Raw genomic sequence first — 212,551 nt, 5'->3', positions numbered from 1 at the left:
AGTTCGACGCAGGCGCCGAGATAGGTGTTCATCGAGCGCTCGCCATCGGGGGTGACGAAGATCATCGAGCGCGCCGTCGGCGGCTCGCCCTCGAGCGGCCTGGTGTCGAAGGCGACGCCCTGCGCGTGGATGTCGTGCGCGTAGATTTCGCCCAGNGCATCGTTGGAGACCTTGCCGAAGAAGGCGGCGCGTCCGCCGAAGGAGGCGACACCGGCCGCCGTGTTGCCGGCACTGCCGCCGGAGGCCTCGATCGCCGGGCCCATGCGGCTGTAGAGCAATTCGGCGCGGTGGGTGTCGATGAGNTTCATCGCGCCCTTGATGATGCCGTTGNTNTCGAGGAAGTCCTCCTCGCACTGGGCGATGATGTCGACAATCGCATTGCCGATGCAAAGCACGTCATAATCCGGCATCAATGTCTCCGCCAAAAACCCGAGCCGGCTTCTTGCCATGCCCGCGCGGGTCTACAGCATGACCCTGAAAACTGGCAACCGATTTTCTGTCGTTGCCGGCGTGGCGGCGAGGCCCGTCCTTTGCCGAAGAAGCCCGCGACTGCGCGCCTGCAAGACAGTTCTGCAGTTGGTTTTCGTTGTACCCAGGCGTTACGACAATTCGATCGTGGCCGAAGCATTTCGCCGTGGCGTTGCCTAAAAGGGCTTGTTCGATCCCGATCCGAAGGCGGCAAGCCCATGTCAGCAAAGAGCGATACGACCACCGACCTGGTGTTGCTCGGCGTGCTGGCGGTGCTGTGGGGCGCGTCCTACACTTTCATCAAGATCGGCGTCGAGACCATCCCGCCCATCACCTTCATTGCGGCACGCACCCTGATCGCCGGCGCCATCCTGTTCGCCGTCGTCCGCTGGCGCGGGCTTGCCATGCCGGGCGACGCGGCAAGCTGGCGCCGCTTCGCCTTCCAGGCCTGCCTCAACAGCGTCGTCCCGTTCACGCTGATCGCCGCCGCCGAGCGTTCGGTCGACGCCGGCTTTGCCACCATCCTCAACGCCACCTCGCCGATCTTCACCTTCCTGCTGACGGCGCTCATCACCCGCCATGAGCCGGTGACGGCACGCAAGCTGGTCGGCGTCGGCGCCGGCATTGCCGGCATCTGCCTGATCGTCGGCACGCAGGCGCTTGGCGGCATCGGCCACCAGCTCTGGGCACAGCTAGCCATCGTCGCGGCAACGGTGTGCTATGCGGGCGCCGCGATCTTCGGCCGCGGCTTCAGGGGCCTCGATCCGATGCTTCCCGCCGCTGGTTCGATGCTGTGCGGCGCCGTCATGCTGGTGCCGCTCAGCCTGGCGGTCGACCAGCCGTGGATGCTGGCGCCTTCGGCGGCTTCCATCCTCGCTTTGCTCGGCCTGTCCGTGTTTTCGACGGCACTGGCTTTCGTTATCTATTTCCGTCTGATCCACACGCTGGGGTCGGTGGGCACGACGTCTCAGGCCTATCTGCGCGTGCCGATCGGTGTCGGCATTGGTGCCGTGTTCCTCGGTGAAAGCCTTGGTCCCACGGCTTGGCTCGGCATGGGTTTCGTCGTTGTCGGCGTGGCGGCCATGACCATACCGGCCCGCAAGCCGGCCTCCGCCCGATAGGCAGATTTCGGGTGAGTGCGAGGCTGGCAACGGCCCGCGCTTGTGCTCGCGGGCCGCACTGCCTATCTCGGGAACGTCCTGCCTTGTGGCTGTGTCCGCTGACCTTGGGGTGAAGCACGGTGATTTTCGACGCTGCCCGCACCGCGGCCCTGGAGTTGCTCTCGCCTCCGTTTCGCTCCGTGTTCATCAAGACGCTTGGCCTGACCCTTTTGGCGCTGGTCGCCCTGTGGTTCGGCCTGACCAGCCTTGTCGAATGGCTGGTCCTGCCGTGGCTCCAGACATTGTTGCCCGGTATACCGTCCTGGGCCGGTTGGCTGGGCGGACTAATCGCCGCGATCGCGTTGGCCTTCGGCATGGCGCTGCTGGTCGCGCCGGTCACGGCCGTCATCGCCGGCCTGTTCCTCGACGATGTCGCCGAAGTGGTCGAGCGCACCGACTACCCCGGCGACCCGGCCGGACGCGCCATGCCGGCATTGCGATCGCTGGTGCTGGCAATAAAATTCTTTGGCGTCGTCATCCTGGGCAACATCGTCGCCTTGCTGCTTCTGCTGGTGCCGGGCATCAACATCGCCGCCTTCTTCATCGTCAACGGCTACCTGCTCGGACGCGAATTCTTCGAATTCGCCGCCATGCGCTTTCGCCCCGAGGAAGATGCGAGGGCCCTGCGCCGGCACTATGCCGGCACGGTGTTTCTCTCCGGGCTGGTTATCGCGGCCTTCCTCGCCGTGCCGCTGCTCAACCTGCTGACGCCGCTCTTCGCCGCCGCCATGATGGTACATCTGCACAAGGCGGTCTCGGCACGGGAAGCGGCCCGTCCCGCACGCGGTTGAGCCTTCAGCGCAGGAGAAAGCCGCGCCCCAGCTCGTCGTCCGGTTCGACAATGAATTCGGCTCGTCCGGAATAATAGGCACGGCCGCCGACGCGGGCGACAATCGCTTCGTGCGGGCCGGCCTTCGCCGTTCGCGCCACCACCCCGGAAAAGCGCGAGCCGGCGATGCTCTCGAAAATGCGCTTCTGCCCGATGGCGATCTCGCCCCTGGCATGCATGGCCGCCAGCCGGGCGGTGACGCCGGAACCGGTCGGCGAGCGGTCGACCTCCGCCTCGGCGAAGACGCAGACATTCCTGGTGACTTCCCCGGAAAAGACGTCCTTTCCGTCGGTCAGGATGGTGCCGTAGAGGAAGGCGAGGTCATCATGATCGGGATGCGATAGCGGAAACTCGGCCTTGAGCCGGTTCGTCAGCGCGGTTGCCGCGTCGACGAAATCGCGCACGCGGTCGCGGCCGAACTCCAAGCCGAATTGATGACAGTCGGCCAGCGCGTAAAAGGCGCCGCCATAGGCGACATCGAAACCGATCTTGCCATATTCCGTCAGCTCGATCTGTTGGTCGCCAGCAAACAGAAAGGCCGGCACGCTCTCGAACGACACCGAACCGGCCTTGCCGTCGCTGACCGCGACCGAGGCGACGACCAGGCCGCACGGCGCCTCGATGTTCACGGTGGTGAACGGCTCCTGCTTGGCCACCAGCCCTTGATCGATCGCATAACGGCCGAGCGCGACGATGGCGTGGCCGCACATGGTCGAATAACCCTCATTGTGCATGAACAGCACGGCCAGGTCGGCACCGGGCAAATCGGTCTCGACCAGCAGGGCGCCATACATGTCGTAATGGCCGCGCGGTTCGAAGATCAGCAGTTTGCGCAAATGATCGAGATGGTCGCGCACATAGGCGCGCTTCTCCAGGATGGTGCCCTTGGGAATACTGGGATAGCCGCCCGTGACGATCCGGAGAGGCTCGCCGCCCGTATGCATGTCGACGACAGTAAGGTTCATGCAGCCGGCCTGTCCTAACCCTGGGATTTGCCGTACAGCGCCTGCAGCTTGCCGAACGGCATGGCGGCGCGAGTGAAGCCGAACGTGCCGTCCTGCTGGATTTCGCGCGCCGCCGTCTCAAGCATGCCGTAGGCGAAATTGGGCCCAAGAGAGATTCGCTTCGCGCCAGCCATGGCAAGGTCGGCGATGGTGAAGCCGGGCCTCGCCATGACATTGACCGGCTTGCCGACCGCCGAGCACAAGGTCCGTACCATCTCGACGTCGCCGATGCCCGGCGCATAGAGCACGTCGGCGCCAGCCTTTTCGAAAGCCTGCAGCCGCTTGATCGTGTCGTCGAGGTCGGACTTGCCCCAGAGGAAATTCTCGGCCCGCGCCGTGAAGACAAAGTCGCGCTTCAGCGCCCGCGCCGCCTCCACCGCGGCGGCGACACGCTCGACCGAGTGCGAAAATTCATAGATGGGCTTCTCCGGAACTCCGGTGTGGTCCTCGATCGAGCAGCCGGCAAGCCCGGCGGCTTCCGCCGCGAAAATGGTCTCGGCGGCCTGCTCGGGGCTGTCGCCCTTGCCCTTCTCGAGATCGGCCGAGACCGGCAGTTCGGTCGCGGCCGTCACCTCGCGGCAATGATGGATCATCTGGTCGAAGCTCACGGCGCCGTCCGGCAGGCCGCGCGAAAAGGCAAAGCCGGCGCTGGTCGTGGCCAGTGCCTTGAAGCCGAAAGAGCCAAGCAGCTTCGTCGTGCCCGGATCCCAGGGATTGGGCATGACGAAGGTCGAGGCATGCAGGTCGCGAAAAATCTTGCCCTTGTCCATGAATGCTCCCCCATGACGAGTGTCGGGGCGGATGCTACCGCGCTGTTCGTGGCCGGGCAAACGAATGCGGTTGGTTCAGAAGCGTTTCTCGTTGTCTGCTGCCAATTTCTCGAAAGCGTCGGAATCGGCGACATAGCGCGCCGTTTTCTTGTCCCAGCGGTAGGTTACGGAAATGTCGTTCGAGACGGCCTTCGGGGCGGGTTCGTCGCAAGTCTCTTCGCCAGGCACTGTCTTGTCGGTTATCGTCGCCTTGATCGCTGCGTAGGGCGAGCCATCGCTCAAAGCCTGGAAGGTCAGGTCCTGGGAGCGCCGGTAGGAACAGACATTTTCGTCGAACGTGTTGATGAGGTCGATCAGCTCAAAACGGTCGTCTCGCACCAGGATAAGCGGCGTCGACATGTAGCCCTGGTTCGAATTGAAATGCGTGCTGGAGATCATCAGCGCATCGTCACTGGCGCCGAGCGAAAGTTTGCCGGGGTGGCGAAAGAAGGTGAAACGGTCGGTCGCCACATTGACGGCATCGAGCAGCTTCGGTTTGCCGGTGAGGTCATAAAGCGCCAGCACCGCATAGCCCTCCGTGCTGTCGGGCGACTCGCCGAGGTCGAACAGCATGGCCAGCCGGTCCTTGCCGCCGGCTTTGATGCCAAGTACGCCGGCGCTGAAAACGCTCGGTGCCTCTGGTGGCGAGCTGTCATTGTCGGGACCGGCAATGTGCCGCATCTCGATAGGCGAGGAACCGACATAATAGTCGGCCTTCGCCGTCAGATCCGGAACGACCATCCTGATGAGATCGGCATAGGTCGTATCGGCGTGGCCGGCGATGGGTTTGCCGAGGTCCGGGCTGGCGGCATCCTGGGCGCCGGCCGCGCCGCACAGCAATGGCAGCAACAGGCAGGCAAGGACGAGCCGATGCAAAAATCCTGACATGCTTGATATCGTCCCCTAACCGCAAGCACCGCGAAGCTAACATGGCTTGCCGGGCCGCGCAGCTACGGCATGTCGCGGCGGATAGGATTCGCCCGACCTGCTGTAAGCTTCTGATTTTATGCATGTCGTTATCCCGGGCGACATGCATTAGCCTATCCGGCCGGCGAAATCAGTGGATCGGCACCAGTCCGGCGAGTTCGCGCATATCATCGAACAGGATGCCGCCGGCCTGGATCAGGCCGTCGCGGTCGGAATAGGGGTCTCCATGATAGGAAAACACCCGCATGCCGGCGGCGATCCCGGCCTGCGTGCCGGCGACGCTGTCCTCGACGACGATACAGTCGGCGGGTGCGAAGCCCATGGTTCTGGCGGCGTGCAGGAACAGGTCGGGGAATGGCTTGCCGCGCGATACCATGGTGGCGCTGAACATGGCATGTTCGAACAGCGGCAACAGCCCGGTCTGGCCAAGGGTTATGTGCATCTTGGAGATCCTTGCCGAGGTGGCGACGCAATAGGCGATGCCGGCCGCGCGGACCGCCTCGATGAACTCCCGGACATAAGGGATCGCCTCGACGCCATGTGCGAACAGATCCGGCAGGCCTGCATTCCAGCGCTCGACGAAATCGGCGCCGAGCCTGACGTCGGTCGTCTCTTCGATCTCCTTCTGCACCGAGACCATGCTTCGGCCGGAGAAGTTCTTGCGGCAATATTCGAAGGTCGTTGGATAGCCAGTCGCGCTAAGCCATTCGGCCAGCCGCCGGTTGGCGAGGTTCTCGGTATCGACCAGGATCCCGTCGCAGTCGAAGATGACAAGCTTTGGCAGCGGCCGTGTTTCAGTCATATTGGATCAGCCTACCCGGCAAAACGGTTCGCTGTGCCGAAACACAGCCATGCATCAGGCGGTGCCGGTCGATCCGAATCCGCCCGAGCCGCGCGCCGTGCCGCCGGCCAGCGAACGCTCTTCCACCGCCACCTGCGTCACGGCGGCGAAAACGATTTGGGCGATCCGCATGCCGCGCGTCACGGCGAAGTCCTCGTCGCCGAGATTGACCAGCAGCACCTTCAGCTCGCCGCGATAGTCGCTGTCGACCGTGCCCGGTGAATTGAGGACGGTGAGGCCATGTTTGAAGGCAAGGCCCGAGCGTGGCCGCACCTGGCCTTCCATGCCCTCGGGAATTTCCAGGATCAGCCCGGTCGGCACCAAGGCGCGCTTACCCGGCAGGATCAGAAGCGGCCGGTCTTCGGGCACCGCCGCGCGCAAATCCATGCCGGCGGCGCCGGCGCTTTCATAGGCGGGAAGCGGAAGACCCTCACCATGCGGCAACCTGACGAAGCCGACGGTCGGACCGATGACGGAAGGTGTTTGAAGGGCTGCGCGCATAAAATCGATCCTATCGGCGCGATTGCCGATTCGGTCAACTCGACCGCAGGGCTATCAACGGCTTTCTTTCGGGCATCACTGTGGCCTGAGGACGGCTCAACGCACTTCCATCGGAACCATCGTCGTCTCCTTGATCTCCTCCATGACGAAGGAGGCGGAAACATCCGACAAGGCCACCTTGGCGATCAGCCGCTGGTAGAGCCGGTCATAGGCTTTCACGTCGGCGACGCGGGCGCGCAGCACATAGTCGAGATCGCCGGACATGCGGTAGACGCCGATGATTTCGGGCAAGCCCGCCACCGCGGCGCGGAATTTCTGCAGCCAGTCCGGGTCGTGGTTCGATGTGCGGATCAGGATGAACACCGAAAGGCCAAGTCCGAGCTTCTCGGCATCGACCAGCGCCACGCGGCCGGTGATGACGCCAGCTTCCTCCAGCCGCTTGACGCGCCGCCAGCAGGCATTGCGCGACAAGGCCACCCGCTCCGACAGCTGGTCGACCGACAAGGTGCCGTCGCGTTGCAGTTCGGCGAGCAATTTCCGATCAAGTTCGTCGATTGCCAGTGTCATGTGAGATGTTTGTCCCATGAAGTCGCAAAATACAAGGATATTTTGGGACCAATGAACCGGTGAGGCGTGTCAGGATACTCATATCGGAACGCAAGCGCTGAAGGGGAACCAGCATGTCGATCGCAAGGATTTTCACCTCCCATCCGGCCAAGGTCGGCGAAACCTATTTCGGCCATATGGCTTTCGCCGCATGGTTTTCGTCGCGCCTGCTGATGGCGGCGGGAGCAGCATTTGTTCACGCTTTCTTGCCATTTCTCTTTGAGACTACCGCCAGCCGAATCATTCGCGAGCTCTACGAGCGGACGCACAACAGAGGCACACACGCGATCAACGAGCCCGCTGCTCTTCCGGATCGCGCCTAAAGGAAGACGGAAGCGATGTGCCGGTGGGCGGCCTATCTCGGTGAAGCGGTCTTTCTCGAAGACATCCTCACGGCGCCCTGTCACTCGCTGATCGCCCAGAGCCACTGCGCCCAGGAAGCGAAGTCGCCGACCAATGGCGATGGTTTCGGCCTTGCCTGGTACGGCGACCGGCCGGAGCCCGGTCTCTACCGCGACATCCTGCCGGCGTGGTCCGATCCCAACCTGAAGAGCCTGTGCCGGCAGATCAAATCCGGCCTGTTTCTCGCCCATGTGCGGGCCTCGACCGGCGGCGCCACCAGCCGCATGAATTGCCATCCGTTCATCTCCGGCCGCTGGTCGTTCATGCACAACGGCCAGATCGGCGGCTTCGAGAAGATCCGCCGCGCGCTGGAGAACTCGTTGTCCGACGCTGTCTTCGACCAGCGCGAAGGCACCACCGATTCCGAACTGTTTTTTCTGCTCATGATCGACGAAGGGCTTTCGTCCGACCCGCAAGGCGCCGTTTCCCGCGCCACCTCCCGCGTGCTGGAAGCCTCGCGCCGCGCTGGTCTCGAGCCGGCGCTGAAATTGACCGCCGCCTTCTCCGACGGACAGGCGCTGCATGCGGTGCGCTATGCCTCCGACGCCCAGGCGCCGACGCTCTACACATCCATCTTCCGCAAGGGCGCTGGCCGCTGCATCGTTTCCGAACCCTTCGATCGAGAGGGCGGCGACTGGCAGGCGATCCCGCCATCGAGCTTCGTCACCATGACAAGGGACGGCATCGACATTCGTCCGTTTGCGCCGGTTGCGGCGAAGCTGGCGCTGGTTGGGTAACCTCACTTTCGTGCATCTGGTTAACGTCGCGGGACAGCGCCCCCTCTGTCCTGCCGGACATCTCCCCCACGAGGGCGGAGATCGGATACCACGACGGCTTTCGCCAATTTTCAGCGTTGAAGAAAAGGCGCCGGAGCCGACGCTGCCAATCTCCCCACCCGTGGGGGAGATGTCCGGCAGGACAGAGGGGGGCGCCGTAGAGTGCCGACCTCAACGCAATCCCAATCAAGCGCGGGCCTCCAATGAATGCTCAACTCTGCTTGAAGCCACGCCGCTGTCCGCCATCTTGACGGGCAGGCGGCAGCAAGCCGGAGCCTCGATCATGGACCTTGCCTTTTCCACAGCCACCGATCTCGCCGCCGCCATCGCCGCGCGCAAAATCTCCGCCGTCGAAGCGCTCGACGCCCACTTCGCGCAGATCGACAGGCACAACCCTGCCGTCAACGCCGTCATCTCGCTCGACAGGGACGGGGCTCGCGAGCGTGCCGGGAAGGCAGACGCGGCACTGGCGCGCGGTGCCACACCTGGGCCGCTGCACGGCGTCCCCTTCACGCTGAAGGACATGCACGAGACATCTGGCATGAAAACCACGGTAGGTTTCCCGCCCTTCTCCAACTATGTGGCGAAAGAGGACAGCCCGGTCGTTAACAGGTTGAAGGCAGCCGGCGGTGTGCTGATGGCCAAGACCAATGTCGCCACCATGCTCTCCGACTGGCAATCGGACAATCCGCTGTTCGGCCGCACCAGCAATCCCTGGAATCTCCAACGCACCCCGGGCGGATCCAGCGGCGGCGCCGCTGCCGCCGTCTGCACAGGCATGACACCGTTCGACGTCGGCACCGACATGCAGGACTCGATCCGCCTTCCCGCGGCGTTCTGCGGCGTCTACGGCCTGAAGCCGACGGAACATCGCGTTTCGCTGGCCGGAGCCTTTCCGGATCCAGGCGGTGCCGCGCGTAGCGTGCGGCTGATGTCCTGTCTCGGCCCACTGGCGCGCAGCATCGACGATTTGGCGTTGATCTATCGGATCATCGCCGGCCCGGACGACCACGACACCGACCTTGCGCCAGTGCCGATCGAGGCCATGCCGAAGCTCGACCTCCAAACTCTGCGCATCGCTTTCGCGCCCTCCTTTCCCGGGTTCCCAGTGGCCGGCGGCATCAGTGCGGAGGTCGAAAATCTCGCAAGACGACTGCAAGACGCCGGCGCCATCATCGAGGAAGCGAAACTGCCCAAGCTCGACCTGCACGACGATCTTGCCCAGGGCGGCGCGCTGATCGGCATGATCATGGAGGCGGCGCAGCAGGAACCGCCGGAGGAGCCGACATCGGTCTCGCGCTGGTTCGAGGCGCTGGCCCGCCGCGACAAATCCATTCTCGCCTGGGACCGTTTTTTCGAGGATTGGGACGCGCTGCTCTGCCCGGTCGCCATGACCACGGCATTCCCGCATTGTGCGCCGGGCACCGCGATCAAAGTCGACGGCAAGGACCAGAGCTACTGGATGTTGCCGGCCTACGGCGCCGTCTTCAACTACAGCGGCCATCCGGCGCTTTCGATACCTTGCGGACAGGACAGCGACGGCCTGCCGATCGGTCTGCAGCTTGTCGGTGGACGCTGGTCGGAGGCGCGGTTGCTCGCCATGGGCAAGGCGGTGGCGCCCTTGACCGGCGGCTTCAGTCGTCCGCCCGGCTATTGAGCGAAGCGCGAGAGTCCGTAAGGCGCCAGCAGCGGGTCGCGCTTGCCGCGCCGGCGCCAGCGTGATGCCGGAATGCATGACCGCTATGTAGACGCCATCCATGCCTTCGGCGCGGCCGATGATCGGAAAGCCGTCGATAGGTGTCGGCCGGTAGCCGACCGTGTGGAAATCCAACTCAAGTCCGTCGCTGTCGCGCAACATGGCTTTCGTGGCCGCGAACAACGCGCGGGCGGTGGCTTTGGCATCCATCCCCGGATCGGCGCCGCCGAAGTCCGAGCCGGCGATGATGCGGCCTTCCGCCGTCTGGCGCATGTGCAGCCGCTCGGCCAGCACCAGTCCGTTGAGCAGCTTCTTGTATGGCCGCGAATGGACGATCAGGCCGGGCGGGGTCTCGATCGGCAGGTTGATGCCGGCGGTCGCGGCAATGTCCGGCGAGCCGACGCCTGCCGCGATCACCACCTCGTCGGCGGCAATCAGCCCATGCGATGTGCCCACGCCGGTTATCCTGCCATTGGTCTGGATCAGCGCCGTGACCGTACTGGAACGGATGCGCGCGCCGCGCTGTTCGGCATCGGCCAGCAGGGCCTTGGTGGCTGCGACCGGCTCGGCAACACCTTCCTCGGCGACATGCAAAGCGAAATCCGGCGGTTCGGCGAGATTCGGCTCGATGCGCGCCGCGCCGGCACGGTCGACGCGCTCGATGCCGTAGCCCCAGGCTGAATGCTCCGCGGCATAGGTTTCCATATCCGCCGCCGAAAGATCCCAGCACAGGCCGCCGCACCAGTTGAGCGGCAGGCCGGGCAGGTCTCTCGCCAACCGAGACCATTCGGCCATGGCGTGGCTGCGCAGCCGGAAATAAGGCTCCGGATTGCCCCAGCTGGCATTGATCCAGGCAAAGGAATTGGGCGTCGCGACACCCCCGGCCTCGCTGTCGGCGACGACCGTTACCTGGGCGCCCGCTTTGGTCAGGTGCCAGGCAATCGACGCACCGATGATGCCCAAGCCGATGACGATCACTTGTTTGCCGGCGCTCATCTTCGCTCCTGATCCAAGGGTGACATGTCATCCAAGTGCCATCCTGTCTGCCGCTTGCCAACATCGAATGCCGTAAAAAAGGCAGTTTGACATCAATACGTACGTACGTATTATACGACCATGGCTAGACAATCACTCCGCGAAAAACTCCTCGATGCCGGTTTCCAGACCATCTGGGACTCGGGCTATGCCGCCGCCGGCGTGCGCGACATCGTCGCCGCGGCTGACGCCCGGCCGGGCTCCTTCACAAACCATTTTGCCTCCAAGGAGCAATTTGTTGGCGAAGTGGTCGAACGCTATTTCGCCTACGTCAGCGGACTGGTCGAAACAGCGCTGGCGCGGGATGGGACCCCGCCTGTCGGCAGGCTGCGCCGTTATCTCGATCTCATCACCTCGAAGCTTGAAGCGCATGATTGGGCGCGCGGCTGCATGATCGGCAATCTCAGTCTTGAGACCGCCGTGCACAGCGAACCGCTGCGCCTGCGGCTGGTCGCTATCTTCGAGCGCTGGCGTCAGCCCTTCGCGGCCTGCATCGCCGAAGGCCAGGCGACCGGTGACATCACGAGAGCCTTCGACGCCGAGGACCTTGCCGACTTCCTGCTGTCGTCCTGGCAAGGCGCCATGCTGCGTATGAAAGTCGAGCGTAGCCCCGAGCCGCTCGAGCGGTTCAAGAAGATCATCTTCAGCACAGTCTTTGGAAAGGAGCCGATCCCATGACTTCGAACGCCGACATACCTCAGGCGGGCGTCGCCGCAGCGAGACGTTCGCAAATCGCCATCCTCGATTCGACCATGTCCTTTGTCGAGGCCGGCGCGTCCGGTCCGACCGTGCTGTTCCTGCATGGCAATCCGACCTCGTCGCATATTTGGCGCAACATCATCCCGCACGTGGCGCCGTTCGGGCGCTGCATCGCGCCTGACCTGATCGGCTATGGCCAATCCGGCAAGCCCGATATCGACTATCGCTTCTTCGACCATGTCCGCTACCTCGACGCCTTTCTCGACGCGCTCGACATCAGGGACATGGTTCTGGTCGCCCAGGATTGGGGCACTGCCCTGGCCTTCCATCTTGCGGCGCGGTGGCCGCGCCGCGTTCTCGGCCTCGCCTTCATGGAGTTCATCCGGCCCTTCGAGCGTTGGGAGGACTTTCACCAGCGTCCGCAAGCTCGCGAAATGTTCAAGGCGTTGCGTACGCCCGATATCGGCGAGAAGCTGGTCCTGGAAGACAATGTCTTCGTCGAAAAATTGCTGCCGGCCTCGGTGCTGCGCACAATGAGCGACGAAGAGATGGCCGTCTACCGGGCGCCGTTCCCGACGCCGCGATCGCGCAGGCCGGTGCTGCGTTTGCCCCGGGAATTGCCGATCGAGGGTCAGCCCGCCGACGTCGCCGCCATCAGCGAACACGACCATCGGGCGCTGCGGCTGTCCACCTATCCAAAATTGCTGTTCGCCGGCGATCCAGGCGCGCTTATCTCACCGCAGGCCGCACGCGAATTCGCGGCCAGCTCGAAGAACTGCCGTTTCATCGATCTCGGGCCTGGCGCGCACTACCTGCAGGAGGATCATGCCGACACGATCGGCAGCGCTATCGCCGGCTGGCTTCCGGGGGTCGTTCAGGCGGGCCGCATGAACGAACCCGCCTGAAGCAAGCCATGCAACCGGCGGCGTTCACGCCGCCGGACCGGTCGACAGCCCGGCGCTGCGCTGCTAGAAGCCCGGCCTGTCACACGGAAATCCCAAGAGAATGCCCGAAATTATTCCAGAGGAAGTGGCGCGCCGCCGCACTTTCGCGATCATTGCCCACCCCGACGCCGGCAAGACGACGCTGACCGAAAAGCTGCTGCTGTTCGGTGGCGCCATCCAGCTTGCCGGCGAGGTCAAGGCCAAGAAGGACCGCATCCAGACGCGTTCCGACTGGATGAAGATCGAGCGCGAGCGCGGCATTTCTGTCGTCACCTCGGTGATGACGTTCGAATATGAGGACAACGTCTTCAACCTGCTCGACACGCCGGGCCACGAGGATTTCGCCGACGACACCTATCGCACGCTGTCGGCGGTCGACTCGGCCGTCATGGTCATTGACGCCGCCAAGGGCATCGAGCCGCGCACGCTGAAGCTGTTCGAGGTCTGCAGGCTGCGCGACATCCCGATCATCACCTTCGTCAACAAGATGGACCGTGAAAGCCGCGATCCGTTCGAGATTTTGGACGAGATCGAGCAGAAGCTGGCGCTGGACACCGCGCCCATCACCTGGCCGATCGGCCGTGGCAAGACTTTTTCCGGCACCTATCACCTGACGCTGAACGCCGTGCGCAAGGGCGACGACGAGAAGGAACGCACGCCGGTCAAGGGTCCCGATTCCAACCGCGTTGCCGGCCTGCTGCCGGAAAACGAGCGCGAGGCTTTCATCGAGGAACTGGAGCTCGCGCGCGAAGCCTGCCGCCCGCTCGACATCGACGCTTATCGCGAGGGCCATCTGACGCCGGTCTATTTCGGCTCGGCGCTGCGCAATTATGGCGTGCGCGACCTGATCGAGGCGCTTGGCGCCTTTGGCCCGCCACCGCGCGCGCAGGAGGCCGACACCCGCACCATCGAGGCGACGGAGGAGAAAATGACCTCCTTCGTCTTCAAGATACAGGCCAACATGGATCCCAACCACCGCGACCGCATCGCCTTCGTGCGCGTCTGCTCGGGCAAGCTCGAGCGCGGCATGAAGGCCAAGCTGGTGCGCACGGGAAAGCCGATGAGCCTCTCGGCGCCGCAATTCTTCTTCGCCCGCACCCGTGTCACCGCCGACGAAGCCTTCGCCGGCGATGTCGTCGGCATCCCCAACCACGGCACGCTGCGCATCGGCGACACGCTGACCGAGGGCGAGGAAATCCTGTTTCGCGGCGTGCCGAATTTCGCCCCGGAAATCCTGCGTCGTGTCCGCCTCGGCGACGCGATGAAAGCGAAAAAACTCAAGGAAGCGCTGCACCAGATGGCCGAGGAAGGCGTCGTTCAGCTGTTCTCGCCAGAGGACGGCTCACCGGCCATCGTCGGCGTCGTCGGCGCACTGCAGCTCGATGTGCTGAAAGAGCGTCTCAATTTCGAATACACGCTGCCCGTCGAATTCGAAATGTCGCGTTTTTCGGTCTGCCGCTGGATCTCGGCCGACGACAAGGCCGAGGTGCTTCGCTTCATCGAGGCGCATCGCGGCGACATCGCTCGCGACCTCGACAACGACCCGGTGTTCTTGGCCCAGCACGCCTTCTCGCTGAACTACGAAGCCGAGCGCTGGAAAGCGATCCGCTTCGCCACGATCAAGGATTATCAGGTTCGCGACAAAGCGGCGTGATTCTAGCGAGTAGCGAGTAGTGATCCACTACTCACTACTCGCTACTCACTTACGATCACCCTTTCGCCGCCGCCTCCAATTTGGCGATATCGATCTTGCCCATCTGCATCATCGCCGACATCACCCGGCCGGCCTTGGCCCTGTCAGGGTCCTGAAGCAGTCGCGGCAATTGCTCCGGCACGACCTGCCAGGAAACGCCGAACTTGTCCTTCAGCCAGCTGCATCGGCCGGGTTCGCCGCCGCCCTCGGTGAGTTTGCTCCAGAAATGATCGACCTCGTCCTGCGTTTTGCAGTCGATCGAGAGCGACATGGCCTCCGTGAACTTGTATTGCGGGCCGCCATTGAGCGCTTGGAACTGCACGCCGTCGAGCTCGAACGATGCCACCAGCACTTTGCCTTCCGAAGCATGGCCCTGCGGCCAGCGCGTGACGCTCAGCACCTTCGAATTCTTGAAGATGGATACGTAATGGTTCATGGCCTCTTCGGCCTGGTCGTCGAACCATAGGAAGGTGGTGATCTTTTGCATGTCGTGCTCCTCGGTTGCTTCTTGCTGCCACAATGGAACGGCTGGCTCCCGGAATGGCGCCATTTCTTGCCGTCTGCCCAAGGACGGCCATGAGACGCCAGATCCGACAGTGGCATCGAATTTTCCCGGAGAATCTGGCGCATTGCAAAATTGTGGCCAGACCATAGTTGCGCGTCTATAACCCCTGCGATCAAAATTCAGCGCCGCCGCGCCATTCTTCGGCCACAGCCACACCAAGGAAAAAACATGCCCGCCTACCGTTCCCGCACCACCACCCATGGCCGCAACATGGCCGGCGCCCGCGGCCTGTGGCGCGCCACAGGCATGAAGGATAGTGATTTCGGTAAGCCGATCATCGCGGTGGTGAATTCCTTCACCCAGTTCGTGCCGGGCCATGTTCATCTGAAGGACCTCGGCCAGCTGGTCGCGCGCGAGATCGAGAAGGCCGGCGGTGTCGCCAAGGAATTCAACACCATCGCGGTCGACGACGGCATCGCCATGGGCCATGACGGCATGCTCTATTCGCTGCCGTCGCGCGAGCTGATCGCCGATTCCGTCGAATACATGGTCAACGCGCATTGCGCCGACGCCATGGTTTGCATCTCCAACTGCGACAAGATCACCCCCGGCATGCTGATGGCCTCGCTGCGCCTCAACATCCCGACCGTGTTCGTCTCCGGCGGGCCGATGGAAGCCGGCAAGGTCGTGCTGGCCGGCAAGACGCAGGCGCTCGACCTGGTCGACGCCATGGTGGCCGCTGCCGACGACAAGATCTCCGACGAGGACGTCAAGGTCATCGAGCGCTCGGCCTGCCCGACCTGCGGCTCCTGCTCGGGCATGTTCACCGCCAACTCGATGAACTGCCTGACCGAGGCACTCGGCCTGTCGCTGCCCGGCAACGGCTCGACGCTGGCCACGCATGCCGACCGCAAGCGTCTGTTCGTCGAGGCCGGTCATCTCGTCGTCGATCTCGCCCAGCGCTACTACGAGCAGGATGACGAGAGCGCACTGCCGCGCAGCATCGCCTCGAAGGGCGCCTTCGAGAACGCCATGACGCTCGACATCGCCATGGGCGGCTCGACCAACACGGTGCTGCACATCCTGGCCGCCGCCCATGAGGGCGAGGTCGACTTCACCATGGAGGACATCGACCGGCTGTCGCGGCGGGTGCCCGTCCTTTGCAAGGTGGCGCCGGCCAAGTCCGACGTGCACATGGAAGACGTCCATCGCGCCGGCGGCATCATGGCCATCCTCGGCCAGCTCGACGAGGCCGGACTGCTCAATCGCGATCTGCCGACGGTGCATACCGCCAGCCTCGGCGAAGCGCTCGACCATTGGGATATTTCGCGCACCTCGAGCCAGAATGTGCGCGACTTTTTCCTCGCCGCTCCCGGCGGCGTGCCGACACAGGTCGCCTTCAGCCAGGACCGCCGCTGGGACGAGCTCGACACGAACCGCGAAACCGGCGTCATCCGCTCGGCGAAGACGCCTTTCTCGAAAGATGGCGGCCTTGCCGTGCTGAAAGGCAATCTGGCGCTCGACGGCTGCATCGTGAAGACGGCCGGCGTCGACGAGTCGATCCTGAAATTCACCGGTCCGGCGCGCGTCTTCGAGAGCCAAGACGCTTCGGTCAAGGCGATCCTTGCCAATGAGATCAAGGCTGGCGATGTCGTCGTCATCCGCTATGAGGGACCGCGCGGCGGCCCCGGCATGCAGGAAATGCTCTATCCGACCAGCTATCTGAAGTCGAAGGGCCTGGGCAAGGCCTGCGCGCTGGTCACCGATGGCCGCTTCTCCGGCGGCACCTCGGGCCTGTCCATCGGCCATGCTTCGCCTGAAGCGGCGGAAGGCGGGCTGATCGGGCTGGTGCAGGAGGGCGATACGATCGAGATCGATATCCCGAACCGCACCATCCGCCTCGCCGTGGACGACGCGGAACTCGATGCGCGCCGGGCGGCCATGGAGGCCAAGGGCGCGGACGCCTGGAGGCCGCAGGAAAAGCGCAAGCGCAAGGTGACGACCGCGCTGCGCGCCTACGCTGCCTTCGCCACCAGTGCCGACAAGGGGGCCGTGAGGCACGTGCCGGAGTAAGGGCGGTTCTTCCTTCTCCCCTTGTGGGAGAAGGTGGCCTCGCGAAGCGAGGTCGGATGAGGGGTGCTCCAGCTTGACGCCGACGGCACTCCGTCACCCACCCCTCAACCGTCTCGGTGCTGCGCGCCGATCCACCTTCTCCCACAAGGGGAGAAGGAAAAAACCTCACGGCATCAACTGATACTCATAAAGCTTCTGGTAAAGCCCGCCTTGCCCCAGCAGGGTCTTGTGCGGGCCGCTTTCCACCACCTTGCCGGCTTCCAGCACCACGATCGTGTCGGCCTGGTGCACGGTCGACAAGCGGTGGGCGATGACGATCGTGGTGCGCCCCTCCGTCAGCTGTTGCAGCGCATCGCGGAACAGCGCCTCGGATTCGGCGTCGAGCGCGCTGGTCGCTTCGTCCAGCAGCAGGATTTCGGCATTGCGCAGCATGGCGCGGGCGATCGAGATGCGCTGGCGCTGGCCGCCCGACAAAAGGCCGCCATTCTCGCCGACATCCGTTTCGTAGCCTTTCGCTTGCGCGATGATGAAGTCATGCGCGTTGGCCGCCTTGGCCGCTGCGATCACCTCGTCGTCGGTCGCATCCTGCCGCCCAAGCCGGATGTTGTGCATGATCGTGCCGGCAAACAGGAACGTGTCCTGGCTGACATAGGCGATCTTTTCCCTAAGCGAGGCGAGCGTGGCATAGGAAATATCCTGTCCGTCAAGCAGCACCCTGCCGCTCTTCGGGTCATATAGGCGCATGATCAGGTTCAGGATCGTCGACTTGCCGCCGCCGGAGGGGCCGACCAGCGCCGTCATCTTGCCGGCCGCAAGGGTCAGGTCGAACCGGTCAAGCACTGGCGGGCCATTCTGATAGGCGAAGCTGACGGCGTCGAACCGGATCTCGCCAGGTCCGGCATGAAGCGGCCTTGCATCCGGCTTCTCGGCCAATGTCAGAGGCTCGTCGGCCAACTGGAACATCATGCGCACGCCGACAATGCCGCTTTCCAGGGAGATACGGACGCGCGCGAGGCGCTTTGCCGGTTCATAGGCAAGCAGCAGCGCCGCGATGAAGGCCATGATGTTGCCAGGCATCTGGCCGCCCTTCAGAACCAGTAAGCCGCTGACCATGACGGCGCCGGCGATCGCCAGGCCGGCCAGCGTTTCCATCACCGGATTGGTCACCGCTTCCAGAGCGGCGATGTTGTTGGCTCGGTCCTCGACATCGGACACCGCCCTGTACATGCGCTTGCGCATCAAGCCTTCGAGGTTGAAGGATTTGACCACGCGCACGCCGATCGCGGTTTCCTGCATCACCTGGACGATCTGGCCGACCGAGCGGAACTCCATGGCGGCGAACTTGCGTACACGCTTCAGGATGCGGTTGACGCCATAGATGGCCAGCGGACCGACGACGAAGCAGATCAGCGACAGCGCCGGCTGCTGCCAGACCATGACCCCAATCAAGGCAGCCAGCGTCACCAGGTCGCGCGCATAGGAGGTGACGATGAGGTCGAGCACGTTGCGCGCCGCCTGGGCATTGTTGGTCATGCGGGTGATCAGGTCGGACGACGAGGTCGAGTGGTAGAATTCGATGCCTTGCGCCAGGATGCGGTCGTAGATCTTGCGCTGCCGTTCGGCGATGATGGCGTTGCCGACCCGGCTCATGAAGTAGGCCTGGACGAAGTTGGCGATGCCCTTGACGATGAAGATCGCGGCGACCGCCACGGCAATCATGTTGACGCGATCGACCCTTTTGTCGATCACGAATTCATTGGTGATTTCGCGCAGGATCCAGGCGCTGGCGGCCGTCATGCCGGCCACCACCAGCATCGACAGGATGGCGGCGGCGTAGCCGGCCCTGTGCTGCCGGAACGATTCCCGGAGCAGCCTTGCGACGAGGCGCTGGTTTTCCGTCGAGCGGAAGAAGCGAAACAACGGCTGATCCTTGATGCCGGGATGACGAAGGCGGCTTATAGAGGGAGTTGCCGCCGGTGGGAACCTTTGCCGCCATGGAAAGAAACCGCTGCGGCAGGCTGTCTTTTGAGACACGATGCAACTGTGATTCTTCAAGCGGGATGATGAGAGATGGATTTCGACCTAATCGTTCGTGGCGGCACGCTGCCGGATGGCGGCATAGCCGACATCGGCATCAGCGGCGAGACGATCGCGGCGATCGAGCCGAAGCTCGAGGGTTCCGCGCGGACCGAGGTCGACGCCCGTGGCAATCTGGTGTCGCCGCCCTTCGTCGATCCGCATTTCCATATGGACGCCACGCTGTCCTACGGCATTCCGCGCATCAACGCGTCGGGCACGCTGCTCGAGGGCATTTCGCTGTGGGGCGAACTGAAGCCGTGCTTGACGCACGAAGCTGTGCGCGATCGCGCGCTCGCCTATTGCGACTGGGCGGTGTCGATGGGGCTGCTGGCCATCCGCACCCATGTCGATGTCTGCGACGACAGGCTGCTGGCGGTCGAGGCGCTGCTGGAGGTCAAGAAGGCCGTCGCCCCTTATATCGATCTGCAATTGGTGGCCTTCCCGCAGGACGGGTTCTATCGCTCGCCGACGGCGCGCCAAAATACCATGCGCGCGCTGGACATGGGGGTCGACATCGTCGGCGGCATTCCGCATTTCGAGCGCACCATGGCCGACGGCAGGCGCTCGGTGACCGAATTGTGCGAGATCGCGGCAAAACGCGGCCTCATGGTCGACCTGCATTGCGACGAGACAGATGACCCGCTGTCGCGTCACATCGAGCAATTGGCCTATGAAACGCAGCGCCTCGGCCTGCAGGGCAGGGTGGCCGGTTCGCACCTCACCTCCATGCATTCGATGGACAATTACTACGTCTCGAAACTGTTGCCGCTGATCGCCGAGGCCGGGGTTTCGGCGATACCCAACCCGCTGATCAACATCATGCTGCAGGGCCGTCACGACACGTTCCCGAAGCGGCGTGGCATGACGCGGGTCAAGGAAATGCAGGCGCTGGGCATCCGTGTCGGCTGGGGTCAGGATTGCGTGCTCGATCCCTGGTATTCGCTGGGCACCGCCGACATGCTCGACGTCGCCTTCATGGGCCTGCATGTCGCCCAGATGTCGAGCCCCGCCGACATGGCGCGCTGCTTCGACATGGTTACCAACGTCAACGCCGCGATCATGGGCCTTGATCATCTTGGCCTGGCTGTCGGCAAGCGCGCCAGCCTGGTGATCGTCGATGCCGGCAATCCGATCGAGGCCCTGCGCCTGCGCGCCGAGCGCATCTGCGTCATCGCCAGGGGCAAGGTGGTGGCGGAGCGGACAAGGCAGGATACCAGGCTTTCGATCTCCGGCAGGCCGTCGCAGGTGAACCGGCGGCACAAATCCGGGTAGATACAGCCGATTCCCGCGGCTGGTCTTACCGTTTCTTCGATTCCCACTCGTCAAAGTTGGCGCTTGCCTCTAGGAGCCGGGCATGGTTGAGCCCGTCGCCCGGAATTCGATGGTCAAGAATGTGCTTCTCGCCGGCATCCTGCTGATGCTGGCGGGCGACTTTCTGTTTGCGCTGAACGACGCGATGGGCAAATGGCTGGTCACCAGCTTTTCCGTCGGCCAGGTGGTGCTGATCCGCTCTATCGGCGCCTTCATCGTGCTTGGCCCGATGATCGCCAACCAGGGCGCTGGCAGACTGTTCCAGATGGAACGGCCCGGGCTGCAGGTCCTGCGCGTGGTGGCGACGACGCTGGACACCGCTTTGTTCTACGCCGCCGTCGTCTTTCTGCCGCTTGCCGATGTGATGAGCTTCTACATGGCTGGCCCGATCTATGTGGCGGCGCTATCGCATTTCCTGCTTGGCGAAAAGGTCGGCTGGCGCCGCTGGGTGGCGATCCTGCTTGGCTTCTGCGGCGTGGTGATCATGCTGAAACCGTCCTCTGCCGCGTTTTCGCTGTCGTCGGGTTTCGCGCTTGTCGGCAGTCTTGCCTTCGCATTCGCCATCATCCTCAACCGGCGCCTGCGCGGCACCAGCGACACCAATCTGGTGACATGGCAGACGATCGGCACGCTGTTGGTTGGCGGCGTGCTGACCATCGGTGCCTGGAAGACGCCGTCAGCGCTCGATCTCGGCGCGATGCTGCTGCTCGGCATCGTCTCCTGCGGTGCGCATCTGATGATCACGCGGGCGCTGAAACTGGCACCAGCCTCGACGCTGGCGCCGCTGCACTACACGCTGCTCCTGTGGGCGGTGGTGTTCGGGCTGGTGTTCTTCGGCGACGTTCCCGGCCCGCGCATCCTGATCGGCTCCGGCATCATCGTTCTGGCCGGCCTGTTCATCTTCCATCGCCAGAAAGTGGTCGACACCACGGTGCCGCCGGAGAACGTGCCGAAGGGTGTGAACTAATGCATGTCGCCCGGAAGTGTACTCGGTTCCGGGACAACGACATGCATAAAATCAGAAGCCTACAGCATGTCGCGGTGAATCCTGTTCGCCGCGACATGCTGTAGGGCCCGGATTTCGGGTGTCCAATGCCGCGCTTTAGCCCTGGCGTACCGCAGCAAGGTGCCGCAAAAATTCCTCTGTCTCCATAAGCGCCTTGCAGCGTGCGAAGCGGCCGTCGGCATAGGCGCGGAAATCGTCGGCCGGATTGTTGTTGGCGAGCTGGATCAGCCCCCACAACGTCCACAACAGGTCGCACATCGCCTTGTAGATGACGACGCGGCCGCGCTCCGCCGGCTTCGCCTCGCCACCGAAATAGGCGCGCATCAACTCCTCGTCCTGGGCCGCGTCGAACTTGCCTTCGACGCTGAGATCGCCGAGGTCCCAGAGGGGGTCGTTCATCCCGGAATATTCCCAGTCGACGATCCACATCCGCTCGCCCGTATCGAGAAAATTTTCGCACAGCGGATCGCAATGGCAGGCGACGAGGGGCAAGGGGTGAACGGCCAGGGCCGAGCGCACGCTGCCGGCCGCGCGCACCACGTCATGATAGCCGGCGGGCAGGGCGACATCCCTGGTCGACAGCACCTTGAGATAGTCATCGATCATCGAAAACAGCTCGAAGCGGAACGGGAATACCGCGCCGGACGCGTGCAGCTTGTGGAAGGCCTCGGCCGCCCGGGCCGGACTGCCCTGCCGCTCCCTGAATTTCTCCGGCGACATCGTCTCGGCATCGGCGATGTAGCGCGTCACCATCAGGCCCGTGGCGGCATCGGCATGCAGCACCTCGGGACTGACGCCGGCCTTCGCCGCCTCGCGCGCCGCCACCGCTTCGTTGGCGCGGTTGATGTATTCCTCGGTGCCTTTGCCCGGAATGCGCAGGCAGTAATCGCCGGCCTTGAAGACGAGGTTGGTGAGGCCGCCAAGCCGTTCCAGCGGCCCGGTGTAGCCAGCCAGCACCGGAATGGCGGCAAGTTTTGCCCGCGCCTCGTCTGTCACCATGCCTGCGTCCCCACGCGCTATTTCTTTGCGACAACGGTTCCACAATTTTCGCCGTTTGGCTATCATCCCGGCAAGACAGGGAGTTTGTGGACACGTGACGGACGGCAAACATCAAGGCGCGCTCGGCGAGGCCTACGCGGCCAAGCGCCCGGAAGAGGTGGCGGCACTCTATGACAGGTGGTCGCAAACCTATGACGCCGATATGTCGACCGCCGGCTACCGCCACCCGACGATCTGCCTTGCCTTGCTGGCCCGCCATCTGCCGCGCGGTTCAGCCTCGCTGCTCGACGCCGGGGCAGGTACCGGGCTGATCGGCGAATGGCTCGACATTGCCGGCTATCCCCAGGTCGAGGCGCTCGACATCTCGCAGGGCATGCTGGATCAGGCCGCGCGCAAGGGCGTCTATTCGGCGCTGCATTGCCTGGCACTCGGCGGTGACCTGCCTTTTCCCAACGACACCTATGCCGGCATCATCTCGGCCGGTGTGTTCACCTCGGGTCATGTCGGCGCCGACGGTTTGGACGAACTGATCCGCATCTGCCGGCCGGGCGGAGTGATCGTGCTGACGGTCAAGAACACGTTGTGGGATCAGGGCTTTGCCGCGCGCATCGCCGAACTCGAGGCGCAAGGCCTGGTCGTCCGCATTGAGGAAACACGTCCCTACGTCTCGATGCCTGGCGAGGCCGATACCGTCCCCAGCCGTGGCCTTGCTTTGCGCGTGCGTTAAGCCTTCACGCGCTTCATTGCCGGGTCGTATAGCGACTCAAGACAGATTTGAGCCGGCGTCCGCTGCATCGCCACCACCAGTTCATAGCTGCCCGAGGCGAGGAAATCATCGTTCACCCCCTCGGCGTTGCGCACATAGCCGTAACCGATGTTCTTGCCGACCGTGTAGCCGTAGCCGCCGCTTGTGAGATAACCGACCGGCTCGCCGTTGCGCAGGATGGTTTCGCGGCCGAGCAGCACGATCTCCTGGTCATCGACTGTGAAGCCGGCGAACCGTTTCATCGACGCTGCGCCGCCAACTTTCTCAAGTGCGCGTCGTCCGACGAAGTCGGTGTTCTTACGCAGCTTTACGGCCCAGCCCAGCCCGGCCTCCAGCGGTGTGTCATTGGGCGTGATGTCGGAGCCCCAGGCGCGATAGCCCTTTTCCAGCCGCAGTGATTCCAGCGCGCGGTAGCCGACCGGCCGGATGTCGTGCTTCCCGCCCGCCGCCATCAGCGCGTCGAAGACTTCACCGGTGGCGGCGATCGGCACATGCAGCTCCCAGCCCAGTTCGCCGACATAGGTGACACGCAGCGCCCGGACCCTGTGACCCGCGATGCCGATTTCCCGCACATGGCCGAACGGGAAGCCGGCATTCGACACATCCGCATTGGTCACGGCCGAAAGCACATCGCGGGCGCGCGGCCCCATCAGCGACAGCGTGCCGAAATCCTCGGTGACATCGGCGAGCTGGGCATCGAGGCCTGCGCCAATATGGTCGCTGATCCACGAGGCGTCATGGGTGCGGAAACCGGTGCCGGTGACGATGTAGAATTTTTCCTCGACCAGCCGCGACACGGTCAGGTCAGCCTCGATGCCGCCGCGCGTATTGAGGAGTTGCGTGTAGGTCAGCCGGCCGACCGGCTTGCTGACGTCGTTGGCGCAAATCCAGTCAAGGGCCTTGGCCGCGTCGGGGCCGCTCAGCTCATATTTGGCGAAGGACGACTGGTCGAAGATGCCGACATGCTCGCGCACGTGCCGGTGCTCGTCGCCGACGGCGGCAAACCAGTTCTGCCGGCCCATTGAATAGAGGTCCTTTGGCTCGACGCCCTTCGGCGCGAACCAGTTTGGCCGCTCCCAACCGAGCTTCGAGCCGAACACGGCGCGTTGCTGCTTCAACCGCTCATACAGCGGCGAGACGATGCGCGGCCGGCCGCTGACGTACTCCTCGTGCGGGAAGCCGATCGTGTAGTGCTTGCCATAGGCTTCCAGCGTGCGCTCGCACACCCATTGCCGGTCGCGGTGCAGGTTGGAAAAGCGCCTGATGTCGACCACCCACAGGTCGAGCGGCGCCTCGCCGTCGACCACCCATTGCGCCAGCACCCAGCCGGCGCCGCCGCCCGAGGCGATACCGAAAGCGTTGAAGCCGGCGCCGACGAACATGTTGGCGCATTCGGGCGCCACGCCGAGGATGAAATTGCCGTCGGGCGTGAAGCTTTCCGGCCCGTTGATCATCTGCTTGACGCCGACCGTCTCCAGCGCCGGCACGCGCGCGATCGCCTGAGCCATGTGCTGCTCGAAATGCTCGTAATCGTCGTCGAACAGCCGGAACTCCCAGTCGTCGGGCACGTCGCCTCCGGGGAGACCGGTTGTCCAGGCCTGCGGGTTCGGCTCATAGCCGCCCATCACCAGCCCGCCGACCTCTTCCTTGAAATAGGTGCGCCGATCGGGGTCGCGCAGCGTCGGCGCGTCAGTCGCCAGCCCCGCGATTTTCTCGGTGATGATGTACTGGTGCTTCACCGGCTGCAGCGGCACGTTGATGCCGGCCATGGCGCCGACCTGCCGCGCCCATTGCCCAGCGCAGTTCACCACCTTGTCACAGGCGATGTCGCCTTGATTGGTCTTCACCGCCGTGATGCGGCCGCCCTTCATCTCGAAGCCGGTGACACACACCCCCTCGTAGAGCTTGGCGCCATGCATGCGCGCGCCCTTGGCCAGCGACTGCGTGATGTCGGAAGGGCTCGCCTGGCCGTCGGTCGGCAGCCAGGACGCGCCGACCAGATCGCCGGTCTCCATCAGCGGCCACATCGTCTTGACCTCCGCGGGCGACAGAAGCTGCATGTCCATGCCGAAGCTTCTCGCCGTCGTCGCCAGCCTTTTGTACTCGGTCCAGCGGTCGGCATTGGTGGCGAGCCTGAGGCAGCCGGTCATTTTCCAGCCGGTGGCGAGCCCGGTCTCGGCTTCCAGCCCCTTGTAGAGGTCGACGGAGTATTTCAGTACCCGCGTGATCGAGGCCGACGAGCGCAATTGCCCGACCAGGCCGGCGGCATGCCAGGTCGAGCCCGAGGTCAGCTTGCCCTGTTCGAGCAGCACCACGTCGGCCTTGTGGTCGCGCGCCAGATGATAGGCCGTCGAACAGCCGATGATGCCGCCGCCGATGACGACGATCGCGGCCTGGCTAGGCAAGGTCATGATTTCAGGATCCCGTATTTTGTCCGGTAGCTTTCCAGCGCCGCGTCGAGCCTCACCAGGTTTTCCTCGGTGTAGGCGACGTAGTCGATGCCGGGCGCGTCGAGATAGAGTTCCGACACCATGCTCCACATCGCTTCGCGCAGCAGCGAGGCGCATTGCATGGCGGCGTGCGAGCGGCGGATCGCCTCATCCGGTTCCTTCATGAAATAGGCGGTCAGGAAGGCGAAGGATTCCTCATCGCTCATGCCGGCGTTGGAAGCGACGCCGGCGAGGTCGAACATCGCCGTGTTGAAGCCGGCATATTCGAAATCAATCAGCCACAGCCTGCTGCCGTCGTCGAGAATATTGGCAGGCAGAAGATCATTGTGGCCAAAGACGATCGGCAGCAATTTCTGAGCGCGCTCCAGTTCGTCGGCCAACGCCAGGAAGCGCGGCAGGTCACCGCGCTTGCGGCTGTCGCCTTCTTCAAGCGTGCGCGCATAGTCGCGGATGACGTGGAACACCCAGAACATGAAGCCCGCGCCGGAGATATGGTTGGGCATCTCCCGGTGGAAGCCGCGCATCAGCGCCGCGACGCGGCCGAGATTGGCGCGCACGTCCTCGGCCAGATAGGTTTTGGCGCCAAGAAACGCCGTCACCAGGATTCCTGGTTCGGCATAATGGACCGTCGGCGCGAACCCGGCGGCGTGAGCCGCCCGCGCGGTCATCACCTCGCGTTCGCGGAAGACATGGTGGAACGGATAATCCTGGCCGAAGCGCACGACATGTTTGCCGGCCGTGTCGGTGACCACATAATTCGCGTTGCTCAAGCCGCCGGGCAGCGGCGCGATCTCGATGGCGCCCGTCCAGCAGGGCAGGGCGCGGATGCGGTCTTCGGCAATCACGGGATCATCCCTGGTTTGCTGGGCTGGTTTGCCGGGTTTCGCCAAGCGCCCTGGGCAGCGCAACGACGGCGGGGAGAAACGCAAAAAATCTCGTCGGTGCGGGACGCCAGGATCGGTATCCCGCACCGCACCGACGAGCCCCTTGGCCAGGTTTTTGAACCCGGCATCCGCCCCCGCGGATCTGAAAATTCCTTGCGCCAGACACATCGCAGGCTGCCTGGTCAATGAGTTGCGGCTCTGCCAATCATCCTCCCGCTGCAGCTCCGAACCCCTGTTGGGATTGGATTTCACGCCAGGGTTGCTCTTCTGTCAATAAAAAGATGTGACTTTTTTTGGGTATTTTGCCCGAAAGCATGGGCAATTCCTTTAAATGCGTTAGGAATGCCTTTGGAAACGGGCAAATTCCGGGACGCGCACATATGATCCACTCGAAACGGCATGGCGAGATCCTGCGGCTGCTGCAAGAAGAGGGAACCGTCACCATCGCCAGCCTGGCAGACCGGTTGGGCGTTTCCCTCGAAACCGTGCGGCGGGACGTCAAGCCGCTCACCGGCGACGGCTCGGTTCTGAAGATGCATGGCGCCGTTGGCCTGCCGTCGATGATCGGCGAAGCGCCGTTCGAACGGCGCATGCGCGAGCATGCCGACGCCAAGCGCGTCATCGCGCGCATGGTTGCCGCCACCATCCGCGACGGCGAATCGATCATGCTCGACACCGGCACCACGACCTCGTTCCTGGCGCGCGAACTGCTCGGCCACCGGCGCCTGACGGTCGTCACCAACTCGTCTGATATTGCCCGCACGCTGGCCACCATCAACGGCAACAAGGTCTATATGGCCGGCGGCGAGCTGCGCAGCGATTCAGGAGCCGCGTTCGGGACGTCGGCGATCGAGTTCGTCAGCCGCTTCTCGGTCAGCCACGCCATCATTTCCACCGGCGCCGTGGATGCGGTGACGGGTGTCATGGACTTTGATCTGGACGAGGCGGAATTCGCCCGCATGGTGCTGTCGCGCGGCCAGCGCTCGCTCGTCGTCACCGACCACACGAAGTTCGGCCGCCAGGGCTTGGTTCAGGTCTGCGGCTTCGACGGCTTTTCCGAACTCGCCACCGATCGCGCGCCGCCGCATGACATTGCCGCCGCCCTCGCACAGGCCGGCGCGCGGCTCAGCATTGCCGGCGGCGAAGCGGGAATTTAGCCGAAGGCGATGTTGTGCATCAGGGATGCCGCGTCTCCGGCGGCATAGACGCCGGAATTCGTTGTCTGCTGTTTGTCATCGACTGATGTCATCGCGGGCGTCCGTGTAAACTCGCGGCGACGCTATGCCGCCAACGCGCGAAAACTCATCCTGAAGCAGGCGCCGCTGGGCTTGCCGTCGAGGATTTCGATTCGCCCGCCATGGAGATGCATGATCTCCTGCACGAGGTTGAGGCCGAGGCCGGCGCCATGATCCTGCGGGCGCAATCGGTAGAAGGGTTCGAAGATGCGCTCCCGCTCGCCCGGCGGCACGCCGTCGCCTTCGTCCCGCACCTCGATGATGGCGGGTGTTGTGACGCTGACGGTGATCTTGCCGGCGCGGCCGCCATGCTCGATGGCGTTCTGCACGATGTTGGTCACCGCACGTTCGATCGCGGTGCGGTCGCCGGTGGCAAAAAGCGTGTCCCTCTCCGGCTCGAACGACATCTCGTATCCGGCCGAGAATGCCATCGGCGCGAGGTCGACGATGACGCCTCGCGCGATCGCCACGAGATCGACCTTCTCGAAGGGCAATGTTTGCCGGTCGAGACGCTGCAGGTCGAGCAACTGGTCGGTCAGCGTCGAGAGCCGTGCTGCATCCTGCAGCAGCCGTGCCCGTTCCGGTGTCGCCGGCAGCGAGGCGAGGCGCGTGTTGAGGATGGCGACCGGTGTCCTGAGCTCAGGGCGGCGTCGGTGAGGAAACGTTTGTGGCGCTCATAGCCCTTGTCGAGCCGCGCAAGGGCCGCATTCACCGCCTTGACCAGCGGTGTCACCTCTGTCGGTACGTCCTTCAGCGGCAGCTGGACACCCCGCTGGTCGATGTCGATGCGCTCAGCCTCGGCGGCTGCATGGCCTAGGCCCGAAAGGGCGCCACGCACCACCCAGGGCGTCGCGAACAGCGTGGCCAGCGCCATCAGCCCGGCGAGCGGCAATATGCCTTGCAGGAAGAATTGCGGCGCCTGGTCGAGCAGGCGCAACAGCGAAAGCCCGCCCTTGGTGCCGGTGAAGATCTGGACATTGCCGGCCGCCGTATCGGTCCAGCGGATCTTCCCCTCCGGCGGCGCGGTTTGTCCGATTGCGTGGTCGATACGGGCGTCGCTGATAGTGTCCAGCAATCCGGCGAAAGGCTGGAAGATGGGCGGCATGGTGCCCTCCTGCAGCCGCTGGCCCTGCTTGTCTCGGATGATGAACCAGAGATCGGGGACCTCGGATCGCAGCTTCGTCAGGTCCGAGGTCTTGCGCAGGATGAGCTTCCCGCCTGCGTCACGCGCCACCGCATCCGCCAGCACGTCCATTGTGCCGTCCTCATAATCGTGCGGAATGAGCCCGGTGGCGAGCAATGCGACGAGAATGCCGACGATGATCAGCGTCAGCATCGCGCATTGCAGCAAGGCGATGCGCAGCACCAGGCTCCATTTCAGCGAACGCGGGCGCTTGAGGCTCATTGCTTGGCGCTCATGTCGTCTCGCGCAGGAGATAGCCGACGCCGCGAATGCCGTTGATCGTCACGCCGGCATCGGCATCGGCGAGCTTGCGGCGCAGGCGCGAGACATGGGTGTCGAGGGCGTTGGACTGGATCTCGTCATCGAGGCCGAACACCGCGTCCATCAGCGCCTCGCGTTGCACCATGCGGCCGGTGCGCCGCATCAGCGCCTCCAGCACCAGGAGTTCGCGGCGCGGCAGGCTGAGCGGTTCGGCACGGATCGACGCTTCGCGATGCCCGACATCGAGCACCAGATCGCCGGCACGGATGAATTGCGACTGTATCGGCGCCGGGCGCCTGAGCAGCGCGCGCAGGCGAGCCAGCAGTTCCTCGAAGGCGAATGGTTTCGCTAGATAGTCGTCCGCGCCCATGTCCAGCCCATCGACCTTGTCCGATGTGTCGCCTCTCGCCGTCAGCATCAGCACTGGCGTGGTGTTCTTGGCCGAACGCAATCTGGGCACCAGCGACAACCCGTCGCCATCCGGCAACTGGCGGTCGAGCAGGATCGCGTCGTAGCTGTCCGCGGCAACGGAGCCTTCCGCCTCGTTGAGCGAACCGGCGTGATCGACCACCATGTCGTGGCGCTTCAGCGCGGCACGCAACGCAGAGACCATTTCAGGCTCGTCCTCGACCAGCAAGATTCGCATCGACAATTCTCCAGCAGCAGCTTTGGGCGCTACCGCGCCAACATTGCGCAAACATGGCAAAGCCGAACGGCCCGGGTCGACAAACGCTTTCTTTGCCTCCGCGAGATCGCGCAATGTCTATGCAACCCAGTCGCGGCAAACAGCACCGGTCGGCACGAATCGCCCATGCCGGCGTGAAGGCGTCGAGCCCGAATATGCAACAGGTCGGGCCCGACGTTGAAACGAAATGGCGCTGAAACGAATCAGTTGGCCACACAATCTGGCGTGCTGTTGTCCGGGATTGAGGTTACCATGCCTGCAAATGATGCTCTGTCTTTCCTCGTGGCGTGGACCGTGGCGCCGTTCAGGGTCGGCTCCGTCACGCCGTCCAGCTCCAGCCTGGCGGCATTGATGACGCGCGACATCGGACCCGAGACGGGTCCCGTGCTGGAGCTCGGTCCAGGAACCGGCCCGTTCACGCGAGCGCTGCTGTCGCGCGGGGTTAAGGAGGAAGATTTGACGTTGATCGAATCCGATCCGGATTTTGCCGCACTGCTCAAGCGTCGCTTTCCGGCCGCGCGGATATTCGAGATGGATGCTGTCGGTCTGCGCCGTCTGTCGCTCTTTCACCGGCCGGTGATTGGTGCTGCCGTCAGCGGCTTGCCTTTCCGGCTGATCTCGCCGCGCAGGACGCTCGCCATTCTCGAAGGTGTTTTCGCGAACCTTCGCCCGGGCGGAGCGCTCTATCAGTTCACGCTTGGACGGCGCTGCCCGTTCGACCAGTCGCTGCTCGACAGGCTCGCTCTCGAGGTCACGCGGGTTGGCCATACCTTTCGCAACTTCCCGCCGGCGACGGTCTATCGCATCGCCAGGATCAAGACGTCAGAAACATACGACTGGCGCTTCGCATGACGGGACCGTTGTCGGCCATTCTCGGCTTCGGCCTGTTCGGCGTCTTCTGCCTCGCCTTCACCGAAAAGATCCTGCCGATTCCGCCCTCGCATGTGTTGCTGCTGTTCCTCGGTATGACGGCGGCGCCTGACCATGCGAAGCTGGCGATCCTGCTGGCGGTGACGACTTCCGCCTCCTTCGCCGGCTGCCTTGTCTGGTATGCGGTCGGCCGCCGGATCGGCTTCGACCGTGCCGACAGGCTGATCGGACGAGCCGGCAGATATGTCTTCCTGCGCCCCGAAACCTATCGCAAGCTTGGCCAGGCCTATCGCCGCAATCATGTCAGGGTGTCCTTGCTGGCACAGTTCATCCCGACGGTGCGCAATTACCTGCCGATCGCTGCTGGCGCGCTTTACCTGCCTGCCTTGCCCTTCGCGGCCGCGACACTGCTTGGCGCCACCATATGGAATGCGGGCTTTCTCCTGACCGGTTACCTCATGCGCGGCAGTGGCCAGGATTCCTTCGCGGTTGGCCTGCGCATCATCGTCATCGTCGTGGCGCTTGAGACGGCCTTCATGCTTGCGTTGCGCTATGGCCCGACATGGCGACGCCGCATCAGGCTGATGCTCGGCTGACCGCGCTGCACCAATCTCCGGTCACGGGATAAGCTCGCAGCCGGCTTTCCTTCGCTTGCCTGCCGGTGTTTAGTCCGGCCATGGCCTTCACCATCCGACAGTTGCAGTTCTTCATCGCCGTTGCCGAGCAAGGTACGGTGTCGCGCGCGGCGCAAAACCTCTCCATTTCGCAATCGTCGGTCACCGAGGCGATCAAGGAACTTGAAAGCGATCTTGGCGTCGAACTGTTCGAGCGCCATCCGCGCGGCCTCAACATCACCCACAAGGGCCACCAGTTCCTGCGTCATGCGACAAAGATTCTCGCCGACGTGTCCGACGCGCGCCGCTCTTTTTCCGGCGAACAGGCCGTGGCGGGCGGGCGGCTGCAACTCGGCGTCACTTCGCTGGTCGCCGGCTATGTGCTGTCGGATCTGCTTTCACGCTACCGCCGCGCCTATCCGGGCGTCGAGGTCTCGGCCATAGAGGACAATGGCGACTACCTCGAACACCTGCTGATCGGTGGCAAGCTCGACATTGCCGTCATGGTCACCTCCAATTTGCGCGACCGCACTGCCCTGCAATCGGAAATCCTCGAAGTTTCGGCCTATCGGCTGTGGCTGCCGCTCGGCCATCCCTTGGCTGGCGCCGACATTATCGGCATCGGCGATATCGCCTCCGAACCGCTGATCATGCTGACCGTCGACGAGATCGAGGAGAACACCGGCAAGCTGCTGACGGCGATCGGCGCCAGGCCGCATGTCGCCTTCCGCACCCGTTCCGTGGAAGCCGTGCGCAGCCTGGTCGCCACCGGCGCCGGCGTGGCACTGCTGCCCGACCTTGTCTACCGGCCCTGGTCGTTGGAAGGCGACCGCATTGAATCGCGCGACATTTCGGGTTCCTTGCCAGTGGTGCAGGTCGGCATGGTCTGGCGGCGAGGCTCCGGCCTGGCCGCCGCGGCGCGCGACTTCATCGGCCTTGCCCAGTCGCAGCGGATGGTGCGCCAGCGTCTGTGATAGAGCTATCGGAAAAACCGATATCGGCCTTCTGATAAATGAATTTGCGAAACCGGAATTTTCAAAGCACCTTCCGTTTCAGGGACACAAGCTGCCATCAGAGCGGCGCCAAGTCCAACGGACGAGCTGACAAGTTTTTCAGTCCGCGCGTGATCCAGCGAAAACCGGAGCGGTTTCTGGATCACGCGCCAAAATGGGAGTCGATAATGAATTCATTCCTGAAGTCGTGCACTGCTTTGACGGTCGCGCTGACCCTCTCCGGTCAGGCCATCGCCCAGGTCAAGGAACTCGGCAAGGGCGAGGGCGAGGTCAACATCGTCGCCTGGCCGGGCTATATCGAGCGCGGCGAGACCGACAAGGGCTATGACTGGGTCACCGCCTTCGAGAAGGAGAGCGGCTGCAAGGTCAACGTCAAGACCGCCAACACCTCGGATGAGATGGTCTCGCTGATGAACGAGGGCGGCTTCGACCTCGTCACCGCGTCGGGCGATGCCTCGCTGCGCCTCGTCGCCGGCAAGCGCGTGCAGCCGATCAACACCGATCTCATCCCGGGCTGGAAAATGGTCGACGACCGGCTGAAGGACGCGCCCTGGTTTACTGTCGGCGGCGTTCATTACGGCGTGCCCTATCAGTGGGGCCCGAACATCCTGATGTACAACACCGAGGTGTTCAAGCAAGCGCCGAAGAGCTGGAACGTCGTCTTCGAGGAGATGAAGCTGCCGGACGGCAAGTCCAACAAGGGTCGCGTCCAGGCCTATGACGGACCGATCCACATCGCCGACGCCGCCAACTACCTGATGTTCCACAAGCCGGAACTCGGCATCAAGGACCCATACGAATTGAACGAGGACCAGTACAAGGCGGCGCTCGAATTGCTGCGCGTCCAGCGCACGCTGGTTGGCCGCTACTGGCATGATGCCGCCATCCAGGTCGACGATTTCCAGAATGAAGGCGTGGTTGCTTCGGGCTCATGGCCCTATCAGGTCAACACGCTGGTCGCCGCCAAGAAGCCGGTCGCCTCGACCGTACCAGAAGAAGGCGTCACCGGCTGGGCCGACACCACCATGATGGAAGCCGACGCGGCGCACCCGAACTGCGCCTATATGTGGCTCGAGCATTCACTGGCGCCGAAGGTGCAGGGGGATGTCTCCGCCTGGTTCGGCTCGCTGCCCGTCGTGCCCGCCGCCTGCAAGGGCAACGAGCTGCTCGGCGAGGAAGGCTGCAAGACCAACGGCTACGACAATTTCGACAAGATCAAGTTCTGGAAGACGCCGGTCTCGAAATGCGTCACCCAGAACGACCAGTGCGTGCCCTACTATCGCTGGGTGTCGGATTATATCGGCGTCATCGGCGGACGGTAATTTTTCGCCTCGCTTCGCCGATAGCTCGGCGCCGCCCCTTCACCCTTCCCCTCTCCCCGTCAAGAGCGGGGAGAGGGGATCGTCAGCGTTGAAGCACGTCCCTTCTCCTCGTCTCTATACGGGGAGAAGGTGCCGGCAGGCGGATGAGAGGCAGCGCCAACGCCCGAGATTTTGACGAGCCTGACAGATCGGGACCCCATGACCCCAGCCGTTTCCTTTCAAAGAGTCTCGCGCCATTTCGGCAGCGTTCGCGCCGTCGACGCGGTCGACCTCGACATCGTGCCGGGCGAATTCTTCGCCATGCTCGGGCCATCCGGGTCCGGCAAGACCACGTGTCTGCGTCTCATCGCCGGCTTCGAGCAGCCGACGGCGGGTTCGATCTCGATCTTCGGCGAGCGTGCCGAAGGCGTGCCGCCCTACCGCCGGAACGTCAACACCGTGTTCCAGGACTACGCGCTGTTCCCGCATCTCAATGTGCTCGACAACGTCGCCTACGGGCTGATGGTCAAGCGCGTCGGCAAGGCCGAGCGGCACAAGGCGGCGGAAGAAGCGCTCTCGCTGGTGCGCCTGCCCGGCTACGGCGCCCGGCGGCCCGGCCAGCTCTCCGGCGGCCAGCGCCAGCGTGTCGCGCTCGCCCGCGCGCTGGTCAACCAGCCCAAGGTGCTGCTGCTCGACGAGCCGCTCGGCGCGCTCGACCTCAAGCTGCGTGAAAACATGCAGGAGGAGCTGAAGTCGCTGCAGAAGGCGCTCGGCATCACCTTCGTCTTCGTCACCCACGACCAGGGCGAGGCGCTGTCGATGGCCGACCGCATCGCCGTCTTCAACGATGGCAAGATCATGCAGATCGGCACGCCGGAGGACATCTATCAGCGGCCAAGCACGCGCTTTGTCGCTGATTTCGTCGGTTCCTCGAACGTGCTGCCGCCGGATTTCGTCCAGCGTTATTCCGGCCAGCACCGCTGGGGCAGCCTGCGGCCTGAATCCATTCGCGTCGGCCGTGCCGCGAGCGGCGAGGGCGTCGCCGCGCGTCTCGTCTCGACCAATTATCTCGGTGCCACCACCCGGCTGGCGCTCGATGCCGACGGATTGAAACTGCACGCCGTGGTGCCGGCCGGCACTGCCCTGCCGGCGGAGGGCGAGGCGGTGGTGCTGACGTTCAATCGCGAGCACCTGCATCTTATGGGCGAGCCGGCATGAAGACGGTTGCCGCGAGGCACCTCCCTCTGTCCTACCCGACAGAGGGGGGTGTGAAGGATCTCGGCCTTGCCGCCATTGATCCAATCGACAGGGTGGCGCCGTGAGCATCGTCGCCCTCAACGCCAATCCCATACCCGCCATCCTGCCCGGCAGCGGCGGTCTGCGCGGTGCGCTCTCCGACCTTTTCTGGCGCCGGCCAAAAGTCCTGCTGCTCCTCATGCTGCTGCCGCCGGTTCTGTGGCTCGGCATCGTCTATATCGGCTCGCTGTTCGCGCTTTTGGCGCAGAGCTTTTTCTCCATCGACGAGTTCTCCGGCCTCATCAACCGCCAGTTCACGCTGAAGACCTATGGCGACCTGTTACAGGCCGCCAATCTCGACATAATCCTGCGTACGGTGACGATGGCGGCCCTGGTTACGCTGGCTTCGGCCATCGTCGCCTTCCCCATTGCCTACTACGCGGCGCGCTATGCACGCGGCCGCTGGAAGGCACTGTTCTATCTCGGCGTCATGCTGCCGCTGTGGTCGAGCTATCTGGTCAAGATCTATGCCTGGAAGCTGATCCTGGCCAAGGAAGGCATTTTGACCTGGCTGCTCACCAAGCTGCACTTGTTGTGGCTGCTCGACGCCTGGCTGTCGCTGCCCGTGGTCGGTGGCAATTCGCTGTCGGTATCGTTCACCGGCACTTTCATCGTCTTCGTCTATGTCTGGCTGCCTTTCATGATCCTGCCCGTTCAGGCGGCCCTCGAGCGCGTGCCCGGCAATCTGGTCGAGGCGTCGTCCGATCTCGGCGCCTCGCCCGGCCAGACCTTCCGCAACGTGCTGTTTCCGCTGGCGCTGCCTGGCATCGTCGCCGGCTCGATCTTCACCTTCTCGCTGACATTGGGCGATTACATCATCCCGCAGATCATCGGGACGTCGCGCCTGTTCATCGGCCAGGCCGTCTATTCGCAGCAAGGCACGGCCGGCAACATTCCGCTGGCCGCCGCCTTCACCGTGGTGCCCATCGTCATCATGGGCTTCTATCTCTGGGGCGCCAAGCGCATGGGGGCCTTCGATGCGCTCTGACCGTGGTCAATCCGCTCCGCTCGGCCTGAAGGCCGCCGCTGCCTGCGGCCTGCTCTTCCTGCATTTGCCGATCCTGCTGATCTTCGTCTACGCCTTCACCACCGAGGAGAAGAGTTTCGTCTGGCCGCCGCCCGGGCTGACCACGCAATGGTTCGCCGTCACCTGGAACCGGCCCGATGTCTGGGAAGCGCTGTCGCTGTCGGTCCGCGTCGCCGCCATCTCGACCACGATTGCACTGGTGCTCGGCACGCTGTGCGCCGCCGCCGTGTCGCGGACGAAATTCTTCGGCCGCGAAACCATCTCGCTGCTGGTCATCCTGCCGATCGCGCTGCCCGGCATCATCACCGGCATCGCGCTGCGTTCGGCCTTCGCGCTGGCAGACATCCCGTTCTCGTTCTGGACGATCGTGCTTGGCCACGCCACTTTCTGCGTGGTCGTGGTCTACAACAACGCCGTCGCTCGTTTCCGTCGCACCTCGGGCTCGATGATCGAGGCCTCTATGGATCTCGGCGCCGACGGCTTCCAGACCTTTCGCCACGTCGTGCTGCCCAATATCGCCACCGCATTGCTCGCCGGCGGCATGCTCGCCTTTGCCCTTTCCTTCGACGAGGTCATCGTCACCACCTTCACCGCCGGCCAGCAGCAGACGGTGCCGATCTGGATGCTGGAGGAACTGATCCGTCCGCGCCAGCGTCCGGTCACCAACGTCGTGGCCATGGTCGTCGTCCTGGTGACGCTGCTGCCGATCCTGTTTGCCTATTACCTGACCCGCGACGGCGACCAGATCGCCGGAAGCGGGAAATGAAAAAAGTGAGTGGTGAGTAGTGATCAGGGAATAGCCGAATCCACGGCGGAAACTCATCCACTACTCACTACTCACTTCTGCCCAAGGAGAACCCTTATGGACACCCAGATGCTGATCGGCTCCAAATTCGAGAAGGGCGCCGAGACCGAGGAGCCGATCCTCAATCCGAAGACCGGGGCGACCATTCTCAACCTGCCCGAGGCCAGCCAGGCGCAGATCGAGGCCGCCGTGGCGGCAGCGGGACAAGCGTTCGTCTTGTGGTCTCGCACCACGCCGGCGCAACGCTCCGGCTACTTGCTCAAAATTGCCGACCGCATCGAGGCCGCGGCCAAGGAATTTGCCACGCTCGAGGCGCTGAACTGCGGCAAGCCTATCAACGCAGTGCTCAATGACGAAATCCCGGCCATCGTCGACTGCTACCGCTTCTTCGCCGGCGCGGTCCGCTCCATGCCGGGTGTGGTCGCGGGCGAATACCTGCCCGGCCACACCTCGATGGTGCGGCGCGATCCGATCGGCATCGTCGCTTCGATCGCGCCATGGAATTATCCGCTGATGATGATGGCCTGGAAGCTGGCGCCGGCGATCGCCGGCGGCAACACCGTCGTCTTCAAGCCGTCGGAGCAGACGCCGCTGACGGCGCTGAAGCTGGCAAGGATTCTGGCCGAAGTGCTGCCCGAGGGCGTCGTCAATGTCGTGCTTGGCCGGGGCGACAGCGTCGGCAACACGCTGATCAACCATCCCAAGGTCAATATGATCTCGATCACCGGTGACGTCGCCACCGGCAAGAAGGTGCTGCAGGCCGCCGCCAAATCGGTCAAGCGCACGCATCTCGAACTTGGTGGCAAGGCGCCGGTCATCGTCTTCGACGACGCCGATCTCGGCGCCGTCGTCAAGGGCTTGCGCGCCTTCGGCTACTACAATGCCGGCCAGGACTGCACCGCCGCCTGCCGCATCTATGCCGGCAAGAAGATCTATGACAAGCTGGTCGCCGATCTGTCCTCCGCCGTCTCGACCATCAAATACAACCAACCCGACGACACCGAGAACGAAATCGGGCCATTGATCTCGCGCCGCCAGCGCGATCGCGTCTCGAGCTTTGTCGAGCGTGCTTCGGAGCTGAAGCACATCGAGATCACCACCGGCGGCAAGCCGGGCGAGGGCACCGGCTTCTACTACCAGCCGACCGTCGTCGCCGGTGCGCTGCAGGAGGACGAGATCGTGCGCCGCGAAGTGTTCGGCCCAGTCGTCTCGATCACTCGTTTCACGGAAGTCGACGAGGCGGTGAGCTGGGCCAACGACAGCGATTACGGCCTGGCGTCATCGGTGTGGACCAGGGACGTCTCACGCGCCATGGCGACGGCCGCCCGCCTGCAATATGGCTGCACCTGGATCAACACCCACTTCATGCTGACCAACGAGATGCCGCATGGCGGGCTGAAACAGTCCGGCTACGGCAAGGACATGTCGCTCTACGCGCTGGAGGACTACACCGCCGTGCGCCACGTGATGGTTGCGCATGGGTGAGAAGCGGTGCGCGAAGCGGACGAAAAGCCAATTGCTTGGTTTTTCGAGCTTCTAACGCCCTGAGCCTGCGAAGAGCCGGGACGCCGCCCGTCCTTCTCCCCTTGTGGGCCCGAAGGGCGGGCCACAAGGGGAGAGGTAAGTTGCACAGCCGCTACTCCACGATGCGATAGATGTTCCACAGGCTGGTGCCCGACACGACGTAGGGCTCCATCTCCTTACCCCATTTGGCGTGCGCGTCGATCTTGCCGATCTTGGCAAACATCGCCTCCAACTGTGCCAGGCTTTCCACCTCGTGATGCGACTCGACTGTCGCTTCACGGGCCCCGATCGATCCGGTCATGATCTGGAATTTGAGGTCGGCGAGGCCGACCTGCGAGCCGATCTCGCGTTCCCATTTCCGCATCAGCTCGAGCACGGTCTGCTTGTGCCCGAACCTGGCGTCGATCTGCCATCTGGCGCTGAACATGTCGGTTCTCCTCCATCACTTGCGGTTGAGCCCGCGGTTGATCTACTCGTCCNAGGCCTGCACGACGGTCTGTCGTGCGATCTGCCCGTTCTTCAGCTCCAGCATTGCCGCGGCGAACACTTTCGTGCCGTCCGGATAGGCGCAGGCCTGGGTGAAGGCGAGGCTGTCGCCATTGGCGATGGTGGTGTCGACCTTGTGGGTCATCGCCCGGCTGCAGATATCGTCCCAGAACGTCGTGATCGCCGCGCGCCCGCGGATTTCGCGTGGCTTGCTCGGCGGGTTGTTGCGGTCGATCACCCGCACCAGCGCATCGTCGGCATAGAAGCTCGACAGCATCTTTCCATCACGCCCTTCGATCGCCTTTTTGATCGCCGCGCCGTCCACTGTTTGGGTCTTGGTCAGCATTTTATCCTCCATATGCCCGTCTTTCACGATCGGGCGGTTGATGCTTTGTGGTGTCGCCCGGCACTCATCGCCGGGCCGAGGTCTTCACTGCGACTTCGCCTTCACGGCAGCGAATACGCCGTCGGTCTGTTTCTTGAAGGTCGCGAGATCGACCTGGCTGCCGTTGAGGATCGTCGACCAATGGCGAACGATTGCCGCCATCGCGATCGTCTCCTTGATCTCCTCGTCGCTCGCGCCGTTGAGCTTGGCGGCCCCGGTGTGGAAATAGATGCAATACTGGCACGGGATCTGTGACGCGACCGCGAGCCCCATCAACTCCTTGGTCTTGCCGTCAAGCGCGGTCTTGGGGTTGAGCTGGACGCCCTTGATCTCGGCCCAGGCGCCGGCGATGGCGACGTCAGGCAGTGTCTTGAACATATCCGGCACGGAGCCGAGCGTCGCCTCGATGTCCTTGTAGGCCGCCGTCGCCGACGCATCCTCGGCCTTCGCCGGAGTGATCGTGAACAGCGCGCCAATGCCCGCCGCGATTGCAAGTGACCTGACATTCAGTTTTGACTTGGGCATTTCATCCTCCGTTCGCAGCGCCTTTCCCGGCGATATCCGCCTTGGCCTGCATGGGGAATTGATAGCGCCTACATCGGTGTCTCCGCTTCGCCCGAAAGCGCCATGGCTCTCATGGCCCGTCCGGGCCAGTCTGCCTGGCGGAAAATGCCGCCGCCGCTGCTCGCGATGGCAGGTCGAGCTTGAGCAGTATGTTGGCGACGTGGCGCTTGACCGTGTGCTCGCTCAGCCTGAGTTCCGCGGCGATCGCCGCATTGCTCTTGCCATCGGCGATCAAATTCACGACTTCGCTCTCGCGCGCTGTCAGGCAGGCCGGTTCGGTTGCCCTGGTCTTGGGCCGGCAGGCCGGTTCCAGGTGCTGTTCGGACATCGCAAGCACAAGCGCCAGCGGCTCGTCCAGCTCGTCGATGGCGATACGCCCGCGATCGACGAAATGAAGTCCCGAGCCGACCGCCAGATCGGCGACCAGCCTCGATGCCAGTATCTCGCCGCGCCCGGCGAGAGCGGCGAGTTGTATCGTCACGCGGCTCGTCAATCCTGCAGGGGGGCCGCGCAACTCGATCTCGCCGACATGCGCCCCTTGCGCGCTTGCCACCCCGATTTGCTGCGCCGCGTCGCGCAACGCCGCCGCGCAGCGTAAGGCCCGTCCGGGGCCGTCGAAGCGCGAAATCATCATTTCGCCATGCATATCCGCGCAGCGCCCGCCATGGCGCGTCACAAGTGTCCGCCATGTTTCGTGGAAATGCTCGCTGCGTTCGCTCCACATCCTGTCGCCAAGCCGTGCCGTGTCGTAGATGCGTGTCACCAGAAGTGCCGCCAGAATGCGTTCGGCTTCCGCCACGGCGCGCTCGCCGGTCAGGAATTCCTCGATCAGGTCGGCCACCCGATCGACATCGCCGGTCCAGATCGGATGGTCGCGCCCCGGGATTTCGACCAGCCGCGCGTTGGGGATATTCCTGGCCAGAAAGCGGCTGGCGTCGGGATCGACCCGCACGTCGTTGCGGCGATGGATCAGCAGCGTCGGCGCGTCGATCGCCGCCAGGATACCGCGTACATCGATCTCCGCGTTCATCCGCGCCAGCGCCGCCGCTGCCGTCGGGCTGGCCGAGAGCCGTTCGAACCGCGCCCACCAGGTTGAAAATCGGGCGTCATCGACCCTGCCCGGCGCGAAATTGGGCAAGGTGGCGCCTGTCCCCCAGGCCGTCTCGGCCGTCGCGATGAAGGCTTCCAGACGCTCCGGCGGCATCACCCATTTGTGGAAATGGGCATAGCCGCCATAGAGCGCCAGCGCCCGTGCCCGCTCCGGATAGGTGGCGGCGAACAGCATCGCCATCGGCGCGCCTTCGGAAGCGCCAAGCAGGGCGGCACGGCCGCTGCCGGCCGCATCCATCACCGCGCGCACATCGTCCATGCGGGTCTCGAGGCTGGGCAGGTGATGGACGTCGACGCGGTCGGAGAGACCCGTGCCGCGCTTGTCGAACAGGATCAGCCGTGAGAACGCCGAAAGCCGCCTCAGGAGTCTGGTATAGCCCTCGTCTTCCCAGTGCAGGTCGAGATTGGAGATGAAGCCCGGCACGAAGACGAGATCGAACGATCCCTGGCCGATCACCTGATAGGCGATCCGCACCTCGCCGCTAAGGGCGTATCGGGTCTCGATCGGCCTCACGAGGGTATCCGCCCGGCCTGACGATTTCTGATCGCCAACCATAGCAGAGCCGCGCCGGCTGCGGCAGTTTATATTTTAGCGGAAGTGAATGTGCGGCCGCCGCGGCTATTCTTGCGGTGCCGCGACGTCACCCGGAAAAGCCTCGAGCCCAAGCTTGAGATCGGCCTCCGCTGGCGTGATCGGCCGCTTGATCCTGGCCGAAGCGACCACAACCAGTTCGTCGAAGCCTTCGCCGCCGCTGTCCAGCATCTCGAAAAACTGGCGCCGCATCCTCGGCTCCCAGAACTTGTTGATATGCTCGGCGACGCCGGCAACGCCTTCCTCGCGTGGTCTGGAGTGGAAAAAGGCGGCGATCTGGTTGGCCATGCGCACCAGCTTTTCCCGTGTGCTCATGATGTGCTCTTCGTCATGCGACATGCTGGGTAACTCCGGAGATCACCCGGTCAGGGTGCGTAAAAACATCGAAATCATCGCCGCGCACCAAGGCCACCAGCGTCATGCCGGCTTCCTGCGCCGTGCGGATGGCAAGCGCGGTGGGAGCGGAAACGGCGATGATGAAGGCCGAACCGATCGCTGCCGTCTTCTGCACCATCTCGACCGAAACACGGCTGGTCACCACGACCGCGCCCGATGCGCCATCGATATTGGCTTTGGCCAGCGCCCCCGCCAGCTTGTCCAGCGCATTGTGGCGACCGACATCCTCGCGCGCCATGACGACGCCCTTGCCAGGCAGGTAGAAGCCGGCGGCATGCACGGCGCCCGTCTCGGTATGCAGCGGCTGCACCTTCGACAGCAACTTGACCGAGCGGATGATGTCGTCGGCCTCAAGCGTAAGTTTCGACGCACCGACCGCATCGACCGAGCGCATCGCTTCCTCGATGGATTCGATGCCGCAGAGCCCGCAGCCGACCGGTCCGGCGAGCCGCCGCCGCCGCGCCTCGAAGCGCGTATTGGCCTGGTCCTTCAGCCGGATCTGAATATCGATGCCGGCGCCATGATCTTCCACTTCGATGGCTTCGATCTCGTCAGGAGCGGCGATGATGCCTTCGGTCAGCGAGAAGCCGAGCGCGAAATCCTCGAAATCGGCGGGGCTCGCCATCATCACCGCATGCGTGGTGCCGGCAAAGGAGAACGCCACCGGCGTCTCCTCCGGAACCATGCGGTCGGCCGCAGCCGTGCCGCCGGCGCGGTGCGCCAGCCGCGATATCTGCGTCGTCGCTCTGCGGCGCGCGGCCAAGAGCTACTCCGCCGCCTGCAGCGGAGCGATGCGGCGGCTCTGCTTGGCCTGTTCGTCATAGTCGCGCTGCCATTCCGACGGGCCGTTGGAAGCGCCGACCTGCACCGCGGTCACCTTGTATTCAGGACAATTGGTCGCCCAGTCGGAGAAGTCGGTGGTGATGACGTTGGCCTGCGTGTCGGGATGGTGGAAGGTGGTGTAGACCACGCCCGGCGACACCCGGTCGGTGATCAGCGCGCGCAGCGTCGTCTCGCCCGAACGGCTGGTCAGCCGGACCCAGTCGCCATCGCGCAGGCCGCGGTTTTCGGCGTCATGCGGATGGATTTCCAGCCGGTCCTCGGCGTGCCACATGACATTTTCGGTACGCCGTGTCTGCGCGCCGACATTGTATTGGCTGAGGATACGGCCGGTGGTCAGCAGCAGCGGGAAGCGCGGTCCGGTCCTTTCGTCCGTCGCCACATATTCGGTGCGGATGAACTTGCCCTTGCCGCGCACGAAGCCGTCGACATGCATGATCGGCGTGCCGAGCGGTGCCTTGTCGTTGCAGGGCCATTGCACGGAACCGACGCGGTCGAGCAGGTCGAAGGAGACGCTGGCGAAGCTTGGCGTCGTCTTGGCGATCTCGTCCATGATTTCGGACGGATGCGTATAGTTCCAGTCGAGCCCGATGGCGCGGGCAAGCTCTTGCGTTGCCTCCCAATCGGCGTAGCGCGCTTTCGGTTCCAGCACCTTGCGCACCATGTTGATGCGGCGCTCGGCATTGGTGAAGGTGCCGTCCTTCTCGAGGAAGGTCGAGCCGGGCAGGAAGACATGCGCGTAGTTCGCCGTCTCGTTGAGGAAGAGGTCGTGCACGACCACGCATTCCATCGCGGCAAGGCCGGCGGCGACATGCTTGGTGTCGGGATCGGACTGCAGGATGTCCTCGCCCTGGATGTAGATGCCCTTGAACGATCCGTCGACGGCCGCATCCAGCATGTTGGGGATGCGCAGGCCCGGTTCGTCGTCCAGCTTCACACCCCACAGGCTCTCATAGATGTCGCGCACCGCGTCGCCCGAAATGTGCCGGTAGCCCGGCAGTTCATGCGGGAACGAGCCCATGTCGCACGAGCCCTGCACATTGTTCTGGCCGCGCAGCGGGTTCACGCCGACGCCCGGGCGGCCGATATTGCCGGTGGCCATTGCGAGATTGGCGATCGCCATCACCGTGGTCGAGCCCTGGCTGTGTTCGGTGACGCCGAGGCCGTAGTAGATCGCACCATTGCCGCCCTTGGCGTAGAGGCGCGCGGCGCCACGGATCAGCTCGGGATCGACGCCGGACAGCTTGCCCACGGTTTCGGGGCTGTTTTCCGGCAGGGCGACGAAGGACGCCCAATCCTGGAATTCCGCCCAGTCGCAGCGCTCGCGGATAAAGGCTTCGTCGAAAAGGCCTTCGGTCACGATGACATGCGCCACCGACGTCAGCACGGCGACATTGGTGCCCGGCTTCAGCGGCAAATGATAATCGGCTTCGACATGCGCCGACTTGACCATCTCGGTGCGGCGCGGATCGAGCACGATCAGCTTGGCGCCCTGGCGCAGCCGCTTCTTCAGCCGCGAGGCGAACACCGGGTGCGCGGACGCCGGATTGGCGCCGATGATGACGGCGACGTCGGTGAATTCGACGGAATCGAAATCCTGCGTGCCGGCCGAGGTGCCGTAGGTCTGGCCGAGCCCATAGCCGGTCGGCGAATGGCAGACGCGCGCGCAGGTGTCGACATTGTTGTTGCGGAAGCCCTGCCGCACCAGCTTCTGGACGAGATAGGTCTCCTCATTCGTGCAGCGCGAGGAGGTGATGCCGCCGATCGCGGTACGGCCGTACTGGTACTGGATGCGGCGGAATTCCTTGGCCGTGTGGGCGATCGCCTCTTCCCAGCTCACCTCCCGCCAGGGATCGCTGACCTTTTCGCGGATCATCGGCGACAGGATGCGGTCCTTGTGGGTGGCGTAGCCATAGGCGAAACGGCCCTTCACGCAGGAATGGCCGTGGTTGGCCATGCCCTCCTTGTAGGGCATCATGCGGATGACCTCGTCGCCCTTCACTTCGGCCTTGAACGAGCAGCCGACGCCGCAATAGGCGCAGGTGGTGACGGCGGAGCGCTCCGGCAGGCCCTTTTCGAGCACGGTCTTCTCGCGCAGCGCATCGGTCGGGCAGGCCTGCACGCAGGCACCGCAGGACACGCATTCGGAAGCGATGAAATCCTCGTGCATGCCGGCGACCATGCGCGATTCGAAGCCGCGGCCCTCGATGGTCAGCGCAAAAGTGCCTTGCACCTCCTCGCAGGCGCGCACGCAGCGCGAGCAGACGATGCACTGCGCCGGATCGTAGGTGAAATAGGGGTTGGACTCATCGCGCGCGATGTAGTCGACCGCGAGCGAGCCATGGCCGGGCGCGACGCCGCCTTCTTCCTTGACGTGGTTGCGGCCCTCGACGCCGTAGCGATTTTCGGTCAGGCCGACGGACTTCGCCACCACATCGAACTCGCTGGCGCCGGTTCCGGCCTTCTCGTTCCAGCCGGTCGGATGATCGGAGACATAGAGTTCCATGACGCCGCGGCGGATGGCATCGAGCCTGTCCGACTGCGTGCGCACCACCATGCCTTCGCCGACAGGCGTCGTGCAGGAAGCCGGCGTGCCGCCGCGCCCTTCGATCTCGACGAGGCAGACGCGGCAGGAACCGAAGGAGTCCAGCATGTCGGTGGCGCAGAGTTTCGGGATTTCCACTCCGCCTTCCATCGCCGCACGCATGATCGACGTGCCTTCCGGCACGCTGATGCTGCGGCCATCGACGGTCAGCGTGACCTGCTTCTCAGCCTTCGATTGCGGAGTTCCGTAATCGAGTTCTTCGATGAGCGTCGGGAAGTCGGCCTTGATGTTCATCTGCCAGCTCCTATTCAGCAGCCACGCGCGCTGGCGCGGGCTTGAAATCCTCGGGGAAATGCGTGATCGAGCTCATCACCGGGTAGGGCGTGAAGCCGCCCAGCGCGCAGAGCGAACCGAATTTCATCGTGTTGCAGAGGTCCGTGACCAGAGCGAGGTTCTTCTCCGGCTCGATGCCTGCGGCGAGCCTGTCGATGGTTTCCACGCCCCGCGTCGAGCCGATGCGGCAAGGCGTGCACTTGCCGCAGCTTTCGATGGCGCAGAATTCCATGGCGAAGCGTGCCTGCTTCAGCATGTCGGCGGTGTCGTCGAAAACCGTGATGCCGGCGTGGCCGATCAGTCCATCGCGCTTGGCGAATTCTTCGTAGTCGAACGGCGTGTCGAACAGCGCGCGTGGGAAATAGGCGCCCAGCGGGCCGCCGACCTGCACCGCCTTCACCGGGCGTCCGGTGGACGTGCCGCCGCCGATCTCGTCGACGATCTCGCCCAGCGTCAGGCCGAAAGCGGTTTCGAACAGGCCGCCTTGCTTGACGTTGCCGGCGATCTGGATCGGGATCGTGCCGCGTGAGCGGCCCATGCCGAAATCCTTGTAGAAGGCGGCACCCTTGTCCATGATAACAGGAACGGAAGCCAGCGAGATGACGTTGTTGATCACCGTCGGCTTGCCGAACAACCCTTGTATCGCGGGCAGCGGCGGCTTGGCGCGCACCACCCCGCGCTTGCCTTCCAGGCTGTTGAGCAACGAGGTTTCCTCGCCGCAGACATAGGCACCGGCACCGACGCGGATTTCCATGTCGAAGGCGTTGGGCGAACCCAGCACATTGACGCCGAGCACACCGGCCTTGCGGGCGATCTCGACGGCCTTGTTCATGACAGCCACCGCGTGCGGATATTCCGAGCGGATGTAGACAAAACCCTTGGTCGCGCCGGTGGCGATGCCGGCGATTGCCATCCCTTCGATGAGCACGAAGGGGTCGCCTTCCATGATCATGCGGTCGGCGAAGGTGGCGCTGTCGCCCTCATCGGCGTTGCAAACAATGTATTTGCGCTCGGATGTCGTATCGAGCACCGTCTTCCATTTGATGCCGGTCGGAAAGCCCGCGCCGCCACGGCCGCGCAGCCCGGACTCCGTCACCTGCTTGACGATGTCGGCGGGCGCCATGGCCACCGCATTCTGCAGGCCCTTCAATCCGCCGAGCGATTTGTAGGCATCGAGCGACAGCGGGTCGTTGATGCCGCAGCGCGCGAAGGTCAGCCGTGTCTGCTTGGCGAGGAACGGGATCTTGTCGGGCGCGCCGAGCCAGCGCTTGTGATGCCCGCCCTTGAGGAAGCCGCTGTCGAAAAGGCTCTTCACGTCCGACGGCTTCACCGGCCCGTAGGCGACACGGCCATTGGCTGTCGCCACTTCGACCATCGGTTCGAGGAAATAGGCGCCGCGCGAGCCGTTGCGCACGATCTTGGCCTCGATGCCGCGCTCGGCAAGTTCATTTGCGATCGCTTTGGCGACCTTTTCCGCGCCCAGCGCCAGCGCGCCGGAATCGCCGGGAATGTAGATGCGGGGGGTCATGAGCGCACCTCGGCGACGATCTCGTCGATCTTGTCATCATCGAGCCGTCCGATCACCTCGCCGTCGAGCATCGCCGACGGCGAACAGGCGCACAGGCCGAGACAATAGACCGGCTCAAGCGTAACCGATCCGTCACGCGTGGTCTCATGGAAATCGATGCCGAGCAACTGCTTGACCCTGGCGGCGACCGCGTCCGAACCCATCGACTGGCAGGCTTCCGCCTGGCAGAGCTTGAGCACGTGCCGGCCGGCCGGCCGCGAACGGAAATCGTGATAGAAGGTGACGACGCCGTGCACCTCGGCCCTGGAGAGGTTCAGCCCATCGGCGATGACCGGCACGGCGTCCTGCGGGACGTGGCCGAATTCTTCCTGGATACCGTGGAGGATCGGCAGCAGCGGACCTTCGAGGTCCTTCAACTCCTGGACAATCGCCGCCGTGCGGGATGCGATCTCGGTACTTGCTGGCTGCATCGTCACGCAGCGCCCTCCCTGGTCGATGGCTTTATCGCTAAGTCTTTACAAAATCAGAGGAAACCCCTGAAATCAATAAAGCTGATCCGTTGCTCGATAGAAATTTTCTATCGAGCTCTTCCGCCTCAATTCTCTAACCTAGCGGTGCGCGGAAATCGTCTGCCAGCGCCATCGCCTCGTCCAGCAGCGCCTGCACCAGCGGCGTATGCGGCTCACGCGGCGCGGCGACCAGCCCGACCGTGTGGCTGGCATCGGGCTCGACGATCGGAATGGCACGGATCGGTTCGGAAAAGCCGAATGTTTCCGCAAGGTTGAGCGGCATGATCGACGACCATTTGCCGGTCCGGATGTGCGAGAACAGCACGATCATCGAGTTCGATTCCAGCGTCGGCCGCACCTGCACGCCGGCTTCCGCCAGGTGCTGGTCGATGATGCGGCGGTTCTGCATGTCCGGCGTCAACAGGCACAGCGGCAAATGGCTGATCTCCGCCCATGTCACTTTGTCGCGGTCGGAATAGGGAGTGCCGATAGCGGTGATCAACTGGTAGCGCTCGTCATAAAGCGGCACGCTGGTCACCCGCCCGAGCGGCTCGTTGTCAAGATAGGTGATGCCGGCATCGACATCGAAATTGCCGAGCAGCGACAGCACTTCGATCGAGGTTCGCGACAGCACCGAAAAAGTGACACCGGGGTGCTTGTCTCGAAAGGGCGTCGTCAATCGGGCCACCATGGCCAACGCTGTCGGGATGGCGGCAATGCGGATGCGGCCGGAAAGGCCGTGGCGGGCGGCGCGCATCTCCTCGCGCATCGTCCTGGAGTCGCCGACGATGCGGCGCGCCCAGACCAACACCTGCTTGCCCTCCGGCGTCAGCCCCTGAAAGCGCGAGCCGCGATTGACCAGCATGACGCCGAGCTGGCCCTCGAGCTGTTTGATCCCGGCCGACAGGGTCGGCTGCGTAACGCCGCACGCTTCAGCCGCCCGGCCGAAATGCTCCTCCTTGGCCAGTGCGATGAAGAATTCCAGCTTGTCGATCATAGGTGAAGCTAACCGGCGCAGCCGCGCCGCGCCAGATGGTTGCTGCTACAGCCGACAATCGTGCCGCCCCCGCCGTTGCGCAATCGCAAAAAACTACCTGTCGACGAGATTCAGGATGTTGCCGTCCGGATCCTTGAACCAAGCGACCTTCATGCCCTGCCCGACATGGACATCGCCTTCCAGCGTCAAACCGGGCATCTCGTAGTGTTCAAAGACGACGCCCTTCGATTTCAGCGCGGCGACGACGGTGCCGATCGCGTCGCCGACCGTCCACGTCACCGCTGTCGCCTTGTTGGTTCCGGCGAACTGGGAGCGATAGACATTGATGGTGGTGTTGCCGCTTTTGTACACGATCAGTTCGCCGCCCTCATCGTGCACCTGTTTCAGGCCGAGCGTTCCCGCATAGAAAGCCTTTGCCTTGGCCAGGTCCCTGACCGCGAGATTGGCCGTTGCGTTGCTGTTTTCAAGCATGATCGTCTCCTTTCCTGATTGTTCCCTCGTCATTGAACCTGTCCGCGTCGAACGTGCCATTGCTGAAGTAGGGTCGCCCAGCCGCTTGACGAGCGTCAAGGACATGCGCGTTGCTGCAAGTTGTGACTTCAAACGGCGCCGATCCACATCTTTCAGCCGGCTTACTGTTTCCTGCGGGCGCGTGCGGCGCTATGTGGATGCAACTGGTGCGCAGGGAGGGACGAACATGCTGGGCTGGTTCCGCAAGCTGTTGCCGCGCGAAGATCGCTTCTTCGACCTGTTCGAACAGCATTCCCGTACCGTGGTCGCCGGCGCCGAGGCACTCCAGCTGCTTCTTCAGGGCAAGGATATCGAACGCAGGTGCCGGGAGATCATCGATCTCGAAAACGAGGCGGACGACATAACCGCGCAGGTGCTGCTTGCGGTGCGGCGGTCTTTCATCACGCCTTTCGACCGCGGCGACATCAAGGATCTGATCCAGTCGATGGATGATGCCATCGACACGATGCACAAGACCGTCAAGACGGTGCGGCTGTTCGAAAAGCACGAATTCGATCCGCTGATGCAGGAAATGGGTGGCGTCATCGTCGACGCTGCCAAGCTGGTCGCGGAGGCGATCCCGCTGCTCGCCAAGGTCGGCGCCAACAGCGCACGCCTCAATGAACTCGCCGAGGAGGTCATGCGTGCCGAGGGCCGGGCCGACGACCTGCATGAGCAGGGTTTGAAGGACCTGTTCAAGCGCCACAATGGCGGTGACGCGATGGCCTATTTGATCGGCTCGGAGATCTATGGTCAGCTCGAGAAGGTGGTCGATCGTTTCGAGGACGTCGCCAACGAGATCAGCGGCATCGTCATCGAGAACGTCTAGGCGATGGAAGCGACCATCGCCTTTCCCCTGCTCGCCGGCCTCGTTGCCGTGGCGCTGTTCTTCGATTTTCTCAATGGCCTGCACGACGCCGCCAACTCCATCGCCACCATCGTCTCCACGCGGGTGCTGCGGCCTCATTATGCGGTGCTGTGGGCAGCCTTCTTCAATTTCATCGCCTTCCTGTTCTTCGGCCTTCATGTCGCCGAGACCGTCGGCAAGGGCATCGTCGACGTCGGCGTCGTCACCCCGGCGGTGATCTTCTCGGCGCTGGTCGGCGCCATTGTCTGGAACATCGTAACCTGGATCGCCGGTATTCCGTCGAGCAGCTCGCACGCGCTGATCGGCGGGCTGGTCGGGGCCGGGGTCGCGAAGGCGGGCTTCGGCGCCATCGTCTGGTCGGGCCTCGGCAAGACCGTCGCCGCGATCGTGCTGTCGCCGGCAACCGGTTTCGTCCTGGCGCTTCTCCTGGTCCTGGTGGTTTCATGGCTGTTCGTGCGCCAGACGCCATTCGCCGTCGACAGCACATTTCGCGTCCTGCAGTTCTTTTCGGCCTCGCTCTATTCGCTCGGCCATGGCGGCAACGACGCCCAGAAAACCATGGGCATCATCGCCGTGCTGCTCTATTCGCAAGGCATGCTCGGCACCTCGTTCTATGTGCCATTGTGGGTTGTCCTCACCTGCCAGTCGGCGCTGGCGCTGGGCACGCTTTTGGGCGGCTGGCGCATCGTCCACACAATGGGCTCGAAGATCACGCGCCTCAATCCGATGCAGGGCTTCTGCGCCGAGACCGGCGGCGCGATCACCCTGTTCGCCGCCACCTGGCTCGGCATCCCGGTTTCGACCACGCACACCATCACCGGTGCCATCATCGGCGTCGGCGCTGCCCGCCGGGTTTCCGCAGTCCGCTGGGGCATCGCCGGCAACATCGTCGTCGCCTGGGTCGTGACCTTGCCGGCGACGGCGGCGATTTCCGCTCTCACCTACCTGGCGCTCAGCCTGGCCCGGTGATGTCGCGGCGTGGCGCTTGGACCAGCCGCCGATCTGCACTATGTGAGCAGCACCTTAAGCCGAGGAAGAATTGTTATGGCCGTCACCAAGGAAATCGTCGTCGAGCGCCTGAAGACCGTCAACGGGCCGGACTTCACCGGCAACATCGTCGATCTCGGCATGGTTTCGGAGATTTTCATCGCCGATTCGAAAGTCTTCTTCTCGATCACCGTTCCCGCCGCCCGGGCCCAGGAGATGGAGCCGTTGCGCGCCGCCGCCGAGCGGGTGGTGAAGGCCATTCCCGGCGTCGCCGGTGCGGTCGTCGCGCTGACGGCTGAAAAGAAAGGCGGCGGCATGGAGGCGCCGGTTCCATCGCGCCCCGCACCCAGGCCGGCTCCGCCCGCCGCCGTACCGCGGGCGGCTCCGCATGCTCCTGCTTCTCAGAGCCATGGCAAGCGCGGCGTCCCCGGCATCGAGGCGATCATCGCGGTTGCTTCGGGCAAGGGCGGCGTCGGCAAGTCGACCACGGCCGTCAATCTGGCGCTCGGCCTTGCCGCCAACGGCTTGCGGGTCGGCGTGCTCGATGCCGACATCTATGGCCCGTCGATGCCCAGGCTGCTCAACATCCACGGCCGGCCGCAGACGGTCGACGGCAAGATCCTGAAACCCATGGAGAATTACGGCCTCAAGGTGATGTCGATGGGTTTCCTCGTCGATGAGGAGACGCCGATGATCTGGCGCGGGCCGATGGTTATGTCGGCGCTCACCCAGATGCTGCGCGAAGTCGAATGGGGGCGGCTCGACGTGCTCGTCGTCGACATGCCGCCCGGCACCGGCGATGCCCAGCTCACCATGGCCCAGCAGGTACCGCTGGCCGGCGCGGTCATCGTCTCGACGCCGCAGGACCTGGCGCTGATCGATGCCCGCAAAGGTCTCAATATGTTCAAAAAAGTCGATGTGCCGCTGCTCGGCATTGTCGAGAACATGAGCTACTTCCTCGCCCCTGACACCGGCAAGCGCTACGATATTTTCGGCCATGGCGGCGCGCGCCGCGAGGCCGAGAGGCTGGGCGTCACCTTCCTCGGCGAGGTGCCGCTGGAAATGGGCATTCGCGAAAGCTCGGACGCCGGCACGCCGGTGGTCGTCTCGAAACCGGATGGCGCCGAAGCGAAAATCTACCGCGATATCGCTTCCAAGGTTTGGGACAGGGTCAATGAGGAACGCGGCGCGGCCGAAGCGGCGGTGCCGAACATCGTGTTTGAGTAACCCCCCCAAGAGGAGCGATCAGCCGCCCACTTTTTCGCCGAATGCCGAAAAGAACTGTCCGGCCAGTTTCTTCGAGGTCGATTCGATCAGCCGGCTGCCGAGCTGCGCGATCTTGCCGCCGACTTCTGCCTTGGCCGCGTATTTGAGGACCGTCGCGTCCGGCCCGTCGGCGGTGAGGGTGACGTCGGCACCGCCCTTGGCGAAGCCGGCAATGCCACCCTTGCCTTCGCCCTGGATGGTGTAGGCATGCGGCGGCTTGAGATTCCTGAGCGTCACTTCGCCGTTGAAGGTCGCCTTGATCGGACCGATCTTCAGCACCACCGTTGCCGCCATCTCGGTCGCCGATTTCATTTCCAGGCTCTGACAGCCCGGAATGGCGTCCTTCAGGACGATTGGGTCATTCAGCGCTTCCCACACTTTCTTCACGGGTGCGGCGATACGTTCCTCGCCCTCGATCACCAAAGCCATCTAAACCTCCCCCATTGCCGATGTCGGATTGGTCGTAGCGCGCGGTTCGATAGCTGTCTATCGCACCAAAGTCCGGATTCAGATCACGCGTGCCCCTTGCCTGCATCCGCGCGTTGTCATATCGATTTGTCATACAAATACGGAGACCATGATGGCCGGCGCCCCCACGAAAAAGAAAAAGTTCCGCTCGCAGGAGTGGTTCGACAATCCCGACAATCCGGGAATGACGGCGCTCTATCTCGAGCGTTACCTGAATTACGGGCTGACACGCGCCGAGCTGACGTCGGGCAAACCGCTGATCGGCATCGCCCAGACCGGCTCTGATCTCTCGCCTTGCAACCGGCACCACATCGAGCTCGCCAAGCGCGTGCGCGAAGGCATCGTCTCGATGGGCGGCATTCCTTTCGAATTCCCCTGTCACCCGATCCAGGAGACCGGCAAGCGGCCGACTGCGGCCCTTGACCGCAACCTCGCCTATCTCGGCCTCGTCGAAGTGCTCTACGGCTATCCGCTTGACGGCGTCGTGCTGACCATCGGCTGCGACAAGACCACGCCTGCCTTGCTGATGGCGGCGGCGACCGTCAACATCCCGGCCATCGCGCTGTCGGTCGGCCCGATGCTCAATGGCTGGCATAAGGGCAAGCGCACGGGCTCGGGCACCATCGTCTGGGAATCGCGTCAGCGCCTGTCGGCCGGCGAGATCGACTATGACGAGTTCATGGACATTGTCGCCTCCTCGGCGCCGTCCACGGGCTACTGCAACACGATGGGCACCGCCACGACGATGAATTCGCTGGCCGAGGCGCTCGGCATGCAGCTGCCCGGTTCGGCCGCCATCCCGGCGCCGTACCGTGAGCGCGGCCAGATCGCCTATGAGACGGGAAAGCGCATCGTCGACATGGTGCACGAGGACCTGAAACCGTCCGACATCATGACCCGCGCGGCCTTCGAAAACGCCATCGTCGTCAATTCGGCGATCGGCGGCTCCACCAACGCGCCGATCCACCTCAACGCAATCGCCCGCCATCTCGGGGTGCCGCTCGACAATGACGACTGGCAGAAGGTCGGCCTCAACGTGCCGCTCATCGTCAACCTGCAGCCGTCGGGCGAATATCTCGGCGAAGACTATCACCACGCCGGTGGCGTGCCGGCGGTCGTGGCCGAACTGATGAAGGCCGGAATGCTGCCGCATCCCGATGCCCTGACCGTCAACGGCAAGTCGATCGGCGTCAACTGCGAGGGCGTCGCCAACGAGAACACCGACGTCATCCGCACCGTGGCCGAGCCGCTGAAGGCCAATGCCGGCTTCATCAACTTCAAGGGCAATCTGTTCGATTCGGCGATCATGAAGATGAGCGGCATCTCGCCGGAATTCCGCGAGCGCTATCTGTCCAACCCGAACGATCCGGAAGCCTTCGAGGGCAACGCCATGGTCTTCGATGGCCCGGAGGATTACCACGCCCGCATCGACGACCCGGCGCAAGGCATCGACGAGCACACCATCCTGTTCATGCGCGGCGCCGGTCCCGTCGGCTATCCCGGCGGCGCCGAGGTCGTCAACATGCAGCCGCCGGCCTACCTCATCAAGAAGGGTATCCACGCGCTGGCCTGCATCGGCGACGGCCGCCAGTCCGGCACGTCGGGCTCGCCGTCGATCCTCAACGCCTCGCCGGAAGCCGCCGTCGGCGGCGGTCTGGCGCTGCTCAAGACCGGCGACCGCGTCCGCATCGACCTGCGGAAAGGCACCGCGAACATCCTCGTCAGCCACGACGAGATCACGCGGCGGCGCGCCGAGCTGCAGAAAGATGGCGGCTATCATTATCCCCAGCACCAGACGCCATGGCAGGAGATCCAGCGCGGCATGGTCGACCAGTTCTCGGCCGGCATGGTGCTGAAGCCGGCGGTGAAATACCAGGATGTCGCCCACACCATGGGCGTGCCTCGCGACAATCACTGATTATTCCCCGCAATAATCATCGATTATTCCCCGGAATAGTCATCGATTATTCCTGGCTGGTCACGGACGATGAATGGGCGAACACCGGCGGCTTGATTGATCAGGCCGCCGGTCCCCCGCCATAGGCCGGGAACGCTCGGTCCTTGACAAGTCTGCCCAACAATTCCACCATCATGCCAAGGGGTGCATCGCGACGACCCCGTGAGGCGTCAGCCCAATGTTCGCGTCCAGGCTTCTCTGTTCAGGAGGTGGACGCCATGCCGTCAACAACCGCTATCACCGTACAGCAACTATCCCGTCTGATTGGTCTGCCCGGCGCACCTGTGATCGTCGATGTCCGCATCGATGACGATTACGACGCCGATCCGCGCCTGCTGCCGGCCTCGCACCGGCGCAGCTTCAAAACCGTCTCGGCCTGGGCAAACGACCTTGCCGGCAGCCAAGTGGCCGTCGTCTGCCAGAAAGGGCAAAAGCTCTCTCAAGGCGTGGCCGCCTGGCTGCGACACCAAGGCGTTGCCGCCGAATCCCTCGAAGGCGGTTTCGAGGCCTGGCGCGATGCCGGCGGCCTTCTGGTTCGCGCCGACAAGATACCGTCCCCCGATGAAAAAGGCCGCACCGTCTGGGTGACGCGGGCTCGCCCCAAGATCGATCGCATCGCCTGCCCCTGGCTGATCCGGCGTTTCATCGATCCGCACGCGGTCTTTCTCTTTGTCGACGCGGCCGAAGTGCCTGCCGTCGCCGACCGCTTTCAGGCCGTATCCTTCGACATCGACAATGTGTTCTGGAGCCATCGCGGCGAGCGCTGCACCTTCGACACGATGATCGAGGAGTTCGGGTTGGAATCCCAGGCGCTCGATCGCCTTGCCACGATCGTGCGCGCGGCCGACACCGCACGGCTTGACCTGGCTCCCCAGGCCGCCGGATTTCTCGCCGCCTCGCTCGGCCTGTCCCGCATGTTCCGCGACGATCTGGAGCAGCTGGAGGCGGGAATGCTGCTCTATGACGCGTTCTTCCGGTGGTGCCGCGACGCCACCGACGAGACGCACAACTGGCCGAGCGGGGTGAAGCCGTCATGAGCAGCCTCATTTCGGGGAAAGATCCCGATATCGTCGAGACATCGGCGGTTCCGAGCTTCCGCGAGGCTACGAAACTCTGGGCGAAGATCGGATTGCTGAGCTTCGGCGGGCCGGCGGGGCAGATTGCGCTCATGCACAAGGAGCTGGTCGAGGAGAGGCGGTGGATCGGCGAACAGCGTTTCCTGCATGCCTTGAATTACTGCATGCTGCTGCCCGGTCCCGAGGCCCAGCAGCTCGCCATCTATATAGGCTGGCTGCTGCACAGGACGATCGGCGGCCTTGTCGCCGGTGTCCTGTTCGTGGTGCCCGGCGCACTCGTCATGCTCACCTTGAGCATCTTCTATGCGCTCTATGGCGATGTGCCACTCGTCGCGGCGCTGTTCTTCGGTGTCAAGGCGGCAGTGCTCGCCGTTGTCGTGGAGGCGGTGATCCGCATCGGCCGCCGCGCCTTGAAGAACCGGGTGATGGTGGCGATCGCGGTTTGCGCTTTTCTCGGCATCTATGTGCTCAGCATCCCGTTCCCACTCATCGTCCTGCTCGCGGGATTGGTGGGATGGGTCGGAAACCGCGTCGCGCCAGCCTTGTTTTCCGGCGCGGCGCACGGCAAGAACGAGGCCCCCGATATCAGGGGCGCGGTCGACCTGATGTTCGAACGCGGCGAACTGGCCCATACCAGGCCGACACGATGGCATGCGCCGCGCACCGTTGCGATCTGGCTGCCGACCTGGCTCGGGCCGGTTCTGCTGCTCTGGGCGCTCACCGGTACAAGCAGCGTGTGGACGCAGATCGGCGGGTTCTTCAGCGTCATGGCGGTCGTCACCTTCGGCGGCGCCTACGCGGTCCTTGCTTATGTCGCACAGGCGGCGGTCGAATCGTTCGGCTGGCTCACCCCCGGTGAAATGGTCGATGGCCTCGGGCTTGCCGAGACCACGCCGGGTCCGCTCATTCTGGTTTTGCAGTTTGTCGGCTTCATCGCCGCGTTTCGCCACGCCGGCGCGCTGAACCCGTTGCTTGGCGGATCGCTTGGAGCGCTGCTGACCTTATGGGTCACGTTCACGCCCTGCTTCTTCTGGATATTCCTCGGCGCGCCCTATATCGAGGCTCTGCGCGGCAACAAGGCGTTGTCGGCCGCGCTGGGCGCGATCACCGCCGCTGTTGTCGGTGTCGTCATGAATCTTGCTCTGTGGTTCGCCTTGCACGTCGTATTCCGCGAGGTGCGCATGACGGACCTTGGCATGAATGTGCCGGTGCTTTCGTCGATCGACTGGCGGGCCGCGCTGCTTTCCCTGGCCGCCATGGTCGCCGTCCTGAGGCTGAAAAGCGGTGTGCTGCCGACGCTTGCGGGGTGCGCTCTTGCCGGCGTGTTGCTGTTGGCGGCGGGCGGCTAGATTTCCGGTTCGTTTGTATTCCGCTTCCGAACCACCTAACTGGTGGAAAACGGATTGGACCATCAATGGCGGGACGACGCTCTTCCCTCGGCTTTCTCGGTCTGTTCGGCCGCTCGGGTGATTTGCGGCAACTCGACGCCGCCTTGCGGGGCGCCGACCTGCATCCCGCCCTTGTGCCGGAAGGGGTGAAACTCACCATCGTCAATCTGATGAAGGATCACTGGCCCGAGGAGCCACCGCCCCAAGCCTATCCACAGGTGGCGAACCTGTTCGGCTATTGCATCGCCGGACCGGAGACCTTCGAGCGTGCGCAAGGTCCGCTGCAGCGGCTTGACGCGGAGCGCCGGATCGAGGCGGCTCTTGAAACCGGCGACAGCTTCGATGCGCGGATCGTGCTGATGGCGCTGCACGCCAAGCTGATCAACGCCGAGGTCGTCGAGCGCTATGGGCTCGCAGCCGAATAGCTGCGCTCAGCCGCCCATGCCGCCGCGCGGCAGCTTGATCATGTCGCCGAAGCGGGCGCGTAATTTGTCATCGAGCAGCTTCGGCACATGGCGCGGAAAGCGCTCGGCAAGGACACGCTTCTTCTCGATGACCGCGCGTTGCAGGATGTCGGGCCGACCCTTCTCGTTCCACTCCTTCGGCGAAAAGCGATCGCCGACGGCAGGATAGAAATATTCCGTCTGCATCAGGCGCAGCGTCTGCTCGTTGCCGAGATAGTGCCCCGGGCCTTTCAGGCAGACATCGGCGATGGTGTCGATCGACAGCGCTTCGTCGGTCACCTCGATGCCGCGCACGCAGCGCAGGCAATGGCCGAGCATGTCGTTGTCGATGATCAGGCTTTCCAGGCAGAAGCCGAGCAGCGAGGCGTGCATGCCGGCCGATTCGTAGACCAGGTTGAGCCCGGCAAGGCCCGCCATCACGTCGGTGATGCCCTTTTCATAGCCGGACTGGATGTCGGGCAGTTTCGAATCCGTCATGCCGGCGGCGGAACCGCCCGGCAAATCGTAGAATTGCGCCATCTGGGCGCAGGCCGCGGTCAGCACGGCCTGCTCGGCGGAGCCGCCCGACATGGCGCCTGTGCGCAGATCCGACACGAACGGCCAGGTGCCGAAGATCGCCGGATGCCCTGGTTTGATGGCGTTGACATAGACCAGGCCAGCCAGCACTTCGGCGACCGCTTGGACCACGGCGCCGGCAATCGCCGCCGGTGCCGTGGCTCCGGCCTGTCCCGCCGACAAAAGCAGGATCGGAATGCCGCCCTCGACGCAGGCCTCAAGCACGCCGCAGGCGTCCTCGGCGAATTTCATCGGCGGCACGACGAAGCAGTTCGAGTTCGACACGAACGGCCGGGCGCGGAAATTCTCTTCGCCGCCGGCAATGGCATAGAGCATTTCGAGCGCCGGTTGCACGTTCTCGCGCACCGTAAACGAGGTGCCGACATGCTTGGACGTGCCCATCACGCAGGCGTAGAGCGTGTTGAAATCCATTTCGAGCGGATCGGGAATGTCGCGCGGCACCATCGGCCGCTGGAAGAAATGGATGTTGTCGAGCCCTTCGACGATGCGGGCGGCGTCATAGATGTCCTGCAGCAGCGACTCGCGGTATTCGCGCTTCTCGACGTCCACCAGATGAACCGCGGCGCCGGCCGTTCCGTAGTGCACGCGCTTGCCCTGGATCACCATGTCGTGTTTGGGATCCTGGCCGTGCAAGGTGAAATTCCGTGCCGCCTTCTTGATCGTCTCGAGCACCAGCGAGCGCGGGAACCGGATGCGGCCATCGTCGCCATAGGTGGCGCCGGCCTGGGTCAGCGCCTCGATGCAGGAGGGGATGGCGTTGGCGAAGCCGACTGTCTCCAGGAGCATCAGCACCGCTTCGTGGATGCGCTCGCGATCATTGCCCTTGAGTGGTCCGTAACTGCCACCCTCGAGCCCGGCGCGCACCGGTTTGATGTCGTCGGCCAATGGCGCTGCCCGCATCGCGCGGCGCGCTTCGCGTCCGCCGGAGCGGCGCGAGCGTTGATCCGCTGCCGCTTCCTGCTTTTCAAGAACCACAGACATCGAAGCACTCCACCTTTCACGAGAAACAGCGCGGCGGTTGGTCCACCATCGGCTGCTTCTTCCCCTTTGTGCCACGACTATGCCGCCGGCATTGGCACAGCCTATGAGCCAGCCGGTCCGGTTGCATATGCCAGAGCTAAAGGAGCCGAAGCCGCGATTGCGCGGCTCCGGTCAGTGGAATCAGGCGGCTGCGGGCCTGCGGCCGGCGGCGGTGGCCAGTTCCCGGATGCCGGGCTCGATGTGCTGCAGCGCGATCGAGGAAATGCCCAACCGCATGAAACGCGAAGGCTTTTCGGTGCGATCGAAGAACCGGTCGCCCGGCTCGATGATGACGCTGCGCGAGGCGGCGGCCTCGGCCAAACCGCGCGAATCGGTGCCGCGTGGCCCCTCCAGCCAAAGCGATGTGCCGCCGGCCGAATCCGTCGAGCGCCACTCCGGCAGGAAGGCGGAAATCGCATGGACCAGACGCTTGCGCCGCTCGTCGAAGGCGCTCGACAGCCGCCGCACCAGCGCTTCGTGATGGCCGAGCGACAGGAACAGCGCCACGGCGCGCTGGTTGTTCGCCGGCGGATGGCGCAGCATGAAGCGGCGCAGGGCCCTGAGTTCGGCGATTAGTCCAGCCGAGGCCACGATGTAGCCAAGCCGCAGACCGGGGGCCAGCGTCTTCGACATCGAGCCGACATAAACGACGCGGCCGGAGCGGTCGAGGCTCTTCAGCGCCTGCTGCGGCGCCTCGTCGAGAAGCTGGCTGTCATAGCCGTCCTCGATGATGATCTGGTTGTGCCGGTTGGCGCGCGCCAGAAGATCCTGCCGCCGCTCCGCCGACAACGGCACCATGGTCGGGCAATGATGGCTCGGCGTGACAAACACGAACCCGGAATCATTGGGAATAGAAGAGGTTACGATGCCGGACTGGTCCACCGGCACCGGCTCGATATCGGCGCCCGCGAGCCGGAAGATCGAGCGCGCGTCAGGGTAGCCCGGATCCTCCATCGCCACTTTCGAGCCCTTGGTCATCAAGAGCGAAGCGAGCATATAGAGCGCGTTCTGGGCGCCCAGCGTGACGATGATCTCGTCGGGATTGGCGAAAATGCCGCGCCTGGGCAGCAGCCGGGCCTGGATTTGCTCGATCAGCAGCGGATCGTCGCGGTCGACCATGTCGGACGCCCAGTTGCGGATCTCCAGTACGGCCAGCGCCATGCGGTTGCACTCGCGCCACTCGGCGGTCGGGAACAGCGCCGGGTCGAACTGGCCGTAGACGAAGGGGTAGGACGACTTGATCCAGTTCTCGTGCTTGGCCGGCGGCGGCATGTCGCTGGCGGCGATCTGCCGGCGTGCCTTCCAGTCGATCTCATTGGCTTGGTCGGGCGCCTTCTGGTGCGGCTTGGCCGGTGTCGCCAGCACGTCCGGATTGACGAAATGGCCGCGCCGCTCGCGCGCCACCAGGAAACCCTGGTCGACGAGCTGCTGGAAGGCCAGCACCACCGTTCCGCGCGCCACGCCGAGTTTTTCGGCCAGGATGCGGCAGGAAGGAAGTGGCATCGAAGCGGCGATCTGGCGGTCGAGAATGGCGGCCACGATGGCTTGGCGGATCTGCGCCTGCAGGGTCTGGCCGGATTCAGCCGAAATCCGGAACAGGCCGGACCATATCGCCGTGTCGTTTCTCTGTGGCATGGAAGATGTTCCTCGATGGCCAGCTTTTTTTGCTTGGCTGGACCAGCCGAACGTAACCGTGGCACAAGGGGTTGCGCCAATCAATTTTTCTGATCTTTGGGATTTATGCCAGTGATCCTTCGGGCCTGAAACACAGGACGCTGGCGCCTCGCTGCTCGATCCCTGCTGATACATTGTGTCATGGCATCGTGATGCGCTGCGTCATCGCCGCGTATTGACCGCATGGAATTCGGCTCAATAGTTTCGGCGCGACGACACGCGCCGGAAACATCCGGTCTGATATGGTGCGTCTAAAACGCCAGGAGTCCCCGCCAGTGGATCAGTCAGCCTTCCAGAAACAGCTTGCCGCCCTGCGCGATCATCGCGCCGCCGCACCTGGCGACATGCGCCAGGTCTTCGCCGCCGATCCGCAGCGCTTCAAGACATTCTCCGCTACCGATGGCGACCTCCTGCTCGACTGGTCGAAATGCGCCGTCGACGCGGCGACTATGGATATCCTGGAAAAGCTCGCCGCCGCCGCCGATCTCGAAGGCCGCCGCGCCGCCATGTTCGCCGGCAAGAAGATCAACGTCACCGAAGACCGCGCCGTTCTGCACACGGCACTGCGAAACCTCAGCGGCAAGGGTGTCACGGTCGACGGCCAGGACGTCAAGGCGGATGTCATTTCCGTGCTCGACGCCATGGGCGCCTTCGCCGATGCCGTCCGCTCCGGCAAGGCGACAGGCGCCACCGGCAAGAAGATCACCGACATCGTCAATATCGGCATCGGCGGCTCGGACCTTGGTCCGGCCATGGCGACCCTGGCGCTCGCCCCCTATCATGACGGCCCGCACGCGCATTATGTCTCCAACATCGACGGCGCTCATATCCACGACACGCTGAAGGGATTGTCCGCCGAAACCACGCTGTTCATCATCGCCTCCAAGACCTTCACCACGGTCGAGACGATGACCAATGCGCAGACCGCGCGGCAATGGATCGAGAAGGCTTTGGGCAAGGAGGCCGTGGGCAAGCATTTCGCCGCCGTCTCGACCGCGCTCGACCTGGTGGCCAGGTTCGGCATCGAGCAGGATCGCGTCTTCGGCTTCTGGGACTGGGTCGGCGGCCGCTATTCGCTATGGGGCGCGATCGGCCTTCCGGTCATGATCGCCATCGGCCCGCGCAATTTCCGCGCCTTCCTCGACGGTGCGCACGAGATGGACGAGCATTTCCGTTCCGCGCCGCTCCAGAAGAACCTGCCGGCGCTCCTGGGGCTTGTCGGCTGGTGGCACCGCGTGATCTGCGGCTATCCGGCCCGCGCGGTCATCCCTTATGACCAGCGCCTGTCCAGGCTGCCGGCCTATCTGCAGCAGCTCGATATGGAATCGAACGGCAAGAGCGTCACCCTCGACGGCACGCCGGTGACGACGCCGACCGGGCCGCTGGTGTGGGGGGAGCCAGGCACCAACGGTCAGCACGCCTTTTTCCAGCTGCTGCACCAGGGCACCGATTTGATCCCTGTCGAGTTCCTCGCCGCCGCCGTCGGCCATGAGCCCGATCTCAAACACCAGCATGACCTGCTGCTCGCCAACTGCCTGGCGCAGTCGGAAGCCTTGATGAAGGGCCGTACGCTACAAGAGGCGCGCGCGCAGATGCTGGCCAAGGGCATGAAGCCGGCGGACGTCGACCGTATCGCGCCACACCGCGTCTTTTCCGGCAACCGGCCTTCGGTGACCATCCTCTACCGCAAGCTCGACCCGCGCACCTTTGGCCGGCTGATCGCGCTCTACGAGCACCGCGTCTTCGTCGAGGGAACGCTGTTCAACATCAACTCTTTCGACCAGTGGGGCGTCGAACTCGGCAAGGAACTGGCCACCGGCCTCCTGCCTGTCGTGGAAGGCAAGGAAAGTGCCGCCAAGCGCGACGCGTCGACCGCTGGCCTTGTGGGATACATCCACCAATTGCGTGGTTCGGAGTGAAAAGTTTGGCAGACATCAAGGGCATATTGTTCGACAAGGACGGTACACTTGTCGATTTCAACGCGACCTGGCTCGGCGTTGCCGATTTCATGGCCATGGACGCAGCCGAGGGCGACCGCTGGAAGGCCGACAGGCTGCTGGCGGCCGCCGGTTTCGATTTCGCCAACCGGCGCTTCAAACCCGACTCCATCTTTGCCTCCGGCACCAATCTCGACGTCGTCGAACTGTGGTTTCCGCGCCTATCCAACGAGGACCAGATGCTGGCCGTCGCCCGCTTCAACGAGATCACTTCGGTGCAGGGCTCGGCGATGGCGGTGGCGCTGCCCGATATCGTCGACACGCTGGCTCTGCTGCACAAGCGATCCTACCGGCTTGGCGTCGCCACCAACGATTCGACCAGCGGCGCGGAGAAGACCTTGGTCACGCTGGGCGTCGCGCAACTGTTCGATGCCGCCTATGGTTATGATGCGGTGGCGAACCCCAAGCCAGCCCCCGACACCATCCAGGCCTTTTGCGATCTTACCGGGCTGAAGCCGGCGGAGATCGCCATGGTCGGTGATAACAGGCACGATCTCGAAATGGCGCGTGCCGGCGGCTGCGGCCTCGCGGTCGGCGTGCTTTCCGGCACCGGCACCCGCGAATCGCTGGCCGAGATCGCCGACGTCATCCTCGATTCGGTTGCCGACCTGCCGGATCTCCTGTCGGCGCGGGTCAAGGAGACGGCCTGATCGCCAAGACGAGGGACTGTTCGGTCCCGAGGCGAAAGACACCACTCGGCTTCAGCGTGGCGTCTTTCGCCTCGCCGAAATCCGGCACCTTGTATTCGGCAAGCAGCCGCAGCCGCGACCGCGGCAGATAGGCTCGGCCTGGATCGCCGACGAGGATCTCGATGCCGGCGGCGAGGCAGCGGTCGAGGAAAGGCATCACCCCCAAGGCGACTTCCTGCCCGTAGAACACGTCGCCGGCGAGCACCAGGTCCGCGGCGGGCGGCGGCCCCGTGGTGATGTCGTTGCCCATTATCGTGATCGTGACGTCGTTGGCCGCTGCGTTCAGCGCGAGCGCGGCAATGCCGTTGCGGTCGATCTCGGCGGCTATCACCTCACGCGCGCCGGCTTTCGCGGCGGCGATGCCGACAATGCCGGACCCGGCTCCGAGGTCGAGCACGCGGCGGCCCGTCACGATCTTCGGATTGTCGAGGATATAGCGCGCCAGCACGGCGCCGCCGGCCCACGCATAGGCCCAGTAGGGCGGCTGCGGTTCCCGCGTGTCATCGTGATGCTCTTCAGGGTCGACGAGGCGCCTCAGGCCGCTGCCCGGGTGAGCGGTGTACAGCTGGATTTCGGGAAGCGCCGGTATCGGGACAAGGCGCATATTCGCCTTGATGAACGCTGCCGGGTCGAGGCGGAGGTGCCGGCCCGGCAAACCGTTGTCCGGCGCCTCGCCGTCGGCAGGCCTATCACCCACTACTCGCGCAAAGCCCGCCGCAGGATCTTGCCGACCGGCGTCTTCGGCAATTCGGTCCTGAACTCGATGTATCTGGGACGCTTGTAGCCGGTCAGGTTCTCACGGCAAAAGGCGGTGATGGCTTCGGCCGTCAGGGCCGGATCCTTCTTGACGATGAACAGCTTCGGCACTTCGCCCGAATGCTCGTCCGGCACGCCGATCGCCGCCACTTCGAGCACGCCGGGATGCGCCGCCACGACCTCCTCGAGTTCGGTCGGATAGACGTTGAAGCCGGAAACGAGGATCATGTCCTTCTTGCGATCGACGATCTTGGTGTAGCCGCGTTCGTCCATGAAGCCCATGTCGCCCGATTTGAAGAAGCCGTCCTCGGTCATCACCTTGGCGGTCTCGTCCGGCCGGTTCCAGTAACCCGCCATCACCTGCGGTCCCCTGATGCAGATCTCGCCGACCTCGCCGAGCGGCACGTTGTTGCCGTCGTCGTCGCGGATGGTGATTTCGGTCGAGGGCAGCGGCAGGCCGATGGTGCCGGTGAAGTCGCCGGAACTGAATTTGTTGGCCGTCGCCACCGGCGAGGTCTCCGAAAGGCCGTAGCCTTCGCTGATCGGGCACCCGGTCAGCGCCTTCCAGCGCTCGGCGACGCCCTTCTGCACCGCCATGCCGCCGCCCAGCGTCAGCAGCAGCGGCCTGAAGTCGAGCTTGCGGAAGTCCTCATTGTTCAAGAGCGCATTGAACAGCGTGTTGAGGCCCGGAAAGATATGGATCGGATATTTGCCCATTTCCTTGACGAAGCTGGGAATGTCGCGCGGATTGGGGATCAGTATGTTCTGGCCGCCCATTTGCATGCCCATCAGCGCATTCACCGTCAGCGCGAAGATATGGTAGAGCGGCAATGCGCAGACGAGGTTGAGATGCGCCGGCTTTGGCTTGACGGTGTAGGCGTCCTGCAGCCACAGCGCATTCTGCGCGACATTGGCCAGCACATTGCTGTGCGAGAGGGTCGCGCCTTTCGAGATTCCGGTGGTGCCGCCGGTATATTGCAGGAAGGCGACGTCACTGGCGGCCACCGTGGCCGGCTTGAAGGCCATGCCGCGGCCAGCCTTCAGGGCGGCATTGAACTTGACATGGCCGGGCAATGACCAGGCCGGCACCATTTTCTTGACGCGGCGCACGACCAGATTGACGATCGAGCCCTTCAGGCCGCCGAGCAGGTCGCCCATGGCGGCGACCATGACATGCTTGACCGAGGTCCTGGCGACGACCGCCTGCAAGGTGCTGGCGAAGTTTTCGAGGATGACGATGGCCTGCGCCCCGGAATCCTTGAGCTGATGCTCCAGTTCGCGCGGCGTGTAGAGCGGATTGACGTTCACCACCGTGAAGCCGGCGCGGGCGACCGCCATCATCGCCACGGGATACTGCAGCACGTTCGGCATCATCAGGGCGACGCGCGCCCCCTTCTGCAATCCGGTGGACTGCAGATAGGCACCGAAGGCCGCCGATAGCCGTTCGAGTTCAGCGTAGGTGATGGACTTGCCCATGCAGGTGAAAGCCGGCTGACCGGCGAACTGCTTGCAGGCGCCAACGAGGAAGTCGCCGATGGAACTGTAGGGAAGGGCGCCGATCTCGGCCGGCATGTTCTTGGGATAGCTGTTGAGCCATGGCTTTTGCGGCAGGCCGGCGGCGAGTTCGGTGAGCGCCTTCGGCAGCCGCTGGCTGGCCGCGGTCGCCGGTTTCGATACAGGTACAGCCTTCGCGGGTGGCGAACTCTTCGTCGTTCCGGCCTTGCCCGGTCCGGCCTTGGTCGCGGATGCCTTTGCCGATGCGGCTTTCGTCGCCGGCTTCTTGCCGGTACTGGCGGTGGCCGCTGCTTTCGCCGTGGGGGTGCTCTTGGCGGGTTTGGCCGCCGCTTTCGCGGCTGCGGCTTTGCCTTGCCCACCGGCCGCTGGTTTCGAGACCGCCTTGGCCGACGCCTTCGATGCTTTTGCCACCCGTTCCTCCTCGACAACCCTGGTCGTCTGTTTCTCGTTGGCCCGCGCCGCGCCGCCTCCGGATTGATGGAGACGTCCTCCGCTGCCGCCAGCATGTCCGCCTATGTATTGCCTCTATCGGCGGCGGTGCAAGTCTTGCCCTTGCGGCAAGACCCCGAAAGATTTGCCGTCGGAAATCGTTCCCGCCGGCTGTACTTGGAACCGGCATTTTTCCGCATCGATGCCCGGATGAAGACGGCGCGCGGCACCCTTGGTACCGGACGTCGGATCAATAAAAAAATGCGGTCGTTAATAATATCGTGAATAGAAAAAACTGCTAATTTTTTCTGCCATTTAGCAAAATCGCGGATTTTTTTCCTGCTTCCCGCGGGGTAAGCAAACGGGGTGTTCCAAAGCCGGAAAAACGGTGCTTATATGCGCGCTTCGCGAGCCTGATAGAGGGGCTTGGAAGAACATCAGGGAGTGCTCAATGAAGAAGAAATTGACTTTTGCAGCCGCGTTGCTGGCTGCAAGCGTCCTGGGCGGCGTGGCCAACGCGAAAACTCTGGTCTATTGCGCGGAGGCGTCGCCAGAAGGTTTCGATCCGGCGCCGTACACTGCGGGACAGACGTTCGATGCGTCCTCGCGTACCGTCTTCAACCGCCTCGTCGAATTCGATCACGGCAAGACCTCGGTCTCGCCCGGCCTTGCTGACAGCTGGGCGATTTCCGACGACGGCAAGGAATATACTTTCAAGCTGCGCAAGGGCGTCAAGTTCGCGCCCACCGACTACTTCACCCCGACGCGCGACCTGAACGCCGACGACGTGGTGTTCTCGTTCCAGCGCCAGGTCGACAAGAACGGCCCCTGGTTCCAGTACATACCGGGCATTGCCTATCAGTATTACAATGATCAGTTCGGCGACAACATCACCAAGGTCGAGAAGGTCGACGACCTCACGGTGAAGTTCACCCTCAAGGAGCCGGCGATCACCTTCATTCCGACGCTGGGCATGGATTTCGCCTCGATCGTCTCGAAGGAATATGCCGACAAGCTGCAGGCCGACAAGACGCCTGAATTGTTCAACCAGAAGCCGGTCGGCACCGGCCCGTTCATCTTCGTCGACTACCAGACCGACGCCGCCATCCGCTACAAGGCCAACCCGGACTATTGGGGCGGCAAGCAGAAGATCGACGATCTGGTCTTCGCCATCACAACCGATCCGGCGGTGCGCGCGCAGAAGCTGAAGGCCGGCGAATGCAACATCATGTCGTATCCGGCACCGGCCGACATCGCCGGCCTGCAGGCTGATGCGAACCTGACGGTCGCGGAGCAGGAAGGCCTCAACGTCGGCGCGCTGATGTACAACACCCAGCAGAAGCCGTTCGACGACGTGCGCGTCCGCAAGGCGCTCAACATGGCCATCAACAAGAAGGCCATTATCGACGCCGTGTTCCAGGGCGCCGGCCAGGTGGCGATCAACCCGATCCCGCCGACCATGTGGTCCTACAACAAGGACGTGAAGGACGATCCGTACGATCCGGAGGCGGCCAAGAAGATGCTTGAAGAGGCCGGCGTCAAGGACCTCAAGATGAACGTCTGGGCCATGCCCGTGTCGCGTCCGTACATGCCGAACGCGCGCCGCACCGCCGAGCTGATCCAGGCCGACTTCGCCAAGGTCGGCGTCACCGTCAACATCGTCAGCTATGATTGGGGTGAATACCTCAAGCGCGCTTCGGCGGTCGATCACGACGGCGCCGTCATCGTCGGCTGGACCGGCGACAATGGCGATCCGGACAACTTCCTCGGCGTGCTCCTGAGCTGCGCTTCCGTCGGTTCGAACAACCGCGCGGAATGGTGCAACAAGGACTTCGATGCGCTCATCAACAAGGCCAAGACCGTTTCCGATCAGGCCGAGCGCACCAAGCTCTACGAACAGGCACAGGTCATCTTCAAGGAGCAGGCACCGTGGGCGACGCTCGCCCACTCCAAGGTGTTCATGCCGATGCAGAAGACAGTCTCCGGCTTTGCGATGGATCCGCTCGGCATCCATCGCTTTGACGGCGTCGATATCGCCGAATAAGGTTCGCGAAACGGGGCGGCGCCACAGGGCGCCGCCCCACCTCGCCCGCCATGCTGCGTTATATCCTCGGCAAGCTCGCCCTCATCATCCCGACCTTCATCGGGATAACCATCCTCGCTTTCGGCTTCGTGCGCATCCTGCCCGGTGATCCGGTGCTGGTGCTTGCGGGCGAACGTGGCCTGTCGCCCGAACGCCACACGGCGCTGATGCATCAGTTCGGTTTCGACCTGCCGATCTGGCAACAATATCTGACCTATCTGACCAACATCCTCAGCGGCGATTTCGGCACCTCGTTTTCCACCAAGACGCCGGTGCTCAAGGATTTCCTGGTGCGGTTCCCGGCGACGGTCGAACTCGCCATCTTCGCCATGATCTTCGCCATCATCTTCGGTGTCGCCTTCGGCATTTTCGCCGCCATCCGCCGCGGCTCCTGGTTCGACCAGCTGACCATGGGGACCGCGCTCGCCGGCTATTCCATGCCGATCTTCTGGTGGGGCCTGCTGCTGATTATCGTCTTCTCCGGTACGCTGCACTGGACACCGGTCTCGGGCCGCATCGACCTTCTCTACTTCTTCAAGCCGGTGACCGGCTTCATGACCATCGATTCCCTCATTTCGGGCCAGAAGGGCGCCTTCCGCTCGGCGGTGTCGCACCTCATTCTGCCCACCATCGTGCTCGGCACCATTCCGCTGGCGGTCATCGCCAGGCAGACGCGCTCGGCCATGCTCGAAGTGCTGGGCGAGGATTATGTACGCACCGCGCGCGCCAAGGGCTTGGCGCCGCGCCGTGTCATCGGTCTGCATGCCTTCCGCAATGCGCTGATCCCGGTCGTCACCACCATCGGCCTGCAGGTCGGCACGCTGCTCACCGGCGCCATCCTGACCGAGAGCATCTTTTCGTGGCCGGGCATCGGCAAGTGGATGATCGACGCCATTTCCAAGCGCGACTATTTCACAGTGCAGGGCGGGTTGCTTTTGATCGCGCTGATCGTCATGTCGGTGAACCTTATCGTCGACGTGCTCTATGCCGTCATCAACCCGCGTATCCGGGCGAATTGACATGACCAATGAAGGCCCAGCCGCCATCGAAGCCGCGACCGTCGTCAAGCCGCAGGACGCGCGGCTGCAGATGTTCGGCGAATTCTGGCACTATTTCTCGATCAACAAGGGCGCGGTGATCGGTCTCTTCGTCTTCGCCCTGCTGATCCTGATCGCCATCTTCGCGCCTCTGCTCGCCCCGCATTCGCCGGACGATCAGTTCCGCGACTTCTTCCTGACGCCGCCGGCTTGGCAGACGGGCGGCAACGCGCAGTTCCTGCTCGGCACCGACGCCGTCGGCCGCGATATGCTTTCGCGCCTGATCTATGGCTCGCGTTTCTCGCTCGCCATCGGCTTCGTCGTCGTCACCACGGCGCTAATCTCCGGCGTCATCCTCGGCCTGCTCGCCGGCTACTGCCGTGGCTGGGTCGACACGCTGATCATGCGCATCATGGACATCATCCTGGCCTTCCCGTCGCTGCTGCTGGCACTGGTGCTGGTCGCGGTGCTCGGCCCTGGCCTCGTCAACGCCATGATCGCCATCGCCTTCGTGCTGCAGCCACACTTCGCCCGGCTTACCCGAGCCGCTGTGATGGCGGAGAAGACCCGCGAATATGTCGTCTCGGCCAAGGTCGCCGGCGCCAGCCATCTTAGGCTGATGATGGTCACCATCCTGCCCAACTGTATCGCCCCTCTGATCGTGCAGGCGACGCTGTCCTTCTCCAACGCCATCCTCGAGGCGGCCGCACTCGGCTTCCTCGGCATGGGCGCGCAGCCGCCGACACCCGAATGGGGCACGATGCTCGCCGAAGCGCGCGAGTTCATTCTGCGCGCATGGTGGGTGGTGACCTTTCCCGGCCTCGCCATCCTGATCACCGTCTTTGCCATCAACCTGATCGGCGACGGCCTGCGCGACGCCCTCGACCCCAAGCTGAAGAGGTCGTGAGCATGTCCCTGCTTGAGATCAAGAACCTCACCGTTTCCTTCGACACCGCCGCCGGACCGTTCATGGCCGTGCAAGGTATCGATCTTTCGGTCGAGCCGCGCGAGGTGCTGGCCATCGTCGGCGAGTCCGGCTCCGGCAAGTCGGTGTCGATGCTGGCGGTCATGGGGCTGTTGCCCAACACCGCGACGGTCAAGGCCGACCGCATGGCCTTCGACGGCGTCGACCTGTTGAAGCTCAGCCCGTCCGAACGCCGCAAGATCGTCGGCAAGGACATCTCGATGATCTTCCAGGAGCCGATCGCCAGCCTCAACCCGTGCTTCACGGTCGGCTTCCAGATCGAGGAAGTGCTGCGCTTCCACATGGGCATGGATCGCGCTCAGCGCAGGGCCCGCGCCATAGAGCTGATGAAGCTGGTCGGCATTGCCGATCCGGAAGAACGGCTGAGCTCGTTTCCGCACCAGATGTCGGGCGGCCAGTGCCAGCGTGTCATGATCGCGATCGCCATTGCCTGCAATCCGAAGCTTTTGATCGCGGACGAGCCGACGACCGCGCTCGACGTCACCATCCAGAAGCAGATCCTCGATCTGCTGGTGTCGCTGCAGGCCAAATACGGCATGGGCCTGATCATGATCACTCACAATATGGGCGTGGTGGCCGAGACCGCCGATCGCGTCATCGTCCAGTACAAGGGCCGCAAGATGGAAGAGGCCGACGTGCTGTCGCTGTTTGAATCGCCGAAGAGCAATTACACGCGCGCGCTCCTGTCGGCGTTGCCGGAAAACGCCGTCGGCGACCGGCTGCCGACCGTTTCCGACATGCTGTTCGAGCCAGCTCCCTCGGCAGCGGGAGCCTCCGCATGAGCACCACGGTCCTCGAAGGCAAGAACATCGTTCGCGACTACCATATCGGCGGCGGCCTGTTCACCGGACCGCGCACCGTGCATGCGGTCAAGGGCGTTTCGTTCACGGTGGACAAGGGCAAGACGCTCGCCATCGTCGGCGAAAGCGGCTGCGGCAAGTCCACGCTCGCCCGCATCATCACCTTGATCGATCCGGCGACGTCAGGCGAATTGTTCATCGACGGCAACAAGGTCGATATCGCCAAGGGCGGATTGACCAGGGAGATGCGCCGCAAGGTGCAGATCGTCTTCCAGAACCCTTACGGATCGCTCAATCCGCGCCAGAAGATCGGCGACGTGCTGGGCGAACCGCTGCTGATCAACACCGACAGATCGGCCGCCGAGCGGCGCGACCTCGCCATGCAAATGCTGAAGAAGGTCGGCCTCGGTCACGAGCACTACAACCGCTATCCGCACATGTTCTCGGGCGGCCAGCGCCAGCGCATCGCGATTGCCCGCGCGCTGATGCTCAACCCGAGCCTGCTGGTGCTGGACGAGCCGGTCTCCGCACTCGACCTGTCGGTGCAGGCGCAGGTGCTCAACCTGCTGGCCGACCTGCAGGATGAATTCCAGCTGACCTATGTATTCATCAGCCATGACCTTTCGGTGGTGCGCTACATCGCCGACGATGTGATGGTGATGTATTTCGGCGAGGCCGTCGAATACGGCTCGCGCGACGAGGTCTTTGCCGACCCCAAGCACAGCTACACCAGGACGCTGTTCGCCGCCACGCCGCGTGCCGATGTAGCCAGCATCAAGGCGAGGTTAGCGAAGAAGAAGGCTGCCTGACGTCTCTTCGTCATCCTATGGTCTGCGCCGCGTCGCTTCGCTCCTTGCTTCGCCATAGGATGACGACCTCGAGGTAGCCGCGACTCCCACGGAAAGGTTCCGACCAGGGTCCGAGATCACGACAACTTCGCAATGATTGCCCGCAGCGCCTCGCCGAACTTGTGGATCTCCTCGACCGTGTTGTAGTGCACCAGCGAGGCGCGGATGGCGCCGCTGTCCATCGACAGGTTGAGCCGCTTCATCAGCCGCGGTGCGTACATGTGGCCGTCGCGGATGCCGATCTGCATCTCGGCCATTTCCTCGACGACCCGCTGTGGCGACAGCTTGCCGATGTTGAAGCAGAAGGTCGGCACGCGCTCGTTGATGCGGGCTTCGTCGGCGACGCCGTAGATGGTCGCGCCGCAACCCTTCAGCACGCCCATCATCTCGCGCGCCAGCACCAGCTCATAGTCGCGGATGGCGCCCATGCCGGCGACGATGTTCTCGCGCCGCGAGCGGTTGTTGGACGGCGCGAGATTGCGGCCGATCAGTTCCAGATACTGTACGGCGGCATCCATGCCCGACACGTTCTCATAGATGAAGGTGCCGGCCTCGACCTTGTAGGGCGGCTCGTCCGGGATGAAATCCTCGCGGAAGGTCGGCAAGCGTTTCAGCGTTTCGAAGCGGCCCCACAGGAAGCCCATATGCGGCGAAAAGTTCTTGTAGCCGGAGCAGACGAGATAGTCGCAGTCCCAGGCTTGCACGTCGATCAGTCCGTGCGGTCCGTAATGCACGCAGTCGAGAAACACTTCGCCGCCGGCGGCATGCGCGATTTTCGCGACGGATGCGACGTCCACGATCGAACCGATCGAGTGTGCGGTGACCGTGCAAGCGACAAGACGGGTGCGGTCGGAGACCAGCGGACGCAAATCGTCGACATGCAGATTTCCGTCCTCGCGCATGCGCCACCACTTGAACTTGGCGCCCGCGGATTCCAGCGCCAGCCAGGTGGCGATGTTGGCATCATGGTCCATGTCGGTGATGACGATCTCATCGCGCTCTTGCAGCATCTGGCCGATGCCGAGGCTGACTAGGCGGATGAAGGAGGTGGCGTTCATGCCGAAGCAGATTTCCGCCGGGCTGTAGGCATTGATCAGCAAGGCGACGCTTGTCCGAGCGTCGGCGACCGACTGGTCGACGGTGACGCTGCGGCCATAGCGGCCGCCGCGCTGGACATTGTGCGAGACCAGGTGGTTGGTCACCGCGTCGAGCACGCTCTGCGGGATCTGCGCGCCGGCGGCATTGTCCATGAAAATGAAATCGCCGGCCCGTTGCAGGGCAGGAAACATGGCGCGGATGGTGTCGACGGGGAAGCCGCCGGTGGCCTGGGGATTGCTCAAGAATATCTCCTGCGAAGTGCTTGCGGGGTGGTGGGTGGCTAGAGCAATTCCAGGAAAAGTGCGTAGCGGTTTTCCGTCCGGAATTGCGTGAAAACAAAGAGTTGGGGCGGTTCGGGGATTCCAACAAACACTGAACCGCTCTAGCGGGCTTTCTCGTCCTTGAAGCGGGCTTCAAGCAGGCTGACGAGACGAACCATCGGCCAAAGAAAGATGAGATAGACGAGCGCCGCGCCGATCAGCGGCGAGGGATTGGCGTAGAGTGACTGTGCGTTGGTCGCTTCCTTGAGCAGTTCCGGCAGGGCCACGGTGGAGGCCAGCGAAGTGTCCTTGAACATCGAGACGCAGTTGCTGGTCATCGGCGGGATGACGACGCGCACCGCCTGCGGCAGCACCACCTTGCGCAAGGTCAAAAGGAACGGCAGGCCAAGCGCCTGCGACGCCTCGAACTGACCGCGCGGAATGCTCTCTATGCCGGACCGGAACACTTCGGCCGAATAGGCCGACATGATGATGGCGAACGCGGTCACCGCCGACGCCCAGGACGACAGGCGAATGCCGAGGAAAGGCAGCGCATAGTAGATCAGGATCAGCACGACGAGAACCGGCAAGGCGCGGAAGACGTCGGTGTAGCCAACCGCCAGCCAGCGCAGCGGCTTCGGCGCATAGAGCCGCAAAAGGCTGATCACCAGGCCGATGGGAATGCCGATGCCGATGCTGAGCAGGCCCAGCAGCAGCGTGTTCAGGAAGCCGCGCAGCAGCGCCGGCAGGCTCGACGCGATGACATCGGCGTTGAAGAAAGTGTCGATCAGCGACATCAGGGCATTCCCGAATGGTGTTGCGTCATCTGACGCCAGGGCCCAACCCGGAATATCAAGATCGGCTTTGCCGAACGGATGCTGGTCCCGGGAAGGTTATGCGTGAAAACGGGAGGTGCCGACCCCTTTGGAGCCGGCACGCCTTTCGTCCTGTCGGCCGGCGCTCAGGCCTTGGGCAGCGGCATTTCCTTGACGGTCGAGGAATCGGCCGGCGCGTCGCTGCCGAACCACTTCTTGTGGATCGCGGCCAGCGCGCCGTCCTTCTTCATCGCCGTCAGCGCGTCGTTGAGCTTGCCGACCAACGGATGATCCTTGGTCATCATCAGGCCGTACTGCTCGCCGGTCTTGATGCGCTGCTTGACCTTCAGGTCCTTCATCTTGGTGAAGGAATATTCCATGCCGGGAATGTCGCTGACGGCGGCGTCGACACGGCCGGCGCTGAGGTCGAGCAGCAGGTTCTGCTGCGTGTCATAGCCCTTCACGTCGCTGAAGCCGTCGGCTTCCTGGTGCGCCTTGACCCAGGTCTCGCCGGTCGAGCCCGAGAGCACGCCGACGATCTTGCCCTTGAGGTCCGCCTCGGTGTTGACCGCGCTGTCGGTCTTAGTGGCGATGCCCATGTCGGAATCATAGTAGGGCTGAGTGAACGACTGCGACTTCAGCCGCTCCGGCGTGATCGTGATCGAGGAGATGGCGACGTCGATGCGCTTGGAGGTGGTCGCGGCGAACAGCGCCTGGAAGCCGAGATCGGCGATGTCGGTGGTCATGCCGACGCGCTTGGCCGCCTCGTTGACGATGTCGACCTCAAAACCCTCGAACGTGCCGCTCTCGTTCTTGTATTCGAAGGGCGGGTTGGTCGGGTAGGCGCCGACATTGAGCACATCGGCGGCATAGGCGGTTGCCGGTCCGGCGGCGATGCCGATTGCCGCGGCGAAAAGGATGAGATTGCGACGGGTCAGGTTCATTGGTGGTCCCTCTGGGGTTGTTCCCTCTGGTTGTTGATCGGGCGGGCTGCCCCGCACGGTTTGTTGCCGTCCCGCCTCCCAGCGGGCCGTCAATTCATGGTGGCGACCATGCGCTCGAGCGCGGACGCGATCTGGTCGCGATCGCATGCGTGTTCACGCGCGCGGCAAGGTTGGCGATGGTTTCGGTGTGCGGGTTCCTGGGCGCACGCATCGCAAGCGTAGCGTGCGCTGGACGATGACTGGGGCAGTACAAACGACAAGGACTGAAACCCCTCCTACCCGGAGCAGAATGATGAAATGCCCGGAAACCTTCCAGCCCGACGGCGGCCGTTGATCCTGAATGCTTATCCAAAGTGCCGCGCTTTTCAAGACAAAAGTTTTAAGCTTAAAAAAAGTGCTCGGCATACTCGACTGGGGCGCTAGCGCGGGTCTTCCCGCGCCAGTTCGGCCCGGGCGGCGGCATAATTGGCCGCGGCGCCCGCACCGAGAAACATCGTGTCGCTGGCCAGCACGAAAAAGCTGGCGCCGACGGCTGCCCATTGGCCGACGGTCTGCGGGCTGGCGCAAAATATGCCGGAGGTCTTGTCGTGCGCGATCGTCACGCCGATGATCCTGCGGATCGCATCCGCGAGCTTCTCGGCGCCCTTCGGTCCGATCGCATCGATCGACACGGAGAGATCGCCGGGTCCGACGAAGACCACGTCGACGCCCTCCACCGCGGCGATCGCGTCGATGTTGGCCAACCCTTCGACGGTTTCGACCTGGATCGCGACGGCGGTCCGCTCATTGGCGCCAGCCAGGTATTCGGGAATGCGATAGCCATAGCCGGCCGCGCGGCCGGGTCCGACACCGCGCTCGCCTCGTGGCGGATAGCGCGATGCTTTCACCGCCATTGCCGCCTGTGCCGGTGTCGAGACGCGTGGCACCAGCACACCTTGCGCGCCGCTGTCCAATGCCGCCTGGATGGCTTCGGGCGCATGGCCGGGAACGCGCACCATCGCCGGCACGCGATGCACATCGGCGGCGCGTACCATGCTCTCGATCATCTCGCGCGAGATCTGGGCATGCTCCCAGTCAATGCAGAGGAAGTCGAGGCCGGACAACGCCATCACCTCGACTGCGACGGGGTGAGGAATGGCGGCGAAGGAACCGACAAGGCTGCTCTTGCCGATGCACTTCTGACGGAACTCGCTCATGCCGATCCTCTTTTTCATCCCGCCAAATTCATATCGGCAAACCAGTGCCCGGCGAAGCTATTTCATGCTTGAAATATTTTCGCGGAGCCGTAGCGTGCGATCTTCGCCGGGAGGTCGCGACATGAACAAGGCACATCCGTTGCACGGCTCCAACAAACTGAAGCTTGGCGTCTTCTCGACCAATGCCGATGGCGGCCTTGCCATATCGGATGTGCCGGAGCGCTGGACGGCAAGCTGGCAGGACAATCTGACGGCAGCCCAGATCGCCGACCGCGCCGGGCTGGAGTTCCTGCTGCCGATCGCCCGCTGGCGCGGCTTTGGCGGCCGCAACAAGGTGCGCGAGCGGTCGTTCGAGACCTTCACCTGGGCGGCGGCGCTCAGCATGGCCACCGACCGCATCGGCCTGTTCATGACCGTGCATGTGCCGCTGGTGCACCCGCTCTATGCCGCCAAGGCGCTGGCGACGGTCGACCACATCAGCCAGGGCCGTGCCGGCCTCAACATCGTCTGCGGCTGGAACCCGAAGGAATTCGGCATGTTCGGCACGCCGCTGGTCGAGAAGGGTTACGACCAGGCGGTCGAATGGATCGAGATTCTGGAGAAGCTCTACGCATCGGCGGAGCCGCTCGACTATGAAGGGACCTATTATCACCTCAAGGAGGCGGTCAGCCGGCCGGCCAGCCTGCAGGTTCCGCGCCCGGTGACCATGAACGCCGCTTTCGGCGGCCCGGGCCGCGATTTCGCCGCCGCCAGATGCGATTATCTGTTCACGACCTTTTCCGAGATGGGCGATGCCGGCAAGCATGTCGCCGACATCGGCGAACGGGCCGACAAGGTTGGCCGGGAGGTCGGCGTCTACACCGTGGCCCATGTCGTCTGCCGCCCGACCATGGAAGAGGCGCAGGCCTACTACACACGCTATGCCGTCGATCTGGCCGACCACGAGGCGGTCGATGCGCATATGGCCGGCAAGAAGGAATTCTCGCAATCGCACGACCCGCATGCCTATGAGCGCTATCGCCAGCGTTTCGCCGGCGGCGCCGGCACCTATCCGCTGGTTGGAACGCCGGAGACGATTGCCGCCGAGATGGCCGCCATTGCCGCGCACGGCTACCAGGGCATTGCGCTATCCTTCGTCAACTACACCAGGGAATTGCCCTATTTTTGCGACCACGTGCTGCCGTTGCTGAGGCAGGCTGGGCTTCGCGAATAAAATATTCCGGAGAGACGAATTCTTTATTCCGGAACGACGGCGGTCGCCTGGATCTCCACCTTGGCGCGGTCCTCCACCAGCGCCACCACCTGCATGGCGGCCATCGCCGGAAAATGCCGGCCGATCACCTCGCGATAAGCCTCGCCGATCCCCTTGAGGTTACCGAGATATTCGGCCTTGTCGGTGAAATACCAGGTCATCGAGGTGATGTGCCGTGGCTCCGCGCCGGCCTCGGCCAGCACCGCGACGATGTTCTGGAGCGTCTGCCGCACCTGGCCGGCGAAATCGTCGGTCTCGAACTGACATTGCCCGTTCCAGCCGACCTGTCCGCCGACGAAAACGAGCCTGCCGCGCGCCGCCACGCCGTTGGCGTAGCCGACCGGTTTTGCCCAGCCTTCCGGCTGCAGGATCTCGTGCATGTCGTCTCTCCGCCTTTCCAATATCGGGTCCGCAATATCCGTGTCTCAAAGCAATCCTATCAATGCGACCTGTTCAGGCCGCGCCCATCACTTGCCGCGCGATCACCACCTTCTGCACGTCCGATGCGCCCTCATAGATGCGCAGCGCGCGGATTTCGCGGTACAGGCTCTCGACGATGTGGCCTTTGCGGACACCGTCGCCGCCATGCAGTTGCACCGCTTTGTCGATCACCTCCTGCGCCTTGTCGGTGGCGAACAGCTTGGCCATCGCCGCCTCGCGCGTCACTCGCGCCGCGCCCATGTCCTTGGTCCAGGCGGCGCGATAGACCAGAAGGGCCGCCGCATCGACGTCGAGCGCCATGTCGGCGATATGGCCCTGCACCATCTGCAACTCGGCCATCGGTGCGCCGAACAGTTTGCGCTCGGCCACGCGCTTGATGCTTTCATCGAGCGCGCGGCGGGCAAAGCCGAGCGCCGCCGCGCCGACCGTCGAGCGGAATACGTCGAGCACCGACATGGCGATGCGGAAGCCGTCGCCCGGCTTGCCGATCAGCGCCGAGGCAGGCAGCCGGACCTGGTCGAACGAAAGCCGCGCCAGCGGATGCGGCGCGATCACTTCCAGCCGTTCGGCAATACCGAGCCCCTTGGCGTCGCCCGGCACCAGGAAGGCGGAAAGCCCCTTGGCACCCGGTGCTTCTCCGGTGCGGGCAAAGACGACATAAAGGTCGGCGATGCCGCCATTGGAGATCCAGGTTTTTTCGCCCGTGAGAACGTAGCCGTCGCCATCGCGGGTCGCCGTCATTTCGGTATTGGCGACATCCGAGCCAGAGCGCGGTTCTGACAGGGCAAACGCTGAGATCGCCTTGCCGGCGCGGGTCTTCGAAAGCCATTGCTGCTGGTCAGGCGCCCCGAACAGGCTGAGTGCACCGGTGCCCAGCCCCTGCATGGCAAAGGCGAAGTCGGCCAACCCATCGTGGCGAGCCAGCGTCTCGCGCGTGATGCACAAGGTGCGTACGTCGAGCGGTCCAGGATTGTCGGTATCGAGCGCCGTCGGCTTCAGCCAGCCATCCTTGCCGAGCTTGTCCACCAGCTCGCGGCAGGCGGCGTCGACGTCATGATGGTCGACGGGAAGGTTTTTGGCGCACCAAGTGTCCAGGTGCTCGGCGAGCTCGCGATGCCGGTCCTCGAAGAACGGCCAGTTGAGGAAGGAACGGTCAGGCATGGATGCGCCCTTGATCTTGGTCGCGATCCGTTGCACCCCCCTCTGCCCTGCCGGGCATCTCCCCCGCAAGGGGGGAGATTGGCAGCTTCAATCTTCCCGCCCATCTTGCAACGCTGGCGATTGGCGAAAGCGACGCAATCAGCTGATCTCCCCCCTTGCGGGGGAGATGGCCGGCAGGCCAGAGGGGGGTGCCTGGGCGCAAACCGATCATCCTCAATTCCCCTCGAACACCGGCTTTTCCTTGGCCACGAAAGCCAGATACGCCCGCTCGAAATCGCGCGTCTGCATGCAGATAGCCTGCGCCTGCGCCTCGGCCTCGATCGCCTGGTCGAGGCCCATCGACCATTCCTGGTTGAGCTGCGTCTTGGTGATGCCGTGGGCGAAGGTCGGGCCGGAGACGATGCGGGCCGCCATCTCCAGCGCGTCGGTCTCCAGAGCCGCCGCATCGACCAGCCTGTTGTAGAATCCCCAGCGCTCGCCTTCCGTAGCCGTCATGGTTCGGCCCGTGTAAAGCAGTTCGGCGGCGCGGCCCTGGCCGATGATGCGCGGCAGGATCGCGCAGGCGCCCATGTCGCAGCCGGCAAGGCCGACGCGGGTGAACAGGAAGGCGGTCTTGGCTTCCGGCGTGGCGATGCGGATGTCGGCGCTCATGGCGATGATGGCGCCGGCGCCAACCGCCACGCCGTCCACCGCCGCGATGATCGGCTTGCCGCAGTTGAGCATTGCCTTGACGAAATCGCCGGTCATGCGGGTGAAGGCCAAGAGCTGCTTCATGTCCATCTTGACCAGCGGACCGATGATGTCGTGGACATCGCCGCCGGAGCAGAAATTGCCGCCATTGGAGAGGAACACCACGGCGTCGACGTCCTCGGCATAGACGAGATCGCGGAACGTGTCGCGCAGCTCGGCATAGCTATCGAAGGTCAGCGGGTTCTTGCGCTCCGGCCGGTCGAGCCGGACCCTGGCGATCCGGCCCTCGACTTCCCACAGGAAATGCTTCGGCTTGAGGCCGGCCATTGCAGTCATTCGCGTCCCTCCCAGTTGCTGCGGAACGAGGTCAGCATGCCGGTCAGTCGGTGCGCATCCTCCTCGCTGACCTTGCCCAGCAATTCGCCGATCCAGCCCTCATGCGCCGCGGCGATGGTGGCAAAGGACTTCGTGCCTTCCTCGGTCAACCGCACCATCGAGGTACGGCGGTCGCCATTGCGGCGGGCCCGGGCGACAAGTCCTTCCGACACCAGCCGGTCGACAATGCCGGTGACATTGCCGTTGGACACCAGCAGGAAGCGCGACAGGTCGCTCATCAGCATGCCTTCCGGCGCCCGGTAAAGCGCTGCCATGACGTCGAAACGCGGCAGCGTCGTGTCGAATTCCTTCTTCAGGCGCTCGCGCAATTCGGCCTCGATCGTGCGTGAAGCCCGCAGCAGCCTTATCCAAAGACGCAACCGGTCCTTGCCGGGTCCCGATGGCACGGGCAGGGGGCCGGCTACCATGTTTCACCTCCCGAGATCGAAATCGCCTGTCCGGTGATCGACGCCGCCGCGTCGCCGCACAACCACAGCACGGCTTCGGCAATTTCTTGCGGCTGGATGAAGCGGCCTTGCGGGTTGGTCGAGACGAGGCTGGCTCGCGCCTCGCCGGCCGAGCGGCCGGTCTTTTCGACGATGCGCTGGATGGATTCCTCCAACATGTCGGTCTCGACGAAGCCCGGACACACCGCATTGACGGTGACGCCGGATTTCGCCGTCTCTGCGGCCAGCGCCCGCATCAGGCCGACGACGCCATGTTTGGCCGCCACATAAGGCGCAACATAGGGATAGCCTTTCAATCCGGCGGTGGAGGCGATGAAGACGATGCGGCCTGCCTTGCGCGCGGCCATGCCGGCCAGCGCCGGTCTCACCGTCAGGAACGCCCCGGTCAGATTGACGTCGAGCGTTCGCTGCCAGTCGGCAAGCGTGGTCTTGTGCGCCGGCGTGCTGCCGGCCATGCCGGCATTGGCAACGACGATGTTGAATGGTCCGCGCGCGGCCTCCGCCATCTCGTAAAGCGCCGCCATCGCCGCCTCGCTGGTGACGTCTGCGACGATGCCATGGATGCGGCCGTTTTCGCCGGCAACCTTGGTGAGCTCAGCTTCGCTGCGCCCACAAATGGTCACGTCGATACCAGCCGCGGCCAAAGTGAGCGCGATGGCCCGGCCGACGCCGGATCCGCCGCCGGTGACCAGCGCGTGCTTGCCGGGAATCGTTGTCGCGGCCGTCATACTTTCAGCCCCGCAGCGGCGTCACGCTCGGCCAGCCGGTAGAGCTGATCGCGCCCGGGCAGATAGGGATCCGGCCATTTGACGCCACGGTCGCCGAGCGTCACCGCCGCATGCAGCATCCAGTAGGGATCGGCGAGATGCGGCCGTGCCAGCGCCACCAGATCGGCGCGGCCGGCCATCAGGATCGAATTGACATGGTCGGGCTCGTAGATGTTGCCGACCGCCATCGTCGCCATGCCGACCTCGTTGCGGATACGGTCGGAGAACGGCGTCTGGAACATGCGACCATAGACCGGCTTGGCGGCAACCGACGTCTGGCCGGCCGAAACATCGCAAATGTCGACGCCGGCCTCGTGCAGCATCCGCGCGATCTCGACGGCGTCCGCCGGCGTCACGCCTTCGATGCCGACCCAGTCATTGGCCGAAATGCGCATCGAGATCGGTTTTTCCGCGGGCCAGGCGGCGCGCACCGCGTGGAAGATTTCCAGGGGATAACGCATGCGGTTTTCCAGTGAGCCGCCATAGGCGTCCGTGCGCTGGTTGGTGACCGGCGTGATGAACGACGACAAGAGATAGCCGTGCGCGGCGTGGATCTCGAGCATGTCGAAGCAGCAGCGATCGGCCATTTCGGCCGAGGCCACGAATTGATCGCGCACCAAATCCATGTCGGCGCGGTCCATCGCCTTCGGCACCTGGTTCTCAGGCGACCAGGCGACGGCCGATGCCGCCATGACAGGCCAGTTGCCCGAGGCCAGCGGCACGTCGGTGCCTTCCCAACCGACGCGGGTCGAACCCTTGGCGCCGGAATGGCCGATCTGGGCACAGATCTTCGCTTCGGTTTCGGTATGGACGAAATCGACCAGTCGCTTCCACGCCACCTCATGTTCGGGCGCGTAGAAGCCGGGGCAGCCGGGCGTGATGCGCCCTTCCGGGCTGACGCAGGTCATCTCGATATAGACGAGTCCCGCACCGCCCTTCGCCCGCTCGGCATAATGGGTGAAATGCCAGTCGGTCGGGCGGCCGTCGACGGCCTTGTACTGCGCCATCGGCGAAACGACGACGCGGTTGTTGAGCACCATGTCGCGCAGCTTGAAGGGCGCGAACATCGGCGCCCGGCGCAGCCTATCGCCGCCGGCACCGGCCTGCCGCTGGAACCACTCTTCCGCGCCGCCCAGCCACTCGGCATCGCGCAGCCGCAGATTCTCGTGGCTGATGCGTTGCGAACGGGTCAAAAGCGAATAGTTGAACTGCACCGGATCGAGGCCGAGATAGCGCTCGACCTCCTCGAACCATTCCAGAGAATTGCGCGCCGCCGACTGCAGCTTCAGCACTTCGGTGCGGCGGGCGTCCTCATATTTGCGGAAGGCGGCCTCGAGGTCCGGCTCGGTCTCGACATAGTCGGCCAGCGCCACCGCACTCTCCAAGGCGAGTTTGGTGCCGGAGCCGATCGAGAAATGCGCCGAGGCCGCGGCGTCGCCCATCAGCGCCAGATTCCTGTAGGACCAGCGCTCGCAAAGCACGCGCGGGAAATTGATCCAGGCCGAGCCCCTGATGTGGTTGGCGTTGGTCATCAGCGCGTGGTCGCCAAGATGTTTGGCAAAGATGCGCTCGCACACCGCGATGGACTCCTGCTGCGACATCGCGCCGAAGCCGAAGTCGGCCCAGGTCTGTTCGCTGCACTCGACGATGAAGGTCGCGGTATCGCTGTCGAACTGATAGGCGTGCGCCCACACCCAGCCATGCTCGGTCTTCTCGAAGATAAAGGTGAAGGCGTCGTCGAATTTCTGGTTGGTGCCGAGCCAGACGAACTTGCATTTGCGCGTATCGATGTCGGGCTTGAAGATATCGATGAAGCTGTTGCGCGCCCTGGAGTTCAACCCGTCGGCGGCGACGACCAGGTCATGCGTTTCCATATAGGGTTTTGGGTCGGCGATGTCGGTTTCGAACATCAGCTTGACGCTGAGTTCGCGCGCGCGGCGCTGCAGCAGGATCAACAGCCGCTTGCGGCCGATGCCGCAGAAGCCGTGGCCTGACGAGACCGTGCGCACGCCGTCATGGATGACGGCGATGTCGTCCCAATAGGCAAAATGCTTCTTGATCCAGACGGCGCTGACAGGATCGTTCTTCGCAAGATTATCGAGCGTCTCGGCCGACAGCACGACGCCCCAGCCGAACGTGTCGTCGGCGCGATTGCGCTCGAAAACCGTCACGTCGTGCGCGGCGTCTCTCAGCTTCATCGAAATGGCAAAGTAGAGGCCGGCTGGTCCGCCGCCGAGAACCGCAACCTTCATCCGTGCGATCTCCTCTTCGCTTGCTATGCCTCAGTATCGCGCCGGAGGTAGGATATTTCAAGCTTAAAGTTTTATGTCGAAATGATTATGCGGCCTGGGTGGCGCGCTTGCCGTAACGTCCTGCAGGCGCGCCGCGAGAGATCATTTCTCCGGATTCTTCGGGCTCCACAGCACGGTCTCGGCGGTCTTCTCATAAGCCATGCCAGAGGGATAACTGATCGCTTCCAATTGCAGGCCCCAAGGTGCCTGGAAATAGAGGATGGTCTGGCCAGCGGCGGGCCCTTCCTTGACCGGCAGCGGCCCCATCCTTGTCTTGACGCTCTTGCCATCGAGATAGGCTTTCGCGGCGACGACATCATCGACATAGAAGGCGATGTGGAAGCCGCCAATGTCGCTGTTCTTCGGTGTCAGGTCCTTCTGGTCGGGCGCGGTGTACTTGAACAGCTCGATGTTTGATCCATAGCCGCAGCGGACCATGGTGACCTGCTCGATGACAGCCTTCGGATCGACGCCGAGCAGGTCCTGCATGAAGGTGCCCTTGTCGTCGGCGAACGGTCCGAACGACATCGCCTTCTTGCAGCCGACGACCTCGGTGAAGAAGTCGACCGCCTGCTTCATGTCGGGAACCGTGACGCCGGTATGGTCGTGGCCGTGCATGCCGGGGATCGAATCCGCCGAGGCCATGCCGGCACTACCAAGGATAGCAGCGGCGAGCGTTGCAATTGCGATTGTTGTCTTCATGTCAGTCCTCCTCCATTTGGCGGGACTTAATCCTTTTCCAGTCGCACGTCCGAGGCCCGCTTCTCGGCGTGCGTTCGCATTCATATCGGCGCCTTGCCTGTGGAAGGCATGTCCAGCCAGCCCGCATCGATTTCCGGCAGCGGAATGGCTGCGATGAGATCGCGCGTGTAGGCCTGCCGCGGCTTGTCGAACAAGGCGTCGGTGGCGCTGGCTTCGACGATGCTGCCCTCGCGCATGACGATCACCTGTTGGCAAAGCCGCCGGATCACCGACAGATCGTGGCTGATGAAGGCGACTGTCAGGCCCATCTCCGCGGCAAGCTTCTCCAGCAAGGTGAGGATCTGGGCCTGCGTCGAGACGTCGAGCCCGGAGACGATCTCGTCGGCCAGCACGAATTTCGGCGACAGCGCCAGCGCGCGCGCAATGCCGACGCGCTGGCGTTGGCCGCCCGACAATTCGTGGCGGTAGCGGCCGGCGAAGCTTTGCGGCAGGCCGACGCGTTGCAGTGCCTCCGCGACGCGCGCTTTCAGATTGTCGCCAAGCCCGTTCTGCCTGAGCGGTGCGGCGATGATGCTGGCAATGGTGCGGCGAGGGTTGAGCGACGACATCGGATCCTGGAAGATCATCTGCAGGTCGCGGCGCAGTGGCCGCAGTGCCGCTTCGGGCAGATGGGTGATGTCACGGCCCTCGAAACGGACGCTGCCGGCGCTCGGCTCCAGCAGCCGCACCAGCGTGCGGCCGAGCGTCGATTTGCCGGACCCGGATTCGCCGACTATGCCGGTCACCGAGCCGCTGGGCAGGTCGAAATCCAGGCCTTTCAGAATCTCGGCCAGCGGTGCGCGGCCGATCAGCGGCTTGCGCGTCATGTCGGGCAGCGCAACCTTAAGTCCGCGCACGGAAAACAGCGGCTCAGCCATGCGGACGCCTCCAGGCCTGGTCGGCGGACGCGATCTCGGCGGCGAGACCGGCCAGCACCGTCTCGTCCACGGGTCTCAACGAAGCGAAGGGATCGGTGTAGCGCGGCGTCGCAGCCATCAGTGCCCGGGTATAGGGGTGCCGAGGTGCCGCGAACAGCGCTGCGGTCTCGGCCTCTTCCACCACCTTGCCGGCATAGAGCACCGACACTTTCTGGCTGATCTTGGCGACGACGCCGAGATCATGGGTGACGAACAGGATCGCGGTGCCGTGCTCGCGCTGCAACGCGCCGATCAGCCGAAGGATCTGCTTCTGTACGGTGACGTCGAGCGCCGTGGTCGGCTCGTCGGCGACGATCAGCCGTGGCTCGGCGGCGAATGCGGCGGCAATCAGCACGCGTTGGCGCATGCCACCGGACAGTTCGTGCGGATAAGTCTTCAGCACGCGGTCGGGGTCGCGGATCTGCACCTCGTCCAGCAATTGCCGGATACGCCGGTCGGCCTTGTCGCCGCTCCAGCCGAGGATGCGCACCAGCCGGTCGGTCATCTGCGGGCCGATGCGGCGCGAGGGGTTGAGCGCGGTCAGCGGATCCTGCGGGATCAGCGCCGTGCGCGCGCCGATCAGCGTGCGCCGCGCCCTGGGCTGGAGTTTGCCGAGGTCTTCGCCCTCGAGCCGCATATCGCCTTCGACGATGCGCACGCTCGATGGCAGCACGCCGAGCACCGCCTTGCCGATCATTGTCTTGCCGGCGCCGCTTTCGCCGACCAGGGCACGCACCTCGCCGGGTTGCAGGGCGAGCGAAACAGAACGCAGCACGCGCTGGCCGTTGGCCAGCACGGCGCTCAGATTGGCGATGTCGAGACAGGCGCTCATCGCAGCACCGGATCGAAACGCGTCTTCAGAGCTTCGCCGAACTGGCTGAAAGACAGCACTGTGAGGATCAGCGTGATCAGCGGGAAAACCAGCACCCACCATGCCTGGTGGATCGAGAGACGGCCCTCGGCGATGATGCCGCCCCAAGTCGGGTCGTCGGTCGAGATCGACAGATGACGAAGGACAGGATCGCCTCGACGATGACGGCGATACCCATTTCAAGCGACAGCAGCGCCACGACCGAGGGCACCACGTTGGGCAGCACCTCGCGCAGCATGATGCCGATGCGGCCGTAGCCGGCGATGCGGGCGTTCTCGACATAGTCCATGCGCGACTGGCCCATGGCTTCGGCGCGGATCACGCGGCAGAAGCGCGTCCAGTCGATGATCGCGATGGCGAGAATGACGGAACTTAATCCTGTCCCCAGCACGGCAACCAGCAGAATGGCGAACAGCACCGGCGGGAAAGCCATCCAGACGTCGACGATGCGCGAGATGATGCGATCCGCCCAGCCGCCGAAATAGCCAGCGATCAGCCCAAGCGTTGAGCCAACGACGCAGGCGGCGATGGCCGCCGCGAAAGCAACGATGAACGCGATGCGGCCACCAAAAATCAGGCGCGAGAGCAGGTCGCGGCCGAGGCTGTCGGTGCCGAGCCAATAACCAGGCTCGGCGCCATCGAGCCAGAACGGCGGCAACCGCTCCAGCATCAGGTCCTGCGCCAGCGGATCCTGCGGGGCGACCAGCGGGGCGAAGATCGCTGCCAGCAGCGCCAGCAGCAGCCAGCCTCCCGCCAGCCATAGCTTTGCGCCTGAGCCATGTCGCGAGATGCGTGCCTCATCCATGGCGCAGCCTCGGATTGAGCAGCGCATACATCATGTCGACGGCAAGGTTGATCAGCACGAACAGCAGCGCGAAGACCAGCACGATGCCCTGGATCAGCGGCAGGTCGCGGTTGATGACGGCATCGATGGCCATGTTGCCGAGGCCCTCATAGGAAAACAGCCGCTCGACGATGACCGTGCCGCCGATGAGGAAAGTGAATTGCACGCCGACCAGCGTCAGTGTCGGCAGGGCGGCGTTCTTCAGCGCCTCGCGCAGGATGACTTGCGTTTCCGAAAACCCTTTGACCCGCGCCAGCACGACATAATCGAGGTCGAGCACTTCCTTCAGCGACTGTTTCAACAGCTGCGAGATGATTGCCGCCAACGGCAGCGCCAAGGCAATCGCCGGCATCAGCATGTGCTTCAAGAGATCCCAGGTGAGGTCGAAGCGCAGCCGAAGCAGGCTCTCGAACAAATAGAACTGGGAGACGAAGGGCAGGTCGAGTTGCGGCGACACGCGGCCCGAAATGTCGAAGATCGGCACCAGCACGCCGAACAGCAGGATCAGCACGAGGCCCCAGAGGAAATCGGGAATGGAGAGCGCTGCACCGCTGGCGATGTCGATGCCCGCTTCGACCGCGGTACCGCGTTCGCGCGCGCCGAGGATCGCCGTCGTGCCGCCAATCGCCACCGCCATGACAAGCGCGACGATGGCAAGCTCCAGCGTCGCCGGCAGCCGGTTGAAGACGAGGCCGAGCACATCTTGCCGCAGCGAGATCGAGGTGCCGAAATCGCCCCTGGCGACACCGGCCAGCCAGATGAAGAACTGCTGTACGATCGTCTTGTCGAGCCCGTATAGCGCGCGCAGCCGGGCGATGTCGTCATTGGTTGCGCCGGGCGGCAGCATCATGGCGATCGGGTCGCCGGGTGCGACGCGGATGACCACGAATACGACGACGGCCACGCCGAACAGCGTGATCAGCATCGTCGCAAGACGGATCAGGAATCGTTGCAGGAGCATTCTGGCGTTGGCCTAGCGTGTTCTAACGAGCAGCCCCTTCATCCGGACGCTTCGCGGCCACCTTCTCTCCGAGGGAAGGTGGCCCGAAGGGCCGGATGAGAGGGCCTGCGCAAGTTGCACGCCGTCTTGCGACGGCGTGCCTTGGCGTCTGTCTCAGGCCGGGGTCATCAGCGCCGGCAGCAGCGCGCCTGAAATATGCTGCACCACGTTGACGCCCTTGGCATGCACGATGGGCTGTGCGTACTGCATCAGCGGCAGCACATAGGCCTGCTCGGCGATGTATTTGTCGACCGCCTTCCAGCCGGCGATGCGCTTGGCCTCGTCCTTCTCTCCCCACAGCGGGTTGATCATGTCGATCAGGTCCTGGCTGTCCCAGATCGAATGCGGGCTCGGTCCATACATGGCAAAGCCGGTCGAGGTGGTCGGATCGCCAATGGCGTTGCCCCAATTGTAGAAGGCCGCGGGCGCGAGCTTGTCGGCGGCGCGCAGCTCGTAGTGCTTGGCAATCTCGTAGACCTCGATCGTCGCCTCGATGCCGACCTTGCGCCACATGCCGACGATCGCCTGGATCATCTCGTAGTCCTTGGGCTTGAAGCCCTTGGTCGTCTGGATGGTGAACTTGATCGGCTTTTCCGGCGAATAGCCTGAGGCGGCCAGCAGTTCCTTGGCCTTCTCCGGATTGTGCTCCACCTTGATCGAGGCGTCGAACGCCGTGTATTCCGGTGTTTCCAGCGTGGCGATCGGCTGGCCATAGCCGCGCAGCAGCCGCTTGACCAGAAGCTCCTTGTCCACCGCCATGACGGCTGCCTGGCGCACGTTCTTGTCGAGCATGGCTTCGATGTCGTTGAAGAAGATCATGCCGATATCGGAAACATTCTTGATCGAGCCGGCGAGCCCCTCCTTGGCGATCAGCCGGTCATACTCCTCGTAGGGGATTTCGAGCGTCACCTGCGAGGAGCCGGATTCAATCTCTGCCACGCGGCTCGCCGCATCGGTGACGAACTTGATCGTCACATTCTCGAAGGCGGGCTTGCCGCCCCAGTAGTTGGGATTGGCTTTCAGCCGCAGGAAGGCGTTGCGCTCGAATTTTTCGACCATGTAGGGGCCGGTACCGATCGGCGCCTTCTCGAACCCTTCGGCGCCGACCTTCTCGTAATAGGCCTTGGGCATGATGTAGCCGGTCAGGAACGACATCCATTTGAAATAAACCGGGTCGAACTGCACGACGTCGCCTGTGATCTTGTTGCCGTCGATCTTGAAATTGCTGACGTTCTTCCAGACGAACTGGATCGGGTTCCCGGTCTTCTCGTCACCCGCCCGCTGCAGCGACCAGACCACGTCTTCCGGCGTGAACGGCGTGCCGTCATGCCATTTCACGCCTTCGCGCACCGTCATCATGATCTTGGTGCGGTCCTCGTTCCAGCCCCATTCCGTCAAAAGGCCAGGCGCGAAGGACAGGTCAGGCTTCTGCGGGATGAACTGATCGAACACCGACTGGTAGAGGCCCTGGATGGTCGGGTTGACGGCGGACGGTCCGGTGGTCGGATCCCAGGACGGCAGGTTGACGTTGTAGGCGATGGTCAGTTCGCCGGCGGCGGCTTTGGCGATCTTCGGCAGGCCGACGGCGGCCACGCCAAGTGCCGCGGCACTGTATCCCAGCAATTCGCGTCTGTTGATTGTCATGGTCGTTCCCCTTGTTGGTTATTGTCTTCGCGCAGCTTCGTCCGGTCATTGGTTCGGCTTCGTCGGCAGCAGCGCCTTGCCTGTCGTCGCCCTCATGAAATCGTCTATCTCCCGCCAAGCTGTTGCGCGAGCATGAAGCCCGAGGCGGCACCCATGCCGGCACCGGGCCATGTCGCGGCGCCGGTGAGATGCAGATTGGTTACCGGCGTGTTCCAGCCGGCATAGCCGCGCGCCGGACGGAACAGGAAATTCTGCGCCAGATGATGGCTGCCGCAGAGCTGGTCTCCACCGACGAGGTTCGGGTTCTCGCGCTCGAGATCGATGGGCGAAAACACCGCGCGATCGAGGATTTTGCGCGCAGGCCAGGCGCGTGGGTTTCGATGATGTCGAGCACGCGGTCGGCATAGGCATCCTTGACCTCGTCCCAATGCGCTGGCGCGATCTTGGCCGAGGCGTCGCCCACGATTTCGGCGGGCAGCATGCGCACCTGCACCCACAGAACATGTTTGCCCGCGGGCGCACGCGACGGATCGACCGCGGTCGGCTGGCCGACGACCAGCACCGGTTCGTCCGGCAGCATGCCTGCCACCGCCTGCTGATAGGTGCGCGACATCTGGTCGAGCGACGGCGCCAGATGCACATAGGCGAACTGGCGCAACTCTGCCCCGGCGCGCCAGTCCGGCAGATCGTCCAGCGCCAGGTGGATCATCATCGTGCCCGGCGCATGTCGAAACTTCTGCATCGCCATGTCGAAGCCGGCGTCGCCGGAACCGCCGGGCAGCAGCTTGCCGGACAGCGCCTTGGGCGCCACGCCTGCAATCACCGCCCTGGTGGCCGTATGCGTTTCGCCGGAAACAAGCCGCACACCTGTCGCCTTGCCGCCGGAGACCGTGATCTCGGTCACCTCGGCGCCGGTGACGATCCTGCCGCCGGCGGATGTCACCATGCCGGCCAGTGCCCGGATGATCGTATCGGCGCCGCCCTTGCCCAGCACCATGCCAAAACTCTGGTTGGCCATCGATTCCAGATAGGGAAACACGGCACCGCCGGCGGTGTCGGGCGCGAAGTCGAGATGCATGCCCCAGGTGGCGAGCGTCGCCCTGATGTGTGGAGACTCGAAATTTTCCTCCAGCCAGGCACGCGGCGAAGACAACAGCAGCCGGCCGGTGTCGAGCGCGCCCGATACACCCTTCTTGCGCCACAGGTTCCATGCGGTGCCCGCAAGCGCCCGGGCGCTCATCGGCGAGCCCAGCAGCTTGAACAAATGCTCGGCTTCGGCCGGGAAGGCGGCAACCAGCCTGCGCCATGTCGCGGCATCGGCGGCCGAAAAGGCAGCCATGCGGCCGGCGGTCTTTTCCAGATCGTTGCTGACCCCGAACCAGCGTCCATCCGGAAAGGCGCTGGCGAAACAGTCGGCGACCGGGGCGAATTCCAGCCCCTGCGCTTTCAATTCATTTGCATATTTCCGATGGAACGCCGAGCCGGCGAACAGGCTCAGATTCATCGCGCCGAAATCGTGGCGGAAGCCGGGGAGGGTGAATTCGCGGGTCTGGACGGCGCCGCCGATTGTTGCGCCGCGTTCGAAAACCCCGGTTTTCCAGCCCTTGAGCGCCAGATGCGCGGCGCATGCCAGAGTGTTGTGGCCCGCCCCGACAAAGATGGCGTCGAACTCGCTCACGCCCCGTTCCCATATCCTTTATGCTTAAAGATAATTGCAGATGCATATGTTTTCGTCTAGTAGGATATTAAGGGCCGAGACGAGCCTTGATCATGTCAGACAGAGGGAACAGAGACCATGGACAGCCAAAAACTCCTCGGCGAAGTCGCCGCCCAGCTTCTTTCCGGCGCCATCAAGGTGGTCGACCTGACGGCGCCGCTCGGGCCGGACACACCGCTGATCAAGCTGCCGCCGGAACTTGCCGTCGACACGCCGAAGGTCGAGATCCACTCAATCTCCCGCTATGACAAGAACGGTCCATGGTGGGCGTGGAACTGGCTGAAGCTCGGCGAGCATTCCGGCACGCATTTCGACGCCCCGCAGCATTGGATCTCCGGCAAGGATTATCCGGACGGCGCCACCGACACCATTCCGGCGCAGAATTTCATCGGGCCGGTCAATGTCATCGACTGTTCGAAGGAAGCCGCCGCCGATCACGATTTCCTGCTCACCGTCGACCACATCAAGGCCTGGGAAGCCAAGCATGGCGCGATCAACGCCGGCGAGTGGGTGGTGATGCGCACCGACTGGTACAAGCGCAACGGCTCGGAAGCCGAATTCCTCAATGCCAACGAGACCGGCCCGCACACGCCCGGCCCGACGGCGGAAGCCATCCAGTTCCTGATCACCAAGGACATCAAGGGCTGGGGCTCGGAGACCATCGGCACCGATGCCGGCAAGGCCGGCGGCATGGAGCCGCCATTCCCGGCGCACACGCTGATGCACAAGGCCAACCGCTACGGCCTCGCCAGTCTCTGCAATCTCGACCAGCTGCCGCCGAAAGGCGCGATCCTGATCGCGGCCCCGCTCAAGATCGAGCACGGCACCGGCAGCCCGATCCGCGCCCTGGCGCTGGTGGCGGGCAAATAGGTCGAGGGCGGTCTTCGGGAGAAGATCATGGTTGCAGGTGATGTTGTAGTGACAGAGGGAACAAAGGGAGAGCGCCGGCCGCGTGGCGCTGGCGCTCTACGGCGCCCCCCTCTGTCCTGCCGGACATCTCCCCCTCTAGGGGGGAGATTGGCAGTTCTGGCGCCCCACTCACCTCTTCTGCGTAGGAGATTGGCGAAATCCGCTACGACGGCCGATCTCCCCCCTAGAGGGGGAGATGTCCGGCAGGACAGAGGGGGGCGCGAAGGAACGCTACCCCGCGCAAATGAGCCCCGCCTCCCGGCGGGGAGCGACCTTCAATGAACGCCCCGGATCACATCATCGTCGGCAGCGGCATCAATGCGCTGGTCTGCGCGGCGATGCTCGGCGGCAAGGGCGCCAAGGTGCTCGTGCTGGAGCGCAACGACCGCATCGGCGGCTGCATGCGCACCGAGGAGATCACCGCGCCCGGCTTCATCCACGACGTGATGGCGACGACTTTCGTTCTGTTCATCACCTCTCCGGCCTTTTCCGCACTGGGCGCCGATCTCGCCCGGCACGGGCTGGAATTCTGCCATACCGGCACGCCGACCGGAGTGCTGCGGCCCGATGGCAGCCACGCGGTGCTCACCACCGACCGTGCCGCCAACATCGCCGCGCTTAACAGGATCGCTGCTGGCGACGGCGACCGCCACGCGGAAGATGTCGGCGGCATCGAGCGCAACGCCGGCCTGCTGTTCGGCCTGCTGGGCGGTAGCCTGTGGTCGTACCCGACCGCGAAGCTGCTGGCCGGCGATGCCTGGCGGCGTGGTCCGCGCGGGCTTGCCGCCTTTCTCGGCGACGCCCTGGTGCCGGCGCGTAGCTGGCTGGAAGGCACGTATCAGTCGGAGACAGTCCGCGCGCTCTGGGCGCCGTGGGTGCTGCATGCCGGGCTTGGCCCCGAAGACGCCTTTTCCGGCCAGATCGCCAAGGTGATCGCCTTCGCGCTGGAGGCGGCCGGCGCGCCGATCGTCAGGGGCGGGGCGCAGAACCTGCTGTCGGCTTTCGAGGCGCTCATCAAGGAGCGCGGCGGCGTCATTTCCACCGAAGCGGACGTTGCCTCCATCCTCCTGGCCGGAGGTCGCGCCACGGGCGTGCGGCTGGCCTCGGGCGAAACGGTTCACGCCACCAAGAGCGTCATCTGCTCGGTCACGCCGACGCAGCTTTACGGCCGCCTGCTCGGCAAGGACGCTCCGAAGGGCGACGTCGAAGCGACGCGGAAATACCGCTATGGCAAAGGCAATTTCCAGATCCACTACGCCCTCGACAAGCCGCCGTCCTGGCGCGGCGAGGGCCTCGACAAGGTGGCGCTGCTGCATCTGACGCCTGGACTGGACGGCGTGTCGAAGGCCTGCAACGAGGCGGCGCGCGGCATGCTGCCCGAAGTGCCGACCATCTGTGTCGGCCAGCCGCATGCGCTCGACCCGTCGCGCTGCCCGGAAGGCAAGGCGATCCTGTGGCTGCAACTGCCCGAGGCGCCGCGCCACATCAAGGGCGACGCCGCCGGCAAGCTGCAGGCACCGGCTGACGGGCAATGGACCGAGGCGCTGCGCGAGGCCTATGCCGATCGCGCCGAAGCGATCCTCGCCAGCCATATCGACGGCTTCAAGGACAGCATCGTCGCGCGCCGCGCCTATTCGCCGGCCGATCTCGAAACGATGAACATCAACCTGGTCGGCGGCGACCCCTATGGCGGCTCCTCGGTTATCGACCAGTCGTTCCTGTGGCGGCCGTTCAAGACCAGCCGCAACCACCAGACCGGCATCAAGGGGCTCTACCATATCGGTGCCTCGACCCATCCCGGTGCCGGCCTCGGCGGCGGCTCGGGTTTCCTGCTGGCGGGGAAACTGTGATGGAACAGAAGGTCGCCGAAAAACGCCAACGCATTTCGACCCTCGGTCAGATCGGCCTGCAGCAATTCGCGCCCTATCTGATGAACCGCATCATGGGCCGCTACAACGCCACCTTGCGGGATGATTTCCGCAGGCAGGGCCTGACGATTTCGCAGGTGCGCACGCTCGCCGTGCTGTCGGTCGCCGACGGCGTCACCGTCAACGACCTCTCGGTCTATACGGTCATCGAGCAGTCGACCTTGAGCCGCACGCTGGACACGCTGGAGGGGCAAGGGTTCGTGCGGCGCGAGCAGGGCGTCACCGACAGCCGCATCCGCCACGTGTTCCTGACCGACGAGGGCCGAGCCGAGTTCACCCGCGCCTGGCCGGCCATGCACGATGCGTTCGAGGCCATGTTCGACGATATCGACGACGTCGAATACGCAGCGCTTATCGCGACGCTTTTGAAGATGCTGAAGAACATTCGCAAGCACGACATCTAGATGTACGCGCCGCCGGCTGTCGGCGGCAACGGAAGGAGGCAGAGATGGCTGAACGGTCTTTTGCCAAGGAAGTCGAAAAGCTGAGGCTCGGCGCCGGCGAGGAATTTGCCGGCGAAGGCATCCTCGCCATCACCAAGGCGCTGCTGCAATGCGGCGTCGGCTATGTCGGCGGCTATCAGGGCGCGCCGATCAGCCATCTGATGGATGTGTTGGCCGATGCGCAGGACATTCTGGGCGAGCTCGGCGTGCATTTCGAGGCCAGCGCCTCGGAAGCTACCGCCACAGCCATGCTGGCCGCCTCGGTGCATTACCCGATCCGTGGTGCCGCGACCTTCAAATCCACCGTCGGCACCAATGTCGCTTCCGACGCGCTGGCCAATCTCGCGTCCGGCGGCGTCACCGGCGGCGCGCTGCTCATCGTCGGCGAGGACTATGGCGAGGGCTCCTCCATCATGCAGGAGCGCAGCCATGCCTTCGCCATGAAGAGCCAGGTCTGGCTGCTCGACCCGCGCCCCAACCTGCCATCCATCGTCAAGGCGGTGGAGGATGGTTTCGAGCTGTCGGAAATCTCCAACACGCCGGTCATGCTGCAGGTGCGCATCCGTTGCTGCCACGTGCACGGCCATTTCATCGCCAAGGACAACAAGCGCCCGCCGATGACGGTGGCCGATGCGCTCGACGCGCCGCGCCGCGACACCGGACGCATCGTGCTGCCGCCCGCCTCCTTCCTGCACGAGAAGGAGAAGGTACAAAAGCGCTGGCCGGCGGCGGTGGATTTCATCACCAGGAACAAGATCAACGAGTTCTTCGGCTCGGACCACGGCTCGGTCGGCATCGTCATGCAGGGCGGCATGTACAATTCGGTCATCCGTGCACTGCAGCGGCTCGGCCTTGCCGACACCTATGGCGACACGGATGTGCCGCTCTACGTGCTCAACGCCGTCTATCCGCTGATCGACGACGAGTTCCTCGCCTTTTGCGAGGGCAAGCAGGCGGTGCTGGTGGTCGAGGAAGGCCAGCCCAACTATATCGAGCAGGCCTTTGCCGCGATGTTGCACAAGGCGGGGCGCGGCACCAGGCTGGTCGGCAAGGAGCATCTGCCGATGGCCGGCGAATATACTGGCCAGGTCATGCTCGACGGCATCGGCGCCTTCCTGCGCGCAGAAGCCCCGCATCTTTTGCCGGGCGAGGTGCGCGCGCCCAACAAGGTCGGCGACGGCGTCGACACGGCGGATCTGGTCAACGTCGTGCCGGGCCGGCCGCCCGGCTTCTGCATCGGTTGCCCCGAGCGGCCGATCTTCGCGGCGACCAAACTGGTCGAGCAGGAACTCGGCAAGCATCACATCGCTTCCGATATCGGTTGCCATTTGTTCTCGATCATGCCGCCTTTCGAGCTCGGCTCCACCACGATGGGCTACGGGCTGGGGCCCGCCTCGGCCTCGGCGTTCAATTCGCCCGACGCCAAGCGCCGCTCGATCTCCTTCGTCGGCGACGGCGGCTTCTGGCACAATGGCCTGACCTCCTCGATCGGCAATGCGGTGTTCAACAAGAATGACGGCGTCATCGTCATCGTCGATAATTTTTATTCGGCAGCCACCGGCGGGCAGGACATACTGTCGTCGCGTGCCGGCAATAGGACCAAGTCGACCAAGCATCCGATCACCGAGGCGGTGAAAGGCATGGGCGTCAAATGGCTGCGCCATGTCGACCGCACCTATGATGTCGGCAAGATGCAGGACACGTTGCGCGAGGCGCTGACGACGGACGAGAAGGGGCCAAAAGTCATCGTCGCTTCGTCGGAGTGCATGCTCAATCGCCAGCGCCGCGAAAGGCCGCTGGTCGACAAGGCGATCAAGGGTGGGACAAGGGTCGTCAAGCCGAAGTTCGGCGTCGACGAGGACATCTGCACCGGCGATCACGCCTGCATGCGGCTCTCCGGCTGCCCGTCGCTGTCGGTGAAATCGCTCGACGATCCGCTGCGCGACGATCCGGTCGCATCGATCGACCAGAACTGCGTCGGCTGCGGCAATTGCGGCGAGGTGGCGGACGCCGCCGTGCTCTGCCCGTCCTTCTACCGTGCCGATGTCGTGCACAATCCAAGCCGCTGGGACCGCTTCCTGGAAGCGACGCGCCGCGCGACGATCGGCTTGCTGCAGAGGCGGCGCGAAAGCCGGCGCCTGGTATTCGCCGATGCTTGAGCCTGTTCCTTCCTTGCATCCCCGGTCCGGTGCTGCCGATGAGCAAGTCATCAAGCTCGCGGTGCTGGCCGTCGGCGGCCAGGGCGGCGGCGTGCTGGCCGACTGGATCACCGATGTCGCCGAGCGCAATGGCTATGTCGCGCAATCGACCTCGGTCGCCGGCGTCGCCCAGCGCACCGGCGCCACCATCTACTATGTCGAAATGGCCCGCGACACCGGCCGCCTGCCGGTCTTCGCGCTGTCGCCCTCGCAGGGCGATGTCGACATCTTGATCGCCGCCGAATTGATGGAAGCCGGCCGTGCGATCATCAGGGGGTTCGTCACCCCCAACCGCACGACGCTGATCGCCTCCTCGCACCGCATCGCCGCCGTCGCGGAAAAGATCGAACCGGGCGACGGCCGCGCCTCGTCGTCCAAGGTTCACGCCACGGCGGAAACCGCGTCGAAGCGCTTCATCGCTTTCGACATGGAAAAGATCGCCGCCGACAACGGCTCGATGATCTCGGCCAGCCTGCTTGGCGCGCTGGCCGGCTCCGACGCACTGCCGTTTACCCGTGAAAGTTATGAACAGGCGATCGGCACCGGCGGCCGTGGCGTCAAGGCCAGCCTCGCCGCCTTTAGCGCGGCGTTCGATCGTGCGCGGGGCCTGGCGGCAGCACCTTCGTCAAAGCCGGCGGAGCCAGCGATTGTCGAATCCGCCCAGGGTACCGGGCGCGTGAGCGGTCCGCAAAATCTGCTGCAGGGATGGCAGGCGCTGGTTGCTCGCATCGACCTGATGCCCCTGGCCGTGCGCGACATGGCGCTTCGCGGCCTGAGAAAGGTCGTCGACTATCAGGACATCGCCTATGGCCGCGAATATCTCGACCGGCTGGACAAGGCCGTCGCGCTGGACAGCGCCGGCCACGCTCATGTTCTGTCCATCGCCGCCGCCAAGCATCTGGCCAATGCCATGTGCTATGACGACGTGATCCGCGTCGCCGATCTGAAAACGCGCTCGACCCGCGACAGGCGGGTCCGCAAGGAGGTTGGCGTCAAGGACGGTTCGGTCCTGCAGGTGACCGAATATTTCCATCCCCGCATCGAGGAGTTCTGCGGCACGCTGCCGGCGGGGCTCGGCGGCTACATAGAGAACCGGCCCAAGCTCGCCGGGTTTCTCGACCGCCGCATCAACCGTGGCCGCCGCATCCGCACCGACAGTTTTGCCGGCTTTGCCGCCCTGTGGCTCATCGGCGGCCTGCGGCGCTGGCGCCGCGGCCTGCTGCGCCATAAGGTCGAGCTTGCCCATCTCGATCGCTGGTACGCACTGGCGCTTGGCTACGTGCCGGTCGACTATGCCGTTGCCGTCGAAATCCTCAACTGCCGCCGGCTGATCAAAGGCTACAGCGACACCCATGTGCGCGCCCAGTCGAAATTCGACCGCGTACTCTCTGCTCTCGACCTGCTCAAGGGCCGCGACGATGCCGCCGACTGGATACGCCGCCTGCGCGAGGCGGCGCTGAAGGACGAGAAGGGCGATATGCTCGACGGCGCGCTGAAGACCGTGGCGACGCTGGGGTCATCTCCAATCACCTGAGTTTCAGCGGGTGACCTCCGCCGATCGCGCCGACCAACCGCCTTCGTGACTCTGGCCACGGCAACACGGCTGGCGCCACCGTCGCATCTCCTCGCTCATCAATCCGCTCTCTTGTGAACGTCGTTCATTTTGCGCTTGAACATCGTTCACGGTGTGGTAAGTTGAGGTCATGAACATTGTTCATAGGGAGAAGCGGAAATGTTGAACGGCTCCACAACAGACACCGGGCAGGGCCGCTGGCCGAAACGAGCCTGGACTTGCGATCGCTGCGAAGATCAGACCCGGTAAGAAGTTTAACCAGCTCACATTATTACAACGATTGAAACAGCGCATGAAACCGCGGGGACCACCGGAGCATCGCCGCGTGGTTCCGCCCAAATGGGAAATCGCCATGAACACGCATCTCATGCTTTCGCGGCGCTTCGCGCCGCTTTTCTGGACGCAGTTCCTGTCCGCCTTCAACGACAATTTCCTCAAGAACACTCTGGTGTTCCTGATCCTCTTCACACTGGCCGCCGACCAGGCGGCTTCGCTGGTCACCTTGGCCGGCGCCGTGTTCATGGCTCCGTTCCTGCTCCTGTCGGCGCTGGGCGGCGAGATTGCCGACCGCTTCGACAAGGCGCTCATCGCCCGCCGGCTGAAATTTGCCGAGATCGGCGCCGCGGCGGTCGCGGTCGTCGGCATTGCGCTGTCCTCCATTCCCGTGCTGATGACCGCGCTGTTGATGTTCGGCGTCATCTCGGCACTGTTTGGGCCGATCAAATACGGCATCCTGCCCGATCATCTCGAGCGCAGGGAATTGCCCCGCGCCAACGCCTGGATCGAGTCGGCGACCTTCGCCGCCATCCTTGGCGGCACGATTGTTGGCGGCGTGGTCTCCGCCGACGGCATTGGTGTCGCCGTCTTCGGCCCGATGATGATGATCCTGGCGGTCGGCTGCTGGGCCGTCAGCCGCTCCATCCCTTCGACCGGCTCCGCCGCGCCGAACCTTGTCATCGACTGGAACATCTTCCGCTCGACATGGCGGCAGGTCAGCGAATTGCGCACCGACACGCGCATCTGGCGCGCCGGATTGATGACCTCGTGGTTCTGGTTGATCGGCGCCATCGTGCTTTCGATCCTGCCCACGCTGATCAAGGATCAGCTCGGTGGCAACGAGATCGCGGTCACCGCCTATCTCGCGGTGTTCGCCGTCTCCATCGCCATCGGCTCGGCGATCGCCGCCTGGATGTCGCAGGGCCGCATGGTGCTGCTCCCGGCGCCGGTCGGCACGGCGCTGCTGGCGCTGTTCGGCTTGCACCTTGCCTGGACGATCTGGAGCATGCAGCCCTCGCCAAAAGCCGAAACCCTTGGCCTCTTCTTCGCAGGGCCGAACACGATCCGCGTTGCGATCGACCTTGCCGGCATGGCCATTTCCAGCGCCTTCCTGGTGGTGCCGACCTTCGCCGCCGTGCAGGCCTGGTCGCCCGAGGCGCGCCGCGCCCGCGTCGTCGCCGCTGTCAGCATCGTCAACGCCGGCTTCATGACGATGGGCGGCATCCTCGTCGCCGCCATCCAAGCCGCGGGCGTCTCTATTGCCAGCGTGCTGTTCGGGCTTGCCGCCTTCAATGCCGTGGCCGCCTGGCTGATGTTGAAATATCTGCCGACCAACGCCTTCCGCGACTTCGTCTCCATTCTGTTCCGTGCCTTCCATCGTCTGGAAGTGGAGGGCCTGGAAAACCTCAAGGCCGCGGGCCCGGCGCCGATCCTGGCGCTCAACCATGTCAGCTTCCTCGACGGCCCGCTGGCGCTGACGCTGACCGATGAAGAGCCGGTCTTCGCCATCGACTACACGATCGCGCAGGCCTGGTGGATGAAGCCGTTCCTCAAATTGACCCGCGCCCTGCCGCTCAATCCGGCCAAGCCGATGTCGACGCGCACGCTGATCAAGATCGTGCAGAACGGCGATCCGCTGGTCATCTTTCCCGAGGGCCGCATCACCGTCACCGGCGGGCTGATGAAGGTCTATGACGGCGCCGCCATGGTGGCCGACAAGACCGGCTCGATGGTGGTGCCGATCCGTATCGAGGGGCTGGAGAAAAGCCCCTTCTCGCGGCTGACGGCGCAGCACGTGCGCCGCCGTCTGTTCCCGAAGGTCAGGGTGACCATACTGCCGCCGGTCAAGCTCAAGGTCGACGACGGGCTGAAGGGACGCAAGCGCCGGGCCGCCGCCGGTGCCGCGCTCTACCAGGTGATGTCAGATCTCGTCTTCCGCACCCAGCATATCGACAAGACCGTGCTCGAAAGGATCATCGAGACGGCGACCGAGCGCGGCATGAAGCAACTTGCCGTGCAGGATCCGGTCGCCGGTTCGCTGAGCTACGGCAAGCTGCTCACTGGCGTCGCGGTGCTCGGCGAGAAATTCGAGACGCTTTATGCCGGACAGGACACGCTCGGTATCATGCTGCCCAACGCCAATGGCGCCTGTGCCGCGCTGCTCGGCGTCATGTCCGCAGGCAAGGTCCCGGCGATGATCAACTTCACCGCCGGTGCCACCAACATCCTGTCCGCCTGCCAGGCGGCGCGGGTAGCCACCATCCTGACCTCTCGGGCTTTTGTCGAGCAGGCCAAGCTTGGCGCAATCGTCGAGGAGGTCGGCCGGTCGGTCAACATCGTCTGGCTCGATGATCTGCGTGCAACCATCGGCCTCAAGGACAAGCTGCTTGGCCTGTTGCGCAAGAGCACGCCCAGGGTTGCGCGCAAGGCCACCGACCCGGCCGTGATCCTGTTCACCTCGGGCTCCGAAGGCACGCCGAAGGGCGTGGTGCTGACCCATCGCAACATCCTGGCCAATGCCGCGCAGGCCGCCTCGCGCATCGATTTTCATTCGGGCGACAAAGTGTTCAACGTACTGCCGATCTTCCATTCGTTCGGCCTGACGGCGGGCACGGTGCTGCCGCTGGTGTCCGGCGTTCCCGTCTATTTCTATCCGTCGCCGCTGCACTACCGCATCGTGCCGGAACTGGTCTATGCCTCGAACGCGACGATCATCTTCGGCACCGACACCTTCCTCAGCGGCTATGCGCGCACCGCCCATCCCTATGATTTCCGCTCGGTGCGCTATTGCTTTTCCGGTGCCGAGCCGGTCAAGGCCTCGACCCGCGAAACCTATATGGAGAAGTTCGGCCTGCGCATTCTCGAAGGCTATGGCGTTACCGAGACGGCGCCGGTGATCTCCATCAACACGCCGATGTACAACAAATCAGGCACGGTCGGAAAAATCATGCCCGGCATGGAATACCGCCTGGAACCGGTGATCGGCGTCGAAGGTGGCGGACGGCTGTTCGTGCGCGGCCCCAACGTCATGGCGGGCTATCTCAGGGCCGAAAAGCCTGGTGTGCTCGAGCCGCTGCAAGACGGCTGGCACGACACCGGCGACATCGTCAGCATCGACGATGCCGGCTTCGTCAGCATCCGCGGCCGCGCCAAGCGCTTCGCCAAGATCGGCGGCGAGATGATTTCGCTGGCTGCCGTCGAAGCCTTGGCGGGCGAGCTGTGGAAAGGATCGCTCTCGGCGGTCGCGACCGTGCCGGACCTGCGCAAGGGCGAAAAGCTGGTGCTCATTACCGAAGCCGAAAAGGCGACGCGCGCCCAGTTTCTGGCCTTCGCCAAGGCAAACGGCGCCATGGACCTGATGGTACCGGCCGAGGTGCGCGTCGTGGCGCATGTGCCGGTGCTTGGCTCGGGCAAGATCGATTTCGTCGGCGTGACCAGGCTGGTGCGCGGCGAAGACTTCGCGCCCGCCAAGGTCGAGGCCGCCTGATCACCGGCAAGAGCGAGACGGCGCCGCGGCAGAAAACGCGGCGTCGCCAGACGTCAGACAATCAGGTTCATCATAGGCTTCACCGCACCTGAGTCCGGAAACACCTTCTCGCCGAGCACCGCGGCCGAAAGTCCGAACTGGTCGGCGAGCAGGCCTTTCAGCACCGCCCTGACATCGCTGGTCGGCGCAAGGTCACGTTGCTGGTAAAGTTGCGCGGGCTTCAGCCCCGGCCAGTCGGCGATGACGCGCCCGCCCTTGATCGCGCCGCCGGCGAGCAGCACCACGGTGCCGGTGCCGTGATCGGTGCCGACCGTGCCGTTGATCCGCGCCGTGCGGCCGAATTCGGTGATCGCGACGATGGCCGTATCCTTCCAGCGTTCGCCGAGACCTTTTTCGAATTCCTCAAACGCGCCGTCGAGGCCGCCGAGCAAAGTGGCGAGCCGGCCGGTCGCGCCACCCTCGTTGACATGCGTGTCCCAGCCGTCGAAGGCGAGTGCCGCGACGCGCGGCCCGTCATCGGCCGCGATCAGCCTGGCCGCGCCTTGCGCGGCCTGCCGCATGCCGGCGGCGCTGTCGAGGCCGCCTCTAGGCTTCATCGGCTTGGCGCCGATCTGGTCGTCGAGCGCCATCTTGTTGGCGTCGAGGCCCTTCTGCAGCGCCACCGCCAGCACCGGATCGCGGTGCTGGTAAAGATCGAGAACGCGCGTCGCGAGGTCGCCTGCCGGCGCTGGCAGCGATTGCGGCGCCCAGCCGAGCACCGGTGCCGCGCCACGGATCACCAGCGGCGTCGATGGTCCGACGGCCAGGCCGCCAAGCGTCGCCACGCGGTCGCCTGCCGGCAGGCTCGCCAGCGCCCGGTTGAGCCAGCCGGTGGCGACATGGCCGGGACCGGCAAAGCCGCTTTCAAGCACATCCTGTCCGTCGAAATGCGAGCGCTCGCGATAGCCGGTCGCCGCCGCATGCACGACCGCCGCCTGGCTTGCCTTGAACAGGCGCGCAAACACCGGCATCGCCGGATTGACCGCGAAGAATGCATCGAGCGGCAGCGCCGCATGCGGACCGGAAAGCGACAGGGCGATGTCGCCATGCAGGCCGGCATAGTCGGGGTCGCCGACCGGACCGACCGCCGAGAGGCCGTCCAGCGCGCCACGCAGCACGATGACGATCAGGCGCGGGTCGTGGTTGTCGGCGGCGCGGGCGAAGCGGGGCAGATAGGCCCAGGCAAACAGCGCGCCGCCGGTCATCAGTACGGCGCGGCGGGAAGGGTGAGGGGTTTCACACAGCAGGCTCATGACTTCGTCTCCATGGGAGTTGTCGGCGCCGGACCTATCGCTCGAGCTATCGGCGCTGGAATTCGGGCGCCATCAGCAGCAGCGCCAGGCCTTGCTGCTTGGACTCGGCGCGGGCGACCGCCTGCCGCGTCTCCGGCGAGGCGGAGGGCCCAATCACCGCGTCGAGCATGTCGTTGGGATTGCCGATATCTTTCACTTGCCTGGCGGCCTGCCATGCGATGTCGAGGCGGATCTTCATGCCTTCGGCCGATGCCCAGATGTCCGCTTGGTCGGAAAAGCCGTTCGGTCCCGGCGGCTGCCAGAGCGGCTCGCCCAGTGCGTTGAGCCAGTTGAGCGACTGGCCGGGATCGTTCGGTCCCGGGCCGGCCGCCCGCCTGATGGCAGCGACATAATCGAAGGGCGAGCGCATTTTGGCCAGGGGCGTCGACCACGCCTCCGGCAGGTCGATGAGCGCCGCCGCCAGTGCCCTGAGATTGCCGTCGTTCTTGACGAACACCTTTGCGAGACGGGCGACCGCCGCCGGCGGCGGGTCATCGGCTATGAAATGCCGGGCAAGTTGCGTGGCGATGTGTTGCGCGGTCGCCGGATGACGGGCGATGTCATTGAGCGCGGTCTCGGCCTGGCCCATGCCGCCGGCCGGATAGGTCTTGCCGAGCAGCACGGCGTCGCCCGGCTCGTGCGCATTGGCGTTGAAGACGGAACTGCCGGGTTCGCCCAGCCGTCCTTCCCGTCCGGCCATCGTCCAGCCGGTCAGGATGCGCGCGAAGCTGGTGACGTCGGCCTGGCTATAGCCGCTGCCGACACCAAGCGTGTGCAGTTCCAGGATCTCGCGGGCGAGATTCTCGTTGAGCCCGCGCTGCCGGTTCTTGCCGGCGCGGGAGTCCGGGCCGATCGACTGCTGGTTGTCGAGATAGAACAGCATGGCCGGATGCCGCTCCACCGCCATGAGCATGTCGGCGAAGCGGCCGAGCACGAAGGGCCGGATGGCTTCCCGTTCGAAGGCCCCGGCGCTGGCGCGCACGATGTTGGCCTTGGCCACGGAGACGCAGAAATGGTTCGACCAGAAATAGACGAGGCGCTCGACGAAGCCGGCCTCGGCCTGCATTGCCATGTCGAAGCGCGCCTGGGCCTCGGCCCGGAACAAGATGGCTTCGACGGGCGGCACGGCGGGTTTGATCTTGGCAGCGGCCGGGGCGGCGGGCGGCGACATGCCCGGTGCGGCGGGTGGTGGCATAACCGAAGCCGAGGCTGGCGTGCCCGTGGCCGGCTCCTCTGTCGCCATTCGCTCCCGGTCCAGCTTGCGCTGGAGATTCGCCGCCATGCTGGCCTGGATGGCAGGCGTGCTTCCCTTGAGATCGGCATAGGTGGGGTCGTCGAGCGATATCATGGCGGCGTCGGGCCGCCGCAGTTCCGCCTTGAGATAACCGCGTGGGTCGTCCGCCAGCCTGTCGCGGTCGCCGGGTCGGGCTCCGAGACCGAAGCGGTTGAAGGCGATCAGGGCGGGATCCGGCGGCGCGGAATCTTTAGCCTGGGCTGCCATGTCAGCGCTCCATGGTTGGATCTCATGCGAGGTGCGCGACGCCCGATTGGGCTGTTTCCCCAGCTTAAACGGGGGATAGGCGGCCGGGCAGGCTGGTGCCGCCCGGCCTCTCCCGCGCGCTTACCAGCGGTTCCAGCGGTGCCAGTGGCGGTGCGGATGCCAGCCGTAATAAGCCGGGCCATGCCAATAGCGGTAGCGCGGATACACCACGACTCGGTTGGGAACGCAGCGCCCCCAGGGATTGGGATGCCAGGCGGGCCCGCAACCCCAGGCCACATGCTCGATCAGCGCCGGGGCGGCCGGTTGCGCCACCATCGGCATGGCGGCGGAGGTCGCGACGGTTGCGGCGGTTCCGGTCAAGGCGAGGACGGCTGCTGCCGCATACTGTGTCAGGCGGTTCATGACGTTACTCCGAATGTTGTCCGAGAATGAAAAACCTGTTCGCACCGATTGGTCCGGCAGGTCTGCCCTTCTCCCGGTTAAACGGCCTTGCAGGCGTTTTCCGTCGGTCGTCACGGCGATTTTTTTGGCTCTGCCTTCGGCTGCGGCCCGGCCCGCCTGGCCAGCCCTTCCGCCAGCACGGCGCGATCCGCGGCCGAACCCGCCGCCGCGAATTCGATGATGCGCTGCTCAAGCCGCGTGCGCACGGCGATGTCGGCATTGCGGGCCCGCTCCAGCGCAGCCGATAGGGCCGCCGTGTCGACAACCGGCTGGCGCAGCAGGTCGGCTGCCTCGCGCCTGGCCTGCTGACCATCGAGGATGACCTGGCGGGATTCGCGCCGCACTTCGCGCAGTGCCTTGCGGAACAGCATGCGCTCCTGGTCTGGAAGCCGGCCGCCGGCGGCTTCCAGCGAATAGCCCTGGCCGGACTTGCCGCTTCTTATCCAGACGGCCCCGCCGGCAAGCGCCCCGGCCAGGAAGACGTTCAGCACCACCGATGCGATGATGAGGTTGCGGCCCATGCTCATAGGCTCTCCTCGCCGTTTTCGGCATCGGGCCCGGCATCGCCGAACGCCGTTACATTGGCATCCAGCACATAGTGATCCGATCCGGCTTCCGGCGTGACAATGCTCACCAACGCCAATCCGGCGACGGCGCCCGCCAGACCAATGCCGGCGAGTCCCAGACCCAGCCACCAGAACCGATGACGCCGGCGCTGGACGAGGTGCCGGTCGGCTGCGCGCAGGATGCTGCCGTGCAGCGCCTTGCCGGGATGCTGGACGCTATAGCTGTCGAGCAGGGCGTCAAGTGTGTCGGCCTGTCGCGAAATGGCCTGGCCCGCTTCACTTGAAGCAAAGGCTGTGGCGGCTTCACGTTCGGCTTCCGGCCAGCGGCGCAAATCGCCGCCATAGGCATCCGCCAGCGCTGCGAAACGCTTGGCATCCATTGCCGGCCCGTCTTCGATGTCTTCAGCCATTTGTTTTCCCCTTGCACCTCGGTGCCGCGTGCCCACGCGGGTCGGAAACAACGCAGACCAACCGGACGCCCGCAAGGCGGGTTGAACGTACAGTATACGGGCGCGCGTGTTTCTCAGTCATGGCCGCCATCCCCGGCCAGCATCGTCTGCAGTGACCGCCGGCCGCGCGACAGCAGGCTCTCCAGGGCATCGACACTGATCTCCAGGGTCGCGGCCGCCTCGATGTTGGACATCTCCTGATAGTAGACCAGGATGATCGCCTCGCGCTGGCGTGGCGCGATTGCCTGTAAGGCCCGCTCGACCCGATGCGCCTCTTCGCCAGGATGGGAATCGGGAAGGGGAGCGGGGTCGACAATGTCCGGCATCTCGTCGGTCACCAATTCGCGACGCCGGCGCAGCCGGTCGTAGCAAAGGTTGAGCGTGACGCGGTGGACCCAGGTGTCGAAGCGTGCATTGCCACGCCGCCACTTCGAGGCATGACGCCAGATGCGCACGAAGGTTTCCTGCGCGACATCCTCGGCCTCCGCCGCATCGCCCAGCATGCGCACGGCAAGCGAAAGGATGCGCGGCAGCTTGCGCGCGACGAGCGCCTGCACCGCCGCGGGATCGCCAGCACCGACCCGACGAACCAGCTCCTCGTCCGGATCGGCGCTCATCGGCTGGCGCACTCCCGATATCCATCACACGTCATAGCCTCTTGGTCACTGCTCCGGCTTGGGAGCGGATTTGTGGCTCGGCCTCTCGTCGACCGTCAGAATGCCGTCGCCATTCTTGTCCAGCCTGGCAAAGCGCTTGGCGAAGAACGCATCGAGCTCGGCCCGGTCGATGAAGCCGTCATGGTTGGAATCAATGCGCGCGAAGGATTTGGCGGGGGCGTGCCTGACGTTGCGTTTGGCCTGAAAGGCCTGCCATTCCAGCAGGCTGATCTTGCCGTCGCCGTCCGTGTCGGCGGCCATGATCGCCTTCTCCCGCCGTTTCTGGAACTTGGCCAGTGTGATGTCGGACTTGGCGGCCGACGATGTGGCAGCGGGCGACGCGGCGGCAGGCGGCGTCGCGGCCGGTGGTTGTGTCGCTGCCTGGGCCAGAGCCGCGGTGGTCAGCACGCTCAAGGCAGTGGCAAGGATCGAACGGCGTATCATGCTTCACGTCTCCGGTTGGCGCATTGCCATGGCCCAATGCCACGTCACGCTTCAACCGTTAAACGTCGTGATCATAAAAATCCGTCGGTCGCCCTGCCGATCACGCCGCTTGCCGGTGACGATGGACCTTGGCGGTCCCGGAAACGGCAGAACTCTTCGTCCGGTGCGTCTGGAGTCGCGCCGGTCCGGCCATCCCTTGGCGAAAGCGGGAATTACGTCGATTGGTCGGCGGCTACCAGCTGCTCCTGCTTGAACCCCGCATGTTGCGGGGTCCACACATCGCCCTCGCGGTTGAACCAGTGGCAGAGATACATGCCGGAAGCGGCGCCGTCGCTGACCGTCATCCTCGGGCCTCCCGACCTCAGCTTGACGACGTCTCCGGTCTTGAAAGTGTTGGGCATTTTGGACCTCCCATGCTGACACCGCGAGTTTCACATCAAACCCCGGTCTCGACAATGGCGGATATGCTTCGCCGGCGTCGCGATCCACTGCACGGGCAGTGACGCAGGTGCTGATTGCAGCATGCAGGTGGACAAGAGGAACTGGTGCCGCTTAGGTGACTCGAACACCTGACCCCATCATTACGAATGATGTGCGCCCCATTTTCATCAGCATCTGAGACCATGCACTTTGACCCTGCGACCGCCCAAAATCCGTTGACGCTGGCCGTTTTCGGCTTCATTGATCATTCGACCTCTTTCATCGCCAGCCGCTCCGATTTGTGGCTCACACTGTGTCCTGATGGAGTTTGAGCCACATGGCCGAAGCGCTCACCCAAAAGAAGATCGACGCTCTGGCAAAGAAACGGCCGACGGCGAAGCTCGAAATTGCCGATGGTGGGCAAGCCGGGCTCTACCTGGCGGTCGGGCCACGCGTGATGAAGTGGATTGTTCGGTATAGGGCGGCGTCGCAGAATGTGAAGCTGGGCATCGGCGACTATGGCCAGCAGCGGCCGGCGCTGGGGCTGCATGACGCCCGGAAAGCTGCGCAAGCCAAACTGCAGGAGGTCTCAGAAGGGCGAGATCCGCGCCTGGGTGGCAATGCCGCGAAGCGCCGAAACCTCGCTGTCGAGGAGGCTTTCGACGACTTCATCGACCGACACGGCAAGGCAAAAAACAAAGCAAGCACGGTTGACGACAATCAGGGCTTCATCGATCGGGAGATCAAGCCGCAGTGGCGCGGGCGGAAAATCCAGAGCATCTCGCGACACGATATAGTCGATCTCGTTGACGGCATCGCGCATGGAAAGCGAGACGCTGAGGGGAACATCTTGGCACCGGGGAGGCCGCAGTCGGCCGTGCGCGTGCGCGCGCTCCTCTCCAAGGCCTTCTCTTGGTTTGCGGCTAAGGGCATCGTCGTCGACAATCCATTCCGCGACATCGAAGTGCCAGCGCCCCCGGTCGCACGCGACCGCGTTCTGTCGGACGATGAGATCCGCTGGTTCTGGCAAGCGACGGACGAGATCGGCTGGCCGTTTGGTGATCTCGCGCGTCTTCTGCTTCTGACCGCCCAGCGCCGGGATGAGGTTGCGGCGGCTCCATGGACGGAATTCGAGTTCGGCCAAATAGAGATAAGCCCGAGCACTGTCGGTGATCTCTCGCCAGGGCAGCTGGCGCAGCTTGGTCAAGGTGCTGACATCCGCGAGCCCCTTTGGTCGATCCCGCCCGAACGCACCAAGAATGGCCGGCGGCAGAATCTCCCTCTGGTGCGCCAGGTCGTCGAAATCTTGCGCGCCCTTCCGCGGTATGAAGACGACGACGGCAACGAGAGCCCCTTCATTCTCTCCACCAATGCCCGGACGCCGATCAGCGGCTACAGCAAGGCAAAGAAGGATATCGACGCAGCAATGCTGCTGGCAGCTCGCGAGGAAGCTGGCGATCCGACGTTGTCGATCGCACCATGGACTTTTCACGACCTCCGTCGCACCGCTGCGTCGGGCATGGCGCGGCTCGGCGTCGCGGTCCATGTCGTCGAGGCCGTTCTCAACCACAAGAGCGGGAAGATTTCAGGGGTGGCGGCAATCTACAATCGCCACGACTATGCTCGCGAAAAGCGAGAGGCTTTGACTGCCTGGGCCAACTTGGTCGACAGCATCGTGATACCTCGTCAGATCGAAAACGTCATCCCGATAAGGCGCTGAGCGGCGAATCAGCCTCGGCCCTTTTGGAAAAGTTATCCACAGCTTGCGATTGGGTGTAACCAAATTGGTTACGAAAAATGGGAGTAGAGCCAAGCTAAAAGAGTTTTGACGCGTTAAAAATAAAGAAAGTGAATTTGGACACGTCCAAAACTAGTCTTGGTGTAACCGGTTCGGTTACGGCACCGTGCGTGGTGTCATTATGGTTGCACTTTATTCTTCGTTGATGTTGATTGGCCATGGAAGACACTAACCATGGAGCTGGTCATGGAGACGCGAACGCGATGGCTTAGGGCAAAACGGGTTCGAGAGAGATATGACGACATCGGAGAGGTGACGCTCTGGCGATGGTGCAACGATCCGAAATCCGATTTCCCCAGGCCTGTGAAGCGCAATGGCGTTCGATACTGGAGCGAGCAGGTGCTCGATCTCTACGATCAACGCTTTGCTGGAGGGGAGGCCGCATGATGCCGGCCGCTCCAGATCTTGTCATCCAAGAGGCGGCGCGCTGGATCGTAGAGACACCGAAGGCGCTCCGGCCTCGCCCTGTGGTCGCAGAGGTGCGCGACCGGTTTCCGCCGCTGGACGCCGTAGGCGCATGTGCCGCGGTCAAGTTGGCGAATGCCATCCGTGCAGGAGGCGCCGATGCAGCCGCCTGAAAAGCGAAAGCCGACCGCGTGCGAAGCGACCGGCTTTCTGAAAATCGATTTGCTTCCCGGCAAGATCGACACCGCAGACGATAGCGTTAGCCCCGCCCGGCTGCAAGCACGTCGATTGCATCTCCGCTTCAATGTCTCGTGGGCGCTGGCCCGCGCCATCGCCGAGCACGTCGTGGGGAGAGCGCCATGAAGCTCTCGGAAATGTTCGTCGATCCGATCCTGGCAGCGTTCTTTGCCTGCAGCGAAAGCGGGGGCGCCCCGGGCATCCGCGAAATCGTTGTCGAACGCCTTTTCGATCCGGCCGGCTGGTTTCTCGTCGAGATGTCGGATGAGGCTGGAAACGAGTTGTTCGCCCGCGTGTGGGAATGCGAGGAGCTGGCCGTCTGCGATGCAGAGGCGATGAAGGAGGTCTGGGGACCCGCTGTAATCCGGTACAAGTCGGGCATGCCATGAGCGCGCGCTACTTCACCAAGGTTTCGCCGGCGGTTTGGCGATCTCGCCGCTTCATGGGATTGTCCGACGAAGAAAAGGTTGGCTACCTCTATCTGTTGACGAATGCGCACATCTCGAGCGCAGGCGTCTATGAACTTCCGCCCGGCTATGCATGCGCTGACCTCGGCTGGACGCTGCCCACATATCAAAGCGTGATCCAGGCCCTCGTCGCTGTGGAGTTGATTGACCACGATGAGGACGTGGTTTTGATCGAGCGATGGTTCCAGCACAACCCACCGGCCAATGACGATCACGCTACTGGAACGCGTCGCCGGCTCGTCGCTGTCGAGAGCGATCGGCTCCGCGAAAAGGCCCTAGCGTCCTTCGATGTGGTCAATGCCGCGCGCATCGAGCGCGAGGCGCAAAAAGCAGTGGAGAAAGCTGCGAAGACTGCCGGCCGATCACAGACTGTAGCGGAAATGATCGGATCGACGTCGCGGCTGATGAACACGCGGATCGTGCAAGGGGGGAATGTTCGATGAGACCGTGTGGACACCGTGTCAGGACAGTGCTGCCACCATCCTTGCAGATGGTTTCAGACCATGTGCACATACCAAAACCGAGACCTTTACCTTTACCGAGACCAGAGACCTTCGCGCGAAAGGAGGGTCGGCCGGCGCCGGCAGGAATGGCTTTGGAGGAAAAGAGGGGCAGTGATCCCCTCGATCAGGCCGCTTCCAGCGTCGGGATGCCAGAAACGTCCACCTCCCGCTCTGCATGCCAGGCGTCATGAGCAGCCTGCATGCGGAGCCAGATAGCGGCCCCGTCGCCGAACAGCTTGCCCAGGCGGGCGGCAACGTTGGGGGAAACGGGCTTCTTCTCTGCCAGGATGTCGTAGAGCTGCTGACGAGAGATTCCGAGCAGGCGGGCTATGTCTGCCTTGCTCTTTCCAGTGGCGGGAATGATGTCGGCGAGCACGGCGCCGGGATGCGACGGGGCGCGCTTCAAGGGGCGGGTTACTTCGTAAGTGATCATCTTGCCCTCCGTGGCGTTGTGATCAGTGGTATTGCTCGAAATCGACTCTGGCAGCGTCTGTTCCATCAAACTCAAAGGTTATGCGCCACGGCCCATTCACATAGACGGTGTAGCGCGTGGGATTAAAGCCGTTCAAAGCATGGAAGCTGTAGCCGGGGACGTTCATCTCTTCCGGCCGCAACGCGGCGTCCAGTCGGTCGAGCCTCTTGAGAATGCGATCGTGCATCTTGGCATCGATCTTGCCGGTTTTTCCGGTCTCGAAGATCTCGGCCAGCCCCTTATGCTTGAACGACTTGATCATGGCGTATGTAAGCCAAAGGCATACGCTTTGTCAAGTATCGGCTGACAAATTGGACAAATTTGGACACTCGCGGGCGCACGCGCGCGCGAGGCGGCTCGAGCATTCTGCACAAATTGCACACTCACCCGCGCGCGTGCGCCCGCGAGTGTTCCGAATGTTCCGAATGTTCGGGATGCTTCGATGCAGCGTGCTCCCGGCAGAACCTCTCATAGGCCGCGGCAACGCGCGCCCGCTGCTCAGGCGTCCTCGATGCCACTCGCTCCTCGAAGCCGTCCTGTTGGCGCTGAGCGGCGCGCTCGCGGGCTCGGCGAATGAACTCGGCCTGGTTCATCGACTCTGCTCCCTGTGCAGTGGCTGGAACCAATATGGTAGCACATCATCTAAAGTTATGTGCTTCACGTGAGACAATCCCATATTTTCAGCCGATCAGAGCGAAATATCACTGCCTACAAATGGACTTAGGACGCAAATCAGGACACAATCGCTGCCGGCACTCGAAAAGGCCCGCCGCGGTGGCGCGCTGATCCCACGAAGAAACGCCAATGACTTTTCCCAGCTTCGCAGTCGGCACTGTCGTGCGCGTCAGGCGCATCGACGGCACCTTCGTCGTCGCGGGGCCCGAGGTGGGCGGTATCCCAAGCGGGACGCGCTGGCGCTGCATCGCGCGCGCCAACGGCGGCGTGGCCAGTCGACAGGTCGGCTACGGGGACCTCACGGTCGTCCGAGAGGCGCCGACCTGGCAGGCGGGCGCCGAGCTACGGCACGCCGATTACGGACGGGTCGTCGTCATCGAAGACCGCGGCGATCTCGTCCGATGTGCACTTCCGGATCGGCGCATTCCGCTTAAAGGCGCGCCTCAGTTTTTTATCAACATGGGTCCCGGGCGCGCCGATCTCGACAAGGCGAATCTGGTCCTGACAAACCTCTGAAGGAGAGAACCTATGCCAGCGACACCGAAAATCTATGATTCCAAACTTGCGATGATCGGCGCACAGGAAGCCAACTGGCCGTCATCGGACGTTTCCATCTGGTGGCGTAAATCACACGAAGCCATGGCGGCGATCCGGGCCGGGGTGAGGCTGATCGATATCAAAATCTCGGAGCAGGAGGGCAACAACGACCTTTCGGTCGCCGGCAGGTTGAAGGCAATCGGCCAGATCGGCCTCGCCGCCATCGAGGCGGGGATCGGTGGTGCCGAAGTCGCCGCTGCGGATCGCGAGATCGACCGGCGGGTCGCGCATGTCAGCACCGCGATCACAATGCCCGAGCTGCCCAACGACATTGCCGATGTAATGCTGGCCCAGGAAATCCGTGCCTTCATCCGCAGCAAGCGCGGACCGGGCGATCCCGTCATGTACTTGCACAATACCAAGGTGATGGGCGATCCACGCGTCGTGGCAGCCGTCAGCGGCGCGCCGGCCTTTCTTTCCGGGCTGACCGATGAAGAGAAAACGCAATTCATCACGCGGGCTCAATTGGCCCTGTTTCCGAGCTCGGCCACCGAGCAGCAGGCACTATTGAAGGCCAAGTTGCTGCTCCACGATGCCGTCGGCCAGGCCGACCGAATGATTGGCGAGCGCGCGCAGTTGCAGAGTCGTCTGGGTGCAGACGGCGCGGTTATCTGGGATCTCCCGAATCTTGCGAAAATCGCGGCCAAGAGGGCGGTGGCCTGACATGGAAAATTTGGCGCGCGCCCGTTCGTTCAGCCGCGGGCGAGGCCGAAAGCAGGACCGGCCGGGCTCCAGGCATTCCCAGCTGGTCCTGCACCATCGCACAATAGGAGGGGATAATGTCTGACCAGGCAATCGCCGGAAGTGTCCGAATCGACATCCTCGGCAATCTCGCGCCGTTCGAGGCCGCGCTGGCGAAAGCCCAGCAGATCGCCATGACGTTCGACGCCCAGATCAGCCAGAAACTGAGCGGCGCCGGCACATCGGCGGGGCTGGCGAAAATCGCCGCCGGCGTCGAGCAGACCAATGCTCTGCTGGCCAAGCTGGTCGGCGCTGCCTCTCCGGCGGCCGCCAGCCTCGAGAAAGTCACCGGGGCGACCAAGAGCACTGCGGCGGCGTTGGCGGGCTTCAGCACGGCATTGGATGACGTGCGGGCGAGCTATTCGCCGCTCGCCACCGCCGGCGAGCAGTACGGCGCCTCCCTGGTCCAAGTGAATGGCGCGAACCGGATTGGCCTCGAGCTCGAAAAGCAGAAATCCATCCTCATCGGCGGCACCACTGGCGCGCTGACAGCTCAGGCCGGCACCGTCCGGGCGGTGGCATCTGAAACCGGGCACTTGGCTAGCGCATCGAGCCTCGGAGCGGCCCAAATGGCGGCACTGGGGCACTCTGCGCGCTCCGCCATCGAAACCCTCGCCCTCGGCGTCTCGCCCCTGCAGGCGCTCACCCAGCAGGCCAACCATTTGTCATTCGCCTTCAGCGGCCCGCAGGGTGTCATCGCGGCTTCTGCCGGGGCGAGGACGGCGTTTGTGGAGTTCCTTGGCTCCGCGACGGGTATTGCCACCACGGCAGGCGTGGCTGCCGTCGCTGGCCTTGCTGGGTACGTTCTTGCGGCGCGGAACAGCATCCAATCGGTTGACCAGGTGCTCACCGAGCACAGAGGCCTGGTGGACGAAATTTCCAAAGCGTGGCCGGAGGCCGCGAAGGCGGCGAAGCAGTATGAGGAGATCGCCTCGAAGATCCCTCAGTCGGTGGCGTCTGCCGACATCCAAGACCAAATCAAAGAAAACACGCGCACCCTGAACGACCTAATGGGCTCGCTTTCGACGCGGGCGCAGATGCTGAGCCAGGAGTGGGGACTCGTCGGATCCTCAGGCCAGAAAGCATTCGGTGATCTGGCGGATGTCGCGAAGTCGGGCGCCGTCGATGCTGCCGACAGGGTCCAGGCCGCGCTCGGCCGCATGCGCATTGATCCGGCGCTCAACGTCACGGCGCACGAGTTCGCCAAGAGCCTGCAGGACGACGCAACTCAGGCCGCGAAGCTCCAAGATGCGCTTAACGCCAAGAATACCTTCCAAGGCATCGTCGACAACAAGCGAGCATCGCAGACGCTGTTCGATCTCGCCGGCGGTCTCGATGGCGTCAAGGCTTCCGCCGGCGGCGCCAACGACACCATCGCCAAGATGTTCGGCACGCTCAACGGTGGCGGCGCCGGCCAGTTCGGCATCGAACGCTCGCTGCAGGCCACGCTTGCCGGTTTTCAGACCGTCGACATGGCCGTCCAGGAGGCGCGACGCAACCAGCTTGGCAGCTTCCTCGATCTCGACAATCAGCTGCGGAGCACCACCCAGGAGGCGGAGACGCTACGCCAGGCCATTGCCACGGCCGGCACCGGCGACAACGTTAAGCTGTTCTTCAATGACACCAGCGGTATCGCCAACGCCAATGCCGAGATCCAGAAATCAGTTGATACGGTCAATCGGCTTTTCGACGCCATGAAGACGGGAAATGCCAGCGTAAACGCCGTCTTCCAAGGCATTGAGATGGTGCGCTCGAGCTTGGTGCAAGACGGGCTCGGCGTCGACAAGGTCAACGCCTTCCTCGATTCGCTAGTCCACGCCGAACTGCAAATGGCCCGGGATTCCGCCGCTGCCAAGCAACTCAACTCGGCAATTCAGGCAATCCGTGACAAGAACATCACGATCACCACCACGGTCTACGAGACCTCGGGCGGGCCGATCACCGTCCAGCGTCCCGCCAGCGCCTTCTCGGGCGGCCTGTCGACCAACCCGGTTGGCGCGATCGGCAGTATGAATCCCAACCCGTTCAGCGGCGGTTCGTTAGGCGGCACCATCCCCATGGTCTACCAGACCCCGAGCGGTCCCATCACCGTCGAGCGTCCCGCCAGCGCGCAGTCCACCGGCGCCGCCATCCCCACCGCTCAGATGATCAACGTAAAGGACTACCTCGCAGGCACGCGCGCCGCTGGCGGCCCCGTCGCTGCCGGCAGCACGTATCTTGTCGGCGAGCATGGCCCTGAAATCGTCACCATGCCTTTCGCCGGCAATGTCTCGACGGCGTCGGCGACCTCAAACATCCTGACCGGCGGCGCTAGCGTGTTGAAGTCGATCGAGGAAAACACTTTTCAGACCGTCGAGGAGATCAAGCGCACCATCGGCTATTTCTCGACGATGCAGAAGGATGGCGAGGTGGGTCTTTCGCTGTTGCGCGCCGTCCAGTCGGCGATCGGCAATTCGTCGATCAACACAGGGTCGAACGGCGGCGGGTCGTCCTCGGGCTTTTCGGGTGGCGGCTCTTCGGGTTCCGGTGGCGGCAGCCAAGCCAACCCGTTCGATTACGTCGGTGGCGTGTTCTATCCCGGCAACGGTGGTTTCAACTTCCGTGATTGGATCATGTGGCAGAACACGCATGGCGGCGGCGGCACCGGCTTCGCCACCGGCGGCGCTATCCACCCTGGCGATACCCAGAAGGTCGAGGCATGGAAGCGGCCAGATGAGGCCGTCGCTTTCTTCCGCCCGGAACAGCGCACCGCTGTTGGTGACGCCATGAAGAACGAAGGCGGATCGAAAACCCTGAACTTGGGCGGCATTCACCTCCACTTACCGCCCGGCAGCCAGCCCATGTCGAAGCCGTCGCAGATGGAAATTTCCGACCGCCTGCGCCGCGTGGTGCGTGAAGAACTCGGGAAGCTTTGATGTCGATCTTTTCCACAGGATGGGGCAGCCCGAGCGGCGGCGGGTTCATTGGCAACGCCAAGGCGTCGGAGCCCATCTCCAGCCGTGCCTCGGACTACAATTCGCCGGGCGACAATTCCTCGCCGGCCGGCAAGACCATCCCTGCTGGCAGCGGCTCCGCCTCTTATGATGGCAACATCGTCTGGTGGAGCGGGTTCGCGATCAAAAACGGCAAGGTCACTGCTTCCTTCGTCATGCTGTTCAAGGATTGCCTGTTCGCGCCCTCCTTCAGCCTGGTCAAGCTCTTCGCCGACGAGCAGGCCATCATCTCCAACGTCGCGCCACGAAAGCAGTCCAGCCAGAAAATCCGCTTCTATGACGGCACCCAGACCACACCCGACCCACTGCTTTTGGCCGCGCTTGGCACTGAAAAGGCGACTGCCTGGCCCGGCTTCGTCTATGCGGTGTTCGAGGACTTCGATTGCTCGCCCTATGGCAACCGGGTTCCGCTGATCCGGGCGGTGCTGTCGGGCGCGGTGACGCAGGCTGCTGCCACGGAAGGCGAATCGACGCTGACCTTCGGGCCGATCGTCGACTACATCAACACCGGCCTCGCCGCCGATATGGCCAAGGGGCACGTCTACCAGGTTTTCGTGCTCACCTTCAACGACGCCTTTGTGTCGGTCATCGACCTGCAGTCGAACGCGGAAATCAGCCGCGCGCACATCTTCGTCAGAGGCGCGACTTTCGATCTCGGCCCGTACAATCATAAGGCGCTGCCAGGGTCCGATTTCGTCGCCTGCGAAACCTCGTTCAATCTCACCGACCATCATGAACTGTCGTTGCTCAACGTGATGACGGGCGAGATCGTCGCCAGGCTCGACGACCATCCCCGCGCGCCGCAGCCGACCGACGCCGTCATGATCGAGAATGGCGCCTCGACCAAATACCTGATCTTCTGCCAGAGCTCCGACGGCCTGATGGTCGCGGTAGCCGATGTGAGCAACATGACTCTGGCCTGGGTCATCAACCCGGGGACGGCGCCGGCCGGCACCGCGGGCGCGATCTATTCGAGCCTCGCCTTCGGTCCCGTGGAAGATGGTTCGGTCACGGTCTACTGGACGGAGCGGGAACTTGAAGCGCCGGTCAACCAGCCGACGCCGTTGGCGGCGGTTCGCAAGGCGGTCATTTCAGCAACTGGCTTCGTCGAAAGCGTCTTCTACACCGAGGCCGAAAGCGGCAAGTTCCCGGTGGGCGTCGCCTATGACCAGGTCGACGACGGCGTGGTGATCTCGCGCGAGAACGGTACCTACAAGAAGATCCTGGCCAACGGGACGGTCTCCTACGCCTCGATCGCGGCGACGGTGCCCTATCTCAACTGGCAGTCCGACACTCGCTTTTTGGGATTGAGCGCTTCGCTTCGTCCAGGCTACGCGGTGGGCTTTCTCGGCTCCTACCTGCCCGGCAACGTGCCGGATTTCGACGTCTATGTCGTCGACCTGGCCGATGCTTCGGCGGTCAAGATTTTCGACGCCGACGACATCTCATGGGAGGAGCATTTCTATTATGACCAACTGTTCGCCAGGTTGGTCGAGCCTTCGGTCAATCCCGGCCAGGTCATCGTTCACTCGCAGGGCGACATGACGCCGAACACTGTCGATCTTGTTGATATCTTCACCCAGATCGCCGGCGTCGACGGTCGCTTCGATGCCTCGCAGCTGGTGTTCAATGATTTCCCGGGCAACGCGTGCGCTGGCCTCGAGGAGCACGGAAAATGATCTCTTGCGCCGGCATCCCTGTCCTGCCGTTCTACTTCCATGACGCGCCCCTGCCGGACCGCTACTTCGTGGCCGGATGGGGTGGCTGCATGGCGCCCGTGATGCCGCCAGGAAAGGGCCTTTGGCTGTTCACGGCAACCGAACCGGCGGAACCGGGGGATTTCGCCTGCATCTGGCTGCGTCGTAACCGCGAATCGCTGCCGCCGTTCCGCGATGGGATTTTCCGTTCCGGCCACCAGGCGCGACTGAAAGTGCTTGTCGCTCGCACCGATGACGGCGGGCTGCGTACCCTGTCCATCAACCCGCCGAGCATCTGGAAGGCTGATCCGGCCTACCTAGTGGCCGTTCACAAGATGGTGGCGTTCTACGGCGAGGACGGGAAGGCACGATCGGCGGCCGACCTGATAGCCGAGCTCCGACCTCAGGTGCAGGCGCTTGCATCGCAGGGTGCATTCATTGGCTTGGCGCCCTCGGCCTCGCATGATACTTGCAGAGCAGCACGAATTGAGGCTTCCCAGCCAGCTGGCTCGATATTGAGGAAGCTGGGAGCGTCAGGATCTGCGCATTGAAGTCACAAAAACTCTGCACCATGTCGGCGACGTCCTCGGCGTCCATGTAATCGACCTTCATGATGTCGCCTTCCTGGCAGTTGCCGCCGCCGGCGAGCAATATCGCGGCCTCGTGGCACGATCGCTCCTCCGGAGCCTTTGCGGCCGCAGCTATAGGTGACGCAGCTGGTTCTGCTTTGATCGCATCGTAACAGGCCACTCGATCGGCGCCGTCGACGAGCTGTTTGCAGTTGTTGATAGCCTCTATGGTTTGCGCATGTGCTGCGCCGGCGGCCGCAAAGACCGCGCCAATCGCCAAGATCCGGAGCACCTTCATCAGCATGTACCCTCGAACACCCGTCCTTTGCGGGCTCTGAGATAGCAGAGCTTCCTGCCGTCCGGGCTTCCAAACGCTGAATGCTGTTCAACCGCCAGCAGCAGCACAGGCGCGGGGCTCATTAGACTTGCGCGCTGGGCTGTATCCCACATCACATCGCTGAAATTCGAGATGACTCTGTCAACGCCGACAATGACCCGAGTGCGGAAACCTTCAGCCTGAACTGTCAGAGTCTCGATCCCATAGCCGACCTTCAAGTAAGCCAGCTCGCTCTCAATTTGGAACTGCAAGGCTTCGTCGTTCGCAGACGCAAAAGTCGGCGTCAAAAACGCGATCAAAACCACTGCTGCTTTGAGCAACATTTCCCCGGCCCTCAGCTTCTATTGAAACATCGACCGGGACGAATGGCAAGTGCGCCAGACTGGCACCAGCGCAACCAAATTGGTTACATCGCGGACATGCTATTTGGACAGGTAGCCATTTGCCTGAAGCCAGTCGCGGATGATGCGTCGGATCGCTTCTGGTCTGGTTAGCGAGTCGGCTTGCTCGGCGGCGAACGCGTCGATCGCGTCCAGGTCGCCACGAACGAGGCGGATATTCACCTGGTCGGAATCGACTGCAGGTCTGCCTCTGGATTTTTTGATAGGATTTATTGTTGACGAACTCATGAATTAATACTATCATTTAATAGTCGGGCCGGAAAGAGGGTTGCAGCCTCAAACCAGCCCTAACCACAAATCGAAAGGTGATTTCGACCATGGCTTACCTCCGTATATCACTGTCTCAGATCGCTCGCGATCCTGTCGTCGCCGCCTTTCTTGGCCGCGGCGAGCACGGCGCCGACCCTGAGCCTATCGTCATTCCGGTGCGCTTCCCCCGGCCGCCGTTCAAGGACGGCGCCGCAGTGAAGAGCGAACTGGAGTGTGCATGATGCGCGCCGCTCTCACAAAACCCGCGCTCGCTGCTGAGCCGAGCGACCCGCTTCTGGCCGCTATCAACCTCCACAGGTTCGCTGGCGAGGCCTACGATGACATGCCCGAGGATCTGACCGAAGAGCAGGAGAGCGAGGCCTTCAGGCGCCTCTGCAGCGATCCGGACGCCGTCCTCGTTGCCTGGAACTCGCCGGCGACGTCACACGAAGGCGCCTTGGCGGCGCTGCGGCTTGCCCTACAGGAGATCAATGACGACGGCGAGCCGATCGTGAAAAGCTTGGTGACTGCGGCGCTCGGGTACTTCGAAGGACGAAGCGCTTCGTGATGCAAAAGCCGGCGAAAGGGAACCCATGAGAAAAAACAGGGCGCAGAGGGCGAAAGAGGCAGCAGAGCGCCTACGTAGTGCTCAGGATCAAATACTTGGCGTGCGGCTGGCTGTTGAAGACCTATGCAGCGACAAGTACGATTGGGTCATGGTGGGCATCCTTCTCGACGAAGCGATCAACGGAACAGAACATGCCGTTCGGATACTGACAGGCGAAGTCGGGAAGATGCTTCCAAAAAGGGATTGAACGCATCTGTGAGACAAGGCAACATGCAGGTTGACGAGGGGACCGCACCTTCTTTGCCCTCTGCGGGCCACCTTGTGGGTGTCTCCTCGTCGCCCCCTTCATCGGACAACTGTCGATGCGCGATCAGTATCTGAACGATGACGTGCGCTCTGGCCTCCGGAAACTTCGCCAGCTCGCGATCGATCAAGGCGAGCCGGCGGCCTTCCTCGATGCCGTGAACACAGTCCACGCTGGCCTCCGGTACATCAAGGAGGTCCGCGACGAGAAGGAGGCCAAGCGCTGGATGATCGAGCTTTTCGATCGGTCGGACTTGCTGCCACATCATGTGCCGGAGATCGTCATGACGGCGCGCCCTCCAGAGCACTGGGCTGAGCGGCTCGCTGCCAATGGCTTGTCCATCTCTGCCGAGGAGATTCGGGAGCGTGCAGTCGCCGATGGGATACTCTTCCGCATCGGCGGCGAGATCCTGCTGACGCCCGGGCAATTGGACGAACTATTCCAGGTCGACAACACCTCGGAAGGCCGAGCTCGGCGCGCTGCGCGGAATGACCGCCGGCCCAGCGCGGCTTTCAACCGCGTCATGGCTCGCTTGAAAAAACCAAAGCCGCGCGCGCGATAACCGGGTTGTTGAAAAACCTGCTTTCCGGGCCTAATTTGCCTGACCTTGTCTGACAGAATCGACCAGACCCATGGCGACGGCAAAGCTCCCGGAAGCGGCGAAAGCCTTTGTGGTGCAACGGCTCGCATGTTTCGACTCGCCGTCGGACGTTGCCAAGGCCGTCAACCAAGAATTCGGGGTCGTGATCACGCGCCAGAGCGTCGAATTCTTCGATCCGACGAAGCGCGCCGGCAAGAACCTGGCGCCGAAATGGCGGACGGTCTTCGATGAGGCCCGCAAGACGTTTCTCCATGACATAGCGCTCATCGGCATCAGCCATCGCTCGGTCCGCCTTCGCGCGCTCGACCGCATGGCAGAGAAGGCCATGGAGCAGGGGAAAAGCGAACTGGTGCTCCAGGCGCTGCGCCAGGCGGCCGAAGAAATGGGCGGGATCTACACCAATCGGCGCGGGCTGCCTCCGGCGACCGTCGAGGTCATCTAAACCCCCAAACGTGTTCCGTCGTGGAACGGCTTCTATAGCCCCTGGCGTCGACGGCGTCAGCCGATTTGTGTCCCGGAACGTGTCCCGGTGAGCGATTTTTCAGCGGATTGAAGGCTGGATTAGGGGCTGGAAGCCTTGGAAAGCTTGGTGCCGCTTAGGTGACTCGAACACCTGACCCCATCATTACGAATGATGTGCTCTACCAACTGAGCTAAAGCGGCCCGGGAGGCCAAGGCCTCCAAGATGGGCTGGGTGATAGACTCAACCGGCCGCGAATTCAAGATGCGACTTGGCAAATCATGCAAGAGGCCCGCCGCGATCGAAACCGGGGTTCTGGCGTCCCTGCATGCTGGAATCGCCGGCAGATTCCGATTTTGTTTGCCGGAACATCGCGAAGATGGACTTTGAACGGCCCGTCGAGGCAGAATGCGGCTGCCCGCCCGTTGATTGATTGGTCGCCTGCCGCTAACCATCATGAAAGCTTGTGGCAATTTGCAGAGGGACCTCGCTTGGACGCGATCGAAAAAGCGATCCGGAACGCCTTGGAAAAGGGCAACGCCGAGGACCGCGCGTTCCGCGAGAGGGTCTATCGTGCGGCCTTCGCCGCGCTCGACCGTGCGCTCCAGGCCAATCCCGGCGTGACCGTGGAGGTCGCCATCAAGCGCCGCAAGGCTATCCAGGCGAAAATCACCGAAATCGAATCCGAGTATCTGCCGGCGGTGCCAGGCGTTGCCCCGCAGATCGACACGCCGGCAGGCAAGGCCGAGAGCGGCGCAGCGCCTGCGGTCGAGGCCGGCCCGAGGGCGCCATCGCCCGCCGTCTCCGTCGACGGCCCAGTGCGGCCCGGATCCGACGCGCCGCGCTCGCGCGTGCTGCCGGTGGTTCCCGACATCATGCCGGACGCCAGTCTTCCCGGCGCGCCAGCCATCGACATGTCGGCTCCCGCCGCGCCGGGAGCCGCGACGGAAGTAGCGCCCGACCGCGATGAGCGGCGCATACGCGGCCGGCGCCTGCCGCTGACCGCTATTTTCTTCACGGTCACGCTGCTCGCGGCGATTGGTATCGGACTGTACTTCGCCATGCAGACCGGTGTGTTCAAAACGGCCGCGCAGCTCAATACCGCGCCGCCGGAAGCGCCGCCGACGGTCGAGGACGACGATTTTACCCCGGCCGACGGCGCCAATGCACCGGCAAAGCCCGGTTCCGCGGATCAGTCGCGCGACTGGATCAATGTGTTTTCGCCGACCGACCCGACCCATGTCGCCGCCCCGTCGGACGCCAAGGCCGAGGTGATGAAGGACGACAGCGGGCCGTTCCTGCGCATCCAGTCCGGCGCCTCCGGCTCGGCGATCGCCTTCGACGTCGGGCAGGGCGTGCTGGAAAAGCTCGCCGGCAAGCACGCCGTGTTCGACATCATCGCCCGCGCCGAGGACGGCAAGGACACGCAGATCTCGGTCGACTGCAATTTCGGCGAACTCGGCGACTGCGGCCGCAAGCGCTACGCGGTCGGTCAGCAGAAAAACGAATATCTGTTCGACGTGAAGTTCCCCGAGAAGCATCCCGGCTCAGCCGGAACCATCGCCATCAATTCCGATTTCGACAAACAGGGCAAGGCGGTCAACGTCTACGAGATCCGCGTCTCGATCGAACCCTGAACCGTTGCGACCGACATATCGGCCGCTCCTAGCGGTCGAGCAGCGCCTGCAGGGTTTCTATGCGGTCGGCCTCGTTGGCCGGCTTGTCCCAGCGCAGCCGTGAAATCCTGGGGAAACGCATGGCGACGCCCGATTTATGCCGGGTCGAGCGGTTGAGCCCCTCGAAGGCGACTTCCAGCACCAGGCCATTGTCGCGGTCGGCGCGCACCGAGCGCACCGGCCCAAAGCGCTCGACCGTGTTGTCGCGGACATATTTGTCGATCTGCCTCAGTTCCTCGTCGGTGAAGCCGAAATAGGCCTTGCCGACCGGCACCAGTTCCTCCGCGCCCTCGGCTCCGGACCAGACGCCGAATGTATAGTCGGAATAGAAGCTCGAGCGCTTGCCGTGGCCGCGCTGGGCATACATCAGCACGGCGTCCACCGTGTGCGGATCGCGCTTCCATTTGAACCACGGACCCTTCGGCCGGCCCGCGACATACGGCGAATCCCAGCGCTTCAGCATCACGCCTTCGATGATCGGATGCGGCGGCGCACGGCGCAGGTCCTCGAGCGCCTGCCAGTCCGTGAACTCGACGAAGGGGGAGAGATCGAAGCGGCTGGGATCGAGCGTCCCGATGAAGGCTTCGAGACGGCCGCGCCGCTCGCGGAAGGACAGTCCGCGCAGATCCTCCGCGCCGATCTGCAGCAGGTCGTAGCAGCGCATGAAGGCCGGATACTGCTGCTGCATCTTCGGCGTCACCGTCTTGCGGTTCAGCCGCTGCTGCAGGTCCGAGAAGGTTCCCGTCGCTTCTCGCGGATCGCCGACCAGCAACTCGCCATCGAGCGTCGCGGAAAAATGCATGGCGTCGGCGAGATCTGGAAAGGCGCCCGAGACATCGTCGCCGGTGCGCGAATAGAGCCTGCGGATGCCGCCTTCGGCCACCGCCTGGACGCGGATCCCGTCCCATTTCCACTCGGCCGCATAGTCCACCGGATCGAGCTTCTCGAGGTCGCCGTCGCCGATCGGATTGGACAGCATGACCGGGCGGAACAGCGCCATCGCCGTGTTGCGCGGTTTTTCGGCCTTGCCTTCCAGCCAGGCGAACAGCGCCGTGTAGGGCGGCGACAGCCCATGCCAGAGCTCCTCGATCTCGGCGACGTCGACCTTGCCAAAATCGGCCAGCGCCTGTTTGGCCAGCCGCGCCGAGACACCGATGCGCAGACCGCCGGTGACCAGCTTGATGATGGCAAAGCGTGCCGAGATGCCGGCGCTGTCGAGCAGCCCCGCCAGCACCTTCGGTCCGTCGGAGCGGCTTGCCGCCTGCAGCTTCGCCACCACCTCGCCAAGCGTCGGCTCGCGGTTCGCGATCCTGCCAGGCGTTTGCGGCCAGACCAGCGACACCGTCTCGGCGAGATCGCCGACATAGTCGTAGGAATAGCCGAACAGCACCGGGTCCATGCGTTCGATGACCAGCGTGCGCAGCATGGCCGGCTTGACCGCGGCAATCCTGAGATCGCCAGTGATGGCCGCCAGCGCCAGGCCGCGATCGGGATCCTCGACGCTGCGGAAATAATCGGTCAGAAGCGTCAGCTTGCCGTTGCGCGACGGCGTCAGCACCAGACGGTCGAGAAGTTCGGCGAAGCGGTTCATGGCGATGAGGACCGCACGAAGGGAAGAGGTTTGCGCGAGGCGCCCCCCTCTGTCCTGCCGGACATCTCCCCCTCCAGGGGGGAGATCGGATGTCGCGTCTGCTTTCGCCAGCTTTCAACGTTGAAGAAACAGCGACGCCGCCAAAGCTGCCAATCTCCCCACTCGAGGGGGAGATGTCCGGCAGGACAGAGGGGGGCGCCGTAGAGCGCGGCATCGATGGGTGTCATCCTCAATCGTCCTCGTCCTCGTAGCCCACCAGATGCAGTGGTCTGGCCGCTATCCCTTCCAACTCGCACCAGCGCACCAGTGCTTCCTCTCGGCCGTGCGTGACCCAGATTTCCTCGGCGCCGGTCTCCTTGATGGTGATGATCAGTTCGTCCCAGTCGGCATGGTCCGAGATGATCAGCGGCAGCTCGACGCCGCCTTGCCTGGCGCGCTGGCGGATGCGCATCCAGCCCGACGCGAAGCACGAGATCGGATCGGGAAAGCGCCGCGCCCAGCGGTCGGCGAAGGCCGATGGCGGGCCGACCACGATGGCGCCGGCGAAATCCTGCTTGGCACCGCTCTCCACCGTCGCCGGTTCGAGTTCGCCGAGATCTATGCCCTGGCTCTGGTAATATTCGCTGAGCTTGGCCAGCGCGCCATGGATGTAGAGCGGCTTGTCGTACCCGGCATCGCGCAGCAGCCGCATCACCCGCTGCGCCTTGCCCAGTGCGTAGGCCCCGACCAGATGCGAACGCTCCGGGAATTGCGCCGCCGATTTCAAGAGGCGGGCGATCTCTTCCGTGTCGGGCGGATGGCGAAACACCGGCAGGCCAAAGGTCGCCTCGGTTATGAAGACGTCGCAGGCGATAGGCTCGAACGGCGCGCAGGTCGCGTCCTTCTGTCGCTTGTAGTCGCCGGAGGCGACGATGCGCCTGCCCTGGTGCTCGACCGATATCTGCGCCGAGCCCAGCACATGGCCAGCCGGATGAAAGCTGACATCGACGCCGTCGATGGCAATCGTCTCGCCGAACGCAGCTGCCTGCGTCGTCCCGGCAAAGTCCTCGCCATAGCGCAGCCCCATGATGTCGAGCGTCTGCTGCGTCGCAAGCACCGAGCCGTGGCCGGAACGCGCATGGTCGGAATGGCCGTGCGTGATCAGCGCCCGGTTCACCGGCCGCACCGGGTCGATGAAGAAATCTCCCGGCGGGCAGTAGAGGCCTTCGGGCCGGGGATGAAGCAGGTCGCTGGCGCGCATGGTGCCAAGATAGGATATAATTCCGGCGCGGGAAGCCTGTTGCCCGAGACTGCTGACTCCCGGGCAAAGCCTGCTCAATTCGGTTCAGCTTCGGCATGCTTTGCTCTACAGAGATGGCGGGCCGGCTATCCTGCCGGTGGAACCATCACCATGAAACCGCTTCAGACCTCGTCGGGCGACCCGAACGCCGATCGCCGTGCGGATTATGCCGAAATGCTCTTTGCCTCCGGCGATCACACTGCCGCGGCCGAGTTGCTGCTCGGCGCGCTGGAACTGGCGCCGCAATGGGCAATGGGCTGGTTTCGGCTCGGCGAGATGCAGGAGGCATCAGGCAGGCTCGACTGGCGGCGCAAGCCTGGACGACGTCGATGAAACTCGATCCGGCCGATCGCCAGGGCGCGGCTCTCAAACTGCAGCTGATCGGCAGGGGTCCGGCCTCGATGGCGCCGCCCAGCGCCTTTGTCGAGACGCTTTTCGACCACTATGCCGAGACATTCGAGGAGATGCTGGTCGGCAAGCTCGACTACCGGCTGCCCGAGGTGCTCGACGCCGCCATCCGCGAGGCAAGGCCGGGCCGCTTCCGCCTGGCGCTCGACCTGGGCTGCGGCACCGGACTGATGGGCGAGAGGCTGAGGCCAATTGTCGACCGGCTGGAGGGCGTCGATATTTCGGCAAGGATGCTGAGGAAAGCGCGGGCAAAAAATATCTATGACGCGCTGACAAAAGCGGATTTGCAGGATTTTTCCTATTCGGGCGACAAGGCCGATCTGGTGACGTCGGCCGACGTGCTGATCTACATCGGCGGGCTCGAAGGTTTTGTTGGAACGGTCGCCGGCCTGCTCGCCCAGGACGGCCTGTTCGCCTTTTCCGTCGAGAGCCTGGCGGATGGCGGCGACTTGGCACTGCAGCCGTCGCGGCGCTACGCCCATTCGGAGGGCTATGTCAGGCGGACCCTCGAGGCCAACGGCCTCTCGATCGTGGCGTTGAAGCCAACAAGCATCCGCCAGGATCGCCGCGAGCCCGTCAAAGGGCTGGCCGTCGTGGCACGGAAGGCGCACGCGGCTTGAAGTCCGATGATACTCACGGCGGCGATTCCGACACTGCTTGGTACTGCTGCGAAAAAGTCCGATTTGCGTGCGCGATTGATATTTGCGATCTGGTCGCATCAGGGTGGGATACCGGGAGGAGCACTTCGATGCGCTGGAACATGATGATCTTGGCGTCTTGCCTGGCAACCGCCGGCTGCGTCGGCAACTCGGCGTCCGAGCGGCAGGACGCCAACATCGAATCCTCGCTGCAATATGACAGCGTGCCATGCGATCAGTTGCTGGCGCAGCGCAACGGATTGGCGCAGCAATATAATCTCCCGACCACCGCCAAGCCGACCTTCTCCAATCCCGCCATGGGCTTCGGCCCGTTCACGCCCGACATGCGCTCCAAGGCCCAGCGCGACAGCGACAAGGCGTCAGGCGAAATCGATGCCATGAACCGGTCCATCGATCGCCGCGACTGCGGCAAGCCGGACAAGCAGAAGAAGTTCGCTCTACCCGGCTGATGACCAATCGTCCATCTTGCTAGGATCCATCCGGTGAACCTCTCGGACCTCGGCGATCGCATCTGCATTTGGGGCCGTCCAACAGCGGCAAGTCGACGCTTGCCGACGCGATCGCGCGCAAGCGTGGCCTGACGCCCATCCATCTCGATCTGCTCTTTCATCTGCCCAACACGGATTGGGGGCAGCGTCCGAGGGACGAGTTCATTGCCTTGCATGACGCCGCGATCGCCGGTGAGCGGTGGGTGATGGACGGAAACTACTCGGTCTGCATGCCGCAACGCTTCCAGCGCGCGACGGGATTGATCCTGCTGGACATCTCCACTTCGGCAAGTCTGCTGCGTTATTTCAGGCGAACCCTGTTCGAGAGGGAGAGGCGCGGTGGCTTGGAAGGCGGGCGCGACAGCATCAAATGGGACATGATCCACCACATCGCCGTGGCCACGCCGAAAAACCGGCAGAGATACAGGGCGATGTTGGAGCAGATCGACCTGCAGAAGCTGCAGCTGTCTTCGGTTCGGGCGATCAAGAAATGTTTTCAGGACTGGGACTTGGCCAGGTGACGACGATGTCTGGCTAATATCCCGCCTTGCGGTCCACCAGATTGTCGAGCTTCTCGCCGCGCTCGAAAGCGTCCATCTGGCGCAGCATGATCGGCGCCAGGTGCACGGGATCGGAGGTCGCCGCGGCATGCGGCGTCACGAACACTTTCGGATGGCGCCACAGCGGACTGGTCTTCGGCAGCGGTTCGACCTCGAACACGTCGAGGCTCGCTTCCTTCAGCGTACCGTCGTCCAATGCCCGCACGATGTCGGCGTCCTTCTGCAGGCGCCCACGCCCGGCGTTGATCAGCACCGAGCCGCCAAGCCCGTTGCGCTTGCGCAACTCCTTCAGCACGCCGTAATTGATGATGCCTTGCGTATCCGGCGTCAACGGCAGAAGCACCACCAGAATGTCGGTGGCATTGAGGAACGGGATCAGGCCTGCTTCGCCGGAATAGGTCGCCACCCCATTCATCGGCCGGTCGGTGCGCGACCAGCCGTTGACCGCGAAGCCGAGCGAGAGAAGTACCGAGGCCGCGGCCCGGCCGAGACTGCCGAGACCCATGATGCCGACGGAAATGTCGCCGGCCGGCCTCTGTTGCGGTTCGTGCCAGATCTTCTTCAGCTGCTGCGACCTGTAGAGCAGGCCCTGCCGATGATGGTCGAGCACCCGCCAGACGACGTACTCGGTCATGTACTGCGTGAGGTTGTCGGCGACGACCTTGACGATCGGCACGTCGGGCAGGCCGGGATCGGCGAAGATATGATCGACGCCGGCGCCGATAGAGAAGATGGCGCGCAGATTGGGCAGCGACGACATCAGGTTGGGCTTGTGCTTCCAGACCACCGCATAGGTGATCGAGGGATCTTTGGCGCCGTCCGGCTCCAGCACCACCTCGCGCTCCGCCGACAACAGGTCGCGCCAGCGCTGCGGATGAAAGCCGGTGACGGCAAGCAGGATGCGGCCTTTTTCCATCGCGGTTCGTTCAGTCCTTCCTTATGCGGATCACTCGCTGACCACGCCTGTCGGCGCCGTCTCGATCTTGAAGGCGGCCGAGATCAGCGCCCGAGTATAGTCGGTTTGCGGATTTCCAAAAATCTGTTCGGAAGGGCCGGCTTCGACGATCTGGCCGTTGCGCATGACGATGACGTCATTGGCCAGCGCCCGGATGACCTTGAGGTCATGGCTGATGAAGAGATAGGCGAGGTCGTGCTTGGCCTGCAAATTGCGCAGGAGATCGACGACCTGCGCCTGCACGCTCATGTCGAGCGCCGATGTCGGCTCGTCCAGCATGACGAAGCGCGGGTTGAGCACCATGGCGCGCGCGATGGCGACACGCTGGCGCTGGCCACCGGAAAATTCGTGCGGATAGCGGTTTCGGGTCGCCGGGTCGAGGCCGACTTCCTTCAGCACGGCGGCCACCTTGTCGTCGCGCTCGTCGGGCGACAGCTTCGGCTCGTGGATCTTCAGGCCTTCCTCGATGATCTCGGCGATCGACATGCGCGGGCTGAGCGAACCGAACGGGTCCTGGAAGACGATCTGCAGTTCGCGCCTGAGCGGCCGCATGGCGTTGAAGGTGAGCTGGTTGATGTCGCGGCCGTTGAACTTGATGGTTCCGGTCGACGAGATCATGCGCGCCAGCGCCAGGCCGAGCGTGGTCTTGCCGGAGCCGGATTCTCCAACCACGCCCAGCGTCTGGCCGGCGCGCACCGTGACGTCGATGCCGTCGACCGCCTTCACATGATCGACAGTGCGCCGGAAGAAGCCCTGCTTGATCGGAAACCAGACCTTGATGTCCTTGCCGGTCATGACAGGCTTGGCTTCGGCATTGGCGGCTGGTGGCTTGCCTTTCGGCTCGGCGGCCAGAAGATGACGCGTATAGGGGTGCTGCGGGCTGGCGAAGATGTCCTTGGTCGGTCCGGTCTCGACGATCTTGCCCTTGGTCATCACGCAGACCCGGTCGGCGATCTTGCGTACGATGCCGAGGTCATGGGTGATGAACAGCATCGACATGCCCTTGCGGCTTTTGAGGCCCGCGAGCAGTTCGAGGATCTGTGCCTGCACGGTGACGTCGAGTGCCGTCGTCGGCTCGTCGGCGATCAACAGTTCCGGCTCGTTGGCGAGCGCCATGGCGATCATGACGCGTTGGCGCTGGCCGCCCGAAAGCTGGTGCGGATAGGCATCGAGCCGTTTTTCCGGATCGCGGATGCCGACCTCTTTCAGCAGGGCCAGCGTGCGCGCCTTGGCCGGACGGTCGCTCATGCCTTGATGCAGCTTCAGGATCTCGACGATCTGGTGCTCGATCGTGTGCAACGGATTGAGCGAGGTCATCGGCTCCTGGAAGATCATGGTGATCTTGTTGCCGCGCACCTGCCGCAATTGCTTCTCGCTCATGGCCAGCAGGTCGGCGCCCTGGAACAGGATCTTGCCCGATGGGTGGCTGGCGCTGGGGTAGGGCAGCAGCTTCAGCACCGACAGCGCCGAGACCGATTTGCCGGAGCCGGATTCGCCGACAAGCGCCACAGTCTCGCCCCTGGCGATGTCGAACGAGATATGGTCGACGGCGACAGACTGGCCGCGGTCCTGGCTGAAGGCGACGCTGAGGTCCTGGACGCTGAGCAAGGGGGCTTCGCTCATTTGAACGTCTTGCGCGGATCGAAGGCGTCGCGCGTCGCCTCGCCGACAAAGACCAGCAGCGACAGCATCAGCGAGATGACGACGAAGCCGGATATGCCGAGCCAAGGCGCGTTGAGGTTGCGCTGTGCCTGCTTGAGCAGTTCGCCGAGCGAGGCGGAGCCGGGCGGCAGGCCGAAGCCGAGATAGTCGAGCGAGGTCAGCGTCGAGATAGATCCGCTCAGCAAAAAGGGCAGGAAGGTCAATGTCGCCACCATCGCGTTGGGCAGCAGGTGCCGGAACATGATGGTGCGGTTGCGCACGCCGAGCGCGCGCGCCGCGTTGACATATTCGAAGTTGCGGGCGCGCAGGAACTCGGCCCGCACCACGCCTACCAGCGCCACCCAGGAGAACAGCAGCATCAGGCCAAGCAGGATGAAAAAGCCCGGCGGCAGGATGGCGGCGACGATCAGCAGCAGATAAAGCACGGGAATGGCCGACCAGATCTCGATGAAGCGTTGGAACAGCAGATCGGTCCAGCCGCCGAAATAGCCCTGCAACGCACCGGCGCCGACGCCGATCAGCGCCGAGCCCGCGGTCAGGATCAGGCCGAACAGCACCGAAATGCGGAAACCGTAGATGACTCGCGCCAGCACGTCGCGCGCCTGGTCGTCGGTGCCGAACCAGTTCCAGTTACCGACATTGCAGGCCGGGTCATCGGCTCCTTGTGGATACTGGTTGCAGCGCGTCTTGGCGTCATATTCCCACGACGGCTTGGCGGGTGCCGCTTCGGGAATGGCGTTGTTGACGGTCTGGTAGGAATAGCGGATCGGCGGCCAGATCATCCAGCCATGGGCATTGATCTCGTCCTGGATTACCGGGTCGCGATAGTCAGTGACGGCATAGAAGCCGCCGAATTTCTCCTCGGGGTAAGCGACCATCACCGGGAAAAGGATTTCGCCCTTGTAGGAAGCGATGATCGGCTTGTCGTTGGCGATGAATTCGGCAAACAGCGACAGCACGAACAGAACGAGGAAAATCCACAGCGACCAGTAGCCGCGCCGGTTGGCCTTGAAATTCTGCAGGCGACGCTTGTTGAGCGGCGACAGGAACGGCCGTGGGAGCCGCTCCGGCAAGACACCGGCGGTAACGCTTGCCTCCGACATCAGACGTCTCTCCGCTCGAAATCGATGCGCGGATCGACCCAGGTGTACATCAGGTCGGACAGGAGCCCGACGAACAGGCCAAGCAGCGAGAAGATATAGAGATTGGCGAACACCACGGGATAGTCGCGCTCGACCACCGACCGGAAGCCGAGCAGGCCGAGCCCGTCGAGGGAAAAGATGTTCTCGATCAGCAGCGAGCCGGTGAAGAAGGCCGAGATGAAGGCGCCCGGGAAGCCGGCGATGACGATCAGCATGGCGTTGCGGAAGACGTGCCCGTAAAGCACCTGCCGTTCCGACAGGCCCTTGGCGCGCGCCGTCACCACATACTGCTTGCGGATTTCCTCCAGGAACGAGTTCTTGGTCAAAAGCGTCGTCGTGGCGAAGGCCGACAGCACCAGCGCCGTCAGCGGCAAGGTCATGTGCCAGAAATAATCGGCAATCCTGGCCGGCCAGGACAACTGGTCCCAATTGTCGGAAACGATGCCGCGCAACGGGAACCAGTCCCAGAACGAGCCGCCGGCAAACAGCACCATCAAAAGGATGCCGAACAGGAAGCCCGGAATGGCATAGCCGACAATGACGACGCCGCTGGTCCAGACGTCGAAGGGGCTGCCGTCCTTCACAGCCTTGCGGATGCCGAGCGGGATCGAGATCAGATAGGACAACAACGTGATCCAGAGCCCGATCGAAATCGACACAGGCATCTTCTCAAGGATCAGGTCGAGCACGGAAATATCGCGGAAATAGCTGTTGCCGAAATCGAACCTGGCGTAATTCCACAGCATCATGCCGAAGCGTTCGAGCGGCGGCTTGTCGAAGCCGAACTGCTTCTCCAGCTTCTTGATGAATTCGGGGTCGAGACCCTGGGCGCCGCGATATTTCGAACCGACATCGCCGGCAGCATCGAAATTGGAGCCGCCCGCGTCGCCGCCGCCACCGCCGAGGCGGTCGCTGCCGCCCTGGTTGGTCAGCTTGGCGATGACTTGCTCGACCGGGCCGCCTGGGGCGAACTGGATGACGGCGAAGGATATCGCCATGATGCCGAACAGGGTCGGGATCATCAAAAGGATACGGCGCAGTATATAGGCGCCCATCAGGCCTCGCGTCCTGCTCGTGCGAACATCTCAGCCTTTGCCAATTTTTGCCGCCTTGCCTTTATCGAACCACCACAGCGTCTCGACCGGAAAGCCGAAATCGGGCTTTTGCTCGACAAAGCCGAACATATCCCAATAGGCGACGCGGTGATTCGCCAGATAGTATGTTGGAATCCAGTCTAGCCGCGCGCGCAAGACCCGGTCGAGCGCCCTGAGCGCGGTGACGAGTTCTGCGCGGCTTTGCGCCTTGCCGGCCGCCACGATCAGCGCATCGATGGCCTTGCTTTTCGTACCCGGATAATTGCGCTGCCCCGGTGTATCAGCCATCCGGGAATCATAGAGCATTTCCAGCCCGTCATCAGTCGGTGTCGCTCCGATCGACCAATGCAGCATGTCGAGATCGAAGTCGAAATCGCTCTGCCGCTGTTCGTATTGCGCTGAATCGACTTGCCGGATCGATGCGTCGATTCCGATCGCCTTCATATTCTCGGACCAAGGGGTGTAGATGCGAACGATGCCGTCATCCTCCGCCAGCATTTCAACCCGCAGCCGCTCACCCTTGTCGTTGACGAGAAAACTGCCCACACGCTTCCAGCCGGCTTGCGCAAGCAATCGCGAAGCCTCGCCCAGCTGCTTGCGGTCATGGCCCGACCCGTCGGAGAGAGGCTGCGTTACGGCCTCACCGAAGACCTCTGGCGGCAACTCGGCCCTGAACGGCTCCAGCAGGGCCAATTCCTCGGGCGAGGGCAGGCCTTCGGCTTTGTAATTCGACCGTTCGAAATTCGATTGAGCGCGTTCGTAAGAGCCGTAAAACAGCGCCCGCTTCATCCATTCGAAATCGAAGCATCTGGCGATCGCCCGTCGCACCCGTTCATCGCGAAATTGCGGACGACGCTGGTTCAGAGCGACGCCCTGCATGTCCNGGGTCTTCTCGCCGGGAAATTCCCGTTTGACGACCTTGCCGTCCTTCAACGCTGGAAAGTCGTATCCGGTCGCCCATACACGCGCGGTGAATTCCTCGCGAAAATGCGTGTCGCCTTTCTTGAACGCTTCGAAGGCCGCCTGCCGGTCGAGATAGAAATCGATGCGGATACGATCGAAATTGTACAGGCCGTGGTTCACCGGGAGATCGCGGCCCCAATAGTCGGCCACGCGGTCATATTCGACAGTCTGTCCGGCCGCCACGCGCCCAATTCTGTAGGGTCCCGAGCCAAGCGGCGGTGTCATCGTCGAGGCATCGAAATTGTTGGCCGAATAAAAGGCCTTGGACACGATCGGCATTCCCACGACCGCCAGGATGTTTTGCGCCGACTGTTCGCCATTGAAGGTCAGGGCAAGGGTGACTGGATCGACCGCGACCGCTTCCGTCATATGCCGCAGCGCCTTGGAAAGGTTCGGGTGGCCTTGGTCCTTGTAAAGTTTCAGCGCGAAGGCGACGTCCTCGGCGGTCAGCGGCGAGCCGTCGTGGAAACGCGCTTGCGGTCGAAGCGCGAAGCGGAAGCCGTTGCGGTCTTGCGACAGCGTGACGGACTCGGCAAGCAAGCCATAGACCGCATCCGGCTCATCGAGCGCACTTGTCATCAGGGAATCGAAGCAGAGTTCGGCGCGCGGCGGCGCCTCCCCTTTCAACACCAGGAAATTCAGCGTGTTGAAAGTCAGGAAGCTCTGATTGAGGGTTGCGTTGGGCGGCGCGAAATTCATCTGGCCGCCCTTGGGCGCGTCCGGATTGACATAGTCGAAATGCGGGAAATCAGGCTTGTATTTGAGATCGCCGAAGGCGGACAGACCGTGCAGCTTGGTGCCGGTCGCAATGTTTGCGAAGGCTTTGCCCGGGATCAAGGCGGCGGCAGCGGCGGCGCCGCCCAAAGCCAGGAAATCGCGGCGGGGCAGCGCCGCCATCAATTGCCGCCCTTGTATTTGGCCGCCAGCGCTTTTTCCTTGTCGAGATCGACCCACCAGGAATCGATATCGGCGCCCACATAGGCAGGCTGCTTGTCGGGGAACTTGAACTTGTTCCAATAGGCCAGCCAGACCGCGGAACGGTAATATTGCGGCACCACATAGAAGTTCCACAGCAGGACGCGGTCGAGTGCGTGTGTGGCGGCGACGAGATCATCGCGATCGGTGGCGAAGATGATGCGATCGACCAGCGCATCGACGATTGGATCCTTGATGCCCATCAGGTTGCGCGAACCAGGCGCATCGGCCGCCTTGGAACTCCAGAAATCGCGCTGCTCGTTGCCGGGCGAATCCGACTGGCCGAACAGACCCGTCACGACATCGAAATCAAAGTTGTTGACGCGGTTGATGTACTGCGTCTGGTCGATGATGCGCAGAGTAGCGTCGACGCCGATCTTGCGCAGATTGGCTATATAGGGGCTGGCGATCACCTGGTCTGTGTCATTCCAGCCGAGGATCTCGAACTTGAACGGTGCGCCTGTCTTGGCGTTGACCATCTTGCCACCCTTGATGAGCCATCCGGCCTTGGCGAAGAGATCGACGGCCTGCTTCAGGTACTTTCGCTCCGCTTGCGGAGAGTCGTAGACAGGCAGCTTGAATTCCTGGGTGAAGAGTTCCGGCGGCAGCTTGTCGCGGTATTTTTCCAGGATTTCCAGTTCCTTGCCCTGCGGCAATCCGCTGGATGCTAGTTCGGTACCCTGGAAATAGCTTGATGTTCGGGTATTGAAACCGAAGAACAGCGTACGATTCATGCTTTCGAAGTCGAACGGTATGGTCAGTGCTTCGCGGACCAGCCGGTCTTGGAACAGCGGCCGCCTCTGGTTGAGAGCAAAGCCCTGCATCGGCTGTGGCGAGTGGGTCTGGAAATCCTTCTTGATGACGTCGCCGGCCTGGATGGCCGGGAAATTATAGGCCGTCGCCCATTTGCGGGAACTGTATTCACGGTTGATGTCTTCCAGCCCCCCCTTGGTGAAGGCAAGCCAGGCGGCATTGTCGTCGAGGATGTAGGTGTATCGGCGCGTGTCGAAATTCTCGCGGCCTACCTTCACCGGCAGCTTGGCCGCCCAATAGTCCGGCACGCGCTGCCAGACGATTTCCGAACCCGGCTTGAAGCTGGCGATCTTGTAGGCGGCCGAGCCGAGCGGGATTTCCAATGTCGGCCTGGTGACGTCGCGCTTCTTGCCGCCGGCGTCCGTGCCTTCCCACCAGTGTTTCGGCAGCACGGCAAGGTCGCCCATGATCTTGGGCAGTTCGCGGTTGCCCTTCTGGTTGAAATGGAATTCGACCTCGCGGTCGGAGATTGCCACCGCATCGGTGACGTTCTCGAAGTAGCGGCTGTATTGCGGGCTGTTCGCCTTTAGCACCTTGAACGACCAGATCACGTCGTCGACGGTGATCGGCTGGCCGTCATGCCATTTGGCGCGCGGATCGAGCCGGTACGTCGCCGAGGAATAGTCAGCCGGGTATTTGTAGGCGTCGGCGATCAGGGGATGGCTGACGCTGCCCTCATCGGTCGCCTGCTCCATCAGCGTGTCGTAGAGCAGGCCGCCGCCGAATCCGGCGAGACCTGCCGCCGGCGATCCCTGGACGATATAGGGATTGAAGCTGTCATAGGTGCCAAGCAGCACCGAATTCAGCGTGCCGCCCTTCGGCGCGTTCGGATTGACGTAGTCATAGTGTTGGAAATTGTCGCCGTATTTGGATTCGCCGATCAGCGATGAGGTGGTCCGCCACTCATCGGCCCGGGTTGCCTGCAATCCCGCCGCCAGCAAGGCCGCCGCCAACAACGACTTGAGAAGCGTTCGGCCAACCGTCATGCACTATCCTCTTCGTCATGCCTGCGGATCATCCAGACGCAATCTAGATGATTTGGCGCTCGTGAAAACCGCCATGCGCGGCTTTGTCGCCGCACCATGCGTTTTCCCTAACGAAAAAGCCGGGCAGAACCCGGCTTTTTCAAGATGATCACGGTATTTCCGGTTATTTTGCCGGTGCGGCCGGCGCAGGCGCTGCCGAAGCGGCAGGCGCCGCAGGCTTTGCCGGGGCGGCTCCATCGGCGGGCTTGGCCGGCGCGCTGGCGTCCGCGGCGGCGCCCGGCGCCGGCAGCGGCTTGGGGTTGTCCGACAGCGTGCGCAGATAGGCGATGACGTTGGCGCGGTCTTCTTCCTTCGGCAGGCCGGCAAAGCCCATCGCCGTGCCCTTCACGAATTTCTTCGGCGAGGTGATGAAGTGGTTGATGTTGTCGTAGGTCCACTTCTCGGAGCCGCCCTTGGAGAATTCCTTCATGCCGGCCGAATACGCGAAGCCTTCATGCTCGGCGACCGGGCGGTCGACGAGATCCCAAAGATCGGGGCCGACCTTGTTTGGGCCGCCCTTTTCGCCGGAATGGCAGGCCTGGCATTTCTTGAAGATAGCAGCGCCCTGGTCGACGCTGGCACTGGCTAGGAGGTCGGCGATCGGCTTTTCGGCTGCTGCCGGAGCGGCGGCTCCACCTTCGGCCGGTTCCGCCGCCTCGATGGCGAAGCCGGGCTTTTCCGGCGCGGGCGAGGCAAACAGCGCGTCCGACACCAGGCCGACCGAGAAAACGACGAAGACAGTTCCGAGCAATCCGGCGAGCAGTTTGTTGACTTCGTTGGAATCCATTCGCCCCTTGCTCCCTTTTCCGGCGGACTGATCCGTCCATTCCGTCCGTCGGTATCGAGACCTGCCCTCCAGAGCCGGTCAAATCGGGCGGAAACTAGGTCTTTTGCTCGGGCGTTGCAACACCTATAAGGGCGCTGCCAGTGAGACCTTTTGCCACTTTTCCCCTCCTCGTTTCGGACGCCTGCCAGACCGATGTCCACCTTGATCCTGATACCGGCCCGCATGGCCTCGACCCGCCTGCCGGGCAAGCCGCTGGCCGATATATCAGGCGCGCCGATGATCGTGCATGTCGCCCGCCGCGCGGCCGAAGCCGGCCTTGGCCGGGTGGTGGTGGCAACCGACACGCAGAGCGTGGCCGAGGCGGTGCGCGCGCATGGTTTCGAGGCGGTGATGACGCGCATGGATCATGAGTCCGGCTCGGATCGCATCCACGAGGCGTTGGTTGCTCTTGATCCCCTGGGCAAGGTCGAAACGATCGTCAATGTGCAGGGCGACCTGCCGACCATCGATCCCGCAATCATCGCAGCCTCGCTCAGGCCGTTCGAGGACGCCATGGTCGATATCGCCACGCTCGGCGTCGAGATCGTTCGCGAGGAGGAAAAGACCAACTCCAACGTCGTCAAGATCGTCGGCTCGCCGCTCTCCGGCACGCGGTTGCGGGCGCTCTATTTCACCCGCGCCACTGCACCGTGGGGCGAGGGGCCGCTCTATCACCATGTCGGTCTCTACGCCTATCGCCGCGCCGCGCTCGAGCGTTTCGTCGCGCTGAAGCCGTCGCCGCTGGAGCGCCGCGAGCGGCTGGAGCAGCTGCGGGCACTGGAGGCCGGCATGCGCATCGACGCCGAGATCGTGCAGTCGCTGCCGCTTGGCGTCGACACGCCGCATGACCTGGAACGCGCCAGGGAAATTCTTTCAAACTGAGATATCCGCATGCCTGAAAAGACCAACAGAATATCCTTCCAGGGCGAGCCGGGCGCCAATTCCGACACCGCCTGCCGCAATGTCTATCCCTCGATGGAGCCGTTGCCGTGCCCGACCTTCGAGGACGCGTTCAATGCCGTCGAGACCGGCAAGGCCGATCTCGCCATGATCCCGATCGAGAACACCATCGCCGGACGCGTTGCCGACATCCACCATCTTCTGCCGGAATCGAGGATGCACATTGTCGGCGAATATTTCCTGCCGATCCATTTCCAGCTGATGGTGCTGCCCGGCGTCAGGCGCGACGAGATCAAGACCGTGCACACCCACATCCACGCACTCGGCCAGTGCCGCAAATACATCCGCAAGAATGGCTGGAAAGGAGTAGTCGCCGGTGACACGGCGGGCGCCGCCAAAATGGTCTCCGAAGTCAAGGACCGCACCATGGCCGCGCTCGCTCCGGCGCTGGCCGCGACGCTCTACGGGCTCGATATCATCGAGGAGAACGTCGAGGACACCGACAGCAACGTCACCCGCTTCGTGGTCCTGACCAAGAACAAGCAATGGGCCGAGCGCCCGGCACCCGACGTCAAGATGATGACGACCTTCATCTTCCGCGTCCGCAACGTGCCGGCCGCGCTCTACAAGGCCATGGGCGGCTTCGCCACCAACGGCATCAACATGACCAAGCTGGAGAGCTATCAGCTCGGCGCCTTCACGGCGACGCTGTTCTACGCCGACATCGAGGGCCACCCAGACGATCCGCTGGTCAAGCTGGCGCTGGACGAGCTTCGCTTCTTCTCGCGGGAAGTGCGGATCCTCGGCGTCTATCCGGCCAGCCAGTCGCGCGAGCAGTGGAAGGTGGCGGATTGAGCTACCAGCCCAGCGGCACGTAGTCGATCTCCATGAAGGTCTCGACCTCCGGCACCCAGCGGTCGCGCACGAAGGCGACATGGTCGGGATGGTCGTTGTACCTGGTGTAGGCGGCCTGGTCGGCGAACTCCATCGAGAAGCCGAACCGATAATCGTTCTTGGGGCTGACCTGCCGCAATTGCTCGAAATGCGTGACGCCCCGGATCGCCGAGAGGATTTTCCTGGCGTCGACGAGAAATCGCTTTTCCTCCAGCGAATGCGGCGGGTGCTTCAGCGTGAAGACGACGGTGTGACGGATCATTTGTCTCTCCTGCAATGACTTCGATATTCACAATTCGCTGTCGACCCAGGCACGGATGAGGTGATGCGCGATGGCGCCTTTCGGCGGCGTGACCAGGGCGTGGGGGTGCGCACGGTCCAGCATCAGGCGCACCTCGTCGCGCAAAAACCAGCGGCAGTCCTCCAACTCGTCGAGATCGGCCTGGATGTCGTCGTTGAGCGGCTCGCCGAAGCAGCCGATCATCAGCGAATAGGGAAACGGCCAGGGTTGGCTGGCGTGGTAGACGACGCGGCCGAGCCGTATTCCGGCTTCCTCCAGCGTTTCGCGGCGCACCGCCGCCTCGATCGTCTCGCCCGGCTCGATGAAGCCGGCAAGCGCCGAATACATGCCCGGCCCAAAATGCCGGCCGCGCCCGAGCAGGCATTTCTCCCGCGTCGCCGTCAGCATGATCGCCACCGGGTCGGTGCGCGGAAAATGCTCGGTGCCGCAATTGGAGCAATGGCGTTTGTAGCCACCCGCCCGCATCTGCGATTCGGTGCCGCATTTGCTGCAGAAGCGGTGGCTGGCGTGCCAGGCGAGCAGGGCCGCCCCTTGCGCCATCGCGCCGGCGGCGGCCTCGTCGATCAGCCCTTGCATATAGACCGAGCGGTAATCGATCGCCTTGACGGTTTCAGGCAACTGTTCGGGATCGATGCCGGCCAGGACCGCCAGCACCGGCCCCTGTTCGGAAAACCCGAGCAGGACGCCCTGGGTGAAGGAAGGGCTGAAGGGCTCGCTCTCGGCGACGCGGTACCAAGGGTCGAAACCGCCATCCGCCAGTTTCAGGTGGAGCCGGCCGCCATTCATCAAAAGCAGCCGTGTCGTCGGATCGGCCAGCGCCTTTTCGACCGAATCGTCGGCTCGGTTCTCGGATTGCCGGTCGATCGTGTTGCCGGCAAAGCCGACGAACTGGCTCGGCTCGCGCAGGGGCGCGTCAAACAGGCGGAAGCTCATAGGGACTCTGGTGCTTTGGGATGGACATGCTTGGGATGGACACGGGGAAGGCTTATAGCGCCGCCCTTATCGTTTCGGCAAACCGGCGCAGGTCGGAAGGCTCATAGGGCTCGCGCAGGCCATGTCCCCACACCGGGCCGGGCCAGCCGGGGTCGCCCTCGGATCGTGCGATGATGTGGACATGCAGTTGGCGCACGATGTTGCCGAGCGCGCCGGTGTTGATCTTGGTGCAGCCGCTCACCTTCTTCAGCGCCTGCGCCACCATGTTGGTCTCGAAGGTCAGCATCGCCTGGTCGAGCGGCGTCATGTCGTGGATTTCCTCCGCGCCCGGGCGCTGCGGCACGAGCAGCAGCCATGGCCAGCGGCGGTCGTTCATCACACGCAATTCGCACAGCCCAAGCCACATCAACTGCTCGCTGTCAGCCTCCAGCCGGGCATCCAGCGTGAATCCGGCCTTCAGGCCCGGCAGCATCGGCGTTTCCCTTGCTTTTCTTGGCTTCCTCAAACCCTGAACGCTAAAGCGGCTGCACCGGGGCTGCAAGCGAATCTCGTGGTTCGCGGTGCCGATTTGCCTGCGCACTTGCATTTCGTCGCGCAATTGCCGATATGGACAGCGGGAGGTTGGTGGTGGACGATCCACTCGCCAACCGGGTCAGGTCCGGAAGGAAGCAGCCCTAACGAGCCCGGAACGGGTCATTGTTCCAGCCTCCCACCTCATCGGCCCTCCCCGCGACATTGACGACGCATTGCAGCGCGGGCGAGACTATGCGCAGGAATCGGCGCCTTTGGGCGGCCTTTTGGAGCTTAACGGGCGAATGAGCGAAGCCGGAAATTCGGGGCCCGATAGCCTGGCGACGGGCAAGGCCGCTGCCTATCGCGTGCTGGCGCGCAAATACCGTCCGTCGAATTTCTCCGAGCTCGTCGGCCAGGAGCCGATGGTGCGCACCCTCACCAACGCCTTTGCCACTGGCCGCATTGCCCAGGCCTGGATGCTGACCGGCGTGCGCGGCGTCGGCAAGACCACGACGGCGCGCATACTGGCGCGTGCCCTGAATTATAAAACCGCCACTGTTGACCAGCCCTCGGTCGACCTCGCCGTGCTTGGCGAGCATTGCCAGGCGATCATGGAAGGCCGCCATGTCGACGTCATCGAGATGGACGCCGCCTCGCACACCGGTATCGACGACATCAGGGACATCATTGAGCGCGTGCGCTATGCGCCCGTCTCGGCTCGCTACAAGGTCTACATCATCGATGAAGTGCACATGCTGTCCACGCAGGCCTTCAACGGCTTGCTGAAGACGCTGGAAGAACCGCCGCCGCACGTCAAGTTCATCTTCGCCACCACCGAGATCCGCAAGGTTCCGATCACCGTCCTGTCGCGCTGCCAGCGTTTCGACCTGCGGCGCATCGACGCCGGCGCGCTGGTCGCGCATCTCTCCTCGATCGCCGGCAAGGAAGGCATTTCAGTCGACGACGACGCGCTGGCCATGATCGCGCGCGCTGCGGAAGGTTCCGCCCGCGATTCGCTCTCCATTCTCGACCAGGCGATCGCCCATGGCGCCGGCTCCGTCAGCGCCGAGGCCGTGCGCGCCATGCTGGGGCTCGCCGACCGCGCCCGCATCGTCGATCTGTTCGAATATGTGATGAAGGGCGATGTGGCGGCGGCACTCGGCGAATTCCGCGCGCAATACGACACCGGCGCCGATCCGGCCGCCGTGCTCATCGATCTGGCCGAGTTCAACCACCTCGTCACCCGTTTGCGCTTCGTGCCGACCGCCATGGACGATGCCTCGCTGTCGCAGGACGAGCGCCAGCGCGGCGCCGATTTCGCCAGGGCGCTGTCGGTCCGCGTGCTGTCACGGACCTGGCAGATGCTGCTCAAGGGCATTCCCGAGGTGCAGTCCTCCAACCGGCCGGTCAGTGCCGCCGAAATGGTGTTGATCCGGCTGGCGCACGCCGCCGACCTGCCGACATTGGACGAGGCGCTGAGATCGCTGGAGAGCGGTGCTTCGAAGACTGGCGCCGCGCCGCGCCCGAACGGCGCGCCCGTGAACCCCGGCAATGGCGGTGCAGGCGGCAATGGCGCCAGCGCCGTGGCGCAGGCGCGCATGCCTGGCGGGTCGGGCGGCGCGCAGACCATGCGGCTGGTCGAGGCCACGCCCGCTCCGGCCGCCTTCCTAGCGCCCCCGCAGTCGGCGCCGGAGACGCAAGCCCTACCGCTGAAATCGCTGGCCGACATCGTTGCCCTCGCCGACGCGCAGCGCGACATCGCCTTCAAGGTGCTGGTCAAGCGCTGCATCCGTCTGGTGCACATGGAACCCGGCCGCATCGACGTCAGCCTGACCGATGACGCGCCCAAGATGCTGCTCAACGAGCTGACGACGAAACTGCGCGCCTGGACCGGCCGCAGCTGGCTGGTGTCGCTGTCGAAGGAAGACGGCGGCCAGACGTTGGCCGAAATGGAATCGACGAAGCGGGAAAACGCCTTCCTCGACGCCAGGAACGACCCGACCGTGGCCGCCATCCTGGCCCGCTTTCCCGGCGCCAAGATCATCGATGTGCGCATTCCCGATACGCCGGACGCCGACGCGACCGAAGCCGAAATGCCGGTCGAGCCGCCGGCCGATGACGACGAACCCTGATATCCAGCACTAATCCGCAAAGGATCGGACCATGAAAGATCTTCTCGGCCTGATGGGCAAGGCGAAGGAAATGCAGGCCAAGTTCCAGGCCATGCAGGATGAGATCGCCACGGTCGAAGCCGTCGGCCAGGCCGGCGGCGGCTTGGTCAGCATCACGTTGAGCGGAAAGTTCGACATCAAGTCGCTGAAGATCGACCCGTCTTTGTTTAGGGAAGACGAGGTCGAAATCCTCGAGGATTTGATTCTTGCCGCGCACAATGACGCCAAGGCCAAGGTCGAGCAGATCATGCAGGAAAAGACCAAGGCGTTGACCGCCGGCCTGCCCATCCCGCCGGGAATGAAACTGCCTTTCTAATGCATGTCGCCCAAAAGTACGCAGCGGTTTTGGGGCAACGATATGCATAAGCTGAGACCGGCGCGGCCATGATCGGCGAGCCGTCCGAAAGACTGATCGAGCAGCGTATCCGCAACAGGATCTACGAGATTCTGGAAATCCTCGCCGATTGCGATGCGGGTGTCGATCTCGTCGGCATCAAGGGCTACTTCAATCTCTTCGAGGATTTCGTGCGCCGCCCGTCGATCGAGGCCGGCACGTCGGCGCTTTCGAAGGATGAACGCGCCATCGTGCTGGAAATCGCCGAGTTCCTGGAGGCGGCCTCCGAAACAAATCCTGATTTCACCAAGGCCGAGTTCATCGACAGCGACTGGCCGGGCAAGATCGCGCCGACGGCCAGGGAGGCGCGGGCGCTGTTTCTCAGGCGGGGCCTGTTTTCAGACACGGTCGAAGAGATCGAACCCGGTCGGCCGGCGGCAATCGCCGCCGGGCGATAGACTATTCCGGAAAAGCGCATGGCATTTAGCCCAGCGGAATTGCGGCAAAACGAAGAAAAGGCGGTCATCGTCCGTGTGAAACGACGGCCCGATCCATCTGGAAAGCCTCGATTTGTGTCAATTCGGCAACAGTCCGCCGTTAATAACGTTTTGGCCATCATTTTGCCCGAAAGTGTCTCATTCTTGCCGCAGCCTGGGGGCGGGCATTGAAGTGAGAGGGTTACCTGTTGATAGCCACGCGATGGAAGACGCCGCTATTGCTCGGCGTCGTCACGTCTCCCCTTTTCTTGGCCGCTTGCAGCCAGACCACCTCGCACGGCATGTCGGTTGCCAGCCTGACCGACGCCATCACGCCGAGCTTCCTGAGTTCGCGCGCCTACAGCCATACGCCGAAGGACAGGGAATGCCTGGAACGGGCGATGTTCTTCGAATCCAACCGGTCGAGCCGCGACGGCATGGTCGCCGTCGGCACGGTGGTGATGAACCGGCTGCGCTCGGGCAATCATGGCAGCACCATCTGCCAGGTGGTGGGCGAGCCCGGGCAGTTCGCACCGGGCGTCATGACCAGGCCGATGAACTCGCGTGCAATGCCCGATGTCGAGGAGGCCGCCGACGCCGTGCTCAAGGGCGAGCGCAAGGCCAAGCTCAAGAACACGATGTATTTCCACACCGCCGGCCTGCGCTTCCCCTACAAGAACATGCACTACACCATGGTTGCCGGCGGCAATGCCTTCTACGAGAAGCGCGGCCGCAACTGGCAGCCGCTGCCGGATGAGCCGATGGTCGCGTCGGCCGAGCGGCCAGCCGCGTTGCCGGGAGTACCCGCGACGCGTGTCGCGTCCGTCGAGATGGTGCGCCCGGCCAAGGCGACCCCCCGCAATGCTCCGGCAGAACAGGTCTACATGACCGCAGCGGCGGAACCGGCGGCCAAGCCGTCGCCCGCCCGCACTGCCCCCGCGCAGCAGACCTATCTGACCGCATCCGCGACGCCGTCGGCAAAGTCCGCGCGAGTCCAGGCGAAGCCGATCGAAATTGCGATGCAGGAGCCGATGGAAGAGCCTGATGCCGCCCGTTTTGGCGGAACCTTGAACAGCGGAACCTCGAACAAAAGGGTCATCTCCTCGGTCCAGGACGCTCCGCAGGAAGCATCGATGGGATTCCAGTCGACGCCTGAGAACACCGACGCCATAGGCGCGATGATCGTCAGCCAGGGTCGCCCGCTCGAAACCAACTGATTCTCGCATGGCAGCATGCCGGACCGTGCGTCGACGGGGATGTTTCAAACCGCTCTGAAAAATCCTAGATCAGAGCAATGTCCAAGCGAATCGCCGGTCCCGAGATCGAACGCCTGATCCAGCTTCTGGCCAAAGTGCCGGGGCTTGGCCCCCGTTCGGCCAGGCGCGCGGCGCTGCACCTGATCAAGAAGAAGGAGCAGCTTCTGTCGCCGCTCGCTGCCGCCATGGGCGAGGCCGCCGACAAGGTGCGCATCTGCTCGACCTGCGGCAATGTCGACACCTCGGACCCCTGCATGATCTGCACCGACCCTCGCCGCGATGCCGCCACCCTGATCGTCGTCGAGGACGTCTCCGATCTCTGGGCGCTGGAGCGGGCGGCGGCTATGAATGTGCGCTACCACGTGCTCGGCGGCACGCTGTCGCCGCTCGACGGCATCGGCCCCGACCAGCTCAACATCCGCTCGCTGGTCGACCGCATAGCCGGCGGCGAGGTCAAGGAGGTCATCCTCGCCGTCAACGCGACGGTCGAGGGCCAGACCACCGCGCACTACCTCACCGATCAGCTCTCCGGCTTCGAGGTCAAGATAACGCGGCTGGCGCACGGCGTGCCGGTCGGCGGTGAACTCGACTATCTCGACGAAGGTACTCTGGCCGCCGCGCTGCGCTCGCGCACGGCGTTTTGACCAGATCGGCGGAGAGGATGCGCACGATGACCGTCACGCATCTTTCGAGGCAGGTGGTGCACGCCGCCCAACCCCTCAGGTTGGCTTTGCTTTCCTTTCTGGCCGCACTCCTCGCCGTCTTCCTCACCATCCCGGCATCCGCCGCCAAGATCGACGACCAGTTCCGCGCCTGGCTCCAATCCGACCTCTGGCCCGACGCCAAGGCGAAAGGCATTTCCAAACGCACGTTCGACGCCGCGTTCAACGGCATCAAGCCCAATCTCGATCTCCCTGACCTTGTCTTGCCAGGCGAGAAGCCGAAGACGCCGCAAAAACAGCACCAGGCCGAGTTCGGTTCGCCCGGCGCCTATTTTGCCGAGAAGACGGTTCGTGCGGTGACATCGGGTGGACGCACCCGCGAAGCCGCCAATGCCCGCACGCTTGCCGCGGTCGAAAAGCGTTACGGCGTGCCGGGTGAAATCCTTCTGGCGATCTGGGGCCGCGAGACCGGATTCGGCGCGGCGAAGATGCCCTACGACGCCTTCGAGGTGCTGGGCACCAAGGCGTTCATGTCGACGAAAAAGGATTTCTTCCGCACCGAGCTGCTGGCGGCGCTGGAAATCGTCGAACGCGGGCTGGCCCCGGTCGGCGCGATGAAATCGTCCTGGGCCGGCGCGCTCGGCCAGCCGCAATTCATGCCGACCTCTTTCCTGAAACATGCCGTCGATTTCGACGGCGACGGCCGCGTCGACATCTGGAATTCGACGCCTGACGTGCTGGCCTCGATCGCAAATTACCTTGTCCATTATGGCTGGGTGAGGGGACGCGGTTGGGGTTTCGAGGTGACCGTGCCCCAGAGCGTCTCCTGTTCGCTGGAAGGCCCGGACCAGGGCAAAAAGATTTCGCAATGGGCCGCCATGGGTATCAAGCGCGTCGGCGGCAAAGCGTTCCCGGCGAGCGAGCTGAGGACGGAAGGCTTCCTGCTGATGCCGGCCGGCCGCAGCGGCCCGGCCTTCATCGCCACCCCCAATTTCTACGTGCTGAAGGAATACAACACCAGCGACCTCTATGCGCTGTTCATCGGCCACGGCGCCGACCGCATTGCCCATGGCGATCAGAATTTTTCCGGTAACTGGGGTCCGGTCGGCGATCTCCACCGCTCCGATATCGCCGCCCTGCAGCGGACCCTTGAAGCCAAGGGCTATGATGTTGGCAGCGCCGACGGCCTGCCTGGCTTCAAGACCCGCCGCTCGATCGGCAGATGGCAGGAAAAGAATGGTCAGGCGGCCACCTGTTTTCCTGATGCCGGTCTGGTCGCCGCGCTGAAATAGCTTCGAAATTTTAGCAGATTTTTCACGATCCGCGGCGTCATTTGGCCGGCGCATGCGTCGACACGCCGCCGTGCATTCTGCTCCACTGAGGCCGTCTCGCAAATCCTCGTTGCCGGGCCGGGTGTCGCCGGATAAGGTATTGACCAACTGGACAAAAACCACGACGTTGGTGGCTCAGAGGCTCTCGTCGAGCCTTGAAAGAACACCGTAACCCTGAGCCGGGAACTCAGGTCAACAAACAACAAAACAGGGAACAATCATCATGATGATGGAAAAGCTTGCTCTACGATCCCGCACCTTGCTTGCGGGCGCCGCGGTGTCGGCGCTGCTTCTGGCCGGAGCGCCGGCTGGCGCGGTCACCCCCGCCGACACGCTTGTCGAAGGTTTTGCCATCGACGACATCATCTCGATGGATCCGGGCGAGGCGTTCGAGCTGTCGACCGCCGAAGTCACCGGCAACACCTATGACCTTCTTGTCCGCCTCGACCTCAGCGACACCTCCAAGGTCAAGCCCGATCTCGCCGAAAGCTGGACCGTCTCCGACGATGGCCTGACCTATACGTTCAAGCTCAAGCCGGGCCTGAAATTCGCTTCCGGCAACCCGATCACCGCCGCTGACGTCGCCTGGTCTTTCGAGCGTGCCGTCAAGCTGGACAAGAGCCCGGCCTTCATCATCGATCAGTTCGGCATCAGCGGCGACAACGTCACCGAGAAGGCCAAGGCGGTCGACGACACCACCTTCCAGTTCACCGTCGACAAGGCTTACGCGCCCAGTTTCGTCCTGAACTGCCTGTCGGCCACCGTCGCCTCGGTTGTCGACGCCAAGCTGGTCAAGGAACATGTCGCGGCGGTGACGCCGAGCGCCGACTACAAATGGGATAATGACTTCGGCAATGCCTGGCTGAAGACAGGCTATGCCGGCTCGGGCGCCTACAAGCTGCGTGAATGGCGTGCCAACGAGGCGGTCGTCATGGAGCGCAACGACAATTATTACGGCGAAAAGGCCAAGCTCGCCCGCGTCATCTACCGCAACATGAAGGAAAGCTCGGCCCAGCGCCTGGCGCTTGAAGCCGGCGACATCGACGTTGCCCGCAACCTCGAGCCGAACGACCTCGACGCCATCGCCAAGAACGCCGACCTCACCACCACCAGCGCGCCGAAAGGCACCGTCTACTACATCAGCCTCAACCAGAAGAACCCGAACCTCGCCAAACCCGAGGTCCGTCAGGCCTTCAAATACCTTGTCGACTATGATGCCTTGAGCTCGACCATCCTCAAGGGCATTGGCGAAATCCACCAGACCTTCCTGCCCAAGGGCGTGCTCGGCGAACTGGACGAAAACCCGTTCAAGCTCGACGTCGCCAAGGCCAAGGAACTGCTGGCCAAGGCAGGCCTGCCCGACGGCTTCAGCGTCACGATGGATGTACGCACCGGCCAGCCGACCACCGGCATGGCGGAATCGATCCAGCAGACGCTCGGCCAGGCTGGCATCAAGCTGGAGATCATTCCGGGTGACGGCAAGCAGACGCTGACCAAATACCGCGCCCGCAACCACGACATCTATATCGGCAATTGGGGCCAGGACTATTTCGATCCGAACTCCAACGCGCAGACCTTTGCCTCGAACCCGGACAATTCGGACGCAGGCAAGTCCCACACGCTCGCCTGGCGCAATAGCTGGGACATTCCGGATCTGACCAAGGAAACGGAAGCGGCACTCCTGGAGAAGGATTCGGGCAAGCGCGCCGATATGTACAAGGATCTTGAGAAAAAGATTCTCGACACCAGCCCCTTCGTCATCATCCACCAGCAGCTGGAAGTCGCGGGTCTGCGCAAGAACCTCAAGGGCTTCGCGCTCGGTCCGAGCTTCGACACCAACTTCGTCGGGCCGGTTTCCAAGGAATAGTGTTCGCGGACACGCCGCATGAGCGCGATTGAAAACGAGGGCGGGCGCGGCAGCGCCCGCGCCGTCGCCCTTGCATCATCGCTCGGCCGTTTCCTGGTCATTGCGGTGACGACCTATCTTGGTCTTCTCGCGGTCACCTTCTTCATTGGCCGCGTCATCCCGATCGACCCGGTGCTCGCCGTTCTGGGCGACCGGGCACCCGCCAATGTCGTGGAGCGCACGCGCCGCGAGATGGGCCTCGACCTGCCGTTGATCGAGCAGTTCTATATCTATGTGAAACACGCGCTGAGCGGCGATTTCGGTATCTCGGTGCTGACCACAAACCCCGTCATGACCGACATCCGCCGCGCTCTTCCCGCAACGACGGAACTTGCGACATTGGGGACACTGATCGGCGCGCTGTTCGGTGTGCCGCTCGGGGTGCTGGCCGCGGTCAAACGCGGCAGTCTCATCGATCAGATCGTGCGCATCATCGGCCTGATCGGCTATTCCGTACCCATCTTCTGGCTGGGTCTGCTGGGTTTGGTGCTGTTCTACGCCAAGCTGCAGTGGGTGGCCTTCCCTGCACGGCTCGACATCGTCTACGAATACACTTTCACGCCGATCACCGGTTTCTACCTGCTCGACTCCGCGATGCAGGGACAGTGGGACGTCTTTTATGACGCCTTCCGTCACATCATCCTGCCGGCCTCGCTTCTCGGCTATTTCTCGCTCGCCTATATCAGCCGCATGACGCGCTCGTTCATGCTCAATGAGCTCGCCCAGGAATATGTCGTCGCGGCGCGCGCCAAGGGCCTGTCGGAAACGCGCATCATCTGGGGCCACGCGTTGCGCAATGCCGCCGTGCCGATGGTGACCGTGATCGCGCTGTCCTATGCCGGGCTGCTCGAGGGCTCGGTACTCACCGAGACCGTCTTCTCCTGGCCGGGCATCGGCCTCTACATCACCAACTCGCTGCAGAACGCCGACATGAACGCGGTGCTCGGCGGTACCATCGTCATCGGCTCGGTGTTCATCGGCATCAACCTTCTGTCCGACCTGCTCTACCGTGTACTCGACCCGAGGACCAAGACAGGATGAGTAGAGGTATTTCGGGCTTGGCTGCGGCCAGTCACCCCCACTCCGGCCCTTCGGGCCACCTCTGCCCCTGCCAGGGGGAGAGGAAAAGGCGGTCGCATGCTTGGCGCCTCTTCTTTCCCCCGTCGAACCGGGGAGAGGTGGTCTGCGAAGCAGACCGGAGCGGGAGTCGACAGCTTCAAGGGGCATCGTCATGACCGTCTCCGACGCCCGCCCCTTCTCCCGTCGCGCATGGTTGCTGTCGGAGCGGCCGGCATCGCGCATGCAGGCAAGGCTCGGTCGCGCCTATGTCGCGTGGCGGCGCTTTTCCGCCAATCGTCTGGCCTTTGTCGGTCTGCTGATCATCATCGCCCTGCTGCTCGTCGCCGCCCTTGCCGGTGTGCTGGCGCCGTATTCGCCGACCTTCGGTGACTTGAAGAACGCGCGGCTGCTGGCGCCGAGTGCACAACACTGGTTCGGCACCGACGACCTCGGCCGCGACATCCTTTCGCGCATTCTCTACGGCTCGCGTTGGACCCTTTATGTGGTCATTCTGGTCGCCATCATCGCGGCTCCCATCGGTCTTCTGGTCGGCACCGTCGCCGGCTATGCCGGCGGCTGGACCGATGCCATCCTGATGCGCATCACCGACATCTTCCTCGCTTTCCCCAAGCTGGTGCTGGCGCTGGCCTTCGTCGCCGCCCTTGGCCCCGGCATCGAGAACGCCGTGCTCGCCATCGCCATCACTTCCTGGCCGCCCTATGCGCGCATTGCGCGTGCGGAAACGCTGACCGTGCGCAACTCGGACTACATCAAGGCAGTGCAACTGATGGGCGCCTCGCCTTTCCGCATCGTGCTGCGCCACATCATGCCGCTTTGCATCTCTTCGCTCATCGTCCGCGTGACGCTCGACATGGCCGGCATCATCCTGACGGCCGCGGGCCTCGGCTTCCTCGGCCTTGGCGCGCAGCCGCCGCTGCCGGAATGGGGCACGATGATCGCTTCGGGCCGCCGCTTCATCCTCGACCAATGGTGGGTGGCCGGCGCGCCTGGCTTCGCCATCCTCTTCGTCAGCCTCGGCTTCAACCTGCTTGGCGACGGCCTGCGCGACGCACTCGATCCCCGGAGCGGTGACCAATGAGCGGCCAGACGGGGACACTGCTTGAGGTAGATGATCTGCGGGTCACCTTTCCGACCCGTACCGGCATGATCGAGGCGGTGCGCGGCGTTTCCTTTTCGCTCGGCCGCGAGCGGCTCGGCATTGTCGGGGAGTCCGGCTCGGGCAAGTCGCAGACGGGCCGCGCCATCATGGGCCTGACACCCCCGCAGGCCCGGATATCGGCCAGCAAATTGACCTTCGACGGCATCGACCTGCTCGGCGTCTCGCCACGCCAACGCCGGGCGCTGCGCGGCAACCGCATCGCCATGATCCTGCAGGATCCGAAATATTCGCTCGACCCGGTGATGAGCATCGGCCGCCAGATCGTCGAGACTTTGCGCACCCATGAAAAGGTCGGCAAGGTCGAGGCGCGCGAGCGCGCGCTGGCCATGCTGGAGGCGGTGCAGATCCGCGATCCCAAACGTGTCTTCGACCTGCATCCGCACGAAGTGTCCGGCGGCATGGGCCAGCGCGCCATGATCGCCATGATGCTGATCGCCGGGCCGGAAATGATGATCGCCGACGAGCCGACCTCGGCGCTTGATGTCACGGTGCAGCTCGACGTGCTCGGCATTCTCGACAGGCTGGTCGCGGAGCGCGGTATGGGGCTGATCTTCATCTCGCACGATCTGCGCCTGGTCTCGTCCTTCTGTGACCGCGTCATCGTCATGTATGCCGGCAAGGTGGTCGAGCAGCTCAAGGCTTCGGAACTCAGCCAGGCGCGGCATCCCTACACGCGCGGCCTGCTCAACTGCATGCCCAAGATCGGCGCCGACCGTCACCCGCTGCCGGTGCTCGACCGCAAGCCGGAGTGGGCGGCATGACTTCCGCGATTGCCGTCGACAGGCTGGAGGTGATCTTCGACCGCTTCCGCGCGTTGAAGGGCGTCAGCCTCGATGTGCAGCCGGGTGAATCCTTCGGCCTGGTCGGTGAATCCGGCTCAGGCAAATCGACATTGCTGCGAGCCATAGCCGGCCTTGCGCCGGTCGCATCGGGCAGCATCACCGTCAACGGCAAGACGCTCGGCACGCGCCGCGACAAGGCCTTTTACCGCGAAGTGCAGATGATTTTTCAGGATCCGTATGGCTCGCTGCATCCGCGCCAGACCGTCGACCGCCTGCTGCAGGAACCGCTTGCCATCCACGGCTTTGCCGATGGCGAAAGGCGGATTGAACGCGCACTCGACGAGGTCGGCCTCGGCAACGGTTTTCGCTTCCGTTACGCGCACCAATTGTCGGGCGGCCAGCGCCAGCGCGTGGCGATCGCGCGCGCGCTCATCCTCGAGCCCTCGATCCTGCTGCTCGACGAGCCGACCTCGGCGCTCGACGCCTCGGTGCAGGCCGAAGTGCTCAACCTGCTGGAGGAAGTCCGCCGGCGGCGCAAGCTGACCTTCCTGATGGTCAGCCACGACCTCGCCATCATCACCCACATGTGCGAGCGGCTGATGGTGATGCAGGGCGGCGAGGCGGTGGAGAATCTGGTGGCGAACGACCTCGTCGAGCGCCGCGTGACGAAGGATTATACGCGCAACCTGCTCAGGGCGAGCGACGGGTTTGTGAGAACCGCCTCCGAGCAAGTTTGACGATAGTTGTCCGACGCAAAGTGTATTTCCAGCCTCAGGCCGCTCCGCTCTCCGGCAGGATCTCATCCTGCTGCGCTTCGCCTTCCGCCGCGTCTTTCGGCTCCTTGATCCTGAACCACGTCACATAAAGCGCCGGCAGGAACAGCAGCGTGATTGCGGTACCCGCAATGATGCCGCCCATCATCGCATAGGCCATCGGCCCCCAGAACACTTCGCGGGCGATCGGGATCAGGGCCAGGCTGGCCGCGGCGGCGGTCAGCGCGATCGGCCGCATGCGGTGCTCTGTCGCTTCGATGACCGCTGCCCAGCGATCCCTGCCCTCGGCGACAAGATCCTCGATCTGCACGATCAGGATGACCGAGTTGCGGATCAGGATGCCGATCAGCGCCAGCACGCCGAGGATGGCGACGAAGCCGAGCGGCGCGCCGCTTGGCACCAGGGCCGCCACAACGCCGATCAGGCCCAGCGGCGCCACCGCCACCACCAGGAACAGGCGCTGGAAACTCTGCAACTGCACCATCAGGATGGTCGCCATGACGAACAGCATCAGCGGCACCACGGCCGCGATTGGTCCCTGGCTCTTGGCGCTTTCCTCGACCGAGCCGGCGGTCTCGACCGAACAGCCAGGCGGCAGCTTGGCGATGAAGGCGTCGACCGACGGCTTCAACTCGTTGACGACGGTCGCCGGCAGTACGTCGCCAACCAAGCCGGCGCGCACCGTGATAGTCGAGATGCGGTCGCGCCGCCAGACGGTGGGTTGCTCCAGATCGTAGCGAAAATTGGCGACCGCGGCGAGGGGGATCGCCTCGCCATTGCCGGTCGGCAGCTGGATGTTCTGCAGCGTCTCGATCGAGCCGCGCTCGGCTTCGCGCGAACGTGCCACGACGTTGATGAGGTATGTCGCGTCACGCACCTGCGTGATCGTCGCGCCGCCCACTGTGCTGTTCAGCGTGCTGGCGATGTCGGACGAGGTGATGCCGAGCTGGCGCGCCTTGTCCTGCAGCACGTCGACCCTCAGCACACGCTGCGGTTCGTTCCAGTCGAAGGTCGGTGCTGCGAGCTTCGGATTGGCTGAGATCACGCCGGCGAATTGCTGCGCCAGTTCTCGAACCGTCTGGATGTCAGGGCCGCCGACGCGGTACTGCACAGGCCGTCCAACCGGCGGTCCGAGCTCAAGCGGCTTGACGAAGGCGTCGGTGCCGACAAACTCCGCGCGCAGCAGCTTCTCCAGCGCCGGCTTCACCCGGTTGCGCGCCTCGATGCTCTTGGTGACAATCACCGTCTGGCCGAAATAGGGATTGGCCGGCTGCACATCATAGGCCAGAACGAAGCGCACCGCGCCCTGACCGATATAGGAGGAAAAATGGTCAATGTCGGGATTGCCGACCAGCGCCCGCTGTTCGAAGCGCTCCATCTGGTCGCGTGTTTCGGCAATCGAGGAGTTCTGTGGCAGGTTCCAGTCGACGATCAGCTCCGGCCGGTCGGAAGGCGGGAAGAACTGTTGCTGGACGAACCCGAAGCCGGCGATCGAGGCAGCGAACAGAAGCACGGTCACGATGATCGTCAGCCAATGCCGGCGCACCGAGCCGACAAGCACGCGCCGGAACAGCGACGTGAAGCGGCCCGGCCGGTCGTGATGCTTGGTCTTCATTGTCGCCGGCAGGATGGTGACGCCGAGCAGCGGCGCGAACAGCACCGCCACGATCCATGACACCAGCAGCGATACGGCGATGACGACGAACAGCGTGAAGGTGTATTCGCCGGCAGCACTCGAGTTGAGCCCGATCGGGATGAAGCCTGCGACCGTCACCAGCGTGCCGGTCAGCATCGGGAAGGCGGTCGAGGTGTAGACATAGGTCGCCGCCTTGCGCAGATTGTCACCAACCTCCAGCCGCGCCACCATCATTTCGACCGCGATCATCGCATCGTCGACCAGCAGTCCGAGCGCGATGATCAGCGCACCCAGTGAAATGCGTTGCAGCGATATTCCCAGATACTCCATGACCGTGAAGGTGATGGCCAGCACAAGCGGGATCGACAGCGCCACGACGAAGCCGGCGCGCATGCCGAGGCTGATGAACGACACCGCGAGCACGATGGCCACCGCTTCGAACAGCGCACGCGTGAAACCCGAGACCGCCTCCTCGACGATGACAGGCTGGTCGGCGACCAGATGCACGCCGACGCCGACCGGCAGGTCGGCCAGCACCTTGTTCATCTCCTCGTGCAGTGCCTCGCCGAATTTGAGCAGATTGGCATTGGGCTTCATGCCGATGGCAAGCCCGATCGCGTTTTGGCCGTTGAAGCGGAACAAGGCCGTCGGCGGGTCGACGTAACCGCGGGTGATCGTCGCCACGTCGCTCAGCCGGAAGAACCGATCGTTGACGCGCAGATTGATGGCGCGCAGGCTCTCCTCGGAAGTGAATTGGCCGCCGACGCGCACGCTGATGCGCTCCGGCCCGGACTGGATCACGCCGGACGGCGTGATCGCATTCTGCGCCTGCAGGCTGGCGACGATTTGCTGCTGGTTGAGGCCAAGCGCCGCTATCTGGCGCGTCGAGAATTCGAGATAGATGGCCTCGTCCTGCGCGCCGACCAGATCGACCTTGCCGGCATTGGGCACGGTCAGGATTTTTGTCCTGATATCCTCCACATAGTCGCGCAATTGACGTTGTGTCAGCCCGTCTGCGGTGAAGGCATAGATGTTGCCGTAGACATCGCCGAAGCGGTCGTTGAAGAACGGGCCCTGCACACCTTGCGGAAATTGCGCCTTGATGTCGTTGACCATGTTGCGCACCTGAAGCCAGTTCGGCACGACGTCGCGCGCCTTGGTGGTGTCCTTCAGGTTGACGAAGATGACAGTCTGGCCGGCTGTGGTGACCGATTTGGTATAGTCGAGGCTGTCGAGTTCCTCGAGCTTCTTCTCGATGCGGTCGGTCACCTGCCGCACCGTTTCATTGACCGATGCGCCCGGCCAGTTGGCCTGGATGATCATGGTCTTGATGGTGAAGGCCGGATCTTCCTCGCGGCCGAGATTGAGATAGGAAAACACGCCAGCCACCACGAAGACCAGCATGAAATACCAGACCAGCGAGCGGTGGTTGAGCGCCCAGTCGGAGAGGTTGAAGCCTTTCATGAGGCCCCTCCCTCGGGCACTTTGACCTTCTGGCCCTCGCTCAGGTTGTGGACGCCCGCCGTGACGACGCGCATCCCGGCCTCGAGCCCTTCGGCCACCGTGAAGGTGCCGCCGGCCTTCGACGCGACCTTGATATCGCGCATGCTCACGCTCGAGGTCTGCGGGTCGACGATCCAAACTTTTTCGGAACCATTCTTGTCGAGCAAAGCCGAGATGGGCAGCTCGATCGTTGGTACGACCTTGGTCATGCGGGTCGCCGTTACCGTCGAGCCGAGCCTGAAGGCCTGCGGCGGATCGGTCAGCGTCAGCTTGACGCGGCGCGTTCGGGTCGAGCCCTCGGCCTGGGGCGCGATCTCGCGCAGCTTGGCCTCGGTCTGAATTGTCGGCAGCGACTGCAGGATGACATGGAACGGCGTGCCGGCCATTAGGTCGCCGGTCAACTGGTCGGGAATGTCGACGACTGCTTCGCGCGGGTCCGAGCGCGCCACGGTGACGACCGTCTGCCCGGGTGAGACCGTCTGGCCGACCTCGGCACCGACGGCGGTGACGACGCCATCGAAATCCGAGAACAGCCTGGCATAGCCGAGTTGCTCCTGGGATTTGGCCAGCGAAGCCTTGGCCCGCTCGACACTGGCTTCCGCGGCTTTGCGTGCCTGCTGCGCGGCATCGAAGACCGATTGCGACGTATTGGCGGACGTGAGCAACTGGCGCTGGCGCTCCTCGCTGGCGGCGGCATTGGCGAATTGCGCCTCGGCATTGGAGAGTTCGGCCTTGGCCGCCTGGACGGCCAACTCCAGCGCGGTTGGGTCGAGTGCCGCGATCGTCGTGCCCTTGCTGACGATGTCGCCGACCTTGACGTCGCGCGAGACGACGCGACCGAGCAGGCGGAAGGCAAGATCGGCGCTGACCTGCGGTTCGACCGAGCCGGCGAAGCCGAAGGTTTGCGTGGTGCGCGGCTCGACCACCACCGACAGCACCGGCCGGACGATCTCCGGCGGCTTCTCGTCCGATTTCGAACAGGCGGCAAGCGCGGCAAGGCCAAGCAGGACGGGTAGCAGCCGCTTCATTGCGCCGCTCCCGATATCTCGACCGTCTGGCCGGGGCTGAGCAATTGCCCGCCTGATGTAACGACGCTCTGGCCTTCGTTCAGTCCCTTGGCAATGATGACGGTACCCGAATCGAACGCCAGCACCTCCACCGGCGTCGTCGCGACTGCCTTGGACGCGGGATCGACGATCCAGACCGCCGGCTTGCCGGCGCTGGATGTCAGGGCCTGCCAAGGCAACAGGATCGCCTTCGCCGGCTTGGCGCCGACCGAGCCGATCACGGCTGCCCCGAGCGGCATGCCGGCGGGTGTGTCGGGAATGGCGACCTTGACCCTTATCGAGCCTGAAGCCGGGTCGACCGCCGGCGAGATTTCGCGCACCTTGCCTGTTGCCCTGACCTGCGGGTCGGACAACAGCGTGATCGTCACCGCCGGAGAGGCCGGCGTCCTTGCGACCAGCGTCTCCTGCACATTGAACACCGCGTCGCGGTCGCCATCCTCGGCGACGGTGAAGACGGTCTGCGCCGCCTGCACCACCTGGCCGGTTTCGACCTGCCGGGCGGTGATCACGCCGGCCGCACCGGCCTTGAGTTCGGTGAAGGACAGGTTCTGCTGGGCATTGGTGAGCGCGCTCCGCGCGGCATCGACGCTGCCTTGCGCCACCTTCAGCGTCTGGTCGGCCACGTCATAGTCGCGCCTGGTGGTGAAGCCCTGGGCAAGCAGCGTCTTTTGCCGCTCGAAAGTGGCCGCGGCCTGTGTCAATTGCGCCTGCGCGGCATCGAGATCGGCCTGCGCCGAACGCAGATCGGATTCCTGCTCCTGCGGATCGATGCGGGCAAGCACCGTCCCCTGATCGACATGCTGGCCGACATCGACAAGTCGCTCCGCGACGCGTCCGCCAACCCGGAATGAAAGATTGTTCAACGTACGCGCCGCGATCACCCCGGTCAGCGAGGTTCTCGGCGCATAATCGGCCATCGCCACCGTCTCGGTGCGCACCATGACCGGCAGCTTTTTTTCCGCCGCCTCCTGCTTCTGGCAACCGGCGAGCAGCACCAGGGCCGTGCAGGCGAGAATCGAAGTGGCTGGACAAGACAAAGGGCTGGGAGTTTTGGCGGACCGCGGCGAGATGACGATGTCGCGTTTCTGCTCATGGCTCCCTCGGCCGCGCGCCGGTCGCTGATCGCGATCCCTCGCGGATATCAGGAGGATAATCGATCCCGAAGAAAAGGAAACCGGTGTATCGCCGGACTGGCTAAGTCAGGCCCAATCGACCCGGTGATGGTGCCGACTTGAGGAAAATCTGAAATAAGGCCAGAAGGGGAATTCAACGACATCAAACAGAACGGGCGCCGGCCCGGTGAGGGATATCATGAAGAACTCCGCCATTTCCGAACGCAAGAACCAGTCGATCTCGCGCGGCGTCGGCATGACCACGCAGATCTACGCCGATCGGGCTGAAAATTCGGAAATCTGGGATGTCGAGGGTCGCCGCTATATTGACTTCTCCTCGGGCATCGCCGTCGTCAACACCGGCCACCGCCATCCCAGGGTGATCGAGGCGGTCAAGGCGCAACTCGACCGCTTCACCCACACCTGCCACCAGGTCGTGCCTTATGAAAGCTATGTGCGGCTGGCCGAACGGCTGAACGCCATACTGCCCGGCAAGTTCGAGAAGAAGACCATCTTCGTCACCACCGGCGCCGAGGCGGTGGAGAATGCCATCAAGATCGCTCGCAATGCCACCGGCCGCCAGGCCGTCATCGCCTTTGGCGGCGGCTTTCACGGCCGCACCTTCATGGGCATGGCGCTGACCGGCAAGGTCGTGCCCTACAAGGTTGGCTTCGGAGCCATGCCGGGCGACGTCTACCACGTGCCGTTCCCCGTGCAACTGCATGGTGTCTCGGTCGCCGATTCGCTGGCAGCGCTCGACAAGCTGTTCAAGGCGGATGTCGATCCGGCCCGCGTCGCCGCGATCATCATCGAGCCGGTTCAGGGCGAGGGCGGCTTCTACGACGCGCCGCGTGAACTCCTGACGGCGCTGCGCAAGCTCTGCGACCAGCACGGCATGCTGCTCATCGCCGACGAAGTGCAGACCGGCTTTGCCCGCACCGGCAAGATGTTCGCCATGGACCACCATGAGGTGGCGGCCGACATCACCACCATGGCCAAGAGCCTCGCCGGCGGCTTCCCGCTGTCGGCGGTCACCGGTCGCGCCGAGATCATGGATGCGCCTGCTCCCGGCGGCCTCGGCGGCACCTATGGCGGCAGCCCGATCGGCGTCGCCGCCGCACATGCGGTTCTGGATGTCATCGAGGACGAAAAGCTCTGCGACCGCGCCAACACGCTGGGTGCGAGGCTGAAGCAGCGTCTGCAGTCGATCCGTGACGACGTGCCCGAGATTGTCGACATCAGGGGTTTGGGCTTCATGAACGCCGTGGAGTTCAACGACGTCAAGAAAGGCCTGCCGTCGGCCGAGATCGCCAACGCGATCCGCCTGAAGGCGCTCGACAAGGGCCTGATCCTCTTGACCTGCGGCGTCTACGGCAACGTCATCCGCTTCCTGGCGCCGATCACCATCCAGGACGAGGTCATGAACGAAGCGCTCGATATTCTGGAAAGCTCGATCCGCGAAGTCTGCGCCGCCTGATCGGCAAGGACGAGCGTTCCGACTCACATGCCCCTGGGCATCTTCTCTTCGTCGAAAATGCCCTCAATATCGCGCGCGCCGTGCAAAATACGCTCGACGCGCACGTCGTTTTCCTGGGCGATGTAGAAGATCACGTATTTTTGGAACGCGACGGAGCGCAGACCAGGCCAAAGCTCGGAACAAGGTGCGCCGCCTCGTGGCGCATCGGCTATGCGGCCACATCGTCCCCGAAGCGCCGTTATAAAACGGTGAGCGGCGGCCGGATTTTCAGCATGGATGTAATCGCCGATCTCCTCGATGTCCTGCACTGCTGCAGGCGCAAAACTGAGCGTCATTATTTGCGACTTCCACCGCCGTATTTTTTCTCCAGCCGGTCAAAAACGCTGTCGGCCGGAATGCCTGGTCCGCTTTCTACACCCTTACGGATGTCCTCACGCAGTGCGGCAAGTTTCGCCTGTCGCTGTTCTTCGCGTTCCTCCAACAGGCGCAGGCTATCACGCACCACTTCGCTGGCGCTGGCATAGCGGCCGCTTTCAACCAATTCGCGCACGAATGTTTCGTAGCGAGGTCCGATGCTGTAGCTCGCGGGCATTGGAAAACGCCTCCCATTTTTATCCGATATTATCAATATATAATAAGTCCATCGAGCCTTTTTGCCAAGGTCCCGGGGCTCTTCAGCCCGCAACTCGGGCAGGTTCGTCCTGCTGGAATGTGGCCAACGCCGCCTTCAGCCCGTCCGGGCCTGTGGCCACCATTTGCGGTGTCGGCGAAAAACCGACGCCGAGCATCTTGCGGCCAAGCATGTGGTCGCCAGGGCGGTTGACGGATTCGATGCCGAGCAGCCGGTCGCCGGCATAGTGGTAGATCGAGAATTTGTTGTCGGGCAGGTCGCCCAGCACGACATGGCTGTCTCCGCCGGCGGTCAGGCCGACCATCTGCAATTTCATGTCGCCAATGTCGGACCAGAACCATGGCACCGCCGAGTAGGCGTCGGTGTGACCGGTAATTGTCCGGGCGGCAAGCCGCGCCTGGTCGGTGGCGTTCTGCACCGATTCCAGCCGCACCTCGCCGCCGGTGAACCAGTGCCGGTAGGAGGCGGCGTCGCCGATGGCCAGAATCTCCGGCACCGAGCTGCGCATCTGGTGATCGACGCGGATGCCGTTGGCGACAGCAAGACCCGCGGCTTGCGCCAGTTCGACATTCGGCACGGCACCGATGCCGACCACGACCATGCGCGCCGGCAGCCTTTCGCCTGACGAGGTGATCGCGGCCGTGACATGGCCGTTTTCGCCTTCGATCCTTGAAATCGAGGTTCCGGTGAGGATGCGCACGCCTGTCGCTTCCAGCCTTTGCCGGACATGGCTCGCCACCACCGGCGCCACGGCGCGGCCGAGCAGCCGGTCGACGGATTCGACGACCGTCACGGTGCGGCCGGCCGCCCCCAGCGTCGCGGCGATCTCCAGCCCGATGAAGCCGCCGCCGAGGATAACGACGTCTTCGCTCTGCGCGCTCAGCTCCCGGATCAGCCGCGCATCGGCCAGCGAGCGCAGCGACACCACGCCGGACAGATCCGCGCCGGGCAGCGGCAGGGCGCGCGGGCGCGATCCGGTCGCCAGGATCAGATGGTCGAAGGCAAGTGCGCCGCCGCCGGCAATGTCGAGATTGTGGCGGCCGGCATCGATGCGCTCGATCCGGATCCCGGGTCGGTAATCGATGGCGCTGCCGGTGTAGAACGTCTCGCCCCGAAGCGGTTGAGGCTTGGCTCCGGCATCCTTGATGAAGGTCTTCGACAGCGGCGGCTTGTGGTAGGGCAGTTCGTTCTCGTCGCCGACCAGGATCACCGGCCCGTCATAGCCATCCTCGCGCAGACTGGCGGCCGCCTGCACGCCTGCATGACCCGCACCGACAATGACCACGCCGTTCTTCATCGCATTCCGATCCCGCTCGATTCTAGGACGTCTCGCCAAGTGGCAATTGTCTGACCCCGCCGCAAGGGAGGGTTTGCGGGTCGCACCCGGGACGGCGGCTGTCAATCGTACAGTTCGGTGCAAATGCCCGCGCAACGGCGCATAAAGTTGACTATTGCAGTTTAGAATAATTCTAAACTATTGTTTCGATTGGGTTTTCCAGCAATTCCCATTGACTTTCATCGGACTCGAAGCTTTAAGGAGGCTCGCGCATTGGCGCATCCCTTTGATGTCTGGGCCTTGAACCCGTTCGATTGGAGGCATTTTGGTGTCTGTCTTCCCCGAGCCGCGCGATCACGCGGCATGTCTTGCGCCCAATGGCATGAATGTGGCCTGGCGCGGGTTGGCGCGCGCGCCGCTTAGAAAATTTCCGAGGAACTGGAGAGCGATAATGACAGCACGATATGGCGGCAGGCTGGCGGCGATCGGCGCCACGGCGCTGCTGACGGCAGCGGTATTCGTGCTGCCTGCCAGGGCGGAAACCGACGCGAAGGCGGTCATCAAGACTTACGCGGATATCGGGCTTGCCAAATATGAGGATTCGCTGACCACGGCGCAGGCGCTCGACAAGGCGGTTGACGCACTGCTTGCCAACCCGTCGGCGGAAACGCTCCATGCTGCCCGCGACGCCTGGAAGGCGGCGCGCGTGCCCTACCAGCAGACCGAGGTCTACCGCTTCGGCAACAAGATTGTCGATGACTGGGAAGGTGAGGTGAATTCCTGGCCGCTGGACGAAGGCCTGATCGACTATGTCGCCAAGAGCTACGGCACCGAGTCCGATGCGAATTCGCTCTATACCGCCAATGTGATCGCCAACAAGGAGATCGAGATCAACGGCAAGAAGGTCGATGCGTCGAAGCTTTCGCCGGAATTCCTGTCCGGCACGCTGCAGCAGGCCGGCGGCGTCGAAGCCAATGTCGCCACCGGCTATCACGCGATCGAATTCCTGCTCTGGGGCCAAGACCTGCACGGCACCGGTCCGGGCGCCGGCGAGCGCCCCTACACAGACTACGATCTCAAGAACTGCACCGGCGGCAATTGCGACCGCCGCGCAGAGTACCTGAAGTCGGCGACTGGCCTCCTGGTCTCCGACCTGCAGAAGATGGTCGACGACTGGAAGGAAGACGGCGCCGCGCGCAAGAACCTGCTCGATGGCGAGCCGAACACCGCCATTTCGGTCATCTTCACGGGCATGGGCTCGCTCTCCTACGGCGAACTGGCGGGCGAACGCATGAAGCTCGGCCTGCTGCTGCACGATCCCGAAGAGGAGCAGGACTGCTTCTCCGACAACACCTACAATTCGCATCTCTATGATGCGGTCGGCATCCGCGCTGCTTACCACGCCAGCTATACCAGGCTTGATGGCACCGTCGTTTCAGGTCCCTCGGTGTCCGATATGGTCAAGGTCGCCGATCGGGCGATCGACAAGGAATTGTCTGATAAACTCGATGTCACCGTCGCCAGGATGGAGGCGATCAAGGCGCGCGCCGAGGCCGGCGAGGCCTATGACCAGCAGATCGCCGAAGGCAATACGGCGGGCAATGCCACCGTTCAGGCGGCTATCGACGCGTTGATCGACCAGACCAAGTCGATCGAGCGCGCGGTCGGTTCGTTGAAGTTGAACGCCATTGCCTTCGAAGGTTCCGACAGCCTCGACGCACCCGACAAGGTGTTCAAGTAGGCTTACCCCAAGCCAAACGGCGCCGCACCGGCGCCGTCAGCCAGAGCGACGAAATGCTGATCTGCCATTGCAACATCATCACCGAGAAGGAGATCGAGCAGACGATCATCGGCCTGCTGGATCAGGATCCCTGGCAACTCATCGTGCCGGCAAAAGTCTATCACGCCATGCACAAACGGGGTCGGTGTTGCGGCTGCTTCCCAAATGTGGTCGAAACGATCATTCGGGTCACCGAGAACTACCACGTCCGCTCGCAGGCGAGCGGCGTGGACATCGTTTCACATCTGGATCGCGTCAGAGACCTGCGCGTCCAATACGGGAGCAGAACCCATGAAAGGCGAACCACAGGTCATCGAGCGGCTTAACGAGGCTCTTTTTCTGGAACTCGGCGCCGTCAACCAATATTGGGTGCATTTCCGTCTGCTCGAGGATTGGGGATACGCCAAGCTGGCCAAGAAGGAGCGTGCGGAATCGATCGAGGAGATGCACCACGCCGACAAGCTCGTGGCCCGCATCATCTTCCTTGAAGGCCATCCCAACCTGCAGTCCGTGGCGCCGCTGCGCATCGGCCAGAACGTCAAGGAAGTGCTCGAATCCGATCTTGCCGGTGAATATGACGCGCGCACTGCCTACAAGCGCTCGCGCGAAATCTGCGATGAAGCGGGCGACTACGTATCGATGAAACTGTTCGAGGAACTGCTGACCGACGAGGAAGGCCACATCGACTTCCTCGAGACGCAGCTCGACCTCCTGGCCTCGATCGGCGAGGAGAAGTACGGCCAGCTCAACGCCGCATCGGCGGACGAGGCGGACTAAGGATATGCGGGAATGCGGCGCCTCTTAGACGTCCTGCGCCGCTTGCGGCGGGCCAAGGGTCCGCTGCGCCTTCGGAAAACGCCAGCCATACCGGCTGGTCGGCGCGGCCTTATTCTCGTGCTGGCGCTGACATCCTCCTCGATCGCCGGAGACCTTCAACCCGCCGGCCTCGCCACCACGCGCACCGATCTCAATGCCAAGGATCAGGCGCGCGTCACCGCCGTCAGCAGGCCGACCGCGGATTTCTCCAAACCCGAGCCTTTCGAACTGATGCAAGGTGGCGCCGGCACCTCGCGGAAGGACGTCAGCCGTGATTCCTTCTCGCAATCCTCGGCCAACATCGGCTTCGAGGAGGAAGGCACCTTCAAGCTCGGCAACGCGCTTTTCCGCAAGAACTGGGTGTCGTCGCCATCCTCGACGCAGGCCTCGGATGGGCTTGGGCCCCTGTTCAACGAACGCGCCTGCCAGAACTGCCATCTGAAGGATGGCCGCGGCCGACCGCCGCAAGGCGATGCCGGCACCACCTCGATGTTCCTGCGGCTGGCGCGTGACGCAAGGAGCGCGGAAGAGAAGGCGGCGCTCGCCGACCACAGGCTGCTCACTCCCCCGGACCCGGTCTATGGCACGCAGTTGCAGGAACTGGCCGTCCCTGGCCTCAAGGGTGAAGGCAGGATGCGTGTCGATTATCAGGAACGTAAGGTGGAACTGACGGACGGCACGGTCATTTCCCTGCGCAAACCCACCTACGCGGTCGACGATCTTGCCTATGGGCCGCTCGATCCGCGCACCACGCTGTCGCCGCGCCTGACGCCGCCGATGATCGGCCTTGGCCTGATCGAACAGATTGCGCCGGCCGACATCCTGGCCCATGCCGACCCGGACGACAGGGACGGCGATGGCATCTCCGGCAAGCCGAACATCGTGCGTGATGACCTGAGCGGCGAGGTGACGCTTGGCCGTTTCGGCTGGAAGGCGCAGGCGGCGTCGATCCGCCAGCAGGCCGCGGATGCCTTTGCCGGCGATATCGGCATCTCGACGCCGGAAGAGCCGAAACACTGGGGTGATTGCACCGCCGCGCAGGAAAAATGCCTCGCAATGCCAAACGGCGTGCGGGCGCGCCTCGGCCCGGCCGAGGCGCCGGCGCCGGTAATGGATCTCGTCACCTTCTATTCACAGAACCTGGCTGTGCCGGCGCGGCGCGGCCTCGCTTCGCCTGATGTGCTCGCCGGCAAGAAGGTCTTCTACGAAATCGGCTGCGTCGCCTGTCACACGCCGAAATTCGTCACCCGTCGCGATGCGCCTGACAAGGCGCAGGCGTTCCAGTTGATCTGGCCTTATTCCGATTTCCTGCTGCACGACATGGGGCCGGATCTTGCCGATGGCCAGGCTGTGGGCGAGGCGACCGGCAATGAGTGGCGCACCCCGTCGCTATGGGGCATCGGCCTCACCGAAACGGTCAACGGCAATTCCTTCTATCTGCACGATGGCCGTGCGCGCTCTTTGGTCGAGGCTATCCTGTGGCATGGTGGCGAGGCGCAGAAGGCGCGCGACCGCTTTGCCGCCACCGGCGCCACCGAGCGCGATGCATTGGTCAAATTCCTGGAGTCACTTTGATGCCGAAGCGTTTCGCGCTGGTCCTCCTTCTCCCATTGACCCTGCTGGGGGCCTTGCCCGCATCGGCCGCGGTGAAAGCCTCTGACGTCATCCAGCGCGCGATCGACGGCTTTATCCGACCGGCCTATGAGGACCTGCACCAGCATACGGAAGGCCTCGTGAAAGCGATGCACAAGCTCTGCGAGGCGCCGTCGCAAGGGGAGCTTGATGCGGCGCGGGCCGAATTTTCGGCCACCATCCATGCCTGGTCATCGGCCGAGATCATCGGTTTTGGGCCGATCAAGGAGAACAACAGGCTGGAGCGGATGCTGTTCTGGCCGGACCGCAAGAGCATCGGCCTGAAACAGGTGCAGGCGGCGTTGTCGGACAAGGATCCAGCCGCCACCGACCCTGTCCAGCTTGCCGGCAAGAGCGTTGCCACGCAGGGACTCGGCGCGCTGGAATTCGTGCTTCACGGCGACGGCGCCGATGTCTTGACGGGCAAGGACGAACCCTATCGCTGCGCCTATGGTGCGGCCGTTGCCGGCAACATCGAAATCATCGCCGCCGACGTCAGTGTGGCCTGGAACAAACCGGACGGTTTCGCCGCACTCTGGGCCAATCCGGGGCCGCAAAATGCGCTCTATCGTGATGGCAACGAGGCGGTCACCGAACTGGTCGGCGTCTTCATCAACGAGCTGGAAATGGTCCGCGATGTGCGCCTGAAGGGTTTTCTGGGCGCCGGACCCAACGCCGACAAGCCAAAACAAGCGATCTACTGGCGTTCACAAAACACCACCAAAGCGCTGGCTGGAAATCTGGCCGGCGTCGATGCGCTGTTCCAGGTGTCGAAGCTTGGCGACGCGCTGCCGCCGGATGCGCATTGGATGGCGGAATCGATCCACATCCAACTGTTCAACGGCGTGGCGACCGCCAAGGCCGTCCAGGGCCCGATCGACAAGGCGCTCGCCGATCCGGCGCTACGCGAAAAACTCGAGCATTTCGCCCTGATCACCTCCAGCCTGTCGACCTTGATCGGCACCAGACTGACCGCCGAATTCGGCCTGACCGCCGGCTTCTCGTCGCTGGATGGGGACTGAGCATGAAGAGATTGCTCATCGACCGCCGCGATTTCTTGAGGGCCGCCGGCATCGGCTTCGCCGCCGCCGTGACGCCCTCCGTCTGGGCAAACACGCTTGCTGCTGACGCGGTCTTCGCCACCGCCTTCGTCAAGCGCGACGGCAGTTTTGGCGCTGCCGTTCTATCCGAGGCCGGCAAGCTTCTGCATGCGATCGACTTGCCCGATCGCGGCCATGACGTCACCTTCGATCCCATATCGAAGCGTTCGGTGGTCTTCGCCCGCCAGCCCGGCACCTTCGCCGTCGTTTTCGACCACACGGGGCGCGACGCTCCGCAAACCATCGCCAGCATCACCGGCCGGCACTTCTTCGGTCACGGCGTGTTCTCGCCCGACGGCGCGTTGCTCTACGCCACCGAGAACGATTTCGACAACGCGGCCGGCGTGGTCGGCGTCTACGATGCGCGGGCGAAATTCAGTCGCATCGGCGAATTCCCGACCTACGGCATGGGTCCGCACGAACTTCTGCTGCTGGGCGACGGCAAGACGATCGCGGTCGCCAATGGCGGCATCGAGACCCATCCCGACTATGGCCGCGCCGAGCTTAACATTGCGACGATGAAACCCTCCTATGTCCTTGTCGACCGCGTCACCGGCGACCTGATCGAAAAGCATGAATTGCCGGCTGCACTGCACCAATTGTCGATCCGCCACATGGATACCGACCAGACGGGCGCCGTCTGGTTCGGTTGCCAGTACCGGGGCCCCGGCACCGATCGTCCGCTGCTGGTTGGGCGGGCGGCGCGGGGCAAGGAGTTGGCTTTGCTCGGCATGCCGCAGGACGTGCTGTCGGGTTTCCGCAACTATATCGGCTCGGTCGCCGCCAATCCTGTTGCCGGTACCGTCGCCGTTTCCTCGCCGGAAGGCAATTCGCTGGTCGTGATCGATGCGGGCAGCGGCCGGGTCGTCTCCTCCAGCGCGCTGGTCGAGGTCTGCGGCGTGGCGCCCGACCGGGCCGGCTTCATGGCCACCACGGGCGCCGGCGAGATCATCGAGGGCAATGGTGGCACGCGGTCGGAACCGGCCTATGTCTGGGACAACCACATGCTGCGCATAGAGCAGGCGGTGTAAGCTCTTCTGCCAGGCCAAACCGAAGCCGCTTAACAAATTGTGCACTATACCCTTGCGGTTGCGCGCTATGGCGGGCACAGGGAATTGTTTCTCGAACCGGTCGTTTCATGAAAGTTCTCGCCATCGACTGTGCCGCCAGCCTTTGCGCCGCCTGCGTCTACGACGCGGCGGTCGGGCGGGAGGTCGGCCGTTCGGTGCTCGATCTGGGCAAAGGCCATGCCGAGCACCTGATGGCCGTCATCGCCGAAGCGTTGAAGGCCGGCGCGACCGACTACGCCGGCCTTGGCGCCATTGCCGTTTCCGTTGGCCCCGGCTCTTTCACCGGCCTGCGCGTCGGTGTGTCGACCGCGCGCGGCCTGGCGCTGGCGCTCAAGGTGCCGGCAATCGGGGTGACGACCCTCGAGGCGCTGGCCGCCGAGGCGGCCACCGCAATTCCAGGCCGTGCCGTGCTGGCGGCGCTCGATGCCGGACGCGAGGAAATCCATGCCGCGCTCTATGATAAAATGTCAGTGTTGACTTACGGTCCGGCGGTGACCACGCTTGCCAACGCGGTAGCCATGGCGTCGGAGCATTCCGCGGTGCTCGCCGGTACGGCAGCGACGCTGATCGCTGAAGCGGCCGGCCGCACCTTCGACATCGGCCCTCGGACAGCAACCGCCGACATCCTCACCTACGCCCGGCTGGCTGCCGCAAAGGGACAGGGCGAAAGGCCGAAGCCGCTTTATCTGCGCGGTGCCGATGCCAAGCCACAGGCCGGATTTATACTTTTGAGGCAAAGACCATGATCCCGAAAAGTGGAAGCCGGTTTTCGCGGGCAAACGGTCCCGTTTGTCCACAGATCATGGTCAGGCGAGAAAACGAGAATTGATGCGTATACCCTTTCTCCAATCGCGTCGCCGGGACTACGCGCTCGAGCCGCTAAGGGTCACCGACAGCCCCGCTGTCTCGGTGCTGCACCGCGAGGACTTTGTCCGCCCATGGACCGACGGTGAGTTCGCTGCCTTGCTCGAACAGGACACCGTCTTTGGCTATGCCGCGCGCGAAACCGGGCAGGGCGACAAGCCGCCTGTTGGCTTCGTCCTCGCCCGGCTGGCCGCGGGCGAGGGTGAAATCCTGACCGTCGCGGTGGCGCGATCGCATCGCCGCCAGGGCCTGGGCTGGCAGTTGATGGACGCGGTGCTGCGCGAACTGCATTCGCAGCGTGCCGAAGCCCTGTTCCTCGAGGTCGATGAGACCAATGCCGCCGCGATCGCACTCTATCGTAGGCTGGGTTTTCGGGAAGTCGGCAAGCGCCCGGATTACTACAAGTCGCCTGATCGCGGGCCGACCGGCGCGCTTGTCATGCGCCGCGATCTTCGCTAGCGAGGGATCGGGTAGGGCCAGGACATATGATCGGAAAAATCAGGATTTTCCTGGCGCTGGGCCTTGTCGTCGCCGGGTCGCTGGTTCTCGTGCCGCTGCAGATCCTGTCGATGAAGACGGGCTGGTGGCCGGAAGCCTTCGTCCTCAAGATCTGGCACCGGCTGATCATCCGGGCGCTCGGCATGCGCATTCATGTCAGGGGAACGCTGTCGGCCAAGCGGCCCTTGCTGGTGGCCTCCAACCACATTTCCTGGACCGACATCATGGTGCTGGGCTCTTTTGCCGATGTGAAGTTCATCGCCAGGGCCGACATGGAAGGCTGGCCGCTGATCGGCATGCTGTCGAAGCTGCAGCGTACCGTCTTCATCGAGCGCGAACGCAAGCGCTCCTCGGGCGACCAGGCCAGCGAGATCGCCAATCGGATGGCCAAGGGCGACGCCATGGTGCTGTTCGCGGAGGGGTCGACCGGTGACGGCAATGTCGTCCTGCCCTTCAAGAGCACGCTGTTCGGCGCCGCCTCGATGGCGATCTCGGAAGGTGCCGCGCAGGAAGTGTTCATCCAGCCCATGGCGATCGCCTACACGCGGCTGCACGGCGTGCCGCTCGGCCGCCGCCACCGCCCGATCGCCGCCTGGATCGGCGACGAGGACCTGATGCCGCATCTCAAGGTGCTGATGGCCGAGGGCGCCCTCGACGTGGAGGTGCATTTTGGCGAACCGATCGCCTTTGCCAAGGGTTCCAACCGCAAGGAAACGGCCAAGCTGATGGAAGGCCGGGTGCGCGAGATGATGCAGGCGGCCCTCGCCGATCCGCTCCCGAGCCGTTAGCCGCCGGCATGCGCCAGCTGACGCATGCCAGAATCGTCTGTTTTTTGTCACGGAAAGGCGTTAGAAGCCGCCGGATGGACTTGAACACGATTGAAAGCGACGACATCGGCACCGTGGCCGGACAGCCGGCGGTGCGCACCACGGCAGCGAAGAAGGTCTTCATCAAGACCTATGGCTGCCAGATGAACGTCTATGATTCACAGCGCATGACCGATGCGCTGGTCGCCGACGGCTATACCGCGACCGATGCCATCGGCGAGGCCGATCTGGTGCTGCTCAACACCTGCCATATCAGGGAAAAAGCCGCCGAAAAGGTCTATTCGGAACTTGGCCGTATCCGTGACATGAAGGTCGAGCGCGCCAGCACCGGCCGCGAGATGCTGATCGGCGTCGCCGGCTGCGTGGCGCAGGCCGAGGGCGCCGAGATCATCCGCCGGTCGCCGGCCGTCGACCTGGTCATCGGGCCGCAGACCTATCACCGTCTGCCCGACGTGCTGGCCCGGGTTCGCGGCGGCGAGAAGATCGTCGAGACCGAATACGCCATCGAGGACAAATTCGAGCATCTGCCGCAGCCCAAGCGTGCCGAGGTGATCAAGCGCGGCGTCACCGCCTTCCTCACCGTCCAGGAAGGTTGCGACAAGTTCTGCACCTTCTGCGTCGTGCCTTATACCAGAGGTTCGGAAGTGTCGCGGCCGGTGGCGCAGATCGTCGCGGAGGCCGAGCGCCTGGCCGAGGCCGGGGTGCGTGAGGTGACGCTGCTCGGCCAGAACGTCAACGCTTGGCATGGCGAGGGCGAGAACGGTCAGGAATGGGGTCTCGGCCGCCTGCTGTTCAGGTTGTCTGAAATCCCCGGCCTGGCGCGGCTGCGCTATACCACCAGCCATCCGCGCGACATGGACGACGAACTGATCGCGGCGCACCGGGACCTGCCGTCGCTGATGCCCTATCTGCATCTGCCGGTGCAATCCGGCTCGGATCGCATTCTGAAGGCGATGAACCGCAGGCATACTGCGCGGGACTATCTGGCGCTGCTCGACCGCATCCGTGCTGCCCGTCCCGATATCGCGCTGTCGGGCGACTTCATCGTCGGTTTCCCCGGCGAGACGGAAACCGATTTCGAGGCGACGATGGAACTGGTGCGCCAGGTGAACTACGCCTCGGCCTTCTCGTTCAAATATTCGCCGCGCCCCGGCACGCCGGGCGCCGACATGCCCGACCACGTGCCGGAAGCGGTCAAGGATGAGCGCCTGCAGCGCCTGCAGGCACTGCTGTTGAAACAACAGCAGGATTTCGGCTTGAGTTTGGTCGGCAGCACCATAGATACATTGATCGAGAAGCCCGGCCGCCAGGCCGGCCAGAAGGTTGGTCGCTCGCCTTGGCTGCAGCCGGTTATTGTTGATGAAATGGCCGGCGAAATCGGTGACATTATCAAGGTGCGAATCACGAAGACGGGCCACAACAGCCTGTTCGCCGAATTGGCCTGAGGGTCTCGGCAGATGAGGAGAGACGGTTGAGCGCAGCGGAGCTGAAGAATCTGCCCCCGGTACCCGCATCCGGGGCTTCTGACATGGCGCACATCGTTCTGACTTTCGACAACAACAAGCTTGCCAGCGCCCTTTACGGCCAATTCGATGAAAACCTCGCCCGGCTGGAGCAGAAGCTCGGCGTCGACATCCGGTCGCGCGGCAACCAGTTGACCATCAAGGGGTCCGCTTCTGCCGCCGAACAGGCGCGCCGCGCCTTGGACAATCTCTACGGCATCCTGCAGAAGGGTGTCGATATCGGCCAGTCCGATGTCGACGGTGCCGTCCGCATGGCTGTCGCCGCCGATGATCAGCTCACGCTGCCGACATTGGAGCGCAAGGGCAAGGTCTCCGCCGCCCAGATCGCTACCCGCAAGAAGACCATCTATGCCCGCTCGCTGAACCAGGACGCCTATATGCGGGCGCTGGAGCGGTCCGAACTGGTGTTCGGCATCGGTCCGGCCGGCACCGGCAAGACCTATCTGGCGGTGGCGCATGCGGCGATGCTGCTCGAGCGCGGCATGGTCGAACGCATCATTTTGTCGCGACCGGCCGTCGAGGCCGGCGAACGGCTGGGCTTCCTGCCGGGTGACATGAAGGAGAAGGTCGATCCGTATCTGCGCCCGCTCTATGACGCGCTCTACGACATGATGCCGGCCGACAAGGTCGAGCGTGCGATTGCCGCCGAAGTGATCGAAATCGCGCCGCTTGCCTTCATGCGCGGCCGTACGCTGGCGCACGCCGCCGTCATTCTCGACGAGGCGCAGAACACCACGCCGATGCAGATGAAGATGTTTCTCACCCGTCTCGGCGAGAACTCGCGCATGATCGTCACCGGCGATCCCACCCAGATCGATCTTCCCCCGAGCACCAAATCAGGCCTGGTCGAAGCCTTGCGTGTGCTCGACGGTGTGGCAGGCGCGGTAACCGTGCGCTTCAACGACGTCGACGTCGTTCGCCATCCGCTGGTGGCCGAAATCGTCAGGGCCTATGACCGGGACACCAAGCTGGCTCGTGGCCTTGGCGCCGAGAATTGATGTGACGATGCGGCCTCATGCCTGAGGACAGCACATCCGGCGGCGGGAGCTTTCCGGTTCCCGTCGAGATCGATATATCGATTGAGGCGGGCGACTGGCCCGATGAAGCAAGCCTGACGCGGCTGGTCGATCGCGCGGTTGACGCCGCCTTCGCCGAGACGGGTGTGACGGGTCGTTCCGAACTCAGCATTGTTTTTTCCGACGATGCCCATATCCGTACCTTGAATGCGGACTGGCGCGGCAAGGACAAGCCCACTAACGTCTTGTCTTTCCCGGCTTTTCCGCATGTGAAAGGTGGTCCGCTGCCGCCGATGCTCGGCGACATCGTGCTTGCCGCCGAAACCGTGGCGCGCGAGGCGGCACTGGAAGACATGCCGCTGGAGAACCATATCTGCCATCTCCTCATCCATGGCCTGCTGCATCTCATGGGTCATGATCACGAGACCGACGCCGAGGCCGAGGAGATGGAAGCCATCGAGCGCGCCGCGCTTGCAAGGCTTGCCATTCGCGATCCCTACGCGTAACTAAAAAGATCAATTGACCGGACGACGATGAACGACAAACCAGAGACTGCCGCCCGCCCCGATGCCGGCAGTGCGATCAAGGCTTCCGATACGTCGGAAGAGGGATCAAGTCCCAGTACCGTTACCGCTGGTGTCGCCAACACCGGCAGCGCCGCCACCGGCCCGTCGCCTGCCGGTCCCTCCCTGTTCAACCGCGTGCTGGGCCTGTTCCGGCAACGCAACGGCACCAGCCTGCGCGAGGAGATCGCCGGCGCGCTCGCCGAAACGACAAGCGATGTCGAATCCTTCTCGCCTGGCGAACGTGCCATGCTCAACAACATCCTGCGCCTGCGCGAAGTGCGCGTCGAGGACGTCATGGTGCCGCGCGCCGATATCGAGGCGGTCGAGATCGCCACGACGCTTGGTGACTTGCTTGGCATGTTCGAACAATCCGGCCATTCCCGCATGCCGGTCTATTCCGAGACGCTCGACGACCCGCGCGGCATGGTCCATATCCGCGACGTGCTGGCCCATATCACCAAGATTGCGCGCGTCAGGAAGGGCCGCACGACCCGCAAAACGCCCGTCGCCACGGTTCTCGATCTTGCCCAGGTCGACCTCGCACGCACCATCGGGGAGCTCAACCTGATCCGTCAGGTCCTGTTCGTGCCGCCGTCGATGCTTGCTTCCGACCTGATGGGCCGCATGCAGACGACGCGCACGCAAATGGCCCTGGTCATCGACGAATATGGCGGCACGGACGGCCTCGTCTCGCTCGAGGACATCGTCGAGATGGTGGTCGGCGACATCGAGGACGAGCACGACGACGACGAGCCGATGATCACTCAGACCGGTGACGGCGTGTTCATCGTCGACGGCAAGGCCGAGATCGACGAGGTCGCCAAGATGATCGGCGAGGATTTCGCCGCGGGTGAACATGGCGAATATGTGGCCACCATTGGCGGCATGATCTTCAACACGCTCGGCCGCGTGCCGGCGCGCGGCGAGGTGGTGCAGGCCATTCCCGGCTTCGAGTTCCATGTGCTCGACGCCGATCCGCGCCGCGTCAAGCGTGTCCGCATCGTGCAGAGCCAGAAGGGCGAGCGCCGCCGGCGCGCCACGGCGCGCACCGAACAGGCCTGAAAAGCTCCGCGCCATGACGGTCGAGGATCCGTTCGAGCATCCGGTCCTCGGTTCTGGCGTATTCTACCGCGACCCGCGTGCGGCGCTGGATTGGCTCGAAGCGGCCTTCGGCTTCGAGCGCAGCATGGTGGTCAGCGATGCCGATAGAAAACTGGTCCATGCCGAGATGCGGTTCGGGGATGGCTACATCATCGTCGATTCCGAATGGGCCGATCACGTCCCGAGCCCCGCATCGGTCGGCGGCAAGAACACGCAGTCGGTCTATATCAGGCTGAGAGACGGCCTGGATGCACATTGCGAGCAAGCCCGCGCGGCCGGTGCTGCCATAATCCAGGAGCCGGCGGACCAGTTCTACGGCGAACGCCAGTATCGGGCGCGCGATCCTGAAGGCCATATCTGGACGTTCACGCAATCAATCCGTTCTGTTTCCCGTGAAGAGGCCGAGCGATTGGGTGGCTTGCGCATCGAAGGCTGGCACCGGTAGAGCGCAGCCGGGTGGTGGCGCCGGCGTTTGGATTGCAGGCCGCGGCCTGATAAATCTTGCGTCCTGATTCTCGCGACTCGGAAGTATTCATGGTGCGCCTTGCCGGTCGGATAATTCTGCTCTGGGGCTGGCGCCGCGCGCTGGTGGCCTTTTTGGCCGGAGCGCTGGCGGTGCTGGGCCAGGCGCCCTACGATTTCTTCGCCGCCTGTTTCATTTCGTTTCCGGTGCTGGTCTGGCTGCTCGATGGCGCGACTGGCGAAGCCTCCGGCAGCCTGTTGCGGCGGCTGCGGCCGGCCTTCGCCGTCGGCTGGTGGTTCGGCTTCGGCTATTTCCTCGCCGGCCTCTGGTGGATCGGCTCGGCGCTGCTGGTCGAGGCCGACGACTTTGCCTGGGCGCTTCCCTTCGCTGTGGTAGGCATTCCTTTCGCGCTCGCATTTTTCTATGGCTTCGCGACGATGGTCGCCAAGCTCCTGTGGAGCAGCGATATCGGCCGTATCGCCGCCCTTGCCTTCGGTTTTGCGCTGGCGGAGTGGCTGCGCGGCTTCCTGTTCACCGGTTTTCCCTGGAATGCCGTCGGTTACGCGGCGATGCCTGTACCTATTTTGATGCAGAGCGTCTCGGTGACCGGCATGATCGGCATGAACGCGCTCGCGGTCTTCCTTTTCGCACTGCCGGCGCTGCTGGCGACGCGCCGGCATCTTCGGCTGGGCGCCACGCTGTTTGTCATACTCGCCGCAGCCCATGTCGGCTTTGGCTATGTCAGGCTCACGGCCCCCGAAAAGCCGGCGACGCGCAGTCTCGATGTCCGCATCGTCCAGCCGGCCGTCGACCTGTCGGAAAAATGGAACGCCTCGGTGCGCGACCGCATCTTCGCCACCTTGCTGGGCCTGTCCGCCAAGGCTCCGGACCCAGGTCACGAAAAACCGCAGCTGATTCTCTGGCCGGAAACCTCGGTGCCGTTCCTTTTCACCGAGCGCCCCGATGCCTTGACGGCGCTGGGCGACATGCTGGGCGACGGCCAGATGCTGATCGCCGGCGTCGTGCGTGAAGAGGGCGGCTCGGCAGCCAGCACCGACAGCCGCTACTACAACTCCGTTGTGGCGATCAACGACAAGGGCGAAATCGCCGATGCCGTGGACAAGGTCCATCTGGTGCCGTTCGGCGAGTACCTGCCTTTTGCCGACCTGCTCGGCCGTTTCGGCATCGAACAGCTCGTCGCCGGGCCGCTGACGTTCACGGCCGGCAACGAGCGCCATCCCATCGCGCTGCCGGGCGGCATTCGTGCCCTGCCATTTATCTGTTATGAGGTGATCTTTCCCGATCTGGTGGCAGTTGACGCTACGTCAGCGCAGCTTATTGTGAACGTTACCAATGATGCGTGGTTCGGCGACACGCCGGGACCGTATCAGCATTTCAGGCAGGCCCAGATTCGCGCGGTGGAGAACGGATTGCCCTTGTTGCGTGCTGCCAACAACGGCATCTCGGCCGTTGTCGACACGCATGGCCGCGTCGTCGATGCGCTGGCGATCGACGCGCGCGGGGTCATCGATGTGAAGGTGCCTGTTTCCGAACTGACGGTGATTTCGCCCTACCAGCGGCGCATTAACGGAATGCTGATCATGTTGCTGTTTGCGCTGGTAGGGCTGCTGTTGAACGTAAGGCAAAAGCTACGGGTGAATTGACAGTTGGCACATTAGAAACTCATACTGTACGGCCTGAAAATTTCTCGAAGCCGGTGGATCGTTCTGTTGGGGCAGTCGCCTCCGGCTTTGTTTGGGCAGGAAAAAACACAAAGCCGAAAAAATTCGGCGAGGAAAAAATGACAGAAGAAAACAAGAAGAAACCCAATCCCATCGATATTCACGTTGGAAGTCGGGTTCGGCTTCGCCGCAATATGCTCGGAATGAGCCAGGAAAAGCTGGGCGAGAATCTCGGCATCACGTTTCAGCAAATCCAGAAATATGAAAAGGGCACCAATCGCGTCGGTGCCAGCCGTCTGCAGGCGATAGCTTCGATACTCGGTGTGCCCGTCGCCTTCTTTTTCGAGGATGCGCCGGGCCAGGAGTTGACGGCCAACCGCGGCTTTGCCGAGGACAGCTCGATGGCTTTCGCGGTCGAATTCTGCGGCAGTCCCGAAGGGCTTCAGCTCAACCGGGCCTTTGTCAAGATCGCCGACGTCAAGGTGCGCCGCAGGATCATAGACCTGGTGAAATCGCTCGCCGAGGGCGATCTCGACTGATCGGCGATGCGCTTCGCACCGGCGGCGTGCACCGCCGGTGGCACAAGATATCGCTTCCGACATTCAGGCCAGACCCGCGGCAACGCTTGACGAGCAGCGCTCCGCCCCGCTAACACGTGGCGCGCCAAAATCGGCAGCCTGCCGATCGTTTTTCAAGAGGGGACACCCGTGACGCGGCAGAACTACTTCTTTACCTCGGAATCCGTTGCCGAGGGCCATCCCGACAAAGTCTGTGATAGGATCTCCGACGAAATTGTCGATCTGGTCTATCGCGAAGCCAAGAAGACCGGCATGGACCCGTGGAAAGTCCGTGTCGCCTGCGAGACGCTCGCGACCACCAACCGTGTCGTCATCGCCGGCGAGGTGCGCGTTCCCGAGACGCTCTTGAAGAAGGACAAGGCCGGCAACATCCTCAAGGACGCCGCGGGCCATCCAGTCGTCAATCCGGCCAAGTTCAAATCCGTCGCCCGCAAGGCGATCCGCGAGATCGGCTACGAGCAGGCCGGCTTCCACTGGAAGACGGCCAAGATCGAGGTCCTGCTGCATGGCCAGTCGCCTGATATCGGCCAGGGCGTGGACAACGCCGCCGACCGTCAGGGCGAGGAAGGTGCCGGCGACCAGGGCATCATGTTCGGCTATGCCTGCCGCGAGACGCCGGACCTGATGCCGGCGCCGATCTACTACAGCCACAAGATCCTTGAGCTTCTGGCCGCCGCCCGTCACGAAAACAACGGCGAGGCTGGCAAGCTCGGGCCTGACGCCAAGAGCCAGGTCACAGTCCGCTATGTCGACGGCAAGGCCGCGGAGGCGACGCAGATCGTGCTGTCGACCCAGCATCTCGATTCGAGCTGGGATTCCAAGAAGGTCCGCAAGGTTGTGGAACCCTATATCCGCGAGGCATTGGGCGACCTCAAGATCGCTGACGACTGCATGTGGTACATCAACCCGACCGGCAAGTTCGTCATCGGCGGTCCGGACGGCGATGCCGGCCTGACCGGCCGCAAGATCATCGTCGACACCTATGGCGGCGCGGCTCCCCATGGCGGCGGCGCCTTCTCCGGCAAGGACACCACCAAGGTCGACCGGTCGGCCGCCTATGCGGCGCGCTACCTGGCCAAGAACGTCGTGGCGGCGAAGCTCGCCGACCGCTGCACCATCCAGCTTTCCTATGCCATCGGCGTCGCCCAGCCGCTGTCGGTCTATGTCGACCTGCACGGCACCGGCAAGGTCGATGAGGCAAAGCTCGAGGACGCGCTGCGCACCGTGATGGACCTGTCGCCGTCAGGCATTCGCCGTCATCTCGATCTCAACAAGCCGATCTACGCCAAGACGTCGTCTTACGGCCATTTCGGCCGCAAGGCCGGCCGTGACGGGTCTTTCTCCTGGGAAAAGACCGATCTCGCCAAGGCGCTCAAGGATGCTGTCGCGGCCTGATTGCCACGACACCCACGCGACCAGATGAGCCAGCAAGACAGGCCAAGCCGTACGACCGAAGCCTTCTTCGGCCGTCGGCGCGGCAAGCCCGTTCGCCCGCAGCAGGCGGCGGCGCTGGAAAGCGGCCTCGGCGCCTACCGGCTCGATCTGACGGCTGAAGCGCCGTCGGAATTGCGGACCTTGTTCAAAACCGGGGTTTCGGCGGTTCGGCTCGAGATCGGCTTTGGTGGCGGTGAACATCTTCTGCACCGCGCGACCGAGGCGCCGACGATCGGCTTCATCGGCGTAGAACCGTTCGTCAACGGCATGGCCAAGATGATGATGGCGGTGCGGGCAGCGCCGCTGGCCAATCTCAGGGTCTACGACGACGACGCCACCCAGTTGCTTGACTGGCTGCCGCCGGCCTCGCTCGACGGCATCGACCTTCTCTATCCCGATCCCTGGCCGAAGAAGAAGCACTGGAAGCGGCGTTTCGTCAGCCCGGTCAATCTCGACCGTTTCGCGCGCGTCCTGAAGCCGGGCTCGAAATTCCGCTTCGCGTCCGATATCGACACTTATGTGAACTGGACCTTGCTGCATTGCCGGGCGCATGGCGCCTTCGCATGGCAGGCGGATGAGGCGGCGGACTGGCATCGCTCCTATGAGGGCTGGCCCGGCACGCGCTACGAGGCCAAGGCCATTCGCGAGGGTCGCCGGCCGGCCTATCTTACCTTCATCAGGACGTAAGCCCGCCCGACCGGCAACGGCCGCAGCAACTTGCCGGGAGCCGGGATCATCGATAAATCGCCGCGATCCCAGCGGCTCAATACATCCCGAACTTCTGCATTCTCCGGCCCTGTAGCCATGCTGTCCGTGCCATCCCCCAGCTCCATTGGCTGGGGATGAAAACCGGACAACTCATGTGCTACCTGATCCGGACAATTCATGTGCTTACGACAGGCCGGCACTGCGGACTTGAAACACCAGCCCGGATCGTTTATATCGACCTCAAATTCTTGGTCGGGATGACGAAGAGTGGGTCCACCCGGTCCCGCTCTTTTTTATTACCTGCCGATGGGTTCGAAACGAACAACAGGCAATCGATGACTGCAACGGCAAGCGAAGGTGACGACCGCATCATCCGCGAAAGCGGCATCGATGCGCGCATTGCGCTGATCGTCCAGCCGGTGCTGCGCGGCATCGGTTTTCGCCTCGTGCGCGTGCATCTGTCCGGCCAGAACGGGCTGACGCTGCAGATCATGGCCGAGCGTGAGGACGGCACCATGACCGTCGAGGATTGCGAAGAGGTCAGCCGCGCGGTGTCGCCGGCGCTCGACGTCGATGATCCGATCGAAAAGGCATATCATCTCGAAGTTTCGTCGCCCGGCATCGACCGGCCCTTGGTGCGCAAATCGGATTTCGTGACCTGGACCGGTCATCTGGTGAAGATGGAGACATCGGTCGTCGTCGCTGACCGCAAGCGTTTCAAGGGCAAGATCGCCGAGGCCGGTGAGAACGACGTGCTGATCGAGCGCGACAAGGCGGCCTATGGTGAGGAGCCGTCGGTGCGCGTGCCCTATGACACCATTGCCGATGTCCGGCTGATCCTGACCGACGACCTCATTCGCGAAGCGTTGTCGAAGGACAACAGGGCGCGCAAGGAAGCCAAGAGACGCCGCGGTGAACCGGACGACGATGTGTCCGAGGGTGCGGAACCGGACGCCACGGAAGAACACGAACAGGAAATTTGATTGAGCTGCCGGGCGCAAAGGTCCGGCGAACAGGCTCGGGAGAAAGAACATGGTTGTAAGCGCCAACAGACTTGAACTGCTGCAGATTGCCGATGCGGTCGCGCGTGAAAAGTCCATCGACAAGTCGATCGTCATCGCCGCCATGGCCGATGCGATCCAGAAGGCGGCACGCTCGCGTTATGGCCAGGAGACCAACATCCGCGCCGACATCAACCCGAACACCGGCGAGATGAAGCTGCAGCGGCTGATGGAAGTGGTCGAGAAAGTGGACGACTACGCCACCCAGATCGCCATTTCCTCGGCCCGTGAGCGTAATCCCGATGCCCAGCTCGGCGATTTCATCGCCGAACAGCTGCCGCCGATGGATTTCGGCCGTATCGCCGCCCAGTCGGCCAAGCAGGTCATCGTGCAGAAGGTGCGCGAGGCCGAGCGCGATCGCCAGTATGATGAGTACAAGGACCGTATCGGTGAGATCGTCAACGGCACCGTCAAGCGCGTCGAGTACGGCAACGTCATCGTCGACCTCGGCCGCGGCGAGGCGATCATCCGCCGCGACGAGCTGATCCCACGCGAAAACTACAAGTACGGCGACCGCGTCCGTGCCTATGTCTACGACGTGCGCCGCGAGCAGCGCGGCCCGCAGATATTCCTGTCGCGCACCCATCCGCAGTTCATGGCCAAGCTCTTCACCATGGAAGTGCCGGAGATCTATGACGGCATCATCGAGATCAAGTCGGTCGCCCGCGACCCGGGCTCTCGCGCCAAGATCGCCGTCATCTCGCGTGATAGCTCGATCGACCCGGTCGGCGCCTGCGTCGGTATGCGCGGCAGCCGCGTCCAAGCCGTCGTCGGCGAATTGCAGGGCGAGAAGATCGACATCATTCCGTGGTCGCCTTCGGCCGCCTCCTTCATCGTCAATGCACTGCAGCCGGCGGAAGTCGCCAAGGTCGTGCTCGACGAGGATGCGGAGCGCATCGAAGTGGTGGTTCCCGACGATCAGCTGTCGTTGGCCATCGGCCGCCGCGGCCAGAACGTGCGCCTTGCCTCGCAGCTCACCGGCTGGGACATCGACATCCTGACCGAGGCCGAGGAATCCGAGCGCCGTCAGAAGGAATTCGTCGAGCGCTCGGCGCTGTTCATGGAAGCGCTCGATGTCGACGAGATGGTCGGCCAGGTGCTGGCTTCCGAAGGCTTCACCAGCGTCGAGGAAGTCGCCTATGTCGATGCCGGCGAGATCGCCTCGATCGACGGTTTCGATGAGGATACCGCCTCTGAAATCCAGACCCGCGCCCGCGAGTATCTGGAGAAGATCGAGGCCGAGCACGACGAGAAGCGCAAGGCGCTGGGCGTTTCGGATGATCTGCGCGAAATCCCCGGCGTCACCACCGCCATGATGGTGACGCTCGGCGAGGACGGCGTGAAGACGATCGAGGATTTCGCCGGCTATGCCGCCGACGACCTCACCGGCTGGAAGGAACGCAAGGACGGCGAGACCAAGGTCTATCCCGGCGTGCTGGCCAATCACGGCGTTTCGCGCGCCGATGCCGAGCAGATGGTTCTGGCCGCTCGCCTCAAGGCCGGCTGGATCACCGAAGACGAGCTCGCGGCCGAAGAAGAAACGGCTGACGAAGCCGTTGGTGCGTGAGGTGAAACCGCATCGCACACAACCCGCCCTTGGACGAGATGAACGATCGCACCTGCATCGTCACCCGAAAACAGGCCGAACCGGATGAACTGATCCGGTTCGTCGTCGGCCCGGATTCGGCCGTCGTTCCCGATCTCAAGAGAAATCTGCCCGGCCGTGGTTGCTGGGTGAGTGCCGACCGCCTACATATCGAGAAGGCAGCGGCCAAGAACCTTTTTGCCCGCGCCTTTAAGGCACAGGTGGTCGTGCCGCCCGATCTCGGTGGCATGGTCGACGGGTTGCTCTCCAGATCCGCTCTGGGCATGCTGGGTCTTGCCCGCAAGGCAGGCGCGATTTCGCTCGGTGCTACCAAAGTCGAGAGCGCGGTGCGCGGTGGGCTGGCGCTTTTCGTGCTCCACGCCACCGAAGCGTCCGACGATGGCGTACGCAAGATCAGTCAGGCGCGGCGGGCGACCGTCCATATCGGCGGCCCTTCCATCCTTGCCTACAAACTTTTCTCCGAGGCCGAGTTGAGCTTGGCATTGGGGGGTACAAATGTGATACATGCTGCCGTCCTCGCGGGAGACGCGGGTAAGGCGGTCCAGAAGCGCATGGTTGCGCTCGACCGATATCGGGGCGGAACCCCGGACGATCTTGCAATGCTTGCGGCCGTTGCTGACGAAGATGATGCCGCAGAGGATATGGAATGAGCGATACGAAATCGGGCGACGACAAGACGTTGAGTGTTACACCGAAGAAGACCTTGACGCTGAAGCGCCCCGGCATGGAACAGGGCACTGTGCGCCAGAACTTCTCGCACGGCCGTACCAAGTCGGTCGTGGTCGAGACCAAGAAGCGCAAGTTCTCGCTGCCCGGCGACAAGCCGGAGCCGGCTGCGGCTCCGCCTGCGCCCGTCTTCACGCCGAAGCCGGCAGTCGTGGCGGCACCTGTCGTGCAGGAAGCGCCCAAGGCACCGCCCCCGCCGCCGCCTCCGGTCGAGCGCAGCGGCATGGTGCTGAACGAACTGTCGCGCAGCGAAATGGAAGCGCGCCGCAAGGCGCTCGAGGGCTCGAAGGTCCGCGAGGTCGAAGACCGTCAGCGCGCAGCCGACGAGGCCAAGCGCCGCGCCGAGGACGAGGAGCGCCGCAAGCGCGAACGCGAGGACTCCGCACGCCGCCAGGCCGAGGAAGAGGCCCGGTTGCAGACCGAGGCCGAATCGCGCCGTCGCGCCGAGGAAGAAGCACGCCGCCGCGCACCGCAAGCCGCTGAGTTGGCGACCGCCGACGAGGAGGAAGGGGCCAAGCCGAAGCGGGCGACCGCCGGTGCACCAGTGCGCCGCCTGGTCACGCCCGAAGTGGCACGCCCGGCCAAACCCACCAAGAGCGAGGAAGACCGCCGCCGTGGCAAGCTGACACTGAATTCCGCGTTGTCCGACGAGGATGCGCGGGCCCGTTCGCTGTCGTCGATGCGTCGCCGCCAGGAGAAATTCAAGCGCGCGATGCACAATGAGCCGCGCGAGAAGGTCATGCGCGAAGTGATCCTGCCCGAAACCATCACCATCCAGGAATTGGCGCAGCGCATGTCCGAGCGTGCTGTCGACCTGGTCAAGTACTTCATGAAGCAGGGCCAGATTCTGAAGCCGGGCGACGTCATCGACGCCGATACGGCCGAGCTGGTGGCCACCGAATTCGGCCACACGGTCCGCCGCGTCGCCGAGTCCGATATCGAGGAAGGCTTGTTCAATATCGCCGATCGTCCGGAAGACCTCGTGTCGCGTCCGCCGGTCGTCACCATCATGGGCCACGTCGACCACGGCAAGACGTCGCTGCTCGATGCGATCCGCAACGCCAATGTCGTTTCCGGCGAGGCCGGCGGCATCACCCAGCATATCGGCGCCTATCAGGTCGAGAAGAACGGTCAGAAGATCACCTTCATCGACACGCCCGGCCACGCCGCATTCACGGCGATGCGCGCCCGTGGAGCCCAGGCCACCGACATCGCCATCCTGGTGGTGGCGGCCGACGACAGCGTCATGCCACAGACGATCGAATCGATCAGCCATGCCAAGGCTGCCGGCGTTCCGATCATCGTGGCGATCAACAAGATCGACAAGCATGATGCCGATCCGCAGAAAGTGCGCTCGGAACTCTTGCGTCATGAAGTCTTCGTCGAATCGATGGGCGGTGAAGTGCTGGACGTCGAGGTGTCGGCGACCAAGGGCACCAATCTCGACAAGTTGCTCGAAGCGATCCTGCTGCAGGCCGAAATCCTCGACCTCAAGGCCAACCCCGACCGCACCGCCGAGGGTGTCGTCATCGAAGCGCAGCTCGACAAGGGCCGTGGTCCCGTCGCCACCGTGCTGGTGCAGACCGGCACCTTGATGCCGGGCGACATCCTTGTCGCCGGCAACGAATGGGGTCGCGTGCGCGCGCTGGTCAACGATCGCGGCGATCAGATCAAGGAAGCGCCGCCGGCAATGCCGGTCGAGGTGCTCGGCCTTCAGGGAACCCCGCAGGCCGGCGACCGCTTCGCCGTGGTCAACAACGAAGCCCGTGCCCGCGAGATCACCGAATATCGCCAGCGTCTGGCGCGCGAGAAGGCGGTGGCCAGGCATGCCGGCCAGCGCGGCTCGCTCGAACAGATGATGTCGCAGCTGCAGACGAGCGGGTTGAAGGAATTCCCGCTGGTCATCAAGGGCGACGTGCAGGGTTCGATCGAAGCGATCAATGCTGCCCTGGACAAACTCGGCACCGATGAAGTGCGTGCGCGCATCGTCCATTCCGGCGCCGGCGCCATCACCGAAAGCGACGTCTCGCTGGCGGAAACATCGGGTGCGGCGATCATCGGCTTCAACGTGCGCGCCAATGTGCAGGCGCGTGCCGCGGCCGCGGCCGCGGGCATCGAGATCCGCTACTACTCGATCATCTACAACCTGGTGGATGATGTGAAAGCGGCTCTGTCGGGCCTGTTGTCGCCGGAGCGTCGCGAGACCTTCATCGGCAATGCCGAGATCCTCGAAATCTTCGACATCACCAAGGTCGGCAAGATCGCCGGCTGCCGTGTCACCGAAGGCAAGGTCGAACGTGGCGCGGGCGTACGCCTGATCCGCGACAACGTCGTCATCCACGAAGGCACGCTGAAGACCCTGAAGCGTTTCAAGGACGAGGTTTCGGAAGTCCCTGGCGGCCAGGAGTGCGGTATGGCCTTCCAGAACTACGAGGACATGCGCGTCGGCGACGTCATCGAGTGCTTCCGCGTCGAGATGGTGACCCGCACACTCTGAGTTCGAGTGGCTCGTCGATACCGGGCGGTGGTCGAAAGACCGCCGCCTCAGTGCTATTGAGAATGACCGTTTGAGACATGCGGCACGGTCCCATCCCGCGCCTCACGCTTTCAGGATTGAGAAAAATGCCCCGTTCGACGACATCAAGTCCATCCCAGCGCATGCTGCGCGTCGGCGAGCAGGTGCGCCATGCGCTCTCCGAAACTTTGCAGCGTGGCGAGATCATCGACCCGTTGATTGAAAACTCGGTTGTTTCGGTCTCCGAAGTGCGCATGTCGCCCGATCTCAAGATCGCCACCGCCTTTGTTTCTCCGCTCGGCGCCAAGGACGCCGACGCGGTGATCGAGGCGCTGAACAAGCATGCCAAGTTCGTGCGCGGCCGCGTCTCCGGCGCGCTGAGGCAGATGAAGTACATGCCGGAATTCCGCTTCCGGCTGGATACGTCCTTCGACAATTTCGCCAGGATCAACGATCTGCTGAAATCCCCCGAAGTGGCGCGCGATCTGGATAGCGACGACAATAAGGAAGAAGAATAATGGCGCGTCGCGGCAAGAAAAAGGGCCGGCCGGTCTCCGGCTGGGTGGTCCTGGACAAGCCGGTCGGCATGGGCTCGACCGAGGCCGTGTCCAAGATCAAATGGCTGTTCCAGGCCGAAAAGGCCGGCCATGCCGGCACGCTCGACCCTCTTGCCTCCGGCATGCTGCCGATCGCGCTCGGCGAAGCCACCAAGACCGTGCCCTACGTGCAGGACGGCGCCAAGGTCTATCGTTTCACCGTTGCCTGGGGCGATGAGCGTTCCACCGACGATCTTGAAGGGCCGGTGACGAAGAGCTCCGAGCTGCGTCCGGCGGAAGCCGAGGTGCGGGCGCTGCTGCCGAAATACACCGGCGTCATCATGCAGACGCCGCCGCAATTCTCGGCCATCAAGATTGCGGGCGAGCGCGCCTACGACCTCGCCCGCGAAGGCGGGACGGTCGACATACCCGCGCGCGAGATCGAGATCGGCCGGCTCGATATTGTCGAGCACAAGCCGGACCGGACGATTTTCGAAGTCGAATGCGGCAAGGGCACGTATGTGCGTTCGCTGGCCCGCGACATGGGCCGCGACCTCGGCTGCTTCGGCCATATCAGCGAGCTGCGCCGGGTCGAGGTTGAGCCGTTCACGCCGGAGGACTTCGTCACCATCGCCGAACTCGAGGCCGCCCGCTTCGGCGCGCAAGGCGAGGACAAATCGGACCCGGAAGCAGATCCTGCTGACGCGGTGGAAGTGCCGATCGACTTCGGCGCCATCGACGGGCTTCTCGTCGACACGTCAGCGGCGCTCGACTGTCTGCCGCAGATCGCCATCAGCGATGACGCGGCGACAAAAATCCGCCTCGGCAATCCGGTCATCATCCGTGGCCGTGACGCACCGGTGGAGGCGGAAGAGGCCTGCGCGACGTCACGTGGCAAGCTGGTCGCCATCGGCGCCATCGAGCAAGGCATGTTCAAGCCCAAGCGGGTCTTTGCCGGGTGACCGGTCTGCTCTCCATGGCGGCATAGGCACGGAGCTTGCGGAACAGCGGATAGTGAAGGCGGTTCGCGAAGCTCGTTCTACTTTTCTTGTGTGCAGATTAAGTGCATAATCCGATCATGACAGACCTTCTTGAAAAAGCCGTTGCCGTGGCAAGGGTCCTTTCTCCGGCCATGCAAGATGAGATTGCTCGCGCCATGCTTATGCTTGCTGCCGAGGAGTCGGAGCCGGTGCCTTTGACGCCTGATGAGCGTGCGGCTATTGCGAGATCGCGATCGGCTGCCGCACGCGGTGAATTTGCAACCGACGATGAGGTGCGTGCTATGTGGGCCAAGTACGATCTGTGAAGGTTCGCTTCACCAGTCCGGCCCTTGCTGACCTGAAGAATATCATTGACCACATCAATGTTCACTCGCCGCGAGGCGCCCATCGTGTCCGGCTACGCATCAAGCTTTTGTTGGAGCGGATTGCGGGTCAGCCATTTCTTGGCAAACGAACGGACGATCCGGCCATCCGTCGTCTCGCAACCGTCCCCTATCCCTATCTAATTTTCTACGAAGCGGCTGACGAAGAAATCATCGTTCATGCCGTACGTCATGGTGCCCGAGACCCATCGTCCATGCCAGGTCAATCATAGGCATTCGATCATACGCATCTATGGCAACAAGCAGGTTTCGACGGGTGGTGGCATGGCGAAGGCCGAGGTGGTGAAAAAACGGGCGCCGGTGAAGACGAGGCGGCCGCCTGTCGGCGCCTCGCCGGGCACATTGATCGCCGATCCGGCGGCGCGGCGCTCCGAATTGCGGCTGACCCTGATCTCGCCGCAGAAGTTCAAGACGATCGACAATGCCAGCATCGACGATGTCGAGGCCAATTGCCGGAAATGGCCGGTCATCTGGCTTGACTGCACCGGCCTCGCCAACATCCAGTTGATCGAGGAGATCGGCCGCATCTTCAGCCTGCATCCGCTGGCGCTGGAGGATGTCGTCAATACCGGCCAGCGGCCGAAAGTCGACTTCTTCGAGGATCACGCCTTCGTCGTCATGCGCATGATCGACGAGGTCACGTCGCATCGCTACGAACAGATCGCTCTCTTCCTGGGCGAGAACTTCGTCGTCACCTTCCAGGAACGCGAGGGCGATCCGTTCAATCCGGTGCGCAAGCGCATCGAGAGTTCGGCGCCCAACCGGTTGCGCACGCGCGGCGCCGACTATCTCGCCTACGCGCTGATCGACGCCATCGTCGACAGCTATTTTCCGCCGATCGAGGCTGCCGGCGACCTTGTCGACAGCATCGAGGACCAGATGTTGCATTCGACGCACAAGCACCAGATGCGGCAGTTGCACGAATTGCGGCGCGATGCCAACGTCCTGAAAGGCGTGCTGTGGCCCATGCGCGATGCGCTGGCCACCCTGATCCGTAACGACGTGGCCTATGTTGGAGCCGAGACCAAGGTCTTCCTCAACGACACGCTCGACCATTCGCTCAGGCTGATCGAACTGGTCGAGACCCAGCGCGACATGCTGACCGGCCTGATCGAAATGCACCTGTCGCTAAGCCAGGCCCGCACCAACGACGTCATCTCCTATCTCACCATCGTCTCGGTCATCTTCATGCCGCTCACCTTCCTGGTTGGCATCTGGGGCATGAATTTCGACCCCGCGAGCTCGCCATGGAACATGCCGGAGCTGAAGGCGTACTACGGATATCCGTTGTCGCTGCTGTTCATGGCTGCCGTCGCTGTCGGGCTGATTGCATTCTTCAAATGGAAGAAATGGCTTTGACTGGGATTAAACCTGCCATTTGAGCGTCAAAAGCCGGCTTGTGAATTGGGCTGGTGTTTTTCGGAAAATTGCACTATATGCGCCGCAGCATAGCGCCTTGACGCCTTGCATGCACGGCCCCTGCTGGACGACATCCCGGCTGTGGGCGACCCGTTTCCTCAAACAGATAAGGAAAAACACGATGTCGATTACTGCCGAGCGCAAACAGGAATTGATGGGTGAATTCGCAACCGCCAAGGGCGATACCGGGTCTCCGGAAGTCCAGGTAGCCATCCTTTCCGAGCGCATCAAGAACCTGACCGACCATTTCAAGGACCACAAGAAGGATAACCATTCCCGCCGTGGTCTGCTCGCTCTCGTGTCCCAGCGCCGCAGCCTGCTTGATTATCTCAAGCGTAAGGACGACACGCGCTATCAGACACTGATCGAGAAGCTCGGTCTGCGCCGTTGACGAATTGACCGGCGGACTTTCCCAGGGAAGTCCGCCGGTCACGCATTCTGCCAGTCGTATCGGCTGGCCAGACCCGGTTTCGAGCGTGCAGAGGGCCACTCGAAACCGCCCATGGACGGTCATGGGGCAGGATTGCAGGACGCTCGTGCGCGCTCGTCGCGCTTAAATCATCCGAGCTTCCCGTTGTCTTGCCCGTGGCTGCCCGAGAAAGGAAGCCAGGGAAAGGGCATCCGCGCACCGTGAAACGGCGCGCCCCTTTCCGCTTATTAAGGACAAGACATGTTCAATCACCACAAAGTGGAAATCGAATGGGGCGGCCGTCCGCTCATCCTGGAAACCGGCAAGATCGCGCGCCAGGCTGACGGCGCGGTGCTCGCCACCTACGGCGAGACCAAGGTTCTCGCCACCGTCGTTTCGATGAAGGAGCCGAAGCCCGGCCTCGACTTCTTTCCGCTGACCGTCAACTACCAGGAAAAGACCTATGCCGCCGGCAAGATCCCGGGCGGCTATTTCAAGCGCGAAGGCCGTCCCAGCGAAAAGGAAACGCTGGTTTCCCGCCTCATCGACCGCCCGATCCGCCCGCTCTTCGCCGCCGGCTACAAGAACGACACCCAGATCGTCGTCACCGTCGTCCAGCATGATCTCGAAAACGATCCGGACATCCTGTCGATCGTTGCCACCTCGGCCGCTCTGACGCTCTCCGGCGTTCCGTTCATGGGCCCGGTCGGCGGCGCTCGCGTCGGTTACATCAACGGCGAATATGTGCTGAACCCGCATGTCGACGAGATGCAGGAATCCAAGCTCGACCTCGTTGTCGCCGGCACCGCCGACGCCGTGCTGATGGTCGAGTCGGAAGCCAGGGAACTTGGCGAAGAGCTGATGCTCGGCGCCGTCATGTTCGGCCACAAGGGTTTCCAGCCGGTCATCGACGCCATCATCAAGCTGGCCGAAGTTGCCGCCAAGGAGCCGCGCGACTTCACCGCGCCGGATTATTCCGCGCTTGAGGCCGCGATGCTGAAGATCGTCGGCGACGAGCTCAGCGATGCCTACAAGAATGTCGACAAGCAGAAGCGTTATGCCGCCGTCGACGCCGTCAAGGCGAAGGTCAAGGCAGCGTTTGCCCCGGCCGAAGGCGAGGACGCCAAGTACACCTCCGAGCAGATCGGCTCGGTGTTCAAGGAGCTCCAGGCCAAGGTCGTGCGCTGGAACATTCTCGACACCGGCTCGCGCATCGATGGCCGCGACCTGAAGACCGTGCGCAAGATCGTCTCCGAAGTCGGCGTCCTGCCGCGCACCCACGGCTCGGCGCTGTTCACCCGCGGCGAGACCCAGGCGCTGGTCGTTGCCACGCTCGGCACCGGCGAGGACGAGCAGTATGTCGATTCCTTGACCGGCATGTACAAGGAGAAGTTCCTCCTTCACTACAACTTCCCTCCCTACTCAGTCGGTGAGACCGGCCGCATGGGATCGCCCGGCCGCCGCGAAATCGGTCATGGCAAGCTCGCCTGGCGCGCCATCCGTCCGATGCTGCCGAGCGCTGACCAGTTCCCCTACACGCTGCGCGTCGTCTCGGAGATCACCGAGTCCAACGGTTCGTCGTCGATGGCTACCGTCTGCGGTACCTCGCTGGCGCTGATGGATGCCGGCGTGCCACTGGCCAAGCCGGTCGCCGGCATCGCCATGGGCCTGATCAAGGAAGGCGAGCGCTTCGCCGTGCTCTCCGACATCCTTGGCGACGAGGATCACCTCGGCGACATGGACTTCAAGGTTGCCGGCACCGAGGGCGGCATCACCTCGCTGCAGATGGACATCAAGATCGATGGCATCACCGAAGAGATCATGAAGATCGCCCTCGGCCAGGCCAAGGACGGCCGCCTGCATATCCTTGGCGAGATGGCCCATGCTCTGACCGGCGCCCGCCCCGAACTCGGCGAGTTCGCGCCGCGCATCGAGGTCATGCACATCCCGACCGACAAGATCCGCGACGTCATCGGTTCGGGCGGCAAGGTCATCCGCGAGATCGTCGAGAAGACCGGCGCCAAGATCAACATCGAGGACGACGGCACGGTCAAGATCGCTTCCTCGAACGCCAAGGAGATCGAGGCGGCGAAGAAGTGGATTCACACCATCGTAGCCGAGCCGGAAGTCGGCGAAATCTACGAAGGCACGGTCGTCAAGACCGCCGACTTCGGCGCCTTCGTCAACTTCTTCGGTCCGCGTGACGGCCTCGTCCACATCTCGCAGCTTGCCAACGACCGGGTCGCCAAGACCTCGGACGTCGTCAAGGAAGGTGACAAGGTCTGGGTCAAGCTGATGGGCTTCGACGAGCGCGGCAAGGTCCGCCTGTCGATGAAAGTCGTCGACCAGGCCACCGGCAAGGAAATCGCGCGCGAGAAGAAGACAGAAGGCGAAGAAGACGCCGCCTGAGCGATCTGACGGCAAATGAGGCGGGCGCGGCTTGGGTCGCGCCCGTTTTTGTTTATGGAGCACGGCTATGTCCGCTGAAGCGCTGAAGACGCTTTTTCATCCGTTCGATGCCGAGGCTGTTTCCCCACCGCGCAAGGGCGAGCACATCCTCTTCATTGGCGCCGAACCCGGCCTGCGCTTGCCGCCGGCTTTCGAGGCCACGCTCAATCTCGTACAGGGCTTCCGGCCGTATTTCCGTGCGCTGCAGGCGGCGGGCTTCACGGTCACGCCGCAATCGACCGGCGACCGTTTTGATGCCTCGCTCGTGCTCGCCGGCCGCCATCGCGGTCAGAACGAACTGCGCATCGCCGAGGCTTTCGAGCGCGTGGCCGAGGGTGGGTTGATCGTCATTGCCGGTGGCAAGGAGGATGGCATCGCCAGCCTGCGCAAACGCGTCGGCGATCTTGCGCCGCTTGATGGCCACATGCCGAAATATCACGGCATCGCCTTCTGGCTGCGCCGCCCGGCCGACACGCAAGCTGCCGCCGCGCTTCGCGCCGCCAATCCCGCCTTGCTGGTTGGGGAGCGGTTCCACACCGCACCCGGCATGTTCTCCTTCGATCGTGTCGATGCCGGTTCAAAACTGCTGGTCGAGCACTTGCCCGGTGATCTGCGTGGCAGTGCGGCCGATTTCTGCGCCGGCTGGGGCTATGTGGCGGCGGAGATGGCTGCCCGCTCGCCGGGCTTGTCGGCCCTCGATCTTTACGAGGCCGATTTCGATGCGCTGGAGGCGGCCAGGGGCAATCTCGGCAACACCGTGGCGCAGGGCTTCTTCTGGATGGATCTGCTCGCCGAACCTGTCGAGCGCCGTTACGACGTCATCGCCATGAACCCGCCCTTCCATCGCAGCCGTGCGGCGGAGCCGGAGATCGGTGCCGGCATGATCCGCGCGGCAGCCAAGGCCCTGAAGCCCGGTGGACGCCTGTTCATGGTCGCCAACCGGCAGCTTCCTTACGAGCCGGTGCTGTCGGCCGCCTTTGCCAGTCATGCGGAGCTTGCCCGCGACGGCATGTTCAAGGTGTTTGCCGCGCGCAGGTAATGCGGAGCTGCGGGTTATCAATGCAGGTTGGGGACGCGCCTCATGTCGTCGGCGACATGCCCGTCGCCAACGCTGATCTTGAGCGGTGCTGGCCGGCCGAACAGGTAGCCCTGCACCACCTCGCAGCCGGCGGCCCGCAGCAGCGTCGCCTGGCTTTCGGTCTCGACGCCTTCGGCGATGATGCTGACGCCGAGCGCCCGCGACAGCCCGACAATGGTCGACACGACCGCGCCGGAGCTGGCATCCGTATCGATGCGGCTGACGAAGGAACGGTCGATCTTCAGCTTGCCGAACGAGAAGTCGATCAGATAGCTGAGATTGGAATAGCCGGTGCCGAAATCATCGACGGCGACCGAAATGCCCATCTCGGCAAGTTCTTTCAAGATGATGGCCGCGCGGTCGCGGTCCTGCATCATCGCCGTCTCGGTGACTTCCAGTTCCAGCCGTGACGGCTTGATGCCGGTGGCCCGCATCGTGTCGCGCACAATGCCGACGAAGTCCTTGGTCATGAACTGGACCGGCGAGATGTTGACGGCGACGAAACAGTCGTCAGGCAGATGGCGGGCATCGCTGCAGGCCTTGCGCAGAACCCATTCGCCGATCGGGTTGATCATGCCGGTCTCCTCGGCGATCTGGATGAACTCCATCGGCGGGATCATGCCGCGTTCGGGATGCTTCCAGCGGATCAACGCCTCGTAGCCGACGATGCGGCCGGTCGGGAGGTCGAGTTGCGGCTGATAGTGCAGGTCGAAATCGCCGCGTTCAAAGGCGCTATGCAGCTCGGATTCGACCCATTGGCGATGATCGGCCACCCGTCCCATCTCGCTGTCGAAGACCGACCAGTTGCCAACCCCTCTGGCACGCGCATTCTGCAGCGCCAGGTTGGAGCGCCGCAGGATAAGGACCGGATCGATACCGTCCTTGGGCATCGCCACGATGCCGACCGACAGGCTCACCGATTGCTGGTGGCTGCCGAGTTCATACGGCTCCATCATCTCGTCGATGAGCCTCTCGACCATGCTTTCCAGGGTTCCCTGGATCAGATGATCCGGGAGCAGCACCGCAAACTCGCCGGCCCCGATGCGGCCGATCAGGGCGCGCGCGGGCACGCAGTCGTGCAGCCGCCTGGTGAAGGCGCGGATCAGTTCATCGCCCTGGGTGTAGCCGATAGCGTCGTTGATCTGCTTGAACCGGTCGATGTCGATGTCGATCAGGAACACCGGTTCCCCGGTGCGGCTTGTCGCGCATGCCGCCTCGGCGATCTTGCCGACCATGGCCGGGCGCGCCAGCAGTCCGGTCAGCTTGTCGAAATGGGTTTCGTTGAAGACGAAATCGGCCGATTCATCGATGCCGGCGAAGAAGGACATTGCCGCCACCGATGCCGCCAGCGCGCAAAGCGCGGCCATGACCGACACCATCATATCAGCCGATATGCCGGCAAACCCGCCGCCGAGACCGTGCTTCAGGCCCCAGATGCCGAGGACGAAACTGCCAATGCCCGAACTTGCTATCGTGAGCAGTCGGAACACGGGTGTTCGCTTCGGGTTGCTGATGCCAGGCATGAAAAGGTCCCCAGATGGGGAGCTCTATAGCGGAAATCCTCTTAAAATGAGTTTCCGCGAATGAATCCAATTTTACTGGAGAGGATTATTTTCTTTACTGGCAAAGGACCCCACTTGGGGACGCTTCAGTCACGCCCGCCATCCGTCTGCTTCAACTCATCGAGTGTCGGCATCGAGACGATATGATAGCCGGAATCGACATAGTGGATTTCGCCGGTGACACCGGAAGCAAGGTCGGACAGGAGATAGAGCGAGGAGCCGCCGACCTCGTCGATCGTCACCGTCCGGCGCAGCGGCGAGTTGCGCTGCTGGTAGGAGAACATGTGGCGGGCGTCAGAAATGCCGGCGCCGGCCAGTGTGCGCACCGGACCGGCCGAGATGCCGTTGACGCGGATGCCGCGCGGGCCGTAGTCGTTGGCGAGGTAGCGCACGCTGGCCTCGAGCCCAGCCTTGGCGACGCCCATGACATTGTAGTTCGGCATGACGCGGACCGAGCCGGCATAAGTCAGCGTGATCATCGAACCACCGGCAGTCATCAGCGGCGCGGCATTGCGCGCCACTTCGGTGAAGGAATAGCAGGAGATCACCATGGTGCGGACGAAATTGTCCCGGCTGGTGTCGGCATAGAGGCCTTTCAATTCGTTCTTGTCTGAAAAGCCGATGGCATGGACGACGAAGTCCAGTCCGCCCCACGCCTTGCCGAGCGTCTCGAACGTGGCGGCGACCGAAGCGCTGTCCTCGACGTCGCAGGGAACGACCAGCGAAGCGCCGAGCTTGTCGGCGAGCGGCTTGACGCGGCGGCCGAAAGCCTCGCCCTGATAGGTGAAGGCGAGTTCCGCCCCATGTTCGGACAATTTCCGGGCGATGCCCCAAGCAATCGAATGATCGTTGGCGACACCCATGACAAGCCCACGCTTGCCCTTCATCAATCCGTCCATGGCCGGCAAATCCTTATATAAAAAAACTTGGCCTTATGCGGAATAGCGCTGGAAAACGAGCGTTGCGTTGGTGCCGCCGAAACCGAAGGAATTCGACAGAACGGTGTCGATCCCTGCGTTGTCGATGCGCTTGCGCACGATCGGCATGCCCTCGAATTCCGGATCGAGCGTCTCGATATGGGCGCTTTCGCCGATGAAGCCGCCTTGCATCATCAGGATCGAATAGATGGATTCCTGCACGCCTGCCGCGCCCAGCGAATGGCCGGTCAGCGACTTCGTCGACGTGATGAACGGCATCTTCTCGCCGAACACCTCACGGATCGCGCCCATTTCCTTGGAATCCCCGACCGGCGTCGAGGTGCCGTGGGTGTTGATGTAGTCGACCGGCGTGGAAACCGTCGCCAGCGCCTGGCGCATGCAGCGGACCGCGCCTTCGCCCGAGGGCGCGACCATGTCGAAACCGTCCGAGGTCGCGCCATAACCGACGATCTCTGCGTAGATCTTGGCGCCGCGCGCCTTGGCATGTTCCAACTCTTCCAGCACTAGCACGCCGGCGCCGCCGGCAATGACGAAGCCGTCGCGATTGGCGTCATAGGCGCGCGATGCGGTCGAGGCCCTGTCGTTGAACTTCGACGACATGGCGCCCATGGCGTCGAACAGGTCCGACATCGTCCAGTCGAGATCCTCGTGGCCGCCGGCAAAGACCATGTCCTGCTTGCCCCATTGGATCAGCTCGTAACCATTGCCGATGCAATGCGCCGAGGTCGAGCAGGCCGAGGAGATCGAATAGTTGACGCCATGGATCTTGAACCACGTGGCCAGCGTCGCCGACGCGGTCGACGACATCGCCTTCGGCACCGCGAAGGGACCGATGCGCTTGGGGCTGCCGTTCTTGAGCGTGGTTTCGGCCGCCTCGACGATGGTGCGGGTGGAGGGGCCGCCCGAACCCATGACGATGCCGGTGCGCTCATTGGTGATGTCGCTCTCGCCGAGACCGGCATCCGCGATCGCCTGGTCCATGGCGACGTGATTCCAGGCCGCGCCCTGGCTCAGGAAGCGCATCGCGCGGCGGTCGATCATGGCGGAAGGGTCGAGCGTCGGCGCGCCCCAGACCTGGCAGCGGAAGCCATGCTCGGCAAAGGAATCGGAAAAGCTGATGCCGGATCTGGCATCATGCAGCGAGGTCTGCACCTCGTTGGCATTGTTGCCGATCGACGACACGATGCCGAGGCCTGTGACTACGACACGTCTCATTCGCAACTCCTTCCAGGGATGCTGGCCAATGGGCGGGCCAGGGCTGCGGTCAAGCGACCGCCGACTGCTTTGACAGGCCGACCTTCAGGTCCGTCGCCGCATATATGGGCTCGCCATCCGCCTTCATCCAGCCATCAGCGATGCCGAGCACCAGCCGGCCGCGCATCACACGCTTGAAATCCACGCCATACTCGACCTTCTTGACCGATGGCGTGACCATGCCCTTGAACTTGACCTCTCCGGTCGACAGCGCCATTCCCCTGCCGGGTTCGCCAAGCCAGCCGAGATAGAAGCCGGTCAATTGCCACAGGGCGTCCAGGCCGAGACACCCAGGCATGATCGGATTGCCGATGAAATGGCAGGCAAAAAACCACAGGTCCGGCTTGATATCGAATTCAGCGCGGATGAAACCCTTATCGAAGGCGCCGCCGGTCTCGCTGACCTCGGTGATACGATCGAACATCAGCATCGGCGGGTAGGGCAGCTGGGCATTGCCCTCTCCGAACAGCTCGCCGCGGGCGCAGGCCAGCAATTCTTCGTAGTCGTAGCTGGATTTCGAACCCGCCATCAATTTCATCCCCATATCGTCCGGGCGGTAGCGCGCCCTTGTCGTTGGTGTCCTAACACAATCTGTTTCAGGCCGGAAACCGGCGTTTGCGCTTAACCCGCCAGTCCGCCCGGGTCAATGCGCGCTATTGATCGCATTCGGGCGACAGAATATATGTCAACAGGGGTCCGGTTTCGGCAGACATTCATCTTTTTGCCATTCTGGGCATGTCTTGAAGCGGAACTGTGAGTTTGGACGACCAGATGGACCGGGGCTGCCGGAAGGAAAATGTCGCTGTGGACAAGCGGGTACGTGAAGCCGGCCTGAGGCCGACGCGTCAGCGCATTGCGCTGGCCGACCTGCTTTTCGCCAAGGGCGACCGCCATCTGTCGGCTGAGGAACTGCACGAGGAGGCGCAGGCCGCCGGCGTGCCGGTGTCGCTGGCCACCGTCTACAACGCGCTTCACCAGTTTACCCAGGCGGGGCTGCTGCGCATCCTCGCCGTCGAGGGTTCCAAGACCTATTTCGACACCAATACCTCCGACCACCACCATTTCTATATCGAAGGCGAAAACAGGATATTCGACATCGCCAACGGCCCGGTCACGGTCACCAACCTGCCGGACCCGCCCGAAGGCATGGAAATCGCCAATGTCGATATCGTGGTGAGGCTGCGTCCCAAGCGTCCGGAATGACCGGCGAGGCCGGAATAATGGGCCAGGCCAGGACAATCAGCCAGGCCGGAATAATCGGTCTGGCCCGAATAATCGGTCTAGGATGAAGCCCCTCGATTGGATAGTCCGGCTCGAATGGGCTGTCGTGGCGGCGGTTGCGGTCGTCTTCTATGGCGCGACAGGCGTCTCCTGGTGGCTCTTAGCGTTGCTCATCCTGGCGCCGGACCTCTCGATGCTAGGTTATCTCGGTGGCCCGCGCATCGGCGCCATCGCCTACAACGCCTTGCACACCCTGATCGTACCGGTGCTTCTGCTGCTTGCCGGGCATCTCGCCGGCAGTGCGGTCGGCAGCGCCATCGCACTGATCTGGATCGCCCATATCGCGATCGACCGTGCACTGGGCTACGGCTTGAAGCTGTCGACAGGATTTCAGGACACCCATCTTGGCCCCATTGGGCGCAAACGCGAGACGTTCAGTCCTTGACCCGCTCGCCCGGATAAGCGCCCCAGACGACCGACTGGGCAAGCCAGCCGGTGTGGCCGTCGAGCGTCATTTCGCACCACTGGCCGTCGCAGGACTTGATCATGCCCATCACGCCGGGTTCGACGATCGCCACCACCCTGGCATCCTTGTCGGGACCTTTCAGAAGATTGATCTGGCCGCCCTTGCCGCGCTGCCAGGGCGCGATGATCGCTGTGCGCCGGCCCGAAAGCAGCGACTGGTTGATCCATCCTTCCGAGCCGTCGGCGTCGCGCACCCGCCGCCACGTATCGAACTCCTGGATGATCTCCATCGGCAGGCCAGCCTTCATATACATCCAGTCGACGGAATAGTTGGCGCCGGGGCCGACGCGCGAGTTGACGCGGCCGGATTTCAGGCTGACGAATCGCGGCAGCGGCAGCCCGCTCGGTCCGAGCGTGATGGCGCTCTGGGCTGGGGCGGCCGCGCTCTGCGCGCCGGCAAGCGGAGAATAGAGGAGAGCGCCGAGAAATGCTGCGCTGAGGGCCAGGCGAAGCGACGCGAAACCAGACACTTTCGTTCCTTTCGGCGCCGGCCCGACGGCTGCGGCACCCCTTTTTCTTTGTCTTCGGCGGCACCGCTTGTTACATGGGTAAATCGGCTACCGCGACCAGCTTTCAGTTTCGCCGGTCTTGGTTAAAGAGGTCTCAACGAGGGAAACAATGCCAGGCAAAAAGAAGCCTCTCGTGGTCATCACGCGAAAGCTGCCCGACCCGGTCGAGACCCGCATGCGCGAACTGTTCGACGCAAGGCTGAATGTCGAGGACAGGCCGATGACGCAGCCGGAACTGGTCGCTGCGGTCAAGGAAGCCGACGTGCTGGTACCGACCGTGACCGACCAGATCGATGCCGCACTGATCGCCCAGGCCGGCGACAACCTCAAGCTGATCGCCAATTTCGGCAATGGCGTCGACAAGATCGACGTGGCGGCGGCGGCCAAGAGAGGCATCACCGTCACCAACACGCCCAATGTGCTCACCGAAGATACCGCCGACATGACGATGGCGCTGATGCTGGCCGTACCGCGCCGGCTGGCGGAAGGCGCCAGCGTGCTTACCGGCGACAAGAAATGGGCCGGCTGGTCGCCGACCTGGATGCTTGGCCGGCGCATCTGGGGGAAACGGCTCGGCATTGTCGGCATGGGCCGCATTGGCACCGCCGTTGCCAAGCGGGCCAAGGCTTTCGGCTTGTCCATCCACTATCACAACCGGCATCGCGTGCTGCCGGCGGTCGAAGATGGACTGGAGGCGACCTATTGGGAGAGTCTCGACCAGATGCTCGCCCGCATGGACATCATCTCGGTCAATTGTCCGTCGACGCCGGCGACCTTCCATCTTCTGTCAGCACGGCGGCTGGCGTTGCTGCAGCCCACCGCCTACATCGTCAACACCGCCCGCGGCGACATCATCGACGAAGAAGCGCTGGTCAAGCTGATCCAGGACGGCAAGATCGCCGGCGCCGGCCTCGACGTTTACGAGCACGAGCCGGCCCTGAACGGCAAGCTCTTGAAGCTCGCCGCCAGGAACAAGGTCGTGCTTCTGCCGCATATGGGCTCGGCCACGCTCGAGGGCCGTATCGACATGGGCGAGAAGGTCATCATCAATATCCGCGCCTTCGTCGATGGCCATCGCCCGCCGGACCGCGTCCTGCCGCTCAGAACCTGAAACCCGTCCAGGCGTCGGCTCGCCGTTTATGAGATCGTTTTGCGCATGGTGATGGACGTCGGCCTGTTATAACCCTCATGCGCCGTCCGTTCGGTCTCGCGAAAGCCGAGCCGGGCAAAGGCGGCGTGATTTGCGGTGAGCTCGATCCTCGTCTCGAGATCGATGGCGGACTTGCCGCGGCTGCGGGCCAGATCCTCGGCCGCTTGCATCAGCCGCCGGCCAATGCCTTGCCCTTGCCGGTCCGGGGCGACGGCGAGCTTGCCGATATAAAAACCGTCAGCCCTTTCAAGAGCAAAAACGCAGCCCACGATTCTATCCTCGCCGTCGAGTGCCAGAAAGCCCGTCTCCCGCAGGGCCTTGGCGCGTAGCGCATCGACTGTGAGCAGGTGAGCCGACGACGGCGGGTCGATGATGCCGTCCATGAAGGCGAAGGCACGCATGATGAGGGCAAGCACATCACCCCAGCGGCCGAAATCGGCCGGGATCTGCGTGATCGAAATACGGGATTGTTCCAAGATCAGCGTCTCTTGTAGCGGATCGTCTCGAAACGCGCGGCCAGCGCATCATAGAGCAGCAGCCGGCCGATGAGCGGCTCGCCTATGCCGGTCACCAGCTTGATCGCCTCCATCGCCTGCAGCGTGCCGATGACCCCCGTCAGTGCGCCGAGCACCCCGGCCTCCGCACAGGACGGCACCAGGCCCGGCGGCGGGGCTTCGGGAAACAGATCCCGATAGCTCGGGTTTGGCTTGCCGTCGCTGCCGTTTTCGAAAGGCTTCAGCACGGTCACCGAGCCGTCGAAACGTCCGACGGCCGCATGCACAAGCGGCTTCCCTTCGGCCGCGCAGGCATCGGCCACCACATAACGCGTCTCGAAATTATCGGACCCATCGACGATAATATCGTACTTGGCCACGAGGGCAGGGGCGTTCTCCGCGGTCAGTCGGAATGTGTGCGTTTCGACTGATATGTTGGGATTGATACGGGCGATTGCCGCCTCGGCGCTCTGGGTTTTCAGCATGCCGATCGTGTCGGTGCCATGGATGACCTGACGTTGCAGGTTGGAGAGCGAAACTGTGTCGTCGTCGATCACGCCGAGCGTGCCGACGCCGGCCGCGGCGAGATATTCAAGCACCGGCGCACCGAGCCCGCCGGCGCCGATCACCAGGACCCGCGCCTGCTTGAGCTTCTGCTGGCCCGCGCCGCCGACCTCCGGCAGCACGATGTGGCGGGCATAACGTTCGATCTCGTCGGCGGTGAGCGCAGTGGTCATATCAGGACCATATAGCGGCCGAAAAACCTTGTCAGGGGTCTTCGGTTGGCCCAACCGTGCCATGGTCGACCGTCAGGAACTGCGCGCGGCCGTGCAGGCTGGAAAACAGCGCCGCATCGGTTCCCGTCATGAAAGCCTGGCAGTTCAGTTCCTCCAGGATCGAGAACAGTGCCGCGCGGCGACCGCCATCGAGGTGCGCCGCGATCTCGTCGAGCAAAAGGATCGGCGTCAGGCCGGACATTTCGCCGGTCAGCCGGGCATGCGACAGCACGATACCGACCAGCAGTGCCTTCTGTTCGCCGGTCGAGCAAAGTTCGGCCGGCATGGCCTTGGGCCGGTGCCGGACCACGAGGTCCGAGCGGTGCGGGCCCTCGAGGGTGCGTCCGGCGGCACGGTCACGGTCTCGGCCATCGGCAAGCGCCCGCCGGAACCGCTCCTCGACATCGACCGCCGGTGCATTGGCAATCTCGGCCTCCAGGTCACCCGAAAGGCCGATATCGGCCTGCGGAAATGGCCCCGTGTCGGGCAGCCTGCCGATCATGGCGGCCAGCAGCCGCACCATTTCGGCGCGCGCCGCGGCGATCGCCACGCCGGTCTCCGCCATCTGCGTCTCTATCGCCTCGAACCAGCCGGCATCGCGTGAGCCTTCCGTCAGCAAACGGTTACGGCCCCGCATCGCCTTCTCGTAGTCGAGCGCACGCTGGCCGTGTCCGGGATCGATCGCCAGCACCAGCCGGTCGAGAAAGCGCCGGCGATCCGCGGCCGGTCCGGTGAACAACGAGTCCATCGCCGGCGTCAACCACACGACCCGCAGCCACTCCAGCATGTCCTCGGCCCGGGCGGCGGCTCCGTTTATACGCACCCGCCTGGCACTCTCCGCCGTGTCGCCTCCGGAAATGCCGGTGCCGATCTCAACCTCGCCGTCAGGTCCATCGAGCCGGGCATGCAGGGCAAAGCCGCCATCGCCACCCTCACGGGCCACATCCGCGTAAGGCGCGCGGCGCAAGCCGCGCCCCGGGGTCAAAAAGGAGATCGCTTCGAGGAGATTGGTCTTGCCGGCACCATTGTCGCCGGAAAAGACCACGGCGCCCGGAGCAAAATCTATCGCCAGGCTCGCGTAGTTGCGAAAATTGGTAAGCGTAAGCTTACTTATGTGGGTTTGTGCCGGCAACCGCTATCCGCCTGTGGAAGTCACCGCAACCAATATCCGCCGCCGGCCGTATCGTCAGGCGACGCCGGTCCGGCTATACCCGCATCGGCATCAGCACGTAAAGCGCGGTCTCGTCGGCCATGTCGTGGATCAGTGTCGGCGAACCGGCATCGGCCAGCATGAATTTGGCTTCCGTGCCGGTCAGCTGCGCGGCGACATCGAGCAGATATTTCGCGTTGAAGCCGATCTCGATCGGGTCGGACGAATAGTCTGCAGCCAGTTCTTCCGTGGCGCTGCCTGAATCCGGATTGTTGACGGCAAGCGTCACCTGGCCTTCGCTGATCGAGAGCTTCACCGCACGGCCGCGTTCGGAGGAGATGGTCGAGACGCGGTCGACCGCGGCAGCGAAGCTCTGGCGGTCGAGGATCAGCTTCTTGTCGTTGCCGGTCGGAATGACGCGCTGATAGTCCGGGAAGGTGCCGTCGATCAGCTTCGAGGTCAGGACGACGCTGCCGATGGTGAAGCGGATCTTGGTGTCGGACAGTTCGGTGGTCACGGCGACATCCGGATCGTCGACCAGCTTCTGCAACTCACTCACCGTCTTGCGTGGAATGATGATGCCCGGCATGCCCTCCGAACCCGCCGGGGCGTCGATCTCGGCGCGCGCCAGGCGATGGCCGTCGGTTGCCACCGAGCGCAGCTTCAGCTTGCCACCGACTTCATGCGTGTGCAGGTAGATACCATTGAGATAGTAGCGCGTCTCCTCGGTGGAGATGGCGAACTGCGTCTTCTCGATCAGGCCCTTCAACGCCACCGCATCAAGACGGAAAATATGCGAGAAGGATCCCGCCGAAAGCTCGGGGAAGTCGGATTGCGGCAGACACTGCAGGCGGAAGCTGGAGCGGCCCGACGTAACCGTCATGGCGTTGCCGTCCTCATCCGTCTTCAGCATCACCTCGGCGCCGTCTGAAAGCTTGCGCACGATGTCATAGAGCAAGTGCGCGGGGACGGTCGTCGCGCCGCCGCGCTCGACCTTGGCGGGCGTCGCTTCCGTCACCTCCAGGTCGAGATCGGTGGCCTTCATTTCGAGGCTGGCGCCTTCGGCGCTGAGCAGCACGTTGGACAGGATCGGTATGGTGTTGCGCCGTTCGACCACGCGGTGGACGTGGTTGAGCGACTTCAGGAGATTTGACCGTTCCAGGATAACACGCATGACGAAACAGGCTCGCTTGAATGAATGAACGGGTCTCCGGCTACCGGCGCCCCGCAAAAGGTCTGAACAGGCTTCAGAATCTACGCAAACTGACAGGAAAAAACCAGTGAGCGCAAGCCCGCGCCACCGGATCGGGCCGGTTACGCGGGCTTTCTGGGGACAAAGCTGGCCAACCCTGCAAGCGGGCCGTTCTGGGCCGGTCAGGCCTGGTCGTTGATCAGCCTTCTCAGCAATTCCAGTTCCTGCGCCAGCGTGTTGTCATTGCCGGACAGGTCCTCGATCTTGCGCACGGCGTGCAGCACCGTCGTGTGGTCGCGGCCGCCGAAACGCCGCCCGATCTCCGGCAGCGAGCGCGGCGTCATCACCTTCGACAGGTACATGGCGACCTGCCGCGGCTTGACTATGGTGCGCGTGCGCCGGTTGGACAGCAATTCCGTCTTCGAGACGTTGTAGTGGCGCGCGACGATGCGCTGGATGTCCTCGATGCGCACCCGCTTCGGCTCGCCCGTGCGATAGATATGGCCGAGGATCTCGTCGATGCGGTCGATGGTGATCTGCGGCTCGAACGACTGGCGAAACAAGAGCTGGTTGAAGGCGCCTTCCAGTTCACGTCCGCTACCGGTCACGGTGCGGGCCACGTGGTTGAGGATCTCTTCGGAAATGTCGAGCGATGCATCGTCGATCCTGGCTGTGGCCAGGCGCAGTTTGAGCATGCCGAGCCGCATGGCGAAATCGGGTGCCGACATTTCGAGCGCGACGCCGCCATTGAGGCGCGAACGGACCCGCGGCTCGAGCGATTCCAGCTCCGACGGTGGCCGGTCGGCCGCGACGACGACCTGCTTGGCGCTGTCGAGCAGCATATTGATCAGATGGCAGAATTCATGCTGGATCGACTTGCCCTGCAGGAACTGCATGTCGTCGATGATCAGGAGGTCGATGTCGCGCAGCTGCTCCTTGAGCGTCAATGCGTTGTTGTCGCGGATCGCCGTGGCGAAGCGCCACATGAAATACTCGGCGGTGAGATAGACGACGCGCGACTTCGGGTTCTGCTTCAGCGATTCCGCGGCGATGGCTTGCAAGAGGTGCGTCTTGCCCAGCCCGACGGTGGCATGCAGGAAAAGCGGATTGAAGCGCACCGCGCTCGACTGAGATTCCGCCACGGCCTTGGCGGCGGCGAAGGCGACGCGGTTCGAGGGCCCTTCGATGAAGGAGCCGAACGTGTAACGCGGATCAAGCGGTGATCCCAGCACATTGTGGCGGAACTCGCTCTCGACCGGCACACCCGGACGCGGCACGGGAGACCGCTCCACCCTGCCTGGGCTGACCGTGCCGGCGGCCAGCGCCGTCTGCGTCTGCCGCGTCATCTTGCGCGCCGGCGCCAATTCCGGTTCGGGCTGGCTGCGCCCCTGACGGGTCGCGGTGCGCACGATGATCTCGATCTTGAGAAGCTCGGGATCCTCGTGCTTCCACAGCTCGGAAATGAGATCGTGATAGTGGCCGTTGATCCACGAGCGCAGGAACGCGGTGGGCACGGAGATGCGGACAATGCCCTTGGAAGCTTCCGCGACCTTCATGCGGCCGAACCAGCTGGAATAGACTTCGGTTCCCAGGCGCGCCTTCAACTGGGCCTTGACCCGGTCGAACTTCTGTTCCGCGTCGCTGGAGACCGCCATCTCGTTTGCTCCGATCAAAGTTCCAGGAAATGGGAGGTCGCCCGTAAGCTCCCTTTCGATGCCGCTCTGCATGATCGAGTTCCTTGCCTTTCTGTACCCGTTTTTCGCTGGGGATGCGCCTCCTGCACCCTTTTTCCAGCGACCGTGTCTTCGCTACGATGCCCGTTGCCGCCGCCGGCAATGAACGTCGCCCACCATCCAAGGGAACCGGTGCCGGCTCATGGAAGCCAGCCCGCGTTGGGTATGTCAGGGCAATACAACACCGTCCGGCGAAAGAGCGCCGGCGCGCCGTCCTACCTGCCATGTCTAGTTACGCCAGTCCCCTACCGTATCGAAAAAGAGCAAACCATACCCGTCCGCGGACTTGATCCACGTCGCAAATCCCGCCAATTTAAGCTGGCCGCGTCAGGCTGGGTTAAGGGCCAGAGGCCCGTCTCCTTCGATAGATCGACATTACCGAAATCGCTGTGGATAGGGCAAGGCCACGTCTAACGGATTTTTAAGGAATCTGGTTACCTCGGGCGGGTTGGAGCGCCATGCCGCAGTGCTGTATTTTGACAAAGCCATTGTGATTCAAACCCTTTTCCGACGAATATGAAAAAGCCGGACCGGCGCGAAATTTTCTGAAATAATTCACTTGACAGCCAGTTGTGCTCCCGTCCCTTCGGCGCGTTGTGGACAAGCTGTGGATGACCGTCGCTAAACATTTGAAAAGTATCGGTTATTTCTGATGGATATGGTTTTTAAAGTCGACGCTTTTCAAGCGTTCCGATCATCAGCGGGCATGAATGTGCCGGCAAACCATTTCAAACTGTGAACGCTGCATTTGCAGTTGTTTCCGGCTATTCTTTTTAAGTACTTGCCGGCAAACGAAAAAACCCGGCGTGATCGGCCGGGTTCGAAGAAGATCGTCCTGAGAAGGCGATGTTAGGCCGACAGCACCTTGAGGCGCTGGGCGAGGCGCGACACCTTGCGGGACGCCGTGTTCTTGTGGATCACGCCTTTGGTCGCGGCGCGCATCAATTCCGGCTCGGCAGCCTTGAAGGCGGCCTGTGCGGCGGCCTTGTCGCCCGAGGCGAGTGCCTCCTCGACCTGGCGGACGTAGGTGCGGACGCGCGAGCGGCGGTTCTTGTTGATCGCCGCGCGGCGGGCGATCTTGCGCGTTGCCTTTTTGGCCGAGGATGTGTTGGCCATGATGCCTCTCTTCTGGTCTGGTCGGCGCACGCGGCGTGCCGCAGGGCGCAAAAAACAAACGGGCAGCCACGGGGCCGCCTCGGTTGGTGCGGCTTATAGTTCAGCTTTTCCGGCGCGTCAACGCCGCCTGGCGTTCTTTTTGGCCAATGCCACCGGTTTCGGTCGCTGACCCGCGACGCCCTACCGGTTGGTGAAATTCGGCTTCCGCTTTTCGGCGAACGCCGCCATGCCTTCCTTCTGGTCTTCGAGCGCGAAAAGCGAATGGAACAGGCGGCGTTCGAAGCGCAATCCTTCGGCAAGCGTCGTCTCATAAGCCCGGTTGACGGCTTCCTTGGCCATCATCACCGACGGCAGTGAGAAATCGGCGATTTTGGCCGCCGCCTTGACGGCCTCCTCGACCAGCTCGCCGGCCGGAACGACCCGCGACACAAGGCCCGAACGTTCGGCCTCGGCGGCATCCATCATCCGTCCGGTCAGGCACATGTCCATCGCTTTCGATTTACCGACGAACCGGGTCAGGCGTTGCGACCCGCCCATGCCGGGAATGACACCGAGCGTGATCTCCGGCTGGCCGAATTTGGCCGTGTCGGCGGCAATGATGAAATCGCACATCATCGCCAGTTCGCACCCGCCACCGAGCGCATAGCCGGCCACCGCCGCTATGATCGGCTTTCGCGCCCGCGTGAACTCTTCCCAGCCGACGAAGAAGTCCTGGCTGTAGGCATCCGCATAGGAGATTGCCTGCATCTCCTTGATGTCGGCACCCGCGGCAAAGGCCTTGTCGGAGCCGGTAACAACCATGGCGCCGATGCCAGGATCGGCACAGAACACGTTCACGGCTGCGACGAGTTCGGCGAGGATCTGGGAATTCAACGCGTTGAGCGCCTTTGGCCGGTTCAGCGTGATCAGTCCGACCTTACCGCGCCTCTCGGTGATGATCGTCTCAAAGGCCATTGGCTGTTCCTCCTTGCTCGACACCGGTCTAGCTCACGTCTGACAGGTCCGGCAATAGAAGGTCGAGCGACCGCTCTGCACGATACGTTCGACATGGCCGCCGCAGCCAGGCTTGGGGCAAGGCTCACCCTCGCGGTCGTAGACGGCGAAGGAATGCTGGAAATAACCCAGCGATCCATCGGTGTGCATATAGTCGCGCAGTGAAGACCCGCCGGCCGCGATGGCATCTGATATGACCGAGCGGATCGCCTCGGCGAGGCGTTCGCTTTGTTCCCTGGCCTTCTTGCCTGGCCTGGCGATGGTGCCCGCCTCACGTAGCGGTGACAGGCCGGCGCGCCAGAGCGCCTCCGAGACATATATATTGCCTAAGCCGGCGATCAGCCTCTGGTCGAGAAGCGCTGCCTTGAGCGGCGATCTGCGGCCTTTCAGCAACGAGGCAAGCAGAACGCCGTCCAGCGCATTGCCGGTCGGTTCGACGCCCAGTCCGGCGAGCATCGGATGCGTCTCCGGCGGCTCTTGCGCAAACAGCATGAAACCGAAGCGGCGCGGATCGTTGAAGATCACACGTGACCGCCCGCCGGCGGCGGAAACGACATGGAACACGACATGATCGTGTGCCGCGCTCTTCGAGCGCTCATGGTGGAACACGCCAGGTGTCTCGTCGTCGTCGCCGGTCTCGATGCGAAAGGAGCCGGACATGCCGAGATGGCAGATCAGCACCGGACCGCCCAGCATATGCATGGTCAGATATTTGGCCCGCCGCCCAAGCGCCGTGATCGTCCTGCCGGTCAGCCGCTCCGAAAACCGTTCTGGGAAGGGGAACCGCAGGTCGGGCCGTCTCATCTCGACCTCGGCCAGGTGGGCACCTTCCAGGACCGGCTGCAGACCGCGCCGGACCGTTTCGACTTCGGGTAATTCAGGCATGGCCGCCAATCGAGGCATAAAAGGATATGCCGTTGCAGCCGCGCGTCAGCGCGAGATGTTCGGCAACGGTCTCGCCGATATCGGCAAATGTCGCCCTAAGCCCTATGTCGCCGCCTTTGAGGCCGGGTCCAGTGCCGATGACCGGAATGCGTTCACGCGTATGGTCGGTGCCGCGCCAGGACGGATCGTTGCCGTGATCGGCGGTCAGGATGAGAAGGTCGCCCTGCTTCAGCTTCGCGAAGGCCTCCGGCAGTCTCCGGTCGAAGGCCTCGAGCGCGGCGGCATAACCGGCGACGTCGCGGCGATGGCCGAATTCGGTATCGAAATCGACGAAATTAGCGAAGACGAGGTCGCCGTCGGTGGCCTCGTCCATCGCGATCAGCGCCTGGTCGAACATGGCCATGTTGCCCGCGGCCTTGCGGACTTGCGAGATCCCGCGATGGGCGAAGATGTCGCCGATCTTGCCGACGGCGATGACGCGGCTGCCGCGCGCCGTCAGCCGGTCGAGCAATGTCGGCTCGGGTGGCGGCACGGCGTAGTCGTGGCGATTATAGGTTCGCTCGAACGTGGCTGATGTCTCGCCGACGAAGGGGCGCGCGATCACCCGTCCGATCCTCAGCGGGTCGACCAGCCGGCGCACCACCTGACACAATTCATAGAGCCGCTCCAGGCCGAAATGGACCTCATGCGCGGCGATCTGCAGGACGGAATCGACCGACGTGTAGCAAATCGGCTTGCCGGTGCGGATATGTTCCTCGCCGAACCGCGCGATGATCTCGGTACCCGGCGCATGGCAATTGCCGAGAATGCCGGGCACCTTGCCCTCGTGGATGATCGCCTCGGTCAGGTCGGCCGGGAAGGCGGGAACCGTGTCCGGGAAATAACCCCAGTCGAAGCGCACCGGCAGGCCTGCGATCTCCCAATGGCCGGAAGGCGTGTCCTTGCCGCTCGAAATCTCTTGCGCCGCGCCATGGAAGGCATTGGCGAGCAGGTCCGTCCCGAAATGCGTAAACCCCAGTCCTGTCGCGGTCTCGGCCGCCTTGCCAAGTCCCAGCGATGCCATATGGGGGACGAACAGCGGTCCCTGACGAAGCCCTTCGCGATCCGCGCGCCCTTCGGCGCAGGCTTCGGCGATGTGCGCCAGCGTGTTGGCGCCGGCATCGCCATAGCTTTCAGCGTCGGCCGCGCCGCCGATGCCGAAGGAATCCAGGACGAAGAGGAAAGCACGCGCCATCGGGTCATTTGTTGCCAGTGTGGACACCCAGACATAGGGTTCCGCGGCGGCCTTGGCAATTCGGAAACCAAACGGCAACAGCTTGGCGCGATAGTCAACTCCATGTCGCCCAAAAGTGCGCAGCGGTTGGATAAGCTAGGAATCCATGTCGCCCAAAAGTGCGCAGCGGTTTTGGGGATAGCGACATGGACAAGCTAGGGATCCATGTCGCCCCAATGTGCCTGGGCGGTTTTGGCAACGAGATTCACACAGCGATCAGGTGTTGTGACGAGGGATCCATGGACGGAACAAGAGGCGGGACGGTCCTGTCGACTGCGCTCAAGGCATGGACCGCCTTCATGGCGGTAAACGCGTTCTGGTGTGAACCGGCGTGGGCAGACTGGCGCGATGATATAGGCACATTTCGCATCGGCATCGTCGCCGAGCCCGGCGCCGGCAACACCGTTCCGGGGCTGGCGGTGTTGACGCAAGCCTTTACCAATGCGCTCGGCATGAAGGTCGAGTTCGTCGTTGCCCGCGATTATGCGGCACTGATCGAGGGACAGGCCAATGCACGGATCGAATACGCCATCTATTCGGCGACCGCCTACGCCACGGCGCTGCAACGCTGCGGATGCATCGAGCCGCTCGTGGCTCCGGTCGATTCCGACGGTGTGGCCGGCATCCGCTCGGTACTGCTGACCAGGGATGGCAAACTGCGCGGCTTGGCCGATATGGAGGCCCACCGGGTCGCCATACCGCCGCCGGACAGCGTCGGCGGTTCGCTTTTGCCCTTGGCGGGGTTGGCTGCCGAACACGTCGAGATCGCCGAAGATGCACGGTTTCTTGTCCATGCCCCCTCGGCGTCGGCGGCCGAAACCATGCTCGTCGACGGCGAGGCCGACGCCATGTTCGGCTGGGTGAGGGCAGGGGCCGACGGCCAGCCGCGGCTGTCAGGGGGCACGCAGGCAAGGCTCGAGGCATCAGGGCTTTCGGCGTCGGCCCTTCAGGTTGTGTGGACGTCGGGTCTACTGAGATACGGTCCCCATGCGGTGCGCAGCGATCTCGATCCGGAAGCCAAGCGTCGGCTGACCGTGTTCCTCACCAACCTCAAATCGACGACGCCGGATGTCTACGATCTTCTGGAATCGAAGCATGCCGGCGGCTTTATGCCCGTGGTTTCAAAAGATTATGCCACGGCGGAGGCCATCGTGCGCCTGGTGTCGGTCGATGGTGGGCGGCGATAAGGTCTTCAGCAGTCGCCGCAAGGAATCGTGACGCTCCTGCGGGGGCGCAGATAATAGGTTTCGCCCATCGGAATCCTCGTGGTGAGAGATGGGGTCATTCCAAGCTTCTGCTGGCTGTCCGTCGTCCAGCCGATGATCGGCAAATAGCTGAGATTGCTCTCGACGCGGATGAGGAAGGTGCCGGCGACCCTGAGCGTTGCCGGAACCGTGGTCGCGGTGCCGGCGGTGGCTCCGACGCCGTTCACACCGTTGACCACCTTGCGCGACCACACCACCAGCACCCTCGGCGTGGCTTCGGTGGTGACCTGTATGGCCGTGATGGTGATGTCCGGCGTCGAGCGGTTGTAGGGTTGAAGGGTTACGCTGCCGATCTTCATGATGGCATCGAGCTCCGCCTTGACGATGCTCGGCTGTTGCGTCACGAGATCGGCGACCATGCTGCCGACACGGCTGACCTTCTTGCTTGTCTCTATGGCCTGCGAAGCCTCCAAGGTCATGAAATACATGACCAGCAGGATAGGCGCGATAAGCGCGAACTCGACCGCCGCGACGCCGCGGCGATTGGACCAGAACCGGACCGTTTTGCCCCAGAGCCCTGCAATTCCCAGATGTGCCCCCGCACGCATCATACTCGTTGCCTTTTTTCTTGTTGGTGCTTGCGTGATAGTCTCAATTGTCGAACGGCTCGTTCTGCCAGGTCACTGAAGCGAAATGCAGGGTTTTGTTACCCCCCATCGACTGCGCCATCAGGTCGGTCATGATCGGCCATTTGTAAAAGACGCGCAGCATGTTCTTTGATTCCGCCGCACCCGCCGTGACGGTAAACGGCACGTCGGCGCCGCTGTTCGTCAGCTTGATGTCACCGCCCTGAATCCTGAAGCCGGCCAAAGCCGCGTCGGCGAACGCCGTGTACTGGCGAAGATCGACGCTCAACTGATTGGGACAATCCTGGGAAACGATGATTTCCAGCTTGTCGCAGATCATGTTCTTCAAACTATCTCCGGCGATGTCGGCGGCCCTTAACTGGCCGGTGCGCAGCCGGCGTGCGACATCGTCCGTGATGTTGGCCATCACCTCCTGGCTGGCAAACGAGATGCAGCTTTCGAGGATGGCGAACACCAGGAGTGCGAACGGCATTGCAAGCAGCGCGAACTCCAGCGCCGTGCTGCCGCGCCGGTCGCGCACGAAGCGCCTGAAAGATCTGGTGCGCTCCATCTTGTGCTGACCTGTCGAGCTGAATTCCATGCTCATGCGATGTTCCTGCCATCCCTGGACGGTGCTGACAGGTCTACTAGCGCAAACCAATTGAGGTCCGGTTTGAA

General features: G+C 63.6%; 197 protein-coding genes, 1 tRNA gene, 1 other RNA gene and 6 pseudogenes. 108 read left to right on the top strand and 97 right to left on the bottom strand.

Features of this window, described 5'->3' with window-relative positions; all coding sequences use genetic code 11:
• Nucleotides 1-410 (bottom strand): adenosine kinase (locus M653_RS0104335; RefSeq protein WP_027142196.1); only part of this gene is annotated, 410 nt, incomplete at its 3' end.
• A 276-nt stretch (nt 411-686) separates the two neighbouring features.
• Here M653_RS0104335 and M653_RS0104330 point away from each other — a divergent pair.
• Both M653_RS0104330 and M653_RS0104325 read left to right on the top strand, forming a co-directional pair.
• Nucleotides 687-1,589 carry an EamA family transporter gene (locus tag M653_RS0104330; protein ID WP_027142195.1) on the top strand — a complete coding sequence of 301 codons (903 nt, stop codon included), beginning with the start codon at nt 687-689 and terminating at the stop codon, nt 1,587-1,589.
• A gap of 119 nt (nt 1,590-1,708) precedes the next feature.
• Entirely contained in the window at nt 1,709-2,419 is a 711-nt protein-coding gene (locus M653_RS0104325; protein WP_027142194.1) for a sulfate transporter family protein, read from the top strand.
• A 4-nt stretch (nt 2,420-2,423) separates the two neighbouring features.
• Here M653_RS0104325 and M653_RS0104320 read toward each other — a convergent pair whose 3' ends face one another.
• The 6 genes from M653_RS0104320 to M653_RS0104295 form a co-directional block, all read right to left on the bottom strand.
• Entirely contained in the window at nt 2,424-3,422 is a 999-nt protein-coding gene (locus tag M653_RS0104320; RefSeq protein WP_027142193.1) for a proline racemase family protein, read from the bottom strand.
• Between the two features lie 14 nt (nt 3,423-3,436).
• Entirely contained in the window at nt 3,437-4,231 is a 795-nt protein-coding gene (locus M653_RS0104315) for an oxaloacetate decarboxylase (protein ID WP_027142192.1), read from the bottom strand.
• Between the two features lie 75 nt (nt 4,232-4,306).
• Nucleotides 4,307-5,158, bottom strand: coding sequence for a hypothetical protein (locus tag M653_RS0104310; protein ID WP_027142191.1), 852 nt, complete (start codon nt 5,156-5,158; stop codon nt 4,307-4,309).
• Between the two features lie 169 nt (nt 5,159-5,327).
• On the bottom strand, nt 5,328-5,999 hold the full coding sequence (locus M653_RS0104305; protein WP_027142190.1) for an HAD family phosphatase: 672 nt from the start codon (nt 5,997-5,999) through the stop codon (nt 5,328-5,330).
• 54 nt (nt 6,000-6,053) lie between these two features.
• Nucleotides 6,054-6,539, bottom strand: a complete 486-nt coding sequence (gene dut / locus M653_RS0104300) for a dUTP diphosphatase (protein ID WP_027142189.1) — start codon at nt 6,537-6,539, stop codon at nt 6,054-6,056.
• Nucleotides 6,540-6,635: 96 nt separating this feature from the next.
• Nucleotides 6,636-7,106 (bottom strand): Lrp/AsnC family transcriptional regulator, encoded by a 471-nt coding sequence (locus M653_RS0104295; RefSeq protein ID WP_027142188.1) that lies wholly within the window; start codon nt 7,104-7,106, stop codon nt 6,636-6,638.
• Between the two features lie 113 nt (nt 7,107-7,219).
• On the opposite strand from M653_RS0104295, the gene M653_RS0104290 reads away from it, so the two are divergent.
• The 3 genes from M653_RS0104290 to M653_RS0104280 all read left to right on the top strand — a co-directional run bounded on the left by M653_RS0104290 (nt 7,220) and on the right by M653_RS0104280 (nt 9,980).
• Nucleotides 7,220-7,468: a DUF6356 family protein gene (locus M653_RS0104290; RefSeq protein ID WP_027142187.1), complete on the top strand. Its 249-nt coding sequence runs from the start codon at nt 7,220-7,222 to the stop codon at nt 7,466-7,468.
• A gap of 15 nt (nt 7,469-7,483) precedes the next feature.
• Entirely contained in the window at nt 7,484-8,284 is an 801-nt protein-coding gene (locus M653_RS0104285) for a class II glutamine amidotransferase (protein WP_027142186.1), read from the top strand.
• 322 nt (nt 8,285-8,606) lie between these two features.
• On the top strand, nt 8,607-9,980 hold the full coding sequence (locus M653_RS0104280) for an amidase (protein WP_027142185.1): 1,374 nt from the start codon (nt 8,607-8,609) through the stop codon (nt 9,978-9,980).
• Here the strand turns inward: M653_RS0104280 and M653_RS1000000135295 are convergent.
• Nucleotides 9,974-11,015: pseudogene (locus tag M653_RS1000000135295) on the bottom strand (FAD-dependent oxidoreductase). The gene M653_RS0104280 and the pseudogene M653_RS1000000135295 sit on opposite strands and share 7 nt — an antisense overlap.
• Nucleotides 11,016-11,135: 120 nt before the next feature.
• On the opposite strand from M653_RS1000000135295, the gene M653_RS0104270 reads away from it, so the two are divergent.
• The 3 genes from M653_RS0104270 (at nt 11,136) to M653_RS0104260 (ending at nt 14,351) form a co-directional block, all read left to right on the top strand.
• Nucleotides 11,136-11,732 carry a TetR/AcrR family transcriptional regulator gene (locus tag M653_RS0104270; RefSeq protein ID WP_027142184.1) on the top strand — a complete coding sequence of 199 codons (597 nt, stop codon included), beginning with the start codon at nt 11,136-11,138 and terminating at the stop codon, nt 11,730-11,732.
• The gene (locus M653_RS0104265; protein ID WP_027142183.1) at nt 11,729-12,658 is read left to right on the top strand and encodes a haloalkane dehalogenase; all 930 of its coding nucleotides are present in this window, start codon (nt 11,729-11,731) and stop codon (nt 12,656-12,658) included. Before M653_RS0104270 ends, M653_RS0104265 begins: the two co-directional genes overlap by 4 nt.
• 100 nt (nt 12,659-12,758) lie before the next feature.
• Entirely contained in the window at nt 12,759-14,351 is a 1,593-nt protein-coding gene (locus tag M653_RS0104260) for a peptide chain release factor 3 (RefSeq protein ID WP_027142182.1), read from the top strand.
• Nucleotides 14,352-14,406: 55 nt separating this feature from the next.
• Here M653_RS0104260 and M653_RS0104255 read toward each other — a convergent pair whose 3' ends face one another.
• On the bottom strand, nt 14,407-14,877 hold the full coding sequence (locus tag M653_RS0104255; RefSeq protein WP_027142181.1) for a VOC family protein: 471 nt from the start codon (nt 14,875-14,877) through the stop codon (nt 14,407-14,409).
• Between the two features lie 246 nt (nt 14,878-15,123).
• Here M653_RS0104255 and ilvD point away from each other — a divergent pair, with 246 nt between their 5' ends.
• Nucleotides 15,124-16,968, top strand: coding sequence for a dihydroxy-acid dehydratase (gene ilvD, locus M653_RS0104250; protein ID WP_027142180.1), 1,845 nt, complete (start codon nt 15,124-15,126; stop codon nt 16,966-16,968).
• 165 nt (nt 16,969-17,133) lie between these two features.
• Here the strand turns inward: ilvD and M653_RS0104245 are convergent, their stop codons facing one another.
• Entirely contained in the window at nt 17,134-18,888 is a 1,755-nt protein-coding gene (locus M653_RS0104245; protein WP_027142179.1) for an ABC transporter ATP-binding protein, read from the bottom strand.
• Between the two features lie 150 nt (nt 18,889-19,038).
• Between M653_RS0104245 and M653_RS0104240 the strand changes: the two genes are divergently transcribed.
• Together M653_RS0104240 and M653_RS0104235 are read left to right on the top strand one after the other, a co-directional pair.
• On the top strand, nt 19,039-20,319 hold the full coding sequence (locus tag M653_RS0104240; protein ID WP_027142178.1) for an amidohydrolase family protein: 1,281 nt from the start codon (nt 19,039-19,041) through the stop codon (nt 20,317-20,319).
• 82 nt (nt 20,320-20,401) lie between these two features.
• On the top strand, nt 20,402-21,325 hold the full coding sequence (locus tag M653_RS0104235) for a DMT family transporter (RefSeq protein WP_027142177.1): 924 nt from the start codon (nt 20,402-20,404) through the stop codon (nt 21,323-21,325).
• Between the two features lie 135 nt (nt 21,326-21,460).
• Here M653_RS0104235 and M653_RS0104230 read toward each other — a convergent pair whose 3' ends face one another.
• Nucleotides 21,461-22,363, bottom strand: coding sequence for a phosphotransferase family protein (locus M653_RS0104230; protein ID WP_027142176.1), 903 nt, complete (start codon nt 22,361-22,363; stop codon nt 21,461-21,463).
• A 94-nt stretch (nt 22,364-22,457) separates the two neighbouring features.
• Here M653_RS0104230 and M653_RS0104225 point away from each other — a divergent pair, with 94 nt between their 5' ends.
• Entirely contained in the window at nt 22,458-23,090 is a 633-nt protein-coding gene (locus M653_RS0104225; RefSeq protein ID WP_027142175.1) for a class I SAM-dependent methyltransferase, read from the top strand.
• Here the strand turns inward: M653_RS0104225 and M653_RS0104220 are convergent.
• Complete coding sequence (locus tag M653_RS0104220; protein ID WP_027142174.1) at nt 23,087-25,540, bottom strand: FAD-dependent oxidoreductase; 2,454 nt, start codon at nt 25,538-25,540, stop codon at nt 23,087-23,089. The genes M653_RS0104225 and M653_RS0104220 overlap by 4 nt on opposite strands.
• Nucleotides 25,537-26,424 (bottom strand): phosphotransferase family protein, encoded by an 888-nt coding sequence (locus M653_RS0104215; RefSeq protein ID WP_027142173.1) that lies wholly within the window; start codon nt 26,422-26,424, stop codon nt 25,537-25,539. Before M653_RS0104215 ends, M653_RS0104220 begins: the two co-directional genes overlap by 4 nt.
• 419 nt (nt 26,425-26,843) lie before the next feature.
• Here M653_RS0104215 and M653_RS0104210 point away from each other — a divergent pair, with 419 nt between their 5' ends.
• Entirely contained in the window at nt 26,844-27,620 is a 777-nt protein-coding gene (locus M653_RS0104210; protein ID WP_027142172.1) for a DeoR/GlpR family DNA-binding transcription regulator, read from the top strand.
• 122 nt (nt 27,621-27,742) lie between these two features.
• On the opposite strand, the pseudogene M653_RS1000000134295 reads toward M653_RS0104210, so the two are convergent.
• Nucleotides 27,743-29,103 (bottom strand): annotated as a pseudogene (locus M653_RS1000000134295) (HAMP domain-containing sensor histidine kinase).
• 10 nt (nt 29,104-29,113) lie between these two features.
• Complete coding sequence (locus tag M653_RS0104195) at nt 29,114-29,788, bottom strand: response regulator transcription factor (protein WP_027142171.1); 675 nt, start codon at nt 29,786-29,788, stop codon at nt 29,114-29,116.
• Between the two features lie 291 nt (nt 29,789-30,079).
• Between M653_RS0104195 and M653_RS0104190 the strand changes: the two genes are divergently transcribed.
• From M653_RS0104190 to M653_RS0104150, 8 genes are all read left to right on the top strand, one after another.
• Nucleotides 30,080-30,679, top strand: a complete 600-nt coding sequence (locus M653_RS0104190; RefSeq protein WP_027142170.1) for a methyltransferase domain-containing protein — start codon at nt 30,080-30,082, stop codon at nt 30,677-30,679.
• A complete protein-coding gene (locus M653_RS0104185; protein WP_027142169.1) occupies nt 30,676-31,293 on the top strand; it encodes a DedA family protein in 618 nt (205 codons plus the stop codon). Before M653_RS0104190 ends, M653_RS0104185 begins: the two co-directional genes overlap by 4 nt.
• An 80-nt stretch (nt 31,294-31,373) precedes the next feature.
• Nucleotides 31,374-32,285 (top strand): LysR substrate-binding domain-containing protein, encoded by a 912-nt coding sequence (locus M653_RS0104180; protein ID WP_027142168.1) that lies wholly within the window; start codon nt 31,374-31,376, stop codon nt 32,283-32,285.
• 206 nt (nt 32,286-32,491) lie between these two features.
• Nucleotides 32,492-33,646, top strand: a complete 1,155-nt coding sequence (locus tag M653_RS0104175) for an ABC transporter substrate-binding protein (protein ID WP_027142167.1) — start codon at nt 32,492-32,494, stop codon at nt 33,644-33,646.
• A 198-nt stretch (nt 33,647-33,844) separates the two neighbouring features.
• Nucleotides 33,845-34,843 (top strand): ABC transporter ATP-binding protein, encoded by a 999-nt coding sequence (locus tag M653_RS0104170; protein WP_027142166.1) that lies wholly within the window; start codon nt 33,845-33,847, stop codon nt 34,841-34,843.
• A gap of 106 nt (nt 34,844-34,949) precedes the next feature.
• Nucleotides 34,950-35,909, top strand: a complete 960-nt coding sequence (locus tag M653_RS0104160; RefSeq protein WP_156938148.1) for an ABC transporter permease — start codon at nt 34,950-34,952, stop codon at nt 35,907-35,909.
• Nucleotides 35,899-36,714, top strand: a complete 816-nt coding sequence (locus M653_RS0104155) for an ABC transporter permease (protein WP_027142164.1) — start codon at nt 35,899-35,901, stop codon at nt 36,712-36,714. The genes M653_RS0104160 and M653_RS0104155 overlap by 11 nt, the downstream gene beginning before the upstream one ends.
• Nucleotides 36,715-36,810: 96 nt before the next feature.
• Nucleotides 36,811-38,238: a gamma-aminobutyraldehyde dehydrogenase gene (locus tag M653_RS0104150; protein WP_027142163.1), complete on the top strand. Its 1,428-nt coding sequence runs from the start codon at nt 36,811-36,813 to the stop codon at nt 38,236-38,238.
• 151 nt (nt 38,239-38,389) lie between these two features.
• Here the strand turns inward: M653_RS0104150 and M653_RS0104145 are convergent, their stop codons facing one another.
• The 11 genes from M653_RS0104145 to M653_RS0104095 all read right to left on the bottom strand — a co-directional run bounded on the left by M653_RS0104145 (nt 38,390) and on the right by M653_RS0104095 (nt 49,033).
• Nucleotides 38,390-38,704, bottom strand: a complete 315-nt coding sequence (locus M653_RS0104145) for a hypothetical protein (RefSeq protein ID WP_027142162.1) — start codon at nt 38,702-38,704, stop codon at nt 38,390-38,392.
• A 42-nt stretch (nt 38,705-38,746) separates the two neighbouring features.
• Nucleotides 38,747-39,109, bottom strand: a complete 363-nt coding sequence (locus M653_RS0104140) for a nuclear transport factor 2 family protein (RefSeq protein ID WP_027142161.1) — start codon at nt 39,107-39,109, stop codon at nt 38,747-38,749.
• Between the two features lie 84 nt (nt 39,110-39,193).
• Complete coding sequence (locus M653_RS0104135; protein WP_027142160.1) at nt 39,194-39,673, bottom strand: carboxymuconolactone decarboxylase family protein; 480 nt, start codon at nt 39,671-39,673, stop codon at nt 39,194-39,196.
• Nucleotides 39,674-39,782: 109 nt separating this feature from the next.
• Entirely contained in the window at nt 39,783-41,336 is a 1,554-nt protein-coding gene (locus tag M653_RS0104130; protein WP_027142159.1) for an alpha/beta fold hydrolase, read from the bottom strand.
• A gap of 105 nt (nt 41,337-41,441) precedes the next feature.
• On the bottom strand, nt 41,442-41,753 hold the full coding sequence (locus M653_RS0104125) for a formate dehydrogenase subunit delta (protein ID WP_027142158.1): 312 nt from the start codon (nt 41,751-41,753) through the stop codon (nt 41,442-41,444).
• Nucleotides 41,743-42,573 (bottom strand): formate dehydrogenase accessory sulfurtransferase FdhD, encoded by an 831-nt coding sequence (gene fdhD / locus M653_RS0104120; RefSeq protein ID WP_027142157.1) that lies wholly within the window; start codon nt 42,571-42,573, stop codon nt 41,743-41,745. The genes M653_RS0104125 and fdhD overlap by 11 nt, the downstream gene beginning before the upstream one ends.
• 3 nt (nt 42,574-42,576) lie before the next feature.
• Nucleotides 42,577-45,489 (bottom strand): formate dehydrogenase subunit alpha, encoded by a 2,913-nt coding sequence (gene fdhF, locus M653_RS0104115; RefSeq protein ID WP_027142156.1) that lies wholly within the window; start codon nt 45,487-45,489, stop codon nt 42,577-42,579.
• A 10-nt stretch (nt 45,490-45,499) separates the two neighbouring features.
• Nucleotides 45,500-47,056, bottom strand: coding sequence for an NADH-quinone oxidoreductase subunit NuoF (locus tag M653_RS0104110; protein WP_027142155.1), 1,557 nt, complete (start codon nt 47,054-47,056; stop codon nt 45,500-45,502).
• Complete coding sequence (locus M653_RS0104105) at nt 47,053-47,532, bottom strand: formate dehydrogenase subunit gamma (RefSeq protein WP_027142154.1); 480 nt, start codon at nt 47,530-47,532, stop codon at nt 47,053-47,055. Before M653_RS0104105 ends, M653_RS0104110 begins: the two co-directional genes overlap by 4 nt.
• A 127-nt stretch (nt 47,533-47,659) precedes the next feature.
• On the bottom strand, nt 47,660-48,562 hold the full coding sequence (locus tag M653_RS0104100; protein WP_027142153.1) for a LysR family transcriptional regulator: 903 nt from the start codon (nt 48,560-48,562) through the stop codon (nt 47,660-47,662).
• A 93-nt stretch (nt 48,563-48,655) separates the two neighbouring features.
• Nucleotides 48,656-49,033 (bottom strand): VOC family protein, encoded by a 378-nt coding sequence (locus tag M653_RS0104095; RefSeq protein WP_027142152.1) that lies wholly within the window; start codon nt 49,031-49,033, stop codon nt 48,656-48,658.
• Nucleotides 49,034-49,259: 226 nt separating this feature from the next.
• On the opposite strand from M653_RS0104095, the gene M653_RS0104090 reads away from it, so the two are divergent.
• From M653_RS0104090 to M653_RS0104080, 3 genes are all read left to right on the top strand, one after another.
• The gene (locus M653_RS0104090; RefSeq protein ID WP_027142151.1) at nt 49,260-49,901 is read left to right on the top strand and encodes a DUF47 domain-containing protein; all 642 of its coding nucleotides are present in this window, start codon (nt 49,260-49,262) and stop codon (nt 49,899-49,901) included.
• Nucleotides 49,902-49,904: 3 nt separating this feature from the next.
• A complete protein-coding gene (locus tag M653_RS0104085; protein WP_027142150.1) occupies nt 49,905-50,909 on the top strand; it encodes an inorganic phosphate transporter in 1,005 nt (334 codons plus the stop codon).
• 75 nt (nt 50,910-50,984) lie between these two features.
• The gene (locus tag M653_RS0104080) at nt 50,985-52,154 is read left to right on the top strand and encodes an Mrp/NBP35 family ATP-binding protein (protein WP_027142149.1); all 1,170 of its coding nucleotides are present in this window, start codon (nt 50,985-50,987) and stop codon (nt 52,152-52,154) included.
• An 18-nt stretch (nt 52,155-52,172) separates the two neighbouring features.
• Here M653_RS0104080 and M653_RS0104075 read toward each other — a convergent pair whose 3' ends face one another.
• The gene (locus M653_RS0104075; RefSeq protein ID WP_027142148.1) at nt 52,173-52,622 is read right to left on the bottom strand and encodes a carbon monoxide dehydrogenase subunit G; all 450 of its coding nucleotides are present in this window, start codon (nt 52,620-52,622) and stop codon (nt 52,173-52,175) included.
• A gap of 151 nt (nt 52,623-52,773) precedes the next feature.
• Here M653_RS0104075 and M653_RS0104070 point away from each other — a divergent pair, with 151 nt between their 5' ends.
• From M653_RS0104070 to M653_RS0104055, 4 genes are all read left to right on the top strand, one after another.
• A complete protein-coding gene (locus M653_RS0104070) occupies nt 52,774-54,579 on the top strand; it encodes an IlvD/Edd family dehydratase (RefSeq protein WP_027142147.1) in 1,806 nt (601 codons plus the stop codon).
• A gap of 257 nt (nt 54,580-54,836) precedes the next feature.
• On the top strand, nt 54,837-55,655 hold the full coding sequence (locus M653_RS0104065; protein ID WP_027142146.1) for a sulfurtransferase/chromate resistance protein: 819 nt from the start codon (nt 54,837-54,839) through the stop codon (nt 55,653-55,655).
• The gene (gene chrA / locus M653_RS0104060) at nt 55,652-57,043 is read left to right on the top strand and encodes a chromate efflux transporter (protein ID WP_027142145.1); all 1,392 of its coding nucleotides are present in this window, start codon (nt 55,652-55,654) and stop codon (nt 57,041-57,043) included. The genes M653_RS0104065 and chrA overlap by 4 nt, the downstream gene beginning before the upstream one ends.
• 65 nt (nt 57,044-57,108) lie before the next feature.
• Complete coding sequence (locus M653_RS0104055; protein WP_027142144.1) at nt 57,109-57,507, top strand: hypothetical protein; 399 nt, start codon at nt 57,109-57,111, stop codon at nt 57,505-57,507.
• A gap of 6 nt (nt 57,508-57,513) precedes the next feature.
• Here M653_RS0104055 and M653_RS0104050 read toward each other — a convergent pair whose 3' ends face one another.
• The gene (locus tag M653_RS0104050; RefSeq protein ID WP_027142143.1) at nt 57,514-59,103 is read right to left on the bottom strand and encodes a trimethylamine methyltransferase family protein; all 1,590 of its coding nucleotides are present in this window, start codon (nt 59,101-59,103) and stop codon (nt 57,514-57,516) included.
• A gap of 180 nt (nt 59,104-59,283) precedes the next feature.
• The gene (locus M653_RS0104045) at nt 59,284-60,777 is read right to left on the bottom strand and encodes a PLP-dependent aminotransferase family protein (RefSeq protein ID WP_015314107.1); all 1,494 of its coding nucleotides are present in this window, start codon (nt 60,775-60,777) and stop codon (nt 59,284-59,286) included.
• A 314-nt stretch (nt 60,778-61,091) separates the two neighbouring features.
• On the opposite strand from M653_RS0104045, the gene pgi reads away from it, so the two are divergent.
• Complete coding sequence (gene pgi, locus M653_RS0104040) at nt 61,092-62,735, top strand: glucose-6-phosphate isomerase (protein WP_027142142.1); 1,644 nt, start codon at nt 61,092-61,094, stop codon at nt 62,733-62,735.
• 5 nt (nt 62,736-62,740) lie between these two features.
• On the top strand, nt 62,741-63,463 hold the full coding sequence (locus M653_RS0104035) for an HAD family hydrolase (RefSeq protein WP_027142141.1): 723 nt from the start codon (nt 62,741-62,743) through the stop codon (nt 63,461-63,463).
• Here the strand turns inward: M653_RS0104035 and M653_RS0104030 are convergent.
• A complete protein-coding gene (locus M653_RS0104030) occupies nt 63,447-64,106 on the bottom strand; it encodes a 50S ribosomal protein L11 methyltransferase (RefSeq protein ID WP_084636412.1) in 660 nt (219 codons plus the stop codon). The two genes, M653_RS0104035 and M653_RS0104030, sit on opposite strands and share 17 nt — an antisense overlap.
• Nucleotides 64,107-64,198: 92 nt before the next feature.
• Nucleotides 64,199-66,184 carry a long-chain fatty acid--CoA ligase gene (locus M653_RS0104025; protein ID WP_027142139.1) on the bottom strand — a complete coding sequence of 662 codons (1,986 nt, stop codon included), beginning with the start codon at nt 66,182-66,184 and terminating at the stop codon, nt 64,199-64,201.
• Between the two features lie 469 nt (nt 66,185-66,653).
• Between M653_RS0104025 and M653_RS0104020 the strand changes: the two genes are divergently transcribed.
• From M653_RS0104020 to M653_RS0104000, 5 genes are all read left to right on the top strand, one after another.
• Nucleotides 66,654-68,246 (top strand): ABC transporter substrate-binding protein, encoded by a 1,593-nt coding sequence (locus M653_RS0104020; RefSeq protein ID WP_027142138.1) that lies wholly within the window; start codon nt 66,654-66,656, stop codon nt 68,244-68,246.
• A gap of 50 nt (nt 68,247-68,296) precedes the next feature.
• Complete coding sequence (locus M653_RS0104015) at nt 68,297-69,304, top strand: ABC transporter permease subunit (protein WP_027142137.1); 1,008 nt, start codon at nt 68,297-68,299, stop codon at nt 69,302-69,304.
• Between the two features lie 70 nt (nt 69,305-69,374).
• On the top strand, nt 69,375-70,229 hold the full coding sequence (locus M653_RS0104010; RefSeq protein ID WP_245262054.1) for an ABC transporter permease subunit: 855 nt from the start codon (nt 69,375-69,377) through the stop codon (nt 70,227-70,229).
• A gap of 2 nt (nt 70,230-70,231) precedes the next feature.
• Nucleotides 70,232-71,089 carry an ABC transporter ATP-binding protein gene (locus tag M653_RS01000000132050; RefSeq protein WP_015314099.1) on the top strand — a complete coding sequence of 286 codons (858 nt, stop codon included), beginning with the start codon at nt 70,232-70,234 and terminating at the stop codon, nt 71,087-71,089.
• On the top strand, nt 71,086-71,916 hold the full coding sequence (locus M653_RS0104000) for a dipeptide ABC transporter ATP-binding protein (protein WP_027142135.1): 831 nt from the start codon (nt 71,086-71,088) through the stop codon (nt 71,914-71,916). The genes M653_RS01000000132050 and M653_RS0104000 overlap by 4 nt, the downstream gene beginning before the upstream one ends.
• A gap of 116 nt (nt 71,917-72,032) precedes the next feature.
• Here M653_RS0104000 and M653_RS0103995 read toward each other — a convergent pair whose 3' ends face one another.
• The 4 genes from M653_RS0103995 to M653_RS0103980 all read right to left on the bottom strand — a co-directional run bounded on the left by M653_RS0103995 (nt 72,033) and on the right by M653_RS0103980 (nt 76,268).
• Nucleotides 72,033-73,295 carry a cysteine desulfurase-like protein gene (locus M653_RS0103995; protein WP_027142134.1) on the bottom strand — a complete coding sequence of 421 codons (1,263 nt, stop codon included), beginning with the start codon at nt 73,293-73,295 and terminating at the stop codon, nt 72,033-72,035.
• A gap of 140 nt (nt 73,296-73,435) precedes the next feature.
• A complete protein-coding gene (locus tag M653_RS0103990; RefSeq protein WP_027142133.1) occupies nt 73,436-74,110 on the bottom strand; it encodes an amino acid ABC transporter permease in 675 nt (224 codons plus the stop codon).
• Between the two features lie 164 nt (nt 74,111-74,274).
• The gene (locus M653_RS0103985) at nt 74,275-75,072 is read right to left on the bottom strand and encodes an ABC transporter substrate-binding protein (protein ID WP_027142132.1); all 798 of its coding nucleotides are present in this window, start codon (nt 75,070-75,072) and stop codon (nt 74,275-74,277) included.
• Nucleotides 75,073-75,491: 419 nt separating this feature from the next.
• Nucleotides 75,492-76,268, bottom strand: coding sequence for an HpcH/HpaI aldolase/citrate lyase family protein (locus tag M653_RS0103980; RefSeq protein WP_027142131.1), 777 nt, complete (start codon nt 76,266-76,268; stop codon nt 75,492-75,494).
• A 121-nt stretch (nt 76,269-76,389) separates the two neighbouring features.
• Between M653_RS0103980 and M653_RS0103975 the strand changes: the two genes are divergently transcribed.
• A complete protein-coding gene (locus tag M653_RS0103975) occupies nt 76,390-77,481 on the top strand; it encodes an LLM class flavin-dependent oxidoreductase (protein WP_027142130.1) in 1,092 nt (363 codons plus the stop codon).
• A 23-nt stretch (nt 77,482-77,504) separates the two neighbouring features.
• Here the strand turns inward: M653_RS0103975 and M653_RS0103970 are convergent, their stop codons facing one another.
• From M653_RS0103970 to M653_RS1000000134285, 13 genes and pseudogenes are all read right to left on the bottom strand, one after another.
• Nucleotides 77,505-77,900, bottom strand: a complete 396-nt coding sequence (locus M653_RS0103970; protein ID WP_027142129.1) for a RidA family protein — start codon at nt 77,898-77,900, stop codon at nt 77,505-77,507.
• A gap of 73 nt (nt 77,901-77,973) precedes the next feature.
• On the bottom strand, nt 77,974-79,122 hold the full coding sequence (locus M653_RS0103965; protein ID WP_027142128.1) for an acyl-CoA dehydrogenase family protein: 1,149 nt from the start codon (nt 79,120-79,122) through the stop codon (nt 77,974-77,976).
• Between the two features lie 213 nt (nt 79,123-79,335).
• Entirely contained in the window at nt 79,336-80,148 is an 813-nt protein-coding gene (locus M653_RS0103960) for an enoyl-CoA hydratase family protein (RefSeq protein ID WP_027142127.1), read from the bottom strand.
• The gene (locus M653_RS0103955) at nt 80,145-80,615 is read right to left on the bottom strand and encodes a MarR family transcriptional regulator (RefSeq protein WP_027142126.1); all 471 of its coding nucleotides are present in this window, start codon (nt 80,613-80,615) and stop codon (nt 80,145-80,147) included. The genes M653_RS0103960 and M653_RS0103955 overlap by 4 nt, the downstream gene beginning before the upstream one ends.
• Nucleotides 80,609-81,382, bottom strand: coding sequence for an SDR family NAD(P)-dependent oxidoreductase (locus tag M653_RS0103950; RefSeq protein WP_027142125.1), 774 nt, complete (start codon nt 81,380-81,382; stop codon nt 80,609-80,611). Before M653_RS0103950 ends, M653_RS0103955 begins: the two co-directional genes overlap by 7 nt.
• Entirely contained in the window at nt 81,379-83,673 is a 2,295-nt protein-coding gene (locus tag M653_RS0103945) for a bifunctional salicylyl-CoA 5-hydroxylase/oxidoreductase (protein WP_027142124.1), read from the bottom strand. Before M653_RS0103945 ends, M653_RS0103950 begins: the two co-directional genes overlap by 4 nt.
• A 141-nt stretch (nt 83,674-83,814) precedes the next feature.
• Nucleotides 83,815-84,414, bottom strand: coding sequence for a VOC family protein (locus tag M653_RS0103940; RefSeq protein ID WP_027142123.1), 600 nt, complete (start codon nt 84,412-84,414; stop codon nt 83,815-83,817).
• 80 nt (nt 84,415-84,494) lie between these two features.
• Nucleotides 84,495-85,331, bottom strand: coding sequence for an ATP-binding cassette domain-containing protein (locus M653_RS0103935; protein ID WP_027142122.1), 837 nt, complete (start codon nt 85,329-85,331; stop codon nt 84,495-84,497).
• Nucleotides 85,324-86,202: an ABC transporter ATP-binding protein gene (locus M653_RS0103930; protein ID WP_027142121.1), complete on the bottom strand. Its 879-nt coding sequence runs from the start codon at nt 86,200-86,202 to the stop codon at nt 85,324-85,326. Before M653_RS0103930 ends, M653_RS0103935 begins: the two co-directional genes overlap by 8 nt.
• Nucleotides 86,199-87,046 (bottom strand): annotated as a pseudogene (locus M653_RS1000000134290) (ABC transporter permease). Before M653_RS1000000134290 ends, M653_RS0103930 begins: the two are co-directional and overlap by 4 nt.
• The gene (locus M653_RS0103920; protein ID WP_027142120.1) at nt 87,039-88,046 is read right to left on the bottom strand and encodes an ABC transporter permease; all 1,008 of its coding nucleotides are present in this window, start codon (nt 88,044-88,046) and stop codon (nt 87,039-87,041) included. The pseudogene M653_RS1000000134290 and the gene M653_RS0103920 overlap by 8 nt, the downstream one beginning before the upstream one ends.
• A 153-nt stretch (nt 88,047-88,199) precedes the next feature.
• Complete coding sequence (locus M653_RS0103915) at nt 88,200-89,729, bottom strand: ABC transporter substrate-binding protein (RefSeq protein ID WP_027142119.1); 1,530 nt, start codon at nt 89,727-89,729, stop codon at nt 88,200-88,202.
• 104 nt (nt 89,730-89,833) lie between these two features.
• Nucleotides 89,834-91,407 (bottom strand): annotated as a pseudogene (locus tag M653_RS1000000134285) (NAD(P)/FAD-dependent oxidoreductase).
• Nucleotides 91,408-91,524: 117 nt separating this feature from the next.
• Between M653_RS1000000134285 and M653_RS0103905 the strand changes: the two are divergent.
• The 6 genes from M653_RS0103905 (at nt 91,525) to M653_RS0103880 (ending at nt 102,260) form a co-directional block, all read left to right on the top strand.
• Nucleotides 91,525-92,316, top strand: a complete 792-nt coding sequence (locus tag M653_RS0103905) for a cyclase family protein (RefSeq protein WP_027142118.1) — start codon at nt 91,525-91,527, stop codon at nt 92,314-92,316.
• Nucleotides 92,317-92,633: 317 nt separating this feature from the next.
• On the top strand, nt 92,634-94,205 hold the full coding sequence (locus M653_RS0103900; RefSeq protein ID WP_027142117.1) for an NAD(P)/FAD-dependent oxidoreductase: 1,572 nt from the start codon (nt 92,634-92,636) through the stop codon (nt 94,203-94,205).
• On the top strand, nt 94,205-94,687 hold the full coding sequence (locus M653_RS0103895) for a MarR family transcriptional regulator (RefSeq protein WP_027142116.1): 483 nt from the start codon (nt 94,205-94,207) through the stop codon (nt 94,685-94,687). The genes M653_RS0103900 and M653_RS0103895 overlap by 1 nt, the downstream gene beginning before the upstream one ends.
• Before the next feature lie 44 nt (nt 94,688-94,731).
• On the top strand, nt 94,732-96,885 hold the full coding sequence (locus M653_RS0103890) for an indolepyruvate ferredoxin oxidoreductase subunit alpha (RefSeq protein ID WP_027142115.1): 2,154 nt from the start codon (nt 94,732-94,734) through the stop codon (nt 96,883-96,885).
• Nucleotides 96,878-98,458 (top strand): indolepyruvate oxidoreductase subunit beta family protein, encoded by a 1,581-nt coding sequence (locus M653_RS0103885; RefSeq protein WP_027142114.1) that lies wholly within the window; start codon nt 96,878-96,880, stop codon nt 98,456-98,458. The genes M653_RS0103890 and M653_RS0103885 overlap by 8 nt, the downstream gene beginning before the upstream one ends.
• Before the next feature lie 391 nt (nt 98,459-98,849).
• Nucleotides 98,850-102,260, top strand: a complete 3,411-nt coding sequence (locus tag M653_RS0103880) for an acyl-[ACP]--phospholipid O-acyltransferase (protein WP_027142113.1) — start codon at nt 98,850-98,852, stop codon at nt 102,258-102,260.
• Between the two features lie 53 nt (nt 102,261-102,313).
• Here the strand turns inward: M653_RS0103880 and M653_RS0103875 are convergent, their stop codons facing one another.
• The 8 genes from M653_RS0103875 to M653_RS0103840 form a co-directional block, all read right to left on the bottom strand.
• Nucleotides 102,314-103,552, bottom strand: coding sequence for a DUF1501 domain-containing protein (locus tag M653_RS0103875; protein WP_027142112.1), 1,239 nt, complete (start codon nt 103,550-103,552; stop codon nt 102,314-102,316).
• 46 nt (nt 103,553-103,598) lie between these two features.
• Entirely contained in the window at nt 103,599-105,092 is a 1,494-nt protein-coding gene (locus M653_RS0103870) for a DUF1800 family protein (RefSeq protein ID WP_027142111.1), read from the bottom strand.
• A 120-nt stretch (nt 105,093-105,212) separates the two neighbouring features.
• Entirely contained in the window at nt 105,213-105,494 is a 282-nt protein-coding gene (locus tag M653_RS0103865) for a hypothetical protein (RefSeq protein ID WP_027142110.1), read from the bottom strand.
• Between the two features lie 110 nt (nt 105,495-105,604).
• Nucleotides 105,605-106,060, bottom strand: a complete 456-nt coding sequence (locus M653_RS0103860) for a periplasmic heavy metal sensor (RefSeq protein ID WP_027142109.1) — start codon at nt 106,058-106,060, stop codon at nt 105,605-105,607.
• Nucleotides 106,057-106,509 (bottom strand): hypothetical protein, encoded by a 453-nt coding sequence (locus tag M653_RS0103855; protein ID WP_027142108.1) that lies wholly within the window; start codon nt 106,507-106,509, stop codon nt 106,057-106,059. Before M653_RS0103855 ends, M653_RS0103860 begins: the two co-directional genes overlap by 4 nt.
• 113 nt (nt 106,510-106,622) lie before the next feature.
• Nucleotides 106,623-107,165 carry an RNA polymerase sigma factor gene (locus M653_RS0103850; RefSeq protein WP_084636406.1) on the bottom strand — a complete coding sequence of 181 codons (543 nt, stop codon included), beginning with the start codon at nt 107,163-107,165 and terminating at the stop codon, nt 106,623-106,625.
• Between the two features lie 45 nt (nt 107,166-107,210).
• Nucleotides 107,211-107,648, bottom strand: a complete 438-nt coding sequence (locus M653_RS0103845; protein WP_027142106.1) for an acid-shock protein — start codon at nt 107,646-107,648, stop codon at nt 107,211-107,213.
• Between the two features lie 212 nt (nt 107,649-107,860).
• Entirely contained in the window at nt 107,861-108,049 is a 189-nt protein-coding gene (locus M653_RS0103840; protein ID WP_027142105.1) for a DUF2158 domain-containing protein, read from the bottom strand.
• Between the two features lie 356 nt (nt 108,050-108,405).
• Between M653_RS0103840 and M653_RS0103830 the strand changes: the two genes are divergently transcribed.
• From M653_RS0103830 to M653_RS0103805, 4 genes are all read left to right on the top strand, one after another.
• On the top strand, nt 108,406-109,788 hold the full coding sequence (locus tag M653_RS0103830) for a site-specific integrase (protein ID WP_027142104.1): 1,383 nt from the start codon (nt 108,406-108,408) through the stop codon (nt 109,786-109,788).
• 642 nt (nt 109,789-110,430) lie between these two features.
• Nucleotides 110,431-110,634, top strand: coding sequence for a hypothetical protein (locus M653_RS0103815; RefSeq protein WP_027142102.1), 204 nt, complete (start codon nt 110,431-110,433; stop codon nt 110,632-110,634).
• Complete coding sequence (locus M653_RS0103810) at nt 110,631-110,897, top strand: hypothetical protein (RefSeq protein ID WP_027142101.1); 267 nt, start codon at nt 110,631-110,633, stop codon at nt 110,895-110,897. The genes M653_RS0103815 and M653_RS0103810 overlap by 4 nt, the downstream gene beginning before the upstream one ends.
• Nucleotides 110,894-111,418, top strand: coding sequence for a hypothetical protein (locus tag M653_RS0103805; protein ID WP_027142100.1), 525 nt, complete (start codon nt 110,894-110,896; stop codon nt 111,416-111,418). Before M653_RS0103810 ends, M653_RS0103805 begins: the two co-directional genes overlap by 4 nt.
• Before the next feature lie 184 nt (nt 111,419-111,602).
• Here the strand turns inward: M653_RS0103805 and M653_RS0103800 are convergent, their stop codons facing one another.
• From M653_RS0103800 to M653_RS0103790, 3 genes are all read right to left on the bottom strand, one after another.
• Entirely contained in the window at nt 111,603-111,911 is a 309-nt protein-coding gene (locus M653_RS0103800) for a HigA family addiction module antitoxin (protein ID WP_027142099.1), read from the bottom strand.
• A gap of 22 nt (nt 111,912-111,933) precedes the next feature.
• Nucleotides 111,934-112,212 carry a type II toxin-antitoxin system RelE/ParE family toxin gene (locus tag M653_RS0103795; RefSeq protein ID WP_027142098.1) on the bottom strand — a complete coding sequence of 93 codons (279 nt, stop codon included), beginning with the start codon at nt 112,210-112,212 and terminating at the stop codon, nt 111,934-111,936.
• Between the two features lie 121 nt (nt 112,213-112,333).
• Complete coding sequence (locus tag M653_RS0103790; protein WP_027142097.1) at nt 112,334-112,543, bottom strand: hypothetical protein; 210 nt, start codon at nt 112,541-112,543, stop codon at nt 112,334-112,336.
• 211 nt (nt 112,544-112,754) lie between these two features.
• Between M653_RS0103790 and M653_RS0103785 the strand changes: the two genes are divergently transcribed.
• The 4 genes from M653_RS0103785 (at nt 112,755) to M653_RS0103770 (ending at nt 118,635) form a co-directional block, all read left to right on the top strand.
• On the top strand, nt 112,755-113,141 hold the full coding sequence (locus tag M653_RS0103785) for a hypothetical protein (protein ID WP_027142096.1): 387 nt from the start codon (nt 112,755-112,757) through the stop codon (nt 113,139-113,141).
• A gap of 12 nt (nt 113,142-113,153) precedes the next feature.
• Nucleotides 113,154-113,885: a hypothetical protein gene (locus M653_RS0103780; protein WP_027142095.1), complete on the top strand. Its 732-nt coding sequence runs from the start codon at nt 113,154-113,156 to the stop codon at nt 113,883-113,885.
• Nucleotides 113,886-114,001: 116 nt separating this feature from the next.
• Nucleotides 114,002-116,878 carry a hypothetical protein gene (locus M653_RS0103775; RefSeq protein ID WP_027142094.1) on the top strand — a complete coding sequence of 959 codons (2,877 nt, stop codon included), beginning with the start codon at nt 114,002-114,004 and terminating at the stop codon, nt 116,876-116,878.
• The gene (locus tag M653_RS0103770) at nt 116,878-118,635 is read left to right on the top strand and encodes a hypothetical protein (RefSeq protein ID WP_027142093.1); all 1,758 of its coding nucleotides are present in this window, start codon (nt 116,878-116,880) and stop codon (nt 118,633-118,635) included. Before M653_RS0103775 ends, M653_RS0103770 begins: the two co-directional genes overlap by 1 nt.
• A 453-nt stretch (nt 118,636-119,088) precedes the next feature.
• Here the strand turns inward: M653_RS0103770 and M653_RS0103765 are convergent, their stop codons facing one another.
• The 3 genes from M653_RS0103765 to M653_RS1000000135285 form a co-directional block, all read right to left on the bottom strand.
• Complete coding sequence (locus M653_RS0103765) at nt 119,089-119,526, bottom strand: hypothetical protein (RefSeq protein WP_027142092.1); 438 nt, start codon at nt 119,524-119,526, stop codon at nt 119,089-119,091.
• A complete protein-coding gene (locus tag M653_RS0103760) occupies nt 119,520-119,882 on the bottom strand; it encodes a hypothetical protein (protein ID WP_027142091.1) in 363 nt (120 codons plus the stop codon). Before M653_RS0103760 ends, M653_RS0103765 begins: the two co-directional genes overlap by 7 nt.
• A 99-nt stretch (nt 119,883-119,981) precedes the next feature.
• A complete protein-coding gene (locus M653_RS1000000135285; RefSeq protein WP_198028703.1) occupies nt 119,982-120,122 on the bottom strand; it encodes a hypothetical protein in 141 nt (46 codons plus the stop codon).
• Between the two features lie 155 nt (nt 120,123-120,277).
• Between M653_RS1000000135285 and M653_RS1000000136555 the strand changes: the two genes are divergently transcribed.
• The 5 genes from M653_RS1000000136555 to M653_RS01000000132030 all read left to right on the top strand — a co-directional run bounded on the left by M653_RS1000000136555 (nt 120,278) and on the right by M653_RS01000000132030 (nt 122,124).
• Complete coding sequence (locus tag M653_RS1000000136555) at nt 120,278-120,451, top strand: hypothetical protein (RefSeq protein WP_156938147.1); 174 nt, start codon at nt 120,278-120,280, stop codon at nt 120,449-120,451.
• Entirely contained in the window at nt 120,448-120,777 is a 330-nt protein-coding gene (locus M653_RS1000000134900; protein ID WP_156938146.1) for a hypothetical protein, read from the top strand. Before M653_RS1000000136555 ends, M653_RS1000000134900 begins: the two co-directional genes overlap by 4 nt.
• A 25-nt stretch (nt 120,778-120,802) precedes the next feature.
• Nucleotides 120,803-121,024 carry a hypothetical protein gene (locus M653_RS0103740; RefSeq protein ID WP_027142090.1) on the top strand — a complete coding sequence of 74 codons (222 nt, stop codon included), beginning with the start codon at nt 120,803-120,805 and terminating at the stop codon, nt 121,022-121,024.
• A 115-nt stretch (nt 121,025-121,139) separates the two neighbouring features.
• Entirely contained in the window at nt 121,140-121,643 is a 504-nt protein-coding gene (locus M653_RS0103735; protein WP_027142089.1) for a hypothetical protein, read from the top strand.
• Nucleotides 121,644-121,713: 70 nt separating this feature from the next.
• The gene (locus M653_RS01000000132030; RefSeq protein WP_084636401.1) at nt 121,714-122,124 is read left to right on the top strand and encodes a DUF2280 domain-containing protein; all 411 of its coding nucleotides are present in this window, start codon (nt 121,714-121,716) and stop codon (nt 122,122-122,124) included.
• Nucleotides 122,125-122,269: 145 nt separating this feature from the next.
• Here the strand turns inward: M653_RS01000000132030 and M653_RS0103725 are convergent.
• A tRNA-Thr gene (locus tag M653_RS0103725) sits at nt 122,270-122,345 on the bottom strand.
• 288 nt (nt 122,346-122,633) lie between these two features.
• Here M653_RS0103725 and M653_RS0103720 point away from each other — a divergent pair.
• Nucleotides 122,634-123,779 carry a hypothetical protein gene (locus M653_RS0103720; protein ID WP_027142088.1) on the top strand — a complete coding sequence of 382 codons (1,146 nt, stop codon included), beginning with the start codon at nt 122,634-122,636 and terminating at the stop codon, nt 123,777-123,779.
• 28 nt (nt 123,780-123,807) lie between these two features.
• Here the strand turns inward: M653_RS0103720 and M653_RS0103715 are convergent, their stop codons facing one another.
• Entirely contained in the window at nt 123,808-125,409 is a 1,602-nt protein-coding gene (locus M653_RS0103715) for a cisplatin damage response ATP-dependent DNA ligase (RefSeq protein WP_027142087.1), read from the bottom strand.
• 229 nt (nt 125,410-125,638) lie between these two features.
• On the bottom strand, nt 125,639-126,649 hold the full coding sequence (locus tag M653_RS0103710) for a ligase-associated DNA damage response exonuclease (RefSeq protein WP_027142086.1): 1,011 nt from the start codon (nt 126,647-126,649) through the stop codon (nt 125,639-125,641).
• Nucleotides 126,650-126,799: 150 nt separating this feature from the next.
• On the opposite strand from M653_RS0103710, the pseudogene M653_RS1000000134280 reads away from it, so the two are divergent.
• The 3 genes and pseudogenes from M653_RS1000000134280 (at nt 126,800) to M653_RS1000000134275 (ending at nt 128,764) form a co-directional block, all read left to right on the top strand.
• Nucleotides 126,800-127,716, top strand: a pseudogene (locus M653_RS1000000134280) (methyltransferase domain-containing protein).
• Between the two features lie 128 nt (nt 127,717-127,844).
• Nucleotides 127,845-128,204: a hypothetical protein gene (locus tag M653_RS0103700; RefSeq protein WP_027142085.1), complete on the top strand. Its 360-nt coding sequence runs from the start codon at nt 127,845-127,847 to the stop codon at nt 128,202-128,204.
• A gap of 33 nt (nt 128,205-128,237) precedes the next feature.
• Nucleotides 128,238-128,764, top strand: a pseudogene (locus M653_RS1000000134275) (AAA family ATPase).
• Between the two features lie 13 nt (nt 128,765-128,777).
• Here the strand turns inward: M653_RS1000000134275 and M653_RS0103690 are convergent.
• The 7 genes from M653_RS0103690 to M653_RS0103660 form a co-directional block, all read right to left on the bottom strand.
• Nucleotides 128,778-129,719 carry a glyoxylate/hydroxypyruvate reductase A gene (locus M653_RS0103690; protein WP_027142084.1) on the bottom strand — a complete coding sequence of 314 codons (942 nt, stop codon included), beginning with the start codon at nt 129,717-129,719 and terminating at the stop codon, nt 128,778-128,780.
• Between the two features lie 30 nt (nt 129,720-129,749).
• A complete protein-coding gene (locus M653_RS0103685; RefSeq protein ID WP_027142083.1) occupies nt 129,750-131,381 on the bottom strand; it encodes an ABC transporter ATP-binding protein in 1,632 nt (543 codons plus the stop codon).
• Nucleotides 131,378-132,523, bottom strand: coding sequence for an ABC transporter permease (locus M653_RS0103680; RefSeq protein ID WP_027142082.1), 1,146 nt, complete (start codon nt 132,521-132,523; stop codon nt 131,378-131,380). Before M653_RS0103680 ends, M653_RS0103685 begins: the two co-directional genes overlap by 4 nt.
• On the bottom strand, nt 132,523-133,617 hold the full coding sequence (locus M653_RS0103675) for a microcin C ABC transporter permease YejB (protein WP_027142081.1): 1,095 nt from the start codon (nt 133,615-133,617) through the stop codon (nt 132,523-132,525). Before M653_RS0103675 ends, M653_RS0103680 begins: the two co-directional genes overlap by 1 nt.
• 30 nt (nt 133,618-133,647) lie before the next feature.
• A complete protein-coding gene (locus M653_RS0103670; RefSeq protein WP_027142080.1) occupies nt 133,648-135,516 on the bottom strand; it encodes an extracellular solute-binding protein in 1,869 nt (622 codons plus the stop codon).
• Nucleotides 135,516-137,393: an extracellular solute-binding protein gene (locus tag M653_RS0103665; protein WP_027142079.1), complete on the bottom strand. Its 1,878-nt coding sequence runs from the start codon at nt 137,391-137,393 to the stop codon at nt 135,516-135,518. Before M653_RS0103665 ends, M653_RS0103670 begins: the two co-directional genes overlap by 1 nt.
• A 163-nt stretch (nt 137,394-137,556) precedes the next feature.
• A complete protein-coding gene (locus M653_RS0103660; protein ID WP_027142078.1) occupies nt 137,557-138,219 on the bottom strand; it encodes a cytochrome c family protein in 663 nt (220 codons plus the stop codon).
• A 192-nt stretch (nt 138,220-138,411) separates the two neighbouring features.
• On the opposite strand from M653_RS0103660, the gene M653_RS0103655 reads away from it, so the two are divergent.
• On the top strand, nt 138,412-139,140 hold the full coding sequence (locus tag M653_RS0103655; protein ID WP_027142077.1) for a 3-deoxy-manno-octulosonate cytidylyltransferase: 729 nt from the start codon (nt 138,412-138,414) through the stop codon (nt 139,138-139,140).
• 9 nt (nt 139,141-139,149) lie between these two features.
• Nucleotides 139,150-140,013, top strand: a complete 864-nt coding sequence (locus tag M653_RS0103650) for a prephenate dehydratase (protein WP_027142076.1) — start codon at nt 139,150-139,152, stop codon at nt 140,011-140,013.
• A 1-nt stretch (nt 140,014) separates the two neighbouring features.
• Here M653_RS0103650 and M653_RS0103645 read toward each other — a convergent pair whose 3' ends face one another.
• Genes M653_RS0103645 through M653_RS0103635 form a run of 3 tightly spaced genes read right to left on the bottom strand, consistent with a single transcriptional unit; the run spans nt 140,015 to nt 141,758 of the window.
• Nucleotides 140,015-140,314 carry a Dabb family protein gene (locus tag M653_RS0103645; RefSeq protein WP_027142075.1) on the bottom strand — a complete coding sequence of 100 codons (300 nt, stop codon included), beginning with the start codon at nt 140,312-140,314 and terminating at the stop codon, nt 140,015-140,017.
• Between the two features lie 27 nt (nt 140,315-140,341).
• Complete coding sequence (gene nudC / locus M653_RS0103640; RefSeq protein ID WP_027142074.1) at nt 140,342-141,286, bottom strand: NAD(+) diphosphatase; 945 nt, start codon at nt 141,284-141,286, stop codon at nt 140,342-140,344.
• Between the two features lie 52 nt (nt 141,287-141,338).
• On the bottom strand, nt 141,339-141,758 hold the full coding sequence (locus tag M653_RS0103635) for an HIT family protein (RefSeq protein WP_027142073.1): 420 nt from the start codon (nt 141,756-141,758) through the stop codon (nt 141,339-141,341).
• A 144-nt stretch (nt 141,759-141,902) separates the two neighbouring features.
• On the opposite strand from M653_RS0103635, the gene ffs reads away from it, so the two are divergent.
• The 12 genes from ffs to M653_RS0103580 all read left to right on the top strand — a co-directional run bounded on the left by ffs (nt 141,903) and on the right by M653_RS0103580 (nt 153,693).
• Nucleotides 141,903-141,999, top strand: an RNA gene (gene ffs, locus M653_RS1000000135275) — signal recognition particle sRNA small type.
• 102 nt (nt 142,000-142,101) lie between these two features.
• A complete protein-coding gene (locus tag M653_RS0103630; protein ID WP_027142072.1) occupies nt 142,102-143,931 on the top strand; it encodes a DNA polymerase III subunit gamma/tau in 1,830 nt (609 codons plus the stop codon).
• 31 nt (nt 143,932-143,962) lie between these two features.
• Entirely contained in the window at nt 143,963-144,286 is a 324-nt protein-coding gene (locus tag M653_RS0103625) for a YbaB/EbfC family nucleoid-associated protein (RefSeq protein WP_027142071.1), read from the top strand.
• A gap of 68 nt (nt 144,287-144,354) precedes the next feature.
• The gene (locus M653_RS0103620) at nt 144,355-144,762 is read left to right on the top strand and encodes a hypothetical protein (RefSeq protein ID WP_027142070.1); all 408 of its coding nucleotides are present in this window, start codon (nt 144,355-144,357) and stop codon (nt 144,760-144,762) included.
• Between the two features lie 227 nt (nt 144,763-144,989).
• Nucleotides 144,990-145,997: a cell wall hydrolase gene (locus M653_RS0103615; protein ID WP_027142069.1), complete on the top strand. Its 1,008-nt coding sequence runs from the start codon at nt 144,990-144,992 to the stop codon at nt 145,995-145,997.
• Nucleotides 145,998-146,074: 77 nt separating this feature from the next.
• Entirely contained in the window at nt 146,075-146,680 is a 606-nt protein-coding gene (recR, locus tag M653_RS0103610; RefSeq protein ID WP_027142068.1) for a recombination mediator RecR, read from the top strand.
• A gap of 17 nt (nt 146,681-146,697) precedes the next feature.
• Nucleotides 146,698-147,990 (top strand): lytic murein transglycosylase, encoded by a 1,293-nt coding sequence (locus M653_RS0103605; RefSeq protein WP_084636399.1) that lies wholly within the window; start codon nt 146,698-146,700, stop codon nt 147,988-147,990.
• 262 nt (nt 147,991-148,252) lie between these two features.
• On the top strand, nt 148,253-149,896 hold the full coding sequence (locus M653_RS0103600; RefSeq protein WP_027142066.1) for an ABC transporter substrate-binding protein: 1,644 nt from the start codon (nt 148,253-148,255) through the stop codon (nt 149,894-149,896).
• Nucleotides 149,897-149,914: 18 nt separating this feature from the next.
• A complete protein-coding gene (locus tag M653_RS0103595) occupies nt 149,915-150,976 on the top strand; it encodes an ABC transporter permease (RefSeq protein WP_027142065.1) in 1,062 nt (353 codons plus the stop codon).
• 190 nt (nt 150,977-151,166) lie between these two features.
• Nucleotides 151,167-152,093, top strand: coding sequence for a nickel transporter permease (gene nikC / locus M653_RS0103590; RefSeq protein ID WP_027142064.1), 927 nt, complete (start codon nt 151,167-151,169; stop codon nt 152,091-152,093).
• Nucleotides 152,090-152,935: an ABC transporter ATP-binding protein gene (locus M653_RS0103585; RefSeq protein ID WP_027142063.1), complete on the top strand. Its 846-nt coding sequence runs from the start codon at nt 152,090-152,092 to the stop codon at nt 152,933-152,935. Before nikC ends, M653_RS0103585 begins: the two co-directional genes overlap by 4 nt.
• A complete protein-coding gene (locus M653_RS0103580) occupies nt 152,932-153,693 on the top strand; it encodes an ABC transporter ATP-binding protein (RefSeq protein ID WP_027142062.1) in 762 nt (253 codons plus the stop codon). Before M653_RS0103585 ends, M653_RS0103580 begins: the two co-directional genes overlap by 4 nt.
• A 34-nt stretch (nt 153,694-153,727) precedes the next feature.
• On the opposite strand, the gene M653_RS0103575 is transcribed toward M653_RS0103580, so the two are convergent.
• Genes M653_RS0103575 through M653_RS0103565 form a run of 3 tightly spaced genes read right to left on the bottom strand, consistent with a single transcriptional unit; the run spans nt 153,728 to nt 158,930 of the window.
• Complete coding sequence (locus tag M653_RS0103575; RefSeq protein ID WP_027142061.1) at nt 153,728-156,829, bottom strand: efflux RND transporter permease subunit; 3,102 nt, start codon at nt 156,827-156,829, stop codon at nt 153,728-153,730.
• Nucleotides 156,826-157,896: an efflux RND transporter periplasmic adaptor subunit gene (locus M653_RS0103570; protein ID WP_027142060.1), complete on the bottom strand. Its 1,071-nt coding sequence runs from the start codon at nt 157,894-157,896 to the stop codon at nt 156,826-156,828. The genes M653_RS0103575 and M653_RS0103570 overlap by 4 nt, the downstream gene beginning before the upstream one ends.
• A complete protein-coding gene (locus tag M653_RS0103565) occupies nt 157,893-158,930 on the bottom strand; it encodes an efflux RND transporter periplasmic adaptor subunit (RefSeq protein WP_245262050.1) in 1,038 nt (345 codons plus the stop codon). Before M653_RS0103565 ends, M653_RS0103570 begins: the two co-directional genes overlap by 4 nt.
• A 316-nt stretch (nt 158,931-159,246) precedes the next feature.
• On the opposite strand from M653_RS0103565, the gene M653_RS0103560 reads away from it, so the two are divergent.
• Complete coding sequence (locus M653_RS0103560; protein WP_027142058.1) at nt 159,247-160,524, top strand: 4-aminobutyrate--2-oxoglutarate transaminase; 1,278 nt, start codon at nt 159,247-159,249, stop codon at nt 160,522-160,524.
• A 23-nt stretch (nt 160,525-160,547) separates the two neighbouring features.
• On the opposite strand, the gene M653_RS0103555 is transcribed toward M653_RS0103560, so the two are convergent.
• The 3 genes from M653_RS0103555 to M653_RS0103545 form a co-directional block, all read right to left on the bottom strand.
• Nucleotides 160,548-160,859, bottom strand: coding sequence for a type II toxin-antitoxin system RelE/ParE family toxin (locus tag M653_RS0103555; RefSeq protein ID WP_027142057.1), 312 nt, complete (start codon nt 160,857-160,859; stop codon nt 160,548-160,550).
• Nucleotides 160,859-161,116 carry a type II toxin-antitoxin system ParD family antitoxin gene (locus M653_RS0103550; protein WP_027142056.1) on the bottom strand — a complete coding sequence of 86 codons (258 nt, stop codon included), beginning with the start codon at nt 161,114-161,116 and terminating at the stop codon, nt 160,859-160,861. Before M653_RS0103550 ends, M653_RS0103555 begins: the two co-directional genes overlap by 1 nt.
• An 82-nt stretch (nt 161,117-161,198) precedes the next feature.
• Nucleotides 161,199-162,452 (bottom strand): FAD-dependent oxidoreductase, encoded by a 1,254-nt coding sequence (locus tag M653_RS0103545; RefSeq protein ID WP_027142055.1) that lies wholly within the window; start codon nt 162,450-162,452, stop codon nt 161,199-161,201.
• A gap of 430 nt (nt 162,453-162,882) precedes the next feature.
• Between M653_RS0103545 and M653_RS0103540 the strand changes: the two genes are divergently transcribed.
• The 30 genes from M653_RS0103540 (at nt 162,883) to M653_RS0103400 (ending at nt 193,232) form a co-directional block, all read left to right on the top strand.
• A complete protein-coding gene (locus M653_RS0103540) occupies nt 162,883-164,172 on the top strand; it encodes an imelysin family protein (protein ID WP_027142054.1) in 1,290 nt (429 codons plus the stop codon).
• Nucleotides 164,173-164,225: 53 nt separating this feature from the next.
• Nucleotides 164,226-164,537 carry a (2Fe-2S)-binding protein gene (locus M653_RS1000000135270; RefSeq protein WP_084636396.1) on the top strand — a complete coding sequence of 104 codons (312 nt, stop codon included), beginning with the start codon at nt 164,226-164,228 and terminating at the stop codon, nt 164,535-164,537.
• On the top strand, nt 164,503-164,988 hold the full coding sequence (gene bfr, locus M653_RS0103530; protein ID WP_027142053.1) for a bacterioferritin: 486 nt from the start codon (nt 164,503-164,505) through the stop codon (nt 164,986-164,988). Before M653_RS1000000135270 ends, bfr begins: the two co-directional genes overlap by 35 nt.
• Before the next feature lie 12 nt (nt 164,989-165,000).
• On the top strand, nt 165,001-166,602 hold the full coding sequence (locus M653_RS0103525) for a di-heme oxidoredictase family protein (protein ID WP_027142052.1): 1,602 nt from the start codon (nt 165,001-165,003) through the stop codon (nt 166,600-166,602).
• Nucleotides 166,602-167,681 (top strand): imelysin family protein, encoded by a 1,080-nt coding sequence (locus tag M653_RS0103520; protein ID WP_027142051.1) that lies wholly within the window; start codon nt 166,602-166,604, stop codon nt 167,679-167,681. The genes M653_RS0103525 and M653_RS0103520 overlap by 1 nt, the downstream gene beginning before the upstream one ends.
• A 2-nt stretch (nt 167,682-167,683) precedes the next feature.
• A complete protein-coding gene (locus tag M653_RS0103515) occupies nt 167,684-168,790 on the top strand; it encodes a DUF1513 domain-containing protein (RefSeq protein WP_027142050.1) in 1,107 nt (368 codons plus the stop codon).
• 107 nt (nt 168,791-168,897) lie between these two features.
• Nucleotides 168,898-169,575 (top strand): tRNA (adenosine(37)-N6)-threonylcarbamoyltransferase complex dimerization subunit type 1 TsaB, encoded by a 678-nt coding sequence (gene tsaB / locus M653_RS0103510; RefSeq protein WP_027142049.1) that lies wholly within the window; start codon nt 168,898-168,900, stop codon nt 169,573-169,575.
• 82 nt (nt 169,576-169,657) lie between these two features.
• Nucleotides 169,658-170,152, top strand: a complete 495-nt coding sequence (gene rimI / locus M653_RS0103505) for a ribosomal protein S18-alanine N-acetyltransferase (protein WP_027142048.1) — start codon at nt 169,658-169,660, stop codon at nt 170,150-170,152.
• Between the two features lie 26 nt (nt 170,153-170,178).
• The gene (locus M653_RS0103500; RefSeq protein WP_027142047.1) at nt 170,179-170,979 is read left to right on the top strand and encodes a 1-acyl-sn-glycerol-3-phosphate acyltransferase; all 801 of its coding nucleotides are present in this window, start codon (nt 170,179-170,181) and stop codon (nt 170,977-170,979) included.
• Nucleotides 170,980-171,053: 74 nt separating this feature from the next.
• Nucleotides 171,054-172,463 carry a tRNA (N6-isopentenyl adenosine(37)-C2)-methylthiotransferase MiaB gene (gene miaB / locus M653_RS0103495; protein ID WP_027142046.1) on the top strand — a complete coding sequence of 470 codons (1,410 nt, stop codon included), beginning with the start codon at nt 171,054-171,056 and terminating at the stop codon, nt 172,461-172,463.
• An 83-nt stretch (nt 172,464-172,546) separates the two neighbouring features.
• Nucleotides 172,547-173,539, top strand: coding sequence for a PhoH family protein (locus M653_RS0103490; protein ID WP_027142045.1), 993 nt, complete (start codon nt 172,547-172,549; stop codon nt 173,537-173,539).
• A gap of 17 nt (nt 173,540-173,556) precedes the next feature.
• Nucleotides 173,557-174,063: an rRNA maturation RNase YbeY gene (gene ybeY, locus M653_RS0103485; RefSeq protein WP_027142044.1), complete on the top strand. Its 507-nt coding sequence runs from the start codon at nt 173,557-173,559 to the stop codon at nt 174,061-174,063.
• 27 nt (nt 174,064-174,090) lie between these two features.
• Nucleotides 174,091-175,185, top strand: a complete 1,095-nt coding sequence (locus M653_RS0103480) for a hemolysin family protein (RefSeq protein ID WP_027142043.1) — start codon at nt 174,091-174,093, stop codon at nt 175,183-175,185.
• 13 nt (nt 175,186-175,198) lie between these two features.
• On the top strand, nt 175,199-175,669 hold the full coding sequence (locus tag M653_RS0103475) for a VOC family protein (protein ID WP_027142042.1): 471 nt from the start codon (nt 175,199-175,201) through the stop codon (nt 175,667-175,669).
• Between the two features lie 89 nt (nt 175,670-175,758).
• Nucleotides 175,759-177,351, top strand: coding sequence for an apolipoprotein N-acyltransferase (gene lnt / locus M653_RS0103470; RefSeq protein WP_027142041.1), 1,593 nt, complete (start codon nt 175,759-175,761; stop codon nt 177,349-177,351).
• Between the two features lie 137 nt (nt 177,352-177,488).
• On the top strand, nt 177,489-177,908 hold the full coding sequence (locus tag M653_RS0103465) for a helix-turn-helix transcriptional regulator (RefSeq protein ID WP_027142040.1): 420 nt from the start codon (nt 177,489-177,491) through the stop codon (nt 177,906-177,908).
• A gap of 168 nt (nt 177,909-178,076) precedes the next feature.
• Entirely contained in the window at nt 178,077-179,342 is a 1,266-nt protein-coding gene (gene metK, locus M653_RS0103460; protein WP_027142039.1) for a methionine adenosyltransferase, read from the top strand.
• A gap of 24 nt (nt 179,343-179,366) precedes the next feature.
• The gene (locus M653_RS0103455; RefSeq protein ID WP_027142038.1) at nt 179,367-180,068 is read left to right on the top strand and encodes a tRNA (guanosine(46)-N(7))-methyltransferase TrmB; all 702 of its coding nucleotides are present in this window, start codon (nt 179,367-179,369) and stop codon (nt 180,066-180,068) included.
• A gap of 356 nt (nt 180,069-180,424) precedes the next feature.
• Complete coding sequence (gene rimP / locus M653_RS0103450) at nt 180,425-181,072, top strand: ribosome maturation factor RimP (RefSeq protein ID WP_027142037.1); 648 nt, start codon at nt 180,425-180,427, stop codon at nt 181,070-181,072.
• 49 nt (nt 181,073-181,121) lie between these two features.
• Nucleotides 181,122-182,717: a transcription termination factor NusA gene (gene nusA / locus M653_RS0103445; RefSeq protein ID WP_027142036.1), complete on the top strand. Its 1,596-nt coding sequence runs from the start codon at nt 181,122-181,124 to the stop codon at nt 182,715-182,717.
• A 38-nt stretch (nt 182,718-182,755) separates the two neighbouring features.
• Nucleotides 182,756-183,406, top strand: a complete 651-nt coding sequence (locus tag M653_RS0103440) for an RNA-binding protein (RefSeq protein WP_013891268.1) — start codon at nt 182,756-182,758, stop codon at nt 183,404-183,406.
• Entirely contained in the window at nt 183,403-185,979 is a 2,577-nt protein-coding gene (infB, locus tag M653_RS0103435) for a translation initiation factor IF-2 (RefSeq protein ID WP_027142035.1), read from the top strand. The genes M653_RS0103440 and infB overlap by 4 nt, the downstream gene beginning before the upstream one ends.
• Before the next feature lie 125 nt (nt 185,980-186,104).
• Nucleotides 186,105-186,515, top strand: a complete 411-nt coding sequence (rbfA, locus tag M653_RS0103430) for a 30S ribosome-binding factor RbfA (protein WP_027142034.1) — start codon at nt 186,105-186,107, stop codon at nt 186,513-186,515.
• Nucleotides 186,515-187,495, top strand: coding sequence for a tRNA pseudouridine(55) synthase TruB (gene truB / locus M653_RS0103425; protein ID WP_027142033.1), 981 nt, complete (start codon nt 186,515-186,517; stop codon nt 187,493-187,495). Before rbfA ends, truB begins: the two co-directional genes overlap by 1 nt.
• Before the next feature lie 116 nt (nt 187,496-187,611).
• On the top strand, nt 187,612-187,839 hold the full coding sequence (locus M653_RS0103420; protein ID WP_027142032.1) for a hypothetical protein: 228 nt from the start codon (nt 187,612-187,614) through the stop codon (nt 187,837-187,839).
• Nucleotides 187,818-188,129, top strand: coding sequence for a type II toxin-antitoxin system RelE/ParE family toxin (locus tag M653_RS1000000135265; protein ID WP_348626225.1), 312 nt, complete (start codon nt 187,818-187,820; stop codon nt 188,127-188,129). Before M653_RS0103420 ends, M653_RS1000000135265 begins: the two co-directional genes overlap by 22 nt.
• Nucleotides 188,130-188,181: 52 nt before the next feature.
• Nucleotides 188,182-189,276, top strand: coding sequence for a magnesium/cobalt transporter CorA (gene corA, locus M653_RS0103415; protein WP_027142031.1), 1,095 nt, complete (start codon nt 188,182-188,184; stop codon nt 189,274-189,276).
• 181 nt (nt 189,277-189,457) lie between these two features.
• Nucleotides 189,458-189,727, top strand: coding sequence for a 30S ribosomal protein S15 (gene rpsO, locus M653_RS0103410; protein WP_027142030.1), 270 nt, complete (start codon nt 189,458-189,460; stop codon nt 189,725-189,727).
• A 279-nt stretch (nt 189,728-190,006) separates the two neighbouring features.
• A complete protein-coding gene (gene pnp / locus M653_RS0103405; protein ID WP_027142029.1) occupies nt 190,007-192,154 on the top strand; it encodes a polyribonucleotide nucleotidyltransferase in 2,148 nt (715 codons plus the stop codon).
• A gap of 67 nt (nt 192,155-192,221) precedes the next feature.
• Nucleotides 192,222-193,232 (top strand): class I SAM-dependent methyltransferase, encoded by a 1,011-nt coding sequence (locus M653_RS0103400; RefSeq protein ID WP_027142028.1) that lies wholly within the window; start codon nt 192,222-192,224, stop codon nt 193,230-193,232.
• Nucleotides 193,233-193,249: 17 nt separating this feature from the next.
• Here the strand turns inward: M653_RS0103400 and M653_RS0103395 are convergent, their stop codons facing one another.
• From M653_RS0103395 to fabA, 4 genes are all read right to left on the bottom strand, one after another.
• Nucleotides 193,250-194,794 (bottom strand): bifunctional diguanylate cyclase/phosphodiesterase, encoded by a 1,545-nt coding sequence (locus M653_RS0103395; RefSeq protein ID WP_027142027.1) that lies wholly within the window; start codon nt 194,792-194,794, stop codon nt 193,250-193,252.
• A 125-nt stretch (nt 194,795-194,919) separates the two neighbouring features.
• Nucleotides 194,920-195,732 (bottom strand): enoyl-ACP reductase FabI, encoded by an 813-nt coding sequence (fabI, locus tag M653_RS0103390; RefSeq protein ID WP_027142026.1) that lies wholly within the window; start codon nt 195,730-195,732, stop codon nt 194,920-194,922.
• 33 nt (nt 195,733-195,765) lie between these two features.
• Nucleotides 195,766-196,986, bottom strand: coding sequence for a beta-ketoacyl-ACP synthase I (gene fabB, locus M653_RS0103385; RefSeq protein ID WP_027142025.1), 1,221 nt, complete (start codon nt 196,984-196,986; stop codon nt 195,766-195,768).
• 49 nt (nt 196,987-197,035) lie between these two features.
• Entirely contained in the window at nt 197,036-197,554 is a 519-nt protein-coding gene (fabA, locus tag M653_RS0103380; RefSeq protein WP_027142024.1) for a 3-hydroxyacyl-[acyl-carrier-protein] dehydratase FabA, read from the bottom strand.
• Between the two features lie 242 nt (nt 197,555-197,796).
• Here fabA and irrA point away from each other — a divergent pair, with 242 nt between their 5' ends.
• Nucleotides 197,797-198,228 carry an iron response transcriptional regulator IrrA gene (gene irrA, locus M653_RS0103375; protein ID WP_027142023.1) on the top strand — a complete coding sequence of 144 codons (432 nt, stop codon included), beginning with the start codon at nt 197,797-197,799 and terminating at the stop codon, nt 198,226-198,228.
• Nucleotides 198,229-198,310: 82 nt separating this feature from the next.
• Nucleotides 198,311-198,691 (top strand): DUF4260 family protein, encoded by a 381-nt coding sequence (locus tag M653_RS0103370; RefSeq protein ID WP_027142022.1) that lies wholly within the window; start codon nt 198,311-198,313, stop codon nt 198,689-198,691.
• On the opposite strand, the gene M653_RS0103365 is transcribed toward M653_RS0103370, so the two are convergent.
• Nucleotides 198,681-199,241, bottom strand: a complete 561-nt coding sequence (locus M653_RS0103365) for an SH3 domain-containing protein (RefSeq protein WP_027142021.1) — start codon at nt 199,239-199,241, stop codon at nt 198,681-198,683. The genes M653_RS0103370 and M653_RS0103365 overlap by 11 nt on opposite strands.
• Nucleotides 199,242-199,389: 148 nt before the next feature.
• Here M653_RS0103365 and M653_RS0103360 point away from each other — a divergent pair, with 148 nt between their 5' ends.
• Nucleotides 199,390-200,391, top strand: coding sequence for a D-glycerate dehydrogenase (locus M653_RS0103360; RefSeq protein ID WP_027142020.1), 1,002 nt, complete (start codon nt 199,390-199,392; stop codon nt 200,389-200,391).
• Between the two features lie 26 nt (nt 200,392-200,417).
• Here the strand turns inward: M653_RS0103360 and M653_RS0103355 are convergent, their stop codons facing one another.
• The 9 genes from M653_RS0103355 to M653_RS0103315 form a co-directional block, all read right to left on the bottom strand.
• Nucleotides 200,418-200,906, bottom strand: coding sequence for a GNAT family N-acetyltransferase (locus M653_RS0103355; protein WP_027142019.1), 489 nt, complete (start codon nt 200,904-200,906; stop codon nt 200,418-200,420).
• A 2-nt stretch (nt 200,907-200,908) separates the two neighbouring features.
• A complete protein-coding gene (locus tag M653_RS0103350) occupies nt 200,909-201,661 on the bottom strand; it encodes a molybdopterin-synthase adenylyltransferase MoeB (RefSeq protein ID WP_027142018.1) in 753 nt (250 codons plus the stop codon).
• Between the two features lie 31 nt (nt 201,662-201,692).
• A complete protein-coding gene (gene recF, locus M653_RS0103345; RefSeq protein ID WP_027142017.1) occupies nt 201,693-202,832 on the bottom strand; it encodes a DNA replication/repair protein RecF in 1,140 nt (379 codons plus the stop codon).
• 73 nt (nt 202,833-202,905) lie between these two features.
• Nucleotides 202,906-204,024, bottom strand: a complete 1,119-nt coding sequence (dnaN, locus tag M653_RS0103340; protein ID WP_027142016.1) for a DNA polymerase III subunit beta — start codon at nt 204,022-204,024, stop codon at nt 202,906-202,908.
• 200 nt (nt 204,025-204,224) lie between these two features.
• Nucleotides 204,225-205,769, bottom strand: coding sequence for a chromosomal replication initiator protein DnaA (gene dnaA, locus M653_RS0103335; protein ID WP_027142015.1), 1,545 nt, complete (start codon nt 205,767-205,769; stop codon nt 204,225-204,227).
• Between the two features lie 855 nt (nt 205,770-206,624).
• Nucleotides 206,625-206,891: a 30S ribosomal protein S20 gene (gene rpsT / locus M653_RS0103330; RefSeq protein ID WP_027026587.1), complete on the bottom strand. Its 267-nt coding sequence runs from the start codon at nt 206,889-206,891 to the stop codon at nt 206,625-206,627.
• A 180-nt stretch (nt 206,892-207,071) separates the two neighbouring features.
• Nucleotides 207,072-207,845, bottom strand: coding sequence for an enoyl-CoA hydratase (locus tag M653_RS0103325; protein ID WP_027142014.1), 774 nt, complete (start codon nt 207,843-207,845; stop codon nt 207,072-207,074).
• Nucleotides 207,846-207,878: 33 nt separating this feature from the next.
• On the bottom strand, nt 207,879-208,769 hold the full coding sequence (gene mutM, locus M653_RS0103320) for a bifunctional DNA-formamidopyrimidine glycosylase/DNA-(apurinic or apyrimidinic site) lyase (protein ID WP_027142013.1): 891 nt from the start codon (nt 208,767-208,769) through the stop codon (nt 207,879-207,881).
• Nucleotides 208,762-210,003, bottom strand: coding sequence for a phosphopentomutase (locus M653_RS0103315; RefSeq protein ID WP_027142012.1), 1,242 nt, complete (start codon nt 210,001-210,003; stop codon nt 208,762-208,764). The genes mutM and M653_RS0103315 overlap by 8 nt, the downstream gene beginning before the upstream one ends.
• A 305-nt stretch (nt 210,004-210,308) precedes the next feature.
• On the opposite strand from M653_RS0103315, the gene M653_RS0103310 reads away from it, so the two are divergent.
• Nucleotides 210,309-211,229 carry a phosphate/phosphite/phosphonate ABC transporter substrate-binding protein gene (locus M653_RS0103310; RefSeq protein ID WP_027142011.1) on the top strand — a complete coding sequence of 307 codons (921 nt, stop codon included), beginning with the start codon at nt 210,309-210,311 and terminating at the stop codon, nt 211,227-211,229.
• A gap of 5 nt (nt 211,230-211,234) precedes the next feature.
• On the opposite strand, the gene M653_RS0103305 is transcribed toward M653_RS0103310, so the two are convergent.
• Nucleotides 211,235-211,858: a TadE/TadG family type IV pilus assembly protein gene (locus M653_RS0103305; RefSeq protein ID WP_027142010.1), complete on the bottom strand. Its 624-nt coding sequence runs from the start codon at nt 211,856-211,858 to the stop codon at nt 211,235-211,237.
• A gap of 40 nt (nt 211,859-211,898) precedes the next feature.
• Complete coding sequence (locus M653_RS0103300; RefSeq protein ID WP_027142009.1) at nt 211,899-212,480, bottom strand: TadE/TadG family type IV pilus assembly protein; 582 nt, start codon at nt 212,478-212,480, stop codon at nt 211,899-211,901.
• Between the last annotated feature and the right edge of the window lie 71 nt (nt 212,481-212,551).

Origin of the sequence: Mesorhizobium sp. WSM3626 (assembly GCF_000513935.1) — a bacterium.
Taxonomy (GTDB): Bacteria; Pseudomonadota; Alphaproteobacteria; order Rhizobiales; family Rhizobiaceae; genus Mesorhizobium; species Mesorhizobium salmacidum.
The sequence above is the reverse complement of the archived record's forward strand: the minus strand, read 5'-3'. Positions and strand labels throughout refer to the sequence as shown.

Coding starts and splice junctions, on each gene's coding strand:
- M653_RS0103630 (WP_027142072.1), top strand. CDS start 142,102: ATGAGCGAAGCCGGAAATTCGGGGCCCGATAGCCTGGCGACGGGCAAG.
- M653_RS0103420 (WP_027142032.1), top strand. CDS start 187,612: ATGACAGACCTTCTTGAAAAAGCCGTTGCCGTGGCAAGGGTCCTTTCT.
- M653_RS0103765 (WP_027142092.1), bottom strand. CDS start 119,526: ATGCTGATGAAGGTGCTCCGGATCTTGGCGATTGGCGCGGTCTTTGCG.
- M653_RS0103585 (WP_027142063.1), top strand. CDS start 152,090: ATGAGCGGCCAGACGGGGACACTGCTTGAGGTAGATGATCTGCGGGTC.
- M653_RS0104010 (WP_245262054.1), top strand. CDS start 69,375: ATGTTCGGCGAATTCTGGCACTATTTCTCGATCAACAAGGGCGCGGTG.
- M653_RS0103490 (WP_027142045.1), top strand. CDS start 172,547: ATGGCGCACATCGTTCTGACTTTCGACAACAACAAGCTTGCCAGCGCC.
- M653_RS0103870 (WP_027142111.1), bottom strand. CDS start 105,092: ATGGCAGCCCAGGCTAAAGATTCCGCGCCGCCGGATCCCGCCCTGATC.
- M653_RS0103940 (WP_027142123.1), bottom strand. CDS start 84,414: ATGAAGACAACAATCGCAATTGCAACGCTCGCCGCTGCTATCCTTGGT.
- rimI (WP_027142048.1), top strand. CDS start 169,658: ATGCGTATACCCTTTCTCCAATCGCGTCGCCGGGACTACGCGCTCGAG.
- M653_RS0103540 (WP_027142054.1), top strand. CDS start 162,883: ATGACAGCACGATATGGCGGCAGGCTGGCGGCGATCGGCGCCACGGCG.
- M653_RS01000000132030 (WP_084636401.1), top strand. CDS start 121,714: ATGGCGACGGCAAAGCTCCCGGAAGCGGCGAAAGCCTTTGTGGTGCAA.
- chrA (WP_027142145.1), top strand. CDS start 55,652: ATGAGCAGCCTCATTTCGGGGAAAGATCCCGATATCGTCGAGACATCG.
- M653_RS0104015 (WP_027142137.1), top strand. CDS start 68,297: ATGCTGCGTTATATCCTCGGCAAGCTCGCCCTCATCATCCCGACCTTC.
- M653_RS0103550 (WP_027142056.1), bottom strand. CDS start 161,116: ATGCCCGCGAGCTACAGCATCGGACCTCGCTACGAAACATTCGTGCGC.
- M653_RS0104045 (WP_015314107.1), bottom strand. CDS start 60,777: ATGCCACAGAGAAACGACACGGCGATATGGTCCGGCCTGTTCCGGATT.
- M653_RS0103945 (WP_027142124.1), bottom strand. CDS start 83,673: ATGAAGGTTGCGGTTCTCGGCGGCGGACCAGCCGGCCTCTACTTTGCC.
- M653_RS0103890 (WP_027142115.1), top strand. CDS start 94,732: ATGGCTGAACGGTCTTTTGCCAAGGAAGTCGAAAAGCTGAGGCTCGGC.
- M653_RS0104265 (WP_027142183.1), top strand. CDS start 11,729: ATGACTTCGAACGCCGACATACCTCAGGCGGGCGTCGCCGCAGCGAGA.
- M653_RS0103905 (WP_027142118.1), top strand. CDS start 91,525: ATGGACAGCCAAAAACTCCTCGGCGAAGTCGCCGCCCAGCTTCTTTCC.
- M653_RS0103850 (WP_084636406.1), bottom strand. CDS start 107,165: ATGAGCGCCGATCCGGACGAGGAGCTGGTTCGTCGGGTCGGTGCTGGC.
- miaB (WP_027142046.1), top strand. CDS start 171,054: ATGGACTTGAACACGATTGAAAGCGACGACATCGGCACCGTGGCCGGA.
- M653_RS0103520 (WP_027142051.1), top strand. CDS start 166,602: ATGCCGAAGCGTTTCGCGCTGGTCCTCCTTCTCCCATTGACCCTGCTG.
- M653_RS0103480 (WP_027142043.1), top strand. CDS start 174,091: ATGAACGACAAACCAGAGACTGCCGCCCGCCCCGATGCCGGCAGTGCG.
- rbfA (WP_027142034.1), top strand. CDS start 186,105: ATGCCCCGTTCGACGACATCAAGTCCATCCCAGCGCATGCTGCGCGTC.
- M653_RS0103545 (WP_027142055.1), bottom strand. CDS start 162,452: ATGAAGAACGGCGTGGTCATTGTCGGTGCGGGTCATGCAGGCGTGCAG.
- M653_RS0103625 (WP_027142071.1), top strand. CDS start 143,963: ATGAAAGATCTTCTCGGCCTGATGGGCAAGGCGAAGGAAATGCAGGCC.
- M653_RS0103305 (WP_027142010.1), bottom strand. CDS start 211,858: ATGATGCGTGCGGGGGCACATCTGGGAATTGCAGGGCTCTGGGGCAAA.
- M653_RS0104090 (WP_027142151.1), top strand. CDS start 49,260: ATGCTGGGCTGGTTCCGCAAGCTGTTGCCGCGCGAAGATCGCTTCTTC.
- M653_RS0104280 (WP_027142185.1), top strand. CDS start 8,607: ATGGACCTTGCCTTTTCCACAGCCACCGATCTCGCCGCCGCCATCGCC.
- M653_RS0104180 (WP_027142168.1), top strand. CDS start 31,374: ATGGCCTTCACCATCCGACAGTTGCAGTTCTTCATCGCCGTTGCCGAG.
- M653_RS0104155 (WP_027142164.1), top strand. CDS start 35,899: ATGCGCTCTGACCGTGGTCAATCCGCTCCGCTCGGCCTGAAGGCCGCC.
- M653_RS0104125 (WP_027142158.1), bottom strand. CDS start 41,753: ATGTCGCATGACGAAGAGCACATCATGAGCACACGGGAAAAGCTGGTG.
- M653_RS01000000132050 (WP_015314099.1), top strand. CDS start 70,232: ATGTCCCTGCTTGAGATCAAGAACCTCACCGTTTCCTTCGACACCGCC.
- M653_RS0103620 (WP_027142070.1), top strand. CDS start 144,355: ATGATCGGCGAGCCGTCCGAAAGACTGATCGAGCAGCGTATCCGCAAC.
- M653_RS0104310 (WP_027142191.1), bottom strand. CDS start 5,158: ATGTCAGGATTTTTGCATCGGCTCGTCCTTGCCTGCCTGTTGCTGCCA.
- M653_RS0103395 (WP_027142027.1), bottom strand. CDS start 194,794: ATGCCTGGCATCAGCAACCCGAAGCGAACACCCGTGTTCCGACTGCTC.
- M653_RS0104295 (WP_027142188.1), bottom strand. CDS start 7,106: ATGACACTGGCAATCGACGAACTTGATCGGAAATTGCTCGCCGAACTG.
- M653_RS0103985 (WP_027142132.1), bottom strand. CDS start 75,072: ATGAACCTGACCCGTCGCAATCTCATCCTTTTCGCCGCGGCAATCGGC.
- M653_RS0103555 (WP_027142057.1), bottom strand. CDS start 160,859: ATGACGCTCAGTTTTGCGCCTGCAGCAGTGCAGGACATCGAGGAGATC.
- M653_RS0103325 (WP_027142014.1), bottom strand. CDS start 207,845: ATGGCCTTTGAGACGATCATCACCGAGAGGCGCGGTAAGGTCGGACTG.
- M653_RS0104145 (WP_027142162.1), bottom strand. CDS start 38,704: ATGTTCAGCGCCAGATGGCAGATCGACGCCAGGTTCGGGCACAAGCAG.
- M653_RS0103715 (WP_027142087.1), bottom strand. CDS start 125,409: ATGAACCGCTTCGCCGAACTTCTCGACCGTCTGGTGCTGACGCCGTCG.
- ybeY (WP_027142044.1), top strand. CDS start 173,557: ATGCCTGAGGACAGCACATCCGGCGGCGGGAGCTTTCCGGTTCCCGTC.
- M653_RS0103655 (WP_027142077.1), top strand. CDS start 138,412: ATGTCCACCTTGATCCTGATACCGGCCCGCATGGCCTCGACCCGCCTG.
- M653_RS0104070 (WP_027142147.1), top strand. CDS start 52,774: ATGGCCGGCGCCCCCACGAAAAAGAAAAAGTTCCGCTCGCAGGAGTGG.
- M653_RS0103760 (WP_027142091.1), bottom strand. CDS start 119,882: ATGTTGCTCAAAGCAGCAGTGGTTTTGATCGCGTTTTTGACGCCGACT.
- M653_RS0104000 (WP_027142135.1), top strand. CDS start 71,086: ATGAGCACCACGGTCCTCGAAGGCAAGAACATCGTTCGCGACTACCAT.
- M653_RS0103680 (WP_027142082.1), bottom strand. CDS start 132,523: ATGTCGGAGGCAAGCGTTACCGCCGGTGTCTTGCCGGAGCGGCTCCCA.
- tsaB (WP_027142049.1), top strand. CDS start 168,898: ATGAAAGTTCTCGCCATCGACTGTGCCGCCAGCCTTTGCGCCGCCTGC.
- M653_RS0103740 (WP_027142090.1), top strand. CDS start 120,803: ATGAGAAAAAACAGGGCGCAGAGGGCGAAAGAGGCAGCAGAGCGCCTA.
- corA (WP_027142031.1), top strand. CDS start 188,182: ATGGCGAAGGCCGAGGTGGTGAAAAAACGGGCGCCGGTGAAGACGAGG.
- M653_RS0104240 (WP_027142178.1), top strand. CDS start 19,039: ATGGATTTCGACCTAATCGTTCGTGGCGGCACGCTGCCGGATGGCGGC.
- M653_RS0104185 (WP_027142169.1), top strand. CDS start 30,676: ATGACGGGACCGTTGTCGGCCATTCTCGGCTTCGGCCTGTTCGGCGTC.
- M653_RS0104110 (WP_027142155.1), bottom strand. CDS start 47,056: ATGACCCCCCGCATCTACATTCCCGGCGATTCCGGCGCGCTGGCGCTG.
- M653_RS0103805 (WP_027142100.1), top strand. CDS start 110,894: ATGAGCGCGCGCTACTTCACCAAGGTTTCGCCGGCGGTTTGGCGATCT.
- M653_RS0103950 (WP_027142125.1), bottom strand. CDS start 81,382: ATGACGGCCGCGACAACGATTCCCGGCAAGCACGCGCTGGTCACCGGC.
- rimP (WP_027142037.1), top strand. CDS start 180,425: ATGACTGCAACGGCAAGCGAAGGTGACGACCGCATCATCCGCGAAAGC.
- M653_RS0104065 (WP_027142146.1), top strand. CDS start 54,837: ATGCCGTCAACAACCGCTATCACCGTACAGCAACTATCCCGTCTGATT.
- M653_RS0103885 (WP_027142114.1), top strand. CDS start 96,878: ATGCTTGAGCCTGTTCCTTCCTTGCATCCCCGGTCCGGTGCTGCCGAT.
- M653_RS0104135 (WP_027142160.1), bottom strand. CDS start 39,673: ATGCCCAAGTCAAAACTGAATGTCAGGTCACTTGCAATCGCGGCGGGC.
- M653_RS0103605 (WP_084636399.1), top strand. CDS start 146,698: ATGCGCACGATGACCGTCACGCATCTTTCGAGGCAGGTGGTGCACGCC.
- M653_RS0103575 (WP_027142061.1), bottom strand. CDS start 156,829: ATGAAAGGCTTCAACCTCTCCGACTGGGCGCTCAACCACCGCTCGCTG.
- M653_RS0103775 (WP_027142094.1), top strand. CDS start 114,002: ATGTCTGACCAGGCAATCGCCGGAAGTGTCCGAATCGACATCCTCGGC.
- M653_RS0103810 (WP_027142101.1), top strand. CDS start 110,631: ATGAAGCTCTCGGAAATGTTCGTCGATCCGATCCTGGCAGCGTTCTTT.
- rpsT (WP_027026587.1), bottom strand. CDS start 206,891: ATGGCCAACACATCCTCGGCCAAAAAGGCAACGCGCAAGATCGCCCGC.
- M653_RS0103860 (WP_027142109.1), bottom strand. CDS start 106,060: ATGAGCATGGGCCGCAACCTCATCATCGCATCGGTGGTGCTGAACGTC.
- M653_RS0104150 (WP_027142163.1), top strand. CDS start 36,811: ATGGACACCCAGATGCTGATCGGCTCCAAATTCGAGAAGGGCGCCGAG.
- M653_RS0103975 (WP_027142130.1), top strand. CDS start 76,390: ATGAACAAGGCACATCCGTTGCACGGCTCCAACAAACTGAAGCTTGGC.
- M653_RS0104020 (WP_027142138.1), top strand. CDS start 66,654: ATGAAGAAGAAATTGACTTTTGCAGCCGCGTTGCTGGCTGCAAGCGTC.
- M653_RS0103475 (WP_027142042.1), top strand. CDS start 175,199: ATGACGGTCGAGGATCCGTTCGAGCATCCGGTCCTCGGTTCTGGCGTA.
- M653_RS0103770 (WP_027142093.1), top strand. CDS start 116,878: ATGTCGATCTTTTCCACAGGATGGGGCAGCCCGAGCGGCGGCGGGTTC.
- M653_RS0103400 (WP_027142028.1), top strand. CDS start 192,222: ATGTCCGCTGAAGCGCTGAAGACGCTTTTTCATCCGTTCGATGCCGAG.
- M653_RS0103360 (WP_027142020.1), top strand. CDS start 199,390: ATGCCAGGCAAAAAGAAGCCTCTCGTGGTCATCACGCGAAAGCTGCCC.
- M653_RS0103785 (WP_027142096.1), top strand. CDS start 112,755: ATGACTTTTCCCAGCTTCGCAGTCGGCACTGTCGTGCGCGTCAGGCGC.
- M653_RS0103525 (WP_027142052.1), top strand. CDS start 165,001: ATGCGGCGCCTCTTAGACGTCCTGCGCCGCTTGCGGCGGGCCAAGGGT.
- dnaN (WP_027142016.1), bottom strand. CDS start 204,024: ATGCGTGTTATCCTGGAACGGTCAAATCTCCTGAAGTCGCTCAACCAC.
- M653_RS0103935 (WP_027142122.1), bottom strand. CDS start 85,331: ATGGCTGAGCCGCTGTTTTCCGTGCGCGGACTTAAGGTTGCGCTGCCC.
- M653_RS0103370 (WP_027142022.1), top strand. CDS start 198,311: ATGAAGCCCCTCGATTGGATAGTCCGGCTCGAATGGGCTGTCGTGGCG.
- M653_RS0103795 (WP_027142098.1), bottom strand. CDS start 112,212: ATGATCAAGTCGTTCAAGCATAAGGGGCTGGCCGAGATCTTCGAGACC.
- M653_RS0103515 (WP_027142050.1), top strand. CDS start 167,684: ATGAAGAGATTGCTCATCGACCGCCGCGATTTCTTGAGGGCCGCCGGC.
- M653_RS0104255 (WP_027142181.1), bottom strand. CDS start 14,877: ATGCAAAAGATCACCACCTTCCTATGGTTCGACGACCAGGCCGAAGAG.
- truB (WP_027142033.1), top strand. CDS start 186,515: ATGGCGCGTCGCGGCAAGAAAAAGGGCCGGCCGGTCTCCGGCTGGGTG.
- M653_RS0104075 (WP_027142148.1), bottom strand. CDS start 52,622: ATGGCTTTGGTGATCGAGGGCGAGGAACGTATCGCCGCACCCGTGAAG.
- M653_RS0103965 (WP_027142128.1), bottom strand. CDS start 79,122: ATGCCTGACCGTTCCTTCCTCAACTGGCCGTTCTTCGAGGACCGGCAT.
- M653_RS0103440 (WP_013891268.1), top strand. CDS start 182,756: ATGAACGATCGCACCTGCATCGTCACCCGAAAACAGGCCGAACCGGAT.
- M653_RS0104230 (WP_027142176.1), bottom strand. CDS start 22,363: ATGGTGACAGACGAGGCGCGGGCAAAACTTGCCGCCATTCCGGTGCTG.
- M653_RS0104055 (WP_027142144.1), top strand. CDS start 57,109: ATGGCGGGACGACGCTCTTCCCTCGGCTTTCTCGGTCTGTTCGGCCGC.
- M653_RS0103650 (WP_027142076.1), top strand. CDS start 139,150: ATGCCTGAAAAGACCAACAGAATATCCTTCCAGGGCGAGCCGGGCGCC.
- irrA (WP_027142023.1), top strand. CDS start 197,797: ATGGACCGGGGCTGCCGGAAGGAAAATGTCGCTGTGGACAAGCGGGTA.
- M653_RS0103500 (WP_027142047.1), top strand. CDS start 170,179: ATGATCGGAAAAATCAGGATTTTCCTGGCGCTGGGCCTTGTCGTCGCC.
- M653_RS0104270 (WP_027142184.1), top strand. CDS start 11,136: ATGGCTAGACAATCACTCCGCGAAAAACTCCTCGATGCCGGTTTCCAG.
- nusA (WP_027142036.1), top strand. CDS start 181,122: ATGGTTGTAAGCGCCAACAGACTTGAACTGCTGCAGATTGCCGATGCG.
- M653_RS0103675 (WP_027142081.1), bottom strand. CDS start 133,617: ATGGGCGCCTATATACTGCGCCGTATCCTTTTGATGATCCCGACCCTG.
- M653_RS0103930 (WP_027142121.1), bottom strand. CDS start 86,202: ATGAGCGCCTGTCTCGACATCGCCAATCTGAGCGCCGTGCTGGCCAAC.
- mutM (WP_027142013.1), bottom strand. CDS start 208,769: ATGCCTGAATTACCCGAAGTCGAAACGGTCCGGCGCGGTCTGCAGCCG.
- dnaA (WP_027142015.1), bottom strand. CDS start 205,769: ATGCAGAGCGGCATCGAAAGGGAGCTTACGGGCGACCTCCCATTTCCT.
- M653_RS0103635 (WP_027142073.1), bottom strand. CDS start 141,758: ATGCTGCCGGGCCTGAAGGCCGGATTCACGCTGGATGCCCGGCTGGAG.
- M653_RS0103960 (WP_027142127.1), bottom strand. CDS start 80,148: ATGACTGCAATGGCCGGCCTCAAGCCGAAGCATTTCCTGTGGGAAGTC.
- dut (WP_027142189.1), bottom strand. CDS start 6,539: ATGCGCGCAGCCCTTCAAACACCTTCCGTCATCGGTCCGACCGTCGGC.
- nudC (WP_027142074.1), bottom strand. CDS start 141,286: ATGAGCTTCCGCCTGTTTGACGCGCCCCTGCGCGAGCCGAGCCAGTTC.
- M653_RS0103970 (WP_027142129.1), bottom strand. CDS start 77,900: ATGCACGAGATCCTGCAGCCGGAAGGCTGGGCAAAACCGGTCGGCTAC.
- bfr (WP_027142053.1), top strand. CDS start 164,503: ATGAAAGGCGAACCACAGGTCATCGAGCGGCTTAACGAGGCTCTTTTT.
- M653_RS0103455 (WP_027142038.1), top strand. CDS start 179,367: ATGAGCCAGCAAGACAGGCCAAGCCGTACGACCGAAGCCTTCTTCGGC.
- M653_RS0103580 (WP_027142062.1), top strand. CDS start 152,932: ATGACTTCCGCGATTGCCGTCGACAGGCTGGAGGTGATCTTCGACCGC.
- M653_RS0103830 (WP_027142104.1), top strand. CDS start 108,406: ATGGCCGAAGCGCTCACCCAAAAGAAGATCGACGCTCTGGCAAAGAAA.
- M653_RS0103815 (WP_027142102.1), top strand. CDS start 110,431: ATGCAGCCGCCTGAAAAGCGAAAGCCGACCGCGTGCGAAGCGACCGGC.
- M653_RS0104170 (WP_027142166.1), top strand. CDS start 33,845: ATGACCCCAGCCGTTTCCTTTCAAAGAGTCTCGCGCCATTTCGGCAGC.
- M653_RS0104330 (WP_027142195.1), top strand. CDS start 687: ATGTCAGCAAAGAGCGATACGACCACCGACCTGGTGTTGCTCGGCGTG.
- M653_RS0103840 (WP_027142105.1), bottom strand. CDS start 108,049: ATGCCCAACACTTTCAAGACCGGAGACGTCGTCAAGCTGAGGTCGGGA.
- M653_RS0103600 (WP_027142066.1), top strand. CDS start 148,253: ATGATGATGGAAAAGCTTGCTCTACGATCCCGCACCTTGCTTGCGGGC.
- M653_RS0103955 (WP_027142126.1), bottom strand. CDS start 80,615: ATGGTAGCCGGCCCCCTGCCCGTGCCATCGGGACCCGGCAAGGACCGG.
- M653_RS0103875 (WP_027142112.1), bottom strand. CDS start 103,552: ATGAGCCTGCTGTGTGAAACCCCTCACCCTTCCCGCCGCGCCGTACTG.
- M653_RS0104290 (WP_027142187.1), top strand. CDS start 7,220: ATGTCGATCGCAAGGATTTTCACCTCCCATCCGGCCAAGGTCGGCGAA.
- M653_RS0104050 (WP_027142143.1), bottom strand. CDS start 59,103: ATGTCTGTGGTTCTTGAAAAGCAGGAAGCGGCAGCGGATCAACGCTCG.
- M653_RS0104195 (WP_027142171.1), bottom strand. CDS start 29,788: ATGCGAATCTTGCTGGTCGAGGACGAGCCTGAAATGGTCTCTGCGTTG.
- fabA (WP_027142024.1), bottom strand. CDS start 197,554: ATGGCGGGTTCGAAATCCAGCTACGACTACGAAGAATTGCTGGCCTGC.
- M653_RS0103900 (WP_027142117.1), top strand. CDS start 92,634: ATGAACGCCCCGGATCACATCATCGTCGGCAGCGGCATCAATGCGCTG.
- M653_RS0104085 (WP_027142150.1), top strand. CDS start 49,905: ATGGAAGCGACCATCGCCTTTCCCCTGCTCGCCGGCCTCGTTGCCGTG.
- M653_RS0103845 (WP_027142106.1), bottom strand. CDS start 107,648: ATGATACGCCGTTCGATCCTTGCCACTGCCTTGAGCGTGCTGACCACC.
- M653_RS0104080 (WP_027142149.1), top strand. CDS start 50,985: ATGGCCGTCACCAAGGAAATCGTCGTCGAGCGCCTGAAGACCGTCAAC.
- M653_RS0103920 (WP_027142120.1), bottom strand. CDS start 88,046: ATGCTCCTGCAACGATTCCTGATCCGTCTTGCGACGATGCTGATCACG.
- M653_RS0103800 (WP_027142099.1), bottom strand. CDS start 111,911: ATGATCACTTACGAAGTAACCCGCCCCTTGAAGCGCGCCCCGTCGCAT.
- M653_RS0103990 (WP_027142133.1), bottom strand. CDS start 74,110: ATGTCGCTGATCGACACTTTCTTCAACGCCGATGTCATCGCGTCGAGC.
- M653_RS0103300 (WP_027142009.1), bottom strand. CDS start 212,480: ATGAGCATGGAATTCAGCTCGACAGGTCAGCACAAGATGGAGCGCACC.
- M653_RS0104285 (WP_027142186.1), top strand. CDS start 7,484: ATGTGCCGGTGGGCGGCCTATCTCGGTGAAGCGGTCTTTCTCGAAGAC.
- M653_RS1000000134900 (WP_156938146.1), top strand. CDS start 120,448: ATGATGCGCGCCGCTCTCACAAAACCCGCGCTCGCTGCTGAGCCGAGC.
- M653_RS0104305 (WP_027142190.1), bottom strand. CDS start 5,999: ATGACTGAAACACGGCCGCTGCCAAAGCTTGTCATCTTCGACTGCGAC.
- M653_RS0103865 (WP_027142110.1), bottom strand. CDS start 105,494: ATGAACCGCCTGACACAGTATGCGGCAGCAGCCGTCCTCGCCTTGACC.
- M653_RS1000000136555 (WP_156938147.1), top strand. CDS start 120,278: ATGGCTTACCTCCGTATATCACTGTCTCAGATCGCTCGCGATCCTGTC.
- recR (WP_027142068.1), top strand. CDS start 146,075: ATGTCCAAGCGAATCGCCGGTCCCGAGATCGAACGCCTGATCCAGCTT.
- M653_RS0104315 (WP_027142192.1), bottom strand. CDS start 4,231: ATGGACAAGGGCAAGATTTTTCGCGACCTGCATGCCTCGACCTTCGTC.
- M653_RS0103855 (WP_027142108.1), bottom strand. CDS start 106,509: ATGGCTGAAGACATCGAAGACGGGCCGGCAATGGATGCCAAGCGTTTC.
- M653_RS0104030 (WP_084636412.1), bottom strand. CDS start 64,106: ATGCGCCTTGTCCCGATACCGGCGCTTCCCGAAATCCAGCTGTACACC.
- M653_RS0103560 (WP_027142058.1), top strand. CDS start 159,247: ATGAAGAACTCCGCCATTTCCGAACGCAAGAACCAGTCGATCTCGCGC.
- M653_RS0103895 (WP_027142116.1), top strand. CDS start 94,205: ATGGAACAGAAGGTCGCCGAAAAACGCCAACGCATTTCGACCCTCGGT.
- lnt (WP_027142041.1), top strand. CDS start 175,759: ATGGTGCGCCTTGCCGGTCGGATAATTCTGCTCTGGGGCTGGCGCCGC.
- M653_RS0103645 (WP_027142075.1), bottom strand. CDS start 140,314: ATGATCCGTCACACCGTCGTCTTCACGCTGAAGCACCCGCCGCATTCG.
- rpsO (WP_027142030.1), top strand. CDS start 189,458: ATGTCGATTACTGCCGAGCGCAAACAGGAATTGATGGGTGAATTCGCA.
- M653_RS0103880 (WP_027142113.1), top strand. CDS start 98,850: ATGAACACGCATCTCATGCTTTCGCGGCGCTTCGCGCCGCTTTTCTGG.
- infB (WP_027142035.1), top strand. CDS start 183,403: ATGAGCGATACGAAATCGGGCGACGACAAGACGTTGAGTGTTACACCG.
- M653_RS0103710 (WP_027142086.1), bottom strand. CDS start 126,649: ATGCGCGCCAGCGACCTGCTTCATCCCCGGCCCGAAGGCCTCTACTGC.
- M653_RS0103980 (WP_027142131.1), bottom strand. CDS start 76,268: ATGAGCGAGTTCCGTCAGAAGTGCATCGGCAAGAGCAGCCTTGTCGGT.
- M653_RS0103570 (WP_027142060.1), bottom strand. CDS start 157,896: ATGAAGCGGCTGCTACCCGTCCTGCTTGGCCTTGCCGCGCTTGCCGCC.
- M653_RS0104100 (WP_027142153.1), bottom strand. CDS start 48,562: ATGATCGACAAGCTGGAATTCTTCATCGCACTGGCCAAGGAGGAGCAT.
- M653_RS0104260 (WP_027142182.1), top strand. CDS start 12,759: ATGCCCGAAATTATTCCAGAGGAAGTGGCGCGCCGCCGCACTTTCGCG.
- fabB (WP_027142025.1), bottom strand. CDS start 196,986: ATGAGACGTGTCGTAGTCACAGGCCTCGGCATCGTGTCGTCGATCGGC.
- M653_RS0103660 (WP_027142078.1), bottom strand. CDS start 138,219: ATGGATTCCAACGAAGTCAACAAACTGCTCGCCGGATTGCTCGGAACT.
- M653_RS0103790 (WP_027142097.1), bottom strand. CDS start 112,543: ATGAACCAGGCCGAGTTCATTCGCCGAGCCCGCGAGCGCGCCGCTCAG.
- M653_RS0103465 (WP_027142040.1), top strand. CDS start 177,489: ATGACAGAAGAAAACAAGAAGAAACCCAATCCCATCGATATTCACGTT.
- M653_RS0104175 (WP_027142167.1), top strand. CDS start 32,492: ATGAATTCATTCCTGAAGTCGTGCACTGCTTTGACGGTCGCGCTGACC.
- M653_RS0103690 (WP_027142084.1), bottom strand. CDS start 129,719: ATGGAAAAAGGCCGCATCCTGCTTGCCGTCACCGGCTTTCATCCGCAG.
- M653_RS0104095 (WP_027142152.1), bottom strand. CDS start 49,033: ATGCTTGAAAACAGCAACGCAACGGCCAATCTCGCGGTCAGGGACCTG.
- ilvD (WP_027142180.1), top strand. CDS start 15,124: ATGCCCGCCTACCGTTCCCGCACCACCACCCATGGCCGCAACATGGCC.
- M653_RS0103780 (WP_027142095.1), top strand. CDS start 113,154: ATGCCAGCGACACCGAAAATCTATGATTCCAAACTTGCGATGATCGGC.
- M653_RS0104190 (WP_027142170.1), top strand. CDS start 30,080: ATGCCTGCAAATGATGCTCTGTCTTTCCTCGTGGCGTGGACCGTGGCG.
- M653_RS0103685 (WP_027142083.1), bottom strand. CDS start 131,381: ATGAGCGAAGCCCCCTTGCTCAGCGTCCAGGACCTCAGCGTCGCCTTC.
- M653_RS0103700 (WP_027142085.1), top strand. CDS start 127,845: ATGCGCTGGAACATGATGATCTTGGCGTCTTGCCTGGCAACCGCCGGC.
- fabI (WP_027142026.1), bottom strand. CDS start 195,732: ATGGACGGATTGATGAAGGGCAAGCGTGGGCTTGTCATGGGTGTCGCC.
- M653_RS0104235 (WP_027142177.1), top strand. CDS start 20,402: ATGGTTGAGCCCGTCGCCCGGAATTCGATGGTCAAGAATGTGCTTCTC.
- M653_RS0104220 (WP_027142174.1), bottom strand. CDS start 25,540: ATGACCTTGCCTAGCCAGGCCGCGATCGTCGTCATCGGCGGCGGCATC.
- M653_RS0103665 (WP_027142079.1), bottom strand. CDS start 137,393: ATGACGGTTGGCCGAACGCTTCTCAAGTCGTTGTTGGCGGCGGCCTTG.
- pnp (WP_027142029.1), top strand. CDS start 190,007: ATGTTCAATCACCACAAAGTGGAAATCGAATGGGGCGGCCGTCCGCTC.
- M653_RS0103350 (WP_027142018.1), bottom strand. CDS start 201,661: ATGACCACTGCGCTCACCGCCGACGAGATCGAACGTTATGCCCGCCAC.
- M653_RS0104320 (WP_027142193.1), bottom strand. CDS start 3,422: ATGAACCTTACTGTCGTCGACATGCATACGGGCGGCGAGCCTCTCCGG.
- M653_RS1000000135270 (WP_084636396.1), top strand. CDS start 164,226: ATGCTGATCTGCCATTGCAACATCATCACCGAGAAGGAGATCGAGCAG.
- M653_RS0103915 (WP_027142119.1), bottom strand. CDS start 89,729: ATGACAATCAACAGACGCGAATTGCTGGGATACAGTGCCGCGGCACTT.
- M653_RS0104210 (WP_027142172.1), top strand. CDS start 26,844: ATGATCCACTCGAAACGGCATGGCGAGATCCTGCGGCTGCTGCAAGAA.
- M653_RS0103735 (WP_027142089.1), top strand. CDS start 121,140: ATGCGCGATCAGTATCTGAACGATGACGTGCGCTCTGGCCTCCGGAAA.
- fdhF (WP_027142156.1), bottom strand. CDS start 45,489: ATGAACATCAAGGCCGACTTCCCGACGCTCATCGAAGAACTCGATTAC.
- nikC (WP_027142064.1), top strand. CDS start 151,167: ATGACCGTCTCCGACGCCCGCCCCTTCTCCCGTCGCGCATGGTTGCTG.
- M653_RS0103595 (WP_027142065.1), top strand. CDS start 149,915: ATGAGCGCGATTGAAAACGAGGGCGGGCGCGGCAGCGCCCGCGCCGTC.
- M653_RS0103315 (WP_027142012.1), bottom strand. CDS start 210,003: ATGGCGCGTGCTTTCCTCTTCGTCCTGGATTCCTTCGGCATCGGCGGC.